Origin of the sequence: Flammeovirga agarivorans (genome assembly GCF_012641475.1) — a bacterium.
In the GTDB taxonomy this organism is placed as follows: domain Bacteria; phylum Bacteroidota; class Bacteroidia; order Cytophagales; family Flammeovirgaceae; genus Flammeovirga; species Flammeovirga agarivorans.
On record NZ_JABAIL010000005.1, the window covers coordinates 288357 to 519042 of the forward strand.

The following is a 230686-nucleotide window of genomic DNA, read 5'->3' on the forward strand; positions in this document are numbered from 1 at the left end:
GTACAATTTAATCTTACTTTATTAGGAGCAGAACAACGTTTTGGATCTGCAGCTGAAGTAAGTAACGCTTTACAAAATGAAATTGGTAAGATTCCCGGAGCTGAATCAATCAGTTTTGCTTCTTTCTCTCCATTTGGAGATCCAGTAGTAGTTTCTCTGAGAGGAGATGATCTAGAAGAGTTGGCCATTGTAAAGAAAGAGTTGAAGTTACGTATGGAGAAAATGCCTGAGTTGAGAAATGTCAAAGACAATAACCCAACAGGTAACCGCGAAATTCATATTACTTTAAAAGAGAAAGCTTATCAATTAGGGTTAACAGAGCAAGAGGTAATTTCTCAGATTCGTCAAGGTTTCTTTGGGTATGAAATTCAAAGAGTACAGAGAGGACAAGATGAAGTGAAAGTATGGGTACGCTATGAAATGAGTAACCGTAATAGTTTTGGAGATTTGGAAAAAATGAAGATCCGTATGCCAAATGGGGCGGCCTATCCTTTTTCTGAAGTCGCAAATTTCACCATCGTAGACGGCTATTCATCCATTAATCATATTGATTTTAACAGGGAGATGAAATTAACGGCCCAATTAAAAAATCCTGATGATGCACTTCCAGATATTCTTAATAAAATCAAGACAGAATTACTTCCCGATCTATTAAAAGAACACCAAACGGTTTCAGCTGACTTTGATGGACAGAAAAGGGAGCAAGAAAAGGTATCCAACTCTGCTGCTAAAGTGATTCCGATTGTATTCATTCTAATGTTCACCATTGTAGTCTTTACTCTAAGGTCTTTTAGTCAGTCTTTTATTGTTTTTGCCTTAGTACCTCTAAGTTTTGTTTGGGTGGTCTTGGCACATTACTTACATGGGTTTGCTATTAGTATGATGTCATTTATGGGAATTATTGCCCTTTTAGGTGTAATGGTAAATGATGCTTTGGTATTGATCAATGCATTCAACCTTAACCTCAAGAGAGGTATGTCATTTAATGATGCTCTTATAGATGCTTGTGTTTCAAGATTCCGTCCGATTTTATTGACAACAGTGACTACAGTGGCAGGTATGGCTCCGATGGTATTTGAAACGAGTTTACAGGCTCAATTCCTAATTCCTATGGTGATTACTATCTCTTATGGTATTGCTGGTGCAACACTGATCACATTGATAGTACTACCTGTTAGTATCAAGATTTTCAACCAGGTGAAAGTAATGTTTAAAGAGTTGAAAACTGGTGAAAAAGTAAATCAAGAAGCTGTAGAAGCAGCTATTAAAGAACTGGCATACGACTACGAAAATGAAAAAGTATAATATTATCCCTTTATTAATTTTCTGTCTATTAGCAGGAAATAGTACTGCTCAAGAAGTATTGAGTATCAATGATGCCATACAATTGGCATTAACCAATAACCATAACTTAAAGGCTGTTGCAGTAAATAAAGAACAAGCAGAAAATAATGCAACTGCAGGTAATGCAGGTTTACTTCCATCTGTAACAGCTACTGCAGGAGCAGAATATAGTAATAATGATACTGAAATGGAGTTTATGAATACTGGAGCTCCAGAAGGTAGTGATAACCGTATGACTTTAGACAATGCGGCATCAACCTCTTACGATGCAAATGTTCGAATGGACTACGTATTGTTTAGTGGAAATGGAAATAGGTTTACGTTAAATCAACTTAGAGAGAGTGCGACTTTAGAAGATTTGAGGTTCAAACAGGAAGTAGAAAATACTATTCTACAAGTAGTGGAAGGATTTTATGATATATCAAGAGAACAAGAAAATCTTAATATCGCCAAAGAGACAGTTGTTACTTCCAATAGAAGATTAGAAAGACTTCATAGTAGATATTTATTAGGCCAAACTAACAAATTAGAAGTTTTGAATGCAGAAGTAGATCTTAACAGTGATAGCACTTCTTATCTTCAAACAGAACAAGCATATTATAATTCTATCAGAAAACTGAATGTAGTTATTGGTGCTGATATCAATACCATTTATGAGGTAAACCCTGATTTTGAATTTCTGAGTGGATTAACTGCTGACAATGTGTTGGATAAGGCCATGACAGAAAACTTATCTCTTTTGGCTCAATACAAACAAGAAGACATAACAGAACTTGATTTGAAAATCACAAAATCGCAAAGATCTCCAACAGTTTCGACTTATGCTCAGTATGGCTACAGTAGAATGAATAATGATGCAGGCCAAGTGCTTTATAATGAAAATTTAGGTCTTACAGCAGGAGTTACTATGTCATTCAATGTATTTAATGGCCATCAACAGAAAAGAACAGAACAAAATGCAAGGTTGAATGTCATTGCTCAGAAGGAAAATACTTTACAGTTAACTAAAGAGTTGGAGAGAGATGTTATGGATGCTTGGTTTGATTATGACTACAAACAGAAAATAGCGAAAATGGAGGCGAAAAGTATGGAACAGGCGGAGTTAAACTTTACGCAAACAAAAGAACAATATGAATTAGGACAAGTGACAAGTATTGATTTCCGTACAGCACAAACCAATTTACAAACTGCTAAGAGTAGATTAAACGATGCGCTTTATCAGGCAAAAGTTGCAGAATATTCAATTTTACAGTTATCTGGTGACTTACTGAATCAGGTAAATGGACAATAGAAAGATATCAATAACAATGAGCCCTTGGAGTTAATGCTCTGAGGGCTATTTCTTATATTTGGTAACTATGAAAAAGAAGAAGAATATAATTTGGCTGTTTTTTATTCCTTTATCGGTCTTATGTATCGTACTGATTCCAATGACTACATTGGTTTTAAGCGGATATATTGCTGAAGAAAAAGTGACTTCTTTTCTTACAGAAGTATTGCCTTATGTTCTTACTTCTTCAACCATTGCAGTTTTCTTTTATCATTTTTCTGTAGTTAGGTTGAATAAAGTGTTACCCTGGAAAAGGTATTTTATCATTAGAGGTATAGTAGATCTCATCTTAGTGATTAGTGTTACCTCATTAGTTATTAGTTTGATGCATTATATCTTTGGTGGTGGTAGCTTTTATCAAAAGTTGGTAGAACTAAAAGAAGTAAATGCTCCCGTTGAAGGGATATTTGCATTGCCATTGGTAGAAAATATTCTTTTCATTGTTGCAATAGAATTTATTGAAGTATTATCAGAACGTAATGAATTGGAGTTGAACCTTGAGAAGGTAGAAAAAGCACAATTGCAGACGAAATATTCTGCCTTAAAGAATCAACTGGATAATCATTTTCTATTCAATAACCTGAGTGTTCTTTCATCTCTGATTTATGAGGATATCGAAAAGTCTGATCGGTTTATACAGGAATTTGCAAAAGTATACCGCTATGTGCTTACAATCAGTGAAGAAATGTTGGTTCCTGTAGAGCAAGAATTAGATTTTATCGAAGCCTATTTATTTCTTCTTGAAATACGTTTTGAAGAAAGTTTTAGCGTTAAAAATGATTTAGATACTTCTGTAAATGATTATTTGTTACCTCCTTTATCGTTACAAGTCTTGATCGAAAATGCGATAAAACATAATAGAATATCAAAAAGGTATCCATTGCATATACATATTTTCCAAGAAAGTGACCGAATAGTTGTAGCCAATAACTATCAACTAAGAGATGTTCCTGATACAACATCAACGCATACCGGTCAGAAGAATCTAGTGGAAAAATATAAGTTATTATCAGACAGGTCTCCGAACTTTTTTATTCAAGGAGATCAATATATTGCCGAATTACCATTATTAAGTCAATAAACTATGTATAAAGTACTGATAGTTGAAGATGAAGCACCAAGTGCTAGAAAGCTTAAAATGCTGCTAGGAAAAATCGTTGAAGACTTTGAAGTAATTAATATTTTAGAGTCGATTGAGGAGTGCCTTGAGTTTTTTGAATCTGGTGAGCAAGTGGATCTTATTTTTATGGATATTCATCTCTCTGATGGTAATAGTTTTGAAGTATTTGATCAGATGGAAGTAGATACTCCCATTATTTTTACTACTGCTTTTGATCAATATGCAATAAAGGCATTTAAGCAAAATAGTATTGACTACTTACTGAAGCCTATTAATGTTTCTGATCTAGAAAAAAGTGTTGAGAAGTTTAAAAAAATCTACGCTTCAGATAACTCTAGCAACGAGTCAATAAACTATGAACTGTTGGGGAAAATGGTTGCTCAGCAAGTTTCACAAGAATATAAGGAACGCTTTATGGTAAGCTACCGTGATGAGTTAAGATCCATTCGGGTAGAAGATATTGCCTATATTTTTGCAGAGAGTAAAGCAGTGTTTATTCAGGTAAATGATGGGAAAGTGTATGATATCAATTACACAATGGATCAGGTAGAGAAGAATTTAAACCCTAAAAAATTCTTCAGAATTAATCGTAAATACATCGTTCAGATTGATGCGATAGAAAGTGTTTCTTGGTATTCTAAGACAAAACTGAGAGTTTTTACTACTCCTGAGATCCCCACAGAACTCTTTGTTCCAGCAGATAAAATAACCAAGTTTAAAGATTGGCTCAACCAGTAACTACAAAATAAAGTGAAAATGTAAGTCGATAAATATTATTATCGATTCTGTTTGCCCTTATCTAACTGTAATCCATAATATTTGGTATTTTAGCTAGACAATATCAAAGTATCTTTAAATGAGGGTTTTCTTAAACGTAAAAAAGCATTTCAACTACGATAAACTAGACAAATTAGAATACAAACGTTTGGTTAGGGATATCGTTATCTTGAACATTATTATTTTCCATCTTTTATGGATGGTTTTTAATTCTTTATTCGAGACAGAGATCATTAGAAACTTTCTTTACTCAATTGCAGAGACTCCCACTCAATGGTACAAAGACTACATCTTCGATAACTTCTATATTATCGAAATCTGTTTTATGGTCTTTTATCTTCTAGAATTTTCACTTTCATGGTTAGAGGCCTATCGAGAGAAAGAATATGCAAAATGGTATTTCTATCCATTTATCCATTTCTATGATTTGATTGGTAGTTTTCCAGGTATGCACTTTTTCCGTTTATTGAGAGTATTTGCTATGCTGTTTAGATGGCACAGCCATGAAATTATCAATTTAGAAGAGTTGAGTATATACCGGACTATTCTTCATGTAAAGGAGATTGTTGTAGAAGAAATTTCAGATGCTGTAGTCATTAACGTATTAGAAGGAGTAAAAGACGAACTGCAATCGGGAAGCTACGCTAACCAGAAATTTATGGAGGATGTGGTTAAGCCATATCAAGATAGTTTATCAGTATGGGTATCTAGGAAGGTGATGTTTGCCATGAGAGAAGCTTATGCCCATCGAAAACAAGAATTAGAAGGTTATGTGGCAGAATTAATTGAAGAAGCAGTAAATGATAATTCGGAAGTTAATGATTTAAAGAAAATACCTGTTATTGGTTCTTATGCTTCCTCTAGGTTGGAAGATGCCATTGCAGATATTGTTTATAAAGTGATTAACGATCTTTTTGTGGATATCTCTTCAGAAAAGAATGAGGAAGTATTGAAAGATGTTGTTTACGAAATTATAGAAGGAATATTATTTTCAGAGACCAAAGAAGGCAATGAAAAATTAATCCAAGAGTTGGGGAGTTCTGTGATCGACGAAGTAATTGCTAGAGTAGGAGTAAAACAATGGCAAGTAAGAGAGGAGATGTGGGAAGAGAAAAAAGAGAAAGAATTATCTGAAAAACGAAAACTTAGAGAAGAAATCATCAATCACGCTCCAAAACAAGAAGATTCAAAGAAATAATATGACGAATGTCAGTTGAAGTAAGGTGGTTAAATTGTCTTACTTCTTTTTTTTACCTACATTGCGAATGTTGTTTAAACGAACTTTTGACCGTTATGAATTGGAAGCCTCTCACTGACATAAGTCAGCTGGACCAGATACTAGAAGAATCTAAGAATCAAAGAGTAATGATCTTAAAACATTCTACTCGTTGTTCGATTAGTTCTATGGCACTTAACCGCTTAGAGCGTTCTTGGGAAGACGATAATAAGGTTGCTCCTTATTACTTAGATTTGATAAAATATAGACCTATTTCAAATGCAATTGCAGAGAAATTTGGTGTTGAGCATGAATCTCCTCAGGTAATTGTGATCGAAAATGGCGAAGTAGCATATACTGCTTCTCACATGGGGATCAATTATTCATCTGTCGTTGCCTAAACTCATTACAAAATAAATTAAATAGTGAAAATCGGTATCATTTGTTACCCTACCTACGGTGGTAGTGGAGTGGTAGCAACAGAATTAGGAAAGAACTTAGCCTCGAAGTTAGGACATGAAGTACATTTTATTACTTATGACCAACCTACTAGGTTAGACTTTTTTGATGAGAATATTTTCTATCATAAAGTGGATATCCGTACATATCCTTTGTTTAAGTACCCTCCTTATGAGTTGGCTTTAACAAGTAAAATGGTAGAAGTAGCTCTTGCAGAAAAGTTGGATGTTCTTCACGCTCATTACGCTATTCCTCATGCATCTGCCGCATATACAGCCAAGCAGATTTTAGCAAAGAAAGGAATAGATATGCCTGTGGTAACTACCCTTCATGGTACGGATGTTACATTGGTAGGTAAAGATGACAGCTTTGAACCTGTGGTCGCTTTTTCTATCGATGAATCAGATTGCGTTACTTCTGTTTCTGAAAGCCTTAAGAAAGAAACTTACGAGTACTTTGATCTCACTAAAGATATTAAAGTGATTCCAAACTTTGTTGATCTGGATAGATTTACGAAGCATAAAAAAGATCACTTTAAAACAGCAATTTGCCCGAATGGCGAAAAACTTCTTGTTCATGTTTCCAATATGAGAGAAGTGAAAAGAGCTGATGATGCTTTAGAGGTATTCAAAAGAGTTAGGGAGAAGATACCTTGTAAACTTCTGATGGTAGGTGATGGACCAGAAAGAGCTAAACTAGAAGAGAAATGTGCAGAACTTAGAACTTGTGCTGATGTGAGGTTCTTAGGGAAAATTGCAGAGGTAGAAGAAATTTTATCTGTAGCAGATTTATACCTGATGCCATCGGAAAAAGAAAGTTTTGGTTTGGCTGCTTTAGAAGCTATGGCTTGCCAAGTTCCTGTTGTTTCATCGAATGCTGGAGGTATTCCTGAAGTAAACATTCATGGTTTAACCGGAATGATGTCTGAAGTAGGAGATGTTGATGATATGGCCAAAAATGCATTACATATTCTAGATGATGCCAATTTGCCGTACTATAAAGAAAATGCTTTGAAACAAGCACAACAATTTAGCATCGAAAAAGTTTGTCCTTTGTATGAAGATATCTACAAAGAAGCGATTGCTAAATCAAAAGAGAAGTTTCAATTAAAAGCATAAGAGAAAACTCTCTTTAAAAAAGCCATGTGATGAGTAATCAATCACATGGCTTTTTTGTTGGGAAATAGTTTTTAATCATCTTTTTCTCAACTTTTAATTATCCATCATATCAAAATTTATTTAATACCTTAGCGTGGTATTTCTTGAATTGCATAAAATTTAATCCAAATCTCTTCAATGGATTTTTTTGAAAATGAGATACTAATTTTTTCTGATTATAATTAACATCAAACTAAAATGAAAAACATGCGTCCCATTATGCTGGTAGGCACCGGTTCCGACGTAGGTAAAAGTTGGATTACTACGGGTATCTGCAGATGGCTAAAAAATAAAGGATACCAACCAGCACCTTTTAAAGCCCAAAACATGTCGCTGAATAGTTTTGCTACTTATGATGGGTTAGAAATCGGAAGAGCACAAGCCGTACAAGCGGAAGCATGTCAACTACCTGTCATGGTAGAGATGAACCCTGTTTTATTGAAGCCATCCTCGAAGAATAAATCACAAGTGGTCTTGCATGGAAAACCTGTAGGTGACCAGTCTGCTAGAGATTACTTCTTGGGAGAAAATAAAAAACACCTGTTTTTAGAAGCTCAAAAAGCATTTCATAAGCTTTCAGATCAGTTTGGTCCTATCGTAATGGAAGGAGCAGGAAGTATCAGCGAACTAAATTTAAAACATAGAGATATCGTAAATATGCGTATGGCGAAAGCGGCCAATGCATGTGTATATCTGGTTGCAGACATTGACCGGGGAGGTGTTTTTGGTAGTGTTTATGGTACTATTGCCCTTTTAGAAGATTGGGAAAAAGACCTATTAAAAGGGATTATCATCAACAAGTTTAGAGGAGATGCAAGCTTGTTTGTTGAAGGAAAGAAAAAATTAGAAGAATTAACGGGATACCCTGTTTTGGGTGTTTTACCTTATGCTGAGGATATCATTATTGAAGAAGAGGATTCTGTAGCACTTCGAGGTAGAAATACTACAACTCAAGATGGAATGCTGAATATCGCTGTGATCAAACATTATTATATGTCGAACTATACCGATTTTCAAGCATTGGAAAATGAACCTCTTATTCATCTGTATTATACAAGAGATGTAAGTGAATTAAAGAAGGCTGATGTTATCATACTGCCTGGAACAAAAAATACAATGAGCGATCTAGCCAAGTTGAAAGAAGAAGGTCTAGATCTATTGATAAAAGAACTTTATGATAAAATACCAATCATAGGAGTTTGTGGAGGGTATCAGATGTTAGGGAATGTGGTATATGATCCTCATCATGTTGAAGGTGATCAGGAAAAAGAACTAGGGTTAGGAATCTTTGATATTGAGACAACTTTATCAAAAGAGAAACATACAGTTCAGCGACAATTCTCTTTTAAGAATTCTGATGAAGAATGCGAAGGCTACGAGATTCATATGGGAGAAACGTTAGTTCCTTCAGGCTTTGCATTGAATACGATAGGTCAGGAAAAAGAGGGATATTTTGATGGTAAACTAAGCTGGGGAACATATTTACATGGAGTTTTCGATAATCAAGTCGTAGTAAATGAATTGTTGAAGTATAAGTTTTCAGAAGCTGAAGCGCAAGACTATAAAACCTTTAAAAGAGATCAATTTGATAAATTGGCAGATTGGGTAGAAGAGAATTTGGAGATCAATAAAATCATGGAAGACATATGTTAAATGGACATGGTGATGATCTACATTTGGTAAAAGGTCAGATTAAATACAATTTCAGTTCTAATGTATACTATAAAGGCTGTCCCACAGCAATCTTAAAAGCTCTTGCCAAACAGGTGGAGGGTATTCAAAATTATCCATCTCCGGCAGCAGAAGAGTTGTCAGAATGTGCATCTATTAGATATCAACAACCTGCTGAAAATTTTCTGTTTACGAATGGTGCTATTGAAGCGTTTTATCTGATAGCTCAATTGTTTAGAGGTAAAAGGTCGACCATTGTAGGTCCAACTTTCTCAGAATATGAAGATGCTTGTAAGATGCATAACATCTCATATACTGTTGTAGAAAAGGAAAAATTAGATTCGTTTAATACGGACCTTGTATTTATTTGCAATCCCAATAACCCAACAGGAAGTGTATTTTCCTTTGCTGAATTAGAATACTTTATAACGGAAAACCCTACATCAACTTTTGTGATAGATGAGGCATATATTGAGTTTACAAAAGCTACAAAATCAGTTTTACCTTTAGTAGAAAAGCATAAAAACTTAATTGTTGTACGATCGCTAACCAAAACATTTACAATTCCTGGGCTTCGTTTAGGCTATATTATTTCTGATGCTTCTATGGTTGAGAAATTAAAAGCGATTCGTATTCCATGGAGTGTTAACGGGTTGGCTATTCAAACAGGAAAATACCTTTTTGAGAATTATGACCAACTGATTTTTGATATTGAAAGTCTATTAAAAGAACGGATATTTTTTCAAGATCAATTAAGAGTGATTGATCATATAGAGGTACAAGAAACTAACACGTCTTACTTCTTGGTTAAATTATTAAAAGGAAAGGCAAGTGAATTAAAGAACGTCTTAATTAGCAAAGGAATTTTGATAAGGGACGCTACCAACTTTACTAGTTTAGAAGGAGAGTTTATTCGACTTTCTGTACAATCACCAACGGCTAACAAACAAATTATTAAAGCACTTACTTCATGGATATAAAGTCAATACTCATCTTAATTATTGCCTTTGTGTTGGATCAAATTTTTGGAGATCCTAGAGTTTTGCCACACCTTATTGTGGGATATGGAAACCTTATAGCGAAGGGAGAAAAGCGTCTAAATAATGGAAAAAATAAGTTTTTTAAAGGAGCTTTATTAACGATTACTTTAGTGAGTTTATCATTTGTAGTTCCTTACTATGTACTAAGCTATATTGATGAGTTAAATACTATTGTATCAATACTTCTTAGTGTCATTTTATTGTTTTACTGTTTAGCCAATAAAACATTAGTAAAAGAAGGAATTGCAGTTTTTAATGTATTAGAAAAAGAAGGATTAGAGGCAGGGAGAAAAAGACTTTCTTGGATTGTAGGTAGAGATACTTCAGCATTAAATGAACAGCAAATTCGTACGGCTACCCTTGAAACAATGTCTGAAAACTTAAGTGATGGTGTAATTGCCCCCTTGTTCTATTTTACCATTTTAGGAGTTCCCGGAGCAATGGCCTATAAAATGATCAATACTTTTGATTCTATGATTGGCTATAAAAATGACCGCTATGAACAATTTGGGAAATTTGCAGCCAAACTAGATGATGTTGCGAATTATATTCCTGCCCGACTAACAGCTTTTTTTATGTTGATCGTTTCATTTCGGTTTGGAGGTTTGGCAACAGTTTTCACTGAAGGAAAAAAACATAGTAGTCCCAATGCGGGTTATCCGGAAGCCGCTTTAGCCTATATTCTAAAGGTGAGATTTGGTGGTCCTAATTTTTATGGAGGCAAATTGGTAGAGAAACCATATATCGGTACTAACCATAGATCTATTCAGCATCAAGAAATTTATAAAGTAGCAAATATCAACTATAGTACTAGTTGGTTTTTCGTTTTACTCATTGCTTTTTATCTCATTTTAATACAAGTCTACTAATGAGTATTTCTATCATCTCAGGAGCAGCAGGTACAGGAAAAACGACCTTGATTAATACGATTGAAAGGTCAGGTGTATTAACAATGCCCGAAGCCTCGCGTCAGGTGATAATAGATGAACAGAAGTATGGAAGGGAAGGAATGCCATGGAAAAACGTAGAGCGGTTTAGTGAACTAGTTTTTCAAAAAAAATTAGATCATTTAAGAGAATATTCCGAAGCAATTTTTTGTGATAGAAGTATTATTGATACCATTGCCTACCTTCGGTTTCAGGAGAAACCAGTTCCTGATTACTTAACATCGTTTCCTTTCCATCGATATTATAAAAAAGAGGTGTTTTTTGCACTTCCTTGGAAAGAAATATATACCAAAGATCCTCAAAGGCCAGAATCATTTTCTTATCAGCAGCAATTATCACCTGTTTTAGAGAAAACTTATCTGGATTATGGATTTGAGATAGTTTATTTACCATTTACATCAGTACAGAGCCGTTTAGACTTTGTTCTTAACAAGGTTTGCTTACCAACTAAAATTAAGTAAATTTGCCACTGCTGAAAAGGAGTTCCTAATGTTGGAATGAAAAGGGAATTTGGTGTGAATCCAAAACTGTACCCGCAGCTGTAAACTTTCGTTTTCTTTCGAAAACAATTTTGTTACAATGAGCCACTGTTAAGATAAATGGGAAGGAGTAACAGAAGAAAGCAAGTCAGAATACCTACTTTTTTTTGCAAACAAGAAAACAAACTTTCGGGAATAAAAGTTGTGACCTTCAATCTATTAGTACACTTTGTTAGTTTTACTAACTTGCTAACAATAAACAGATTGTCATTCTATTATCCCCAATTGTTGCTATTCATCAAACAATCTGAATCATGGGGAAAAACATTGCTGAGACTCAACAGATTTTTTTATTTTGTGATGGTGGATCTTGCCAAAAAGCAGGTTCTGAGGAAGTAGTACGAAATGTAAGAGCTTACCTTAGAAATAGCGGACAATGGGACAGTACTCATACGATCAAAACCAGATGTAATGGCCGGTGTGAGGATGCTCCAACATGTATTGTTCAACCCAACTATTGGTACAAAGATCTTACTCCACAAAAGGGCTTAGAAATTATTAAAAGCCATCTAGAACACCAAAAACCCGTTGAAGACTATTTACTCTATCAAGATGAATGGTCTGAGATAAAATCGGAGAAAGAAAGAGGTGCTTTTACTCCAAAACCATTTTCTATAAAGATGGACTCAGAACTTGGAGAATGCCGAATAACAAAAGGCTTTGCCTCTGATCAATATACCTATCCACTTTTTCTCTATTTATCGGAAAATAGTCCATATTCTACGCTTTCTCTTGCTAATCGAACATCATTTTCATTTAGTGAAATTAAAAATGTCAATTACAGTCAAAAGTATACTCTTGAACTAGAATTGGCAGAGGAAACGATAGAGTTGATTATCGCTCCAATTGATCAAAAAAATCAAGATTTAGTCAAAAAGAGAATTGCAGTAGTTGAATATTTTGAACAGTTGGACTCCTTAAAAAAAGGGATTCGACTAAAAAATAAATTTGGTGAAGAACTTGGGCTAATTTGGCTTGAAAACCATGCTTGGCAATACTGTTTAGAAGTACAATTAAAAGGAATAAAATTGGAAACAGTATGAAAAGAAAGGTGACTATTGTTGGAGTAGGTTGGTTAGGAAAACCATTAGCCAATTGTTTAAAAAATAGAGGGTTTGATGTGAGAGGTAGTGTTGCCTCAAAAGAAGAACTACTCGCTTTTGAACCTTCAGAACAAATTTCACTGATTAAAATAGAAGAAGATAAAATTCATGGATGCTGGAGTGATTTTATCAATTCATCTGATGTTTTAATTATTTGTTTTCCTCCTGCTGACCGGAGAGATCAAAATGGAGTGTATGTCAAACAAATTGAACAACTGATAAAACATACACCTGCTCATCAAAAAGTCATCTTTGTAAGTTCCACTTCTGTCTATCCAAATACCAATCAATCTATTCAAGAATCAGATCATTTTACTCCAGAAACTATTGGAGGAAAAAATATATATCAAGCAGAAAAAGTATTACGACAACATTTCGGAAAACAATTGACAGCTGTCCGAATGGCAGGTTTAATTGGAGGAGGACGTCATCCATCTCAGCTACTAAGGGAAAATAGGGTCTTGAAAAATCCAAATGTGCCAGTCAATGTTATCCATCAAACCGATGCGATAAATCTGATTGTAGAGGTGATTGATCAGGACCTTTTTGGGGAAGTGATTAACGGCTGTGCAGACCTTCATCCTATTCGAAGGGATTTATATACAAATGCTGCAGTAACCTTAGGGTTACCTCTACCCATTTTTAGAGACAGTAAGAGTTTTGCTTTTAAACTGATTGATAATAGTAAATCAAAGCGATTGTTATCCTTTGAATATATATATGATGATCCTCAAGCCTACTTCAATGAAGAGGTGAAAATATAAAAGACAATGAAAGAAGGAATATTATTATGTGGCCATGGGTCTAGAAGAAAAACGGGAACCGATGCTTTCAAAAAACTCGTCGCCTTGTTAAAAAATAGGTACGAAAATGAATATGAAGTAGACTATGGTTTTTTAGAGTTTAGCCACCCTTTATATGAGGCTGCAGTAGAACGGTTGTACGAAAAAGGAGTAAGGGTAATTTATGCATTACCTGTAATTCTTTTTGCGGGCTCACATGCTAAAAATGATATTCCTTATGAGATGAATACGATCCAATCGTATTATCCAGACCTTGAAATTAAGATGGGAACACACATCGGTGTAAGTTCTTATCTTTTGGATTTATCTAAAAAAAGAATCGAGGAGCAGGAAGCTTTACTACCACCAATTGACCGAAAAGAATGTGGGTTGATGGTAATTGGTAGAGGTACCACAGACCCAGATGCGAATTCTGATGTACACAAACTAGCTGCCATGCTTTGGGAAGGTATGGGGTTTGGTTTTACGACCGTTGGCTATAGTGGAACAGCTTACCCTACGACGGCAGAAGCCTTACCAATGTTTGAGAAATTAGGTATGAAACGAACCTATGTTATTCCTTTTTTCTTCTTTACGGGAGTACTGCTCGAAAGAATCTATGCCACTGTAGACGATTTTAATAAATCATCTACAACAGAGTATGTTAACACAGAAGCTTTTGGAGCAGATGAACTGATACTACAAGCTTTTGATGAGAGACTGGACCAAGCAAAAAATGGAGAAGCGAATATGAACTGCCAAATGTGTAAATACCGTAAGCAGATCATTGGCTTTGAAGAAGAAGAAGGAAAAGATCAAGTCGGACATCACTTAAATGTAAAAGGGATTCTTTTTGAAGAAGATGAAAAAGTGGATGAGAAAAAAGGAGTGATGAAAACCTTCAAAAATATACTTGGAATATAATGAGAAGAGGAAAAGTATATGGGATTTCACTAGGACCCGGCGATCCCGATTTGATCACAATGAAAGGGTACAAGTTACTTCAGTTTGTTGATAAAATTTATTATCCAGGGTCCATTTTTCAAGGTGGAAGAAAGAGTAGTTATTCTCTACAGATTATGGAGAACTATGATTTGCCACAAGATAAATTAGTGGGGTTCTATTTAGAAATGACAATTGATAGAGTACACGTACATCCTGTTTATGAAGAGACTTTTCAGAAAATAAAGAAAGATGTTTTGGAAGGATTGGATGTAGCCATAGTATGTGAAGGCGATTTGAGTACTTACAGCTCCTTCTCTTATTTATTAGAAAAATTTCAACAGACAGACATCTCTATTTCACTGGTTCCTGGTATTAGTTCTTTCCATTTAGGGGCTGCAGAAATTCAACAGCCTCTAGCACTTTTAGGGGAAACTATTCATGTACTTCCAATTCTAAAATCAACAAAAGTTTTAGAAGATGCTTTAAAAGTATCTGATACAGTGGTCTTGATGAAAATCAGGTCAGTGATGGGACATATCCAGCCCATATTAGAGAGAGGGGACATCAATTTTACATACTGTGAAAAACTCGGGACTGCTGAGCAATTCATCACATCATCAATAGACAAAGTTCAAGAGAGAACCATTCCATATTTCTCTCTTCTGATCATAAAGAAAAACAAACAAGCATGAAAATTACAGTAGCAGGCTTAGGCCCTGGACATAAAGACTATATTTTACCGTTGGTGGTCAATGCATTGCAAAAAGCGGATGTAGTGATTGGTTATGACTATTACTTTCAATTTTGCGAAGATTATCTGAAAGAAGGGGCAGTAAAAATTGCCATGCCTTTAGGTAAAGAAGAAGAACGAGCAATAGTAGCCATAAAGGAAGCAAAAAAGAATCAACATGTATTTGTAATCGGTTCAGGTGATGCGAGTATTTATTCCATGGCAGCGATTGTCTATCAGGTGGCTTCTTTGGAAAAAGATATAGAAATTGAATTAGAAACATTACCAGGAGTTTCTGCATTCTTGGCGGCAGGTAGTAAGTTAGGTGCTCCATTAGGCCATGACTTCTGCTGTATTTCATTATCAGATTTGATGACACCATGGCAAGTAATTGAAAAGCGTATTCGAGCAGCTGCTGTAGGTGACTTTGTTTGTAGTTTATATAATCCCAAAAGCAAGAAAAGGTACTGGCAATTGGAGCGTCTGAAGAAAATCTTTTTGGAAGAACGAGATCCTAATACTCCAGTTGCAATTATTCGTCAAGTAACGCGACCAGAAGAGAAAATCACAATTCAAACCTTAGGCACTTTTGATGTAGAAATGGTAGATATGTTCTCTTTGGTGATGATCGGAAATTCACAGACTTTCCAATTTAAAAATCATTTAGTGACACCTCGCGGTTATTTGAATAGAAAGCCAAAAACAGGTTTGGAGATTCAACAAGAAAGTTTCAGAATAGTAACTGAACAATTACAAGATTTACAGTATTCTCAAGATGATAAATGGGCTATCACTCGATTGATTCATACAACGGGGGTGATTGATGATCATGTACATTATGAAGCCTCTCCAAAGGCTGTAACGTCCTTCTCTAAATACCTACAAAATGGTGGAGTGGTTGTTACTGATGTAACTATGGTACAAGCAGGTATTACAAAGAAATATACGAAGGAGTATGGGAACCAAGTAGTATGTCTTTTAAATGAAGAGGAGACGGTACTTTTAGCAGAAAAAGAAGGTTTAACACGCTCTCAGGCAGGGATAAAAAGGGCAATTGCAATGTATCCAAATGCTTTATTTGTTATTGGTAATGCTCCTACAGCATTATTCGAATTGACTGATCAGCTAAGAGAAAATCCATATTTTGAACCTACAGGAATTATAGGCGTACCCGTTGGTTTTGTCAATGTCATTGAATCCAAAGAACAGTTGGTACAAGTGAAAAATACCGAGTGGATTGTATTAAATGGAAATAGAGGTGGAAGTAATATAGCAGCCGCTTTGGTCAATGCTTGTTTCACGCTTCAAGAATCTGAAAACTATTTCTAAGTCTTGTTACAGGAAAACAAACATATTGACTTCTACATTATCGGAATTGGCAATCATTCTGAAGTACAACTGAACGCTGAGGTAAAGCAGTTAATACAACATCATACGGTTTTTTCCGGAGGGAAGAGACACTATCAATTGATGAAAAAGCATCTGCCTGAAAATCATGAATGGATTGAGATTTCGGGTAAAATGCAGAATGTCATTCAGCAGTATCAAATGAAGGAGCAAAAGGTGGTAGTTTTTGCTTCAGGCGACCCATTATTTTTTGGTTTCGGAAATACGCTAAAAAGACTTTTACCCTCCTCAAATCTAGAAGTCTTGCCGTATTTCAATTCCATTCAACGATTGGCACACAAAGCCTCTTTGAATTACAGCGATCTCAAAAGTATTTCATTGCATGGAAGACATACTTGGAAACCTTTGGATGTTTGCTTGATGCAAGGTGAAAAGATGATTGGAATCTTGACGGACAAAGAGCATTCTCCACAGCATATTGCACAGCGATTACTCACTTATGGTTATCCAAATTATACTATTTATGTCGGGGAAGAATTGGATGGAGTGAAAGAAAGAGTTCGTCAATTCACCTTGGAAGAAGCGAGTGAAACTGCCGGTTACCAATTGCTGAATTGTGTAATTCTGATCAAAACATCAGATTTTATTCCTCCCCGAAGCTTTGCAGATAGCACTTTCCAGACCTTGGAAGGTAGACCGGGAATGATTACAAAACAGAGCATTCGTTCTTTGACACTTCAAGCATTGCAGTTGTGGGATAAGAAGTGCTTTTGGGATGTAGGAAGTTGTACAGGTTCTATTGCCATTGAAGCCCAACTTAATTATCCGTCATTGCAAGTTTTTGCTTTCGAGAAAAGACCAGAATGTGGAGAAATCATAGACAATAATACAAAGAGTCATCATTGCCCGGGCATACAAGTGAGCATTGACGATTTCTTTGAAGAAGATATACAAGAAATCACGCCACCGGATGCAGTATTTATTGGAGGTCATGGAAACCGTTTGGAAGAAATGATTCAGAAGTTGGATTCCGTTTTATTGCCTAATGGTTTGATGGTCATAAATACGGTATTAGAAAAATCCTTTGAGACTTTTCAGAAGGCTTGTCTGCAATTGAATTATACCGTAGCGGATCCCATTAAAATGAGTCTCAACGACTTCAATACAATACATCTATTGGTCGCAAAAAAGAAATAAAAATGAAAAAAATAGCAATTATAGCTACTACAGATAGAGGACTTGAACAAGCACTTATTCTTCAAAAAGAATTCCCAAAATCTTTAGTGGTCACTACTCGCAAAACAGACAATGAGCATGTATCAATTGTCGCTTCATTGAGTGATTACCTGAACAACTATTACCATAAACTAGACGGTATTTGCTTTGTGAGTGCTTTGGGTATTTGTGTACGATTGATCGCTCCTTATATAGAAACTAAGGCAACAGATCCGGCAGTAGTTTGCATGGATGATCTTGGTAAAAATATTCAATCGGTACTTTCCGGACATCAAGGTGGAGCCAATCAATTTGCAGAGAAAATAGCCCAAGTGGTAGGAGGAAAAGCCATTATCAGTACATCAAGTGATCTACAGGAAATATGGGCATTGGATACATTGAGTCAAACTTATGATTGGACAGTAGAAACGGATCAACCATTAAATCATCTGATCAGCTTATTTGTCAACAATCAGCCGACAGCGTTATTGTTGGATGTCAAAGACAAAGGCACAGCTTATTTGGAGAAAAACCTTCCTGAGTTTGTGACGGTATTTTATGATTCTGAAGAAGTCGATGTAGAACAGTTTGAGTTATTGATTGCTGTAACGTATAAGATCTACGATTTCAATATCCCTTCTCTTTACTACAGACCTAAAGTATTGGCCTTAGGTTCAGGTTGTTCGAAGACCTTAGATTTCCCTCTTTTTGAAGCAAGATTAAAGGCAGAATTAGAAGAGCAGAAGATTGCTTTTTCATCTTTGAAAACGTTTGGATCTATTGATATTAAAGCTCAACAAAGTGCTTATCTAGATCTTTCTAATAAATACTACTTACCATTCGCAACTTTCTCAAAAGAAGAAATTGACGAAGTGAAAGTACCGAATCCAAGTGAGATGGTACAATCCAAAATAGGAGTGGACGGCGTTTCTGAGTCTTCAGCGATGTTGCTTTCCAAACAGAATAAAGTATTAGTGGAGAAGACAAAAGTCCACCTAGAAAACGACGATAAGTTTACGTATTCCATTGCATTAATCAAGGACTTTGAAAGAAGGTCTGCCGTAGCCATTATCGGTGCCGGCCCTGGAGATGAGGAATTGATTACGGTAAAAGGCAAACAGTATTTGGAAGATGCAGACTGTGTATTGTATGCTGGAAGTTTGGTACCAGAAGAAATGATCAATTGGTGTAAAGAAGATGCTATTGTTCGTAATTCAGCCATGATGACATTGGAGGAGCAAATCACTTTGATGTTTGATCAATATAAGAAAGGAAACTCAGTAGTGAGGTTGCACAGTGGAGACCCATCGCTTTACGGAGCGATCCAAGAACAGATGACCATTTTTGATGAATTGGGAATGGAGTATTTCATCGTTCCGGGAATCTCAGCATTTAGTGCGGCAGCGGCAGTTTTAAAATCAGAATTTACCATTCCAGAAGTAGTGCAGTCGATTGTATTGACGCGTGGTGAAGGGAAAACGCCAATGCCACCTAAAGAAAGTGTGGAGGCCTTTGCCAAGACCAACGCTACAATGTGCTTGTTCCTTAGTGCTGGAATCGCCAAGAAAGTGCAAGCTCAATTATTGAATCATTTTGATGAAACTACGCCGGTAGCAGTGATGTACCGATTGACTTGGAAGGACGAAGAAGTTTATCAAGGACAATTAAAAGACCTTGCTCAGATCGTTAAAGACAGCAAGAAAACAAGAACGGTATTGATCGTAGTCGGAAAGGCCATTGGAGCTAGAAAAAATCGCTCTCAATTATACAGTCCTGATTGGCAACATATCTTCAGAACGAATAAAAAGTTTGTCGTAAAATAAGCATAAACATGGTATTGGTTTTTGGAGGAACAACGGAAGGAAAGAGAACGATCAAGGTACTCGAACAGCGTAAAATGGCATTTATCTATTCTACTAAAACAAACGTGGATGTAGAGGAAAGTGCGTTTCTAAACTACCGTTTTGGGGCTTTGGATCAAGCGGCAATGAACTTGCAGATTAGTGAAAATAATATTTCAATGATTATTGATGCTGCACATCCATTTGCGGAGGTATTGCATCAAACGGTTGATCTTGTTGCAAAGGAAAATCAGATCCCTGTTGTTCGATTTGGAAGAAAACCAATTGATATAAAAGAGACAAAAGAAGTCCATTGGGTAGATGGCTACACTCAGGCTCAAGCATTACTTTTTGATCAGTTTCAAGGAAAGAAATTATTGGGACTTACGGGAGTTCAAACGATTAACAAGTTTGAGAAATGGTGGAAGAAGAACCCTTCAGTATATAGAATCTTACCTCGTGAGACTTCTATAAATATTGCAGCAAATGCAGGTTATCCCAATGAACAGTTAATTCTTTCAATGCCAAACCAAGATCAAACATTGGAAGAACAACTCATCAAGGATCAGTCCATCGAAGTGATTATGACGAAAGAAAGTGGAGCAAGTGGTTTTCTTCAAACGAAAATTGATGCTGCACAAGCCTGTAACATTCCGATCATCATCATTCGAGAGCCAAAAATACCAGCTTCCTTTCAGGTGGTTTATACAGTTCAAGAACTTGAAAAAATATTAGCTCAATATAGTTTTTAATGCAAGCTATTTGTTGACAGGACGTCTGCCTTTTATGTAGCATTGACTTCACAGCCTAGATTTTTTTGCTTCGTTTTTTCATCAATGGAAAAAATGAAGAAGAAAAATTGAAAGTAGTAAGAAGAGGTAATCGGGTAACATTTTAGAGATAAACATGGGTTTAAAGAAAATTCCAGAAGGTGAGTTGAAAGAAGGTTTCACAACAGGAACCTCAGCTACGGCTGCTGCTAAGGCAGGGTTGAAAGCGATAATTTTTCAACAGCAACAGGAAACGGTAAAAGTGCATTTACCGATAGGGAAAATATTGTCTATACCTGTTCATCACTGTGAGTTTTCGGATAGCTCGGCAAAATGTAGTGTTATCAAGGATGCAGGCGATGATCCTGATGTGACTAATGGAGCCGAAATAGGTTGTGAATTACAACTAATCGAAGAACAGGAAATTCAATTTACCGCAGGTGATGGTGTGGGAACAGTAACGCTTCCTGGCTTGCAACTAGAAGTTGGTGAACCTGCTATTAATCCTGTTCCAAGAAAAATGATCAGAGATGCTTTGCAAAAGTTATTACATGATTATGATTTGGAGGTCGGAGTAGCTGTAACAGTCTTTGTTGTAAATGGAAGAAAACTAGCCAAGAAAACCTTAAATGAACGCGTAGGTATTATGAATGGCCTTTCCATTTTGGGTACATCAGGCATCGTAAAACCATACTCAGCGTCTTCTTATATCGCAAGTATTGAACAGGGTGTGGATGTAGCAGTAGCCAATGACATCGATAAACTAGTGATCAACTCAGGAGCTAGAAGTGAGAAATACCTTCGAGCATTATTCCCAGATTTTTCAGAACAGGCATTTATTCATTATGGCAATTGGATTGGCGATACACTTCGTAAGATTCAAAATTCCTTGATTAAAGAAGTAACTATTGGAATTATGCTTGGGAAGGCAGTGAAGTTGGCAGAAGGGCAAACGGATACACACAGTTGTGTTTCTAGTTGGAGCAAAGAATTTATTCAATCTATAGCCCGAGAAGGCAATTATTCAAAAGAAAACCAAGAAGCAATTCTTCAACTAAATATGGCGAGTAGACTTGTAGAAATTTTTCCCTTTACAGAAGAGGAATTATTCTATCAGTTACTACTCCAAAAATGTTATCAAACAACGAAATCTATTCTTCAACAGACTAAACTCACCATTTATTTAATCAGTAAGGATGGTGATTTCATAAAACTAAAAAAGAAATGACAGGAGCAAGTTTAATTCGCCCATTAATGGCAGGAGTATTACATTCCTTTGAGCCGGACCATATAACAGCTGTTTCCGTTTTAGCTACAGAAAATGCAATCAAACAAGAAAGAGCATCTTTCAAGAAGGTAATGAAAGCTTCCCAATGGGCAATGGGACATTCAGTGACATTAATTCTTCTGGGTGGTATTGCATTATTGTTTAAGAGTACTGCTGAAATTTTTGTAAAAGACCTATCACATTGGGCAGAGATGTCTGTTGGACCAATTATGATTTGGCTAGGTATCGTAGCAATTCGAAGAAATCATAAGATTAATGAGATGATGCAAGATCACAAAAGGATCGAAGAGCATGATCATTTAGATACGAACCCTATTCACCTTCATGGAAAACAAGGAGAGGAAATCGCAATGAACCCGATGAACCGTTCATTTTGGGTAGGAATGCTTCATGGATTGGCAGGAACAGGTGGAGCATTAACATCTGCGTTGATTTTAAGTTCAGCGACTATCTGGGATGCTGTTATGATTTTAATGATTGAGTCTGTAGGAATCATCTTAGCCATGAGTATTTATAGCTATACTTTACTGACGGTTTTAAGTCGATTTATAGAAAAGAACATAGCCATTTTTAAGTGGATGAATGGGCTTGCAGGATTGGCTTCTATTGTCATTGGATCATACTGGATTTACAATTCAATTTTTGCTTAATGAATAACTTTCCTTTTACAGCTATTATTGGTCAGGAATCGTTTAAGCTGGCCTTGATACTAAATATCATTGACCCTACATTGGGTGGAGTTTTAGCCGTTGGTGATAAGGGAACGGGTAAAACAACATTGATCCGTTCATTATCCGACTTGATGCAAAAGCCGTTTGTCAATTTGCCAATTGGTGCTTCTGAAGACAGAGTTTTGGGACATATCAATTTGGAAAAACTCATCAATGATAAAAAAGAAGAAGTACAATCTGGTTTGTTATCTCAAGCACACCAAGGTTTTTTATATATCGATGAAATTAACCTATTAAATGATTACTTGATGGATGTATTATTGGATGCATCTGCAACAGGATGTTATCATTTGGAAAGAGAAGGTGTTTCAAGAAAATTAGACAGTCGATTTTGTCTGATAGGCTCAATGAATCCTGAGGAAGGAGATTTACGTCCTCAATTGAAGGATCGTTTTGGTCTTTCTGTGGAAGTGAAAACACCAACCTCATTAGAAGAAAGGGTTCAGATAGTACAAAACCGATTGGCTTTTGATGATAATCCTAGAACTTTTTCTGAAGGATTTGATAAAAAACAGAAACAACTTTTTGCTCAAATTTTAACTGCTCAAGAAAAATTATCAGGTATTGAGTTGGAAAGTGATGTGATGGAATATTGTTCTCAATTATCTCTTGAACATGCTGTAGAAGGAGTAAGGGCAGATATTTTATTGATAAAAACAGCAAGAGCTTATGTGGCATTTCAAAAGAGAGAGAAAGTCACAAAAGATGATGTAAAAGCTATTCAAGAGTTCGTGCTTTTACATCGCAAAAATCAAAATCCTCCAAATCAAGAACCTCCTCAAACCCCTCCATCACCTGAGGAACAGAAAAAGGAGCAACAAGAAACTTTAAAAGAAGAGACTCCACCTGCACAATTTGAATCTGTGATTCCTGATGAGTCGTTAACATTAAATCAATCTTTTAAAGAGAGTAGTAAACAAGTTATCCATCAAAATGGAATGAAATCTTCCATAGATACTCGAAAAACAGTAGGGCAATATTTAGCCACAGATAACTTAGAGGTGATTAAAAAGTCTAAGGTAGAACCAACAAAAAAACAGGTGATTTTCATCTTGGATTCAAGCGGTTCAATGATCAAAGGCCATGTTATCACCTACGCTAAAGGTGCTGTACAAAAGATGATAGAAAAGTATAAATCCTCGGATGTACAGTTTTCATTGATATCGTTGTATCAAAATGAGGCTGAAATATTAGTTCAAGAAACTTCTAATGTTGCGTTTACTATCGAGAAGATAAACCACCTTAAAACAGGAGGAAAAACTAATATTCTAGCAGCACTTAAAAAGACAAAACGGATGCTCGTCGGGTTTGATATTTCAGAAACAGAATTAGTCATTATTTCGGATGGTCATTTTTGTGCAGAAACAGCCTTAGAAGACATTATTTCTAGCTATCAATTCCATTGTAGAAAGGTAGATCATTTAACATTAGTGGATGCCGAAAGTGGAGTAGTACGATTAGGTATTATGAAAGAACTTTCGAATCGTCTAAGAGGTAACTATCAGAAACTATCTATTTAATCAACTATGAAAGCTAACATTCATCTTATCACAGGAGGGCAACGATCGGGAAAAAGTGCTTTTGCAGAACAAGTCACCTTGGGGCTAACAAATACTCCTATTTATTTGGCTACGTCGAAGAAATGGGATGAGGAACATAATGAAAGAATTGCTCTTCATCAAGCTAGAAGAGAAGAGTGTTGGACCACAGTTGAAGAACCTATTGATATACATCAGCAAGATTTCTCAGGTCAGGTAGTTTTATTGGATTGCATTACACTTTGGCTCACCAATATTTTCGACGAGGTGTCTTATGATAAAGAAAAAGCTTTGCAGAAAGCGAAAGAAATTTGGAACACATTAATACAACAGGACTGTACATTGGTTGTGGTCAGTAATGAAATTGGTTTGGGTGGAATATCCATGAATAAGGCTAGCAGACAGTTTACCGATATCCATGGGTTAATCAATCAGTATTTAGCCAAACAAGCTCAGAAAGTAACATTTGTAGTATCCGGTTTACCGATGACCGTAAAAGAATAATTTTATGAAAACATCAAGCTTCATTATTGCTGCTCCAACGAGTAATTCTGGAAAAACGACGGTCACTTTAGGGCTACTCCGTCTTTTGAAGAATAAAGGGTATACCACCCAACCTTTTAAAAGTGGGCCAGACTATATCGACCCTAAATTTCACAAAATTGCTTGCGGGAAAACGGGAATTAACCTTGACCTTTTTATGATGAGAGAAGAACACCTAAAGTCTACTTATCATGAGCTAGCCAACAAGGTGGATATTTCTTGTATTGAAGGAGTGATGGGCTTATTTGATGGAGCAAGAAAGTCTGAAGGAAGCACAGCTGAGTTAGCAAAGAAACTTGATGTTCCTATCATATTTGTTGTTGATGCCAAATCAGTCGCTTATTCCGTTGCCCCATTATTATATGGCTTTAAAAACTTTGATCCCGATTTAAATATTGCAGGCGTAATTTTCAATCGGGTCAATACCAAAAGCCACTACAAATTTTTAGAAGAAGCATGTGATGATGTCGGTATAAAAGCATTAGGTCATGTCCCTTTTATTGAAGAGTGTAAAATCCCATCAAGACATTTAGGGTTGTCGATTGATAACCTCTCAAAATATGATCAGATGATTGGCAAAATGGCGGATCAGATGAACGAAACCATTGCTATTGATCAGCTACTTTCTATTACTCAAAAAGAGAAAACGATCCTTGAAATAGAAGAGGAAATGTCCAATTCTGATTTTAAAATATCGGTTGCTCAAGACGAAGGTTTCAACTTTAGTTATTATCAAAATATTGACGCATTAAAGCAATTGGGTACCGTAAAGTTTTTTAGCCCAATTCACGATCAAGAACTCCCCGATTCCGATTTGGTTTATTTCCCCGGAGGCTATCCCGAATGCTATACACAAGAGCTTTCTTCTAATACTAATATGAGGGATAGCATTAAGAACTATGCAGAAAACGGAGGACAAATCATCGCCGAATGTGGAGGAATGATGTACCTCGGGAAAAGCATGATTGATCAAAAAGGAAACGAATGGTCAATGGTAGGTGTCTTTCCTTTCACCAGCTCTATGAAGAAAATGAAGCTCACATTAGGGTATCGAAAAATCGATATGCATGATTTTACAATCAAAGGGCATGAATTTCATTATTCGAAAGTTCATGATGATGAGAATGTAGAAACAATAGGAACTGTGTGGAGTGCAAGAGAGCAAGAAGTTCCAACAAAAATCTATCAACATAACACCGTATTGGCCTCTTATATCCACTTTTATTTTGGTGAGGTAGGAGACCTTCAGCAGTTGCTTCATCATTTACAAAACAACCATGTTTCAAGTGTTAAGCGATAGCTTCACTTGGAACTGTCTATTAGCGAAGTCTCCTGACTTCGAAATGAATAATGTTGTTTTTCGAAGCCAGGAGACTTCGCCAATGTAAATCACAAGTGACGCCTGCCGGCTTAACACTTGAGATATTGAATAAGCAGAAAAGTATTTCAAATATTTCAATCTAAATACATAATTATACTCTTACGCTATGAAAATCTACACTAGAAAAGGTGATTCTGGAAAAACAGGCGTATTCGGCGGAAAAAGAGAGTTCAAAGATGCTCCCCGAATCGAATGCATAGGAACATTAGATGAAGTGAATTCAACTATAGGTCTTTTAAGATCAAAATTAGGCAATGACCATGAATGGCAACCCAATTTGCACAGAATTCAAAAAGACATGATGAATATGATGTCTCATCTAGCTCGTCCTTCAGATTCTAAAAAAGAAAACCAAAACCCTCATCCAACAGATGGAGCAGAGTTTTGTGAAGCATGGATTGATGAGATGGAAGGGAAAATGAGTAGCCCTTCAGATTATTTTTTATTACCAGGAGGTAATGAAATCTCAGCTTTATGTCATGTATGTAGAACCCAAATTCGTAGAGGTGAACGCACTTTAGTGACATTACATCATGAAGATCCAGAAAGTGTATTAGACTATATCTCTTCGTACATCAACCGTCTGTCAGATTTGTTTTTTACCATGGCAAGGTCGGAGATGGATAAGCACGGAGTAGCAGAAGAAAAATGGAATTTATTTTTATATAAAAGAAAGAAAAAACCACAAGCATGAGAAAAATCCCAATTACAATCGTAACAGGTTTCCTAGGCGTTGGAAAAACGACTTTAGTACACCATATGATGAAAAATGCCAACGGTAAGCGTATTGCTTTATTGGTGAATGAATTTGGAGAAGTAGGGGTAGATGGCGAAATTATCAAAGCCGGATGCGGTGATGATGAGTGTAACTTGATCGAGTTATCCAACGGCTGTATTTGCTGTACCGTACAGGAAGAATTCTTGCCGTCTATGTTGGAGTTAATAGAGCGTAAAGATGATATTGACCATATCGTGATTGAAACTTCAGGTTTAGCCATGCCAAAGCCATTGGTAAGAGCAGTGAACTGGCCTGACTTAAAACCACACATTACAATCGATTCAGTGATCACTGTAGTAGATGCTGTAGGTGTAGCAACAGGAGAATTCTGCGATAGACAAAGGGTACAAGAGCAAAGATTGGCAGACGATTCATTGGATCATGAGACACCAATTGAAGAGTTGTTCTTAGATCAATTATCATGTGCAGATTTGGTATTGGTCAGTAAAAGGGATTTAGTGGATGATCAAAAATTTGAAGAAATTTCATCTTACGTTCAGCAAAAAATCAGAGCTAACACGAAAGTTATTCCAGTAGTCAAAGGAGAAGTAAGCAACGATTTGTTGTTAGGGATTGAAGCATCAGCAGAAGACGATTTAGATAACCGTCATTCTATCCACGAACATCATCACGAACATGGGCATGATCATGACCACGACGATTCATTAGTGACGGAATTATTAGAGTTCCCAGAAACTTCAGACATCAAGCAATTAGTAAAAGAGATGATGCAATTGGTAAAGGAACATGAAATCTACAGAATCAAAGGTTTTGTCAATATTCCAAATAAACCAATGCGTATGATTCTTCAAGGAGTAGGTGATCGTTTTGATTATTATTTTGATAGACCTTGGAAGGAAGGAGAAACGAGAAAAACGCATTTAGTGGTGATTGGTAGAGATTTGAAATTAGCATCAACACCTCATGCATAAAAATATAAAATTACTATTACTAGCATCAATATTTACACATATGGGAGCCAACTTATTAGCTCCCATATATGCTATTTTTATTGAAAAAATTGGTGGAACTCTGATTGATGCGGGTATTGCTGTTGGAGTTTATGCTGTTTTTAAAGGCATTTTTTACTTCCTTTTTGATAAAATAGACGAAACAAAACTCAGTAAAAGAGTAATGATGTGTATAGGATATGCATTGATGGGAGTTGGTTATGGATTGTATGTTTTCGCAGAAAGTCCTATTCATGTATTTCTTATCCAAATTATAGTCTCTTTGGGTGAAACAGTGATTAACCCTTCTTGGAGTGCTATCATAGCAATGTCATTGAAGAAAGGAAAAGAGAAAAGTATCTATTCTCACTTCTTTGGATACCGTTCCTTTGCTGAAGGATTTGCTGCAATCATAGGAGCCTTATTTGCTATGCAATTCGGTTTTTCTGTCATTTTTTCACTTATGGCAATGTTCTCATTCGGTTCAGGTGCGTTGTCGCTGATGGTCGATGAAAAAGTGATTTCAGAACCTCAAAAAGTAAAGGTTGCTTAGTTTAATTATTCTCTCAACATGCATTTAATTTCAACACTTCCCGGAGGATGGAACCCCAACGACGAAGGTGTTTTCCATATCCAACAATCTGCCGGAGATCTTCTTTTCTTATCGGCCGCTGACACCGAGTTATTCACCGTCAACAAAGCCTATCAAGAATTACATCAAGAAAAAACGGAATTACCAAGTGTGCGTTTAGCCAACTTGACGTATTTCAAGCAGGAATTGACGATTGATACTTATATCGAAGAAGTAGTGTCAGAAGCTAAAGTGGTTGTGTTGAAATTACTGGGAGGAACCGCTTACTTTTCTTATTTGTGTGAAGCAATTGCTGAGTATGCCGAAGACAATGATATCGATGTGATTTTCCTGCCGGGCGATAATAAACCTGATTTGGAATTGATGCAGATGTCGACTTTGCCCCTTTCAAAAGTCAGTGAAATATGGCAGTATTTTGTGATGGGCGGAAAGGAAAATACCAAAGAGGTGTTGAAGCTGATCATGAATGAAACATTGGAGTACGATTTTCCAATCAAAGCCCAAGAAAGCATTCCTGATTTATTCCTTTATCATCCTTCTAAGGGAATTCTCAATCAACCTTTAGCACATACAGAAAAGGCAACGGTATTGATATTAGGCTATAGAAGTTATTTCCTAGCTGATAACCTCGATCCATTTATTGCAGTCACTGAAGAGTTGGAACGAAGAGGAGTGACAGCTATTACTTGCATGGCGTTGTCGTATCGTGATGAAGATATTCAGCAACGTATTTTTTCTCTTTTAGAAAATTGTAAAATCGCTCCGCCTAATGTATTGATCAATACGACCGGTTTTTCATTGCAAGGCTTTCAAGACAATGAGACCAAAGGCATTTTTGATACACTCAATGTTCCCGTCATTCAAGCAATATTGGCGAGTTGTAATAAGCAAGTATGGGAAGAAGGGACTTTTGGTTTACCACCGACTGATATTGCCATGAATATCGCATTACCGGAAGTGGACGGAAAGATCATTACTTCGGTGATTGCTTTCAAAGAAGCCAAGGAAAAGGATGAGTTGACGGATTCTGAAATTGTGTATTTTGAGCCTCATTTGGAAGGCTGTCAATTTGTAGCAGAACATGCAAAGGCTTGGATTCAACTGGGAGAAAAAGAAAACAAACAGAAAAATGTAGCCGTTATTCTTCCTAATTATCCGAGTAAAAATAGCCGTTTGGCGAATGGAGTAGGATTGGATACACCTGCAAGTACCGTAGAAATATTAAATGCTTTAAAAAAATCAGGCTATGATTTAGGTAAAAATATCCCTGAAGGGGCAGAAGAGTTGATGGAGTTGTTGACGGAAAATGTCACCAACGAATTGGAATCACTCTCTTATAAATCTGCTGAAATTAAAATCAAAGAAGAAGAATTTTACACCCACTACAACCAACTATCCATTACATTAAGAGAGAAAGTAGAACAGCAGTGGGGGCATCCATCAAAATCACCAAATTACAGAGAGGGCTATTTTCTAATTCCAGGAAAGCAACTAGGCAATATTTTCTTAAGTATTCAACCCAATAGAGGGTATAATATCGATCTGCAAGCCACGTATCACTCTCCTGATTTACCACCGACATACGCTTATTTGGCGTATTATATTTGGTTGCAAAATTATTTCTCAGCCGATGCCATTATTCATGTTGGTAAACACGGCAACTTGGAATGGTTGCCAGGGAAAGGGGTAGCACTGTCGAAGGAATCTTGTTTTCCTGCCTCCATATTGGGAGCTATACCACATTTCTATCCTTTTATTATTAATGATCCAGGGGAAGGAACGCAAGCCAAAAGACGTAATCATGCCATTATTTTAGACCACTTAATTCCACCGATGACAAGGGCTGAAAATTATGGTGAGTTGCTTCAATTGGAATTATTGATTGATGAGTTTTACGAGTCAGCTTTGCTTGACCCCAAGAGAGCCAATTTGATTAAATCGAAAATCGAAAACCTTGTCAATACAACTCATTTGAGAGTGGATTTGAATGAAGATGGAAAAGATATTGATGCGCTTTTGGAGGTGATCGATGGATATTTATGTGAATTAAAAGAAGCTCAGATTAGAGGAGGACTTCATATTTTCGGTTTACTTCCACAAGAAGAAAAATTCTTGGATATGTTAGTGGCATTACACCGCTTACCTCAAGGAGAAACCAAGAGTATTTTACAAGCCTTAGCTATTGATTTGGAATTAGCTTTTGATCCTTTGGATACTGCTTATGAAACGGCATTACAGCAAATGATCATGGGAGTAGAATGCAGAACGATTGGTCAGGCAGTGGAGGTTTTGGAGAATAGAGCGAAGACGATTATTGAAGGAATCATTAATAATCAAGACGGAAATTATGGTGAGGAAACACAAAAAGTGGTTTCATTTATCAAAGGAAAAACAATCCCGACTTTACTAAAAACAAGGAATGAAATAGATCATCTTCTGAAAGGCTTAAATGCAAAATACATTCCCGCCGGTGGTTCTGGAGCTCCAACAAGAGGACGGTTGGATATTTTACCGACAGGTAGAAATTTCTATTCCGTAGATACAAGAACAATCCCTTCTCCATCCGCTTATGATTTAGGGGTAAAAAGTGCTCAGAATATCATTGACAGATATCTACAGGAAGAGGGAGAGTTTCCTAGTTCAGTAGCGATTTCCGTTTGGGGAACATCTACCATGAGAACGGGCGGAGATGATATCGCACAAGCTTTTGCATTATTGGGTGTCCGACCGATTTGGCAGGGTGCAAACCGAAGAGTAAAAGATTTTGAGGTCATTTCAACTTTGGAATTAAAACGACCTAGAGTCGATGTTTTATTACGTATTTCTGGTTTCTTCAGAGATGCCTTTCCTGATGTGATTTCCTTGTTCAATTCAGCTGTTGAGAAAGTAGCTCAATTGGATGAACCGTATGATTTGAACCCGATAAAAGCTCGTTTTGAAAAAGAAAAACAGGATTGGGAGAAAGAAGGATTGGATGAAAAAACGGCTCAAGAACGTTCATTGTATAGAGTTTTCGGTTCCAAGCCAGGAGCGTATGGAGCAGGATTGCAGGGATTGATTGATGAGAAAAACTGGACGAATCAAGAAGATCTTGCCAATGTATATATCAATTGGGGTGGTTATGCCTATACAGGTAGAAGAAATGAAGGAAAGTCAGCACATGAGACCTTCAGAAAACGATTATCTATGGTGGAGGTAGTGGTCCAAAATCAAGATAACCGAGAGCATGATTTATTAGACTCTGACGATTATTACCAATTTCAAGGAGGAATGACAGCGGCAGTTAACCTGGAGAAAGGAGAGATGCCGACCACTTACTTTGGGGATCACTCACGCCCTGATCAACCAAGAATCAAATCACTGAAAGAGGAATTATTAAAAGTATACCGTTCAAGAGTAGTCAATCCAAAATGGATGGAAGGGATGAGAGATCATGGTTACAAAGGTGCTTTTGAAATGGCCGCTACCATGGATTACCTTTTCGCCTATGATGCTACCACCAACCTGATCGAAGATTTTATGTATGAAGGCATCACAGAAGAGTACCTTTTCAATCAAAAAAATCAAGAATTTATCCGCCAACATAACCCGTGGGCATTGAAAGATATGTCGGAGAGAATGTTGGAAGCGATCCAAAGAGGATTGTGGGAAAACCCAAATCAAGAAACATTGGATCAGTTGAAATCACTATACATGAAGGCAGAAGGAGAACTAGAGTAGAAATAATTGTATTTCCTTACTTACGAATATGAATTGCTTGTTACAATTTCAATTTTCAGATCTAATATCAATAAAAAATGACTAACTTATAACTAGCTAATTATCAACCCTAAAAACTATTTATGAACACTTTAATTGAATCAATTTATGCTCTTGAAATTTTAGATTCGAGAGGTAACCCAACTGTAAGAGTTTATGTAGAGCTTTTTGATGGGACAAGAGAGTTTTCTTCTGTTCCTTCAGGTGCGTCTACTGGGCAAAATGAGGCTCTAGAACTAAGAGACAATGACAAACGCTATGGAGGAAAAGGTGTGCAAAAAGCAGTAGATAATGTTAATACATTGATTGCTGATGCACTGGAAGGTATGGATGCCACTCGTCAAAAAGATATTGATTATACAATGATCGAGTTGGATGGAACAGAAAACAAGTCTAAGCTTGGAGCAAACGCAATATTAGGTGTTTCCATGGCGGTCGCTAAAGCAGCAGCAAAATCATTGGACATTCCTTTGTATCAATACCTAGGAGGAACCAATGCTGTACGTATACCTGTACCATGTATGAATATTCTAAATGGAGGAGAACATGCTGATAATAGTGTAGACTTTCAAGAATTTATGTTGGTACCACATGGAGCTCCATCTTTTAAAGAAGGTTTACGATATGTTGCAGAGACATTTCATATTCTAAAAGGAATTTTGAAAGACCGTAGCTTGGCAACAAGTGTAGGGGATGAAGGAGGCTTTGCTCCAGATTGTGAAAGTAATGAAGCAGCTATTGAACTGATCATTGAAGCAATTAATAAAGCAGGGTATTCTCCTGGTAAAGACCTTTCGATAGCTGTTGATAATGCAGCCAATTCTTTCTGTACAAACTTAAAAGATAATTATGATCTAGTATGGTCAGGAAGAGGAAAAATGACTTCTGACGATTTAATCAATTTAGCAGGGGAATGGTTAGAGAAATACCCAATTATTCTTTGGGAAGACCCATTAGCAGAAAAGGATTGGGATGGTTTTGCCAAATTCACCGAAAAGTATGGTAACAAAATCGAGGTGGTGGGTGATGATATCTTCGTGACCAATACCAAATACATCCAAGAAGGCATTAATAAAAAAACGGCAAATTCCTGTTTGATCAAATTAAATCAGATCGGATCGGTAACGGAAACAATTGAAGCTGTAAGAATGTGTAGGGATGCAGGTTGGCGCTATTTCTTATCGCATAGATCAGGTGAAACGGAAGATACTTTTTTGGCTGATTTTGCTGTTGCTATGGACGGAGGACATCTTAAAACGGGTTCTGCCTGTAGAGGTGAGCGTATTGCAAAATACAATCGTCTATTAGAAATTGAGCAAGAATTGGCAGGGAGATCAGAATATAGATGGAAATAAAATACCAATAATTTAATAAGAAGTACCACCTAAATCTTAGGTGGTATTTTTATATAATCCAGATTATTTAATACAGTTGTCGATAGATTTTTAATTTTTTTTGTCAGTAATTCTCTAAAAGAACGACTCATTAGTAAAAATGTTCAAAGTCCTTTATGAAGATGATCAAAATGAAAGATCAATCTGATTATTATTTAATACCAAACTTAACTTTTACTATGAGAACGAAATTATTGACTCTACTCTTCTCTATTTTTAGCTTAGCACTATATGCTCAGCAAGAAACTGAAACATTACCTTCAAAATATTTATATGCAGATGCAACTGTACAAATCAGTTCTGACTTTGTAGGATCTTTATCACTAGGTCACTCTTGGGGCTTGGGGCAAAAGAAGAAATTTGTTCTTGGAACAGGGCTTCGATATTCCTTTTTCCAAGGGAAAGATAATAAAGAGTTTTACTCTGCTCCTCCAGAGTATTATGGAAAGTCAGACAAACAAGATACTTTGACAATTGCTAGTCCAAGTCAATCGAATATTGTCCTTTATATTTCATTGAGTTACCGCATCAAAAGTAAATTTGAAGTGGGTATGAACATCGATGCCGTAGGTTATACATTCGGAGCTGATAAGGATGCTGTTTATACAGGTAATGGAAGTAGTCAACCAACTACAGCATCTTCTGGTAATGCATCTCTTTTACTGATTGGAGCCAACGATACAGGTATGTTAAGTTCTGAGTTCTATGTACAATATCACTTCAATAAAAAGTGGTCAGCAAAGTTAGGTTTTGCACATACTTTCACAGAGTTTCAGACGCCAACGGAATTACAGGCAGGGAACAAAAGGTTTAGAGGTGTCAGTGATGGGTTAGTGATTGGAGCAAGGTATAACATAAAATAAGTCATTATGAAAAATAAGTCTCAAGTTATTTTAGCCTTATTATTTCTTAGTGTTGCCAATGTTTTTGCACAGGAGATAAATACAAGTGCTTCAAGAATTGACTTTAGCATAAGTAACTTTAAGGTGAATACTGTTGAAGGTTTTTTTAATGGTATGAGTGGTATAATTCAGTTTGATGAGAGTAATTTATCATCATCAAGTTTTGATGTTTGTATAGCGGCATCAACTGTAAATACGGATAATGAAAAAAGAGATAAACATTTAAAGAATGAAGATTTCTTTGAAGTCGAAAAATATCCAACCATCTGTTTTGTCTCTGATGAAATTATAAAAAAGGGAGATCAATACATCACCAAAGGAAGATTAACATTACATGGTGTTACTCAAGAAGTTTCCATTCCTTTTACAAAAAATGAATCAACGTTAGTAGGTGATTTAAAAATAAATCGATTGGATTATGATTTGGGTAAAGGTACAGGCACTTTTACTGTAGGAGACGAAGTAGAAATTAAGATTACTTGTGTTTTAAATTGAGGTGTTATAAAAAAACACTCTACTGTAAGGTAGAGTGTTTTCTATTTTTACAAGAATTGATAAAGACCTAAGCCTCTACTAAATCTAATATTTCTTTCAGTTTAACGATAACGGTATCGATTTCCTCTTTAGTATTATTTTTTGAGAATGAGAAGCGAACTGAAGTTCTATCAGCTGCTCCACCAATACCTGCAATAACATGAGAACCTTGTGATGCCCCACTACTACAGGCACTACCTCCAGAAACAGAAATTTTCTGTAAGTCCAACGCAAATAATAGCATTCCATTCTTTTCTGAAGGAGGGAAACTAACATTAAGAACAGTATATAAACTGTTGTCAAGATCGTCACTCATACCATTGAACTGAACTCCGTCGATATGTTCAGACAATTGCTCTTTCATGTATTGCTTTACTTCTTTGATATGGGCTGTATGGCTATCCATTTCAGCAGTAGCTATTTCTAAAGCTTTTGCCAAGCCAACAATTCCCCATACATTTTCAGTACCTGAACGGATTTCTCTTTCCTGTCCACCACCTTCGATTAGTGCTGGCATTTTAGTTCCTTTTCTGATATACATAAAACCTGCACCTTTTGGTCCATGAAATTTATGTGCTGCACCAGCTAAGGTATGTATGTGTAATTCCTTTACATCTACAGGAAAATGACCTACACTTTGTACTGTATCAGAATGAAAATAAGCTCCAGATTCTTTACACAGTTCGCCTACTTTTTGGATATCAAGAATATTTCCGATTTCATTGTTACAGTGCATTAATGTAACTAATGTTTTATCACCATTTTCTTGAAGTAAAGCCTCTAACTGATTAAGGTCTAGATTTCCTTTCTCATCACAATCCAAGAAGATCAGTTCAATATTATTTTCTTGAGCTAAATGTTCAGTGATGTGTAGCACTGCATGATGTTCTAATTTTGAAGTAATGATTCTATTCAAATCATAAGCATGAACAAGACCTTTAATAGCAGCATTGTCTGTTTCTGTACCACCTGAAGTAAAGATGATTTCAGAAGGAAGTGCATTAATACATTGTGCAATGGATTTACGTGCTTTTTCTAATTCTGCTTTTGAAGCTCGTCCGTGTGCATGGGTAGAAGATGGGTTACCATAAATAGTGTCCATCGATTCGATCATAGCTTCTTTTACCTGAGGGTCAAGTTGTGTACTTGCTGCGCTATCTAAGTAAATGCTCATAGTGTGTTATATGATGATTTGAATTGGTTGGTGTATGTGGTTAAACATCACAATTTACTTCAAATACAAAGTTATCCAAAAAAACGGACAACCTCGGTAAGATTGTCCGTTTAATTATAAATTATTAAGACTTGAATAAGTTTTTGATAAACTTGATTTTCAGTTACTTATAATTTTATTGAAATGAAATTACTCAGCTTTAAACTGAATGATTTCTTTGATGTCTGAAATAATCTTTTGTGCTAAGTGTTCAGCAGTTTGTTCCGTTTCAGACTCAGAATATATACGAATAATAGGTTCAGTATTCGATTTTCTTAAATGAACCCATTCTTTGTCAAATTCGATTTTTACACCATCCAAAGTATTTACTGGTTGGTTGGCGTATTTTTCTTCCATTTTTTCTAAAATCAAATCAACATCGATTTCAGGAGTTAATTCGATTTTGTTCTTAGAAATATGGTAGTTTGGATACGACTGACGAAGCATATTAGCAGAACCATTGAAGTTTGCTAATTTAGAAAGGAATAAAGCGATTCCTACTAATGCATCTCTACCATAGTGAAGCTCAGGAAGGATTACACCTCCGTTACCTTCACCACCAATAACAGCATTAGTTTCTTTCATCATCTTCACAACATTTACCTCACCAACAGCTGATGCAGTGTATTGTCCACCATGCTTTTCAGTTACATCTCTCAAAGCACGAGTTGAAGACATGTTAGATACAGTATTACCCAACTTTTTCGATAATACATAATCAGAAACAGCTACTAAAGTGTATTCTTCTCCAAAAGGACTACCATCTTCAGTTACTAAAGCCAAACGGTCTACGTCCGGATCAACAATAATACCTAGGTGATAGTTACCATTTTCTAAAGTTCTTGAGATTTCTGTGATGTTCTCAGGTAATGGCTCAGGGTTATGAGGGAAACGACCATTTGGTTCACAGTAAAGTTTCTCAACATGATTTACACCAAGTGCTGTTAATAATTTAGGAACAGCGATACCACCTGTAGAGTTTACACAGTCGATTACAACATTAAAGTTTTTAGCTTTGATAGCTTCTACATCTACCAAATCTAAATCAAGAATCATCTGGATATGCTTATCAATGTAAGTATCATCATAAGAAACTTGTCCAGTTTGTTTGTAATCTGCGAAATCGTAAGCATCTTTTTCAGCATCAGCAAGGATTTCTCCCATTGCTTCAGCAGAAATAAACTCACCTTTAGAGTTTAATAGTTTTAAAGCATTCCAGTTAGCAGGGTTATGGCTAGCCGTTAGGATAATGCCACCAGCAGCATGCTCAAGTTCTGTCGCTAACTCAACTGTTGGAGTTGTCGATAAACCTAAGTCTACTACATCTACTCCCATTGCTTGTAGTGTACCTGAAACAATCTGAGATAACCAACCACCAGAAACACGGGCATCTCTACCCAATACTACTTTACGGTTATTGTTTTCATCATTTGCAAGGATCCACTTTGCATAAGCAGCAGAAAATTTTGCAGCATCTACAGGGTTTAATGATTCTTCAGTAGAACCACCAATTGTACCCCTAATACCAGATATGGATTTAATTAACGTCAAGGCTCAAAAAATTTTGATTAGGTCACAAAAATAAACTTTTATATCATATCAAGAATTAAATTAACATTCTTATTTAAGGATTTTCCCCAAATCAATTTGAGTAAGTTGTGTGTTGTTTGTTATCACGCTGGGAAACACCTTAGAATATGTTGTATTGCTGTTCTTGATAGATGAACTGACTTTCAATATTTGAACATCAGCAGATTTTTTATTGAGAATAAGAATAGCATGAACATCATCATCACTGTTTTTCTCAATAAAATCGTTTTCTATACAGATTCTAAGCCTTTTATTATCAATAGACAAAACACATGATTCAGCAGAAGAGAGAAAATTTATCTGTGAATTTTTAAATCGTTCGTGATGTCTTTTTAACAGGACAGGAATAGATTTCTGATTATCTGAAAAAATATAGGTGGAAATACTATTCCACTTTTGTATACTTATTATTGTACTTTTTTCATGATAAACAGACATTAATAATCTGTCTTTTTTAATTAAGAAAACAACTATTAGAGTACTGAAAACCAATAGCATTAGAGTATTGATATATAATGTGATTCTTTTTGGGTAATAGAAAGTATACATCGATAGATTGAAAAATAAGAGACTAACAATTGTGATTGTTTTAGGAATAAATATGATAGGTAATTGAGGCCATGAAGAGATTTTTATCAATAAAAATAAATTCCATTCGTAGATAGTGTCAAATAGCCAAAGACACCACTCGTTATAAAAGTTTAATTGTGAGAGCAATAATGAGACGATTCCTAAATACATTAATATCGATGTTAGAAGTCCATTGAATAACCCAGAAATAAGTCCGTATACAGGAAAGAAATGAAAATAATATAGAACAAGTGGTAATGTTCCAATTTGAGCAACAAGTCCTACTGAAACTAAACCAATCGGTATTTTTAAATACCATTTTAATGATGAAATACGTTTCCAATAAGGAAACATACTAATGCTGAAAATCGCTATAAAAGATAGTTGGTAACTGATCGAAAAGAATATTGACGGGTCGTATAGTAGTAAACCAAAAGATGCTATACTAATGATATTGACAGCAAGGACTTTCCGTTTTAATAAGATACTAACTGTCCCAAGGATCATCATCATCGTAGCTCTAACAATTGAGGGGGGACCACCAACAAATAGACTATAACCAACAATAAACATACATGTGATGATAGGTTGAAGTTTATGATACCGCTTTGGAAACCATTTGATCCACCAAAGTAGATAATAGATCAGCACAGAAAGAATTCCTACATGCATTCCTGATATGGCTAATACATGCATACTCCCCGAAGTTTGATATACCTCTTTTTCCTTTTTTGAAAGGTGAGATTTGTCTCCAAGTAATAATGAATAAGCAATACCTTGTGATGTTGTTGAAAAAGTTTCGAAGATCAAAGAATCTACTTTAGAGCGAAAATTTTCAATAACCCCTTTCTTATGTTTTAATACAGTATATTGATTAACCTTAATTTTATGGTAGGCCTGCTGTGAAATAAAATAATCATTATAACTGAAAGAAATCAGGTGCTCTTCTTTGTTGATTTTTGACAGCTGACCTTGTATAGCAATTGAATCACCTTCTTGAATTTCAATCAAGTTTGGAAAAAGAAGAATAACGTTGTGGGTATAAAAACCTTGATCAATTTTACCGAAAATATAATATTCACTTCCTTTTTTCTTTAACTCAGAGGACGTATGAACTAGATACTTATCATTTTCATCAATTATTACAGATTTGTGATGAAACGCAATGATTCCACCTAAAAAACAACAAAGATAAAGTGTGAATGAAGCAAAGTATTTCTTGTAAGTAATTTGAAAGAAATGGGATAGACATAGACTTACTAAAAAGGCAGAGTAAGCAAGTAGAATATCACAAGAATAAGTATAGGAAAAAGTGATACCCAAGATAAAGGCAATATTTATCCAGAAGAAAGGAGCTTTATGAATCATGAATCGTTGAGCGAGAAGTTGGTAATAGTTTATTTTATATCTGAAAACTAATGAAAATTATCGAAACACTTTTTATTTTTGAATGTCAACTATTCTAACTTTTTAATTATGAAATTAACTCACTTACTTTTTATACTGTTTTCAGTCTTGTTATTCACTTCATGTGAAAAAGAAAGCAATTCCCAAGAAGAGGAACAGGACGGAACATCAATTTTTGATTTTTTTCCTGATATGGGTATCGGGGAAGAGGAAACTGTAGAAGATAAAACAAAGCTAGAAACACCAGAAATAGAGGTTGATACTCTTGTAATAGAAGAGAAAAATATCCAAGAGAAAACAGAAATCGTTGTGGAGAAAGAGCTGCTTTTACATGAGGAAATCGAAGAAGAAGACCTTGATACAGAAGAGTTGCCAGAAATAAATGAAGATCTAGTTGACGAGCAAATTCTATTGGACTACGAGTTCAAAGAGTTAGGATTTAAGTTTAAAGCAATAGAGGAAGTATCCTTCAAACAAGCAACGGTGTCAGATAAACATTTTGATAAGGGATTAATAGCTCGATTTACAACAACCTATAGCTATTTTGATGTATACGATATGGACCGTTCAATAAATTGGAGTGGAGCAGGAGATTTTGCAGAATTTGGACAAGGTTTTTACGAAAGATCAAAAAATGTTTGGGGAGGAAAGTATGGGATCTTTGCGAAAAGAAGAGCTTACACTTTTCATGCAAAAGCAATGATTGGTGAGGATATGAATTATTCCAATATCAAAAAATTCAAGTCAGATCGAGAACTAAATGAAGAAGATTTAGTTAATGTAAAAGTGGTCTTTTTCGGAAGAGGAAACTTTGGCTATCGATTGATTTATAATCCAGAAGATCCTTATATCGCAAAAATTGAAAAAACGGTGGAGTTTTTTACTCCAGAGGCGAATTAGTTACTGTAAAATTAAAGTCTACAGTAATATTTTTATTCACCTTTACCATACCCATCATTTTCTTAGGAGGGGTAATACCATATTGAGTGATATCTAAGGTTTTGAATCCAATAATCTTAAAGTTATCTTCAGATATAGTCTCTACCTGATACTCAATAGTTTCTTCTCTAGTTTGACCCGCAATTGACATCAATGTATTTCCTACACCTTTTAGTTGGCCATTGTCAGGATCTTTAAAGATGTGCATGGATAGAATCTTCATAGAAATATTGGGGAACTGATCTTCTTCCAATAGTTCTTTAAATTCTTTATTCATTAAAGAGATACCACAATCAAAACAATTGACTCTAAAATTAATTCCTGAGTGGTTTACCGGGGTAAGTTGCTTGAATATTTCAGTAGTAAAGGTAAGCGTACTACTTTCTGATTGGGTAAACTGACAGTCAAAAGAACTGACATTAGTTTTACCTGTAATTTCCATACTTACATCAGGTTCTACCGATAAAAGGTAGTTTCTAGTAGTCGACTCTTGACCAATGCAAATAATGGAAGTAGCTAAAATTAGGAATACACTGTGGAAATAATTCATGATAATTAGGAAGCTATGCTAGTTAATAAACAAAAATAAGTAATAATGGGTGCCCTTGAAAAAGTTTGGTATTACCTTTATTATTTATTAGGCATTTACCTCTTAATATTAGATAATAAGAATTAAAAATACACCCGTTTCGGTATGAATAAGTATACTCTTAAAGTAAAAGAGGTTGTGAATGAAACAGCCGACACTGTCACTATAAAATTAAAACAACCGTTGTTTCGAAAATTGAAGTATCAATCAGGACAATTTGTTTCTGTTTTTAGTTCGATTGGAGATAAGAAGGCCATTAGATCATATTCTATGTCTTCATCTCCTCAATTGGATGCAACGGTAGATATCACTGTAAAAAGAGTAGAAGGAGGATTGGTCTCTAATCATCTTAATGATGCAATTAAAGCTGGAGACTCTATGGAAATTGGAGATCCAATGGGACAGTTTCTAATTGAGCCTGATAGCAACCTAGAGAGAAATATATTCTTATGGGCAGGGGGATCTGGTATTACACCTTTATTCAGTATGATGAAGAGTATCTTATTTTTCGAAAAAAGAAGTAAGGTATTTTTAATCTATGGTAATAGAAACGAGAATACAATCATCTTTAATGAACAAATAGATGAACTGAAATCTAAATTTGAAGACCGTTTGGAGATCATTCATGTATTGAGTAAACCTTCAGCTGCTTGGGGAGGGTTCTCTGGTAGAATTGATGATGTTATGGCTGTAAATATTATTAATAGATTAAGTATTGATAAATCTGAGCATTTTTTATGTGGACCAGAAGGAATGATGGAATCTGTAGAGAGTGCTTTGAAAAGATTTAAAGTTTCGTCTTCTAAAATATTTAAAGAAAGTTTTGTTCCTGCATCAGAAAGTGGAGCTGTGAATGTAGACCTTTCTACACAAACAGTATCTATCGAAATCGATGGAGAAGAACATGATGTCGTTGTGAACCCAGGTACAATGATTCTAGATGCCGGATTAGATGCTGGTTTGGATATTCCTTACTCTTGTCAAAACGGAGTTTGTACGGCTTGTAAAGGAAAGTGCGTTTCTGGTAAAGTGGAGATGGGAGAGACTTCAGTATTATCTGAAGCAGAGAAGCAAGAAGGCTATGTATTAACATGTATTAGCCAACCATTAACAGAAAATGTTAAAATCACATACGATTAAATCGATTGTTGATATTTATTTACTAAAATTTGTTAGGTATTCTTGGAATAATCAAATTTTAGTAGTTACTTTGAAACATCGAAAGATTGAAGAAAAAAAGAACCCTTTGTCTATAAGACAAAGGGTTACTCCAACTCCTCTTCAATCTGTTCATTTCGCTAAACTTATATCTTATTATTTTTACTAACGCATTCACTAACAAATTGTAGTTTTAAAAATACTAAGTAAAAATATTTTTTTCGTATCTATTTGTAAACAGTCTCTTCAGTCTATTCCTCTGACAGAATTTTTTAACCTACTGACTGTAATAAAAGCAAATCAACTCCTCTTCTTTCTTCATCTATTCATCTGACATTTATTTGATATTGCTTTCATATCTAATAACGGCCTTGATGCGGTTATGGTTATGAAATTAGATCTTAATTAACTAATTTTTTCCTTTTTTAGGAACTCATAATCTCAAATTATTTTCTTTTTCTTTTCTTGGAAAAGTACAAAATAGGGGTATGTGCTTTACATACCCCTTTTCTTATTGTATTATACTAATATTTGATACCTATATCGTCTCTTTTCTCTTTATTGATATTTTAAGACTTCTTTTGATGGTCATCATCATCATTTTTGACGTAAAGTGTTTGCGTAGGGAAAGCGAATTCAACACCAACTCTTTCTGCAGCTTTCAAAACATCAAAAAGTAGAGCCTCTCTATTTTCAAGTTCTTCAGTCCAGCTAAAAGTTTCGAAATAAACATATAGCATAACTTCTAATGAAGCAGCTGCAAGATTATTTAACCTCACATGATAAAGGTCTTTCTTTGTTTTAGGATGTGCTTCAATACATTTCTTCACTTCCTCGATAAAAGCTTCAATTTTTACTGTAGGTGTATTATAAGGAATCGAAAGCATGGTATTGTATCTTCTCAACTTTCTTTGACCAAGGTTGTCAATATTGCTATTCACCATCACTCCGTTAGGTATACTTAGTAGTGAATCTGTAAAAGTCCTTACTCTGGTACTTCTAAAACCTATTTCCTCAATGATGCCTTCCTGATTCTGTACTGATACCCAATCACCAACTTGAAATGGTTTATCTAAGAAAATCATGATTGAACCAAAGAAATTTTTGACAGTATCTTGAGCAGCAAACGCCAAAGCTACACCACCAAAGGAAATCCCTGTAATTAAGCGAGATATATCAAAACCAAAGATCTTTAAAGCGAGTAGGACTCCAAAAGTGATAAAGATAATTCGTAAACAAGCTTTTAATACAGGAAGAAGGTTTTTATCCAAAACGTTATTATTCTGAATAAAATCACTGAACCTAATGACAATTACATCGGCCAAATGATATAGAATAATAAATACATTATAGATGAATAACAGCTTCACACCCGTCATAATATAATAGGTGATATATTCTGAGAGCAGAAGGAAAGGGATAAGGTAATACCAAAAAGCACATATAATTATGGTTGCTAGTGGTAAACGGAATTTTGGTAAGATAAGGTTATCAATTTCCTGCTTTTTGAGTTTACTAAATATCCGCTTTAGAAACTTTTTAGAAATCCATTCACCAACTCTATAATAGATATAGGTCATGATAATCAATAAGAATATGGAGGTCCATTGCCACAAATTGATTCCCATGAAAACTTCTTCTGACTGTTGAATAGAAGAAGCGAAAAGAACTAAATTACTGGTAAACGAAGGATAACTATCTTTAAAGAGCTCATTAATTCGATTGGTAGAATATTCTGAATATCTCCATTCTCCATTTTCTTGTCGGTCTAGATATATATTATTGATCTTACTAGAGATAAAATATCTATGTGTTTGTGTCTTTTTATCTATGTAATCTTTTTCTAAAGGAAAGTTGATAGAATTAAGATAGATCCCCTCTCGAAAATAAATTAATTTCAATTGAATGGCGAGTCGTCTCAATTCATCTTCAGTCCATTTCCCTTGAGGGAAGGCTTTAATTGCTACCTCAGGATGGAAGTTATCTTCTTCAAGGTTTTCAAGGTGTGTATGGATAGTATGGTATGGAGTACTTAACGAATATTCTATACTATCTAACGATTTGAAATCATAGAATAGATGATCTTCTGGATAACTACGACGTCCATCTTGGTCATCATTTTCTTCTCCAAATGTGATGAATGGAAAAAGAAATACTATTACGTATATAAGAAATTGTTTGATCGACATATTGCAATGCAGAAATTATAGATAAAGAGACATCTTTAAAATAACGATAATAACCCTAAGACCCATAGTATTACATGATCGAATCCTACTAAAATATGCTTCTTTCTAAAAAAAATAGGCTGATACTTTCCATGAAGTACCAGCCTAAATTATGTATAGTTCAATTCTAATTATTCAATTGCACCGAATGTCGACAGTAACTGACGTACATCTGCTACTGTTTTTAAGTTATATCTTGCAGCAGAGGCCCCTAAACCTACTTTGATAGTGTAAGCTTTCTTAGGAAGAGCTTGGAATGTATCTTCATCCGTTACGTCATCACCAGCAGCGAAAACAAAATCATAGTTGTCGTCTGCTAAGAATTTTAACGCAGCCTTTCCTTTATTCACATCTTGTGATTTTACTTCTACTACCTTGTTTCCATGCATTACCTGAAGGTTCATGTTAGAAATTAAATAGTTGAGGTTACCAACAAGTTCTCTAGCTCTTAAATCACCGAAATCAGCATCTGCTTTACGGTAATGCCAAGCTACAGAGAATGCTTTTTCTTCAACAAATGACCCTGGAGTACGGTCAACATAACGATCGAGGATATTACTGATTTTTGATTTCCAATCAGAATTTAAGTTATCGATCATTTCAAAAGGAGTATTTCCTCTTCTTAACCAAATACCGTGTTCAGCAATGATATCGACTTTAAAATCACTAAACCATGCTTCTAATGTCTCTTTGTCTCTACCACTGATAATAACGACCCTATTTCTATCGTCTTTCGTTAAGTTTTTCATGATTTCTCTTAATTCTTGATCAGGAGAAACGGATTGAGGATCGGCAGCAAAACCTTTTAGCGTACCATCGTAATCTAAGAAGATAATACGTTTTTGTGCCTTTGTATATTTTTCGATCATTTTAGATCTCGACTCGTCAGATAATAATCGCATGTTCATTGCTCTTTGACGTTCAATAATGTTATCCAGCTGATTCATAAAAATTTCTACCCATCGGTGAACATTGTATCGTCTCACCTTTTTCTGCATTTCTTTCATTCGGGACCTTTGTTCGTCCTCAGGCATAGTCAATGCCGTATATAGTGCTTCAACAATCTGATTCTCGTCATTAGGATTGATAAGAATTGCTTCAGAAAGTTCTTTGGCAGCGCCGGCCATCTCACTTAAAATAAGAACGCCCTGTTGGTCTGTCTTACTCGCTACAAACTCTTTACAGACTAGGTTCATACCATCACGAAGAGGCGTGACTAAACCTACCGTAGATGCCTTATATAAAGCAGATAAACCTTCAAAACTAAATGATCTGTAGAAGTAGTGAATCGGTGACCAATTCATTCTACTGTACTTACCATTTATCTTACCAACAAGTGTATCGATTTCTTCTTTCAAATGTTGGTATTGGTCTACCTTATCTCTAGATGGTACTACTAATAGGATTAAAGATACTTGCCCTTGATATTCTGGGTATTTTGATAGGAATTTATCAAATCCTAAAAGACGGTGCTTGATACCTTTACTATAATCCAATCTGTCAATAGAAAGGATCGATTTATTTTTACTAAGCAAGTCTCCATATGCGATAACTTTTTGCTTTGTCTTTTCAGAGTCTGCAGCTTTTTCAAACTTATCGTAATCGATACCCATTGGGAAGGCATCAACAGAGACTAATCTATTTTTTACTTTTAAAAGACCAAGAGAACTATCATATCCCAATAGACGGTTGACTGAACTTAAGAAGTGTCGCATATCATCATAGGTATGGAAACCAATTAAATCAGCACCTAGTACCCCTTCTAGAGTTTCTTTACGCCATGGTAATAGACGGAAAATCTCGTAGGATGGGAAAGGAATATGTTGGAAGAAGCCAATAGTAGCATTGGGTAGTGCTTCTCTTAACATACCAGGGAGAAGCAATAACTGATAATCATGTACCCAAATAGTATCTTCGGGCTCAGCATGTTGCAAAATCGCATCTCTGAACATTTCATTCACATGGATATACGAATCCCATAGATCTTTTTCATAGGTTGCATATTCAGTGAAATAGTGGAAAAGAGGCCATAATGTTTTATTAGAATACCCTTCGTAGAACTTTAGAACATCTTCTTGGGTTAAAAAAACAGGTGCCATGTTGTCTTTTTTAAGCTCAACACCAATATGTTCTTTTTCCTTTTGGTCATGATCGTAAGTTCCAGGCCAGCCAATCCAAAGGTTACCACCTTGTTTGTAAGTAGTACTTAATCCTGTTGCAAGGCCTCCAGAACTAGGTTTAAAACTTAGGGAATTATCTGCATTTTTATTTACAGTGACCGGAAGTCTGTTCGAGACAATAATTGTTTTTTTTGACATAGACTTTTGTTAGTTAAATTTTTTGGTAGTTAGAAACATTAAAGAATAAACTGGAGCACACGTTCCCAATTTAAAAAAGCCCATACACCAACTCCTCCACAGAGTATCCCAATAAAAATGCCTAAGAGTAACATTTTTTGGTTATGTTGTCGTTCTTTTAGTTTTATTTCTAACTCAATTTCCTCTGGGAGGTCAGAAATGAGCAATAAATGATTTTCTCTTTCTTTAATCTTTTCATCATAATCAATGAGTTCCTTATTTTTGTCATCAATTATATCCTGATATCCTTCAAGGACATCTTGGACATTTTCTCTGGATTGTTTTAATTCATCAAATAGATCATCTAGTTCTTCATGATTGATGACTTTCCTTTTTTTACCGAAAGGAAAATAAATATAAATCCAAAGGATAATGATAACAGAAGTAAGTATTCCGATCCACCACCATAAGTATTGCTGAAGGTGTTGGACCCATTGAAACCAAACATCATTCATAAATAGAAGTTGTTTATATCACGGTATATAATGAAAAAATCATTTTTTAATCTTAATAAAGATAGGATTTATTCATCATCAATTAAAAGATCTGAATTTTTTTCTTCAAATAAGTAGGGTAATCTTCTTTATTGATGTATTATTAATAAATGTTAATCAAATCTAATTACAAGTTCATAATATTTTTCTCTCTAAAGAATTTCTAAATGATACCAGAAAACGATCATGAATTTATAGATAAAGCACTAAAACACTATGACCAAGAAAGTACTTCTAATAAGGATCAGGTAGATGACAGTAGTGATAAGGAGCTGAGTTTATTAAATAAAGTATCAGATGAGTTAAGTAACATGTCTATCCCGACTTCCAAAAAGTCTAAGGAGCAGTCATGGTCAGAAATATATGGGAAAATAAATAGTGAAACAGTAAAGCAAGCTGAAGCAAGTTTTATTGATATGTTGTTTTCTCCAAAGTACATGAAAAAAGTAGCTGCAATTGCTGGAGTATTTGTAGGACTTTATGCCATGTGGTTTTTCCTTAGTGGGATACAAAATGTAACTCCTTCTGATGGAACATTGGAATATACTTTCCCTGACGGTTCAACCGTTTTCTTGAAAAAGGGATCGAATATCAGATACCTGAAATCAGGTTTTGATGGAAATGTCTATTTGAATGGTCATGCACAGTTTCATCTAAATGCTGTTCATGAAGGAGGAGTATCTTATGAAGTAAAGACAGATCGCTCAATAATTTTAGCTGATGCAGGGAGTATTTTTGATGTAAGGGATGATTCTTATTTATATCATATTACAAACATTGGAAGGCCTCTTGTTCAAGTGAGAACACCACATCAAGATGAAGCGACTAGTAATATATTGTTGAAAAAAGGCAATAGCTTGAAAACAAAGTCTGCTGAATTAGGTGATGTATTACAAGGAGATCTGACTCATATCAATTGGCCTAAAGGACACTTTATCTATCATGAAGTACCCTTATCTATGGTGCTCTTTGATTTCGAGAATCAATTTGGAGTTAAGGTAGTTCATTCTTTGCCAGAATTATCAAACAAGGTATTTTCTGGAAGTTTTAAGGATGAAAATATCAATACTGCATTATCTGATTTAACAAAAGATCTTGCACTTAACTTTAGATTAGAAGGAGAGAGTGTGATATTAAGTGATATCAACAATTAATCTTTATTACTTGAATACAAAAAAGGCTGTCTTAGTAAACTAAGGCAGCCTTTTTTATTAAATCTAATGTATCAAACTTAGACTTTGATCTCAACATCAACACCTGACGGTAAGTCAAGTTTCATTAATGCGTCTACTGTCTTTGGAGAAGACGAGAAGATATCGATCAAACGCTTGTAAGTACAAAGTTGGAATTGCTCACGTGATTTCTTGTTAACGTGTGGTGAACGAAGAACTGTGAACTTTTCTTTCTTAGTTGGAAGAGGCACTGGACCTGCAACAACTGCGTCTGTTTTCTTAACAGCTTCAACGATCTTAGCAGCAGATTTGTCTACTAAATTGTGATCGTATGACTTAAGTTTGATTCTGATTTTTTGTGTCATATCTTTTTTGAATAAAGTTAGCCGTCCGCTAACTAGTTGTATGTAATTCATAAACTCTGAACCTACCGTTGTAGGTTCAGGAGTTCATGATTATTGACAATTTATAATTACTTCTTAGCTTCAGCAATTACGTCTTCAGCAACGTTTCTTGGTACTTCTTTGTACTCAGAGAAAGTTAATGAAGCAGATGCACGACCTGAAGTAATAGTACGAAGGTCAGTTACATAACCGAATAACTCTGATAAAGGTACATCAGCTTTGATTACAACTGCACCGTTAGAGATCTCTTGTCCTTTCGGAAGACCACGACGCTTGTTGATATCACCGATTACAGCACCAGTGTACTCGTCTGGAGTAACTACAGAAACGTCCATGATAGGCTCAAGGATGATTGGCTGACAAGATTTTGCTGCCGCTTTGAAACCTAATTTTGCTGCTAATTCAAATGATAATGCATCTGAATCGACATCATGGTAAGAACCGTAGAATAAACGAACACGCATCGCATCGATTGGGTAACCTGCTAAAGCACCGTTATCCATTGCTGCTTCGAAACCTTTTTGGATAGCTGGGATAAATTCTTTTGGAATTACACCACCTTTGATTTCGTCAACGAATTGTAAACCTGGCTTAACAACACCATCCTCGTCTGGCTCAGCTGGGCCAAGTTCGAATTGGATGTCTGCGAATTTACCTTTACCACCAGTTTGTTTCTTGTAAGTCTCTCTGTGTTCAGTAGAACCTTTGATCGCCTCACGGTAAGCAACTTGTGGAGCACCTTCGTTAATTTCAACGTTGAATTCTCTCTTAAGACGGTCGATGATGATCTCCAAGTGAAGCTCACCCATACCTCTTAAGATAGTTTGACCAGTTTCGTGGTCAGTTTCAACTGTAAGCGTTGGATCCTCTTCTACTAGTTTAGCGATAGCCATACCTAATTTGTCTACGTCACCTTTTGTTTTAGGCTCAATAGCAATACCGATTACCGGCTCAGGGAATACCATCTCTTCTAGTACGATTGGAGCACCAAGCTCAACAAGAGTATCACCAGTTTTGATGTCTTTGAAACCTACACCCGCACAGATATCACCTGCCTCAACTTGAGGGATTGGATTCTGCTTGTTCGAGTGCATTTGCATCAAACGAGAGATACGCTCTTTTTTACCAGTACGCATGTTCAATACATACGAACCAGCTTCTAAAGTACCAGAGTAAGCTCTTAAGAAACATAAACGACCTACGAATGGGTCAGTAGCGATCTTAAATGCTAACGCTGAGAATTTATCTGAAGCATCTGCCTTACGAGTCTCCTCTTCACCTGTTTCAGGGTTAGTACCTTTTGTATCAGGTAAGTCAAGTGGAGATGGTAAGTAAGAACATACAGCGTCAAGAAGTGCTTGAACACCTTTGTTCTTGAATGCAGAACCACACATTACTGGAGAGAATTCCATGTTCATAACAGCCTTACGAACTGCAGCACGAACTTCATCAGCAGTAATTGAATCTGGGTCTTCGAAGAATTTCTCCATCAACTCCTCATTGTGAGTAGAAACCGCCTCGATAAGGTTTTCTCTCCACTCAGCAACTTCGTCAACCATGTCAGCAGGGATGTCGATTACTTCATAAGTAAATCCTTGGTCAGCTTCGTTCCAAACGATTGCTTCGTTTGTAATTAAGTCAACAACACCTCTGAAACCTTCTTCAGCACCGATTGGTAATTGTAAAGGAACTGGAGTTGCACCCAATTTCTCTTCAATTGTTTTCACTGCTTTTAAGAAATCTGCACCAGCACGGTCCATTTTGTTGATGAAACAGATACGAGGTACCTTGTAGTCATCAGCTTGACGCCATACAGTTTCAGATTGAGGTTCTACACCAGAAACGGCACAGAAAAGAGCTACAGCACCATCAAGTACACGTAATGAACGCGCTACTTCTACTGTGAAGTCAACGTGACCAGGAGTGTCAATGATGTTTACTTTGTACTCTTCAGATGCAGGAGTAACTTTACCCTGTTCAGTTGGGTAATTCCATGTAGTGGTTGTAGCAGCAGAAGTAATCGTGATACCACGCTCTTGCTCTTGCTCCATCCAGTCCATTGTTGCAGCTCCGTCATGTACCTCACCAATTTTGTGAGATTTACCTGTATAATAAAGGATACGCTCTGTTGTCGTAGTTTTACCAGCATCAATGTGAGCCATGATACCGATATTCCTTTGGTGCGAAAGATGGATCTTCTTAGCCACGGATTATTAGAATCTAAAGTGTGAAAATGCTTTATTTGCTTCTGCCATACGATGTGTATCGTCTTTCTTCTTCACTGCAGCACCCTCTCCACGAGAAGCAGCAATGATTTCGGCAGCTAAACGTTCTTTCATAGTACGTTCGTTACGCTTTCTAGACATAGTGATCATCCACTTCATGCCTAAAGACGTTTTACGATCTGGACGTACTTCAACTGGCACTTGGAAAGTAGCACCACCTACACGGCGAGCTTTAACTTCCACTGCAGGCATTACGTTAGAAAGACCTTTCTTCCATACGTCTAATGCGTCAACAGTTTCGCCTTCTTTTGAAAGTTTTTGCTCAACAATCTCTAACGCGTTGTAGAAGATGCTGTATGCAATACTTTTCTTTCCGTCAACCATTAAGTTGTTAACGAATTTTGTTACCATAGTATCACCAAATTTAGGATCTGGTAATACGTAGCGCTTTTTAGGTTTTGCCTTTCTCATTTCTTAAAAGAATAAACAATTTTAGAGATGTCCTTACTGACAATGAATGTCTTGACTTCAGGACTTGGACTTTAAATTAATTTTGTAAGTTCAGACTAATTAAGCCTTAGGCTTCTTAGTACCATACTTCGAACGACGTTGACCACGTCCTTCAACACCTGCAGTATCAAGTGCTCCACGAACGATGTGATATCTCACACCAGGAAGATCCTTAATACGACCACCACGAATCAAAACGATTGAGTGCTCTTGCAAGTTATGTCCTTCACCTGGGATGTAAGCGTTGACTTCCTTACCGTTAGTCAAACGAACCCTAGCTACTTTACGCATTGCCGAGTTAGGCTTCTTAGGCGTAGTAGTGTAAACTCTTGTACATACACCTCTACGTTGAGGGCATGAATCTAATGCTGGAGATTTAGATTTTACTACAATCTTTTTTCTCCCTTTTCTAACAAGTTGTTGAATAGTAGGCATTTACTTAAATTTTAATTTAAATGCGTCTAACGTTCGATACTATTAATTCTCGAATGCAAAAATTTTACAGTGGGCAAAGGTATCAATTATTTCCGTTTTTTCCATTCTTTTATATAAACTATTTGTTATGAGTTTGTTATCATCTTTTAATTTGGTTGTTAATAAAATATAACTCACTGATTTTTACAGTTTAAGACCTTCTTTTTATCACAATTGACTGAAATACATAACTGTAACTATTCGCTGAAAGAGAGGAAATAATTAAAAAAGAGGAACAAAAAGTTCATAAAAACTTCTTATTCCTCTTTGTTTAGTCAATAGCATTGAAGTATTTCAATACAATTTTAACGATAAAAATGCAGCAGAATGGTTATTTTTTTGACTCTGCAATTACATCTTGAGCAATATTTGCCGGCACTTCTTTATATTCTGAGAAGGTTAACGTAGCAGATGCTCTACCTGATGTAATCGTTCGCAAATCAGTAACATATCCAAATAATTCTGATAAAGGTACATCAGCTTTGATAACAACAGCACCATTCGCAATTTCTTGACCTTTTGGTAAGCCTCGTCGTTTATTAATGTCTCCAATTACTGCACCTGTATATTCATCTGGTGTGATAACCGAGACATCCATAATCGGTTCTAAAATGATTGGAGTACAAGATTTTGCAGCATCCTTAAAGCCTAATTTAGCAGCTAATTCAAAAGAGAGTGCATCTGAATCGACGTCATGATAAGAACCATAGAATAGTCGTACTCTCATGGCATCAATTGGGTATCCGGCGAGTGCTCCATTATCCATAGCTGCCTCAAAACCTTTCTGAATGGCAGGAATGAATTCTTTAGGAATAACACCACCTTTGATCTCATCAACGAACTGAAGACCTGGTTTAATTACACCATCTTCATCGGGTTCAGCTGGACCGAGTTCAAATTGAATATCGGCAAATTTACCTTTACCACCAGTTTGTTTTTTATAGGTTTCTCTATGTTCAGTAGAAGATTTAATCGCTTCCCTGTAAGCTACCTGAGGAGCACCTTCGTTGATTTCTACATTAAATTCTCTTTTTAATCGATCAACAATAATTTCAAGGTGTAGCTCACCCATACCTTTTAAAATTGTCTGACCTGTTTCGTGGTTGGTTTCTACAGTTAAAGTAGGGTCTTCCTCTACCAATTTAGAAATGGCAATTCCTAATTTATCTACATCACCCTTGGTTTTAGGTTCGATCGCAATACCAATTACAGGTTCAGGGAAGACCATTTCTTCTAAGACAATTGGGGCTCCTAATTCTACTAGAGTATCGCCAGTTTTAATGTCTTTAAAACCCACACCTGCACAAATATCACCAGCTTCCACTTGTGGAATAGGATTTTGCTTATTGGAGTGCATCTGCATCAGACGAGAGATTCTTTCTTTTTTTCCTGTTCGCATATTGAGTACATAAGACCCTGCAGTTAGCGTTCCGGAATAAGCTCTTAAGAAACAAAGGCGGCCAACGAAAGGATCTGTTGCGATTTTAAAAGCTAATGCAGCGAATTTATCACTAGCATCTGCTTTACGTGTTTCTTGTTCACCTGTTTCAGGATTAGTACCAATTGTGTCTGGCAGGTCTAAAGGTGATGGCAAGTAGGAGCAAACAGCATCTAGTAATGCTTGAACACCTTTATTTTTAAAAGCTGACCCGCACATCACAGGAGAAAATTCCATATTCATAACAGCTTTTCTTACTGCTGCTCGAATTTCATCAGCTGTAATGGAATCAGGGTCATCGAAGAATTTCTCCATTAATTCTTCGTTATGGGTTGATACGGCTTCAATAAGATTTTCCCTCCATTCGGCTACTTCATCGACCATGTCTGCCGGAGTATCGATCACTTCGTAAGTAAAGCCTTGGTCAGCTTCGTTCCATACAATAGCTTCATTTGTGATTAGATCGACAACTCCTTTAAAGTTTTCTTCAGCTCCAATAGGTAGTTGTAAAGGTACTGGAGTGGCGCCTAACTTTTCTTCAATTGTTTTTACGGCTTTTAAGAAGTCGGCACCGGCTCTATCCATTTTATTGATAAAACAGATACGAGGAACTTTGTAATCATCCGCTTGACGCCATACAGTTTCTGACTGAGGTTCAACACCTGAAACGGCATCAAAAAGTGCGACAGCACCATCAAGAACTCTGAGCGAACGAGCTACTTCTACCGTGAAGTCTACGTGACCAGGTGTATCGATGATGTTGACTTTGTATTCTTCGGAAGCAGGAGTTACTTTTCCTTGTTCAGTAGGATAGTTCCAAGTAGTAGTGGTCGCTGCCGAGGTAATTGTAATACCTCTTTCTTGCTCTTGTTCCATCCAGTCCATGGTAGCAGCTCCATCGTGAACTTCTCCAATTTTATGAGATTTACCAGTGTAATATAAAATACGTTCAGTAGTAGTGGTTTTACCAGCATCAATGTGAGCCATGATACCAATATTTCTTTGGTGCGAAAGACTAATTTTCTTTGCCACGATTATTTATAGTTTAAGTTGGGTGATAAGATTTTGTATTTCTATCAATTGATTGATTTCGGTGACAAAATTTACTACTTAATTTCATTATTATCAATGAAATAAGGTTCATTTTAGATAGAGATATTTTTTTCTAAGTTCTTTTTGAGAATCAATGCTTTATTGAATTGGTAATTTGTTCTGTGGGTTGTTAGTAAGATTATTTAATATTAGAGATATGTGGGTAGTGAAAAATTAATTAAAATTTGCATTTTTGTATATATGAATTTACCAATTATCACAATGTTCAAATTAAGAAAAATACTACCTCTTATTACTCTTGTCTTTCTGTTTGGCTTAAATGCGAATGCTCAAGATGCTAAAAAAAATAAGAAATCTGATTTATATGTTACCGGGGGATTAGAAATAATTTTCTCTGGAAATACAGGTCTAAAAATGGCTGGACAGGAAATTAATTCTGGAGTGATGCGTTTTGCTCCTGTGATTAACTGGCAGACTATTTTTAATGCAGATTTTGGTAACCGATTTGGTCTTTTTTCTGGAATTGGTATTAGAAACGTAGGTATGATTTTCGATGTGCCTACAGATCATGTTGAGGATAATGTTGATGGGCCTGTAAGAAAAAAAGTAAGGTCTTATAACTTAGGTATTCCAGTTGGTTTTAAAGTAGGGAACCTCCATGGTTTTTTCCTTTATGCAGGTTATGAATTTGAAATCCCAGTACAATACAAAGAGAAAACTTTTGTATCGGAACGTAAGACAGATAAATTTTCTGTTTGGTTTACTGATAGAGTCAATTACCAACATAGTTTAATGGTAGGACTTCAGTTTCCTTATGGAACGAACTTGAAATTTAAGTATTACCTAAATGATTACTTCAACTCTTCTTGGGGAGATAATCAGTCTAAAATGAAAGGTACTGACTTAAACTATAATCAGATTACAGGAAATGTGTTCTATGTATCCTTAAACTTTAGTTTATTTAGAAATACAAAATTCTACTACTCTGAGTATGAGAAAAAGCATACTTTCCCTCAGAGTTAAGAAACGAAATACCATAAAAAAGGGCTGTATTGTAATGATACAGCCCTTTTTTTATGGATTCAAATCCTTTAATATTTTTGTTTTCCTTTGATAAAGGTTTTCTTTTTTCTTCTCCTGAAGGATTATTTTTCTATCCCAATTGAGTTGATGAAGAAGTGCCTTTTGTAGTTTTTTTGGAATAACTGTACCACCCTGACTATACTTTATTTCTGATATTTCAGCAATAAGGTCACTAAGATGGTCATTAAGCACTGCTTGGTGAAGTGTCTCTTTATAATTACTGACGCTTTGATTTGGTAAAGTGTTGATCCATTGATAAAAATGTTGAATACTTTTTTCAATGTGACCACTTTTAATCGCCGATCTTAATTGACCGTAGGCATGCTTCTCTTTATAAGTAGAGGTAGATCTAATATCCTCAATTCGTTTACGGATTCTTGTAATCGGTCTGATTTTATAAAATAACCATAGTACAATTAACCCAATAAGAATTGCCTTCCATTGTTCTGGTACATAATCTTTCCATGTTTTTTGTGATGTTTTCGTTCCTTCTTCAGGTACTTGATTAAGTTTATTCAAACTATCTTGTAATGAAGCCAACATGGATAGGTTTGGATTTTCCTCTACAACAATCTGTAAGTCTTTAGATGAAACATCCTTTGACTTTTTTGTTCTAGGATTATAGTACCTCACAGTAACTCCAGGAACCTCAAACGTTCCTGCTTCTTGTACTAAATAAGTGACAACTTGTTTTTGAGTACCAGAAATATATCCTTCATTATTGTTGTAATTACTATTTATAGGGTGCTCAGGATAGATACCTGCCCAATCTAATGAATCAAATTCCCTTACAGGAATCATTGGCCCCAAAGTATTTCCCGCTGTAATAGTAATGGTACGTTTTAGAACATCTCCAACTTTTACCTCTGAAAGGTTTTTATTCCAAGTATCTTTAATTCTGACACTACTAGCCACCAACCATGACTTTGGATCTTCACCTAGAGGAGGAGGAACAACCTTAATCGTCTTTTCTTTAGTATGAACTATCCTTTTCTTCCCTTTGTAATCACCTGGATCAGGTGTTTGCACTTCTAAAGTAAGAGAAGGAAAAGTGTTTTCTCCAGCACTAAAAGGGAATACCCAGTAAGTTTGTTCAACACCAGAATACAAATACTTACCGATGGTTAAAGAGTTAGGGATAGCTCTTCCATCTTTAATCATAAGAGCATTTGGTAACTGAAAATCTTCAAAATTAAGCCCTTGTGTAAACCAAGTAGTGGTGTAAATAGATAGCTTCACTTTGAATGGTTCACCTACCATTACTTCCTTTTTGTTGATTGTGGTGGTAGTGAAAATATTAGCTCTCTTTTGAGCAAATGCTGTCATTACCCAAAACAGACAGAAAGTCGATAAAATTATACGCTTTACCATTTTTGATCTGTAGGTTTAGGTTTGTCTTTATCTGTTAAATACTGATACTTAAACTTTTTCTTTAAGTACATGCTTGGATCAAGTTTCACCTGTCGGATCATACTTGCTTTCGATTGGCTTTTGGTTTCTGAAAATTGCATTTGAAGTAACTCTTCCATACTTGGATTTACCTCTTTTTCGCCCATTTCTTGAATGGTTTCAGATTCACCTTCTGCTTTTCTATCAGAATGTTGAGCAGACTCTTGTTCTTGTTCTCCCGCTTCAGGTTCATATTTTTTTCCTTTCATCGGTTTATTTTTACCAAGATTGCTTTCTTCAGACATATGTATATTAATCATACGCATTTGCTCATCAGCAATGGCCTTATTCTTTTGAGCAGGTTCTAACGTAGGGTCAATATCTAATGCCATATTGAATGCTTTTTGAGCAGCTTCCCAATTCCCTAGTTTTGCCTGAGAAACACCTAAGTTATACATGTTTTCGGCAGTAATGTCTTGAGCAAAGGCATCTGCTGCTTTTTCATAATCACCCATTTCGGTATATACATATCCTTTTTGGGTTTGGTCATCAAAGAGTTCAACAGCTTTTTCTTTCTCATTCTTATCTAATGCTTTTTGTGCCTGTTGATCTCTTGTCCAGAAAAAGTCCTTCGCTTTGATATCATCTTTAGGCAGACTATCTACAGAATCACAACTGATAAAGAAAAAGGGGAGAAGTAGTACCCAATTCCATTGTACCAATAGGCCTTTTCTGAACCAGAACATGGTCAATACTGCAATGACAAAACATAAGTAATACCCTGCATCTATCCAATCTTCTTCTGCTTTTTCACTGTCCTTTGTAAATACTAATTTCTCCTGAATGTCTTTTACATAAAGCTCGATATCAGTACGGTCTAAAGTGAATGGTATTAATTGTACATTAGGAATAGCTAAAGCTTTTTGGAGCTGGGTAGTGTTTAATCCAACCGTTACTGCTTTACCATTTTTATCCTTAAGAATACGATTTCTGTATAGTGGGATATGGCTACCTTCAGGAGTACCCAGTACCAATAAGTTATATTGATCTTGACTATCTGCTCTTTGACCAAATGCCTGAATATCTTCTCCGTTAATATCATCTGTAATAACCCAAACAAAGCTGGGAGCATCTGTTTTGTCTAAGATCTTATCACTTAGTTTTAATGCTTCCGATAAATTACTACCCTTTAGTGGCATAGATGCAGGTGATAAAGCATCTAAAGTAGATCTAAATGTCTTATAGTCTTTTGTTGGCGGAAGTGCTTCATGTGCAGAGCCAGCATAAACAACTAAAGCAGTTTGAACACCTTCATTTAGTTTTAAATAATCCTTGATTTTCATTTTAGCTCTTTCTAATCGGCTAGGCCCAATATCTGTGGCTAGCATAGAACGAGACATATCAAGGACTATCACAACTTTGGCTTCAGTTTGGTTACCCGGTTTATCAACTCTTTGCCAAGTTGGACCTGCAGCTGCTATCACAAATAGCCCTAAACTAAATACCATATACATTTTAGGAAACCAAGCTCCTCGCTTATTTCCTTTAATAATCAATATTTCTAATAACTTAGGGTTGACTAACTTTTTCCAATTTTCAGATTCTCTGATTGATATTAGAGAAATAATGAACAATACTCCAACAGGAATTAATGCCCATAAATATTCTGGTCGGATAAAATGAAAGTTAGAAGAAAACCCTTCGAAAAATTTATCTACTTCATTCATGACTCTTTACGTTTTAATGAAAGGATAAATTGTACCATGATGGAGATAAACTGCATTCCTACAGTAAGAATAAATCCGAGTGCTAGAGGGTAATAAAAAAGCAATCGTGTCGGACGGTAGCTCTCATCTTCAAATTGAATGGGTTCCATCTCGTTGAGTTTATCGTAGATAGTATTCAATTCATCAATATTACCCGCATTGAAGTATTCTCCTCCTGTATTTTTAGCAATCATACGAAGTGTTTTATCATCTAATTCATATGCAGCATTGTCTTTTGTACCAATGCCTATAGTATATATCTTAATACTATCTTCTGCTGCCATATTAGATGCTGTGATAGGCACAATTTCACTTCCGCTATCTTGACCGTCTGTAAGTAAAATCATTACTCTTTGGTCTATAGAATCTGCTTCGAAAACTTGTGTGGATAAAGCGATAGCATTACCGATGGCTGTTTTGTGTCCGGCCATTCCAATACCTGTTTCATCAACTGTGTGTTTGATGATATCTAAATCAGGAGTGAAAGGCAATGCAAATACATCACTACCAAACATCATTAGACCAATACGATCGCCTTCTCGTTTATCTATAAATTCATTAAGAACATTCTGTACCGCTTTCCATCTAGTAATCCTATTGTTATTGGCATCAAACCAATCTGTCGTATTCATACTCATAGAAATATCAGCTGCTATCAACATATTTCGAGCATTTTTAACCTTCTTCGCAGGTTTACCGATGTATTGCGGATTCGTTAATGCAGTTACAATACAAGCCCACGCAAGAAAGTTAATAGTATACTGAAACCACTTCCTCTTTAATACAGTCGCACTTTTTTGTGCTTTTAAGCCTGTTGCTTCCGTCAGTTCCTCAAATTTTGGATAGTACAATGCGTCTTTCTTTTGTCGATAAGCAGGCATTAACCACCATATAAGAATTGGCAGAGGAAGCAAAGCAAACATCCAGGGATATGCTAACTCATACATGATTTTTTATCCATTTAATTGCTGTATTAGCAAGTGAGGTTAACTGACCTTCTCTTATTGAATCATCTTTCATATAAGCAGCGTTCAATAAAAGGTCTTGGTCATTTTGATTAAATTTTATGTTGGAATGATCATTAAGGAAGTTGATCCAATCTTGTCCACTTAATTGAGCCACATTTTCTCTTTCATAAGTCGTTAATGCTACCCTTTTTAGAATTGTATTGATTTGGTATACTCCTTCATTTAGAGATTGTGATTGTGGATTTATCGTATTAATCTGTTGGATTGCTGTTCTTTTGTATGCATTTCCAAGATAGTTGAAATACATTTTTACAACTCCAACTAGCATTATAAGTAGAAAGATACCTCCAACGATATACCATCCAGGTGCAGACGGAGTCATGTCTACTTTTTCTGGAGGAATGAAATCCAGTACCTCATTGGCCAAACGTAGTGAATCTGTAGGCCAATTTGTAGTATCTTGAAGTATCATATTAATGATCTTTTAATAAGTCTCTTACCTGAATACTTGGTCTTTCTTTAGTATTAAAAGTAAGTAAAGGAATCCCGTATTCTGAAAATTGATTGACAAGCATTTCTTTCTCATTTTCAAAAGCAGTTTGTTGTTTACTTCGTGCTTTTTTCATGCTTGATTCTATTGAAACTTGATATTCGCTATTTGATAATGATACAGATCTTAAAGGAAGCTGACGTTCCCATTCATCTTCAATATGAAAGATGATAACATCATTATGTCTCTTTAAATTAAATATATGATGCAGTGTTTGATCAGAAATGCCTCTTAAGTCAGACATAATCACAATAAGGTAATCATGATTTACAGTGGTTCTGACTTTTTGCATAACACTTTCTAAAATCTGTGTTTTTGACTTTGGAGGTTGATGAGCATTAAGTTGCAAGTTGTATTGCTCAACAGTTTTCAACATTTGAAGAATCGCTGTGGTACTTCTTTGTGGTCGGATTTGCTGATATTGAGTATCACTAAATACAAAAGCACCAACTCTGTCACCAACATCTACAGTTCTCCAAGCACCAAGAGCGGCCAAATGAGCACAAACAGTAGATTTTAAATATTCCTGCGTACCAAAAAACATCGAAGAGGATTGGTCTACTACTAGTAGTACAGGTCTTTCTCGTTCTTCTGAAAAGACTTTCGTATGTGTTTTTTGTGTACGGGCAGTAACCTTCCAATCAATATTTCTAATATCATCGCCGGGAACATATTGGCGTACCTCCTTAAAGTCTAAACCTCTTCCTCTCATCGCAGACTTATGTCGCCCTGCAAGAAGAGACTGAACCTTATATTTAGGTAAGAAGCTAAAACCGGATGCTTCAAACTGCATACCATGCAATTCATTTAGAGAAACATATCCCGAAGTATTTTCTTGAATTGATTTGCTCATAGCAGTAAGAATTAAGCGACAGCTACTTTGCTGATCAATTCATCAATAATCTGTTCTTTTGTAATTCCTAAGGCATTGGCTTCAAAACTACTTACAATTCTATGACGGAATACATCTTTGATTACCTCTTGAATGTCTTCTGGTTTAACAAAATCACGTCCACTTAACCACGCCTGTACTCTTGCCACTTTATCCAAAGCAATCGTGGCTCTTGGTGAACATCCTACATCGATCCATTTCGCTAAGTCTTCACTGTATCTTTCAGGTGTTCTTGTCGCGTAAACTAATGCGACAATATATTTTTCAATAGCTTCTGAAACATGTACTTCTTGTACTTCTGCTCTAGCATCAAAAACAATTTCCTTAGGAAGCTTCTCTATTTCTTTCTTTTCTTTTTTAATTCCTGCTAATTTTTCCTCACCACGTACCAGACGTAATACTTCTAACTCTGCTTCTTCTGAAGGGTAATTAACAATAACATGCATAAGGAAACGGTCCATTTGAGCTTCTGGAAGAGGATAAGTTCCTTCTTGTTCAATAGGGTTTTGAGTTGCCATCACAAAAAATGGTTTTGGTAATTCATAAGTATTACCCGCCACTGTTACTTGTCTTTCTTGCATGGCTTCCAATAATGCCGATTGCACTTTTGCTGGTGCACGGTTAATCTCATCCGCTAATATTAAATTATTGAAGATTGGTCCTTGTTGGAAAACAAAGTTTTCATCTCCAGAACTTTGGTATATTTCAGTACCTGTGATATCAGAAGGCAATAAATCTGGAGTAAACTGAATTCTACTTAATCCTAAGTCCATATTTTGAGCAAGACTGTTAATTGCTCTAGTTTTGGCTAAACCCGGTAGACCTTCTAGCAATAAGTTACCATCAGAAATAAGGCAGGAGATAATTCGGTTTACTACTTTTTCTTGACCGATAATGGATTTTGATATCTGCTCTTGTAGTTTTTTTATTGATTCTAATGCTGTCACGATAATATTTTTTTGATGTACGGTAATAATCTATTCTAATGAAATAGTAAATTGTAATAATAAATGTTTGTTGTTAAACAAAATAACGGTTTAAATTCAAACACAGTTGTTTCATTAAGAATTATTATTCCATTGGTTGAAAAGAGAATACTCAAATTTATTAGTTGATGGGATGGATTTAATGAGAAAAACGCTCATTTTAAAACCTTAGGTATTTTACCTAATAAAAATGCTTGCTCACTAAAAGTTAGTGATTTAATACCAAAAACAATTACTGAGCATCTAATAAATTGGTATTCTTTACGACTACTTTCTAGAAAATAAATTTTATACCCGAATAGATGATATATTCATTATTGTATAAGTCATATTCAGGTTCGCAATAGATGTAACTCGTAAAAGCTTTCGATCTTACAGTGTGTCCTAAACCAATACCAACAGGAATTTCATGTACACCAGTTTGAGTATTGAACAGCATTCTTGGGTGAGTTCTAATTTCCCAATTACCATTAGGAGTGAATTTATAATAAGCACCATACTGAGCCTCAATTGTACCATTTGATTGATAAGTAAAGAGCTCAACAAATTTCCACTTTTGATTCATTTGTACACCTACGAAGTTAACACCAATAGCATTTCCGTTTACTCTCGAATTGGATACTACTACACCAAAACCTGTCTGTACTTTCCAATCTTCGTTATTTTTAGCAAAGTCAAATACTCTCGATACCATAAAGCTTGATGAACCATAATATACTTGCCCATCATAAGGTTTTGTATAATCTACGGCTGCTCGAATAAACCATTTACTTGTAGTATAATTAACAATATTCTGAAGTTCTACTTTATTAGGTTTGAATCGCCCAATTTGGTAGGCATTTAGTCCTTTAGACAGTGGATTACTTGCGTCCACTTCCTCTTCAAGAGGTAAAACAGCGGTTGAATCTTGACCAAGCGAAAAGCTATAACTGATAACAGATAAAACAAGGGTAAATAAAATTCTCTTATACATACTTTATTTTTTGATTGATGATAGTACAAAAGTAATTTCAATATGTTTAATATTAAACAATATATTGTTATCAACCATAACATTTTGTTATATCAAGAACTTATTAGATTAGGGAGGAAAATTAATTGGAGTGAATAACAATTTTCATCATTTTGTTGTTCATACACTGACACCAAGACGCTATTTCACCTATGAAAATATTACTTACTGGCTCAACAGGTTACATTGGTAGAAGACTACTTCCATTATTAGTAGAATCAGGACATGAAGTAATTTGTGTTTGTAGAGACCCAAGAAGATTTGATTTTGAAGACTTTGATTATTCTTTCCTAGATTCCGTTACTGTTGTAAAAGGTGACTTATTAGACGCGAAATCCTTAAGTCATATTCCCAAAGATTTTGATGTTGCTTATTACTTAGTCCATTCAATGGGAAACTCGTTTTCTGCATTTGAGGATATGGAAAAAAGAGCAGCCTCAAATTTTAGAGACTTTATTCAACAGACCCATTGTCAGCAGATTATATATTTAGGTGGAATTGCCAACTGTACAAAACTATCTAGACATTTACAGTCTAGGGTAGAGGTGGAAAGTATCTTAGGAGAATCAGGTTGTGCGTTAACTGTCCTACGAGCAGCAATTATTATTGGTTCGGGTGGAGCTTCTTTTGAAATTATTCGTGATTTGGTAGAGAAGTTACCCGTAATGGTAGCTCCAAAATGGCTATTAACTAAATGTCAGCCTATAGCCATAAGAAATGTGATGGATTATCTAATGGGTGTGATGCTCAAAGAAGAAGCCTACAATAAAGTCTTTGATATCGGAGGTAAAGATGTTCTCAATTATAAGGAGATGTTACTTCAGTTTGCCAAGGTGAGAGGATTACAAAGACGAATACTTGTTGTACCTGTTTTTACACCTAATTTGTCCTCGTATTGGTTATATTTTGTAACATCAACGACGTATTCTTTAGCCAGAAGTTTAGTAGAGAGTATGGGGAATGAAGTCATCTGTAATGATAAAGAAATACAAAGTATAGTACCTGTTAAACTACTTACCTATGAAGAGGCTTTAGATAGTGCTTTTCAGAAAATTGCTCAAAACGAAGTGGTATCTAGCTGGAAAGAATCCATTAGTGGTCCGGTGAGGGAAGACTTTTTAGATCTAATTCAAGTACCCAAGTATGGTTGCTTTGTTGATTTTCGAAAGTTTCCAATCGAAAGACCTGTTGATGAGGTACTGGATAATGTTTGGGCAATAGGTGGTGAGAGAGGCTGGTATTACGGAACTTGGCTGTGGAAGATAAGAGGGTTTATGGATAAACTCGTTGGGGGAGTTGGTTTAAGAAGAGGTAGAAGAAGTCAATTTGATTTAAAAACTGGAGAGGCCTTAGATTTTTGGCGAGTGATTCTTGCAGATAAAAAACATAGAAGGTTACTACTCTTTGCTGAAATGAAATTACCTGGAGAAGCATGGTTAGAGTTTAGAGTAAAGAATAAAGATGGACAACAATGGTTAGAACAAAAGGCAACATTCCGTCCCTTAGGAGTGTGGGGAAGATTGTATTGGTACCTCGTATTTCCATTGCATATGTTCGTATTCCCAGGGATGGCAAAGAATATCCTAGCCTATTCTAAATAGTTGATTTTAAACTAAAAACTATAAATAATTATCTGTTTTCATATTTAACAATTTATTAACATAATATTTTTTCGATAAGTGTATGTCTAGACACTTACATCTTTTTTAAGAGTGATGACTATACACTTGTATTTCTATCTATTGATTTATTGATTCAATTTAGAATAAAATATAATAAAGTGTATTTTATGTCATTTATAATATTCTGTTCATTTGGACTTTAATTGTACTTTGGTCCTATAATATATCGAAACTTTATTCCACCTTTGTCGTGTAATAAAAATGAAAACAAAGTAAAATTAAAAACAATAAGAACTATGAAAACGCAACAAAATACAATCATTACACACACAGTTACAGGTTATCCAGTAATCATCAAAACAGTAAAATAATTAGTTAATCATTAAACTTTTAAAATCATGAAAAACAGAACAAACACAATCGTTACTTACACTGCAACAGGTTACCCAGTAATCGTAAAAACAGTAAAATAATTTATCAATTAAAGAATCAATAAAATGAAATCACAAGAAAATATAATCATAACACATACCGTGACAGGTTATCCAATAATTATAAAATCAACAAAATAACAATTATGAAAAATTTAAAGAACACAGTACTTACGTACACAGCAACAGGTTTCCCAGTTTTAATCCCTGTAAATAGAAACAATGAAACAAAGAAAACTGAAGTAAAAGAGATAAAAGGTAATGTAAAGCAATCTGCTTAAGCATTACTTTTACAAGTAAGAAAAAAGACGCGATGGCCATAAGGCCTTTTTTTATGCCCTAAACTTTCTAACTAAAACCAGATATAAAAGATTTTCTCATTATGTTTGAAAGTAGAATTTTTAAGAAATATCACTTGACAAGCAAATGACACTAGAAGAAGTACAGAAAGTAGTCGACGAATGGATCAATACTACAGGCGTTAGATACTTTAATGAATTAACGAATACAGCCATCTTAATGGAAGAAGTGGGAGAAGTAGCCCGCATTATGTCTAGAAAATATGGCGAACAGTCTTTCAAAAAATCAGATGAAGAGGTAGATCTCGGAGATGAAATGGCAGATGTTCTATTTGTATTAGTATGTTTAGCCAATCAGACAGGCATTGATTTAACTGAAGCATTGAAAAAGAATCTTGAGAAAAAATCAATTAGAGATGCTGATAGACATAAAAATAACGATAAGCTTAAATAAAAAAAGACCATTTAATTCATCGGAGTTAAATGGTCTTTTTTATAAGGTAAGGGTTTACTTATGCTAATTGCATTTTATTCTTTTTCTTCCCTTTCCCTTTTTTATTTCTTTTGAACCACCAAACTAAGAATCCAGTTACTGGAAGAGTGGTAGCAATTAAACTGCAAATACAATAGATCCATCTACCGAATGTACCAAAGTAGTAGCCAATGTGTAAAGACTTTGCATGTATCCTCATTTGTCGACCAAGAGTATAATCTTCAAATGCAATATGAGAGTTTGGTTGGTGATCAGTGTTGAACGTTACTTTTCGACTTTGCCCATAAGAGAAAAAAGTTTCCCCTGCTGCTTTTGATACTGTATATACGGCTTGTTTTTTATTTGGGAAACTGATAGAATATCCACCTTCTTCCGGATAAATAGTATCTACGAAATCCATCTTATCTTGGAAAGACAAGTATTGATTCTCTGAATCTATTTTGTGAGGCTGATTGTCCTCTTTAGAAGGTAGCTTTCCATCAAAAAGTAAGTAAACACCATCGTTATACCATGAAAAACTCCAACACAGACCAGTGATGCACATTATGATGGAAGGGATAAGTACATAGAATCCCCACGTATTGTGCATATCATAGTTGACTCTCTTTTTAGAGGCTCCCCATTTTACTGTTAACCCTTGCTTAAGTTGCTTCATTTTACTTGGCCACCATAAGATTAAACCAGTGAAACAAAGTACTAGAAAGATAATAGTGGAGACTCCAACAATCATTTTACCAATATCTCCTGCTAATAACCATCTGTGTAGCTTGAAATTGAACATAAAGAATCCTTTCAAAGAAGAGTTTTCACTTCCTAAACTTTCTAAAGTATATGGGTTAACATATTCAGATAATCTACCTCTTCTTCCTCCTTTGTGACCTTCTGGAACATATGAGATTTTATATGCTTTTTCTAAATCATTAGGTATACTAATAGAGGAGATATTATGCTTTGGATGACTAGTCTCAAAACTCTTTTTTATATCTTCAACTGTGTGGGCATCACCTTGAGGGGTAACAGTTAATACCTCAGAGTTGAAAATACCATTGATGTCTTTTTCAAGGGCAAGAATACCACCTGTTAGGCAAACAATTAGGATAACTATACCACTGATTAAGCCTAACCATAAATGGATTTGATGAAGTAGTTCTTTAATTAATTTCATTGATTTTGATCGATATGCTGTCATGAAGTGCAATTATATAGATTAATTCTAAATAAGATGATTGACTTTTCTCAAGGTTATGAATCGTTAACATAATGTGAGATGTTATTTTAGTAGATCGTTAATCAATGATAAAAAGAAAGGCAATAAAGAGGTTCGTTCTCCTTATTGCCTGATATAAAAATCAAATATTTTGAATCTATTTGTTCCAGATTTCCCAAGAAGCTTCTGCTTGACCAATCAACATTTCAAGTCCATTTTTAGCATGCCCACCATTAGTAATTCCTTGTTTCATGAATTCTGTCTCAGCTGGGTTATACACTAAATCATAGAAGTAATGGTTTTCTGTTGTTGCATGATAAGGTAATTGAGGAGCAATACCTTCTTTAGGATGCATGCCTAGTGGAGTAGTATTAACTACTAAAGAATGTTCTTTATATATATCTTCAGTAACATCATCATAAGAAATACTGTCTTTTGATGCTTTTCTTGATACCGAAATAAAAGGGATCCCCATATCTTCTAATGCCACTTTTACAGCTTTAGAAGCACCACCAGTACCTAATACAAGTGCCTTAAAATTAGTATGAGGTAAGAACTTCTCTAATGAACTTCTGAACCCATAGTAATCAGAGTTATAACCAGTAAGTGTCCCATCTTTTTCAAACTTAATAACGTTGGCTGCACCAATTTTACCAGCAGAAGCGGGATCTAGGCGATCTAAAAATGGTAGTACTTGTTCTTTGTAAGGAATAGTTACATTAAGTCCATTTAAGTCTTTTTCGTCTAAAAGTTGAGCTAGTTTTTCAATATGATCTAATTCGAATAGTTCGTATTGACATCCTTCAATATTCTCTTTCTCATATTTTTCAGTGAAATATTTTTTTGAGAAGGAATGTCCTAAAGGATAGCCTATTAATCCGTATGTTTTCATCTTTCAACTGTTTGTGAGCTACAAATTTAAAGATTGCACTATAAAATGTCTTGTTTTTGAGAGATCATAGATAAAAATTTTGAAATAGTGTTTTATAACCCTCCAATTCTATTGAAATAAGAGTGATGAATGAATAAGAATTAGGCTTAGGTATTTTACCTAATGTTTTCGATTAGGTTTTCTACTCATCTATAAGGAGGTCTAATCTGCCACCTTTGTAATGTGATCGATGATCATATCAACAAAAAAGTTCTCTCAAATAAATTAAGAAAACCTTATGAAACGATTTAACTTATTTATCACTACTGTATTGTTATTTACCTCTCAATTAATGGCACAAAAACAACCGAACATACTTGTCATTTTTGGTGATGATATCGGGATGTTTAATATCAGTGCTTATAATGATGGAATGATGGGGTATAAAACTCCCAATATTGATAGAATAGCCAATTCAGGAATCAGATTTACTGATAGCTATGCACAAAACAGTTGTACAGCCGGTCGTTCTGTGTTTTTAACGGGACAAAGTGCGAAAAGAACAGGTCTTTCCAAAGTAGGTTTACCAGGTGATGATTTAGGATTACAAAAAGAAGATCCAACTATCGCAGAAATCCTAAAAGATATGGGATATACTACAGGACAATTTGGTAAAAACCACTTGGGTGATAAAGATGAATTCCTTCCAACAAATCATGGTTTTGATGAATTCTTCGGTAACCTTTACCACTTAAATGCAGAAGAGGAGCCAGAACATCCAGATTATCCAAAAGATCCTGCTTTTAAAGAAAGATTTGGTCCTAGAGGTGTTATCCACTCTTATGCTGATGGTCGTATTTCTGATACAGGTCCATTGACAAAGAAAAGAATGGAAACAGTAGATAGAGAATTCTTAGCTGCTTCTTTAGATTTTATCGATAAAGCACATGAAGAAAAAGAACCTTTCTTTGTATGGTTCAACTCTACAAGAATGCATGTGGTTACCCACCTTACAGAAGAGGCAGACGGTAAAACAGGGCAAGGTATCTATGCTGATGGTATGGTAGAGCATGATGGCCACATAGGTCAGCTACTAGATAAATTAGATGAATTAGGAATTACTGAAAACACTATCGTAGTGTACACGACGGATAATGGAGCAGAAGTTTTGTCATGGCCTGACGGTGGTATGATTCCTTTCCGCGGAGAGAAAAATACTACTTGGGAAGGTGGTTTCAGAGCACCGATGATGGTCAGCTGGCCAGGAACTATTAAGCCTCAAGTATCTAATGAAATTATTTCCTTAGAAGATTGGATGCCTACATTGATTGCCGCAGCAGGTGATGATCAAATTAAAGATAAATTATTAACTGGTCATAAAGCAGGTGATATGACGTACAAAGTTCACCTAGACGGTTACAACTTCATGCCTTATTTCTTAGGTAAAGAAGCAAAAGGTCCTAGAGAAGATTTCTTCTACTTCACTGATGGTGGAGATCTTTCAGCAGTTAGGATTGGAGATTGGAAATTTATGTTCTCTATCCAAGAACATGAAGGATTGGATGTGTGGATCAAGCCTTTCACTAAATTAAGAGCTCCGATCATCATCAACTTGAGAAGAGATCCATTCGAAAGAGCTATTGACGAATCAGGATATACAGATTTCTTTATAGAGCATATGTTCTTGATGGCTCCAACCGTAGAGAGAGTAAAAGAATACATGGGAACTTTTAAAGAGTTTCCTCCAAGACAAGCGGCAGCTTCATGGGTAGAGTAAGTATGTAGATTTTCAAAATCTGAAAGGAACTTCAATTACGGAGTTCCTTTTTACTTGAAGAAGAAAATGACTCTCCCCAAAGATTAGTTAGTCTATGTTTATATAGCTAAGTATTTTACCTAATTCTTCCTGTTAGGTTTTCTTCTCACTGATATCAAACCTCAATAGGATTACTTTGAACTATGATAAATTAATCTCTCATTAATTAAAAATCAATCAAATTATCTCATTATGAAAGCCATACTATCTCTACTTTATACTTTAGTTTTTCATCTTTTTATTCAGAATATGGGAATTGCCCAAAGTATTGAATTGGATAAAAGCATTGGTCGAGAATATGCCAATAAAGTCATTCAAGAAATAGGCGTATATCAGGATAAAGCATTAACAGATTATATCAACAGTGTAGGGCAACACCTTGTTGATCAATTAGAAAATAAGCAGTTTGATTATGAGTTTCGAATTGTACCTGAAGTGGAGCCAAATGCTTTCGCTTTACCTGGAGGATATGTTTTTATTACGACAGGTTTATTATCGATTATTCAGACAGAGGATGAACTGGCAGGGATCTTATCACATGAAATAATACATGCTCATAATAGACATTCTATAGCTCAAATGAAAAAAGGAATTTTACCAAAGCTGTTAGAATTACCTGGCGATTTATTAGGTGTGATAAATAAAGACTTAGGAACATTTTTTAATGCTCCCATCAGATCAACAAATGCACTTTATATGGCTTCATATGGTAGAAAAAAGGAAACTGAAGCAGATTTAGAGGGTATGGAACTCTCCTTAAAGGCAGGGTATAATCCAGAATCCTTAAAAGATATATTACATAGAATGACAGAGGTTGTAGCATTAATAACTGGCGAGTCTGAAAGTAAAAGTTATTTCAATGATCACCCTTATACACCGGATAGGGAAAGCAAAATTTCTTTACAGGCTTCTTTTATGATTCAGAATAAAGACTACCATAACAAGAAGAATTATCATACTCAGATTGATGGGTTATTATTTGGTAGAAGTGCCACTTATGGAGTCTTTAATGGGAATATATTTATGCACCCAACCTTATCAATAAAAGTCGAGTTACCAGATCAATGGTTGCTAGTGAATGAGAAAGAGTTTGTAGGTGCTTATAGCCAAAATCAAAAAGAAGGAATTGTAATCACATTAGAAAAAGATCAAAATGATGTAATGGAGTCAGTCTTGGCTTTTTCAGATAAGTTGACTGATAAAGAGAAGACATGTATTGTGGATAAAGGGTACTTTCCTCATCATGAAAAGGACGGTTATAGTCTGTCTTTTAAGTCTTCTGATAAATCTAATGAAAGCTATGTTCACCTAGGATGGGTAAGTGTAAATAATAGAATCTATAAAATCAGTAACTTTTCTTCTTCACCAGCAAAAGAGGTTTTTATGGATGTTATCACTTCGTTAGGTGATTTAACAAGTGAAGAAAAATTGTCTATACAAACGCAGAAGATTGCTATTGTGAAAGCCAAGAAAGGTGAAACCCTAGAACAGCTTTGTCAACGAACAAATAATAGTTTTCAATTGCTATTGATTGGGTTTCTGAATGACAAAAAACGAGAGCAAACCTTAGTAGAAGGTGAAAATATTAAAGTGATTCAGAAGTATCCATATACTACTGAAACGTCGATAGATTATACCGTTAGAATAGCAGAATAAAGATAGATTATACAAATGTGAGTAGAATGGTAGACTTGTTAGTACAAGTATCGGTCATGTAGAAGACTGTTGCCTTCAGTGAGGGTATAGAGTTGGGTAATGATAGTAGTAATAATTTATTTGGGTATAGATACTTTGTACTACAAAATAAAGGGAGGATATATTGTATCCTCTTTTTTGGGAGGTTGCCTTAGGTAAATTACCTAATTGACTCATTTAGGTATCTCTACAATATAGAAAAGTGGTAGTTGTTGCACCTTTGTATTGTAAGAAAAAAACATCTCTCTATTTATCAATCATTGCAATATGAATAATATAAAACAATCGTCTAACACGAAAAACTACGATCTATTCAACATCAAAAAAGAAATCTCAGGTTTAGTGGATGATTTCTTATTAGAAAATGAAATTAACCTAGTCGATCGTATCACAAGCTTTGAAAAAAGAAGTAATGTGGTATTGAAAAAGAAACAAAATTTCGAAGAGGAAAGCTTTGACCTTCTCACAAAGCAAATTGATAAAATTTTCAACGACATCCGTTATCAGATTATGACCAATATTATGAATGATGAAGCATTATCTGAAAGCCAAAAAGAAATCAAATTACAACGTTCTTTATTGGATGTATTTCAACTACAAAATATGGTCGAAGAAATGTTATTAATGATTTCTATTCACCTGGAAGAAATGAATGGAGATACTAAAAGCTATCTGACAAAATCGTCTAGCGTTGGAGAAACCTTTGTTTCTAAGATCACAAGTTTAACCTCATCAGTATTTAATTAATCATTGAATTTCAATCATTTAAAATTTATAAATCTCTACAATCATGAAAGTCTCAAAATCATTAAAACATTGGTATTTATTTCTTTTATCAGGAATATTATTAGTTGGTACTGGAATTATCACTTTCTTTTATCCATTAGAAAGTTACTTAGTATTATCTGTATTTTTTAGCATTACTTTTATTTTAACTGGAATGTCCGATATCATATTTTCTATTATCAATAGGAACGTATTGAGAGGTTGGGGATGGTCCTTGTTCTGGGGTATTATTAATACTTTATTAGGCGTATTTTTAATTCAGAATCCGTCGATATCAGTAGCCACATTGCCCATGTATGTCGGGTTTACCTTCTTGGTAAGGTCTATTGGTGTATTGTCTTACTCAGAATTATTAAAAAGTTTTGGAATTATTGCCTCAGACCCTTTAACGATTCTTGGAGTGATTGGGCTCATTTTATCATTGGTATTGATATGGAACCCAATATTAGCAGGACTCACTATTGTTACACTAATGGGTGTGATATTCATCGTTACTGGAGTCTTTCAGATATCATTGTCCTTTCGATTGAAAAAGGCAAAAGAGGTGATTCAGAATAAAGTAGATTTAGAGTTAGTATAGCCAAAAAGGGAAGGTATTCATTAAATACCTTCCCTTTTTTATATCTCTTTTTGAGTAATACGTTGTAGCGTTTTTTCTACATCTTCTGAAAAGTTAAAGAGTGAAATGTAGGCATCAAACCCTAAAACTAAAATGGAATTGATCATTTGTTCTACTTGAAAGCAGTGAATGCCTATAATTTTTTTTCTTGGGTACTTTGACTTCACTAATAAATAAGCTTGCTCTACGGTTACGTTAATATCAAGTAAGTTGAAAAAAATATACCCTTCTTGATAGTCTTCTTTTAAGCTTTCAATCACTTCAAAGGAAAGACAGGAAATAGGAAACAACGCTAAAAGCTCTTCACTGAGCCGGTTGTTTATGGTATTATCGTTGCCAATTAAAATATGCATAGGTGATAGGTTTACTCACAAACCTAGTACATAAATTTTCTAGCTCTATTAGAGAATTACCTATTCTTATTCTACGTAGTTTTAAATGTCATCAAAGAGTTGCTTATCAATAGCATATAAAATTAATCCTGCTAAATTTTTGCTCCCTGTTTTATCAAGCAGGTTTCTTTTATGTGCATCTACTGTACGAATACTGATAAATAGCTCATCAGCAATTTCTTTATTGGTTTTCTCTTTTAGGATAAGGTGTAAAACATCTTTCTCCCTATCAGATAAAGGAACTTCTAGAGCTACTTGAGTTTTTTGAGGTTTTACTTTTCTGATATTATTAATTATCGCATTGGTTACTTCTGGAGAGTAATAAGTACCACCAGAGTGTACGATTTTAATACCATTAATTAGTTCTTCTTCCGAGCAGTTCTTAAGTAGGTATCCCATTGTCCCTTCAGCTAGCATTTTTTTAATATGCTGACTTTCTCCAAGCATTGTCAGGGCCATAAGTTTAATATGAGGGTATAACTTTTTTACATGTTGTACCAATTCTAATCCATCCATTTCAGGCATATTCACATCTGTAAGGAGGATATCAACATCGTTATCTTTTTCTAATATTTCTAGACACTCTTTTCCATGGTCAGCTTCTCCTACAATTTCAAAAGTAGTATCATCTAATAAGAAGTTTTTTAATCCTTCTCGGATCATTTTATGATCATCAACAAGAAAAAGTTTTATTGTACTCATGTCTGTATTTAAAAATCTTTTTTTATCTCAATTAGTAAAGTAGTTCCTCGACCTTCCTGACTTTCAATTTCAAGAAAACCATTAATAGCATCAAGTCTGTTTTTTATTCCTTTAAAACCTAAACCTGAGTTTTCTTTAACTACCTTTTTAGCATCAAAACCAATACCATTATCTTCTATGGTTAACATATAAATATCTTCATAACTCTTGAGTTGGATATCAACTTTTGTGGCTTTTGAATACTTAAATATGTTATTAATACCTTCTTGTAGAATTCTGTATAAAGTGACTTCTACTTGTTTATTCTGAATTTGATGCCCGTTAAAGTTATGGTAAAATTTGAAATCAATATGCTCTGTACTTTTATCTACTTCTGTGATTAAACTCTAAAAAGCAGAGATAATACCAAAATCTACGATTGCTTTTGGCATTAAACTATGGGCAACCGACCTACTTTCTGTAATTGATTTTTGAAGGTAATCATAACCTATTCCAAAAGTTTCTATTACTTCAGTCGGTAACTCACCAATACTTTTTCTTACTTTTTGGAAATTCAATGAAGAAACCGTTAGCGTTTGTTGTAAACCATCATGTATATCTTTAGATATTCTATTTCTTTCTATGTCCTCTGTGGTCATCACTGCATTTAGAATATCCTTTGCTTTTTGTTTAATTGATGTAATATCGGTGAAGGTACCAACTACTCTATCAGGGGTACCAGTATTGTCTCTAGACACTACTTTACCTTTGATTTGTACCCAAATATACTTTCCGAATTTATTTTTTAATCTGGCTTCTGTAATCAAACTACCCTCGTTGCTCTGAAGAATTAAATCCAAATAAGAGGCATCTTCTATTTTCTTAAGGTCATCCAGGTGAATACGATTTTGTATTTCTTCCCATGTTTCCTTAAACCCATAAGGTACATAACCTAGCATAGTGTATAACGCAGGACTGAATATCATACGATTAGATTTTACCTTCCAATCCCAAATACCATCATTAGAAGCTTCTAGTGCATATCTTAGCTGTTCCTCTCGATCGGCTATCTTTTGAGATCGCTCGATGACTTTTTCCTCTAGATTTTCGTTCAGTTCATTCAGTTCTATAACTTGCCCTTCAATAATTTTCTTCTGCTTTCTTGTTAATCGAACTCTGTTAATGGCAAAAATTGTAAACATTGTCACTAAAGATAAGATGATGATTAATGCGGTCTTCTGATTTTTAGATTGAATGAGTTTTTCCTGTTGTATTTGTTGCTGACTTGCATAATTTAGACTATCTGATAAAGCTCTTTTTTCATTTTCATACTTATACTGTTGATGCAAAACTTCCTTTTGAGTTTCGAGGTTATGAACGCTATCTTTTGAAGTGACAAAAAGTTCAAAAGCCTTTAAAGCTTCAGCACTATTATTTTGCATTTTATATATTTCATAGATCTTTTCAGAAATATCTTTTGTTTGCTCAAGATCTGTCTCTTTAGCAATCTTCAATCCCTTTTTGTAATAAATCAGTGCTTTTGAATTATTCCCTTTTAGCTTATAGTAATTACCGTAAGCTTTATTACAAAGTGTTATTCCTAATTGATTACCTAGTTTCTTATTTATTTTTAAAGCATCATTAATAGTTGCCAAGGTGTTCTCAGTTTCATTCAACTTCACCTGAAGAAAAGCTAAATGAACCAAGATATGAGCTTCCGAGTTTTTATCATCAATCTCTTTGGCTAAAGCTAGACTTTCTTCTAAAATCGGTAATGCTTTTTCATATTGATCCTCATTGGAATAGCCTAACCCCAAGTTCAATGTGTTATTTAAAATACCGGCTTTATCTCCTAGCTTTCTTCTAATTTCAAGACTTTTATTAATGTACTCTTCATACCTTTCAAAATCATTCAGATCGAAATAAATATTGGCGATATTAGAATAGGCAAAAGCGTTAGAGTAATCGTCTCCATTTTTTTCGTTTATTCTTACTGCTTGGAGATACAATTCCATTGATTGGATAAGGTCGCCCTTTCTGAATTTTAATACTGCAAGGTTCGTTAATGGAGCACTTCTTTGGTCACCTGCAGCCATATATAACGAATCGCATTTCTTTAGATTCTTCTCTGCTCTTTCATAATCTTTCTGAATAACATTAATGATTCCGATATTATTCATCACATCACCCATCAGAATATTATCATTTAAAATAGAAGATCTCGCATAACTTTTTTGATAATAATCAATTGAAGTTTCATATTCTCCTCTAGCATAATACACCGTCCCAATACCTTGAAAAGAGGAGGCGACCAATAAACTATCCTCCGCTTTTCTTCCTAGAGTAATCGCTTGACCATAAATTTCTTCGGAGTCATCATACTCTCCTTTTCTATATAATGTTTTCGCCTTCAGGTTTAAGGCTTTTGCTTGGTAATTTAACAGATTACTTTCCAAAGCATACTGAAACCCCATTTCAGAAAGTATTAATACACTATCTGAATTCGTTTTTGCCATTTCACCTCCGAATTGAATAAGAGCTTCCAAACGTGTGGTATCTTCTGCTTTTAGGTCAGTCCAAATATCCCACAAAGAATCCGTCTCTGTCTGACAAATTGATACATTTGACATAAACAGCAGTAGAATGCTTATCAAGGAATATTTGTTTATCCAATTCATACTAAAAGTTCTTATTAATTTCTACCAAAATTGTCGTTCCTCTCCCTTCTTTACTTTCTACTTCTAAGAATCCATCGATAGCATCCAATCGGTTTTTCATGCCTTTAAATCCCATACCTGACTCTTCCTTCAATATTTTTTTGGCATCAAATCCTACTCCATTATCCTCAATAGTCAGCATATATATATCTTCATAATTTTTTAATTGGATATCTACTTTTGTCGCTTTAGAATACTTAAATATGTTATTGACACCTTCTTGAAGAATACGGTATAAGGTCAATTTTACTTGTTGGTTATTTATTTGATGCTCACCAAAATTATGGAAGAACTCAAATTCGATTGTATCAGCACTTTTATCTACCTCGTATATCAAGTCTTCAAATGCTTTGATTATTCCAAAATCAACAATTGCCTTAGGCATTAAGTGATGAGCAACGCTTCGACTTTCTGTGATCGACTTTTGAAGGTAATCATAACCTATATCAAAAGTTTCTATTACTTCAGCCGGTAACTCACCAATACTCTTTTTTACTTTTTGGAAATTCAATGAGGATACCGTTAGCGTTTGCTGTAAACCATCATGTATATCTTTGGAGATTCTATTTCTTTCTATATCCTCCGTTGTCATCACCGCATTCAGAATATCCTGTGCTTTTTGTTTAATTGATGTAATGTCAGTAAAAGTGCCAACCACTCTATCAGGATTTCCACTAGTATCTTTAGACACTACTTTACCTTTGATCTGTACCCAAATATACTTTCCGACTTTATTTTTTAATCTGGCTTCTGTCACCATATTTCCCTCTTTGGTTTGAAGTATTAAATCGAGGTAAGAGGCAGTACCTATTTTCTTTAGATCATCTGGATGGATACGATCTTGAATCTCTTCCTGTTTCTCTTTAAACTCATAAGGTGCATAACCTAGCATCGTGAATAATGCAGGACTGAATATCATATGGTTCGATTTTATATTCCAATCCCAAATACCATCATTAGAAGCTTCCAATGCATATCTAAGCTGTTCCTCTCGGTCGGCTATCTTTTGTGATCGCTCGATGACTTTTTCTTCTAGATTTTCATTCAGCTCATTCAGTTCTACAACTTGCCCTTCAATGATTCTTTTTTGTATTCTTGTAAATCGAACTCTATTGACTGCAAAAACAGTAAACATTGTGACCAAAGTCAATATGATAATTAAAGCTGTTTTCTGATTTCTTGATTGGGTTAATTTCTCTTGATGAATCAGTTGCTTATTTGCGTAATTCAGACTGTCTGATAAAGCCCTCTTTTCATTTTCATATGTATATTGTTGATGCAAAACATCTTGTTGACTTTCTAGATTTAATACACTATCTCTAGTTTCAATATAAATTTCGTAGTTTTTTAAAGCCTTTTGACTTTGTCCTAGTGTTGAATAGATTTTATATAACTCTTTTGAAAAATCTCTAGTTTGTTCAATTTCTAATCCTTCAGCTAGCGTCATAGCTTTATTCACATAATAGAGAGCTTTATCATAATTTCCTTTCTTCTTGTAATAGATACCATAACTATAGTAACAGTTTGCAATCCCTTTTTTATTATCTAATTTTTTATTGATCTCTAAAGTCTTATTGATCATCTCCAGAACTTCTTCTAATTGATCGGTTCTTAATTTTATCAGTACTTTATTGATAAGAATATTACTGATGGAAAGTTTACGGTCTAATTCTAAAGCAATCGATAAAGCTTCATTATAATATTCTAGTGCTTTATCATATTCTTTCTTTTTATTATAGAAAATACCAAAGCCAGATAAACACCTTAACATCCCTGCTTTATCATCAATTCGTTTTCTAATATCATAGCTTTTCTGAGTATATTTTAGGTAATTTTCATCGTCTTTAAGTTGAGAATAGGTATTAGCAATATTCATATAGGTGTATGCAATAGAATAGTCATTCTTCTTTTTCTCATTAATTTTTAATGCTTCAAATTGTAGTTCGACCGCCGCTCCAACATCTCCTTTTCTTGATTTTAATATTGCTAGGTTATTTAGTGGTGCACTTCTCAGAATTCCAGCTTCAGTATAAAGTTCGTGACATCTTTTTAGGTTCTTCTCCGCTTCTTCATAGTCTTTTTGGATCAGGTTGATTATGCCAATATTGTTCATCACATCAGCCATACGAACTTTATCATTTAGTAATGAAGAAATAGCGTAACTTTTCTTGTAATATTCTAATGTAGTATCATATTCTCCTCTGGCATAATAGGTAGACCCAATGCCATAAATTGCTCTTGAAACCGACAAACTATCTTTGGCTTCTCTAGCTAAAATTAATGCTTCATTAAATGTATTTTCAGCTTCAGTATATCGCCCTTTTCTATACAAAGCTTTCCCCCTTATAACTAAGGCTGAGGATTGGTATTTTATTAGATTTTTTTCACTTGCAAATTGATAACCTATATCTGATATTGTGAATACGCTATCTGTATTCTTTTTAATTATTTCTCTACTATGTTCGAATAATGCTTCTAGGCGAGTGGTATCCTCTCGGTTAATATCAGTCCATACATTCCATAAAGAATCGACCTTGTTTTGTCCGAAGGCAAAACTAAAATTGAATATCAAGAAGATACTTATGAAAATATTTTTGTTCATTCTTTTCATATTAAAAGTTCTTATTGATTTCGATTAATAATGTCGTTCCTCTACCCTCTCTACTTTCCACTTCTAGGAAACCATCAATAGCATCGAGTCGATTTTTCATCCCTTTAAAACCAAGTCCCATATTCTCTTGCATCACTTTAGATACATCAAATCCAACCCCATTATCTTCAATAGTGAGCATGTAGATATCCTCATAATTCTTGAGTTGAATATCCACTTTTGTTGCCTTTGAGTACTTAAAAATATTATTGATCCCTTCTTGGAGAATTCTATAAAGTGTAATTTCTATCTGATGATTTTCGATTTGATGCTCTTCGAAATTATGGAAAAACGAAAATTGTATTTCCTCACTACTTTTATCAGCTTCAGTAATTAAACTATCACAAGCGGATATGATCCCGAAGTCAGTAATTGCCTTTGGCATTAAACTATGGGCAACCGATCTACTTTCTGTAATTGATTTTTGAAGATATTCCCAACCTGTTTCAAACTTGTCGATAATATTATCTGACAATGTTGAGATATTCTTTTTTACGGATTGAAAGTTTAAAGAAGAGATCGTAAGCGTTTGTTGTAACCCATCATGAATATCTTTAGAAATACGTTGCCTTTCATTGTCTTCAGTTTTAATGATCGCTTCTAAGATTTCTTGAGTTTTTCGTTTTTTCTCAGTGATATCAATATAAGTACCCACAATACGTTGGGCATTGCCCTCTTTATCTCTTTCTACAATCTTCCCTTTTATGGCAATCCAGAGTTGTTTTCCATTTTTGTGATAGAATCTGAAATCTTGATCTTCGAAATTATCCACCTTCTTTTGTTGGATAGAAGTAGCAAAATAATGTTGCCATTTCTCTTGGTCATTAGGGTGGATAAATGGGGAAATGCCTTTTGTAGGATCACAGGAATCAGAGTTATATCCTAAAATATTTAATGCCGCTTCGTTGATCACCAACTGATCAGAAGTAATATGATAATCCCAAATACCATCTTTTGATGCTTCTAGGGCATATTTTAATCGTTCTTCACTTTCGGTCAACTCATCATAAAGTAGGGTTAATTGTTCTGTTCTTTCTTGTACAATATTTTCTAGGTTTTCATTGAGGTTTTGTAACTCAAAAGTTCTTTGATCGACTTTTTGTTGTAGTATTCTTTTTTGATTTTCTATAGTATTTATTCTCCATCTGAACAGGAGATAGACAATGATGCAAAGAAGAAATAAATACAAAAAGATGGCATAATTGGTTTTGTACCAATATTCTAACTTAATAAAATGATAGGTATTGGTTAGGTAAGTGTATTCGTTGTCTGCGTTTCTTATTCTTGCTTCGAAAGTATAATTACCAGCAGGTAAATTGTTGTAGTAGGCAATTGATCTACTGCCCATTTTTACCCAATCTTTGTCATATCCATTGAGCTTGTATTCAAAGAAGTGATTTCCTTCATGGGCAAAGTCCAATACGGATAAATGAAACTCAAGTTGCTTGTTATTTGCTTCAATTTGTTGAGGTAAGTTTATCTGGCGTTCTCCATCAATAAAGACATCACCAAGGAAAAGCTTGGATGGAGAATAATGAATTTTATCAGGAGAAAAAGTATAAATGTCATGTCTTGAAGATATATATACTTGTTCTTTGGTATCTAGACGAATGGGGTTTTGTCCACCAAAATGATATTCTTCATTTTCAAAGTGCCACCTAAACTTTACACCTTGATTGATAATCATTTTCCCATCCAGTTCAATAGGTGATATTTTTTGGAAATAAGGGTGTTCTCCATGTTTTAGATAAAACCATTTTCCAATTTTATCATTCATAGTTACCAACATACTCACATTCGATGGAAGGTTGCTTCTTGTATCGTATTTTACCGGAGAAGCATCTTTTCTTATATGTACAATTCCGCTACCGTATGTAGAAACCCAAAAGCTAGAATCCATATCATACGAGAATGTAAAAAGGTATTTTTTATCTAGGGTATTATTGGCACTGTATGGAATCATTTCTCCATCCTCAATAGTGAAAAGCCCTTTTGTTGAGGTGATCCACTCTTTACCTAATGCTTTATGGTATTCAATAAGAATATTTTTACTAAATATATTTACTGTTGATTGTTTATCTTTTCTGTAAACATCTTCTTCAAAATTGTAAATGAACTGTCCATTGTTGGTTTTGCAGAGAAAATTTATTGGCTTATCCACAATTTGTTGGCAAACTCTTAGTTTTTGATGAATCTCATCCAGTTCAAAACCTCCTTTATTGGTAGAAACATATAGTTTATTATCATGTGATGTTGATAAGCTGTTGATAGTTTTACCAATTTCTTTATCTAATACCAATTTTGTGATGATACCATCCTTTAATTCGAATAACCCATTTTGTCTACTTCCAATAATGACTCGATTTTTAAAATATACCATCACTTGATGGAAGATATTTTTAGCACTGTCATCCTCTTTAATCTTTGAGAAAGCAGTATTAGAAAAGTAATTTAAGCCCGTTCTAGTTCCTACCCATAAATTTTCATTTTTATCTAAATAACTACAGAATGTATTACTGTGTGTTATATCTTCTTTGTCGTAAAGTGATGATATTTTGTTGTTTGTAATTCTATGTAGTCCTAAACCAGCTGCCCAGATGGTACTATCTTTTTGTATACATATTTGATGGATTCGATTATCAAATGGACTATCCTTTTCATATAGAAGTTCTAGATGATCAGTATCCCAATCGTACTTATATATTTGTCCGAATAATCCTCCTATATAGAGTAAATTACCTAATGGCTTAATCGAAAAAATTCTAAAATTGAACTTCTTGGTTTTAATAACTTTTTCACTGTTTTTATCCCAAAGGTCAATGATTGCATGTGTCTTAAAAGATCGAAGACCATAGATCGTACCTTCTGTAAATGGGAAAATCTTAAATAACTTCTTATTATCTGTATAGTTATGAGTGCTAATAGTTCCATTGTCAAAGGATCTCAACTTATTGTGATGAACAAACCAAACTCTTCCATTTTGATCACTAAATAAACTATTTATTGTTTTAACCTTATCGCCGTTTTCTTCATAAACTTGTTTAACCTTTTGGTTGTCTAAGTAAAATAAACCTCGACGAGTGCAAAACCATACTTGGTTATTTGGAGTAACACAAACGTTACGTATTGATTCTGTTTCTATTATTGGGTCAGAAAAAAGATTGTATACTTTTGCTTTGGATCCATCAAACTTTAATAAGCCTCGGTCGGAAGCGATCCACATAAATCCAATAGAATCCTGAGTTATATCAAAGACTCTATCTACTGGTGTTTCTTCTATCTTATTCCAGCTTTTTCGCTCATAAAATTGAATAGGGGTAGTGGGGTCTAACCCTTGACTAAATAGTTGAAAGGGAAGAAGAAAAAGAATATATAATATAACTCTAGTAGAGCTCATGGAAGTAATTAGATAATAGAAATAGAGATTAGATTGAAGATAACAGTAAACATGTTGAATAAAAAGTAAAGGCGTTCTGTTGACTACCAATATTGATTTCTTTGGATAATATGGTGTATTGATAGACTCTTATTCAGAAAAAAGTTAATGAATCAGTTAAATGTAAATAAACTTTAATATCTTAAATCCACTGACTGATATGATCATATTAAAATAAAGTGAAAACACTTAGTTTATTCCCAATAACCTATTAACTGATCCTACTTAAATAATTATCCTCAAGAATGAATTCAGTAAGAGTTTATTCAAAAAAGTTATCCCATCACTAATGCTTTTGGGTGTTCATCTACGTTTATTTTCTTTGTTAATCACCATTCATCAATTTGGGTTATGTTGATGTAATATACTGTCTAATTTAATTAATGAAACCATTCGATATATATCATTTATTCGACAAGTTATCAATAGCCATCTTTGTCTTGAGGCTAACTAATGCTGAGAAAAGAGAGTTTTTGATTGAAATGGCAAATGAAGAAAATAAAAAAGCCTGTGGAATAGATATAAAACAATTTGTAGGCACAACTTTAAGAGAAAGTTTCCCTGGAGTGTATGATATAGGATTACCAGAAGGATATTATAAATGTGTTAGTGAGCAAATTGTAATTGATCTAGGAGAATTTGAGTACGGTGAACATGGTATTCCTCCACAGACTTATGTCATAAAAGCGACACCACTTTCTTCTGATCAATTAATGGTTTCTTATGAAAATGTCTCTCAGTTAAAAAGAATTGAGAGGGAATTGATACAGAAAAACCAAGATCTGATAGAAACCAATAAGTCTTTAGAAGAGTTTGCTTACATTACTTCTCATGATTTACAGGAACCATTAAATACGATTAGTAGTTTTGTAAATATATTGAAGTCTAGATATTTTGAGAAATTTGATAATACCGGAAGAAGGTGTTTGGATTATATTGAGAAGTCGTCGATTCGATTAAGTAATATGATTCAAGGAATACTGGCTCATTCTCGTTTAGGCTCAAATGTAACTATTACTGATATAGACTTAAATACTTTAGTAGCTGATATAAAAGAAGACCTTATGAAGGCATTACATGAAAAATGTGCTACTATAAATAGTGATAATTTACCCACTCTAAAAGGAGATGCTATTGGATTAAGAGTACTGTTTCAGAACTTAATCGAAAATGGATTAAAATACCAGAAAGAGGGCAATGACCCAGAGATTAAGATTCAAGTCGAAGAATCAGAAAATGGAGGGTACTTGTTTAGTATTTCTGATAATGGAATTGGTATTGAAGAAAAATATAAGAAAAAAATATTCCAGGTTTTTCAAAGGTTACATGATGATACAACCTATAAAGGGTCTGGATTAGGCTTGGCTAATTGTCAGAAAATCGTTAATAAATCGGGAGGAAAACTATGGGTTGAGTCAACCGTCGGTCAAGGTAGTACTTTTTATTTTACATTACCCAACAACATAAAATGAGTCAATTAAATCATATACTTCTTATTGATGACAGTGAGTCTATAAACTTTTATAACCGATTGATCATTGAAGAAACAGGAGTTACTAAGAAATGTACCTTCTTTCTCAGTGCTGAAGAAGGTTTAGAGTATATAAAAGAAGAGCATAATGAAAATAATCCTCTACCAGAAATTATTTTCTTAGATATTAATATGCCCAAAATGAATGGGTGGGACTTTTTGGATGCTTATGATCAATTGGATGAATCTTTAAGAAAAAAGATCACACTGTTTATGCTAACAACATCGACGAATGAAGATGATAAAGCGAAAGCAAATACATACAATACTGTAAAAGGTTTTTTGAGTAAACCCCTAACAGAAGATTCACTTCGATCAGCACTATTATTAAGAGAAAAGGTAGTTTTGTAAAGTAAATACAGATCTTATAAGAAGAACAGAGGTAAAAGTAAATTGATTATTTGTACCTCTATTTTTTTTTCCATAAATCTTATGGAATGTCTTGATAGGTAAATCACTTAATAATTATTGTTGGGTATTTCACTATCTAATTCGACTTCACTTTTTGAGAGATTTGAACATTATCAATCAATAATCTCTCAATTATGAAATATCTATTCATTTTAGTTTCCTTATTAATTGGAACGGTCTCATTTGCTCAAACAGATCAAGAAAAAGCACAAGCCAATAATCCTTTGGCAAAAATTACAGCATTTAATCTTCAGCAATATTATGCTCCCAATTTAACCGGAAATGATGAAGCTACCTCAAGTACCTATTGGTTGAGATATGCCAAACCGACAGGAAGAGTACTTTGGAGAGCGTCTTTACCTTTTAGTACTTATTCCAATCCAGAAACAGGCATAAGTTCATCGGGGTTAGGAGATTTTGATCTTTTTGCCGCCTATCTCGCTGTTTCTAAACCTACTTTATCTTTTGGTATTGGGCCTTCTGTATCAGCTCCAACGGCTACACATTCTACCTTAGGTACAGGGAAGTGGACTCTTGGTGCTGCCGCAGTAGCTTTTGCTAGTGTATCCCCTCAATTCCAAACAGGTGGTTTAGTAATATGGAGAACAGATGTGGGTGGAGATATGAATAGGGAAGAGGTAAATATTTTAGCTTTCCAACCTTTTGCTTTTTGGCAAGTAGGTAATGGAGTATATTTTAGAAGTGCACCAACTTGGAATTTTAATTTAGAGAAAGGAACATATAATGTTCCATTGGGGGTGGGTCTTGGTAAGGTGATTAAAATCAAAAAGACTGTTTGCAACTTCTTTATTGAACCTCAATATTCTGTACTACATTATGGAGATAACCAACCTTTATTTCAATTGTATTCAGCATTAAATATGCAGTTTTGATCCTCATAAAAAATAAAAAAGGGATGATCTAATAATTAAGATCATCCCTTTCTTTTATATCGAGAAGTGATGTAGACTAAGCTAGTCCACTATTTTCCATTTTCTCTAAGTTGTCAGCAATACGTAATCTATCGATGAAATCTTGAATTTCACCATCCATTACGATTGGTAAGTTAAATACAGAGTGGTTGATACGGTGATCTGTTACACGACCTTGAGGGTAGTTGTAAGTACGAATTTTATCAGAACGAGAACCTGAACCTACCATTGATTTACGTTCAGCACCAATTTCCTCTTGTCTTTTCTTCTCTTCGATAGCATAAAGACGAGATTTTAATTCTTTTAGTGCTTTGTCATAGTTTTTCAACTTAGACTTTTCATCCTGGCATTGTACAATAATACCTGTAGGAAGGTGAGTAAGACGAATCGCAGAGTAAGTTGTGTTAACAGACTGACCACCTGGTCCAGATGAACAGAATTCATCACGACGGATATCAGACATATTTAACTCGATTTCTACATCATCCATTTCAGGAAGTACAGCAACTGATGCTACTGATGTATGGATACGTCCTTGAGATTCTGTAGCTGGAACACGTTGTACACGGTGTACACCTGCTTCATACTTCAACATACCGTAAGCATCTTCACCTTGGATGTTAGCTACAATCTTGTTGAAACCACCAGAAGTACCATCAACAAAGTCAGTAATACTAAGTTTCCATTTATGTCTTTCACAGAAACGTTGGTACATACGAAGTAAGTCGCCTGCAAAAATTGAAGCTTCATCACCACCTGCACCTGCTCTAATTTCAAAGATTGCGTTTTTAGAATCATTAGGATCTTTAGGAATTAACAACATTTTTAACTCCTCTTCAATACCTGGAATTCCATCTTGAAGTTCATCAAGTTCCATTTTTGCCATTTCGCGCAATTCTGGATCTTTCTCTTCTTCTAATATTTGTTTAGCTTCATCGATACCTTCAAGCATACCTTTATACTCAAAATATTTATCGACAATCTTCTGTAAATCTTTGTATTCTTTGTTTAATTTGGCATACAATTTCATATCTGAAACTGTTTCTGGCTTTACCAAATCTTCGCTCACCTGATCGAAGCGTTCTTTTATTTTTTCGAGTTTATCTAACATCTCTGAACGTCTTTTCTTAATTTTCTACAAATGTAATGTTTTTTAGTTACTTATTTTTGATAAGTACCTTTCCCTTCTCGTCCCATTCATATTTAATCTTAGGACCATTATAATCTTTTCTGTAGACGTTATTTTTATTTCTGTATTGAGTGATACGTTTCTTTCGTTGTCGTCCCCTTTTATCTTTGGCATCGAAATACTCCGTCCAGTCACCTATCTTATAACCAAACTTATAAGCACCTACTGTTTTCTTTAGGCCACTTTCATAAAACTCTTGGTAAATTCCATTTTTTTCATCGTATTGAATAGGAACCACCTCTTTCACTTTGGTTTGTTTTGAATCGTAATAAGTGATCTTTGATTCTTTAGGGAAGCCCATATAATAGAACTTCTTATCCTTTATTTGTTTGTCTTTTCCATACCAAACCCATCTACCTGTAATCAGTCCTTTATAAAACTGCCCAACCGTAACAGTATCCTTTTCTACAATTTTTATGTATGTACCATGTAAAGGAAGACCATATTCTTTTCGAGATACAGACTTTTTCTCAATCTTCCTCTCTTTTGGGTTATAGAAATATTTTAAAGGAGAGTATTCATTCGGGGCTTCATACTCAGGTAATGTATAGAAAAGCTCAAAAACTTGATTGCCTTTGGATAAAGAACGCGTATATGCCCTTTTTGCTTTTATTCCCCAAAAGACATTTTTTTTCTTTTTCTTCTTCTTTTTTATTGTTTCTACTTCTTCGGGAGCTCCAGGATTTAACTCAATAGTAGGAGCGTCTTCCTCTAATGAGTCCATTTCAACAACCATTGGTTTATTGACCTTTGGTTTATCTTCCTCCTCTTCTAAAGATTGTCCCAAGACAGCCGAAGAATAAATCGTTATTAAAAAGAATGTAATATATTTTACTAATGATGTCATGATGTGCTAAAAAAGTCGAAGCCTAAAAATCATCTCCGTCATCTTCTTCCTCAGCAGGTAAGTCATCCATACCACCATCATCATCCACACTTTCAGGATCATCACTATCGACTCCCTCAAAGTCGTTACCGAAGTCATCTTCAGCAACTTCAGGCATCATTTGTTTGTCTAGATCATCAGAGTAGCGAACAGGCATTTGCTGTCCGTCTCGGTAGTTGGCGTAAAACCTTTCTAAGAAAGCAGAAGCTTGATCAGGAGTAGTTAAAGTAACCCCTTTTTGTTTTCTCATAAAGTTGTTAAACTCCTTATTTGAACTCAATATACTCAATTCTTCATTTTCTAGACGTAAATAATACCAAGTTCCTGTAGGTCCTTCAAGAAAAACATTCATGACAGCATCACTAGATGCCGCTTCTTCATCTCCATCTCTACTTTCTTCTTTTGGAATCTCTACAAATCCGTTAATCTCGGTATTGACATATTCACCAAAAACAGAAAGAAGTTTAACACGGTCACCAGTAGAATAAAATGCAGCATACTCAGGATCCCATCTTAATTCATTGTCTAAGATGACAATTTGTTCAGACAATAGGTTAGTAATACTTTTTCCTTCTAGATACCCTCTAGTAAGATCGGGAGTAAACATTCCAATGATTTGGTGATTAAGCTCTCCTAGTGCTTCCAGCTCATAATCCTCAGGAATTGCAGTAACAACATTTTCTGCATTTGAACTTAAATACGACTTCATGTTTGCTGCAATGCTTGAAGCAGGTCTTGTACCACCAAAGGCAATAGAAGCTTTCATTTCAACATCATCTATGCCGTGTCTTGTTACACCATCAACACCCGCAGAAAACGACAGTATTCTACTCTTAGCGTTAACAGGTAAGAAGTTCATTTTTCCTTTAAAATGTATTTCTTGAGATTGAGGATTATAACTTCCAAAGTTACCAATGTATTTTGCTGCAATTTCATCTATTTCCATACCATTATAGTATGAATTTGGTTTGATGTAATAGATGCCTTCGCTACTTGTTCCATTAGTTGATTCGAATGTCAAACGACCTTCTAATTCAAATAATCTCCTATGATCTTGTCTATATCCTTCTGGCCTTTCGATAAAGCTATTGTAGAATGAATAACTCTTATCGTCGTAGAATAAACCAGTCATTAATGGCAGGCCTTCATCAGTAGATTTAATGTCTTTTGTGATCATTACATGAGCGATCGTATCTTCGTTTTCTTCCTTAGCTCCATCATTTCTTGATTCATAACCGAACCAAGTAGTTTCAGTTCCTGGAATATAAAGTCTCACATTACCGTCTTTAAAACGGGTAGCTCTTTTGCTTTCAGTTAGACCTATCTTACCGTAATATTCCATACCACCAAGGAATAGAAGAGGGTCATCCTGACTCACTTGACCGTATGCTCTAGCCTCTAAGGTATTGTCATTAATGTTCTCGTTGTAATACTCTTTTTCAATAACACGATCAATCTTAATGACTTTCTCTTCGCCTAAATTATTCTTGTATAAGTAATCACCATGTGCCTCTACCTGCTTACTTGAAATCAGTTTCACATGGGCATTAAAAATTTTATGTTTCTGATCTAAATCCGAGTATCTACCTAAGATGATAGTCGCATTTTCTAATGGTTCAATCTCGGCATTTTGTTGAATATGAACAGTCTGATTTGTGGAATCAAGAATCACACGAATATTACTAATATCAATATTAGAAACTTCAAGAATGTTCAGCTTATTCGCCACAAGGTCGTAATAAGCAGAGTCCCCTTTTATCATTAATGAATCTTGTTCAGGCTTTGTAGAAATGAACTTACCCTTTGTAGAGTTTGCACTACTCATGACAATATTTTTATTGTTGATATCCCAAACGGCTCGATTAATAGAGGTTTCGAATTTGACAAATGGGAAGGTAAGTAGCGACTTTGTTCTGGAATTTTGCTCCGTTCTCAGGTCCACCATATTCTTACTGATATTTTGGGCGACTCTAACATCATTACCCAACATAGATGGACTTCCTTCAATACCAGAATGAATGATAAACTTGGAGTGTCTACTTATATAAAGATCTTTTTTGAATTTAATATTAGCAGACTTGTTGTATGATTCTGTGGTTTCAATTTCACCGATAGCAGAGATTTGATTAGGAACCAATGCTAACTCACCACTGAACTTAATTTTGCTATTATAGACTGTAAATGGCTCATCATGGCTACCTGTAAAGGCCATACTGTCTCTGTTGACAAACCATTTCATATCATAAGTCTTCATTTCTACCCTTGGGTGAACAGCAGATTCTATTACACCTCCAGATCCATGAGTTGTAAGTGAATCAGAGTAGAAAATAAAATCATCCGATTTAAAGTTACTACCTAAATAGTGTAGTGTACCATTGCCTCGAATACCTTTATGATTTAATGTAAAGTTTCCTTCAAAGTCACCCTTACCTTTAATACTATCTTTAACGTCTAAGAATCTAGGGTTTAAGTAAACAGGCCAACCATTACTATTTGACCAATATTCACTAGGATTTGTTTCCCTTTCTAAAGTGAAAATACCTGATGAAGGATCCATCACTACCTCGTCGATAAATGTAGGGAAAATACCACCTGAGTTGAAGACCCCTTTAAACGAAACGTCAGTTCTGATTTGAGAGGCATCAACAGTGAAAGTATCTAGTTCGAAAACGATTCTTCTGTCGTAAGCACCATTAAGTACTGTTGGTCGGTCATAGAAAATTCGTCCACCAGAATTACTTTTAGATTTTGAATTGAAAGAAGGATAACCAGAAATATCCAATAAACCACTTTTATTGAAAGGCTTATTGATAAATAAAGTACCTCCAGTTTCTACTAATGGGTTGGGTGATTCAACATTTTTATTGGTTACGGAATCTGTAACAATGAAATTGATTGAATCGACTTCTGCTAGTTTAATTAAGAAGCTGTCATAGTTAAATATGAATTCTCTACCTCTAAAAATATATGTACCCGCAGTAAACTTACCACCAAAAATCAATTTTCTGTCTTGTGTGATAGTTACTCCAGCACTATCTGGCTCAGCAAAAACATTAAGAGAGTCCGAGATAGGGAAGTATTTTACATTCTTTAGTGTAAGTGAAGAAGAGTCGTTTAAGGTTAGGGAAGCATTTGCTGTTCCATCAATAGGATGTAAAGCAGGAATATTGATATTATCAAAATCTCTATCTACTAATGCCTCTTCTTGTGCCATCGATAAATTCTCAAAATTCATTCGAGAAGTTAGATGTGCTCTTCTTCTTTCACTTTGTGCGAAATAATATCTATCAAAATACCTGTAAGCTTTATCGTTTAGTTTTACTACTCCAGAGTACTTATTGTATTCAATAAGACCTTCTAAAGCCATACTTTCTAAACTTTCTTTATACAGCTCCTGATCGATATTTGTATTTTTTATTGCTTCATTTGAGTCGAAGCATTTTCTTCTGTAATTTCTTGAGTAGTTAACAAGGATAACTAATGGGTGGAACTTCTTAAGTCCTTGAATTCTATTGAAATATCCTTTTTGATAAAAGTCGGGTGATTCTACAATCAGTGGAATAATTTTTTCTCCACCTACAATTCTAAAGTCTAAAGAATCTTGTTTCATATCCCAAGTGATTGCATCTGCATGGACATTCATGTTTTGCTTGCTCAGAATAAAGGGATTAAACCTGTAGACATCCGTTGTTTTTCTAAAGTAAACATACTCTATACTATCATTCATTATAAGAGTGGTGTTTACGGAAGGATGAACTATACTGTCTCCTCCAGCATAGTATAGGGTTAAATCACTTGATTTTGTTCGAATATTATCAACGTCGTCATTAAAACGAACGGATGTATTTGTTGAAATGCTGAATAGTTTACTACTATCACCACTTACAGTTAAATGAGAGGAAGATCCAGAAACGGCTTTAGAAGCGATATGTTTACCTTTTAAAGCAAAGCCTCCTTTAAACGCTACATTTTCTGGTAAGTTTTTCCAATCATAAATGTTATTATAACTAATAAATTGAGGATATTCTGACTTTTCTTTGAATTTATTGTAGTGGCCACTTCTGTAGGTAAAAGCACCAATAGCTAATGTATCTAAGTGTTTTGGGAAAAACATCTCTGCATGATCAGCTTCAATATAAGCGATTCTGGTATCAAAACAGAAGTGGGGTAATTCGGTCCAAGCGGAATCCTTTGAGAACCCAACATTTTCCCAGAAAAAACGACCACCATTACAGATAAGAGTATCCGATTTAAAAAGGAAAGTACCTACCGTTTTTTCTAGTAGGGCGGTATCAAACTTTGTGGAAATTACTAGATCTGCTTCAGTAATAACAAGCATAGGGCCATCCTTAGGAGGCATTTCTGTAATTCCTGGGTCGTACTCTGTTACCTCAACTTCAGCTACAGCACAGTCTTCATCCATAGAAGATTGTTCGGCATAACTGTCTGTTTTTTGATTGTCACTTCCATATTCAGTGATATTACTGTCGTCACCACTCCAAGAATCTCCCCAGTCAGAAGATCCAGAATCTTCACTCCAATCGTAGCTCCCTTCATCATCACCCCAACTGTCGGAAGAGTCGTCTCCCCAATCATATTCTTCTGAGCTACTACTGTCATCACCCCAATCGTATTCTTCCGAAGAGGTTTCTTCAGAGTCATTCCAACTGTCTTCAGTAGTATTTTCGGTGTTTTCGTCGTTTTGAGCTACACTTTCTTCATCAGAACCAAACCAATCTTCTTTTGTCTCTTCTTCTTTTGCTTCTTCATTCTCTTCGATAACCATATGATCAGCAATCGCTCCTTCATCGGCAAGAGTATGTGTAAACGTAAATGAACCTCCTTGTACCTCGATGGTAGTGTATTTTGATTTCTCCAACTTACGGTCCTTTACGAACATGTGAGTTTTATTGAAGAAATTTTGAGTTACACCGGGAGAGTACGCCAAAAGACAAGTATCTGCGATTTCTAAAAAACGGGTAAACTGAGGTTTAAGGTTTTCACCAGAATCTAAAAAGGCAATGATACAGTTGAAATAGGCTGCAGCTTGCTTTCTATAGTTAATCCTGTTTCTATGTAGACGCTTTGTACTTTTATAAATCCATTCCTTCTGATTTTCATTGATCGCATTGTTTTGCCAATGAGATGAAAATTCATCAATTAATGAATCAGTACCATAACGTACACCTTTTTCAAGGTATAGATCTAGGTCTACAAGAAAACTATCATATTCTGCAAATAACCTGAAATGCTGATTTTTATCTTGAGTTTCTTTTTGTTTCTTGTTTTGAGCAATACTGTTTAGGGAAGAAAGCAAAAAGATAATTAAAGAAAAAAGAAGAGTATATCTGGATTTTGATACCATATTTGAATCAAAAGTGGCGTTCTGTTAAAAAAAGGCTGTAATAGAATGAACTTCAGTTACAGCCCTAAAGTATAGATACTTTAAATTGCAAAAAATAATCCAAAAAGGGGATTTGGGTATCTAATTTTCAAATACCGCACTCACCCAATTGTCTTTTTCTAGGTGAGATACATAAGTTAACCCCACTTCTTTACAACGATCTTTGATTATAGGTAGGTCTTCAGTGTAGAAGCCACTTAATAATAATTTTCCGTTTTTAACTAAGAGACCTTGGTATGTAGGCATTTCAGATAGGAGAACATTTCTGTTAATGTTGGCCAATACAATCTCATATTGGTCTAGTTTCTCCATTTCATTTACTGTTCCGCATGTCACTCTAACATCAACATTATTTAGAGCGGCATTTTCCAGAGCGTTTTCACAAGACCAATCTTCAATATCACAAGCATCAACTTGTTTAGCCCCTAATAACTTAGCCATTACAGCAAGAATACCTGTACCACAGCCTAAATCTGCTACATTCTTATCTTGATGATCAATCATTAATTGATTTCTTAACATCAATGTGGTTGTAGCATGGTGACCCGTACCAAATGACATTTTTGGAGTAATCACAATTTCGTATTTGTACTTAGGATCTTTCGGGTGGAATGATGCTCTAATTTGAAGATCTTCTGAAATTTCTACAGGATTGTAATGACTCTCCCATAGTTTATTCCAGTTTTGCTTTTCTTGCTCTTCTACATCATAAGTGATTTGATCATCAAAGAAAGAAAGTGCCTCTTTCATTTCTTCTTCATTGAACAGGTTGCTCTCTATGGAAGCTTCGAAGCCAGTTTCATTTTCTAAAAAGGCATCAAAACCTATATTTCCTAAAATGGCCTGTACCACCTCGCTCATCTCTTCTGAGCACTTTACCTTGATGACAACGTATTTCATTATTTATTAACTACTTGCTTATATAATTTACAAAGGAATATGCATAAGGAGAATTCTCTCCTTTTGGGTATTCAAATCTTGAGATTTCGACCCAGTTTTCAGAAGAAACTTCAGGGAAGAATGTATCTCCAACAAACTGATCATGAATTTCAGTAACGTAAAGTTTATCTGCTAAAGACATGGCTTCTTCGTAGATGCTTCCACCGCCAATGATAAATACTTCATTTTCTCCATTCTGACGAGCAACTTCAATTGCATCTGTTAAGCTGTTCGCGATTACTGATCTTTCGTAACCTTGGTACTCGCTATTTCTAGAAATAACAATATTTAGACGGTTAGGAAGACATTTACCGATTGACTCATGAGTCTTGCGGCCCATAATTACACAATGACCAGAAGTAACTTTCTTAAAGTATTTCAAATCAGCGGGAATATGCCAAATAAGCTGATTGTCTTTGCCTATCACATTGTTTTCTGCCTTTGCAACAATGATAGATATTTTCATATTCAATTAGTTATTCAAAGTGGATACTTTGTAAAAGGGTGACATGAACAGCATCCATAAGAAGTGAAAAATCGATTTAATTAGTTTTATCATCACAAAATGTTATTATTTTTTCACCCTATCAACAAATTTAATGGAAAGTTCTATGATATTTTACTCATTAAACTGAATTTGTGTCTTGTAGTAATCAATATTAGAATGTAAATTACTAGAAGAAACCCTTATTCATCTGTTACCACAAATAAAATTAGCTAAACTTGAAAAAGAAATATATACTTATACCTCTGTTGTTAATCCTTGCTATTCCTTTTTCTGGATATGCTCAATTTCCTGTAGAAGAGGAAGATGAGTATTATGAAAAGGAATGGGCTTTTGGAATAATGATGAACACCTACGGTGGTTTTATCGGAGGTTTCTCTATACGTCACGCAAGAAATTATTTCTACAGACACAAAATAGAAACTTCTCTAGGACAAGGGAGTGGTAAAACTAAAGTTACTACTGGTACTGTTGGTAAAATCAAAAATGAAAAAAAATATCACTCTTTTAATCTAGAACTTCTGAGTATTAGACACCCAAAAGAGCAAAAAAGACAGACGTATACTGGGGAAGGAGTGGTCTTTGGAAAAATGAATCGATTGTATTCCATTCGTCCGATGTTTGGCAAAGAATTGATCATATTTAAAAAAGCTAGAAAACAAGGTGTTCAGATTAACTTTTTATATAGTGTTGGTCCTGCAATTGGTATTGTAGCTCCTTATATGGTGAAATATCGAGATGCTAGTGGAGAAACACAGACCAAGCAATTTACTCAAGATGATTATTTACAATTCAGTAATTATATAGAAGGTACTGGATCTTTAGGTGAAAGTTTATCGAATGCAAGTGTTACAGCAGGTTTGGCTTTTAAAGCATCTTTAACTTTCGAATTTGGTATGAACAAAAGAAGTATCACCGGAATTGAGGCAGGTCTAATTGGTGACTTGTATGCAAAAGAGGTTCAAATTATGGCTAGTTCTGATAATAGAAATTTTTACTCTGCCATGTTCTTAACGTTCTTCTTTGGTAGTAGAAAATAGGAACATCATTTCATAAAAAGAAAAAGACTTCAGTAGTATACTCTACTGAAGTCTTTTTTATTAATATGGCTTTTTATCTAATTGTTTCAATACCCTTTTATCTCTTGAATAGATGTCGTCGTAGAAGTGTATTGCATCTTCAGGGCCTAATATCGCCGTAAAGTACATTAAATAAACAGTAGGTCGATCTTGTAAATACACCCTTTTAAGTTCTCCTTCCTTAATTATTTCTTCAATCTTTTGCTCTGTATAATTAGGGTCGTTAATTAAAATAGAAGCCAGTTTTACAGGTTGATAAACTCGAATACAACCATGGCTAAATGCTCTGGTGTTTTTACTGAAAAGGTACCTTGAAGGTGTATCATGTAAATAAATAGAATACTTATTCGGGAATATAAATTTCACATGACCTAATGCATTTCTTGGTCCTGATCCCTGTACGATGAAGTAAGGAAAGTTTGTTTGTTTGATAGATTTCCAATCAACTGTTGTAGGATCAATAATATTGTTTGACCTGTCATATAGAGTCATATTATGTTTTCCTAAATAAGAAGCATCCTTTTTCAGTTTTGGAAGCATCTCTTTTGAAGCAATACTATAAGGTACCGTCCAAGTAGGATTGATATCGATATAACTTAACTTGGACTTAAATACAGGAGTCTGATGATATGGTTTACCAGTAATTACTTTTGTTTGGTAAAACCACCTTCCATTTTTATGTAGGAATAACGCATAACTAGGGATATTCACAAAGATGAAATTATCTTTATCTTCTGGGTTGATCCACCTTGTACGCTCTAAATTCACTCTTAAAGTGTTGATTCTATCTTTGATTGGAATATTTAACTGTTTTAAAGTGGCTTTACCCACTTTGCCGTCAGTCTCTAAACCGTACATTTCTTGGAACTTGATTACAGATCGGCGTAGATTATCATCAAATATTGTTGAAGTGGTATCTAAGAATTGAACAGTAACCATGCTTGAATCCAATACAGGTATTGGAGAATAGGGAATAAATGATTTGACAGTATCAACTTTAGGATGAATTGAAGGGGCATCATTAACCACAACACCTTCGCTATGTGATCTGTAAACAGAATCTACTTTTAAAATAGTAGTATCAAAAGTGATGAGATTACCTGTAACTGCTAATCTTTTTCTTAGTTCTGGAATATATTCATTTTGGTCACCGACCTCAATACTTTCCATTTTTGGAAGCTTACTCCAACCACCACTTTCTTTTATTTCTCTTAGCTGAGCTAATGTTGCTTTTAATCCAGTATATAAAACATCTTTAGGTTTTAGTGTTGAAATAGCCTCTTTCACTAAACCTGCCTGAATGGGCTCAAGGAAAAGCTCAATCTTATCACCATCAATTTCCTGAGTATCATAATTCCATGTAGTTGAAATCGTTTCTGGTTGAACTTTACCCCATAGGTAATGTGATGATAAAAGTATCCCTGCATCTGTCATTAAAATATCTAGTGTAGCTGCTTCCAATGAAGTTATTGATCCTTCCTTTTTCTTATTCAACAGCGTTTCAATATGTTCTAAATGATAATGTTCAGGGGTTAACCCATCATTGTAGGCATCATGAATACTATAAATTAATCCATCGATAGATGTAGGTGATTTCCATATATAATCATAATCCACTCTTTCATAAATAAGTGGCATTAGACTATCAGAAAAGAAAGTGTATTCAGCATTTGGATCAGAAACAGTAGAAAGTACGCGTTGAATATCGTCTTTTGAAGCATTTTGTGCGTTAAGCTGAATAGCAGAGAAGAAAAGTGCACAAATGTAGATTAAAAAGTTTCTGGAGTATAAAATTGATAGAGATAAGCTCATAAAGCTCTATTAGAAAAAAAGTATTTGCTAGAATTATTTCTATATAACCCTAACAAATACTTATTATATGATTTAGTCTTCAATAATTTGTTTGTGATACTTGTTGATGTTCTCAAGACATCTTCTTAAAATATCAACAGCAAACTGAATATCTTTTAGTTCAATACCTTCGGTAATTTGTAAAATTGAAGTTTCTGCAATTCCAATTACTTGATCTTTAAGATCTCTTGCTCTCCTTGTTAAATAAACAAGTTTAGAACGCTTGTCGTTAGGGTTAGGCACTCTAGTTACAAGGCTATTTTTTTCCATATTGTCGATCAAGCTTGTAATACTTGCTCTATTTTTCAAAAGGAAAGTAGCAAATTCTTGTTGTGCTCGCCCATCTTTTTCCCATAGCATAACTAATACATCCCACTGTTCACGTGAGATTGGAAGACCTTCTTTTTCAAAAGCACGACCAAGAGTGTAGTTTCCTAGCCTAGAAGTTTGTGCTATTATTTTAGTCAACTTCCTTCTTTCTTCAACGTCTTCTCTCATTAAACTATTCATATAATTGTCCTTTACTATGTAATGATGTGGTTCATCTTTTTTAACAAGTTCTAATGTACTTATTTGTTGGGGTTTAATCAATAGTTTTAATTGTTAAAAATAAAACTCACTGATTATCAGATAGTAATTGTAGTGCTTTTTCAAGCTTTTGTTTCGTTAATTCCGATTCCCCTTCTAAAGCTTCTTGTTTAAGAGAAAGTTGAATATCGTCTAAAATATTGTTTACATCAGCTACATTATTACCTGTTTCAGTATCAGGGGAAGCATTTTCTAAATGGTGCTGAGCCAAATTGATTCTTTGTTGTACCTGAGATATCGCTGATAACCTCTCGCTCATGTGAGAATACTTCATATCAGTTGATATCAAACTTTTTGCATTCTGTAGTTCTTCTGTTGCCTTTCTGATGTTGTCATCAGCACTAACCGTAAGGATGGCGAAGAACGACAATAACACAATAATGATTATGGAGATTTGGAATTTATAGTTCATAAAGCTAGAGAATTAATAGTTTAAGTGACTTTATTATGTTGTACGCTAAAAAGTTCATTTCAACTGACATTGTTCACATTTGTTTTATTGCTCATTTAATTGATTTTGCCAAAATGACAGTTGATTTATTATATTTTTACCTAAATGAAGACAAAATGACATTAAATTTTCGTTGGCATACTCATTGTAAATTTATGATCGAAATTGATTAATAATTTAAACTTAAAATATATATAAAATGGGTATCTCAAAATCACAATATTATCCTCGTAGAAATAGATCTTTTGTAGCTGATTTTTTCAATACAATTGAAAGAAATGTAACAACACATATTCCAGTAAATGTGAAAGAATTGGAAACTGAATACCAATTAGAGTTGGTTGTTCCAGGTTATAAAAAAGAACTTTTTTCTATTGATGTAGAGTTAGATAAGTTGACAATAGAATACAAGCAACCTACGAAAGAAACAGAAGAAGGTAATAACGAGAGTATTGAAAAATTCTTAGTAAGAGGTTATGAAGTGAAAGACTTTAAAAAAGTATATAAGCTTCCTGAGAATGTAAATACAGAGAAATTATCAGCGAAATTTGAACAAGGAATTTTGTTGATTTCACTTGTTAAAAGTGAAGAAAAAGCACCTTTAAAAGTATCTATTCAATAAAAAATATTAAGAATGAAGTATTCAATGTCTGATTATCCATCAACTTTTATATCATCATTCATGAATGATGTGATCAATGTGTTAGATACTGTAAACCCAACGGATGCTCATGTTCCAATGAATGTGAAAGAAGGAGCAGAAGGGTATACTGTAGAAGTTGTTATTCCTGGAATAAAAAAAGAAGAGGTTTCTATTTCTGTTGAAGAAAATAAATTAGTGATTTCACACCAATATCTTGAAGAAGATGCAGAAGGAGTGAAATTCCTAAAAAGAGAATTTAAGGGTAAATCGTTTGAAAGAACATTCACTTTACCAAATAATATTGATACGGAAAATATCAATGCTTCTTATAACGACGGAATTTTAACAGTAACTCTTCCTAAAAATATTAATGTTGAGAAGAAAAAAATTGATATCAACTAATAAATAATCGTCAAATCCAATAAATCGAAGCCAACTTGTTTAATCAGGTTGGCTTTTTTTCTTTATATATCACATGATTCTTTAAATTGCATGTTGATTTGATTTACTCAATAAATAAGAAGTGAATCTAATATTTGTACTAAATTAAACGGTTATCAATATTGGCAATTTTGTCACCTTCTATGAAACACATTTTTACATTACTCTTTTGTGTAATTCTATCCATGCCTTTGCTGGCTCAATCAAACGGAGGAAAAACAGAATCAGATAAATATACTTACGCTAAACAGTTAATTGACCAAGGAAAATATCAACCTGGTATTGTGGTTTTAGAGGATATGTTAAACATGAAAAATGTTACTCTTCAACCTTATGCATTAACATTAATGGGATATGCATATTATCAGGAAGGGAATTACCAGGAAGCGAGTGCTCAATTACAAAAAGTAGTGAGTTTATACTCTTCATGGAATCACCTTGATGAAGCACGCTACCTATTAGGTAACGTTTATGTAAAAGAAGGGAAAGTGGATGAAGCTATTGAGCTTTTTAATAAAATTACAACTGATAGCTTCGCAGAAAATATTAATGCAATAACTCACCACTCGGCTGAGGATTTAACTTATGAAGAAGTAAAATCTCTTTATGACAAATACCCCAATAATGAGATTGTACAATTGGTATTATTGGAGAAATTACAATCTCTTTCTGAAGATCAAAAAGATAATGAGTTATTAGAAAAACTTGCTCAGAATCTAGGGGTTGAAATCAGTAAGCACTTTGTAAAGAAATCTGAGTTTAAAGATGTATATACTGTGGCTGTGATGCTTCCGTTTTTTACTGAAACTACGGATGGAGCAGCTTTAAGAGTAAAAAATGAGTTTGTATATAACATCTATCAAGGTATTTTATTAGGAAAGGAATACTTAGAAAAAAGAGATATTAAAGTTGATGTTTTAGCATTTGATACAAAAAGAGATACAACTCATATTAAATCATTGTTGTCTGAAGCATCTATGAAGAATGTAGATCTTATTGTTGGTCCATTGTATGCGAATATGATTCCTTATGTACAGGCATTTTCAGATTCTACAGGCATTCCAATGGTTAATCCGATATCAAATAATTCTTCTATAATCGCTGATCACCCTAATGCGTTTTTAGTTACTTCAACTCCTGCTACTATTGGTAAAAGCTTGGGACACCACTTAAGAGAGCAAGAATTAGCGGCTTTAGAGTTAATTCCAGAAGAAGACTCGATGAGAATTAAAGCGGATACCGTAGAAGCGTATGTGATTTTTGGCCATTCAACAAAAGAAAAGAAAATGGCAGCATCATTTAAAGAAGCATATGAAGAGAAGGGTGGTAAGATTGCTGTTTATCAAGAATTTGACCCGGTAGATGGTTTTAAAATCACTCAAGAACTCTTTGATCCATTGGCTAAAGTAATTGAAGGCGATTCGATCGAATTCGTAAAAGATTCTACAGCACATGTATTTGTTGCAGTAACGAATGAAGTTGAAGCTTTAAGTACAATTAGTGCTTTACTTTCTTTAGGGCCAGAAGCAACAACATATGTTCCTGAGGAGTGGTTGAAGTTTAAGCAATTAAGCTATGGACAAATGGAGTCAGCAAAAATCAATATCATGTTCCCAAGTTGGTACAATGATGATGATTATAGAGTAAAAACACTTATTGCAGATTACCAAGAGAAGTTTAATAACCAGCCTACAGACTTTGTATTTAAAGGATTTGAAACCATTTTCACTTTCGGTTCTATCCTTCATGAATATGGAAACGGTTTTGTTTCTGCTTTGCAAGAATCTGAAAAACAAAGAAAAGGATATATGCTACCTGCTGTTAATTATTTTGAGTCGCAAGACAATCAGTATGTACCTATTATCCAATTTGTAGATGGAGATTTGAAAAATACAACTCCTCCCAAGTTTGAAGAACTTGACTAGATAAAAAGATACAATAATGAGAAAAGCTGCTTAAGGGATACAATGAGGTTCTTTTAAGCAGCTTTTCTTGGCTAATAAAGTAATATAAATGCCTTACGCAGACGAGAATGATCCTAAATTCTTTCATACTTCTGAGTTTAAAAAGTATGCGGAGACAAAAGGTTTAATTGAATATTTAAAGGATTTTGCAACACCTAATAAAAAAGAGGTAATTGGAAAAGTACTGTCGGAAAGAACAAATCACCTGACAGTCTTGTTGGAGGAAATATATAAACCTCAGAATGCTGCTGCAGTTGTAAGAACATGTGATTGTTTTGGTATTCAACAAATGCATGTGATCGATGAAGAAGATAAGTTTCAGTTGTCTACTAGTGTTGCCAAAGGGTCTGCAAAATGGATAGATATCAATAAATATAAAAGCTTAGAGGAATCTGTCAGTCATTTGAAAAAGGCAGGGTATAAAATTGTAGCTACATCTCCTCATACAGACATGACTTTGGATGATCTACCTGTTGATGAGCCATTGGCATTAATGTTTGGAAATGAGTTTGAGGGCCTTACTGATGAAGCTATGGAAGCGGCAGATTATAAGATTAAAATACCAATGCATGGCTTCGCTGAAAGTTTTAATATTTCTGTTAGTGCAGCACTCGTTTTAAATCACTTGAGTACTAAAATGCGTAAAGATCCAACAATCAATTGGGCATTAACTGATGAGGAGAAAAAAGTGATTGAAATGGCATGGATATATAAGTCAATTAAACATGTTGACAGTGTTATTAAGACATTTGAACAAGAAAATCAAAAATAGATATGGATAAGAACTTAAGAATTGTATTTATGGGAACACCTGATTTCGCTGTTCCTTCATTAAAAATATTAGTAGAAAACGGTTATAATATTGTAGGTGTAATCACTGCTCCAGATAAACCAGCAGGTAGAGGAAGAAAATTACAGTCTTCTCCTGTAAAACAATATGCTGAAGAAGCAGGATTGAATATTCTACAACCGACTAACTTAAAGAAACCGGAATTTCAACAAGAGTTAAAAGAATTAGAAGTAGACTTACAAATTGTTGTAGCTTTTAGAATGTTACCTGAAGCGGTTTGGTCTATGCCGAAGATTGGTACCTTTAACTTGCATGGTTCATTATTACCAGATTATAGAGGAGCTGCTCCAATAAACTGGGCAATTATTAATGGTGAAAAAGTAACAGGTGTAACCACTTTCTTTTTACAACACGAAATAGATACAGGTGATATTATCTTTAGACAAGAAGAGCCGATTCATGAGGAAGATACCGTTGGGGATGTCTACGGTAGATTAATGAATATTGGTGCAGATCTAGTTTTAAAAACGGTCGAAAAAATTGATCAGGGCGATTATTCAACAACACCTCAGGTGATCGAAGGCGAACCTAAGCATGCTCCAAAGATCTTTAAAGAAACTTGTAAGATTGACTTCACAAAAGATACGGAAACAGTGTACAATTTTATTAGAGGTTTGTCACCGTACCCTGCGGCTTGGACAGAGATTCAAGGAAAGACATACAAGTTATTCAAGGTATCAAAAGTTTATGATACGGATGTAGTTGCCAATGAAGATGGTTTTGCTACTGACAATAAGAAATATTTCTATATTAAAACTGCAGATGGTTTTATTGCAGTACATGAATGGCAAATGCAAGGCAAGAAAAGAATGCCTGTAGATGCATTCTTACTAGGAACAAAATTCGAATAAACTAAAAGATCCCAATTCCTATAATAGGAGTTGGGATCGTTTTATATAGTGATGTATGTATTATGATCTTAGCAACTTTAGTACCGGATAGATCACAAATGCAGCTCCATTTGAAATAAAGCGTTTTACTTCTTCTTGTTTAGGAAGTTCAACAGGAGATAAACGAACGACCTTATCAGATAACTCTTCTACTGCCTGAGTAGTTGCGTCATGAGTACTATTAAAGATATTAATAGCTGTATCTAAAGGTTGGTCAATAATTTCTTTAGAAGTATGAAGCACTTTTTCGGAAGTTTCTTTTACGAATCTAGCCGATTCATTAATCAAATCATCTGCTTGGTGAGATAAGTTTTCAATCGTCTCGTTAGACTTGCCAGATGTTTTTTCAGAAAAGGACTTACTTTTATCAACTACTTTAGTGACAATCTCTTGAGAACTCTTAAAAGTGTTTTCAACAGTTTCTCTAGCTAATTCAATTACTTTGTTACTAGTAGCTTCAGCACTTTCTAATGCAGCATCAGATAGACTTTTAGCTTCTTCTAAAATTCTACCTGCAGCTTCTTCAGACCTATTGATTACCGTATTAGTTTTCTCGGTAACAAATTCTACTTTTTCTTTAGAGTAAGCCGAAGCATCAGCAATTGTTTTATGTGAGAATTCTCTAGTTTCATCAACGATTGATTCTACTTTGTGTTCTATTTTCTCTGATGCATCTTTCGCTGCTTCTTTTCCTTTTTCTATATTTTCTTTAGCGGTTTCTTTAATGTTATCAGTAGCTTCATTAATTGTTTTTGAAGTACTTTCAACAGTCTTCGCTACTGTTTCAACAATCTTACCCTTCGACTCAGAAATTGTTTGGGTAGTTTGATCTACAGTTTCAGAAACCTGTTCTGTCACTTTATCAACAGTTTCTTTTACAGTTTCGGCAACAGTTTCTTGTTTTGGAGTGGATGTTTGTTCAGTTGCTTTTTGCTCTAAATTTTGAGCATCTTCAGCTTTAGCAGTTGTTTTTTTTGCTGCGGGCTTTCTTGTTGTTCTGCGGGTTGTAGTACTTTTACCACCTTCGGTCTTAGCAGTAGTAGTACGTTTTTTTCTTTGCTGTGCCATAAAAAGTGAATTTGAAGGTTATTGTGAAACAATTGAATAAACTATTCCATTCAACTGCTTAGTGTTATAAAGTTACGTATGAATGATTATTTATTCACTATTATTTACGGAAAATATTAATAATTGATTCTCTGATAGATACTTTTTTTTGTAAAAAAGTAAAAAAAGGTGCTTTTCCTAAGAAAAACACCTTATAAAGTTATAGGGCTATTGATGTAATTAGTCCATTTCGGCAACCATTTCGTCTTCTATTTTATTGAGACTCTTAGTTTTGCCAAATAACTCTTGTGATTTATTGTTATAAGCCTCTGCAGCAGCTTCTGCTGAAGGGAATAAGCCTAAATCATATCTTTGTCCTTTGGAGTAAAGGACTGCTCTGAATGTCTTTTTACTTACTTTTACTACCCCTCTGTAACCTGTTTTGTTGTGGTGATGTTTCTGATTTCTTCTTAATTCAGCCATCGTTGCCCACTCAAGGTTTTTTTCTCTACAATCTAACGCATTGCCGTTTTTAATACGAACAAAAAGACGTTTTGTAGACTCTTGTTGAGGTACAAATTTTTCTGCAATTAATTTGTGAAGGTAAATGGTAATATTTTGGTAGCCACCGTTAGGTCTAGGATAATTCTTTTGAAAAAATACATAACCACTTGCATGCATTCTTAGGTTATTCAAAAGATCTAATTGGTTGTAATACTCATTATTTGTAATAAAATCATAAGCATCACCAGACAGAAGCACATGCTCGTCTGCATTTTTTAGTTTAATTTTGTAAAGCATTTTTCTTGGTTTTAGACAGTTAATCTAGCTAACTAAAGTTGTGTGTCCTCAAGTCGGTATAATCCTGAGGGGTTAATAAATTGGTTTATAGTTGTTGCCCAATAATGAGCAATAAAAGGTTTAAGAAGGAAGTAGTGTATTGGTTTAGTTTATAGCAATTTAAAAGTCTAAGTAATAAAGATTACTTAGAGCTTTATATCGAATTTTGAACCTACTTCTTCTAGGTCTTTTATAACAGGAGACAATACAGGGATACCCACCGTACGTCTTTCGTGTTCAATTTCTCTTTCTGGATCACCAGGAATTAATACTCTTTCCTGACCTTCCACAGTTTCGGCAGTTTTGAATCTTCTAATCCAGTTGTCCATATGAGATTTAAATTCCTCTTTTGGTCTGAATCCATCAACTCTCATGGCACCAAAGAAGTGACCTAAACCTTCTCCAACAGGATCTTCAGGTAATGGAAGGAAACTTACAAATGGAGGTGCCCAAGGTCCGTAACCTGCACCAGATAACACAGCCGATAAAATATCTACCATACTACCTAAACAATATCCTTTATGACTACTTCTCACTCTATCACTACCTAACGGTAACAATGCACCACCGCTTTTAAGAGCAGCAGCATCTGTTGTAGAGTTTCCTTGTTTGTCTTGTACCCAACCTACAGGAGCATCTTCTTCTTTACGTTGAAGAATTTCCAATTTACCGTTTGCAGCAGTAGTTGTAGCAAAATCGGCAACAAATGGTGGTTCTTCACCAGCAGGGATCGCCATTGCAATTGGGTTAGTACCTAATAATCTTTCCTTTGAGAAAGTAGGAGATACTAAAGGACTTGCATTTGTCATCGATAAACCGATCATATCATGTTGTAAAGCCATCATTGCATGATAACCCGCAATACCATAGTGGTTAGAGTTTTTGACAGAAACCCATCCGGTTCCAACATTGGTAGCTTTATCAATAGCCACTTGCATAGCTTGTGGAGCGACAACTAGTCCTAAACCAGCATCACCATCGATAGTAGCTGTACTAGGTGTTTCGTGGATAATTTTTATTTCAGGTGTAGGGTTAATTCTACCTGCTTCCCATAATCTTACATAACCAATCAGACGAGCAACTCCATGAGAATCAACACCTCTTAAATCTGCAGATAGTAAAACGTTGGCTGCTAAGTCGGCATCCTTTTCCGGACATCCCATGGCAAGAAATACGTTTTTACTAAAATTGAAAAGTGTATTGTATGAAATTAAATTAATCCCGTTAGACATGTAAGCTATGTTTTAATGCAGTAAATTGTAACCGTTTTGTAGACGGTAATGAAATTTGTTTGAAATAAAAATCGACACGCAATCACCTCGCTAAAAAAGGTTTATACGATTGTTGATGTCACAAATTTATCAACTTTCTCAATTTGGACAAATGAGAAAAGTCTATCTAACGAATTTTTAACAGGAAATAAAACGAATACATGCAGATAGAAGTAAGTATTTTGATAGCAGCTAGAAATGAAGAAAAAAATATAGAAAACTGCTTGAATAGCCTTCTTAATCAACATTTCAATAACAATGTAAACATAGAGTTATTAATAGGTAACGATGATTCATATGATAATACAAAAAAGATTGTTGATAAATTTATTCGGCAATATTCACATATTCACTGTGTTGACGTTCCACAAAATCGAGAATTGAAGGGTAAAATTAATGTGATAGACTACCTTAGTGAACAGGCAAAAGGTAAGTATTTACTGTTTGCTGATGCCGATGTTGTTTATCCTGATCAATGGGTTGAAACAATGTACATTTCACTGAAATCTCATGATATTGCTACAGGAGTGACTACCGTTGAAGGAAAAGGAAATTGGTTCGGGTTTCAACGATTAGATTGGCTTTTGGCGTTAAAACAGATCGAAATTTTCTCAAAAATTAATATTCCGCTTACTGCCATGGGTAATAATATGGGGATCACTAGAACAATGTTTGATAAGATTGGAGGAGTTAGAAAATTACCTTTTACAGTAGCTGAAGACTTTGCTATATTTCAATCTATTATTAGTCAAAATGGAAGTTATGAACAGTTATATAGCAAAAAGGTATTAGCCAAAACAGTTGGTGTTGATAGCATGGATAGTTGGTTGTCTCAGCGTTGGAGGTGGATGCAAGGAGCAAAAAAACTACCTATTTATTTAGTGGTACTTAATTACCTAAATATCACACTTTACCCACTTTTAATCATTATTTCCTTTTTTAATCCCCAGTTTGGACTATTAATTCCTACTGTTTATTGTTTTAAAATGTTATCCCTTGTGGGAATTCAATACCAACTAAACGAAAAAGTAGATTGGTGGTCTGTATTACTTTTTGATCTTTATCATACTTACTGTTACAATCGTTTATTGGTATATTCTTTATTTTCTCCACCTGTAGAGTGGAAGGGAAGAGTATACAATTCTGAATAAGTAGTTTAGATTATGATCTTTATATTACCTTTGTGACGAAAACCGTTTATACATTACAGACGAAAAAATGGAAAAAAATAAGTGTGTCTTTTTAGACAGAGATGGTGTTTTGAATAAAGACTATGTGGACTATGCCTATACATTAGAGAAATTCGAAGTGTTACCGGGTGTACCAGAGGCACTTAACAAGTTGAAAGAAGCGGGTTTTAAGCTTGTTATTTTGACAAATCAGTCGGGTATCGTAAAAGGTATCTATAAAAAGGAAGACGTATTCATTTGCCACAATGCTTTACAAGAAGCTTGTGACCATGCTATTGATGATATGTTTTATGCACCTCTTCATGAGAAATGGTCGAATTCATTAAGCCGTAAACCAGGTACTTTAATGTTTGAAAGAGCTATTTATAAGTACAATGCTGATATGGAAAATACTTGGATGATTGGAGATAAGGAAAGAGATCTTATTCCAGCAGAAAAAGTAGGTATACAGCACAGAATTCAAGTAGATAATCCATTAGTAGAAGGTTCTGTAGCTACACATTATGCAAAAAACTTATTGGAAGCAGTAGATAAAATTATCTTAGCCAACCAATAATTGAATATATTAAACAACAAAAAAGAGAATAACGATGTCGTTATTCTCTTTTTTGTTGTTAGAAGAATTTTGAGAGATAATCACAAAGCTCTTCTAAGTAATTTTGGTCGATGGTGTCAAAAGTGGATAGTGTGTCGCTATCTATATCCAAGACAGCTACAACGACATCATTCTTAATCACAGGAACTACGATTTCTGATTTAGAAGCAGAACTACAAGCAATATGCCCTGGAAAAGCTTCAACATCTTCCACAACATATGTTTTCTTTTCACTCCAAGTTGTTCCACAAACACCTTTACCAGGTTTTATTCTTGTACAAGCTATTGGACCTTGAAATGGGCCTAATACTAATTCATCTTCTTTCACTAGGTAAAACCCAATCCAAAGATGATCAAACGCTGTTTTAAGCACAGCACATGTATTGGATAAATTGGCAATTAAATCGCTTTCGATGGATGTTAAGCCTTTTATTTGAGGAATTAAACTATTGTATAATTCTTCTTTTGATGTATGATCTGGTATATATAATTCTTCAGCCATAACGTTATTATTTATATAAGACTGCAAAAGTACAAGCAATAATACATAAGGAAAATTTCTTTCTAAAAATTAATACTAGAATAACCTCTATATGTATGTTCTTTTATATCTTTAGAGTACTTTTTTAGTATAAATTTTTTGAATAAACTTTGTAGTTGTTACCGATAAACAAAGATAATAACTCAATAACCTGATAGTAAAATGAAAATAACTCCACTTAAGATTCTTCAAATACTTATTTATATAGGGATAATGTTAGCCATAGTGTTAATGATGTCTCCTAAAGAAATATCAATATTTGGTACAGAAGTGAGAGTACCAACTGCAGACGATGTTTTACCTGAAAGTTTATTAACTCCAGAAGAAGCAAATACAGACCTTTCAGAAGAAGAGTATGAAGAAGAAGATCTAACAGTTGATCTATCCGATATTGAAGAAAATTCTACTTGGACACCAGTTGAAGAAAAACCATTAGTAGTAAAAACGCCTAAAGGAGCTGTAGCTATTGAATATCCAAATGGAGATAAAGAGTACTTAGATAACTTTTTTAGAGGTTTAAGTGATATTTCTGAAAAAGGAAGTATGATTAGAGTTTTACATTATGGAGATTCTCAGTTAGAAGGTGACCGTATGACAGAAAGGTTGAGAAAGAATCTACAAGAACAATTTGGAGGCTGTGGTGTAGGTTTAGTGCCAATCACTGAGTTAAAAAATATGAGAACTACATTGGCTCAATCTTATTCTGATAATTGGGAACAATTTATTTGTTTTGGACCTAAAAAATATAGAGGAAAACATAACGATTACGGTTTCTTTGGAAAGTACTACACTTTTGATGGAACTGAAGCCACTATTTCATTTGAAAAAGCTCCCTATTCTAAGACTCAGCACAAAGAGTTTGAAGACTTTAAAGTCTACCTAAGAAATACGGTAGCAGATGTAACTTTAAAATATACAATGAATGAAGTGGAGGGAGACCCCAAAACAATTGAAGCTTCATCTGAACCAAAAGCAATAAAATTACCTGTATCTGGAGCATTGGGAGAACTGGATCTAGCTTTTGAAGCCGATGCATCTCCAGAAGTGTATGGTGTTAGTTTTGACTGTAATACAGGTATCGCAGTAGATAATATACCGATGAGAGGTAGCTCCGGAACAGACTTTACAAAAATGAGGAAAGGTCACCTAAAGACTTTGTTTTCTGACTTAGATGTAAAGCTTCTAATACTACAGTTTGGTGTAAATGTAGTACCACAAGAAGCGGAAAGCTATAATTACTATGAGCGTTTACTTATTAAGCAGATCAATCACTTTAAAGAAGTAGATCCAAATCTATCTATTTTAATAGTAGGTGTTTCTGATATGGCAAGAAAAGATGGCTCAAAGATTGAGTCGTATCCAAATATTGATGCTGTAAGGGCTGCTGAAAGAAGAGCGGCAAATAAAGCAGGAGCGGCTTATTGGGACCTTTATTTAGCTATGGGAGGAAAGAACTCAATAGTAAAATGGGCTGATAAGAGTCCTGCATGGGCAGGAAAAGATTACACTCATTTTACTAGAAAAGGAGCCAATTTTATTGGTGATATGTTGTACAATGAATTAGTAAGAGAGTACCAAAGATATAAGAATAGAGATCCGAAGAATGTTGAAACCAAATAAATACAGTTATTGTAAACATAGAGGTTTGTGGTTTATTAAAGGGCTGCTAACAGTGGTATTGTTGTGTGCACATACAGCACCAACATCTACAGAGAATGTTAGAAGACCATTCGTTGCCTATGATTTTATTCGTATGGATTTGAATAAACTACAATCATTTGGTGATACAACACTTTATTCATTTTATAAAAAACTAGAACGCTTAGAAGAGAAAAAAGCTGGACAAGTTCATATTTTCCATTTAGGTGATTCACATATTCAAGCTGATTTCTTTTCAGGGTGGGTAAGAGAAAGATTTTATGAAGACCCTCGTTTTGACATGTCAGGACGAGGTTTCTTTTTTCCCTATAAGGCAGCTAAAACAAATAATCCTTATAGCTATAAGGTGAATAAAATAGGTAGCTGGAAAGGACAAAGAGCATCTATTAGTTATCATAAATCCAATTGGGGACTTGCTGGAATAACAGCGTCTACAACAGAGAGTTTTGCAAGTTTAACAGTAGATTTTAGTGGAAATGAAGCCTATTCCTATAGAGGCAATATTGTTCAAGTTTTTTATGATGTGAATGATGGAACCCAGTTTAAACCTACTATTCAGCCTTTAAATCCTGCATCTTTAGAAAAAGTAGAATTATTTAATGATCATATTTCTTATGTATTTGATCGACCAATTTCGAAGTTTAGACTTGGTTTGAAAAAAGAGAAAGACTCTGCAATGAGATTTGACCTGAAAGGTTTTGGCGTACTAAATAATAAAGCACCCGGAATTGTATATAGTTCATCAGGGGTAAACGGAGCCAAGGTAACTTCTTACTTAAGGTGTAAAACGATAAAAGAAGATCTTGCTGAAGTGAAGCCTGATATGATGGTGATTTCATTAGGAACAAATGATGCTTTTGTCGCTCCATTTAAGCCTCAAAGATTTTATGAAAATTATAAAAAACTAATTCAGCTGATTAGAGAGAACCAGCCTGACTTACCGATAATTCTGACGACTCCAGGTGATAATTTCAGAAACTCTAGATATTTAAATAAGGACAATGCTAGAGCAATAGAAATGATGTATAAATTAGCTCAAGAAGAACACCTAACAATTTGGGATTTCTACCATGTTATGGGAGGCCTCTCATCTATAGAGAAATGGAATGAGCTTTCTATGACCTCAAAAGACCGTGTACACTTAAGTAGACTTGGCTATCAATACCAAGGTGAATTATTCTACAGAGCATTAATTACAAATTACGATAGGTTTAAAACATCTCATTAGATTAGATATATAAAATGTATTATATATAATAATTACAACATTTTAACGTATACTTATATTCGTTTATCTATATAAGTGAATGAATATTCATTAATTAAAAACGTTTAAACTTCAAAAATATCATTGTAAATTTTTAATAATAAATGTGAATATTTTAATTTAAGTGTTATTTGCACACTGATTTATTTTATAAATATTTGCACTTTGCAGCTATTGAATTTATAATTGTTCACAATTGTTATGTATGCATAACATTTTTTTATTCATTGACTTAAAACGAAAATAAGAAGTAAACCTTTTCAATCACGATTAGACGCTTCATCTAACTTTAATTATTTAATGAAAATCAGAAATCTACTAATTGCGTTGGCAGCCGTATGCATTTCATCTGCATCTTTTGCTAATGGATTCCAGGTGCTTTTGCAAGGAACAAAATCAGTGGGACGAGGAAATGTTGGTGTTGGTTTTAGACCTGACGGATCCAGCATCTTTTTTAACCCTGGTGCATTATCATTTTTAGAAACAAGTACGGTTCAAGTAGGGTTTAACCCGGTATTCTCAAATATCTCTTATCGACCAACTGATGGTGCGACAAAGCATGCTTCAACTTCCCCAATGGGTACACCCTTCCAAGCGTATGGTGTATACAGACCATCTGCTGAATCACCTTGGGCATTTGGTTTAGGTGTATTTACTCCTTTCGGTTCGACAGTATCGTACGAAGATGGTTGGACAGGAAGATATTCATTACAAGAAATTTCATTACAGGCGATTTATATCCAACCTACTGTTTCATACAGAATCAATGATATGATTTCTGTGGGTGCAGGGGTTGATATTGTATCAGGTAGTGTTTCTTTCAAAAAGAGTGTTGCAGCATCTGGTGGTGATGTAGGGTTCGATATGGAAGGTAATACGATTAAATATACTTTCAATGCAGGTGTTTTCTTACAACCAAGTGAGAAATTCACAGTAGGTTTAAATTACCGTCATGGTGTTGATATGTCAGTGGAAAGAGGCGATGCTTTCTTTGATGTACCTAATGCATTTATTGGTGAGCAATTATTCGGAGATAAATTTACAGCAGGTGAAAGATATAAAGCTGCTTTCGATGCGACTTTACCATTACCTAATACTTATGCAGTAGGTTTAGGTTTTTATCCAAATGAAAAGTTATCGATCGGTTTTGATGTTAGCTATGTAACATGGAGTGTTTACAAAGAATTAAAAGTTGAATTCCCTGACGGTGACTATGCTCCAATTGCATATGACAGAAGCTGGGAAGATTCTTGGATCTTTAACTTAGGTGCTGATTATATGGTTACAGATGCTTTAACTGTTAGAGCGGGTGCTTATGTAGATACTACTCCTGTACCAGATGGTCACATGACTCCAGAGTCACCAGATGCTTTATCAATTGGTACTTCAGTAGGACTTAGCTATATGTTTACAGAGAAATTCAGTGTTGATGCTGCATTCTTGTTTACGAATAAACAACAAAGAGAAAATATTGTACCGACAGACAAAGATACTGGAGGTTTAAATGGAGTGTATAAGGCGACTGCTTATATCCCAAGTATTTCACTAAACTATAACTTCTAATCCATTACTCTACAAAAGAAAAAGAAATGATTTTTAATAAATATAGATCTATAATAGCAGCACTAGCTGTAGCTTTTTTAGCATCTTGTACAATAGAGGTGGATGATTTTCAACCATCAGCAGGTACTGATGCTAGTGGCAATGCTGTTGACTTTACTACTTATGTAGCTCTTGGTAACTCGCTCACAGCTGGGTACACTGATGGAGCATGGGTAGCAAAAGCACAAGCTAATTCTTATCCTCAATTAATTGCAAATAGCTTACAATCTGTAAACTTAGGAGCAAACGGTTTTACTCAACCTTTAGTATCAAATTCAAGTAAAGCATACTTTGGAACACAACTAGTATTAACTAATGCTGGACCAAGCGCTTTACCAACAATTGATGTGGATGGTGCAAGAGCATCAGATAATATTACACCTGGTACTTATCACAATATGGCTGTACCTGGTATCAGAGCTGTAGATATGGCGGTACCTGGTTACGGTGTAGCAAATCCTTTATTTGGATATTTCTCTTCTGAAGCTACGGCTACTGTATTGAATGATGCAGCAGCAGCTAATGCAACTTTCTTCTCAGTTTGGTTAGGAGCAAATGATGTGTTAGGCTTTGCAACGTCAGGTGGATCTTTAGGTTCAAATGATATTTTACAAGCGACTGCGATCACTCCAGTAGAGACTTACAAAGCGGCGATGACTCAAGTTTTTGAGACAATGTCAGCAAACGGTGCAAATGGTGTAATTCTAAATATTCCAAATATCATGGAAGCTGCACTGTTTAATTTTATGCCTTCAAATTTAGAAGGAGTTATAGCTTTGGCAGGACTTGAATTTTCTGAAAGCGTATTGACTTTGGTGAATGGATTTATGGCGTCAACAATTGGAGATGCGAAAAACCCTACAATTACAGCTGTAGCAACACCTAGTATTGATCCAGGAAATGGAGAGTTAATCAATGCAGTAGCAGCAGCGGCGGCAACGGCACCTTCAATAGATAAAGATCCAAATGTACCATCAGATCTTGCTTACACTGTAATATTCTTACAGTTAACTACAGATCCTGAGAATCCATTATCACCAGCTGATGCTATGACTTATTTAGCTTCTGTTGAAGGACAAACTCAAATTGCAGGTTTTGTTGGTTTAGGTTTAAATATTACTTGGGCTCAAATGAATGCAGAGCAAGCTATTGCAGATTCTGATTCATATATGCAAGAACAAGGTACATATCCAGTATTTACAATGGAGTCTAATCAAATGCCTTATTATGACGCAACTTCTCCAACTGGTATGAGACAATCTGAAGTAGGAACGAAATTTACTTTAACTGCTCAAGGAAAAATTACTGCTTTAGTAGGTGTAATCGTTGGTGGAGGTGATCTTCCTGAAGATTTACAAGAAGTACTACCTGTACCTGCGAACGGTGAAGCTTTAATTGCTTCAGACGTTGAAGCTGTTGAAACTGCAATTGGAGAATACAATGAGTTCTTAAAATCAGAAGCTGATGCTCGTGGTTTTGCTTATGTTGATACAAGATCAATTATGCATGAGGCAGTAACAGGTATTATCATCGATGGTGTTACTTACACTACTGAATATTTATCAGGTAACTTATTCTCATTAGATGGTGCACACCTTACTCAGAGAGGTTATGCTGTGATTGCGAATTACACAATCGAAGCAATCAACAATAAATATGGAGCTAAAATTCCAACAGTTCAACAAAACGATTACCCTGTAGTAGAGGAAACAGCAGTTCCTGCTCCTGCTAATTAATCTTAATGATTGTTGAAAATTAAACAATAAGAAGTAAAAATATTTACTTTTATGGAAAACCTACCTTATTACAATAGTAATGATGGTAGGTTTTTTATATTTATTGCTGATTATGAGTGTGTTGTTGAAATCACTCAAACAAAATAGAAACAAAAAATGAGATACTCTTTACGATCAACTATCATTATTTTATCAACCATTATCCTATCAATTTCCTGTGCGACTAAAGATGAGAATGAAAATATTACCGATTCAGGGACTACTCGTATAGGAACACCTATTAGTTATTCAAGGTTTGTAGCACTTGGCGATGGTGTAACTGCTGGATTACAAGACAATGTGTGGTATAAAGAAGCACAAGATAATTCTGTAGCAGGAATCTTTTCACAGGTGATTTCTCAAAATAATTTAGGACCTGAAATCATTAACCCTGAGGTGACAACACAAGGAACAGGTATACCTGCAGAAGATTCAACGGAAGCGATAAGATATTCTAAGGGTTCATGGATTATGGGAGAAGCTAGGATTCTTTCTGAAAATGTCCCTTCTATTATAGGTACAACAGCTTCAGGAGAAGGTTTTACCAATATTTCTGTAATTGGAGCCAAGTTTAATGATTTTACTATACCAAGCTATAAAACTGAAAATCCATATTTTGCATATTTTTCTTCTTCAGATACAGCATCAATGTTTGGTACTGTTGTCAATTTAGATCCCACTTTTACTTTAATATCAGCCGGACGTCGAGATATTTTGGATTATGCGATCCACAAATACACAGATCAGGATTTAGAATTACCTGATGCCAGTCAATTAGGAATTCAGTTGGAAAATATGGCGTTACCATTATCTGATCAGAAAGGTGGAGCAATGATAGGTATTGATTTTATTAATGAGATACCATTTTTTAATCATATGAGAAACTCATTAGAGCTGACAGAAGAAACTGCGACAGCTTTAAATAATGGAATTGATGAAATTGCATCAGGAGCTATTGTTTTTCTTTTGGATTCAATAAGAAGTTCAGTCACTCAGCCTGTAGCAGAAGAATACCTTAGGGATGAGTTTATTTTACCAATTTTAGTCAATGGGTGGGATGGAGAATTAGGAATAGCTGCTATCAATACTTGTAATGGGTATGATATGACCGAACCAGGAATAAATAAAGAACAATTACCCCTGAAACCTTCAGTAGATGATTATCCGTCTAGTTGTTCTTATATTCAAGATACTCTGGCGTACAACTTAGTCTATAATAAAACTTTTTATACTACTAATTGGGGAAGGAGAGTAAATGTGGTGACAGTACCATTAGCAGCTCCAACAGCAAGAACACAGACGGCACTTCCTGCAAATCAACAATTGATAGCAGATTATATTTTCGCAGGTATCACAAGAGATTGGGTAACTGATTTTGAAACAGATTCTGCATCTACAGTAAATGCAATTATGTCTTCTGATCCATTAGAAATTATGGTGATTGAGACAGCATTCAAAATGTCAATAGATCAATTACTGATGATGTTTATCGATAATGATCAGGTTACTGGAATTATTTCTAATCAATTATATAAAATAGTACTGAACAATGTGGAAGGAACGCTAACTCCAGAAAGCTTGGAAGATGCGATTGATGAATCGATTGGTACTATTGTCGTAGCATTATTAGATGTGCTAAGAGGAAATCAATATTTTCCAGAGTTTGTTGCAGGCACCAACCCGTTTATTGTGTTGGACCCTACCTCACCAACCAGAATGAGACAGTTGGAAGTAGGAGATAAGATCATGCTGCCATATGCTAATGTTTATGCTGACTTAAGATCATTATTAACATCAATAATTTCGAATGGTGGTTTGCCTGCTGATTTTACGGTATCTACATTGTTGGACCTTTTTCCAACTGCAGATATGGTTTATGATGTTAATACACAAGAAGAAGTTGCTCAAGCGGTGCAAGAATATAATTTAGCAATTAGTAGTGCAGCTAAATCGGTCAATTGGGCATATGTCGATGTGGCATCGATTTCAACTAGATTATTAACTGGCTATAAACAAGATGGAAACACATTTACCACGGAATATAGATCTGGAAACTTTTATTCTATGGATGGGCTAAGTTATACATCTTCAGCGAATGCAATTATTGTAAATGAGCTTATTGATAAGCTGAATACTTTATATAGATCTACCTTACCAAAGGTGAAAACTAACGAGTATACAAGGAATTAACATTTATAATACATAAGTTTTGTAATGATATTAATAAAGCTGCGGTCTTTTCAATAAGAACGTAGCTTTTTTTGATGTTCATTTTGTACTTTTGCTCAAGGTTGGTTTTAATATTGTAAAACAATTAAAGAGAACTAAAGAATTTTGGTCGTTTTATTATTTTGTCTTACAGGATTATAGATACTAAAACTTAGTTGTGTGGAAAATTTTCAAAACATACTTATCTCATAAATATCATCAACTGCAGTTTAATTCGCATAGATTTTTTAGCGCACTGAAGTATTAAATGGCAAAACATAAGCTGATAGAAAAACTATTTAATCTTAGAAGATTACATCTGTCCGATAGAAATTTCATTCTAATTGTCAGTAGCATGGTAGGTATTGCCTCTGGCTTTGCTGCCGTTCTTCTAAAATTATCAGTACATCATATTCATGATCATATTACGCATGTCAACTTTGCGGAAAATTGGGGATTACTATTGTTTCCAATTCTTGGATTGATCATTACGACGATTATTGCAAAAACGCTTTATAAAGAGAGTAGTGTAGGACATGCCATTACAGATATTCTCCATGATATATTTAAAAACAATAGTAACATTGGTAAAAGTAAGATGTACTCTCGTATAGTTACATCTATGTTTACTGTTGGTTTTGGTGGTTCTGTTGGATTAGAGTCTCCGATTGTATTAACAGGTGGAGCGATCGGTTCAAATATTGGTCAGTCGTTTTTATTAGATTATAAAACAAAGACTTTGATGATTGGCTGTGGAACGGCAGGGGTTATCTCAGCGATATTTAATGCACCAATCACAGGGTTAATTTTTAGTATTGAGGTGATTTTGACAGGAGTTTCTGTTGCCAATTTTGTACCTCTACTTATATCATCTGTGAGTGCAGCAATCGTTTCGTCTTTATTGGTTGGTGAGGAAGTATTGTTCTCATTCAAAATTGTAGAGGCCTTTCAAGCACATCATATTCCATTTTATATTGTACTAGGTGTTGTAGCTGGTTTTATGTCGATTTATTTTAATCAGACATTACACCAAATGGAACATTTAATGGAAGAGAGATTTCCTAACAGATACAGAAGAGCATTAGTCGGAGGTGGTCTTTTATCAATCTTTATATTCATTTTTCCGCCAATTTATGGGGAAGGGTACGAATCCATAAAAGCCCTTCTAAATGGTGAAGAACATAGCTTGTTAGTGAGAGCAGAATTGTTCGAGTCATTAATACCTAATACAAAAGCTTGGCTTTTCTTGGCTTATATCATTATGGTGTTATTTGCTAAAGTAATTGGTGCTTCGTTAACGCTTTCTTCTGGAGGAGCCGGTGGTACATTTGGACCTGCCTTAGTGATTGGAGGTTTGACAGGTTTTGCTTTTGCTAGATTAGTTAATTTGTTAGGTTTGGCAGAATTACATGAATCTCATTTTATCTTAGTTGGTATGAGTGGTGTACTATGTGGTGTAGTTTATGCTCCACTTACAGCAATTTTCTTAATCGCAGAAATTACAGGAGGATATACACTATTTGTTCCTCTGATGTTAGTGTCAGCCATTGCTTATACTACAGTAAGTGTTGTTAATCCTGACGCTCCTCATGTGAGTACATTAAAAGCAAGAGGAGAATATTTGAAAGGCGATAGAGATATGCAGGTATTGGACCGATTAAACATTAATAAACTAATCGAAACCAATTTTGTGACTGTACCTGTAAAAGGTTATTTAAGTGACTTAGTAGAAGCAATTAGTGTAAGTAAACGTTCTGTTTTCCCTGTTGTTAATGATAAAGGAAGGTTGAAGGGAATTATCACCTTAGATCAAGTAAGAGAAATTATGTTTGATCAAGAGCAACAACAGAAAGTTAAGATAGAGAACGTAATGATGCAAGCACCTGATGTAGTCTATTACGGAGAAAGAATGCAAACAGTAATGCGTAAATTTGAGAAGGAAGATGCTTGGAATTTACCTGTTATTGATGAAGATAAAGTATATGTAGGCATGGTTTCTAAATCAAGAATATTCAGTGTTTACAGAAAGCAACTACAACGTCTTAATAAAGAGTGGGTAGGTAACTAACAAAACATTTCATTAAAATATTGAAGATAAATACACCATCTTCCTATTTTTGTGACAGACTTTAATAAATATACTATGAATGAATTTGAGGTATATCTAACAAAAAAACGTATTGATCATAAAGCTTTCAAAGAGGCAGAACCCGACCGTTATACGGAATGGGATTCTTTATTTATGCAGGTACACCCAAAGAGTTTTACACAGCAAAAGCTCTTTTTGATAAATCAAATTCGTAGACGTTATTGGTTGGAAGAGGCAGTTAAGGTAGAAGTTGAAAAACCAAAAGCGAAACCTAAGCCTGTTGTTAAAAAGGCTGTAGAGAAAGCAACTACATCGGAAGAGGTGAAAACTGATTCGTCTTCAGAGAGTAAGCCTAAGTTTAGGCCGAAGATGAAGGCTCGTCCTGTCGTTAAGCAAGACGAAGGAGATGCAGCTGTTACTAAACCTTCTAGGCCTGTAATGAAAGCAAAGTCGGAAGAGGAACCATCTCAGAATAAACCTTCTAGACCTGTCTTTAAGAAAAAAGCAACTGAAGAGTCTAAAGGAAAAGTAGGTAGACCTGTAATAAAATCGAAGAAGAATGTAGAGGAGACAACTGAGAAAGAAGCTCCTAAGAAAGCCCGTCCGGTCTTTAAGAAGAAACCGAGTGTGAAAGGGTCTTCTTCAGAACCAACGGAGTCATCAGCATCTTCAGAAAGTACCCCAAAGCGTGTTCGTCCCGTTTTTAAGAAGAAAGTGGAAAGCTCAGCTGAACCGATACCCGAGGAGTCAACAGAAGAGGTGAAGCCTAAGAAAGCCCGCCCAGTCTTTAAGAAGAAACCGAGTGTAGAAGAGTCTTCTTCAGCACCAACGGAGTCATCAACATCTTCAGAAAGTACCCCAAAGCGTGTTCGTCCCGTTTTTAAGAAGAAAGTGGAAAACTCAGCTGAATCGGTACCTGAGGAGCCAATAGAAGAGGTAAAACCAAAGAAAGTACGACCGGTCTTTAAGAAGAAACCGAGTGTAGAAGAGTCTACTACAGAGCCCACGGAGTCATCAGCATCTTCAGAAAGTACCCCAAAGCGTGTTCGTCCTATTTTTAAGAAGAAAGTGGATAGTTCAACTGAATCGGTACCTGAGGAGCCAATAGAAGAGGTAAAACCAAAGAAAGTACGACCGGTCTTTAAGAAGAAACCGAGTGTAGAAGAGTCTTCTTCAGAACCAACAGAGTCATCAGCATCTTCAGAAAGTACCCCAAAGCGTGTTCGTCCTGTTTTTAAGAAGAAAGTGGACAGTTCAACCGAATCGGTATCTGAGGAGTCAACAGAAGACGTGAAACCAAAGAAAGTTCGTCCGGTCTTCAAAAAGAAACCGAGTGTAGATACGGCAGAGAAATCACTAAAAGATGAATCTCCTAAGGAAGAACCATCTAAACCTAAACGTATTCGACCTGTCATTAAACCAAAGAAAAAAGACAGTGATTCAGAGTAATGGTTGAAGACTCTTGAATACAGTGTTGGCTACAATTTTAGCTCCTTCAACATTTGGGTGAATTCCATCAGCTTGATTTAATGAAGGTTCTCCGGCAACACCTTCAAGAAGGAAAGGAAGTAAATAAGTATTTTTTTCTTTTGAGATTTGAGGGTAGAGTTTTTCAAAAGCTTTAAAATAATCATCTCCCATATTTGGAGGAGGCAATATACCTGCAAGTAATATCTTACATTGTGGATTGACCTTTTTCACCTTATCAATAATTTTTTCGAGATTATCTTTTGTGTTGTTGGGATCAATGCCTCTAAGAGCATCATTACCACCTAGAGAAAGTACAAATATATCGGGCTTCTGTTGGCCAATAATCCAGTCAACTCTACCTAAACCACCAGCAGTAGTTTCTCCGCTTAATCCAGCATTAACTATAGTATATGGTAACGCTAACTTGTCAATTTTTTGTTGTATTAATTGGGGGAATGCTTGTTCCTTTTCCAAACCGTACCCAGCAGTTAAGCTATTTCCAAAAAATATGATTGTCTTTTTAGAAGAAGTTTCATCAGCTGATACTGTAGGAACACTAGTATTTGAAGCTTGATTTTGATCTTGTTTTTCTTCATTAGAAGTAGAACAACCCATCAGTACAAATATTAATTGAAATAGTAATATTGAAAAAGTGCTATTTTGCTTCATTTCTTGCAAGGGTATTTTCTTGATTTATTTTGACCTCTTTTTTCAAAGATAGGATAGTAAATTGTAATAGACTTGTTAAACCTAATTATTTCTGACATATGCACAAAGACTTCTGTACCCATAAAGTATTATCCTATTGGGCTCTTCGAATCGTACCCTCTGTCATACTTTTACAATCGTTACTTTACAAATTTGGAGATGATGGTGCTTACGTATATATTTTTTTAGAAATGGGCCTTGGAGATGATATGCGCCTCTTGTTTGCTGTTTTAGAATTTATTGGAAGTATTTTCCTAGTTCAATCTGTGTATTGTAGATGGGGTGCATACATAGGCATTTTTGTGTCTTTATTGTCCATCATACCTTTTGTGTTTTTGGGATTTGAGTTACCCGTAGAAAACAGTTTTGCATCTGGTTTACAACTTTTTGGAATGTCATTGGTAGTATTAATGACCTCTTTACTTATACTAGAACAAGAATTAGGTAGAATTCAGAAAACTTCAAAATCAACACAAAAAAAAGAATCATTAACGGCCTAAATAGTCGTAGATGATGTTATATTTTATAAACTATTGATGATATCGGGAAAATTCGCCTAAAAAAGTCAATAGAATCTTCTTAATTTTGGCTATACTCAGTATTTTTAAAAGAGTATAGCTAATTTTTTGCTCTTAATTTACTTGCATGAATAATAACGTTAAACAATCTGCAATTGAGCTATGTAAACAGCTTAAGAATTTATTGACTCAGATATCAGAAGAACAATTTATTGCACCATTAGATTTATTTTCGGGATCTTCTATTGGGCAACATACTAGACACATTATCGAATTTTACCAATGTTTAATTGATAGTGTGAAAAAAGGAGAACAGATCTGTTATGAAGATAGGCAGCGAAGTCTTACCTTAGAATCAGATAAATACAATGCATTAGCTAAGATTGATGAACAGATTTCATCTTTTTCCCAGTTAGATAACTATACAGAAGATGTAGTCTTAAAAGTGAAAGATTACGCTCAAAACTTGGAAATGAATGAATGGTCGTCACCTTCAACAATTTCTCGCGAAATGCATTATTGTAACGAACATACAGTACATCATTTAGCAATTATCAAAGTGGGTTTAATGCATTATTTCCCAGGGTTAAACTTGAATGATAGCTTTGGAGTCGCTAAATCAACTTACGCCTACAGAAAAGGTAAATAACTCATTCTACTTTATTTCAATTAACATATGTGCACCCTAACTTATATACCTCTATCATCAACATCTTATTTGTTCACATCAAATAGAGATGAAAGAAAAAGCAGATCTTCTGCATTTGCGCCAACGATTCATGAGAAAAATGGAGTGTCTTTTATCGCACCAATTGATAGTCAGGCATTGGGTACTTGGCTAGGAGCATCAGAAAACTCAAGAGTAGTTTGCTTATTAAATGGAGGATTGAAAGCACATATTCCTACTCCACCATATAAACATTCGAGAGGAAAAGTGGTGATTGATTCTTTGTTAGCTGTTGACATTGAATTGTATTTAACCACATATGACTTTAATAATGTAGAGCCATTTACGCTGATTGTCATTGAGAATAAAGACGAGTTATCAATCATACAATTTATTTGGGATGGACAAAAATCATATCAAGAATTTTTAGATCCAGCTAGTCCACATATTTGGTCATCAGTTACATTATATAATTCAAACCAAACAAAGAAAAGGAAAGAGAAGTTTTTAGATTGGTTATCCTCATCTGAAAAAAATGCTCAAGAAATTTTAGAAGTTCATGAGAACTTAGATCATGAAGATTCTTCTACAATAGGACTATCAATGCAACGTCCTCAATATTGTACTGTGAGTACAACTCAATTAAAAGTGACAGATCAGAGGGTGGATATGATGTATCATGATCGTAATTCAACTCAAAAAGATTTTGCTCATTTGCCATTAACAGTTTATAATCATGAATCTTAAACCCAATTTAAGATATCGTTTATTTAAGTGGGAGTTCTGGCCGTATTATGTTTTTTATATACCAGTATACTTTTTCTACTTTCTTCTATCAGCTCTTTCGCGTTCCTTAAGTTTTATGACTTTGGCTAACCCCGGGATGAGATATGGTGGCTTTTTCAGCTATTCTAAATATGATGTACTTAAACAACTTCCTGAAAAATATGTACCTAAGTCAGCTTTCTTTACAGTAGCTCCTACGAGTAAAGAAGTAAAGAAAGAAATGAACAGATTAGGACTAGAATACCCTGTGATTTTAAAACCTGATGAAGGAGAAAGAGGAAGTGGTGTAGAGAAGATAAAGAATGACCAAGAGTTAGATGAATATCTATTAGCAAATTCCCCTAATATCATTTTGCAAGAATTTATTGATGCTCCAAATGAGTTTGGAGTGATGTATGTAAAATATCCATCACAAGAGAAAGGAAAAATAACATCAATAGTATTCAAAGGTGAATTGTATGTAATCGGCGATGGTGTTAGTGATCTAATTACATTGTTCAAAACTCACCCAAGGGCTCAACTATATATCGATTTCCTTAAAGAATTTTACAAGGATCAGCTGAATATGGTCATTAAGAAGGATGAAATATTTATGTTGTCAAAGATGGGAAATCATTGCCGAGGAGCGATCTTTAATGATGCAAATTACCTTATCGATAAATTGGATGTATCACTTTTCGACTCAATATCAGAATCTATAGAAGGTTTTTATTTCGGTAGATATGATTTAAAAGCTAAAGATGAAAATGCTTTAATAAACGGAGATTTTAAAGTAATGGAATTGAATGGTGTAAATTCTGAACCAGCACATATTTATGACCCAGATAACTCATTGATGAGAGCATATAAAGATCTATTTCGTCATTGGTGGAGGATCTATAAAATAAGCAAAGAAAATAAAGAACAAGGATATACAGAAACTCCATTCCCAACATTAGTACAATCTCTTATGAATAAATAAGAAGTATATCTAATTGAAAAGATAAATATTTTTATTTTTGCAACTCAATAAAGCAAAGGTAAATGTATTTAGAGCGGTTGTATCTAAGAGATTTTAAAAATTACAAGGAACTTTCTGTTGATTTTACGGAAGGGGTAAACTGTATTGTCGGTCCTAATGGGGTAGGCAAGACAAATCTTTTGGATGCCGTTTATTTCTTATCCATGACTCGTAGTGCGTTTAGTTTTACAGAACAGCAGAATGCAAGACATGGTGAGAAAATATTCGCTTTGTCTGGGAAATTTTATAAAAAAGATGATCCTGATATGGTAGTATGTCAGTATCAGAAGCCCAAAAAGAAATTTAGCTTAAATGGTAAGGAGTATCAAAAGTTTAGTGAACATTTTGGTAAATACCCTTGTGTATTAATAGCCCCCAATGATACTGATTTACTAAGGGAAGGTAGTGAAGTCAGAAGAAAACACTTTGATAGTGTCATTTCTCAATTTGATAAAGAATACCTAAAAGCATTGATAGATTATCAGAGAGCAGTTTTACAGAGAAATGAACTGTTGAAAATGTTTGCTGAGAAACGTCAAATACCAAATAAAGATTGGGTTGCTCCTTACGATCATATCATCTTACAAAATGCAAAGATAATTCATCACAAGAGAAAGAAGTTTGTTGAGAAGTTTCATGGTTTCTTTCAGGAGTCTTATTCTTTTTTATCAGAAGAAAGAGAAGAAGCTTCTATCATTTATAAATCTGACCTTTCTAAAGAAAATTTCGGACAAATTTACGCTGAAGCTTGGGAGAAGGATGTACATTTACAGAGGACAACAAAAGGAATTCATAAAGACGATTTTGATTTTCAATTGGCAGGTTATCCTTTAAAGAAATATGGATCTCAAGGACAACAGAAATCATTTATCATCGCTATGAAATTAGCTCAACATTATTTGTTAAAAGAAGCATTAGAAGTAGTTCCAATTCTATTATTAGATGATATTTTTGATAAACTGGATGATAATAGAATAAAAAAACTCCTAGAATTGATAAAAGAGAAGAAATTTGGTCAAATTATTTTGACCGATGCTCGACCTGAACGGTCTAAGAGTTTAATGGAAGAAATAAATACGGAATCTCACTTTATAGAAATAGATCATTTTGTCGGAAAATAAGAAATCTGTATATCGATTTAGAAAGAAGACACCGATACCTAAAAAACATGAAACTTTAGGTATTGGCGATGCTATGCAACAATTTGTAAAGTCTCTGAAAAAATCACACAGCTATAATGAAGCTATTATTAGTAAAGTTTGGGGTGAAGTAATGGGACATACTATTGCCTCAAGAACTTTAAGTATTAAACTAAGAGGTAAAGTCTTATATGTTAAATTAAATGCTCCTTCATTAAAAAATGAATTAAATATGGCAAGAGAGCATGTTGTCAATAGAATTAACCAAAGACTAAGAACTGAAGTATTAACAGAAGTAAAATTCACATAACTATTATGTCTGAAAATAAAAATAATTACGTAGTTATTATGGCTGGTGGTGTAGGAAGTAGATTCTGGCCATACAGTAGAGAAAGTAGACCTAAACAGTTCCAAGATATTTTAGGGACAGGAAAGACAATGATTCAAATGACCGCTGATCGTTTTGAAGGTGTTTGTCCTAATGAAAATATTTTTGTGGTAACTAGTCGCGATTATAAAGAAATCACTTTAGAGCAATTACCATTTCTTTCAGAAGATCAGGTGTTATGCGAGCCTATGCGTAGAAATACAGCACCTTGTATTGCTTATGCGTGTTATAAAATAGGATTGAAGAACCCTGAGGCAAATATCGTTGTAGCACCAGCTGACCATGTTATTCTGGATGTTCCAGAGTTTCAACTAAGGGTAGAAAAAGCATTACATTATGTGGCTTCTCATGATGTGTTAGTTACTTTAGGTATTCGCCCAAATAGACCAGATACTGGGTATGGTTATATTCAAGCTTTGAATGATGAACGACTTGAAGTACTTTACAAAGTAAAAACATTTACCGAAAAGCCTAATGAAGAGTTGGCAAGGGCATTTGTTTTAAGTGGTGACTTTGTTTGGAATGCAGGTATTTTCGTATGGAATGCTCAAACAATTAAGAAGTCATTTAAAGAAAATCTTCAAGACGTAGATCAATTATTTTCTTCTATTGAAGATAAATTTTATACAGATCAAGAAACGGAAGCAATTGATACAATCTATCCAAAATGTAGAGATATTTCTATCGATTATGGTATCATGGAGCATGCTGACAATGTCTATGTCATGAGAACTGATTTTGGATGGTCAGATCTTGGTACATGGAAATCCCTGTATGAACAAGCGGATAAAAATGAAGAAGAAAATGTTCTTCAGGGTAATGTAATGGCTTATGAGACATTTAAAACTATTGTTAAAACGCCAAAAGACCGTTTAGTAGTAGTGCAAGGGTTGGAAAATTATATTGTAGCCGAATATGATAATGTATTGATGATCTGTAATAAAGATCATGAACAAAGAGTAAAACAATTCCTAAAAGCAGCAAAAGAACAAAGAGGTCCAGAATTTATATAATTTCCTCAGTAAGTTGAAAATATTGACATAATTAGAATTCTAAATTTTACTTTAAGTTTAGAATTCTAATTATCTTTGGCCGTTCTAAACGATTGAATTAGCTAGACATGCAAGAAAACAAGAAAGATCACAATATTAATAATACTTCCAATCAAAAAAATAACGATGAAATAGATTTGATTGAGTTGTTCTCTTTAATAGGGGATAAGATCAAACAATTTTTTACTGGTATTGGTCAAGCCTTTGTAAATTTGTTAATATACTTTTATAAAAAAGTTTATCAATGGAAGTTAGTAATTGGTATTGCAGTGATTATTGGTGGTGTTGTAGGCTTCTTAATGAAAGATTCATCACAATACTACTCTTCAACAGCAACTGTAAATTCCCCATATTTAAAAGGTGTAGATTTTATCACTGAGATTGATGAACTTAATTCTCTATGCACACAAGATGGGCGAGTACTATTATCAAAGCAATTAAATGTACCATTAGAAGTCGCTGAAAATATTTCAGAAATTCAAACTATTGGATATTTCAATAAGTACATGAAGGGTAGGGTAAATGAAGAAATAGCGGATTCATTATATCTTAACTCATTGGAAGACGAATCTCGATTTGAAATAACAATTAGCACAAAGGTAAATTCAATTACAAAGGAGCAACTTCAGAGTGGTTTTGAATATTTTTTTGAAAAAAATAAATTTATTCAAAATTATCAATCTGTTTACTTAACTAGCTTAAAGGAAAAAGAAGAAGTTTACTTAGAACAAAGAAAACAATTAAGAGAGTTTAATGATGCTTATAAAGATATCATTATTGCTCAAGGTGAATTGCTAAGAAAAGGTACTAAAACCTCATCTTCTAATGTAGTTGTTATGAAAGATGAACAGACTGACGGATATATTCGTCAGAGTGGTGAAAAATCTCTTGAAGTTATGTTAGAAGCGAGAGGATTAGAGGATAGTCTAAAAGTTATCAGAAGGGAATTGTCATTACAAAAACCTGTTGAATTTGTAAATAAATTTTCTGAACTATTTACAGTTTCACTTTCGACAAGAGGTAAAACGGTATTAGGAATGTTATTTGGTTTTCTTACAATTCTTGGTTTTGCTGTTTTAGTGGACTTAAATGATTACCTGAAAAAGAAAGCAAACATTTAAGACATGAAAATTTGTATATAAAATATAAATTGCAAGGTGTGTAAATCTAACTTACACACCTTTTTTATATATTAATATTATGAAAGGAATCATTTTAGCTGGAGGTTCAGGAACAAGGTTACATCCTTTAACATTAGCTGTCAGTAAGCAACTAATGCCTGTTTATAATAAACCAATGATTTATTATCCACTATCAACATTAATGTTAGCAGGGATAAGAGATATATTAATAATATCTACGCCTGAACATCTACCGTTATTTAAAAAACTATTAGGAGATGGGACTAAGGTAGGCTGTACATTTTCTTATACAGTTCAAGAGAAACCGGAAGGTTTAGCTCAAGCTTTTATATTGGGTGAAGATTTTATTGGTAATGATAAAGTCTCATTGATTTTAGGAGATAATATTTTCTATGGTTCAGGTTTATCAAAACTATTACAATCCAATAATAATATTGATGGAGGCTGTGTGTATGCATATCATGTAACTGATCCTGAAAGGTATGGAGTAGTAGAGTTTGATAAAAATAAAAAAGCAATTTCAATAGAAGAAAAGCCAATAAAACCAAAATCGAATTATGCAGTGCCTGGATTATATTTCTATGATAATGACGTTGTAGAAATAGCTAAAAATGTAAGGCCTAGTGCTAGAGGAGAACTAGAAATCACTTCTATTAATGAAGAGTATTTAAGAAGAGACAAGCTACAAGTGAGTATTATGAATAGAGGAACTGCTTGGTTAGATACTGGAACTTTTGCCTCATTAATGCAAGCTGGAGAGTATGTTAGAGTTATAGAAGAGCGACAGGGATTAAGTGTTGGGTGTATTGAAGAGGTAGCATTCCGAATGGGATATATAAATGCAACGGAATTAGAAGAGATTGCAAAGCCTCTAATTAAAAGTGGATATGGACAATATATCATGAATATTCTAAAATCAGAAAATCATTAAAATGAATATTGTAGAAACGAAATTAAAGGATTGTTATATCATTGAGCCAAAGGTGTTTGGTGATAGTAGAGGATATTTTTTTGAGAGTTTTCATTTGAAAAAATTTACTGAAGTAACAGGGTTAGCAATCAATTTTGTACAAGATAATCAATCATCATCTTCATATGGGGTAATAAGAGGTTTACACTTTCAAAAAGGGGTACATGCTCAAGCAAAATTAGTTAGAGTTTTATCGGGAAGAGTGATTGATGTTGCGGTAGATCTTAGACCTGATAGTGATACATTTGGGCAATATGAAGCAGTAGAGTTAAGTGCAGAAAATAAGAAGCAATTATTTGTGCCTAGAGGATTTGCTCATGGTTTTTCAGTATTATCTGAAACAGCAGAATTTTCTTATAAATGTGATAATTATTACAATAAGGAGTCTGAAAGTGGAATTCGTTATAATGATCCAGGTTTAGCAATCGATTGGGGTATTAATAATGGTGATGAAATCATATCAGAAAAAGATCAAGACCTTCCATTTTTAAAAGAGTTTAATAAATCAATCTATGGATAAGAAAAGAATTCTTGTGACGGGTTCTAAAGGTCAATTAGGTAGTGAATTGAGAGTGCTATCTGAAGGGGCAAATTGGAACTTTTTTTTTGTTGATATTGACACTTTAGATATCACTGATGAAAATGCGGTAGAAACTTTCTTTATTGATAAGAAAATAAATTATTGTATTAATTGTGCAGCATATACTGCTGTAGATCAAGCAGAAAACAACCAAGAAGCAGCATATAAAGTAAATGTTATAGGAGCCGAAGTTTTAGCGAAGGTAACTGAAAAGACTAATTCTGTCTTATTTCATATTTCTACAGATTTTGTTTTTGGAGGGGAAAAACTAATACCCTATAATGAAACAGATCAAACTTCACCTTTAAGTGTTTATGGGAAAACTAAATTGGAAGGGGAAAAAGCAATTGAGCAAAATACTAAAAGGTATTACATAATACGAACAGCTTGGTTATATAGTTCTTTTGGTAATAATTTCGTTAAGACTATGTTGAATCTAGCAAAAACTAGAGATAGTCTTGGTATAGTAGTAGATCAAGTTGGAACACCTACATATGCCAAAGATTTAGCTCAGGTAATTTTAACTATAATTGAACATGATAAAGAAGAATACGGAGTTCTCCACTTTAGTAATGAGGGAGTAGCTAGCTGGTATGATTTTGCTAAAACAATATTTAATATAAAAGACGTCAAAATAGAAGTAAAACCAATATCTACTTTTGAATATCCAACACCAGCAAAAAGACCTCAATATAGTGTGATGGATAAGTCAAAAATTAAAAATACATTCAATATTTCTATCCCATATTGGCAAGATAGCTTAATTAATTGTCTGAGTTTGATAGAGAGTTAGATAAAGTATAAAAAGTAATTACCTTTGTACCGTTTTTATGAACCAATAGAGTTACTATGACATCAATATTGATTACAGGCGGAGCAGGCTTTATAGGAGCTAATTTCGTCCCCTTTTTTTTAAAGAAATATCAAGACTATAACATTGTTAATTTAGATAAATTGACCTACGCAGGAGATTTATCAAATCTTTCTGAGATTGAAGCAAACCATTCTAGGTATACTTTTATTCAAGGCGATATTTGTGATAGACAACTTATTGAAGAGTTATTTGAACAATATGATATTAGAGGTGTAATCCATTTTGCAGCAGAATCTCATGTAGATAATTCAATTTCGGGACCTGAAGCATTTATAAATACGAATGTTAATGGAACTTTTACTCTTATTGATGTTGCTAGAAAATATTGGATGAATGCACCTTTTGAATATAAAAAGGAATATAAGAATTGTAGATTTCACCATATTTCAACAGATGAGGTTTATGGTACTTTAGGTGAAACAGGTTTATTTACTGAAGATACTCCATATGCACCTAATTCCCCATATAGTGCTTCTAAAGCCTCATCAGACCTAATCGTAAGATCATACTTCCATACATATGGAATGCAGGTGGTCACTACAAACTGCTCTAATAATTATGGTCCAAAACAGCATAAAGAAAAACTAATCCCTACAATTATTCGAAAAGCATTGGCTGAAGAGTCAATTCCAATTTATGGAGATGGTAAAAATGTTAGAGATTGGTTATATGTATTGGATCATTGTAAAGGAATAGATCTAGTGTATCATAAAGGTAAAGTAGGTGAAACCTATAACATCGGAGGAAGAAACGAACGTAATAACCTTTATATTGTAGATAAGATATGTTCGATTTTAGATAGTAAACAACCTTTAAGTAATGGTAAATCCTATAAAGAGTTGATTACCTTTGTAAAAGATCGGCCGGGTCATGATAAAAGGTATGCGATTGATGCCACTAAAATTGAAAACCAACTAAACTGGAAAGCAGACGAAGATTTTGAAAGTGGTATTGTGAAAACGGTAGATTGGTATTTAAGAAGATAATATGAAAAAAGCATTAATTACAGGTATTACAGGACAAGACGGAGCTTATTTAGCTGAACTTTTATTAAGTAAAGGTTATGAAGTTCATGGTATAAAACGCCGTAGTTCTTTGTTTAATACTGATAGAATAGATCATCTTTACCAAGATCCTCATGAGAAGGGAGTAAAATTGAAACTTCATTATGGTGATCTTACAGACTCAATGAATCTTACTAGAATTATTCAAGAAGTGCAACCAGATGAAATATACAATTTAGGAGCAATGTCTCATGTTCGAGTTAGTTTTGATACACCTGAATATGTAGGAAATGTAGATGGTCTAGGTACTTTAAGAATATTAGAAGCTGTACGCTTATTAGGCCTTACTGAGAAAACTAAAATTTATCAAGCATCAACTTCTGAACTTTATGGCTTAGTCCAAGAAGTTCCTCAAAAAGAAACTACACCATTTTACCCAAGGTCTCCATATGCAGTTGCAAAATTATATGGGTATTGGATTACTGTAAATTATCGTGAAGCATATAATATGTTTGCATGTAATGGGATTCTGTTTAATCATGAATCTCCGTTAAGAGGTGAGACTTTTGTTACTCGTAAGATTACAAGAGCAGCATGTAGAATTGCATTAGGTTTACAAGAGACTTTTTATCTAGGAAACCTAAACTCAAAAAGAGATTGGGGACATGCAAAAGATTATGTTAATGCAATGTGGTTGATTTTACAACAAGAAAAACCAGAAGATTTTGTAATAGCTACAGGAATTACAACGACAATTAGAGACTTTGTAAAAATGTCTTTTGCTGAATTAGGTATAGAGTTAGAGTTTAAAGGAGATAATATAGATGAAATAGCAGTAGTGAAATCTGTTGATAACAAAGATTATCCTATTAAAGTAGGTCAGACAGTTTTAAAAATTGATCCTAAATACTTTAGACCTACTGAGGTTGATTTGTTAATAGGAGATCCTTCTAAATGTAAAGAAAAACTTAACTGGGTACCAGAATATGATTTAAAAGGTTTAATAAAAGATATGATAGGATCTGATTTAAAACTATTCAAAAAGGACAGGTACCTAATGGAAGGAGGACATAATACTTTAAATTATTTTGAATAAATTTCAATAAATAAATTATTCAAAGCTTTACTATTGTAGCATTGGTGCCATTTCAATGGCAATGGTTATAAAATGAAAATTTCTCGGATCTAAAGTTCATGTTCTAGCTGGAATTTAGAATAAAAAAAGAAGTAGAAGTCTTCACTATATTAGAATGAGAGGGAACTCTGAATGAATATGTATTTACAAATGAGAAATCTAATAGTGTTTCTAGAGTAGATCTTACATATAATTATTGATGATTTAGTCCTTTATAATATACTAAAGTTATATTATAAAGGACTAATAAGTATTTGGTCAGATTAAGTAAAACTTTAAGTTTATTAATTAGTAAGATACCTGTTTATGTTTTAATTGGTTTGACCAGTACTATCATAAGAATATAAAATGACTAGTAAAATCTATTAAAAGTAGAGGGGTTTGAAGGTAAATCAATTTGATTAATTCGAGAGACTTTAGAATTGTAGCTTATAGGTTGATTGATAAGTTTAGTCAATTATTATAACAGTTAAATATAAAAGGCATACTTCAGAAGAGGTTATTAACAAACAATGAATAAATATCTAGTTCTTATATTTCATTTATTATCAGGAAGGATTTTAAAATTATCTGCTAATTTCTTTATTGGTATTGCAATTGCAAGGTCATTAGGTCCTGAATTCTTTGGAGAGTATTCATATTTACTAACATTTTCTACAGTAGTTTTACCTATTATTGATTTCGGCCTAAATGGGGTATTGCAAAAAAAGATAACAGAAGAAGAAAATATATTATTACAATATGAACTTATTAAATATGCCTCAATAGTAAAATCTATTGTTGGTGTAATTTTATTTTGTTTTTTTATAGTATTAGGATATTTAACTCTTATTGATAAAGAGTTTTATTGGGGGTATTTCTTTATATTATTAACTTTTTTATTTAGATCTGATACTGTTGCCCAGATTTATTTAACTTCTTATCATAAAGGAAAAGAGTTATCGATTATTCAGGTTACATCATTTTTAATAAGCTTAGTTCTAAAACTAGTTGGGGTATATAAAAGTCTTTCTGTTAATTATTTCTGTTTTGCTTTTTTATCTGAATATATCTTACTTTTTATTATTTCTTGGATAGTAATTAATAAATACTTAAAAGTTGGAAATATTATTAAGGTAAAGCTTGATATAAGTAAATATTTACCAATAATTAAGCTAAGTTTTCCTTTAATTCTATCCTCTTTTGCAGGGATGATTAATTTAAAAATTGATGTATTTCTAATTGACTATTTCTTAACGGCCAAAGATGTGGGAGTGTATAGTGTGGCAACTAGATTTTCTGAAGTTTGGTATGTAATCCCAAGTACACTATCACTAGCGCTATATGAACTAATTGCAAAATTAAAGAACAAAGGTCAGTTACAAGTTTTTTATGATGTATTTACTCTTCTTTCTTTATTACCAATTATCATAGTCCTGTTGACTAGTAAAATTTTTATTACATTTTTATTTGGAGACCCATATGTAGAAGCAGCCAATATTTTAAATGTCCATATTATATCTTTATTGTTTATTTTTTGGGGAGCGATCTTGAGTAGAGAAATTATAATCCTTGAAAAAACAAAATTTTCTTTGATACGCCATTTATTTGGAGCTGTAATAAATATAGTCCTTAATATTATCTTGATTCCGAGGTATGGGTTATTAATGACTGCATATTCGACTTTAGTTTCATATTTTTGTTCGAATGTCTTGATTTGTTTTTTTTATAAGTCATTTAGAAGTTCGGCATTCATGATGTTAAAATCATTTTTCTTTGGAATAAGAATGAAAAAAAATATTAAAGTAATTCTTTATGAAAAAAATAATAATTAATTCGATAAAAAAAATTATTACAGATATAGATAATCTGTTGATTACATTTTCTAGGAAATTTAAATTTACTTCAGCTCTTTATTATTTCTTGTTTTCAAGGTCATTTTATAGAGAATGCCAGGCTGTTTTAGAGGGGCGTTACAAATATTTGAAAAATAATAAACTTTCAAATTCTGAGGCTTTACTAAGAAGAAATATACATAGAATAGAAAAAGGGTTGATAATGAAACCACGCAGAAAGGTTTTTGCACTAGATTATATAGAGGAAACTGTGAATGCATTCATTCAATTTAGCAGTAATTCTGAAATAAAAGGGACACCTTCTTATATATGGTTCAAAAATGTTTTAGAATCTTATTTTGATGCTGTTGATTTAAATAACGAAAAATTATCAAAACAATTTAAATTATTTCAACAACTTAATTTAAGTAGTGATCATGGAAATAAAAGGGTCCCTTTTAGAAGAAGTGAACGGTTAATTAATACTATTTCATATGATCAATTAAAAAAACTGTCGTTGCAACGAAGATCAGTAAGGTGGTATACTAATGATAAGGTTCCTCATAAATTGATTGAAAACGCTGTTGATATAGCTAAACTATCACCAAGTGCTTGTAATAGACAACCTTTTTATTTTAGAGTTATTGATGATGAAGCATTATTAAAAAAAGTTTCAGGTATTCCTGGTGGAACTGCTGGTTTTGCACACAACTTTCAAATGATAATTGTTGTAATTGGTAACCTTGAAAATTATACATTCGAACGTGATAGACATCTTATTTATATAGATTCTTCATTAGCTATTATGTCATTTTTGTATGGTCTAGAAGTTCAGGGGTTAAGTTCATGTGTTATTAATTGGCCAGATGTTCCTCATTTAGAAAATAAAATGAATAGTGTGTTGGACTTAGAAAACTACGAAAGACCTATTGCATTAATTTCAGTAGGCTATGCATCAGAAAATGACTTAATACCATATTCTGAAAAGAAAACTATTAATGAACTTATAAAATATAATTAGATGAAAATTTTAATTGTTGGAGGAAACTTTAATAATAAAGGTGCTGAATTAATGTTAAATACTTTAGTTTCAAAACTCAATGAACTTTTTATTGAGGCTAATGTATATTTAAGTTCATTAGTTGGAACTAAAACTCAAAGAGAGACATTAAATGTTTTAGAATTAAAAGGCCCTTTATTACATGTAGGAGATGGTGATAAAAAGTTTTATTTTAATTGGTTCTTAAACTATTTACCATGGTATAAAGGTGAAGGTAGTTTATGGGATATGGATGTAATTATAGATATCTCAGGATATGCTTATTCAAGTAAATGGGGTAATAGCCCAGTTACAAATGTTGATTTTATTTTAAAACACAAATCAAAAAAAACAAAATTTATATTCTTGCCTCAAGCTTTTGGTCCGTTTGATAATGATTTTATTATCAATAAAATGCGTAGTGTAATAGAAAGGTCAGACCTTATTTTTGCCCGAGATAAAATATCCTACGAAAATCTGAAAAATATAAATAATAAGAATAATATTGAATTATTTCCTGATATAACATTAAGTTATAAATCGAAAACATCATCTTTTGAAGAATCTAAAGAAGTGTTAATTGTTCCTAACAAGAGAATGTTAGATAAGTCTGACAATTGGAGTTCTAATTATATTTCTTTGTTGAATATAATTATTGATAGGCTAAATATAGCTAATGAAAAGGTTTCAATTTTAATTCATGATGGAGAACAAGGAGAGGATAAGGAATTAGTTAATTCACTAAAAGGTGATTTTAATGTACTATTAGAAGAAGATCCAATAAAGCTAAAACAAAAATTAAGTAAAGCTAAGTTTGTAATAGGATCTAGATTTCATGCTTTAGCTTCTTCTTTGTCGAATTCAGTGCCATGTATTGCTTTGGGGTGGTCTCATAAATATGAAGAATTGTTTGAGTTATATGACCTTACTGATTTCGCTTTTCTTGAATTAGATAAACTATCAATTTTAAATAAGATAGATATTTTATTAGATAGAAATCTAAATTCAGATCTTCGAAAAAAGATAACTCAACAACAAGAAAATATATCAGACCAAAATAAATTAATGTGGGAAATTATTGAAAACTACATTAAAAAATAACAAAATTTGAATGAGAAATCAATATCAAATTAAAGCTTTGTTTATTACTCATAATTCAGAGTTTTATGGAGCCAATAAATCCATGTTACAATTAATAATTGAATTAAGGGATAATTATAATATTAATCCAATTGTAATCTTACCTAAAGGAGGTTCTCAGTCTTTAACAAAAGAGCTAATTAAACATGATATTTATTTTTTGGTTGAAAATTTCTTGTTATGGATTTATGAAGACTATAATCCCTTAAAAGAATTTGTAAAGAATAGTCTAAATAAAATTTATTTTTATCAGATTTATAAAACTATTAAAGATTTAGAGATTGATCTTATACATACGAACACAAGTGTTACAAATTTAGGTGGATTTTTAAGTAGTAAGTTAAAAATACCACATATTTGGCATATACGAGAATTTGGAAAAGAAGATTATAATATTCAGTTTTCTTGTGGGTTTGATAAAGCAAGTAAATTCATGAATGATCATGCAAATAAGATCATTTGTATATCTAAAGCACTGTCAAAAAAGTATTTAAACTCATCAATTAACCCAAATAAAATTAAAGTTATTTATAATGGTCTATTAGTACCAGATTTAAATACAATAAGTATTGAAAAGTTTAAGGACTTATCAATAATTAATATTTGTTTAATAGGTTATCTTTCGTCTGAAAAAGGACAAATTGATTTGATTAAAGCTATAAATCAATTAATAAAGGATGATGATACATTAAAAAATAAATTAAAGGTCCATTTTCTTGGAGAAGGCAAAGAAAACTATATTCGAGAATTAAGAGAACTTATTAAAAATAATGGTCTAGAAGAAATATTTAAGTTTCATGGTTTTGTTGAAAATGTAAATTTATTTTTAAGTCGAATGCACATTGGTGTTGTGACTTCTAAAGCCGAAGCTTTTGGTAGAGTTACTATTGAGTATATGTTAAATAGATTAATAGTTATTGCTAGTGATAGTGGAGCTAATAAAGAAATTATTAGAAATGGAGAAAATGGTTTTATCTATCAAAATCAAAATATTTTAGATTTAGTAGATATATTAAAAAAGGTCTTGAAATTTGATGGAGACCATTTTATTTCTACTACGGATAAATCATCTAAGTTTGCAAAAGATAATTTTTCTTCGGAAAAAAACTCAACATTAATTTACCAAATTTATAAAGAAGTTCTTTCAGAATAAAATGAAAATATCCTTTATTACATCTACTTATAATGCTGAAAAATATTTAGAAGAAACTATTTTAAGTATTATTAATCAAAAATATAAAAACTTTGAATATGTCATAATAGACGGAGGATCACAAGATAGAACAATTGAAATTATCAAAAAATATTCATCAAATTTATCTTATTGGTCGTCTGAAAAAGACAACGGAATTTATGATGCATGGAATAAAGCTCTAGAAGTAGTGACAGGTGATTGGATTGTATTTATAGGTGCAGATGACTTTATTGACAGTCCAAGTATTTTGCAAAACTTATTACCTTTTTTAGATAATGCTGAAAAAAATAATATCCCTTTTGTTTACAATAAAATAAAATACATTAATGAGAATAAGCAACTAATTGAAGTTGCTGGAGATTCATGGGAATTATCGAAAAAGCGATTATCAAAAATTATGAGTGTTCCTCACTGTGGTGCTTTTCATCATATTTCTTTATTTAAGAAATATGGTAAATTTGATTCTTCATTTAAAATATCAGGAGACTATGATTTTCTTTTGAGAAGTTTAAGACATGAAGAAGCTATTTTTACTGATATGGTTTTTGTAGATATGAGAGAAGGAGGAGTAAGTAGTAATTTAAAGGGAAAGCTAAAAGGAATAGAAGAGTGTAAGATAGCTTTAAGAAAAAATAATTACCCGATCTCAAAAGAAATATCAAAATGGGAATTTAGAATTAAAATGTCAATTCTAATAAAAAAAATTCTTGGTGAAAAGATTTTATCTTTTGTAACAAAGTTCTATAGAGGATTATAATATGATTAAACAAACTTTACATATTTCAAAATTTTCTTTTCTATCCATTTTAGTAATAATATTTTATATTTTACTGAATTTTCAAAATATTACACCATTTGGCTGGGCACGATTCGAGGCTCCTAGTACTATTAAGTTATATCACTTGATATCATTATTATTATTTACTATTATTCTGTTTCTTAAGAAGTTTAAAATAGTTTATAAAGTAAAAACAGATTTTATTTTTATTTTTTATGTTATACTATCAAGTATATTTACTTATTCATTATTTATAGGTTGGAACAAACTGATAATTAATTATGTCTATTGTTTATTTATTATAGCTATTTCTTACAATTTAGTGACATTATTAACTTATCAAAAATTACTATCATTGTTGAAATCAGCAATGTTTTTAATGACAATTATTATTATTATTAAAAATATTGTTTATGTTAATGAGTTTATTGAATCTTTCAAACAAAAAATGCCTCATCCGTATTTAGTTCCGTATTTTTATGGAGGAGGATCGAATTTAGAAGCTAGTTGGTACTCAATGAATGTTGCATTTTTTTCAAGTAGTAATTGGAAAAAGTTTTACTCATATTTTTTTATTGCATTATTTCTGAGTTTTTTATATTCAACAAGAGCAGCTATTGTTATCCTATTTGTTATTCTATTTTTTAGGATTTTTACTTCAAACTCATCTTCTATTGAAAAGTTTTTATTTACTAACTTGTCAATTTTTAGTATATCTATTGGTTTACCTTATTTATTAAGTAAAACCAATATAATTCAAAGATTCAGTGATATTGGACATGACCCAGGGAGTTTAGGGAGGTTTAAATTATGGGGTAATGCTTTTAATGTTTTTCAGTCAAGTAATGGTTTAGGATTAGGAGCAGGTAATGCAATCTTTGGTGTAGAAAGTTACATTAATGAAAACCTTCCAGAAGATAATTTACATAATATTTATTTGCAATTTATTGTTGATTTTGGTTTAGTTGGAATTTTATTATTCCTGATTTTTATTTTTTTTATAATCTTCAAAGCATTTAAAAATAATAAAATTAATGACCCACTTTTCATCTTTTCATGTACATATTTAATTGGTGGAATGATTCAATTTCGTGGTCCAGATACTCTTTTTTGGTTTATAGTAAGTATTTTTATTTCTACAAAAACATATGATAAATAAATCTTGTATATTAATCCCAGTTTATAATAGTCTTGAATCATTAAAGAAAACACTACTATCAATTGAAAATACTGAGAATATAGATCTCGTATTAGTTGATGATGGTTCAAATGTACCTCTTGATCTTAATGCCATAGAAAAATATTATAGAGCAAAGGGGACAATTAATATAATTAGAATAAGTAAAAATGTAGGAATAGAAAGAGCCTTGAATGAAGGTTTGAAGTTTATTTTTTCTAAAGATTATACCTTTATAGCAAGATTAGATTGTGGAGACCTTGTCGGAAAGGAGAGATTTACAATTCAAGAAAAGTTTTTATTAGAAAATCCTGATGTTTCAATTGTAGGTAGCGATGTTAAAGCTATTGATGAAAATGGGAATTTTTTATTTGACATAAAAATACCTAAAAATCATGATTTGATAATGAAAAAAATGCATTTTAATTGTGCATTAATTCACCCCAGCGTCATGATTAGGTTGGTTCTTTTACAAGGTGAAGGTTATTCATTAGATTATCCTGCTGCAGAAGATTATGAATTATTTTTTAGATTATCACAATATGGTAAGTTAGCAAGTATAGATATGCCGTTAACAGTAATTGAAATTAATAATACAGGTATATCTGCAACGAAAAGAAAGGTTCAATTACAATCAAGAATTAAAGTAATAAAAAAGTTTGGTTATATTAGTTTTTTAAAACAATTAGGAATAATTCAAGCAAAAATCCTATTATTACTTCCACGTAATTTTATTAATTTTCTAAAGAAGTATCGTTAATTTTTTTCATGGATAAGATAATTCCAAATCCCCAAAAAAAGCAACCAATTTGATGTTCAAAAATATTTTCAACAATAAATTCTAAAGAGAAAAATAAATTAATACTAAGTAGTAATAAGTTTTTTTCTTTAATTGATATATAAATGAGATATGAAATTAAACTTAAAAAACTAATTAGACATGGTATTCCTGCTGCAAGTAATGATTCTAAATATTGGTTATGAGAGTTATATTGAAAGTCATCATATGCAGTAGTATTATATCCTTTATAACATTCTTCAAGTGAAGATTGTTTATTAATATTTCCAACTCCATAAAGAGGATTATTTTTAATTATTTTTGCTGCACAATACCAAATTCCTATTCTCATATTGGTAGAGTTAATATTTAAATGCCAATCACCTTGTGGAGGAGACCAAGTTTTTACCTCTGTTAAATGATTAAACCGTGCTTTGATATTTGGTAATGAAAAAATTAGTATTAATAATGAGAACAGGCTTAATAAAATGACAGATATGAATTTCTTAAATGAATATATATGGAGAATGAGTAGGGGTAAAGTTATAAATAAAGAAATAATTGCCATTTTCGAAGCAATTAATAATAGCAGTATTAATGGCAAGAATGAAGATAAAATATAAAGTTTACTTTGTGTTAAAGATAGATTAACAGAGAAAAATATTGATAAACACAGACCTATTGAGATATAAATTTGATGCTGTTTAAGTAAATTTGTGATATCACTAATAAATCTATGAACCATATCCCATTCTGACATTGAAAAGTATGAAAGAATAGGTAACTTATAGAAACAGTATAAACATATAAAATTTAAAAAGATAATAAAGATAATAATGAATACATCCTTAGTTTTTTTCTGTTGAAAGTAAGCAAAAATTAATATTAATATTATTAAACCCCTAGTTTCCCATGTCGAAATAAAACTAGAAAAGGCTTTACTGAAATCACTAATAAAAAAAGAACTTATAGTAAATAATAAATTATATATAGAAGTTAATATTATTAAGATTGATATTCTTTTGTCATAAATGATATTCGATTTAAAAAAGAAAAAACTTAGTATTAAACTTGAAATTAGTATTATACTTCGAATGTTTGGTGTTGGGATTAAAATAAATGTTGCATTTAATAGAAAAAATAAATTTAACTTATAGTTATTTAGAAAAGCTCTGATCATATATATATTCAAGTTTATCGATATTTTTATCAAGGTTAAATTTATTGTCGAAAAAAGCTAATGAGTTACTTTTAAATTCCTCATAAATTTTATTATTGTTTAGCAGCTTATTTATTTTAGTAACGAACTCTTCATTATCATTGACTAAAAAACCAGTTTTATTATTAATAACACAATCATTATTACCCATAACATCTGTTGCAATAATAGGGATAGATAATCTTAAAGCTTCTAACAATGAATATGGTAATCCTTCATATCTAGATGTTGAAATATAAATAAAACTATTTTTTAAAAGGTAATTGATATTTTTTCTATCCATCCATTTTATCAATTTTATTTTTTTAGATAATTGATTTTCTAAAATAAAATTATTGACTCTGTCAGCATCAGGTGAGTGATGACCAACACCAATAAGTAGTAACTTTATTGATTTATTAGGGTTTTCAAGAATTATTTCTTTTATGATTTGAACTAATTTTATTGTATTTTTTTGAAAGCTTGGACGACCAACTGAGGTAATAATGATATCTTTATCAATGTGAATATCATCTATTAAGACTTCTTGTATATCGTTGTTTGTTATGGGTGCTAAAGAATTAGACCAAATTTTAACTTTGCTTTCTTTAGCATTCAATATGTTTATTGCTAAGCTTCCCTCAGATGATGAACAAGCCAATGTAGTTGCAGGAAAGTAGGTGAAAAACTTTTCTAGTAAAATAAAAAACTTTTTCTTAAGTCTAGATTGAGAACTTAAAAATGAATATGCATGTGGAGTGTAAAATGTCTTAATATTGAACAAAACACCAATTATTCTTCCTAGGATACCACTTTTTGCACTATGACAGTGAATTATATCTGGTTTTAATTTAAGTACAAGCTTGAGTAGTTGAAAAAGAGTGATAAGATCAATTATTGGCTTTATTTCTCTTTCAATATTAATTGTGTATTGTAATATTTCTTGTCCTTTCGAATTATAAATTTTTTTCTTTGAAGAAGTTCCATTAATTATTAAAAATTCAAACTTGTCACTATCAGCAGAATTGATAATAGTTGATATATAAGTTTCAATTCCTCCAGCAATATTTGCAATATGTAATATTCTCTTTTTCATTATTTTCCTTTACCAAGAACCATTACCTCAACAGTTTTAAATATTAACCAAATATCTGTTGATAATGTAGCATTATCTAAATAAAGTAAATCATACCTCAAGCGTTGTATCATTTCGTCAACATTTTCAGCATAACCATATAGGACTTGTCCTATTGAAGTTATTCCAGGTTTAACGGTTTTTAGTTTATTATATTGAGGAGATCTTTCAACTATTTGGTCTATAAAAAACTGTCTTTCTGGACGTGGCCCAACAATGGCCATATCTCCTTTTAGAACATTAAAAAATTGAGGAATTTCATCTAATCTAGTTTTTCGCATGAATCTACCCCATGGAGTAATTCTTGGATCTTTATCACCTTTTGATAGTGCAGGCCCTTTTTCTTCAGCATCAATAAACATACTCCTAAATTTATAGATGTGAAATGGTTTTCCCCATTTACCAACTCTTTCTTGCTTATAAAGTATAGGTCCGTTTGAAGAGAATTTAGTAGCTAAAGCTGTAAATAAATAAACGGGTGCTCCAAAAATAATAACACATAATGAAAATATTATGTCAAATGACCTTTTGATAAAGACTTCTCCAAAATTGGATAAAGGTTTTACATCAACATCTAAAACTGGGATATAATCATGGTATTGTAAATGCAAACCTCTTGTAATGAAGCCTCTAAAGTCCATTACTAACTTAACATCAACATTTAATTCGTAAGCAATATCAACTAATTTATCTACATCAGAATGTAGAATGTATGGAAGACAAATGTAAATGACATCAATTTCATTTTTCAATATATAATCTTTGAAATTCTTCGAATTATGGGAAGAAGTATTCAGGTATCCATTGAAATTATAACCAAATTCTTTGTGATTTTTATAGAACTCATTAATTTCTTCTGATAATTTTCCTTGCCCTATAATTGCATATTTTTTAGAGTCAACACCTTTTCTCTCTCTAAGCCATCTAATAATAAATAGAACAAATGATTTAATAGTTATATTTAATCCACAAAATATAATATAACTTAGTAGTAATTGTTCTCTTGATTGGTTTTGTATCTTGAAGATAAGTAATAATGTAGAAAATATTGCTGCATGTAATAAACCAATGCTACAACCTTGAATGAAGGTTCTTAAAAAAGATCTTGTTAATCTGTTAGAGTTATAAGGTTTTAAATAAGTTGAAATCAATAAAAACCATGATAGATTGAAAAGTATAAACACATTATTATACCATTCATCTCCAATAAGAAACGCTTTATCAAATTTTAAATAATATGCAATTAAGAAGCTAATATTAATTAAAATCGTATCTAACCCTCTAAATATAATAGATCTAAAATTCTTGGTAGTCTTTCTCTGCATGGAACAATCGTTTAGTTATAGAAATACAAAAGTATTACTTTATTGCAGATTTATGACAAATATGAATCTACTTTTGTCATGAATATTTAGTTTTATTACCCATATAAAATAAAAAAGTCAAAAAATAGAAGTGAATAACTATTTTTTGACTTTTCAAAGTAAGAATGTTTGGATTTACCCAACAACCGCCTCAGCTAAAATAACCAATTTGTTGTCAAGCATTTCAACAGTACCACCATCGATAGTGAAAGAAGTTACTTCATTACCTTTAGCGATACGTACATCACCTTTAGCAAGGCTTGAGATGATGTTGGCGTGACGATCAAGCATTTCAAATTCACCGTTGATACCAGGAACTTTTACGCCTGTTGCCTCACCTTCAAAATATTTTTTATCTGGAGTAAGTAATTCAACAAACATGACTTAATTAATTTGTGATATGTAATAGTTGATTATAGATTTCAATAACCGGTATTACAAATCCATTTGAATTATTTGTATTTGGAGAAGTAGTATTGTTGGCAAATTATTTTTGCGTCTGACTCCTTACTCCTTATGTAAAAAAGAAGCGAGAACCCGAGCGTTGCCCAAGACTCTCGCCTTCTTTTAATATTGTTATCTTGAAGTAACTACTAAGCGTTTTTAGCAGCTTCAGCAAGCATTTTTTCACCTCTTTCTGCTGCTTCCTCAACAGTACCTACGAACATGAAGGCTGCTTCAGGAAGGTGATCCCACTTACCATCTAAGATTTCGTTGAAACCTCTGATAGTATCTTTAATGTCTACAATAAGACCTGGGATACCAGAGAATTGCTCTGCTACGTGGAAAGGTTGAGACAAGTAACGTTGTACACGACGTGCACGAGCTACTACCTGCTTATCCTCTTCAGAAAGTTCATCCATACCAAGGATCGCGATAATATCTTGAAGTTCCTTGTAACGTTGGATTGTTTCTTTTACACGTTGAGCTGTGTTGTAGTGCTCATCTCCTAAGATATCTGGACTTAGGATACGTGAAGATGACTCTAATGGATCTACACCAGGGAAGATACCTAATGAAGTAATCTTACGAGAAAGTACTGTTTGTGCATCCAAGTGGGCGAAAGTTGTCGCTGGAGCAGGGTCAGTAAGGTCATCGGCAGGTACATATACTGCTTGTACCGATGTAATTGATCCTCTCTTAGTCGATGTAATACGCTCTTGCATTGCACCCATTTCTGTAGCAAGCGTTGGTTGGTAACCTACGGCTGAAGGCATACGACCTAATAGGGCTGATACCTCTGAACCTGCTTGAGTGAAACGGAAGATGTTGTCAACGAAGAATAAGATATCACGTCCTTCACCTTGTCCTTCACCATCACGGAAGTACTCAGCAATTGTAAGACCTGATAAAGCTACACGAGCACGAGCACCTGGAGGTTCGTTCATCTGACCGAATACCAATGTAGCTTGTGAAGTAGCTAACTCATCTTTGTTTACTTTTGAAAGGTCCCATCCACCTTTCTCCATGTCCTCTTCGAATTCCTTACCGTATTTGATTACGCCAGATTCGATCATTTCACGAAGAAGGTCGTTACCCTCACGAGTACGCTCACCAACTCCTGCGAATACTGAGATACCTGAGTATACTTTCGCAATGTTGTTGATCAGCTCCATGATCAATACAGTTTTACCTACACCGGCACCACCGAAAAGACCAATTTTACCACCTTTAGTATAAGGCTCTAAAAGGTCAATTACTTTAATACCTGTGTAAAGAACTTCTGTTGAAGTTGCTAATTGATCAAAAGGAGGTGCTGAACGGTGAATAGGTAATGAAGTTTTGCCAGATGGCTGCTCCATACCGTCGATCGCTTCTCCAACTACGTTGAAAAGACGACCTCTCACTTCTTCACCTGTAGGCATTGCAATTGCAGCCCCTGTGTCGAGTACATCAGCGCCACGCTGAAGACCCTCTGTACCGTCCATCGCTACTGTACGAACGCGCTCTTCGCCAAGGTGTTGTTGAACTTCCAATACGATCTCTTGACCGTTGGATTTCTTCACCTTCAAAGCATTATAAATCGCTGGTAGCGTAGATCCTTCTGCTTCGAAGCTGACGTCAACTACTGGTCCAATGACTGAGGTAACCTTACCGATATTTGACATCTTGGAATTATATTATTATATCAATGAATTCAGACATAGCTGCTCCGAAGTTATAGAACTCCAAAGACTATTTTCAATGCAAAACTAAAATTCTAATATTTGTTTCCAAAGATAATTGACAAATTAAGCGTTGAATTTGTGTTTTAATTACAATTTTTACCTTATATCGGTTGAAATCCTGTGTTTTTTTATGAAAAATTATTCAGTAAATAAGGATTATAGTCATTAACTAAGGTTAATTTTTATTTTTTTAATTTAGAATCATGGGTAAGTTTTATTACTTTAAGAGAAATTTTTATTGAGGATGTGACAATAAGAGTTTTTTCATACATGCTTTTAGGCATGGTTTTTTATAGAACTTATACAACTAACCTCGTCAACACGTTAAAGGATAAAAGAATATTTGTCTTCTTAATAATAGTTTGACTTTCAACCTACTGTGTAAAGAATGAAATACAAATTAATCACGATATGCCTTTTCCTATGCTATGCATCCTTTGTGTCAGCAGGAAACGACCCTATGAAAAAGCCTAAGGTGTGGAAAATGCTCCAAGAATCACCAAACGATAATGCATTATGGGCGGCATATTTAGGCAAGTCCTGGATCTGTATGACAATCCACGAAAAAGAGAATATCGAAAAGTGGAGAGGAACGCTTAAAACAGGAACATCGAATTCAACCCCTTCAACAGGAGTGCATATAGCATTAACTCCAGAACTTCAAAAAGAAATTGATGAGCAAGTATTCTCAGAAACAGATGAATTCTGGGAAGGAGAGGCTCTGCAATCAGACGTTACACAACAAGAAACGGTTAAAGAGCAAGAAGCTTTAAAGGCACACTTTGTTGAAATGGAACAAAGAATGGTCATGGTACCCCCAGCAATTACTCGACTTTCAAGAAATTTAAGAGAGAACTTTGTTTTAATTGAAGATGAGTTCGCCATTGAATATGAAGCTTTAGGTTTATCCTATGAAAGCTATTGGGATATTTATCCAAATGGAAAATACTCACCAGAAAAGTGGGTGTACGAACACAATATGGAATTAAAAAAGTTGAAGAAAGTAGAATTTGAAAAAATCAAACATTCTATGTTAGCTTCAGTCGCTTCAACCAACGAGAGTAATTAATTCTTTTATATTAATAAAAAATTAAAATTATATAAGAAAAGCCTCAATACAACCTTTTTGATATTGAGGCTTTCATTATATTTGGAGTAAATCACTTAAACGCTGAATAATTCGACTATCATTTTCATGATTTTACTTTATGATAGATTAAGAATTATGTACCAAAAATTTTTATTAACACAGAATGACTGAACTTTATAAGACAAAGAGATATTTGAAGTGCTTGCTTTTCATCGTATTCATGATCTCATTCATGGTTTCTACAGAATCAAAAGCACAGGGAGAGCAAAACTCGATTCAATTTTCGGGTATTGTTGTAGAGGGAGATAGTTCTTTCGGTGTGCCAGGTGCCCACGTTTACATTAAACAAGCTGGTAAAGGTACAGTGACAAATCATGCTGGTTTCTTTACAATGCCTACACAGGTGGGTGATACAATTGTAGTTTCTGCTTTGGGTTTTGCAAAACAAGAAGTTGTGATTCCTCAAAGAGATGATTTAGGTTTTACGGTATTAATTGAGATGAGAGAGGAAGTAACAGAACTTCCATTACTTGAGGTCTTCCCATATCCTACAAAGGAAATTTTCGAAGAGGCATTCTTAGCTCTAGGTGAGCAAAAAGATCAAAGAATCGAGAATATGGAGAAAAACTTAAGCCAAGATAAGTTAACTATGATGTCTAATGCACTTCCTATGGGAGCGACGGGCAACTATAAATATTATATGAATTATAGGGCAGATCAAATTGCTACACAATATTTTATGGAGACAGCTAATCCATTACTAAATCCATTTGCATGGGGTGATTTGATCAAGTCAATTAAAAGAGGAGACTTTAAGAAGAAAGAGTAATTTTTTCTATAAGCAAACTAATTTCTCTTGACTCAATCTATTAATGGAATAAGGAACATAATTTGCGGTAGAATAAATAGGTTTATTCTACCAACTAGCAAAATATTGATATAAAGCATCAAAGAAATAATAGTTGCAATATATTAATATAGAAAAGGTAGTCGTTCTAGTAATTGAATTAGTATATTTCTTATGAAATAGAATTCAGTAACTGTATTAATTAAGAGTGACTCCACATATTCTTTTACGACTTGATGTCAAGTGTGCGTTTCAATAAAATAAATGAATAGAGTAAATTATTTTTATTCCTTTTTTTAGAAAGTTGAAAAGCAATTAATAACTCTTGAAATATTTTGACTGCAGTTTGAACCAATAATTTTTCGAATGAAAAAAGAGTAAAGTATTAATGGGCTTCTTTGATTTTTTTACTACCGACCTAGCTATAGACCTGGGTACTGCTAATACACTAATCCTTACAAAAGGAAAGATTGCCGTTGAAGAACCATCGATTATCGCTTTGGATCGTCAAACAGGAAAAGTCATTGCTTTAGGTGCTAAAGCGATGCAAATGCATGAGAAAACACATGAAAATATTAAAACTATTCGTCCATTAAAAGATGGGGTAATAGCAGATTTCCATGCGGCCGAACAGATGATCAGAGGACTGATAAAGATGTCTGATAACAAGCGGAGGTTTTTCATGCCATCACACCGAATGGTGATTTGTATTCCTTCTGGCATTACAGAAGTGGAGAAAAGAGCTGTTCGAGATTCAGCAGAGCATGCTGGAGCAAAAGAAGTGTATATGGTTCCAGAACCCATAGCAGCAGCGATTGGTATCGGCATAAATATCGAAGAACCTATGGGTAGCATGGTAGTAGATATCGGAGGTGGTACAACTGAGATTGCAGTAATCGCGATGTCAGGCATTGTCTGTGATCAATCTGTAAGAACAGCAGGTGATGTATTCAATAGAGATATTTTAGACTATATGCGTCGTCAACATAATTTATTGATTGGCGAACGATCTGCAGAAAAAATCAAGTTCGAAGTTGGTGCAGCTTTAGCAGAGCTGGATGATGCTCCAGAAGATTACGAAATTAGAGGTAGAGACTTATTAACAGGTATACCTAAAGTAATTAATGTTTCTTATGCAGAAGTGGCTTTCGCTTTGGATAAATCAATTTCAAAAATTGAAGAAGCAATTTTAAGAGCATTAGAAACAGCTCCTCCAGAGTTATCTGCAGATATTTATGACCGAGGTATTCATCTTACAGGAGGTGGTGCTCTTTTAAGAGGTTTAGACAAAAGGATTTCACTGAAGACAAAATTACCTGTTCATGTGCCGGATGATCCATTAAGAGCAGTAGTACTAGGTACTGGACATGTGCTGAAAGATTTAAATAGATATAAAGCTATTTTGATTACATAAATAGAAAAAACGCTTCTCGAAGTATCAGAGAGGCGTTTTTTCATTTAAGATGAAATAGAAAAGAATATTTTTTTGGATTGTGCACTACTTCTTAGTTTATCCACTTACTTCTTATCTTTAAATCATTAAATTTGTCAGTCGCTTCTACTAATTTTAGTGGTATACGATTTAACTCAAGTTTAAAATCCATTTTCTTGATCAATTGATCTTTAAAGTAACTCTATGAGTCAACTATTTGCTTTAATATTTAGGTATCGAGTTTTCCTAGTATTCTTACTGTTGGAAATAATCGCTACAGCTCTAATAGTCAACAATAATAGCTATCAGAGGTCGGTAGTTTTATCGTCGTCTAATACTGTTGTTGGAGGTATATATAACGCATCATCGAATATCGAACAGTACTTTTATTTGACAGATGTAAACGAAGACTTATTACATGAAAATGCAGAACTTCGTAAGCAATTAGAATTGATTCAGGTTCAAGGTGTAGATTCAGCCACTGTAATGAATAGAGACAAGGAAGATATTACTAATTTATTTTATGGAATGTCTGATACTGTGGCTTATGAATTTATTCCTGCTCGAGTGATCAACAACTCAATTTATAGATCAGGAAACTACATTACTTTAAATAAAGGTAGAGAAGACGGAATTGAAGAAGGAATGGGGATAATGACTCAAGATGGTATTGTAGGTCAAGTGAAAGCAGTATCAGATCATTTTGCGACTTGTTATTCATTACTTCATAGAGATATGGCAGTTTCTTCTGAATTAAAGAAAAATGGAGCTTTGTGTACAGTTAAATGGGATACTCAAGATCCTACATCAGCTACTGCAAATTATTTACCTCTTCATTTAGATATCAATGTTGGAGATACAATAACTACATCAGGTTTTAATACTGTTTATCCTGAAGGGGTGATGATTGGTATTGTGTCAGAGGCTCAGAAAACGCCATCAGAGCGATTTTGGTTGGTCACAATTGATGTTTCTGTAGATTTCTCTAAGATTCATCATGTATATGTGACAAAATCTCTATTCAGAACAGAAAAAGATTCATTAGAAACGATAGCGGAAGAATAATTGGATTATGGGAAGAGAAATATGGTTTAAACAGATAGGTATCTTTTTTATCTATTTGATGGCACAGGTGTTATTTTTTAGGAACCTAACTTTTTTTGATGGAAGCGTGATGATGTTTCCATATGTTACCTTTTTAATTCTTCTGCCTTTTGGTGCAAATAATATCACATTATTAACGATTGCTTTTGTGATGGGTTTTATTGTCGATATCTTTTATGATTCGATAGGAATTCATACTTCTGCATGTGTTTTTCTGGGGTTTGTAAGATATCAGATAATGAAACTCACAGCTCCTTCTGGAGGTTACGAATTGTCTGAGACTCCACTGATAGGTCAAATGGGATTTGGAACATTTGTAGTGTTTATTGCTCCACAGGTATTGGCTCATCACCTATTATTGTTTTGTATTGAAGCAGGAGCATGGGCATTTATTCCCAAAGCTCTGTTAAGAGGTGTTCTGAGTAGTATGGCTACTATTCTAGTCATCTTAGCAATTCAGTATTTATTTTATAGTGGATTCTCAAGAAGAAGGATATAAAAAAGAGGTCTTTAGCAAATATCAGTAATGCTAAAGACCTCTTGTCTTTTACAGGAAATACTACTAACTATTGATTACACCCGAACCAATTAGCTCGTCATCTGTATACCAAGTGATAAACTGTCCAGCAGAAATACCTGATTGTTTATTTTCAAATACACAGTATAAACCATCTTCCTTCATATAAAGAGTGACCTTTTCTAAAGGTTGACGATATCTTATTCTAGCCATGTATTCTCTTTGGTCACCAATCTCCATTTTAAGGTCTTCACGAACCCAATGGATTTCGTTTGGACTGACTTTTAACCCTTGACGGTTTAAGCCAGGATGTTGATCACCTTGTCCAGTATAGATAGTATTTGTTTCAGTATCTGTTGCAATCACAAATAATGGTAGTGGAGTACCACCTACACCTAAACCTTTACGTTGACCAATTGTATAATAATGTGCTCCTTGATGCTCTCCTACTTTCTTCCCATATGTTGGTTTATAAGAATAAGGGGCTGTTAGTAACTGTAATTTCTCAAGTTCAGTAGATGCATTTTCAATCGCATTTTCTCGATCTTGATAAATCGAATGATCTACAGAAACCTCTACAATATTTCCTTTTTTAGGAAGTAATTGCTGTTTTAAGAAATCCGGTAGTTTTACTTTACCAATAAAGCAAAGCCCTTGGGAGTCTTTTTTGTTTGCAGTGATTAAATCTTGTTCTGCAGCAATTTCTCTTACTTGAGGTTTTGTGAGTTCACCAATAGGGAATAATGCTTTAGACAGTTGCTCTTGACTTAACTGAGAAAGGAAATAACTTTGGTCTTTATTTCCATCGACTCCAGCAAGAAGACGGTAAACTTCTTTACCATTTTCATCAATGAAAGAATCTTTTCTACAGTAATGCCCCATAGCTACGTAATCAGCTCCTAAGCTCATAGCTATATCCATAAACACATCAAATTTTACTTCTCTATTACAAAGTACATCTGGATTGGGTGTACGACCTGCTTCATATTCAGAAAACATATAGTCTACAATACGCTCCTTGTATTGTTCACTAAGGTCTACACTTTGGAAAGGGATGTTTAGTTTGTTTGCTACCAGTAGTGCATCGTTACTATCGTCTATCCATGGACATTCGCCTTGAATCGTAACACTACCATCATGCCAGTTGATCATAAATAAACCAATGACATCGTAGCCTTGCTCTTTTAAAAGATGTGCAGCTACGCTTGAGTCTACTCCACCTGAGAGACCCACTACTACTCTTTTTGCCATAACTTTTTCTGCTTACAGGGAGTTAAGGTCCCTTTTCACAATAACAAATAAATTTTTTTCAGATTTTTCTGAAATTTTTTCAAAGATACGTAGAACTTTTTGATGTTGTACACATATTTTATAATCAATGACTTAACACTTCTGAATTACAGTTTATTGGATTTTTAATAGTGTGAAGAATGATTTCATTTACTTTTGTTTGGTAAGTTTTTTAGAAATATACTTGCGTGGTATCAAAAAATCCTACATCTTTGCATCGCTTTAAAACAATAAGGCACATCAAAAAAGCGGGTGTGGTGAAATTGGTAGACACGCTAGACTTAGGATCTAGTGCTTCACGGCGTGGGGGTTCGAGTCCCTCCACCCGCACCAAGAAAGGTTGATAGAAATATCAACCTTTTTTTTATGCTCTTTTTTTAATATTCAGGCTTGTTACATTGCAAACTGCCCACTTTGATCAATTATCCTTCCTTGTCATTAAAATACTTTACGATTTTCTACGTTCTTTTTTAGAACATGGTACTTGAATTGCACTAGATATTCATTAGTCACAATAGTGTATAATTTAAGCTTTCTTGCCTCAGATTATAATGACAGAAAAGACTTCAAATAATATAGAAAACTCAGGCCTTAGGATAAAAGATTTAAGTATACGTATTAAAGTATTACTAAATCTCTTATTGATTGCTGCTTTATCAAGTATTGCAGTAGGTATGTTGGGTTATTATTCAGCAAAGAAATCCTTAGAAGAGGCTGTTTTTGCACAATTGACATCTGTAAGAGAAGTAAAGAGGAGAACTCTTGAAAATTATATAGAGAATGCAAAAGAACATATTAGTGTATTGGCACAAAGTAGAATGGTTTCTGATGCCGTTTTAGAGTTTTCTTCTGCATATCAAATCATGGATTACTATTACTCTCCTGGTAAGATTGTAAAAATGAGGAGAGAGTTAAAGGAGTTTTACAGAACTACAGTTGATAGAAAGCTAAGTGATCATGAATCTTTCTCAAGGCAGTTGATCACTTCTGTTGATGAGAATTCGGATAAGATGGTTATTCTTCAGAATCTTTATCTGTCCAACAATAAAAATCCAATTGGTAAAAAGGATCTATTAAATAGAGCTAATGATAAAACAGCATATTCTGACATTCATGAAAGATACCACGCTTCTTTTAGAAGGTATCTTTTAGCAGATGGATTTTCAGATCTAATTTTAGTGAATGCACAATCAGGTGATGTGATCTATTCTGTGGCAAAAAATACAGATTTCGGTACAAACCTAATGGATGGTGTATTTAGACAGTCTGCTTTGGGACAAGCCTTTACTCTTGCTAGGAACTCAATAAGACAAAATATGGTGATCTTATCTGATTTTGTCTCTTATGAAGGTTCATATGGTGGTTTGCAATTATTCTTTGCAGCACCAGTATATGATAATGTGGATAATAGTTTAGAAAAAGTAGCCGTATTAATAGGTACTATGCCATTGTCAGAGATTAATAAAATTATGACTGATGACGGCGATTGGGTAGAAGAAGGTTTAGGTAGTACTGGTGAAACCTATTTAGTAGGTAAGGACCAGTTGATGAGAAGTGATGCTCGTTTATTTGTTGAAGAGTCAGATAAATTCAATCAAGAACTTTTAGATTTAAATATTCCTTCTGATGAAATCAATCAGATTAAATCATTAAGAACTACTGTACTTTCAAAAACTGTAAATACAGCACCTGTGATGGACGCCTTAAAAGGACACTCAGGTAACTTAATGGGAAAAAACTATCTAGGAAAAGAGGCTTTAAGTTCTTATTCTACATTAAAAATTAGAGAGCTTCCTTGGATTATTATTGCAGAGATTCAAGAAGGAGAAGCATTCGAATCGATTGAAAGACTAAAACTTAATGTTGCTTTGGCAACGATTGTGATATTTATTATTGGCTTTATTGTCTCTAATGCTTATTCAGCAAGTTTCACAAGACCTATTTTTAAATTACAGGAAGCGATTTCTAAGCTAGCAAAAGGTGATGTTTCTTCATCTATCCCTGTTACGTCAGGTGATGAAATTGGAGCTACTATTTTCCATATGAACAACCTTATTGATCGTACCAAACAAACTTCTGACTTTGCCAAAAATGTTGGTAAGGGCAACTTTGAGGTTGATTTTGATACCTATGGTAATCGAGATGTTCTCGGTAACTCATTAATTAAGATGAGGGACCGTTTAAAAGAGGTCTCAATAGAAGATCATAGAAGGCAGTGGGTAACAGAAGGTATTTCGAAATTTGCAGAAATTACGCGTAAATATTTAGACAATGTTGATGACCTTTACGAAGTGGTACTACGAGAATTGGTAGATTATTTAAGTGCCAACCAGGGAATGATGTTCTTGGTTGAAGAGGATAATCTTTCAAACCAGGTACTTGAACTTAAGGCTTGTTATGCATACGATAGAAAGAAATTTATGGATAAGAAAGTCAATTATGGTGAAGGCTTAGCCGGAAGATGTTGGCAAGAAAACGAATCATTATATATAGATGATATACCTCCAGGGTACTCTAAAGTAGTTACAGGCTTAGGGTTAGCTTCTCCAAAAAGTTTACTATTGGTTCCACTGAAGTTTAATGAAAAGGCTTTAGGAGTTATTGAACTGGCATCATTCAATACTTTTGAACCTTATATGATTGAGTTTGTAGAAAGAGTATCAGAAAGTATAGCTTCTGCTATTACTTCAGCAAAACATAATACAAGAACTTCGAAGCTATTATCTGACGCACAGAAGTTAACTCAAGAATTAAGGGTTAGAGAGGAGGAGATGCTTCAAAACACTGAAGAATTACAAGCTACTCAAGAAGAGATGGAACGTAGACAAATGGAGTTGGAGGAAGTTAGAAAAGCACTACAGAAAGAGATTGCTATGAAAGATGAACAGATCTTATACTATAAATCTCAAGTGGAAAGAAATGAAGATATAGAGAGCTAATTTTCTTATTATACATAAACAAAAAGAGCATAGAATCATGATTCTATGCTCTTTTTGTTTTGTTGATGGTCTATTTTAAGTTTTCCAGAATCTTAGTAGTGCCATTTCAATCATCAAAAATAATAAAGCAGCAATAAGGAAGTATCTCCATAATGGTTGTGCAATATTATCTTCAGTGAAAATCTGCTTAAAGCTATCCGCCTTTATATTGTTGTAAATTTTGATATTCTTGAATTGCCCTAATTTATCTTTCAATTCTGAATCAGAATAAGAAGCTAATTGAGATTCTTGTGATGAATAATTGAAAGCGATATATCCAACAAATGAACTGTTATCTGCTGAGACCACCTCGTAGCATCCAGCTTCCATATCATCATTCGGAAGTTTTAAAGTAAGTACATCGGCATTTACCTTTTGAGTAGGTATTATTTCTAAGTCTCCCTTCTTTAACTTGTAAATACTCCCTTTTTGAAGGTTATCAAATCGGATACGTAAGCTCTTCTCTCCAAAATTATAAGATAACTGATCAGACTGAGTCTTACTGAGGATAGCCATTCTATACATTACCGGTACGAATAGTGCATGACGGCCAAAGTTACTATATGTTGGATCAAGAGGTGTCGAAGCAAAATAATTGCTTTGTAGGGCACTCTCCTGAATTGAAAGAAAACTTTGACTGTTTTTATAGGATAATAGTGTTCTCACTCCTCTTCCTTTCCATTGAAATATAGGGACACCTTCAGGCATGCTCATATTTCGTACTCTTTTTTCGAATACATTTGAAAAGAATGGATCTTTTTCCGGAGGAGTAACTGTGCCTATAAACTGGGGCCCTTCTTTTAATTTACTTTTATTGATTAGCGTACCAAATGCTTTAGTATAGCTATCTATGTCCATATTTAAAGATGGGAAGACGGCTATGTTAGTACCATTTCGTATTGCATTCATAATTACTTCTTGTAATGACTCATGAATCACTTGGACATCATCTAACACTAATAAATCTGCTCCATTTGTAGCTGAATAGTCAATGGAGTTTGATTTAAATGTAGTCGCATTTAAAAACGATTCGCTTTTAAATACGGTAGAAAGATAATTTCTAGGATTGTCCGAGATGATTGCAATATTGATATTCGGTGATACATTAAGTACAAAATGATGTTCGTTGTCAAAATCTACAGGGTAATCAGAAATATTTACCCTACATCTTTTTGTTCCAGCATCACTAATAGCAAAGGCCATTTCAACAATCTGAGTATCGCCTCTTTTTAAATTGATGGTGGTATTAGAAGACTGAACATCCTCTACAAATAGAGTTACTTCTCGGTCTTTTACATCTTCGAGTCCTAAATTAGATATTTGTACAAAGAGTTTATTGTTCTCTTTCTCTTTAATAAAAGGTTTGTCTAACCATACAGAATCAATTCTTAAATTCTCTACTTTATCAGCCATCAATGGTATAAGATGGTAAGTTGTAGAAGAATCAAAGTTGATGTTTTCTAAAGTTCCTACTGTAGATTTTTGAAAATCTGAGATCCAAAATACTTGTTTCCCAACAATCATTTTTTCTCTGATAAAGGCATCCTGCTCAATTTGGTCTACATCACTTAGACTTCTGGTGAAGTTGGAATAAGATAATCCTATGATTTCTTCTTCAGATCGTTCTTGGTTCATAAAGTACCTAGAACTACCAGTAAACCGATTATCAAGTACTTGGTACGAATAGCCGACAGGAAAAACTGTAGGTATTTTACGCCCAATATCTTTTGCAGCATCAAATAGAGTTTTTCCGTTTCTCTCACTTTGCATACTGTAAGAATTGTCGATGTAGATACTGGCTTTACCGGAATCATTTTTTAATAAAGTATTACCATTTTCTTTAGGTAGGTATGGACGGGCAAATGCGATGATAGCTAAAAGTATAAATAACATACGAGCTAACATCACTAAGATCTTTTTTAAACGATCTTGTGCATTGGACATTTCCTTTACGGTATGTAGAAAGGCTACATTTGTAAACTTAATCTCAGAGGACCTTTGGAAATTAAAAAGATGTATTATCAGAGGCACTGCAACAAGTGGTAGTGCATATAAAAACATTGGGTTGACGAAGTTCATAGAGTAATCTAGAGGTTGCTACGTTTTTACCTATCTAAGTTCAACAATTTTATTAAAAAGATACTAGTAAGATACAATGAAAGAATAGGACTTTTTACACTTTCGATGATTTAATTATATTTGCAGCGGTGAAATTTCATGTTTGAAGATATTTGAGAACTTTTTGATGGATATATCTTCAATTGTCGAGTTCATCAAAAATGGATTCATATAAATAAACGGTAATAAATAAAGTGAAAAAATTATTATTAGCTGTTGGTTTAATTGCGACTATGTTTGCTTGCCAACAACCACAACAACAAGCAGCTCCAGCTTCTGGTTCAACAACTAAAATCGCTTACATCAACAACGATACTTTATCAGTTTACTATAAGTTCGGTGAGGATAGCTACAAAGAATTCCAGGCTAAAGTTGAAAAGTCTCAAAAGCAATTGCAATCAAGAGCAATGAAATTGCAAAAAGAAGCTGAAAGCTTCGAAAAAAGAGCTAGAGCTGGTTTAATGTCACAAAATGACATTCGTAAGAAGCAAGAATCTTTAGCGATCAAGCAACAAGAGATTCAAATTGCTCAACAATCACAAGCACAAGGTTTAGCCGCTGAGGAGCAAGCTATTCAAGCAGAGGTTAGAAAAAGAGTAAAAGAATTTTTAGATCAATATTCTGCAGATAAAAACTATAGTATTGTTCTTGGTTATAGCGATGGTGTTACGTCAACAGTAATTTGGTCAACTCCAAATGTTGAAGACATCACTCAAGATGTAATCGACGGTTTGAACAAAATCTACGAGGAAGAGTTAACTTCTCAATCATCTGAAGAAAAAGGATCTTCGAAGTAATTTTACTTCATTAAGATATTAGAAGTCCACAATACGATTGATGTGTTGTGGATTTTTTTTTGTTTCACGAACTTTGGGCCATCAATAAATAAGAGAGTAATCAATTACTTTCTTTAAAAATTATACTTATGAGTGATAAAAAAGCGACTTTCTTTGAAGGGTTTAAGGACCCTTTTGATATGATCAACAAACTTCGAATTGTATTTTACGGTATGGCAAGTATTTCTGTACCTTTTGCATTGGTTTGGTATCTACAAAATAAAGAAGCAGGAAATATTGACCCTTTTTTACCAGCTTTTGGTAATACTGTAATAGGCGGGGTAACTGCAGTTATATTATTAGTAGCGATTGCTGTTTATTCAAAATATAACAAGCAACTAAAAGAAATTAGAAAAGAGCCTTCATTACCGTATCGTTTGAGTTTATTGTTAAGAGCTCAGTTTTATAAATTTATACCATTAGCCATTTCACCAATTGTAGTAGCAATATTATATAGATTGACATTGGAGCCGCTTTTATTTGGTGTTTATATTCTATCTATGGTTTTATTTGCAATGAGTAACCCGTCAGTGCATAACGTTATATCTGACTTAAGATTGAATAAAAATGATAAAGAAGTGATGTTAAATAACATTCCTTTTGATCAAACAGATATGAAGTTATAGGGTAAAATTATAACAAAGTAAAAAAGGTCTGTCAATTATTAATATTGACAGACCTTTTTCTTTAGTAGGAATGATAATTGAATTGGTTGGTATTTCAAAAGTAGAGCAAATATTTTAATAATGCAAATAAATGCTAGCAAAATCCAATAAATCAATAGTATATTTGCCAATTCAGTAAAAAAAACGAATAATCATTCATTTATCTTATGAATTTTTCATTTCATCTTTAAGAAATTTGGCAGTATAACTTTTTTTACTTTTTACTACTTGTTCTGGAGTACCTTCCACTACAATCGTACCACCACTTTTGCCACCTTCAGGTCCAAGATCGATGATATGATCAGCCACTTTGATAACATCTAAGTTGTGTTCAATAACAAGGACAGTATTGCCTTTATCTACTAACTTATGAAGTACATTCAATAGGTGTTGTATATCTTCAAAATGTAAACCTGTTGTTGGTTCATCAAGAATATAGAAAGTTTTACCTGTGTCCTTTTTAGACAGCTCAGTAGCAAGTTTTACTCTTTGTGCTTCACCACCAGATAACGTAGTTGCATGTTGTCCTAAAGTGATATATCCAAGACCTACCTGCTCTAGAGCAGTGAGCTTTCTTAAAATTTTAGGGTGCGCAGCAAAGAATTCCATGCCTTGTGATACCGTCATGTTGAGAACATCAGAAATAGACTTTCCTTTGTATCTAATTTCTAGTGTTTCTCTATTGTAGCGTTTTCCTTTACAGTCTTCGCAATCTACATATACATCAGGAAGGAAATCCATCTCAATGAGTTTCTTACCACCACCTTGGCAAGTTTCACAACGACCACCTTTAACGTTAAAGGAGAACCTACCAGGCTTATAGCCTCTTATCTTAGATTCAGGCAAGTTGGTAAACAAGGCTCTGATCTCTGTAAACATATCAGTATATGTGGCAGGGTTGGACCTAGGTGTTCTACCAATTGGAGATTGATCTACTTCAATCACCTTATCGACAAATTCTAAACCGGTAATCTCTTTATATTCTTTAGGAGCCTTTTTAGATTTATATATTTTCTGATTTAAAATTGGATATAAAGTATCATGAATTAAGGTTGATTTACCAGATCCGGAAACTCCTGTTACCACTATCATCTTACCCAATGGGAAGTCTACAGAAACATTTTTAAGGTTGTTACCATTGGCCCCTTTGAGAGATATAGTATTACCATTTCCTGCTCTTCTTTCTTTTGGAACTTCAATATTAAGTTTTTCACTTAGGAAATCGGCAGTTGTTGATTTTTGTTTTAAAAACTGTTTTGGTGTACCTGCAGCAACTACATTTCCACCGTACATTCCGGCTCTTGGTCCGATATCGAGAATATAATCAGATGCTAACATCATGTCTTTGTCGTGTTCAACAACAATGACAGAGTTCCCTAAGTCTCTTAAATCTTGAAGAGCTTTTATTAATTTTACATTGTCTCTTTGATGTAATCCAATACTAGGTTCATCAAGAATATATAAAACACCCACGAGTTGAGTGCCAATTTGTGTTGCTAACCTGATACGTTGGGCTTCCCCTCCTGATAACGTCTTTAATGAACGATTTAATGTAAGATAATCTAGTCCTACATCAATCAGGAAGCCAGTTCTTTTGCGTAATTCTTTTAGGATTTCACTACCAATCGTTTTTTGTCTTTCAGTCAGTTGATCGTCTACATTACTGATCCATTCTCCGAATGAATTAATATCCATTTCGGCTAATTCTGCAATATTTTTATCTGCAATTTTGAAATGTAGCGACTCTTTTCTTAGACGAGCACCGTTACAAGAAGGGCATTTTTTGATGATAGTAAATTCTTCAGCCCAGTTCTTTACTTTTTCAGAGCTACTTTTTGCATGTCTTTTTAAGAAGGGAATAACACCTTCAAACTGCGTAATCCATGCTTTATCGTACTTAGAATCTTTTGCACTTAGTACTTCAATTTCTTCATCTGAACCATGTAGAACGACCTCAATAGCTTCATCGCTTAAATCTTTAATTGGCGTAGAAAGTGAAAAACCTCTTTGTTTGAGGTGCTGCTCTATCATCTTAAAGATATAGATATCACGATATTCACCTAGAGGTACAATACCTCCTGCAGATATACTTTTAGTATCATCTGGAATGACAGCTTCTTTTGTGATTTCTTCAATTTCGCCAAGACCATTACATGTTTTACATGCTCCATAAGGAGAGTTGAAAGAAAACATGTTTGGAGCAGGTTCATCATAAGAGATACCTGATTTCGGGTCCATTAAGAACTTTGAGAAGTATTTTACTTGTTCTTTTTGAGGAGCATCAGGGAAATAGCAAAGGATGATTCCTTTACCCTCTTTCATGGCTGTCTTTACCGATTGAGCAATTCTAAATTTGTCCTTTTCATCTACCTTAACTCGGTCAATAACTACTTCTATATCATGAGTTTTATAGCGGTCTACTTGCATTTTTGGTACAAGATCCTGGATCTCGCCATCAATTCTTACTTTGCTGTAGCCTTGTTTTCTAAGTTGAACAAACAGCTCTCTATAATGTCCTTTACGACCTTTGATAACAGGAGCTAAGATCACCATTTTATGACCGTCAAAATGACTCATTAACCACTCAATGATTTGATCTTCAGTTTGCTTGATCATCTTTTCCCCTGTAACATAAGAAAATGCTTCTGCTGTTCTTGCATAGAGAAGACGTAAGAAATCGTAGATCTCAGTGGTAGTTCCTACTGTAGATCTAGGGTTTCTAGAAGTGGTTTTCTGTTCAATAGAAATAACAGGACTTAGACCTTCAATTTTATCAACATCAGGACGTTCCATATTTCCAATAAAAGAACGGGCATAGGCAGAGAAACTTTCCATGTACCTTCTTTGTCCTTCGGCATAAATGGTATCAAAGGCCAAGGATGATTTTCCACTACCAGAAACTCCTGTAATTACAACAAGGCTGTTTCTTGGAAACTTTAAATCAAAGTTTTTCAGGTTATTTTCTCTTGCACCATAAATGGCGATTTCTTCTTCTACGTAAGCTTCTGAATGCTGCTTCAAGGTGGTAGGTATGATGATGAAATTACAAATTTATTAAGCTCTTAGAATAGCTTACTTCAAAATAGTAGAAATTGTTTTGTTTGATCAACAATTCTAGGCTTTACTTTAATTTTTTTGAGAATTAGGAGAATTGTTTCTTCATTTTATACTCATCCAACCCTTCTCCAAAACCATCTTTTATTATTTCGTAGGTTTTAAAGCCATATCTATTGAATAACTTTTCCATAAGCTGGGTAGTATTGATATTAATATCTAGCCCTTTACCTTCTGCCAGTATTTTATTTTCAATCTCTTTATAAAAAGTATCTGAAACCGAAAGTAGTTGTGCCGCTCCAATACTTTTACTTTCAAACATAACCCATGGAATACCATGGTGATCTTCTTTGGTATAATAACCGCCGCACCCGATAATACTACCGTTTTCATTTTCAACTACATAGTAATTTTCATCAGTGTAATTGTCAAGAAAGTCAATTAAATACTCTTCATCGTTAGGGTCAAAGTACTTTGGGCAGTTAGAATGAAAAATTTCTATAAGTCTTTCTTTATTAGATGGATGGTAGGTTTTAATCTGCATGGTTGTAATTGATTTCGATTACTAATTCTGGTTCATTATAAAATAAAAAATAGGCACAAGCGAATTTGTATCAATAAAAAATGATAAAACACTTCTTAATATTTTGAGTAAATGATGAATATCACGCTCAAATTCATACATTTGTATCACTTTCAAGTAAACGGTTCCATCACATACGACCGCATACTAAATAAGAATATTCACATATCATAAAAATTACATCATGGCAAAAGGATTTTTCAGCGTACCTAAGGCTGTAAACGAACCTATCAAAAGCTATGCGCCGGGTACTCCTGAGCGTGAAGCACTACAAGCTACAATTAATGAGATGTCAACGCAAAAGATTGACATTCCAATGTACATTGGCTCTGAGGAAGTTCGTACTAACAATTTAGGTACATGTGTATCTCCTCACGATCACCAAAATGTAGTAGGTGAGTATCACAAAGGTGATAAAGACCATGTGACTCAGGCAATCAACGCTGCTTTAGGCGCTAGAGAAGCTTGGGCTGAAATGTCTTGGGAACACCGTGCATCAATTTTCTTAAAGGCTGCTGATTTATTAGCGGGTCCTTACAGAGCAAAAATTAATGCTGCTACAGTAATCGGACAATCTAAAACTGCACATCAAGCAGAGATTGATTCAGCATGTGAATTGATCGACTTCTTAAGATTCAATGTAAAATTCATGACAGAGATCTATCAGGATCAACCTGAATCAGCTCCTGGCATGTGGAATAGATCAGAATACCGTCCTTTAGAAGGATTTATCTTTGCTTTAACTCCTTTCAACTTTACAGCCATTGCAGGTAACTTACCAACAGCTCCAGCAATGATGGGTAATACAATCGTTTGGAAACCTTCACACGATCAAATTTACTCTGCCAATGTATTGATGGAAGTATTTAAAGAAGCAGGTGTACCTGACGGTGTTATCAACTTAGTTTATGTTTCTGGCCCAGACGCTGGTGACGTAATCTTTAATCACCCTGATTTTGCAGGTCTTCACTTTACAGGTTCTACAGGTGTATTCCAAGATCTTTGGGCTACTATCGGTAACAACATTGAGAAGTACAAGACTTACCCGCGTATCGTAGGTGAAACAGGTGGTAAAGACTTTATCTTGGCTCACAAATCTGCTACACCAAAAGGTTTAGCAACAGCGATTACTCGTGGTGCATTTGAATTCCAAGGTCAAAAATGTTCTGCAGCATCTCGTGTATATGTTCCTAATAACATTTGGGATGAAGTAAAAGGATATATCATTGATGATGCTAATGATATCATCAAAAACCATATGGGTACTCCACACGATTTCAAAAACTTCTTCACAGCTGTGATCAACGAAAGATCTTTTGATAAGTGTGCAGGTTATATCGAGAGAGCAAAAGAATCTGACATGTGTGAAATTATCGCAGGTGGTGGATATGACAAGTCGAAAGGTTTCTTCGTAGAGCCAACGATTATCGTTACTAAAGACCCTAACTACGAGTCTATGGTAGAGGAAATCTTTGGACCAATCGTTACAATCTATGTTTACGATGCGGAGTATTTCGATGAGGCAATTTACTTAGTAGATAATACTTCTACTTATGCTCTTACAGGTGCTATTTTCTCACAAGATCGTTATGCGATTGAGTATGCAACGAGAAAATTAGTGAATGCTGCAGGTAACTTCTACATCAATGACAAGCCTACAGGTGCTGTTGTTGGTCAACAACCTTTTGGCGGTTCTAGAGCATCAGGTACAAATGATAAAGCAGGTTCTGCTATTAACTTAATGCGTTGGACAACTCCAAGAACATTAAAAGAAACATTTGTTCCTCCAACAGATTACAAGTATCCATTTATGGGATAATTAAATAAACAATAATTAAAAGTTAGGAATAGCCTTTAGTTATTTATTAGAAGGAGTAGAGTCTTTATCGATTCTACTCCTTTTTTTATAATTGAAATTTTACAATTGAACCTACAGGCATTTGAGCTAATTGATCACATGCCCTTGCAGATAAATTTAATGCTCTGATGTATCCGCCAGAAGTGGGTGCATCAGACATCATTATTATTGGTGTGCCTGAGCTTGTGATTTGTACAGTACCCTTTACCATTCCAGAAGAAATTATTTCTTTTTGTTGTCCTAATTCAATTTCGTCTCCCTCTAATCTATATCCAATTCTGTTGATATCTTTAGAAACTGTGAATGAAGTGTTGATAAGTTTTTGTTTTGACGAATCAGGAAGAATATTCCATTCAGGTCCTTGGTAAACTTGTAAAGAAGCTTCTTTATTAAATTTTTGAGGCTTAATTACACTAAAGCTATTCTTTAGTACTTCGTGTTTACTGAGCCTAATAATGTCTCCTTTTTGTAAAGTACGTCCATAAAAGCCACCAAATTGGGCTGGAAGGTAAGTGGAATAGCTTTCATAAACTTTCTCCAATTGTGGTATACCGCTAAAGGCTAGATAACCATAAACACCCTGTTTTGAGAAGCCTATTTCTAAAATATCACCTGTAGTTAAAACAATAATTTTACCTTGAGGGACCGCATATTTATTTAAATTGATACCCATATGTGCTCCAAAAAAGGCTACTGAAAATTCGGTTAGTGCCTTAATTGTACATCCTATTTGACACATTTCTAACACCGGTGCATTCGGTGCATTACCCAGGATTGAATTAGCAATTTGAGCAGAAGATTCATCCATAAAGCCAGAAACAGGAATACCTTGATCTTGGACACCAAATCTACCGCCATCCTGAAATGTAGTCATCAAGCCAGGTTTTATCACTTCAAAACTCATTTATTCCGATTTTAATTGTTGATATGTTGATAAGTCTATGGGTTTGAACTTTACCTGATCACCCATTTGAATTAAAGGAGACTTATTCACAGAAAATATTGAGATGGGTGTCTGACCTATTATCTGCCAACCTCCTGGTGTTGCTTGTGGGTAAATACCTGTTTGTTTATCGGCCAATCCGACTGCTCCAGCTGGAATCTTTAATCTGGGAACTTTTTTTCTTGGAATAAACAGTTGAGGGGCTAAACCTCCTAAATACATAAACCCAGGAGAGAACCCCAACATATAAACCGTATAGGTAGTTGATGTATGATATTGAATAATTTCTTTAATAGATAATCCTAAACTTTGACTCACTTCATTAATATCTATCCCGAGCTGCTCGTCATAGCATACAGGAATTTCCACAATCTTACTTTTGGAATGATGTATCGTAGGGATATCTAGAGAGACTAACAGCTCTTTTAGGGAAGAAAATTGTTGGTGTTTAGAATCAAAAAGTATGGTAATAGAAGTATAAGCAGGGATAATGGATAATACACCTTTTATATTAATCGATAGAAGGTGTTTATACCAACTTTTTACTTGCTGATGAATTTTTAAAGACACTTCGTTTTCGAACTGAATGATCAAAGCACTTTCTCCATATGGTTTAATTTCCATGCTGTATAAATGATTGGATACTTGAAGAGTGTTCTGTTAATTGTTGATGTACATATTTTAGAAGTGCTAAAGCTTCAGGCGTATCTCCATGGAAACAAATGCTATCAACTTTCATATCAATAGATAGTTGATCGATAGTATTGACCTGTTGAAGTGATATCATTTGGTCAATTTGCTCCCAAACTTCAGTGGGTGAATGAATAACAGCTCCATGCTGACTTCTAGCGACTAATTGACCAGCATTAGTATATTTTCTATCAGCAAATCCCTCTTTAATAAAAGTAATGTTATTCTTTAGACATATAGCTTCTAATTCCGAATTGGGCATACCCAAGATAGGAAGCTCTGGATTGATTGCTAAAACTACTTGAGCAATAACTTCTGCAGTGCTTATATCAACCATTGCTTTATTGTATAAAGCACCGTGAGGTTTAATATACTCCACATTTATATTCTGAAGCTTTGCGAGTTCAATAAGCTGTTGAATTTGCTGAGTTAGGGTACTTTTTAATTCAGTAGTAGAAATGTCAATCACTTTTCTACCAAAATTTTCTTTATCTGGATAAGAAGGATGTGCACCAATAGTTACATGATACTTTTTAGCTAGAGCAATTGTAGTTGACATTGAAGCAGTGGTTCCTGCATGTCCGCCGCAAGCAATATTACAAGAAGAGACCAATTGAAGTAGTTCTTCGTCATATGGAAACCCCTCACCTAAATCAGCATTTAAATCTATAAACTTCAAAATTCTTGTTTTTTGGAGGAAAGTTACGCACTCCTGTATTAGTAATCAACCATTAAAAATGATATAAAAACAGTTGTCTATCAATTATTTATATCATTTTATTACGTGTTGAATTCTAATAAGTGAATATTCTATTCTGTTATATTACTAATTAGAGTAAGCTAATTGACTTTTTTTCATTTATTTACATTACATGTGTGTGTTTTGAGTGTTCAGTGTAAAAAAGAATTATTTCGTTAGAAAAGTTGTCTTCGAGATACATGAACGATTCTATTGCTATGAAAAAATATTCTATTACCCACTTATTAGTATTTATTCCCTTATTTATTTTTACTAGTTGTTTTGATCAATTAGCAGATGATGCTGAGGTGTCTTCAAACGTTTCTGAAAATGTAGTGGGGCAGTATCTGATTACCGGATTTCAATATGATGGTGTTGCCGATGTAGATTCTCTTACAACAACAACGTATGGAGATAGCTATATCACATTGACAAGACAGGCAGATAGTTTAGTATCTATTCGTTTGGTTTTAGAAACAGAAGTAATAGATTTTGCATGGAATCTTCAAGAGCAAAAAGTTGAAGATATAGGTCACCAATCATCAGAATATGAATTTTTGGTTGAACCTGGTAAGACTTCATTAAATAATCTCCATTTGTATATTACTGAGGATAGAAAACTGAGAGCGGTATTTGATCCGGCTTTGCAGCCTAACATAAAATCAATTCATGCTGAGATGTAGAAATTGATCATAATAAAAAAGTCACCTACTTTAAAAGCAGGTGACTTTCTTCTAAATAATATTAATAGATGTTCTAGTCTCTACTAGAACCACCAAAAAATCTTAGTAAGAATAAGAAAAGGTTGATGAAGTCTAAGTATAAACTTAAAGCACCAAGAATAACCATTTTCTTAGCCGATTCACCATCTAAGATAGCATGGCTCATTTCTTTTAATTTTTGAGTGTCATATGCAATTAACCCAACGAAGATTAATACACCTACACCAGAAATTAGCCAATATAATGTTGAACTAGCAATAAATATGTTTACAATAGATGTAATGATTAAACCTAAAAGAGCCATCATAAGTAAACTACCCATTGATGAAAGATCTTTTTTAGTGGTCATACCGTAAACGCTCATAGCAACGAATGTACCTGCTGTTACAAAGAAAGTACTGACGATTGCGTTGAGGTCATAAACATAAAATATACTAGATAATGTTGCTCCTGTTAATGCTGAATAAGCAAGGAATAGAATTGTAGCTGTAGCAGAAGACATTCTATTAATGGCTCCACTTAATGCGAATACTAAACCTAATTGGGCAATAATTAATATCCATCTCATGTTGGCTACCATCATCATAGTATCATATGAATTGGCAATAAACATAGATGTTGCAGCAGTAATTGCAAGGCCACCACTCATCCAACCATAAACTTTAGTCATGAATGAGTTTTGTACATTAATCACATCTTTTTCAGAATGTTGATAACGACCGTACGATTGATAGTTTGTCTCTCTCATTTTGATAAACGATAATATTTTGTATGTATTTAAACGTATAAAATCTTTAAATGTTACAATTTGCCATAGTTTCTAGCACCGAAAATAGCACTACCAACACGTACCATTGTACTGCCTTCTTCTACTGCAATTTTGTAATCTCCGCTCATACCCATTGAGATTTCTTGAAGATCAATATTATCTAAATGGTTGAATGTTGCTTTTAAATCGTCAAAAAGAGATTTTAAAGATGCGAACTCTGATTTCACTTGTGATTGATCTGATGTGTTAGTTGCCATACCCATAACACCAACCACTCGTACGTTTTTCATAGATTGAAACTCATCTGAAGATAAGAAATTTTTAACTTCTTCCTTATCAAATCCAAATTTAGTTTCCTCATTAGCAATGTATATCTGTAATAATACATCGATAATACGATCGTTTTGTTCTGCTCTTTTTTGAACTTCTTTTAGTAACCTTGGGCTATCAATAGAATGAATCAAAGAGATAAAAGGGGCAATATATTTTACCTTATTTCTCTGTAAATGACCAATCATATGCCATTGAATATCCTTTGGTAGAACTTCATTTTTGTCAACCAGTTCTTGTACTTTATTTTCACCAAAGATACGTTGTCCTGCATCATAAGCTTCCTGTAACATTTCGACAGGTTTCGTTTTACTTACTGCAACAAGTTTACAAGGAGTACCTTCTAATTCTTGGTTGAATTTTTTAAGATTTTCTGAAATGGATGACATGTATAAAATTATTTCTTTTTGATAATCAACATAAATACAAAAGTTAGGAATAGTCCCCATAAAAACAAACGACCTGCTTGATCGAAAGCTAGATTGCTTGCACTGAGATCTTTAAGCATTTCTACTTGTTTAATATATTCAGGTTCTGTTAAACTTTCTGCAATTTGCTCTTTTCCTTCTGTAAGTATTAAAGTTAAGGACTCTATATGTCTATTAATAATAGCTTTCCCCATTACTTTTGTAGATAGGATAATATTTAAGATGAAGCAATAAGCTGTTGAAGCAGTAATATTTAAAGTAAGTCCTATCAGAAGGCCTTGAGGTATTAAAATTCTACCTTGGTTTACTCTAAACCTGAAATAGGCCATTGAGGCTGCAAACATGAAGCCATAGACCGGAGGAAAAAAGGTGTCTTTCCATTTAGCAAATACACTTAAATCTAAATAATAGAATAGGATCACTAATAATGATAGGGTGATTGAACTTATTACGCCAAAAATAACACCTATTTTAAATAAGTCTGGGCGAATAAATTTAAGTGGCTGAATCTTGTTTGTTTGTTCTTCCATAACTGTGTTTTAATGCGACAAAAATAGCATTAAAATGAGTAAGAACTAAGAAGTAAAGGACAAGAAGTAAAAGATAACAGATTATTTAAGGATAATTATTCCTATAGTCTGATGAGTAAGAGTGTGAAATCATCGTCCATCGCTTTCTTACCCATAAAAGCATAAATGTCTTCTAAGATTTTATTGGCAATCTCTTTTAATGGTAAGTTGTTGTTATTTTCGATGATGGTTTGCATGTGCTCGTAACCATATTCATCTACACCATTTTTACTTCTTGCTTCAGTAATACCATCAGTATATAAAACAAGCAAGTCACCATGGTTGTATTTTATTTCGTGATTATGGATGAACTTTTTGTAAGAATTGTTTCTAACTATACCAAGTCCAAGTCCTCTGTTGTCCAAGAAAGTTGCTTCTCTACTTTCTGCATTATAGTATAATGTAGGACAGTGTCCTGCTCTAGCAAAATCTACTTTCTTCTCTTCTGTATTTACATGAAGGTATGTGGCAGTAATAAAGGTATCTCTTTGTATACATCCTGTTAAGGCTGCATTTGCTTTGGTGAAGAATTCGCTTGGTAAAATATTCTCCTCCCTTGCTAAAGATTGGTAAATACCTTTCATTTGAGCCATATTGAAAGCAGCTTTAGGGCCTTTTCCAGATACGTCAGCAATAATAAAACTTACTTCATTATCATTTAGACGGTGCATATCATAATAGTCACCACCCACAACAATAGCAGGTTCCCAAGTGACATACACTTCTATATTTTCATTGATTTCTAGACTCTTTGGCATTAAGGCTTCTTGCGTTTGCTTAGCAATCTGCATTGAGTTTTTGTATACCTCATTTTTGACGGCCTTAGAGAGTAAGTCTAAATTGAATAAGGCGATACCAGCTTGAGCAACGTATGTACTAACAGTTGCTTGCATTACTGAATCGATAGAATTATGAAGTCGTTTTACAAGAATCAATGACCCTTTTACTTCTTGATCAACAATGATAGGAAGTGCAAGTATAGATCTATAATTCCTATTAGCGTTTTCTTTTTTGAAGTAAGGCTGGAAATTTAGTTTCGAAGGTGCCTGACCTTCATAACTAGCATCTCTTAAGTCTTGTAATACAATTTTGATGTCTTCTTCTGTAATTCCTGTGACAACTTTCACATGGTAATCATTATCCATGATCCAGCCGGCATCTGCTTGTATACTTTTTAGAGAACTATTGAGAAGTACTTTGTATACATCAGCATCTTTTTTACCATCTCGAACCGCTAAACTTAAATCTCTAAAACTACTGATTTCTTGTTCTTTTTTCTCAAATACCGAAGAGGTAGGTAAACTAAACAGCATAAATAATGTTGAAGATGCTGCGTAGACAAAAACAAAAATCAATAATGTAAGTGGGAAGAGGTTTTTAATTAAATCATCCGAAATTAAAGACTGCTCATAAAAGTAAAATTGGAAACTAGCCACAAAATAACTTAAGGCTAACATGATAAATGCCAGCTTAAAAATACCTTGAATCTTCTGTTGGAAGTTGAGGTGGGGTACCCATCTTACATTCACAGAAATAACTAAAATCCATACTGTTAAGAAGAAAATTGGAATCTTGAAGTAGACGTCAATTGTTCCAATTCTAAAGAAGTGAGCTAGCATTGTGATCCCTAAAAAGATCTCAAACAGTAGCCATGTATAGTGTGTAAATCGAGTTTGCTCAAAGAGAATAAGCTTCTTCCAGGTGACAAAAGTACTGATAAGCAGTGTCATCAATAAGGTGAATTCTACATGGAAGAATATGGCATAAAGGAAGGGGAGGTTGTATTTCATCTCATCCCTAAGCCATGTGAGCAAAAGATTTACACCCATAGACAGCAATGTGGAAAGTAATGCGACCACAAATATCTGCCAGAGCAACCCTTGGAAATCACGCTCTTTTGGTTGAAAGAAAAGCCAAATAATAAAATAAGAACTAATAATCCAGATGTTCAGAATTAAACCTTTTACAAAAGAAGGGAATGGAGCATGAGGAATATTATAATCGGTTAGATACTGTTCTCTTACACCAATCATTAGCAATAAAAGCCAGCTTACAATGCATGCCATTGTACTGATTCTTTTAATGCTCTTGTAATTGAACATATCGTTTATTTTGACCGTCTTATCGATAATTATTTGCTTTTATAAAATGAATTTTATTTGATTAAGTTTATCTACTTAAGAAAAGACCCTATATTGCATGTTCGATTCTTGAAATGATATTATAATCATTTGACAAATATAATCGACAAATTGTGCTTTTCTATATTTAAAGCAACAATCTTAATAATGAATAACTCGCTTGATTTTTTTCATCACAAGCTATAGTGATAAGACATCAGATTCAAACATATAGAACTTGCCATTTTCGAAAGGATATATTTCTGTTCTTTATCCTTATTTTCAGCTTCTTCGTTATCGATATACAAGCTCAGAATGACCTGTTATTAACAGGTTTAGATCAATATGCTAAGGATACAGTAGGGTATGTTCGTATCAATTCAGTAAACTTTATCGGTAATAAAAAGACAAAAGAAAAAATCATTACCAGAGAGTTGGATATTGATAATGGATCTTTAGTACCCAAAAAAGGGATTAAAGATTATATCACTTCCGAACGAAATAAAGTTTTTAATACTCAGTTATTTGAGTCTGTAGATGTTTTAGTGACTGAGCAAGGAAAAGATACACTAAACGTCGATTTTATTATGGTGGAAAGGTGGTATACCTGGCCTGTTCCCCTTTTAGAATTAGCAGACCGTAGTTTCAATGAGTGGTGGAATAACAGAAACCATGATCTTAGTAGAATACAATATGGCTTAGATTTTAAGCAAAGAAATATGAGAGGTCGAAATGAAACACTTCATCTATTGGTGAAATTAGGTTTCTCAAGGCAATTCACATTAGGTTATTCATTCCCCTATATTGATAAACAGCAGAAAACAAGCTTATCCTTTAATACAACATTTAAGGAAGAAACCACAGTAGCTTACAAAACGGAGGAAAATAAATTTGTGGAGTACGAAAATGATACTGAGGTTCAAAGAAGATCATACAAAGGAAATGTGAATTTTGGTAAAAGGTATGGTTTCTATGATCATCATAATTTGAACTTTGGTTTTACTTATGATGTAATTAATGATACAATTGCAGAACTTAATCCAGACTTCTTTTTAGAAGGACGTACTGAACTTCGTTACTTCACATTGAAATATACTTATACAAGAGATAAAAGAGATATTACAAGCTACCCACTCAATGGATATTATATTCAGGCTGGAATTGAAAAGACGGGTTTGGGTATATTTGATGACCTAAATGTAGTAAATGTAGATTGGTCATTGTGGAGGTTCTGGAATATGAGAAAATCCAATAGATGGTATTATTCTCTTGGGTTCTTAGGAAAGCTAGGCTTTCCAGAAAAAGTACCTTATAACCAAATGAGAGCAATTGGATATGGAGGTATGATTGTAAGAGGTTACGATAATTATGTTATTGAAGGTCAGAATGCAGGAGTAATAAAGAATGAACTCCGTTTAAGAGCATTATCTACTTCTCTTAACTTCCAGAATGTGATCAAATCGAAGCATGTGAAAAGAATACCAATCGATATTCTATTTAAATGTTATATAGATGCTGGTTATGCACACTTTAAAGATGTGGATCCTTCCAATGCAGATTTTACAAACACACCACTTTTAGGTTATGGTTTCGGTGTTGATTTTGTCACTTTCTACAGTTCAGTACTTAAATTTGAATATTCCTTTAACCGACATGGTCGTGGAGGAGGATTATATTTCTACTATTCAGTAGATCTTTAACCCATATTACATTTACACTCATCTATGCATGACATAATGTTCATGACAGCCTTTTCCTTTAATGAGTAATAGATATTCTTCCCTTCTCTTTGTGAAGATAAAATACCCTTTAATTTCATATTAGATAAATGGTGTGAAGTGAGTGATTGCTCACAATTTAGCTTTTCACAGATATCACTTACTGATAACCTATTGTTACAATCCAATAATTCTAATATTCTTAATCGCACTGGGTGTGCTATAGTTTTTAGGATAAAAGCAGCCTTTTCAGCCTTATCGTATTCCATCGACATAATACATCATTTATTTAAATAGGTATATCAGTTTTAATGTACAAATATAAGCACTTATGATGAGATGTTCATATGATAAAACAAGAAAGTGACAGTTTAGGGTGCTTTTTAAGTATCTATAGAATTTAACCTTACTGTTTTACAAGTTTTTACTTTTGTGATTAGATGATGTCCAATGCTACATTCTAAACATCTTTTTTTAGTACAATAATTATTAAATAGTTCAATGAGTGATTGAGAGTCTAACGAATTGGAGTTTTTAAGTTTATATTCTTTCCAAAGTCTAGTGATTTTATTGTTTTCAGGAGGAATACTCTCTAATAAGTCCAGTGCTTTTTCTTTGTTTTTATCTAAGCTTCTATCAATACCATAAGCAAACTGTAATGGAACAATCACATTAATAATCAAGGAGTTGAGAGAGCTTTTACCTAGTTTTTGAATATTTTTCGAAGGGGAAACTTTTCCAAATTGATAGTGACTTTCCCAATATTCAGAAACAGTACAATCCATCAGGCGATAAAATGCTTCCTTGGAATGGATATGTAAGAAGGCTGAGCATAGATGTGGTATCTGACTCATGATACAACTTAATTGAGCTATTCTTATTGTTGGAAAGTTGGCAGGGCGTAATCTTAGATAATTCCATTCTGAACCCATCATCATTTTATCTTTTACCTGATATTTATGTGCTAGAAAGTTATATTCTTGATGGAGTTGACGTACATAGGGGTCTTTAGATGAATGACGATCCGGTAAAAGCCCTGATGTACCTAGCAATAGCGCTTCATTTTGTAAGGGATGATAAGCATGAAGCCGCAATAGCCGAGCAGGAATAATAGAACTTAACCTTTGAAAACCAGAATTATTGATTTTAAACCCAAAGGCTTCTGCTAAAATCTGATACGTCACTTCTTCCCAATTTCTATCATTCGCTTTCAGTTTTTCTAAAATATAGAGGGATTTCCTTTCAATACGTTCTAATAAAACTCTATCAAGCATTTGAAGCTTAGTGATTCTAGGAATATCCTCAATAACTGTTTTACAGGCTATTTTTGAAGAATCAGTGAGTAGTGCCTCGTAATTATTTATTTTTTGATGGTCAATAAGATCTTCAAGTACCAAGCAAGAAATACAACTATTGTCATTACGTATTACTTCTCGATCATGATGTAAGACAACATGTAGGATAACATTATCGTATTGATTGTTCGTCTCATGTTGGTGTGCATACCAATCGGATGCCTTAATATGAATTTCAACATGTCCATGCCATTCTATGTTATTGATAAGGATACAAGCATCTAGAAAGTCAGGGCCAGCATTGTAATTGTAGAAACCGGGATGTTTGATTTGAATCGTTTCACTTTTTGTGGTCATTAGTTCACTTTGCTGAAAGTATTGGTACTTCCATATAAAGTGAAGAAAGTTTTCTTTCATGAGAGAGTAGTATAGTTTGCAATGAATCGTAAATAATTAATTGAAGTTAGTTAAGAAATTCTGATCTGCAAACAAAAAAAGCCAAGCGACAAAGTCACTTGGCATCTTTGAGTTATTATTCGCGAGCATTTACAACTATCGTTTCGGCAAAAACGACACGTAATCAATGGTTGATTTCAACTATTTTCTTGCATAAACTAAAGCTTTACGCTGAAGTCTATTCATATCTTCTTGATCTATCTTTTTAATACCTTTTTCGATAGCATTAAGATATGTAGTTGCTGCCTTTTCTACTTGTCCTGTGCGTACATAGTAATCGCCAAGAACTTCTAAAGACAAACTATTTTCTTGAATAGATAATGCATGATTAACCCATTCTTTTGCTAATTCAAGGTCTCCATTCCAGTTAACTGCTAAACGAGCTGCATCAGTATATGTAATGTAATCGTTCGCATCTGCTTCTTTAATCATCTTCACTAATTTTGCATTATTTTCTTCAGTAGGTAATTCTAAGTCTGAAGTATTGGCAAATGAAGCGGTAACTGATAATAAAGCAACTGTAAGAGAGATAAATAACTTTTTCATGATAGATCTGATATTTTTTGTAATAATTAATTTGACACTATACCTAGATTCCAAAGAAGTGCCAAAAAATGATAACTATCACTAAAACAGTTGTTTAAATATATTTTTTAATAAAATTGAAGAAAATTCATGTTCGTTTTCGGACAGCAAATTTAAAGCTTGAACACTTAATTGCTTCAAAACGAACAGTTCAAAAATATTGAGTAAAATAGGTTTCAAATAATCCTAACTTTTACTGAGTAATCTCAAATTGAAATGTATTTTTGTGATACAGAGACGAAAAAAGAAGATGAATAAAAATATACAACCACCAATTGCCCGAAAGGAAGCAAAAGAATTAGTAAAACATAACGACAAGCGTATCGATAATTACTATTGGATGCGTGATCGTGAAAACCAAGAAGTAATAGACTACCTCAATGCTGAAAATAAATACATCGATGATGTAATGAGCGATCATAAACAATTCGAAGAAGATTTATTTCAAGAATTAAAAGGTCGTATTCAAGAAAAAGACGAGAGTGTTCCTTATAAAGCAAGAGATTACTATTACTACGTTCGATATGTTGAAGGTGGTGAATACCCAATTTATTGTAGAAAGAAAGGTTCAATGGAGGCAACAGAAGAAGTAATGTTGAATGCTAACATTGAAGCTAAAGACAAAAACTATTATAAAATTGGTGGAATGTCGGTTGGTGAGGACCAAAATATGCTTGCTTTTGCTGAAGATATTGTGGGTCGAAGAATTTATACCGTACGTTTCAAAAATATTGAGACAGGAGAGTTACTAGAAGATACTTTAGAAGAAACTTCGGGAGATGCTGTTTGGGCAGCAGATGGAAAAACAGTATTCTACACAACTCAAGATAAAGAAACATTACGTCCTGATAAAGTATGGAGACATACATTGGGAACTCCTCAGTCGGAAGATATAGTTGTTTATGAAGAGAAGGATGATACTTTTTGGATTGGTGTTAGAAGAACAAAATCAAGAAAGTATTTAGCGATAGAGTCAGGTTCTACTCTTACTACAGAGACACGTATTCTTAAAGCTGATAATCCAACAGGAGAGTTTAAGCCATTTTTATCAAGAGAAAGAGAGCATGAATATAGTATATCGCACTTTGAAGGTCACTTTTATATCGTAACAAACTGGGAGGCAAAAAACTTCCGCTTAATGAAGGTTGCTGAAGATGCTGACACAACAGATAAAAATAATTGGATCGAAGTAATCGCTCATCGTGATGATACACTTTTAGAAGGTTTGGATATTTTTAAGAACTTCTATGTCATTGAGGAACGTAGAGCAGGTTTGATCCATATTCGTATTATTAAATGGGAAGATGGAAGTGAGCACTATCTTGATTTTGGTGAAGAAACATATAGTGCTTGGTCGGGTGCAAACCCAGACTTTAATACTGATATTTTACGTTTTGGATACAACTCATTGACAACACCATATTCAGAATATGATTACAATATGGTAGACCGTTCTAAAGTACTTTTAAAGCAACAAAAAGTACTCGGTAAATTTGATTCAAACGATTACGAAGCGAAACGTTTATTTGCAACGGCAAAAGATGGTGTTCAGGTGCCTATTTCGGTGGTATATAAGAAAGGCTTTGAATTGAATGGTCAGAACCCATTGTATATGACAGGGTATGGATCATATGGTATTTCGTACGATGTAGCTTTCTCTCCATCTAGAATTAGTTTAATGGAAAGAGGTTTTGCCTTTGCTATTGCTCACATTAGAGGGGGAGAAGATTTAGGTAGAGCTTGGTATGAAGATGGAAAAATGTTGAAGAAGAAAAATACATTTTCAGATTTCATCGCATGTTCAGAATTCTTAATCGAGCAAAAATATACATCTGCAGATAAATTTGTTATTAATGGTGGTTCAGCCGGAGGTTTATTAATGGGTGCTGTAGTCAATGAAAGACCAGACTTGTATAAACTAGTTATTTCTGATGTACCATTTGTAGATGTAGTTACTACAATGCTTGATGAGTCTATTCCATTAACAACAGGAGAGTATGATGAGTGGGGAAATCCTAATGAAAAAGAATACTATGATTATATGTTATCATATTCACCATATGATCAAGTAGAGAAAAAGGCTTATCCCCATATGTTAGTCACTTCAGGCTTACATGATTCTCAAGTTCAATATTGGGAGCCAACAAAATGGGTAGCTAAATTACGCCAAGAAAGTACTAGTGATAATTACATTATGCTTAAAACAAATATGGAGGCAGGGCATAGTGGTGCTTCAGGGCGATTCCAACGTTTTAAAGAAGTTGCTTTCGAATATGCAACAATCTTTGCATTGGTTGCCCCAGATCAATTACATGCGATAGATAGATAAATCGATAGTATCACATCATATAAAAGTCAAATTGTTCTATTTAGTTCAGTTTGACTTTTTTTGATTAGTTATATATAGCTTTTTCTTATAGCTGTATAAAAATATATTATTTCTATCTATGATGTAAAAACCTCATATTTGTAATGTTATCAATCAAAAAAACAAAAAAAGTTATGAATACTGTAGCATTAAATATCATAGGAATAGATGTAGACAAAGCTGAAGATTTGGGTGTGGGTTTGAATAAATTGTTAGCTAATTTTCAATTATACTACCAAAACTTAAGAGGTTTACACTGGAATATTCAAGGGAAAAACTTCTTCGAACTTCATGCAAAATTTGAAGAATTATACACAGGAGCAAATGATAGAGTAGATGAGATTGCTGAAAGAATTTTAACGTTAGGAGTTCAGCCATTACATACATTCTCAGATTATTTACAAGCTTCTACTATTGAAGAAGGAAAAGATATAAAAACAGATACGGCATCAGTAGAATTAGTTTTAAACAACTTATCAACGCTATTAAACCTAGAAAGGGAAGTTATCGAAAAAGCATCAGATGCTGGTGATGAAGGTACAGTAGCCTTATTATCAGAGTTGATAAGTGAACAGGAAAAAACAATTTGGATGTTTGCTGCCTGGTTGAAGTAAGATAAATATACAGTTGTAAATAATGAAAATAGAATTATAAAATAAGAGGTTACCCCACAATGAGGTAGCCTCTTTTTATATCATTGAATATTAGTGTCGTTAATTTTAAATGAAAATGCATTTAAAACCTTCTCTTTTTTGGTTGGAACAAGTGCTGTAAATGTATTATTCTGTTGTAAGACTCTCTGAAAACAATAAGGAGACAGGAACGGCATAGGGAATTGCATGATAATAGAATTCTGTTTTCCATCTTGGGTGATTTCAGTACAAATCAAATAATCTTCATCTTTGTAAATACAAAGTTGTGAATGTTGTTGATTAAAGACCTTAATTGGATGAACAGAACTGATTCTTTGATGTGTACTGATCCTATAACTATTTTTAATCCATGTTATTTCACCAAGCACGTTAATATTAAGATATACTATTCCTTTACAAGTTTCATTAATAGGATTATAATTTTCAAAAGTAATGGTATAGCTTTTATTATTTTGCGGAATAATGTCTCTTACTTTATAGTTATCCTTTAAAAGGAAAGGCTTACTTCTATCGAATTCTTTTTGAAGTTTAGATTGAAGTTTACTAAAGCTTTTCTCGTTACCCCAAATTGCTCTTTCGTTAGGAACCCATATATCTTTCAGATGTTTATTTGTGAAATGGGTAAAAGTTTCAGTAATAATAGATTTTGTTTTTAAGTCAATATTCAAGTAATATAATCCCTCAATAGTATTTTTTCCTCTTGTTTTTTTTGAGTTATAAAGGCCACTGATAACAAGTTTATTATCAAGAGTTTTTGTGAACTTGAGATCTTCAATATTTTTATCATCGTGTCTAATCAAATGTGATGACAATTTTTTATTCTCTTTAGAGAATAAATACAATAAGAAAAAGTTATCTTTTGCCTTGTTGACTTTTTGAGCTTTACTAATTCCATAAAAATCTCCGTTGTCATATAACTTAATATTATTTTCTTCAAAAACACTCTTTCTTTGAAAATTCATTTGATCAGGATTGAAAGTATCCAAGGTGGTTTTCATACGCCATAGAATTGTATAGTTTTCGTCTCTTACCTCGAAATTAACATCTGTACATTTTCCTTGAATATTATTTTTATAAGTAATAATCAATAAGGTTTTTAAAGATTCAGATTGAAGAAATTTATATTGGATATCTAGGGCACCAAAAGAAAGAGTAGAGTTCATGATACCACTTTCATTAAGATTTCTTTCAGTGATGAATGTACTTTTGCCAAGTGTGTTTTTTTCTCCTATTACTTCTTGACGATAAAGTTTTTGTTTTTTATCAATATTCATTGAATAAAGTAACCAGACTCTGCCTTTGGAATCACGAATTATTTTTTCAATTTTTTTGATTTTGGAACCAGTATAAGCACTTCTCTCATACACAAAGTCTTTTAATTGATAAAAATGAGATGAATTTGTTTTTTTATTGTAATACAACAACGTGACTCTATTTGATCGCTTGGCAGTACTCACATAATTATAGTAGCTAATATAATATCCATCTTTAGTATCAATCCATTCATTGATTATACTTTTTGTAGAAACACTTTTGAGATCAATTTTTTTGGTAGGCTGGTTGATGATAGAATAAAATTGAGAATACCCTAAAATGGGAGTTAAGACAATTAATAGAGTCGAATAAAAAAAAATTCTTAAATACTTAGTCATATGAATTTATTTTTAAAATTTTAAAAAATCTATTTAGTATTGCAAATATAGTTTAAAATCATTGATAGTTATTTATTAATAAAAAGAACGAAACTCCTAAACCTGAAGTTTTTACAATTCCTCTAGGAACTGAGGTAAAAGTAATCCCTGCTTCAGAGATTAATACATCGGTTTATAAAGGAGGATGAAGTGTTCCTATGACTGTTGTAAATAATATGTAAAACTGTAAAGAAAGTAGGAGCTGGTGTATTTTTATTATAAGATAAAGAACCTATATTATTAACTTAAGTACCACATTAATTTTTGATTTAAAAGAACCGGTAAAAGTGACAATAATGATGTAATTATATATACTAAATAAAAAAACCTTTTAAAATAGCCCTCAACTATCTTAAAAGGTTTATCTATTTCTTAAGAAGTGAAATACTTATTTCTCCTCTTCGTCATTTTCTTGATCAATACGATCCTGATATGGGTTGTAGTCAGGAAGTGGATCATAGTCAGGTTCCACAAACTCTTCTACTTCTTCTTCAATACCTTCATTGATTGCATCCCACAGCATATCTTTTAACTCAGTAATACCTTTTTGTACTATTGATGAAATAAACACATACGGAACACCTTCTGGTAGTGTCTCTGAGATCATTTCTTCCAACTCATCATCTAACATATCACTTTTTGTGATAGCTAATAGACGGTTTTTATCTAGAAGTTCAGGATTATATAACTTTAATTCATTGACTAAAACTTCATAATCTGCAGCTACATCTTCAGAGTCTGCAGGTACCATAAATAATAGTACAGAGTTACGTTCAATATGTCTTAAGAAACGAATACCTAAACCTTTACCTTCTGAAGCACCTTCGATGATACCCGGAATATCTGCCATAATGAATGACTTATTATCTCTATATGAGATTACTCCTAGGTTAGGTACCATGGTAGTAAACGGATAGTCAGCAATTTCAGGTTTCGCTGCAGAAAGGACTGATAGTAATGTTGATTTACCAGCATTTGGAAATCCTACTAATCCAACATCAGCAAGTACTTTTAGCTCTAAAATTACCCATGCCTCTTGGCATTCTTCACCTGGTTGTGCATATCGAGGAGTTTGGTTGGTTGCCGTTTTAAAATTACGGTTACCTAAACCACCTCTACCACCTTTCATTAAGATGACTTCTTGCCCCTCGTGAGTTAATTCACAGATCTTCTCTCCAGTTTCTGCATCTTTAGCAATAGTTCCTAGAGGTACATGAAGAATGATATCTTCTCCATCAGCACCACTTTTACCAGTACCAGATCCACTAATACCATTAAAACCATGAACGTGTTTACGGTATTTGAGGTGTAGTAATGTCCATAATTGCTTATCGGCTTTTAGGATGATATGACCGCCTCTACCGCCATCACCACCGTCAGGGCCACCTTTCGGTACGTGTTTTTCTCTACGGAAGGAAACCGCACCTGCTCCACCTGCTCCTGAACGAGTAAATATCTTTACGTAATCAATAAAATTTGATGATGCCATTTTTATCTGCTTAAATGCTACAAAATAGGCTACGAAGTGATGTAAACAAATGGACGCTCACAGTGTAGCCGAAATGCAAAGGTAGTTAAACTGTTATTTACCAGTGCATTATATTAACAACTGCTTGGAATAAGACAGTAATTTCGGGCAAATATACGGTTTTAAAGCACAGTTTCGTGATAATGAATGTTTTTGATGAAATAGTTCTGTGATTTTCTTTAACAAAAAAGGTCTACTCCTGGTATGAAGTAGACCTTTTTGATCTTATTACTAATCGTAAAAAAGACTATAATGAATCAATTGCAGTACATACAGATCCGAAGATTTCTTCGATAGATCCTACACCATTAATTGATTTGAATTTTCCTTGACCTTCGTAGAAGCTTGCTACAGGAGCAGTTTTATTGTTGTACTCTTGTACACGGTTACGGATTAAATCTTCGTTTTGGTCATCAGTACGACCAGAAGTTTCACCACGCTTTAAGATACGCTTTGTCAACTCTTCTTCATCCACTTCTAAAGCAACCATTCCAGAAATAGCAATACCATTTTCTGTCATTAAATTATCTAAAGCTTCTGCTTGAGCAACTGTACGAGGAAAACCATCAAAGATAAAACCATTACCGCTTTTATGTTCTTTGATTTTAGAATCAATCATTCCGATTACTACTTCGTCTGGAACTAATTGACCTTGGTCCATTAATTCTTTTGCTTTGATTCCAAGAGGAGTACCAGCTTTAATTTCACCACGAAGTAAGTCTCCAGTAGATAAGTGAGTAAGGCTATATTTTTCCTTAATCATATCACTTTGTGTACCTTTTCCGGCACCTGGAGGGCCAAATAATACAAGATTGATCATATTGTAAAGTTTATTTTGTGTAATAACTCATATGAGTTGCCTCTTTTAAAACGCAAAAATAATAAAATACAGGATTTAAACTAATGATATCGAGATCTTAATTAATGAGATGTTACCAAAAGGTAAAGAATACGATAATAAATATTGAATTCTCTAAATAGAGACATTTAGGTTCTTTCTTAAAATACTGAGTGCTTTACTCATTCTTTTTTCAATAGCTTTAACACTCACATCAAGTCTGTTACTGATCTCAGAATAGGTAAGACCATCCATACGGTTCATTAAGAAAACCTCTCTGCTTTTATCAGGTAATTGATTGATTGTTTTTTCTAAAGTGTTTTGGAATTCATTCAGCTCCATTTTGAATTCAGGATTTGTCTCAGATTCTCCGTCCTTCTTATTCTGTCTTTGTTCGAATTGTAAAACTACTTTGTTGTGTTTGATATAGTTTAACGCAAGATTATTTGCGATGGTATATAAGTATGTTTTCGCTGTTTCAAGGATGATTTTCTCTCTAGCTTCCCAAAATTTGATGTAGGATTCCTGTGCGATATCTTCGGCTACGTCGATATCACCAATCTTATAGTAAATGAAACTCTTTATGTTTTCAAAATACAGGTCAAATAGCTCTTTGAAATTAGCTTCACTTAAAATGGGCAGATCATTATTTTTTTTTGTATTCGTTGTCACGTTCAAATTAGCACTTTTGAGTATATCGTTCTCAGTGATTTAATGTAATACGTTATAGCAGTTAAAGACAACTCTTTTAAAATTAGGTCTATGATTCTTGTCTTTATGAAACAAAAGTACAAAAGATATTCGTAAATATTTACAAATTATTACCCTTTGACTGTTGCTCGTATAGTGTGTTGTAGTGTCCTTCTAAATTAAGTAGCTCATCATGAGTTCCTTGTTCTATAATTTTTCCTTCATGAAGTACGATAATTTTATCAGCTAATTTAGCAGAAGAGACCCTATGAGAAATGATTACAGAAGTTTTATTGTGCATTACATTCTGTAAATTGTTTAATATCTGATTTTCTGTTTTAGTATCAACGGCAGATAAACTGTCATCTAAAACCAATATTTTAGGACTACCTAAGATCGCTCTGGCAATAGTGGTACGTTGCTTTTGACCACCAGATAATGTGATTCCTCTCTCACCAACAATTGTATCTAGGCCATGTTCCATATGCTGGATATTTTCCCATAAACCAGCATTTTTTGTTGCCTCAACAATCTCAGCCTCAGTTGCGTTTTCTTTGGCAAAAGCGATATTGTTTCTTAGAGTATTCGAGAACAAGAATACATCTTGTGGAGCCATGTTAATCTGAGAGCGAATATCATGGAGATTATATGATTTTAGATCTTTATTATCAACAAGGATTTTACCCGAAGTAGGGTCATATAATCTTGAAATTAAACTAGCAACCGTACTTTTACCAGAACCAGTTGTTCCCAAAATGGCTAAAGTTTTTCCAGACTCAATTTCAAATGATAAATCATCTAATGCTTTTATTCCAGAGTCAGGATATACAAGAGAAACGTTTTCAAACTTAAGATTACCTTTAATTTCTTGTACTTCGTCTGAAGTTGAAACTATTTCAGGTGTTTCATTTAAGAACTCATTGATTCTTTTTTGTGATGCAGCTGCTCGTTGAACAATAGAAGTAACCCAACCTAAAGATGTTACCGGCCATGTAAGTAAGGTCACGTACATAATAAACTCAGCAATAACTCCAGGTGTAATTGTACCTTTTTCAACTTCTATACCACCTACATAAACAGTTAGAATGGTACTTAGTCCAATCAGGAATAGCATTAATGGGTAAAACATAGAGTTTACCTTAGCTAATTCTAATTGTCTGTTTTGATATTCAGTAGCATTATCTGTGAACTGAGATAATGATTCTTTTTCTCTCACAAATGCCTTGATTACTCGAATTCCAGAAAATGCTTCCTGTACAAACGTAGACATAGAAGACAATTGCTGTTGAATTAATTCAGATTTCTTGTTGATTACGTTATTAACAAAGTAAATACTGATTGACAAGAGTGGAAGTGGAAATAAAGCCCAGAATGTAAGGTGTACATTAATGCTTAACATGATACCTATGGTAAGGATAAAGGAAATTACCATATTGATAGAGTACATGATAGCTGGGCCCAAATACATACGCACTTTACTTACATCCTCAGAGATCCTTGCCATAAGATCACCTGTGTTATTTCTTCTGTAGAAACTTAAAGTGAGTTTTTGATAATGCTCAAAAATATCATTCTTAAGGTCAAACTCTATTAATCGAGACATAACTATAATAGTCTGTCTTACAAGAAATAAGAAAATACCTCTTAAAAGTGCCATTGAAACGATAACAGCACCGTATAGCAATACAGTTTTAAAGAAGTCATCAATAAAGACACTGTGAAGTTCAGCCCCTTCTAATAATGTTTGTGTCTTTAAAGTATCGACCACCAAATCAAGAGCATAACGTACAACTTGAGCGGGTGCAATCGCAAAAATATTGGAGATAATCATAAAAATAATCCCCAATGTTAATCTGAAACCGTATCGGTAAATATATTTATTAAGAAAAGCGAGTTCCTTCATTCTGCTTTTTTGATAAGTCGCTGATAGATAATAGGAAAACTTGTTGTCACAAATAACCTATCCACAAATGTAAGTAATTGTTTTTAAGTAGACGTTAATTGAAGTTATAGTAATACATCTTTTAAGTATTGTACTAAAATCTTATTCATAATTAATATTTATTTGTAAAATGTTATGCATGCATACTATTTATTTATATATTTGGAGACTAAGGAGGTAAAATAACAGTTTTTTGGCACAAATGCTCGTTGTTTATTGATGTCATAGACAGTATTTACCCTCAAACCTTAAACACACACACACAAAGCACAAAAGTAAAATTATGAAAGCATGGGGGGATTGCGTAAATCTGAAAAAAAGAAACAGTCTGTTGATTTAAGTATTAAAGCCACTTGGCTAGGTATTTCAAAAATGTATAACCTATTAGGTGCAGATTATGATATCTCACACTCAATTGGTTTTGTATTATTGAATATCGATCCTGTTGACGGTACTCCGGCAACAAAAATTGCCCCTTTGATGGGTATGGAAGCAAGAAGCTTAACTAGAATGCTTAAAAGCTTTGAAGAGAAGGGGTTGATCACAAGAATTCCTGATAAAACGGATAAACGAAAAGTAATTATCAAGTTAACGGAGTTTGGTCAGACCAAAAGAGAAATGTCAAAGCAGACAGTAAAAGTTTTCTTAAGAAGAGTTGAGGAGAAAGTCACTGAAGATGAATTAGGAGTATTTTTTCATGTCATAGATATGATTAATGAAGTAGTAAAAGACCCTAAAGGACAGATGTTCGACGAAATTAGAGAAAACCTTAAAGGTTTTGGAATTACAGAAGAGAACCTGTCAAAATAACATGACCTCCCCAAACTATTGTCTTGATTCAATTTAGAATACACATAAATAAACAACACAAATAAATCGGTACACCGATGAAAAACAGAACTATCAATAAAGTGGCCGTTTTGGGTTCAGGCGTAATGGGATCCAGAATTGCATGTCACTTTGCGAACATTGGCGTTGAGGTCTTATTGTTAGACATCGTGCCTAGAGAATTATCAGAGCAAGAAGCAGCGAAAGGACTTACTCTTGAAAGTAAGGCTGTTCGTAACCGCATTGTCAATGACGCTTTAAAATCAGCGTTAAAGTCAAAACCTGCACCTGTATTTAGAAAAGGAGTTGAAAAACTTATTTCTACAGGTAACTTCACTGATGATATGTCAAAAATATCATCATGTGATTGGACTATTGAGGTAGTTGTTGAAAACCTTGATATCAAAAAGAAAGTTTTTGAACAAGTAGAACAATACCGTAAACCAGGCACACTTATTACTTCGAATACTTCAGGTATTCCAATGAAGTTTATGTGTGAAGGAAGAAGCGATGACTTTGTAAAGCATTTCTGCGGAACTCACTTCTTCAATCCTCCACGTTACCTAAGACTATTAGAAATTATTCCAGGTCCCGGAACAGACCAAGATGTGGTAGATTTCCTTATGCATTATGGAGATGTTCAATTAGGAAAAGAAACCGTACTTTGTAAAGATACTCCTGCGTTTATTGCGAACAGAATTGGTGTTTATGCTATCATGTCAGGTATGCATACCATCCAAGAAATGGGGCTATCAGTTGGAGAGGTAGATAAACTTACTGGACCAATTATCGGTAGAGCTAAATCAGCAACATTCCGTACAAGTGATGTTGTAGGTTTGGATACAATGGTTAAGGTATCAAACAACCTACATGCGGGTTTACCAAATGATGAATCGAAAGAACGATTTGTACTTCCGAAAATTGTAAGTGAATTAAATGACCGTCAGTGGTTTGGTGATAAAACCAAACAAGGATATTATAAAAAGACAAAAGATGATAATGGAAAGAAAGTCATCTTGGAGTTAAACCTTAATACATTCGAGTATCAGCCGAAAACTAGGGCGAAATTTAAAGCTTTAGAGGCAGTAAAAGATATGGAAAGTGTTAGAGAGAGAATTCCTGTACTTCTAAATTTTGAAGATAAAGCAGGAGAGTTCTATCGTAAATCTTTCTATGATGTATTTAGATATTGCTCAAATAGAATTCCTGAAATTGCGGACGAGCTTTTCAGAATTGATGAAGCAGTTGCAGCAGGTTTTGCATGGGAATTAGGACCATTTGAAACTTGGGATCTATTAGGAGTAAAAGAAACTGCCTCAAAAATGGAAGAGGCGGGTGAAAAACCTGCTGATTGGGTATATGAAATGCTTGAAGCCGGTCATACTTCATTCTACAAAAACGAAGACCGTAAGCGTTTATACTACGATATCCCTACAAAATCATATAAAGTAGTTCCAGGTACAGAATCACTTGTAATGTTAGAAACATTGCGAGGGGAAAATGTAGTTTGGGGTAACGCAGGGGCTACGTTATTTGATATTGGTGATGGAGTACTCAATTTAGAGTTCCATACTAAAATGAATGCACTTGGCGCTGAAAACCTTGAAGGTGTAAATACTGCAATATCAATTGCAGAGGAACAAGGTTGGAAAGGATTAGTCATTGGTAATGAGTCTGCAAATTTCTCTGCAGGAGCCAATTTAGCCATGCTCTTTATGTTCGCTTGTGATCAGGAATATGATGAAATCAACTTAATGATTGCTCAATTCCAGAAAACAATGATGAAGGCAAGGTACTCTTCAGTTCCAGTTGTAGCAGCAACATCTGGTTTAGCATTAGGTGGAGGTTGTGAACTTTCTATGCATTGTGATGCAATACAAGCACATGCTGAAACATACATGGGGTTAGTAGAAGTAGGTGTCGGTCTTATTCCTGCAGGTGGCGGAACAAAAGAGATGGCATTGAGAGTTTCTGATTCATTTAAATCTGGTGATCCAGAATATAACCGTTTGCAAGATGCATTTATGGCTATTGCAACAGCAAAAGTAGCTACTTCTGCTGAGGAAATGAGAGATATGGGCTTCATGAACGCACATTCGAATATTACTCTAAACAGGAAAAGAGTAATTGCTGATGCTAAGACTAGAGTTTTAGAGATGTCGGCATTAGGATATGCACAGAAGAACCAAAGAAGAGATATCAAGGTACAAGGCCGTGGAGGTATGGCATTGTTTGAAGCAGGAATTGCGGGTATGGAATATGCGAATTGGGCATCAGAACATGACGCAAAAATTGCTCGTAAATTGAATTATGTGATCAATGGTGGTGATTTATCTGCTCCGGCATTAGTGTCAGAGCAATACTTGTTGGATTTAGAGCGTGAAGCGTTCTTGAGTTTAACAGGGGAGAAGAAAACATTGGAACGTATCCAAAGTATTCTTTTCAAAGGTAAACCACTAAGAAACTAAATAGACTGAAGTCTAATTTTTAATCACAAACTTTGATCAATAATAACTAGAAAACAATGGAAGCTTATATTGTAGCAGGATATAGAACAGCTATTGGCAAGGCGAAAAAAGGAGGATTTCGATTCACACGCCCTGACGATTTAGCGGCAGATGTAATTCAACATCTCGTTCAAAGTGTACCCGCTTTGGACCCTACAAGAATTGATGACCTCATCGTAGGTTGTGCAATTCCAGAAGCAGAACAAGGTATGCAAATGGCTAGAATGATTTCACTTTTAGCGTTTGCTCCAGATAACTTAAAAGTACCGGGTGTCACAGTTAATAGATATTGTGGTTCTGGTGTAGAAACAATCTCAATGGCTACTGCAAAGATTAGAGCAGGAATGGCAGATTGTATTATCGCAGGAGGTACTGAGTCGATGTCTATGGTACCTATGATGGGCTATAAGACAGGCTTAAATTATAAAATAGCCACCGAAACACCTCAATACTATTTGAACATGGGATTAACGGCTGAAGAAGTGGCAAAGGACTATGGCATTGATAGAGATGAAGCAGACGAATTTGCTGTAAAATCTCATGAAAAAGCCCTAGCAGCAATTTCAGCTGGCAAGTTTAAAGATGAAATTGTTCCAATTACAGTAAAAGAGACTTATTTGGAAGGAGACCGTAAGAAAACGAGAGAGTTTGTTGTAGATACTGACGAAGGACCTCGTAAGTCTGATGTTTCTGGTTTAGGTCGATTAAAACCAGCTTTTAAACAAGGTGGTCAGGTAACTGCTGGTAACTCATCACAAACTTCTGACGGAGCTGCTTTTGTAATGGTAATGTCAGAAAGAATGGTGAAGGAGTTGAAATTGGAACCAATTGCAAGAATGGTTTCTTATGCATCTGCAGGTGTAGATCCTAGAATTATGGGTATTGGCCCTGTAGAAGCAATTCCAAGAGCATTACAACAGGCAGGGTTAAAAGCTTCGGATATTGAACAAGTAGAATTGAATGAAGCTTTTGCAGCACAATCATTAGCAGTGATTAAAAACATTGATTTTGATCCTAACATTATCAATGTAAATGGAGGTGCAATTGCCTTAGGTCACCCTCTTGGTTGTACAGGTGCCAAACTTTCAGTCCAGTTATTTAATGAAATGAGAAGACGTAACCAAAAGTATGGAATGGTGACAGCTTGTGTCGGTGGAGGACAAGGTGTTGCAGGTATTTATGAGTTATTAAAATAATTCATGATGCCTTTTTGGTTTTAAAATATGATAAAAGCAATTAGGAAAGCGACCTTCGGGTCGCTTTTTTTGTCTATAAATAGTTGTAGTTTTATCAAACTTTTTATGAAGAATGTAATCCCAATCAGAAAATCCTTTTAAATTGGGAAATGCGTTTTAACTTTGTTCTATGAACTTTAAGATCTATCTAAAAAGAGGTTTGTGGTCTTTCATTCCTCTGGTCATTTTTTTAGTTACACCATCTTGTCGCGATTGCGATCCTTACTCTAACCCATCATCCTATGCCGTTGGTGCATTTTATGATAAAAATACCTCTACCGCTGTTAGTATTAATTTTACTTCAGTGAAAGGTATTGGTGATAATGCAGCAGAGATTACACCTATGTCTAATGGAAAGTATTTATTACCGTTAAAAGTAACGACGCGTCAGACAGGGTTTTCATTTATCACTTCTGGGTTATCTGATACTACCTATATTGATTATTATAGTTCAGTAACCGTAAATGGACCCGATTGTGGAGCTTATGAGCAGTTTACAGATTTAGGTGTATCTCCTGATCCTACGAAAGAAGGAACTTCAGGGTATAAAGGTGATGAAGGATCTTTATTTGATTCTGTTGTGGTTGTTAATTCTGTAGTTACCGCTGATACAGCCAATGAAAATATTCAATTCTTATTGGATATCTGTGATGCCGAAACAAGAACACCGAGTAGAAATTTGATAGTAACTTTCTATGATAAAGTTACAGGAAACCCAAGAGAATTACAGTTTACCTCAATTCATGTAAAAGGAAAGGATTTTGATCCAATATATACTTCTTCGGATAAGTTTAGTACCATTTATTTACCAGTAGAAGGTACCACTACCACCACTTTCGAGTTTATGTTGGTAAGCGCTGATTTAACTGATACATTAACGCAAGAACTTCAAGTTAATTTTAATAATACTACTGTAATCAGTGATGATGAAACAGGTTGTATTTTCTTAGAAGGTACAGGTGATTTGATTCTAGAGAGTGATAGCGTACAAGGCGACTATTTTACTTTCCCTCAAGATTCTATTTTCCAGATAATGGAATTAGGAAGAACAACCATTAATACGAACGATAATTATCCAAATGTTAAGTTATATAACTAATTTATATAGGTATTCATTACTAGGTATTCTTCTGGTATTACCCTCTATTGGTATTGCTCAAGTTGTAGAAAGTGATTCTACTGATCAAATGGTTGATTCGACAGGGGTACTTCAAGATACAACTGCATTAGGTGAACCATGGCCACTTAACAAACATGGGGAGCCTAAAGGTTCGGGGTATTTTGTTTTATCAGGAATTCGCCTTGGAGCAGATTTAAGACCATTAGTTCAATCAGCAATTGATGATGGAATGAATGCTTGGACATTATATGGAGACTTAATGATCCGTAACCAATGGTTTTTGACGGCAGAATATGGTCAAATGGACCGTACAAGAACAAGTGTAGATTCTGATTTCTTTAATTATAGATCTGTGGGTAGCTTCTATAGATTTGGTTTTGAGTATAATGTAATGCGAAAATCATCTGTAGATAGTGGACTCTCATTTGGATTAAAGTATGCGAATTCAACATTCGATCAACATGCTGATTATTACAGTACGGGTAATGGTTATTGGGGAGATGGAGCCACTCTTAAATCACTTACAGAAAAAGATGTGAATGTAAGCTGGTATGAATTTACTGTAAGCTTAAAACTAGCTTTATGGAAAGGATTAACAGCAGATTTTGGCTTTGCTTACACCATAAAAAGAGACTTCCCAGCTACTGCAATTACTAAAAATGATATTCCTGGTTGGTATTTTAATAAAGACGATCGTTCAAGACTAAATTTTCAGTATAGATTATTGTACAGAATTCCTCTATTCCCAATATATACTCAACCAAGAGCTAAGAAAAAGCAATAATATTTATTATATTCATTAACATAATTCATCTTCAATCTAAGAATTTATATTATTCTACTCTGACTTCAATTTATGAAAAAGTTATTCTTTTCGTTACTGTTGTGCATGTACAGTATTTGCTCTGTGGCACAAGACAGTACTAAAGTTGATAGTGATCCACGCGACTTGGATTTCAATCACAACCAATTAAAAGGTCAATGGTATACTTCTCTTACTCTACAATTATCCTCTAGTAATGCCGAAAATGAAGACCAATTTATACGTCAAATTCATACCCAAGATAATGGTGAATTTGAAATAGGAATTCAAGGTGGATATTTTATCAAAGACTTTTTTATGGTCGGTGTAGAGTACTCCTATAATAGTAAAAATAAAAACGAGGTATATACAGCCAATGATGTTAGGACACAATTAAAATCCATTAGTCATGGTCATTATATAGCACCGTTTATTAGAAATTATATTCCATTATCAGCATCTAGAAGGTTTAGTATATTCAATCAAACTGCTTTGCAGATAGGAATGGGAAGATCTCTTCAGAAAACGGAAGCAAACGGAGAAACAACGAAGGTGTTGACTGATAGAGTGACAATGGGTATTGGTATCCAACCAGGTCTTGCCGCTTTTATTAAGGATGGTTTTGCATTTGAAGCTTCAGTTGGGTTGTTAGGTTTAGAAATGGATCATCAAAAATCTATAACGAACTACACAGAAGAATCTAAAAGAACTGATTTTGATTTAAACTTTAGAGTAAACCTTTTACAAATTAGATTAGCTGTAGCTTACTATTTCTAAACTTATTGAGCAAATGAAAAAATTGAGATTATTAATAGTAAGTGGTTTATTAATGTCACTTACTTCATGTATAGATTGGGATTATTTTGGTTTATCCAATCAGAATGATATTCAGACATTCGAGTTGGAAATGCAATCGGGAACAACTGTTATTGATTCAACAAAAAGAATTATTACCGTTCCTGTAAATGAAAGAGCTGATCGTTCTTCATTGTCACCAACAAATATTAAAACTTCTAGTCTTTCTACGGTAATGCCAGGGGTGGGAGAAAGCCAAGATTTTAGAGATACTGTTTTGTATACAGTTACTGCTGAAAATGGTGATTCTTCTGTGTGGAAAGTGTATGCAGATTTACAAGCAGATGTTATTCCAAATACAAGTTTTGATGAGTGGTATGCTGTTGGAGGATATCAACAACCTGGTCCAGGTGATGAAACAGCAGGAGCTCAGTTTTGGGATACACCTAATAAAGCAGGAGAAATTGCTGAAAAAACATTGGTTGACCCTATGACAGAAGGTGATAGAGTATATGCTCATCTTGAAACTAAATTGGTAGGATTATTTGGTATCAATAAACTCTCGGCTGCTAGTCTATATTCTGGTAGATTTACTGATGGTGCATTAAACCCATCTGAGCCAAGAAAAAATATAGATTTCGGTAGACCATATGGAAGTAAACCTGTAAGTTTTTCTGTAGATTATCAATATACTCCGGGTTCTGATTATAGAGAAAACAGTAGACCTGCTTCGGGAGCTGATGAATGTGATATTTATGTTATTCTTCAGGTGAGGCAAGATGATGGAACTCGTCTAAGACTAGGAACTGCTTGGTTCCGTAGTGGCGACCAAATTGATGAATGGACAAATCTTAAATTAGATTTCACCTATGGTGAACTTCCTTCTGATGCACCTGATTATGCAGGTTTAAATACATGGGAAGGTGAAGAAGAATCAGGTTATGCTGATCCATCAGAATTCCCAACTCATATCATTATAGTATTCTCATCTAGTGCTTTAGGTGATTATTATACTGGAGCTATTGGAAGTATTCTAAAAGTTGACAATTTTGAATTGCAATATGATTAATCAATAGATTTTGAGATAAAAAAAGCACTTATGAGTATTAAACTTATAAGTGCTTTTTTATTATTCTTTAGGTTCTAGTCGAATATTATATTTCATGGTTTTCACTGTTCTGAACTTAGATAAGTCAGGTATGGCGTAATTTTTCTGAACGAATCCATCTTCTTCAACAAAGAAGAAATATTTCTTATCCTTGTCGATTTCCATTGAGTAGTTACCTTCATTATCAGACTTTACATAGATGTTTTCATTCTCATCAGGAGAAATAAAAACAAGTTCTATGTTTTTTAGAATATCGCCAGTTTTCTTATCAGTTACTTTGCCATAAAGTTTCACTTTTTTAGCTAAAGACTCGATAAGTAAGGTTTGTTCTAGCTCTCCAATACCAAACATTCCTACGGTTGATATTTGAGTAGCTTTCATCCTTTTATACCCGAAGGCAGAAGGGAAAATCTCATAATTCGATTCATTAGATATATCGAATTCAAACTGACCATTACTGTCTGTTCTTTTTGTGATTAAAGCATTCGTTTCTTTATTCTTTAAACTCACTAATATTCTAGGTAGAGGAGCTCTTGTATCTTTTGAGATTACTTTACCTTTTAATTTCATTTCTTCAACTAAGAACAAGTTTTCGTGTTCATCAGTGAGCATTCTTGAAACATTGATTTCATTTACATTAAGTTGGTAAATATCATTTCCCCCTTTGCCTCCAATTCTATTCGAAGTAAAATAGCCTACTCGCTTTACATTATTGAGTATAAGCCCGTAATCGTCATATTCTGAATTGATAGGACTTCCTAAGTTAGCTACAGCTATAATCGTTTCATCTTTAGAAATTGATTCATAGATATCTAATCCACCCATTCCGTCATGGCCATCAGAAGCGAAATATAAAGTTCCATCAGGATGTAAGAATGGACTTACTTCATCACCAGGAGTATTTACAGTTTCTCCTAAGTTGATGGGATATGTCCATTGACCTTTGAACTTATAGCTCACATAAATATCAGTACCGCCATAGCTGTCTTCCATATCAGAGACAAAATACATCGTATTTCCATCTTGACTAAACGTAGGTTCGGATATGGAATAATGTTCATTGTTAAAGGGTAATTCTTTCTCTTCCTTCCATATGTTTTCCCCTAAAATGTCCATCATGTATAATTTATGTTGAGCAACTTCCTGGTTTGGTAAATCAGCAGAATACATAGTTGCAATAATTTGATGGTCGTTGATTTGGAAAGCAGAATGATGGTGAAACCCTTTTAAGTCGACTGTATCTATTGCAATCGGTCGGGTCTGTTCATTCCTATACAAATCATGTAAAGGAGCAAAGTAAAAGTTGTAATAAGATTTACGAGATTTTTTATTGAAATGCTTTCTGTCGTTGCGGTCGGTGGAGTAGATTAACCCCCCATAATAAAAATTGGGAGACCTTTCAGATCCTTCTGTGTTGATCGCTAGATTTTGGATAGAATAACGGTCTTGATATTTCGCAAATCTTGAGTTTTCTCTTGTAGAAGATTGATGAACTTTATTGGCATGTAATGATATAGGAGTATAATGCTCATTGCTTTTATGTAACCAAGATAGGTCTTTTGGAGCTTTATTTTTGGACAAAATATATCTTACTCTAACCGATACATTATTGTAGCCATCATTAACATTATTAGAACCTCTTTTATCACCAGGTCCAAATTTGTACTCTGGTACTTGCCTTTGTTCTCCGGTTAGGACGGCAATACTTTCTTGTGAACGGTCGGCCATTGCTGCAGCCAGTTGATTTCCTCCAAAAAAGACATCGCCAACATACGATTTACTTATATCATCTAAATAATCAGTGGCAGTGAACCTTGTCACCCACTCAACACCAATATCTAGACGATCAGTAACTTTAAAATTCACTCCCAAACCTAATGGAAGGGCCATGACAGTCTTATTGTATTTTGGTTTAGTTGTAGATGTTCCTTGCCCTTCTGTACCAAGAGGTTGTAGGTCAACCCAAGTACTACCATTATTTTCTGTTGTTTTTCCTCGAGGGTTACTGAAAAGTACTGTTACACCTGTTAATACATAAGGAGTAACAAGTCTTCTTTGGGAATAATGTCCTAAATGAGGAAGAATATCAATTTGTCCTAAGGCAGATAATTGAAAAAGGTCATTTCGAAAATGTAAATTTCTATCATATTCAAAAGAGCCTGCTTCTGCAGTTTGATTGTCATCTCCACTAATTCGACTCCAACCGAATTCACCTCTTACAACAATTCTATGCGATAATCTTTTTTCAAAAGCTCCTCCTATATTACCACCAATAAGTTGAAAATTAGTAGCAAAAGGAGATCGACTTTTTGTGAGGTCACCATAATAATTACTCCAACCACCATATACGGTTAAAGCCCAATGCTTATCAGTTGATGGAGCAATATTATCCTTTTGAGTAATTTGACTATATACTGAAGTAATAGAAAAAAAAGAAAAGAAATAGAATAGTAGTTTAAGGTTAAAAAATTTTGAAGTCATGTTGTAGATAAATTGAGAAAAAGTGAAGAATGAGCAAAAAATAAAGAGAAACTACACACCTAAGGATTGCATAATGTCAGAAGTAATATAATTAATTTTCTGATTTTGGGAGGATAAAGCCGTTGTGATCATGCTTTTAGCAACTTTTATTCCTTCAATACCTTTATACTTTTTTGGAATTAATGGATTAAAGACTGAATTAAAGATTTTCCCAAAATCTTCACCAAAACGAGATTCTTTTCGATCTCCTAATAATAACGAAGGCTGATAAATATTTAGTGTATTGAAATTGAGTTGTATTAACTCGTTTTCAACTTGACCTTTTACTCTATTATAATATACCAAAGAATCCTTATTCGCACCCATGGCAGAAACAACATTGAACGTTTTTGCTTTAAGTTTTGAGGCTAATTGAGCAAACTTCATCACATATTCATGGTCCACTTTATAAAAAGCATCTTTAGATCCAGCTTTTTTCATTGTTGTACCTAAACAGCAAAAGGCATCATCGATAGTGTCTTCTAAAACTAATTCATGTAAATCATCTAAGTTAGTGATTACCTCAGATAATTTAGGGTGATTAATACCAGAGTTCCTTCGACCAATAGAGATTACTTTTTCATAGTGATCACTATCCACTAGAAACTGAACTAGAGAATTACCAATTAAACCGGTACTACCAATAATAAGTGCTGTTCTTTTTTTCATTCGTTTAAGGATTAACTTCATCAAAAATAATAAACACTTTTAAAACTCTTTGTCATTGTAACTATTATCAGTTGTCTAGGATAGGAATAAGTTAATATTTGATCTTCCGTTAATATTATTTGATAAAATTTACTAAGTAGTTAGGGTTTTCAATTCAATGCTTACCTTTGCAACTACTTCAAAACATAGAAAATTATTAAACGCTCAAAGAGCATATGAAAATATATAAACGTCTAATTCAGTTAGCAGGAAATTTTACGAGTTTTCTCATTCCTTATACATTAGTAGCATTAGGAATGAGTTTATTTAGTTTGTTGAACTTCTCTATGATGATACCATTATTGGACATACTTTTCAATAGTGATACTTTATTTGAAGTACCAGCCAACCCAATTACACTTGAAGAATTTGAATTCAGTGGGGCCTTTATTAAAGAATATATGTATCAAGAGTTTGGTATCTTGATCGCTCTACATGGTAAATTATATGCTCTAATGCTGATTTGTGGTTTTACAATTTCAGCATCTCTCTTATCAAATATATTTAGATATTCAGAAAGAAGATTAGCAGAAAGCTATAAAAGAAGTTCAATAGCGACATTACGATCTGCTATTTTTCAAAGAGTGTTATCCTTAGATATTGGTTATCTTACAAATTCAAAGAAGAGTGATATTATCTCAAGATCAACCACTGATGTCCAGGAATCTGAAAATGCTTTTGGAGCATTAGTAACTTTTGTAAAAGATCCAATTATGTTGGTAATCTTTTTCTCTACATTAATTTACCTTTCACCGAAAATGACAATGTTCGTTTTCATGATCTTGCCAATTTCTGGTATTTCTATTGGATTGATTTCTAAAAAATTGAAATCGGTATCTCACAATCTACAAGATATTACAGCAAATATTCTTGGTGTTTTGGATGAGACTATTGTTGGTATGCGTGTGGTAAAAGGTTTTAATGCAGATAAGTATGTAACTTCTTCTTACGAAAAAAGTAACCAAGGGTATGTTTCAGCATTTAGAGACTTTGCTTCAAAAAGAGAATTGGCATCTCCGCTTTCAGAAGCAATGGGTGTCTTCTTCGTAGGTGTGTTACTTTATCTTGGTGGTACAATTGTATTATCAGATTCTCCTTCACTTTCAGCCTCAGAATTTTTAGCTTACTTAGTATTATTTACTCAGGTATTGAATCCTGTGAAAGCTATTTCTGGTAATATTAGTAGCATACAAAGAGGTATTGCAGCTACCGAAAGAATATTTGAATTATTGGATACAGAGCCAACTATTAAATCAAAAGAGAACGCAAAAGAGTTAACAACTTTTGATCAAAAAATCACTTTTGAGAATGTACGTTTTGGTTATGAAGATAAAGATGTTTTGAAGGGTATTAACTTCGAAATGAAAAAAGGTCAAATGGTAGCATTAGTAGGACCTTCAGGTGGAGGAAAATCAACTATAGCAGATTTAATTCCGAGATTTTATGACCCTAGACAGGGTAATGTAAGTGTCGATGGTCATGATATCAGAGACTATACATTAGAATCATTGAGATCTCACATGGGTATTGTAACTCAGGAGTCTATTTTATTTAATGATACTATCTTTAATAACATTGCATTTGGTACAAAAGCTACATTAGAGGAAGTACAATCTGCAGCTAAAATTGCCAATGCTCATGAGTTTATTGAGAAGGCAGATCAAGGATATGAAACTGTTATTGGTGATAGAGGCTCAAAACTTTCAGGTGGACAACGTCAACGATTAAGTATTGCTAGGGCTATATTAAAGAATCCAGAAATACTGATTCTTGATGAAGCTACTTCAGCATTAGATACTGAGTCTGAAAAATTAGTACAAGACGCGATTCAACATCTTATGCAAGGTAGAACAGTATTAGTAATTGCTCACCGTCTTTCTACTATCCAGGAAGCAGATAAGATTTTAGTAATAAAAGAAGGTGAAGTTGTAGAAGAAGGTACCCACAATGAATTAATGGGTATGGATGAAGGTATGTACAAGAAACTGCAAGAGATGCAGGAGTATACTCAGTAAATTTCTTTCTAATGGATAATAAGACACTGCCTACTGTAAGTTTAATAATTACGACTTACAACCGACCAGATGCTCTAAATTTAGTATTATTGAGTATTCTAGAACAAACTGTTCAACCATATGATATTATTGTTGCTGATGATGGTTCGACATCGAAAACTAGCGAACTAATCAAAAAGTTTTCAGAGGATAATAACATCAAAGTAAATCATGTTTGGCAAGAAGATAAGGGGTTTAGAGCAGCCAAGTCACGAAATAATGCAATTAGAGAAGCTCAAGGAGATTATTTAGTAATGATTGATGGTGATATGGTATTACATCATAAATTTATTGAAGATCACCAGAAAAGAGCTAGGAAAGGTTGGTTTTTACAAGGAGGTAGAGTTAGAGTTAATAGAGAGTCAACGTTAAAACATATCCGAGAAGTAGATATAGATTTTAACTATAATACCAAGGGGATAATAAATATTTTTAATGCATTTCATTTTGATGTCATCTCCAAAATCATCGAAAAAGAAAAGAAGTCTGATAAAGGAACTAGGACCTGTAACTTTTCTGCTTGGAGAGATGATGTTATAAATGTGAATGGATTTGATGAAAATTTTATTGGCTGGGGTAGAGAAGATAGCGAATTTGTTGTTAGATTATTGAACGCAGGTATTAGAAGAAAGGATATAAAATTTAATGCCATTGCTTTTCACCTTTATCATAAAGAGGAAGAAAAAAAATCATTGAAAGCCAATGATTTAATTTTAAAGAATTCAAGAAAAAACCATCTTATACAATGTCATAATGGCTTAACTCAGAAGAAAGAAAAAAGAGTGCCTTTATCTATTTTAGTTGACCTTGAACGACTTAAATACCCAAATTGTGGGTTAGGACAAGTAAGTATCAACTTCTCTAATGCTCTAACTGAATTAGATCAAAAAGACTTGAAATGGGAATTTTTACTATCTGGAAAAAATAGGAAAGAGTATATTAAAAATACCTCCGACGTTAAATTTAGATATCATAATGTCTTGACCAAAAATGGTATCGAACCAATTGATCATCACATTGATTTATTCCATTTAACACATCAAATTACTAGTTATAAGGCGGTAAAAGCAAAAAAGAATATTTATACAATTCATGATTTGAATTTTCTGAAGGAGAAATCTAAAGAGAAATCAAAGAAGCAATTGAGAAAAATTCAAAGTGCTATTAATAGAGCCGATGTTGTAACAGTGATTTCTAAGTTTACTGAAGGAGTAATTCGAGAGCATTTAACAATACCAGAATCTACACCAGTTAAGGTTATTTATAATGGTGTGAAATCTCCAGTTCTAGATAAATCAGAGAGACATGTATTAGTAGATGATGCTCCATTTTTCTTCTCAATAGGTACAATCATGCCTAAGAAAAATTTCCATGTGTTGGTAGAAATGATGGAATATATGGATCCTAAATACAAACTCTATATTGCTGGGCAATGGGAGAAGTATACTTATGTGAATAAAATCAATGATTTAATCGCTGAGAAAAAACTCCAAGATCGAGTTAAGTTATTGGGTGCTGTAACTGAAGAAGAGAAATCTTATTTATATAAAAACTGTGAGAGCTTTTTGTTTCCATCCTTATTAGAGGGCTTTGGATTGCCAATTATCGAAGCCATGTTATCGAAAAAACCTACTTTCTCTTCTGATAAAACTAGTTTACCTGAAGTAGGAGGAAAATATGCTTATTATTGGAATAACTTTGATCCAAAATATATGGCAGAGATTACAAAAAGAGGTTTAGATGACTTTTCTAAGAATAGAGAAGAAAAGGAAAATGAAATATTTGAGTATGCATCTACTTTCTCTTGGGAGAAAAATGCAGAGGCATATTACCAATTATACAATGAAGTTTTATCATCATAAAAAACAGCTATTTCATTAATAAAAATTCAGTGTATTGTTGGGCTTGATAATCAAAATTGAACTTATCTTGAGCTTTGTAGTCAATCTTTTTTAAGGTTAAAATCGTTTTTAGAAGTTCTTCAATTCCATCATAATCATATATTATTGAGTTTTCTTGGAATTCATCCATATTTAGTGACTTATGAATGAGCATAGTCTTATTATAAGCATATGCTAGGTTAAATGTTCCTGAAATTCTAAAGTCATAGCCATCAAGAATATTAATTAACGGCATGATATAATCTGATAATTGAAGATATGAATGGAAGTCATCATTGATGACATGTTCATTCCAATAAAGGAAGTTATCAGGATGAAGAGTTTTTTCTATTAATCCTTTCACAATATCAACTTCTTCCTTTGGCCCGCCTCCCAAGAAAATAAACTTAATTCTTTTATCGAAATCAATGTTTTCTAGACATTCTAATAGACGGACGTATTCTCTTCTTTCTAAAAGAATAGCTCCAGGGATTGTTATCCAAATTTCATCTTCTGGTTTATTTATTTTTATCGGGTAAGGTTTAAAATAAATAGGATAAAATGGTAAGAACTTTTTATCGGTAAATGGAGCTGTTTTTTCAAGTAAATAGTCGGATAGAACAAAGTATTTTTTGACTTTACTTGAAATTATTTTTTGACCAAAACTACCATATAGTTTTTTTGTATTGTGGAGAAGGCTTAGAAATTCAATGGTTTTAGGAAAAGGTAAGGCACATATTTTTTTGCAAACATCTCCTTGTCCTGTATTGAAAATGACCTTATCGAATTGGTTATTGATAATTATCTTTCTAAGTTTTAGGTAATAGAAAAATGCACCTTCTGGTTCTGCTAGAAGAATAGTGTTATCAAATTCATTAATAAAATCTCTTACTGTTAGTTCTAATCGAGGATCATAAATTAATGTAACCTCCGCTTTAATTGTTTTAAGAAATAATAGTTGAGAATATAGACATTCAGCATGAGATCCACCAAGTTCGATAAGTGCTACTTTCATAATTTTAATTAGTCGATTTGATAACCAAATTTTTCAATATGCTTTCTCCAAAAGATTAGATTTTCTGGTTTCTCCCAAGCATGTATTCCCATGGGATAGTGATTATTATTTTCTGAAAGACAATAATCAGCATGATATTCTATACCAAAAGTAGATGCTATCACAGGGGTTGGAATCGTGAAAAACTTAAATGTCTTTGAACAGTTTTTTCCAAAAAACATATCCTCATTTTTATAACTGTCTTGATATAGAGTAGACTTTCTTGATGTTCTGAAATATGCAAAAAATGTCTTTAGTCGTAATGGTGGGTTAGTGGAGAATAAACACTTTAAGACATTATTAGACTTCTGTAATACCTTAATATGGTCATTGATATTTCTCAGTGAGAAACCTCCGTTGCCAACATATTGGAAGTGTTGTGATGTACCATTATTCACAACCCATGGAGCACCAATATAGGAATATGATTGATCGATCCAGTATTGAATATCATCTTTAAAAATAAAGCAGTCCGTTTGGTAGATCAATAAATGAGAATATTGTTGAAATGTTTTATAAAAATCAATATTTACCATTAACTCATTATATGTATGTACACTATTAAAATAGTGTTGGTCAAAATAATGAATGGTATAATCGTTTTTATTTTCCTCTAATATCTCAGTATAAAAAGAGATATCTAATCCTTCATAAGTAACAATGACAATTGGCCATTTTGAAAGAACTTTTACACCTTGAGTGAAAGATATCTTTTCATAAGTATTTGGTGAAGACTTATATATAGGAATTGTAATAACACAATTATTCATCAAGGTGAAATGTTAATTAGAAAATATAATTAAACTTGAGGAGAAAAGAATATTAAGCAATAGTTAGTTACTTAATGTACTTCTTAAACATACTTCTAATCTTTAAAGAAATTACACCAAAGAAAGCTTCTTTAAAGATTTTTGTTGACATTTTGGACTCACCTCTTGTCCTATCTGTAAAGATGATAGGCACTTCCTCAATTTTGTAACCGTATTTCCAAGTTTTGAATTTCATCTCAATTTGGAAAGCATAGCCAACAAAGTGAATCTTGTCCTTATTTAAGATCGTTTGTAAAACCTTGTTAGTATAACATTTAAACCCAGCGGTAGTATCATTGATAGGTATACCGGTAATAAACTGTACATATTTACTAGCAAAATACGACATGAGTACTCTCTTCATCGACCAGTTGACTACATTGACACCTGATTTGTATCTTGAACCAACAGACATATCATTGCCATAATCCTTACAAGCCTGATATAGTTTTGGAAGATCATTAGGATTGTGTGAGAAGTCAGCATCCATTTCATAGATATACTGATAGTCCCTATCTAAAGCCCATCTAAAACCATGTAGGTATGCAGTTCCTAATCCATTTTTTTCAGTTCTTTCTTCTAAAAATAATCGGTTCGGAAACTCCTCCATTAGTTCTTTTACTTTTGCTCCGGTACCATCAGGAGACCCATCATCAACGATGAGCATATCAAAAGGGGTGTCGAGATCCATTACAGCTCTTATTATTAGCTCTACATTTTCGATCTCGTTATAGGTCGGTGTTATTACTAGATTTTCTTTCACGGTGCAAAGATAGAAGTTTTGTTTGTAGATCTAAGTAGTAGTTGAAAGGATTCGCTTATTGAAAAAGTTTATTTAAGAATTTTATAATTTTTGTATTCTCCAATGATGTATCCCCCTGTCATTTTCATAACAATCTGTTTTACTTTTTCTTTTAGAGAATATTTTTTGATGCTAATATCTTTCTCAAACTTCCAGTTTTTATCTTCTATTCTCCTCTTCATTACTTTAGGGTGAGAACCTTGGAAGATATTTAAGGAGTCAATTTCGGAATAATCAAATTCTTCTACATCGTATGGAAGAATACCCCCATTATAGAGTGCTAAAAAATTGTTTTGCTTATTCAACATTTTTTCTGGAGGACGGACCCAACCGTAGTGATAGATATATGCATCAATTGGAATAACATTTAGTTTCTTATTATCACCTTTTCTAAACCCTTGAGCATCTCTGTAGGAGTAAATGTTTTTATTGTTTCTTATAACTCTTATTTCTTTTCTGTACCATCTGGTAGATGATCCGATATAATCGTAAGAGCCATAAAAATGTAGATAATTGAATAATAATCCATCTACACTTTTATTTTCAAGGTTATTTAACATCGCATTATAGACTACGTATAAATAATCTTCATGAACGACTTCATCACCTTGAATATAAAAACACCAATCGGTATCTTCTGAGATTGCTTGAAAAGCTTTATTTGTTTCTTCAGCAAGGACTCTTCCTCCTTCTCTTAAGGAGTCATCCCATTCTGTTTCAACAATTTTGATTTTCGGGCTTATACTTTTGATAAGTTGAAGAGTACTATCATCTGAGTTGCCAACTGCTACAACAAATTCATCACAGATAGGCAAAATTGAAGTAATGGCTTCTGTAATCGGATAGTCGTATTTTATTGCGTTTCGTATAAAGCTAAATCCTGTTACTTTCATAGAATAATTATTGGGAGGATAAGCTAAAATACTTCTCCATTACCAATAATTCAATTTTTTTCTCTCTTTCAGTATCCAAGAATTGCTTAACATACTGATTAGCATTAGCTATGATCTTTAATGCTTCGTCTGTATTATTAGAATAATATTCGATCTTCTCTTCTAAATCAGATAAATCATTTTTAACATGTATGTAATGATAATCAGGGATTAAGGTACCTTCCATAAACCATGTTTCCATAGTTGGTGTAGGCATTACAGCAATAGAATTTGACGACATTACCCACTTTAAGCTTGTCGCAACATCATTACCCTCCCAACAAAAAATAAATTTACAGTTTAGTTGATCTTCAATCGTCACTTTGTCTTTGAGATAGGTATCATCAATAATATCTCTGTTTTTTGGAGTAGCAGGGTTTACCTTGCCAATATCAAACTTAGGATGATGAAAAAATTTATCTAGAAAGAAGATTCTATTTTTATGATTTTTAAAAACATCTCCTCTAGTAATCACAATATCTTTTTTGTCTTCAAACTTCTTCCAATCACTGATGAAATTATAATGTCTGATTTTATTTAGCTTCAGCAATATAGAGTTTTCATTCGTATCCGAGATAGGTCTACTCTTTACGATTGCAGGATAATTTGGAATATGAATAACATCACCAAATATAAAATCAATATTTAAAGAAGGATGAAAGTATTTTGTACTAGATATCAGATCAAAAAAGTAGGCACTGGAATGATCGCTTCTTTTTAAATTTTGTAATTGAAAGGCATTCTTAGAAACATGAAAAGTGGTATTTTTTTTCATGTAATAATTTACCCTTTGGTATACGTAGTCAGTATCCTCCTCATCAAACTTTATATACGATTTTCTTCGAAATTTAAACAATGAATGAGGCACAATGATACCACTCCAAACATTGTTTATAAAGTAAAATAATTTAACTGGAGTATGACGGAAGTTTAGTAAGTCAGCAAAAATTACTTTTTTACTCATCGGTTGACATAATGAACATTTTCAAGATGCCACAAAGGTAAAATTTTATTCACTATAACACTTCCATACCACCTTTTAAACTGTAAACTTTAGCATTATTTTGCTTAACAGACTGATATACATCGATTGCAGCCCTACTTCGTTTACCAGATTGACAATAAAAAATGATATTTTCATGATCAGGAAGCTTATCAATTCTTTCTTCAAGTTCAGCTAACGGGATATGTATTCCTCCTATATCATCAATATCCCTTTCATATTCTTCTCGTACATCTACTAACAACGTTTGTGAAGTATCCGCTAACATTTCCTCTACTTGATAGATACTGATTTCTACATTGTTATCAGGTGTGGCACAGAAATCAAAATTATAATCACCTAATGTTGATATATTAGTAACTTTTGGATTTTTCTTGAATTTCAAAGTTTGAAAACTCATATCCATACCACTTATCAACAATAATTGTCCACTTAATAACTTTCCAACACCAGTTATTAACTTAATCACTTCTGTAGCTTGCATAGTGCCCAAAATACCTACCATAGCTCCAACAACACCAATTTCGTTACAGTTTGGAGCTTCTTCTTGAGAAGGAGGGTTAGGGAAAATACAACGGTAAGTTGGACCATTGTTGTAATTAAAAACAGATAACTGCCCATCAAACCCCTGAATAGAGGCTGAGACTAAAGGTTTATTCTGAATGATACAGGCATCATTGATTAGATAGCGGGAAGAGAAATTATCTGTTCCATCTACAACAACATCTGCTTTTTCGATAAGTTCTAAAGCATTTTCTTTATTGAACTGCTGAAGTACAGTCGTTACCTTACAATGTGGGTTCATGGCCGATAACCGTTCTTTAATTACTTCAGCTTTAGGTTTACCAATATCATTGGTAGTAAACATAATCTGACGTTGGAGGTTCGATACAGACACCATATCATGATCAACAAGAATGATGTGTCCAATACCAGCTGCGGCTAAATATTGAGATACAGGGCACCCTAATCCACCAGCACCAATGATAAGTACAGTTGAATTCTTTAGCTTTTCTTGCCCTTCTACACCTATTTCTTTTAGTCTGATATGTCTGTCGTATCGTTTATATTCCTCTTTCGTCAACATTACTTTATACTATTTTTAGTAGGATAGAAATCTACTAATCATTTATTGTTTATTGAAGTGCAAGATCCCAATCTTTCCAAACCACTTCATAACCTTGATTTTTAATCATTTCTGCAAATTCTTCGGCAGAACGCTCATCAGAAATTTCAAATTGTTCTAATGATTCTGGTTCAACTACATATCCGCCAGGGTTTGTTTTTGAGCCAGCACTTGCCGAAGTAATACCCAATTTAATGATATTGTCTCTAAAAATTGGATGTTCTCTAGTAGAAAGAGACAATTCAACCTCTTCATCAAATAGGCGATATGCACAAATCAATTGAACTAATTCTCTATCTGTCATTTCTACTTTTGGTTCTAAACCTCCAGAGAATGGACGTAACCTTGGGAATGAAATAGAGTATTTCGTTTGCCAATAAGTTCTTTCTAGATAGTCAAGGTGAAGTGCCGTAAAAAATGAATCGGTTCTCCAGTCTTCTAAACCTATCAGTACACCTAATCCAATTTTATGAATCCCTGCCTTACCTAAACGGTCAGGAGTATCTACTCTATAATCAAAATTAGATTTTTTACCTTTTGGATGATGTTTCTTGTAATCATCCTTATGGTAAGTTTCTTGGTAAACTAAAACGGTATTTAAACCTGCTTCAATAAGTTCTTCATATTCCTCTAAATCCATAGGTTGTACCTCCATGGCAATATGAGAAAAATAAGGTTTTACTAATTGAATGGCTTTTTTGATGTATTGAACACCTACAGTTCTATTGGCTTCGCCAGTTACCAATAGAATATGTTCGAAGCCCATATTTCGTATTGCTTCTGCTTCTCTGATAATTTCGTCATCAGAAAGGGTTCTTCTTCTAACTTTATTGTCTAATGAAAAACCACAATACGTACATATATTCTGACACTCATTCGATAGATACATAGGAGTATACATCTGAATGGTGTTTCCAAATCTCTTTTTGGTAAGCTGATGACTCAATTGAGCCATTTGTTCTAGGTAAGGAGCAGCAGCAGGAGATATTAACGCTTTAAAATCTTCAAGATTTCTTCGTTCTTTTCCTAATGCTCTTTCTACATCATGAGATGTTTTAGCATAAATACTTGCTTTAACCTCATCCCAGTTTTGCTGATAAAATAAATCCTGGTACATCTTTAATGAATTAAGATTTAAGTTCTAAGATGATCAACATCTTAAACCTTATATCAACTAAAGTTGGTTTAAAAATCCAGTAAGTGGAGAGCTTGCCTCTGCAGTAACTCTTGGTTGAGCAATTTGAGCTAAGTGTGCTGCTCTACCTGCTTCTACAGCTTGACCAAAGGCTTTGCCCATTGCAACAGGATCGCCAGCAACAGCAATAGCTGTATTTACAAGAACGGCATCTGCTCCAAGCTCCATGGCATGTGCTGCATGAGAAGGAGACCCAATACCAGCGTCAACAACTACAGGAACATTACTTTGCTCTATAATGATTTCTAAGAAATCTAAAGTCTTTAAGCCTTTATTACTACCAATAGGAGCACCTAGTGGCATTACTGCAGCACAACCTACTTCTTCCAATCTCTTACACAATACAGGATCAGCATGAATATATGGTAGTACAATAAAACCTTGTTTTACCATTTCTTCTGCAGCTTGTAAAGTTTCAATTGGATCTGGCATTAAATACTTAGGATCAGGGTGAATTTCTAATTTTACCCAGTTTGTTCCTAAAGCTTCTCTAGCTAATTGAGCTGCAAATACGGCTTCTTTTGCTGTTCTTGCACCAGATGTGTTTGGTAATAAGTTAAATTGATCGTGTTTAAGATGAGCTAATACATCATCTTCTGGATTATCAACATCAACCCTTTTTAAGGCAACAGTAACCAATTCTGATCCTGATGCTACAAGAGCGTTTTCCATTAATTCATTAGATTTAAATTTACCTGTACCGGTAAATAATCTAGAATTAAAAGTTTTATCTGCTATTACTAATTGATCCATTTTTCTGTCGGTTACATCTCCAATTCTACTTCTAAAGCGGATACTGTTGAAGAAGGCTGATCAGCATTGGCAATTAAACCAGAAACTGCTACACCAAAAACTCCAGTCGAGAGAATGTCTTTTACATCTGTCGTTTCGATACCTCCAATAGCAATAATTGGTGTATCAATACCTCTTTCTTTACATTGATCTAAAAGAGATTGATATCCTTCTAAACCAAGAATTGGACTTAATTTTTTCTTTGTCTGTGTAAATCTGAAAGGTCCCAATCCAATATAATCCACTCCAAAATCGAATAATCTTTGAATGTCTTCTATAGTGTTGGCAGTACCTCCGATGATTTTATCACTTCCTAAAATTTCACGAGCTAAAGCTGGAGAAGAATCTTCTTTTCCAACATGCACACCATGAGCATTTATTGCTAAGGCTACTTCAGGCTTATCATTAATCAATAATATAGCATTGTATTGATCTGTGATTTCTTTTGCCTGCTTACCTAGTGCAATGTATTCTTCAGTACTTACTTCTTTTGCTCTCAACTGAATCCAACGACATCCCGCTTCACATGCTTCTTTGATATGTTGAAGATGGTTTTTGTCTTTTTTTTCAGTAGATATATAATGAAGTTTACTAATCATGATTCTTAATAAATGTATGCTGTCCAAGCTTACTTTCATCACTCATTAAAAAATCTTCGATATACGCTTTGCTTAAGCGACAAGATTTCTCGATGGAGTGGCCATGGGCAAGATTACTTGCAATTGATGATGATAAAACACAGCCAGAACCATGCTTTTCAAAAATATCAATTTCTTTTCCTTCAATTAATGTTTCTTTTCCTTTATAGATAAGAATATCATTACCCTTTTCGGATGGATTATGTCCTCCTTTCAATAATACATGAGTGGAATGACTAATTTCTTTTGCTTTTTTTAGAGGGTCACCTCCATTGGCAAGAACTTCCATTTCCTTGTAATTAGGAGTAATGATATCAACACTTTGCAATACCTTATCTAACCATTTGATTGAAGTCTCATTATGAAAATCATAGCCTGCACTTGCTCTAAATACAGGATCTAATACGACTTTACAGGTTGGAAAGAAACCTTTCACCAATCCAATCCAATTAGACATCAAGTGGAAATTCTCAACAATTCCGATTTTTAATGCATTTAAAGGATACTTTTCGATTAGTGGAAGTAGTTGAGCAGTAACTACATCTGCACTCATCCAGTTCATACCAATAAAATCATCTGCCGTTTGGTAAGTCAGAGCAGTACAGACACCCAACCCTTGTACATCATGTGCTTCAAAGGTTTTAATATCTGATAAAATACCAGCTCCTGCTGAAGGGTCAAATCCAGCTAAACTTAAGGCAAAAGGTCTATGGTTTTCCATGATGATAGTAATTGTTCTGCTTTAGAAATTAATTGATCTGATGATGTAGCCCATAAATAACCTAATAAAGCAACTCCTTTAAATGAAGATCCTTTTAATGATAAAATTGTTTGAGGAGAAATACCCCCTAACGCAATTATTTTCTGCGTGCTAATTATGTTCTCTTTCATCTTTTTTAGAATCGAAGAATTAGCCTGATAACCTTCTTTTGAGATACTATCAAAAACAGGGCTCAAGAAGAGGTAATCAAACTTGTTGGGAAGATAAGAAAGTTCATCAAAATCATGAACTGATGAGCTAATTCTAACTTTTTTTTCAATCCAATAATTGAAAACATCTTTATCTGTACTTCTTCTATCCGATTCTCTAAAATGGACACCACCTAAATCAAACCTTTCCACTAAATGATGGTATTGATGAAGAGTAATCTTATTATGGTAGCTGATAGGAATTGACGTAATGAAATCCTCAACCTCTTTTTCTGAAGCATTAGGTTTTCTGATATGTAGTATATCAATTCCATTTTCCAACCAGAATAAAATCTGATGGATTTCTTCTTCAAAGAAGTCAGGTGTCGTAATTCCTATCAGCATAATGAAATCTTATTTATAGAACTATTACTGTTCTACGGACAGCAAATTTTAGTGATAAATCTCGCTACCTAATTCTTTAAACTCTTCAGACTTCTGCTTCAAGCCTTCTTCTTGCTCTTGCTTCGCAGCAAAATCACGAACATCTTGAGTAATCTTCATTGAACAGAAGTTTGGTCCACACATCGAGCAGAAGTGAGCAACTTTTGCACCTTCAGCAGGAAGTGTTTCGTCATGATATTCACGAGCAGTATCTGGATCAAGAGACAAGTTGAATTGATCTTCCCAACGGAATTCAAAACGAGCTTTTGACATAGCGTTATCACGGTATTGTGCACCTGGGTGACCTTTTGCCAAGTCAGCCGCGTGTGCTGCAATTTTATAAGTGATTACACCTTCTTTTACGTCTGCTTTATTAGGTAAACCTAAGTGCTCTTTTGGAGTTACGTAGCAAAGCATTGCTGTACCGTACCAACCGATTTGAGCGGCACCAATTGCAGAAGTAATGTGGTCATAACCTGGAGCGATATCCGTAGTCAATGGACCTAATGTATAGAAAGGAGCTTCGTAGCAATCTTGCAACTGAGCATCCATGTTTTCTTTGATCATGTGCATTGGAACGTGACCAGGACCTTCGATGATCGTCTGTACGTCATGTTTCCAAGCAATCTTAGTCAACTCACCTAATGTTTTCAATTCTGAAAGTTGAGGCTCATCGTTTGCGTCAGCAATTGAACCTGGACGAAGACCATCACCTAATGAGAAGGCTACGTCGTATGCTTTCATAATCTCACAAATCTCTTCGAAGTGAGTATATAAGAAGTTTTCTTTATGATGTGCTAAACACCATTTCGCCATGATTGAACCACCACGAGATACGATACCAGTCACACGTTTCGCTGTCATTGGAACGTAACGTAATAATACACCTGCGTGGATTGTGAAGTAATCAACACCTTGCTCAGCTTGTTCGATCAATGTATCACGGAAAATCTCCCAAGTTAAGTCCTCGGCTTTACCATTTACTTTTTCTAATGCTTGGTAAATTGGCACTGTACCGATTGGCACTGGAGAGTTACGGATTACCCACTCACGTGTTTCGTGGATATTTTTACCTGTAGAAAGGTCCATGATTGTATCAGCACCCCAACGGCAAGCCCAAACTGTTTTTTCTACTTCTTCCTCGATAGAAGATGTCACCGCTGAATTACCAATATTAGCATTGATTTTCACCAAGAAGTTACGACCAATAATCATTGGTTCAGACTCAGGGTGGTTGATATTGTTAGGAATTACAGCACGACCCGCTGCTACTTCATCACGAACAAACTCAGGAGTAATTTTACCTACAGGAGTGTTTGCACCGAAGCTATTACCTGGGTGTTGTGTACCGAATTTACCTTCTTGCTCTTCAATTCTTTGGTTCTCACGAATAGCAATGTATTCCATTTCTGGAGTGATGATACCCTTACGAGCATAATGCATCTGAGAAACGTTCTGCCCTTTTTTCGCTTTCAAAGGCTTTTTGATGTGCTCGAAACGCAAGTGATCTAATTCAGAATTCTCTAAACGTTCGATACCATACTCAGATGATAACTTAGGAAGCTCTTCTACATCACCTCTGTCAAGAATCCAATCCTTACGAAGTTTATTCAAACCTTTTCTAACATCGATCTCAATTTCAGGATCAGTGAAAGGTCCAGATGTATCATAAACAGTAATAGGTGGGTTCTTTTCTACTTTATTTAAGAACTTGTGGTTAGTATCAGCCTGCTCGATTTCACGCATCGCAACTTTGATATTGTGAATATTACCGTCTACATAGATCTTCTTCGATCCAGTGAATGGCTCACGGCTAATGACTTCCTGACTTGGAATTTTGTCTTGCTTTTTCATGATTAAAAGTTGATTTGTGGGGAAGATTTCAGTGTTGGTGTAAACTATCAAAGTGTCAAGAGAAAATTAGCTCAGTTGAGATAACATTCTTTACTTTTGAAAAATCACTTAATCATAGTATTGTGAGTACGAAAGTCTTCCTCGAATAATAATTTAAATGATATTAGCCACCTTGAGCAGGGGCAACAACGGTTACATGGTCTTTTTCTAATACTGCATGAGCCTCCCATTGACTTTGCGGAATGATTTCATCATTAATCGCAACAGCGACCGTTCCTCTTGCAACGGAAATATTCATGAATTCTAAAAGTTGTGCTACAGAATAAGCACTTGGGAGTGTTACAGACTTATTGTTTACAGTGATATTCATTTCGAATAAATTAGAAATGTGACAATCATTACAACCAATAAACCTTAGGAGAAAAATTACACAGAAAGTGCAATAGATAGAAATGGACTTTTCCCTTCGTCGGTACTAACCGCATCAGGTTCAAAGGGTATTTCTCAGTTCGATTTAACGAACACCCCTAAAGTAAATGTGAAGCAAAGATAATGAGAAATATTTAAGATTTAGGAAATAAGTTTTAAAAATTACGATATCAGCTGATTTCATTTTAAGCTTAGAATAAAAATATTCTAACTACTTAACTCTATAATTCTTAATTAATAACTACTTTTGCCCCATAAACTTGATCAAAATTTATGGAAGAGGAATTCAAAGGGCAGGGACATATGCTCCACCTAAAATTACCTACTGACCCAAGATGGGTTGATATGGTAGAAAACTCAAATATTGAGGAAATTTTAGTGGATCATGCTTACTGTGAACAAAAAGCAGCAACGGCAAGTATGTCATTAATAGTCAACTACCCTGAATTGGATGAATTGGTAGATACTTTGATGCCAATTGTAGCTGAAGAATGGGAACATTTTGAAAGAGTTGTAAAACAATTACGCAAACGAGGACTTTCTTTAGGTAGAATGCGAAAAGATGATTACGTAAATGGAATCATCAAATTTGCTAAAAAAGGAGGTTCAAGGATTGATCAATTAGTAGATAAACTTCTTGTAAGTGCATTAATAGAAGCGCGCTCTTGTGAGCGTTTTAAACTACTGTGGAAAGGCTTAGATGATGAAGAATTGAAAGCTTTCTATTATGAACTAATGGTTTCTGAAGCAGGACATTATGTGACTTTTATTGATCTGGCAAGGAAATACAAGGATAGAGAAATCGTGGATGCTCGTTGGCAAGAGTTTCTTAATAAAGAAGCAGAGTTGCTTAAAAGTTTAGAAGTGCGACCTGATAGGATGCATTAATAAACTATTGTGTAATTTTGTAGTGCAATGATGATAGTAGAAGAACTAGATACAATATCGATGAAATTTCCATTAGAAGATTTATCGTCTTTCCGTTTAAAAGCGTGGTATTGGGGGAGAAAGGAAGAATACTGTACATATTTATTCGACCATAACATTTCTTACCCAGAAGGAGGCTTTAAACATTTATTGGCTGTCGGAGCAAAAAATATTTGCCCGATCGAGGAAGGGCATTCTTTTGAAAGTGTAGAGCGATTTCAACGCGAACATAAAGAATGGATGTTTGGTCATTGGGGGTATGATCTTAAGAATGAAGTAGAACTGCTCTGTTCAGATCACCCAGATGGTATCGAAATGCCAAATGCATTTTTTTACATTCCTAAAACACTATTCGTTTTTGGAGAAAAAGATGTAGAAATTATCACTGAAGGTGATGAAGAAGCTATCTTTTTTGAAGTATTGAATACCGAAGTTCCTGAAATGTCAGATGGATGGAGAGGAAAGGTATTACCTAAGATTTCGAAAAAAGTATATGTAGATACAGTAGAGCGTATTCAAGAACATATATTGGAAGGAGATGTTTATGAAGTAAATATCTGTATGGAATTCTTAGCAAGAGAGGCTAAAATCGACCCATTTGATTTATATCTAAGGTTATCTGCACTATCACCGGCTCCATTTTCTGCTTTCCACCGAGTAAATGATAAATATGTAGTTTCTTCGTCTCCCGAACGCTTTATGAAAAAAGAAGGGAAAAGAATAGTTTCTCAACCTATTAAAGGAACTATAAGACGAGGTACATCACAGGAAGAAGATGAACAATTAAAACTTGATCTTCGTAATTCTGAAAAAGAGGTAGCTGAAAATATGATGATTGTTGACCTCGTTAGAAATGACTTGGCAAGAACTTGTAAAGCTGGAACGATTAAGGTACCTGAAATCTTCGGTGTATATAGCTTTAAGACTGTTCATCAAATGATTTCAACGATTGAAGGTGAAATAAAAGACTTCTTACCTTTTACTGAAGTGATCAAAAAGGCATTTCCTATGGGAAGTATGACAGGAGCACCTAAAGTAATGGCTATGGCATTGATAGAGACTTATGAAAGAACAAAAAGAGGTTTATACTCGGGTTCTATTGGTTATATCACTCCTGAAGGAGACTTCGATTTCAATGTGGTCATTCGTAGTGCTTTCTATAATGCAGCTGCCGAATATATTTCATTCCAAATTGGTTCAGCAATTACTATAGACTCTGAAGCTGAAGCAGAACATGAAGAATGTATCTTAAAAGCAAAAGGAATGTTGGCTGCTTTAAATGCAGAAATGATATAAAAGTTAGTGAATAACTACTTCAAAGTCTGTCGTTTTGTGAAATGACAGACTTTTTTTATTTTTAAATATATATACATGACACTCAAAGCAGCTATATGAATATAAAAACTAACAGACAAGAGATCTCTATATCTATTTATTGGAGTAAATTCTATTTCCAAAAAACGATTAAAGATTATTTCTTTATTTATCCAATGACGCTTTTTGGTGGGATTTTTATCAACTTATTCACTTCACCAGGTGAACTTTCTTTACTTTGGTCCGGTTTGTTTCCTTTGGCTTTATCGTCTGGATTTTTGATGATGTACCTTTCTTATCTAGGTAAGACAAACATCCATTGTAATAAAGATTACTTAGTGATTAATTCTTTTTTTAGAAGAAAAATAAAAATAGAAACAAAAAAAATAGCTCAATTGTACTTGTTGAAAGAACAAGCTTTATCCAAAGATATATTGAAGAATATGGTTCGTTTAGAAATGAAAACGAAGCATGGAAATATAATTGACTGTTTACCAAGACCAATTAATGCCTTTGAGGGACAGCAAATAGAGGAAGCTGTTGAGAAGTTTTTAGGTATTGAGGATTATTACGTTGAAGGTGAATATCAAGCTAAAGGAAAGCAAAAAGAGGAACATGTTCAACAAAAGAAAAAACTAAGTTCAGAAACACTCACTAATGACATTCTGACCATTAATTTTAAAGATTATTTGATAGAAAATCACTTTGAGTTTCATTGGAATAATAATAGAGTAGATCATGCATATTGGTGTAATTCAGGAGAGGAAAAGGCTGTAGTTTATCAACTAAATGGTAAATGCTTTATTGAAGTAAAAGTAAATTATACCAGACATTTTAAAGATCAGATAACTGATTTTAAGCGTTGGACTCAATCATTGACGTATAACAACCAAGAATATTTATTGGATAAAGAGGATGAAGGGAAATTTTACAATAGATATTCAGAAAGAAATGAGATAAGAGTTATCCAACGTTTATACATGAATGAAAATCGAAGTAACTATTTGAGAATTTGTCAATATAATAATAGTAGTATTGATGTGACTTTTGGCGAACTAACCATATAACTAACAAATAATGAATATTAGAGAAACGAGAAATGGGGGGCTTGCATTAAGTATTGAAGCAGAGCTAAGTAATGAATATAAAAAGGAGGCATTTAATGATATTCGGAGGAGAGAAATAACTCCAATTCTATTGTTTTCTTTAGCCGCTGCAGCCATCTTATTGGTACTTCATATTGGATTGAGTGCAATTTTATTAGCGGGAGTAGCTATAAGGGTTTGGTATTTTTATGAAGTAAGCCGAAAAACGGTGAGCTTACAATTTTATTTGATAGGAGATCAATTAAGGTTGAACATCATCAATAATAAAAGTATGGCAATTGATGTAGTTCACTACATGGATGATATTGAGCAATTGTTTATCAGCCCGCTCAAAAACAATAAAATTAAGGTATCGATATTAGGTAAAGACGGTTTTGAAAAGGAATTGATAATTCTTGAAAAAGAAAGAATGAGTGAAGCTTTTGAGCTTGTCGAGAAAGTGCATAAATATTTCTCAATTCAGCCTACAGGGGTAATAGGGGAGATTAATTTTGAGAGAAATGATTTAGCTGAACCTAAACGTAAACGTCAATACTTTAAGATTTTTGATCAAGATGTAGAGGATATAAGAAACAAAGGTGTAATTCAACTTCAAGGAAAGGATTTTTTTATTGAACGATCAGCTCAGATCGATTGGGTAAATGGTATGAATTCATATTGGTTTAAGATAGATCAAGAGCAATATTTATATTTTCATGCATCGCTGTCAAGCCAAATATTTATTTTAGAGAAAAGTATATCTTACCTCTATGACTTAGACTTCTATTATTTAGAGAGTGATCTATCTAATATTCATACAAGTTTTGTTTATAATGATATCACCTATTATCAATGTGAACAAAATCATGGAGAATATTATATCGAAGGGAAATTACGAGATAATAATGTCTACCAAGTGCTATACGAAGATGAGGAAAGAGAACATTTTTTACGTTTTATGATAGTGAATGGTAGAATAGAAACATTTATCGGTAGAAATATTCAGAACCATCAACTTCAACAAATTTTACCAGAAATTGAAGACTAAATCAATCCATAGTAAAAGACAATAAATACAATACAGACAACGGAATAAATTCCCATAAGTGGTAATCCTACTTTCATAAAGTCTTTTGGTTTATACCCGCCAGGACCATAGACAATCCAATTGGTTTGGTAACTTACAGGTGTTAAGAATGCAGCAGAGGCAGCAAAAGCAATAACTACAAAAAATGGTTTGCTTGGTAAATCTAATATCTCACTTAGTGAATAAGCGATTGGGAAAGTAATGGAGATGGCTGCTACGTTTGTAACAAAAGAGGTAAGTAAAACGGTTATTAAAAATAAACCTATTAACACACCCACTACTCCAAATGGTAGAAAAATCTTAATAAACACTTTACTGACTATTTCACTAGCACCTGTATTAATAAATGCATCGCCTAAAGTCAGTGCACACATCAGTAATACAATTAAGTCTAAGTCGAGTTCTTTATTGACACTATTTATTGATGTAGCATTGATAATCAATAATCCGGCAAAGGCAAAAATTGCTCCTGTCAGTAATTTTATCGTACCTGTGGCAATTAGAAATACAAGACCAAGAAGAGCGATTGAATATATCCACTTGGCTTTATCCTTTACAACGGGTTTATTACTTTCTATTGTTGATAAGACATAAAACTCTTTGTAAAGCTTAATATTAGAGAAGAAGGTTTCACTAGCAGAAAGTAGGAGCATATCACCAGATTGTAGGGCTTCGTTACTAAGTTCCCCAGTCAGTTTTTCTCCATTACGATGGATTGCGATAAGTTCAGCTCCATAGGTGTCTTTGAAATTGATCTTGCCAAGTTTCTTTCCTGCTAATCCAGAGTTGGCAGGGATTACCGCTTCAACAATTTCAGAATCAGATTGATGATTAGGTACTGTTAATCCCATATCCGAGTTGACAATCACCATAATATTTTCTGTTTGTCCCATAAACATCAAGATATCTCTCACAGCAAAAGTGAAATCATCAGGTATGGGAGTAATCACTTCTCCATTTCTATGTACTTCAATTAAGTAAGCCCCCTCAAAATTTTTGATCTTGGTTTCTGATATTCTTTTTCCAATTAATTTGGATTGATGTCTTACTCTCAGCGCCATTAAATATTCAGGAGCAATCGCTTTGGCATCATCAAAAACTTCTTTATTGACAGGCAAAAGATTGTAGCCAAAGGTCAAAAGATAGATAATTCCGAAAAAAGTGACCAAAAGTCCTAAATAAAGGAAGTCGTTATAGGCTAAAGTAGGTAAGTTGTTCGTTTCTATAAAGCCGTTCAACACTAAGTTGGTAGATGTACCAATAAGGGTAATCATACCTCCTAAAATGGTACTAAAACTTAGTGGGATAAGCAACTTAGAAGGGTGAGCACCCATCTTTTTACACCAATTATAAACATAAGGTGTTAGTCCTGCAACAACAGGCGTGTTATTGGTAAATGAAGATAAGATAGCGGCAAACGTAATGATCTTTGCCATAAAGACTTTGGGTCTTTTGGTATTACCAATAAAGCGATTTAAAGCATCTTCTGTATTATATGTATGATAGAGGTGAGTAGTAACAATAACTAGCACAATGATTGTAGCTATTGAAGGGTTACTCATCGATTCTAGTAAGTTGTCAGCGGAGATTACACCGAAGAGTAGTAAAGTCACTACACTCATAAAAAATATTGTAGAGGGCTTTCCCCACTCTTTAAGTAATGCAATGATAACGGTAGTAACTGTAAAAAGGACAATCCATTTGTCAAGCTCTTCAGGCAAGATATGACCTATCCGTAGAAATATGTGCAATAGAGGGTTAGACATAAAATATGGTTAATATCAGTTATATTAATATCGTGTTTAATAGTTTAGAAATGAGTGATCAAGATCAACAAATAACTATATTATTCGAATATGACAGTTTTTTGTTGGGTTAATCTATCACTTTATTTTGAAGTTTTAATTGATCTAGGAAATAATCCTATTTAAAAATATAGACAATGAAAGCAAGTGCAGAATTCAGAGGTGTAGCTACCATTGTGATCGTCAGTTTATTATTATTGACGAGCTTTGTTTCTTTTCTCCGTTCATCACAAACAGAGAAAAGAGATGTATCTGAGGTGCTATTAAACCAAGAATATAAGATTGCCAACTTTCCATACCACGCTAAGGAATACTATAGAACGGACGATCGTAAAACTTTACTTCAGCTAAAACAAGAAGCAGACAAAATCTATTCCCAGATTTTAGCGATGGAGAAAGGAACTTCGGCAAGTTCTACCGAGAAGCAAAATTTATTAATTCTTACCTCTATTAATGATGATGATTTATCACATGCGTTAGAGTTGTATAGAAAACGTTTTGAAGACTACTATGCTAAAATTGATTTAATGTGGGATGCAAGTATTGAATCCAATACACCTGTAGAACTTCAATTAACGAATAAGAAGAATACATCAAGAAGAACTAAAACTCAAGTTCTAGAAGAGGATGAAGGGAGTGATAAGATAGGTAAAGCGATTGATTTTCTTGAAAGAAGAAATTCGTCATTATTACTTCATAATAGAGAAACACGATTCCGTTTAGAGGAGAACATTATTAGAACTAAGAATAAAAGCTTATTCTTTAATGGGCTACTTGTTTTTAGTGGGGTTCTTTTATTGATTACTCAAGGAGCCTTTTTCAGAAATAGGGTATTAACGCCAATTAAACTTCTTCGAAAAAACTTGGAAGATTTTACTGGAGAAAAAGAAAGTGCAGAAATACCTGATATTAATATCATTGAAAGTAAGGTATTTGATTTGGAAGATGATTTCAATCGGATTACTGAAATGATTGAACACCTTGGAGAAAAAGACTTTGAAGTAAATACAGAAGGCCTCAATCTAAGATTGGCAGACTCTTATGATAGAGCCAGAAATACATTGAAACAGCTGGCTAATGAAGAGTTTGTAAGTAAATGGATTACAGAAGGCTTAGCGAAGACAACAGAAACATTAAACGGAAAACAATATGATACCATCGCAGAAATGGGATATGAGTTTGTCCGATTCGTTACTCGACATCTAGGTGCTTTACAAGGTGGAGTATTTCTTAAGATGAACCACGAACAAGGCGATGTGGTCAATCAGATTGCAAGTTATGCTTATGGGAAAAAGAGGTTTCCACAAAGAAAGCTATCTGCAAATGAAGGGTTGATTGGTCAGGTAATGCTTGAAAAACAATATGTTTATGTTGAAGATTTACCTGAACACTATACAGCAATTTCTTCTGGTTTAGGAGAAGCTGCTCCTCGATCAATTATAATTATTCCGGTAGTTCATGCTGGTGATGAAGTATATGGAGCTGTAGAGATTGCTTCTTACAATCCTATGTCACAACATGAACAAGAGTATGCAAATGCTGCATGTGAACGTTTTGCTTCTGCAATTGCAGTTTATATGATGAACGAAAATACAAGAAGCCTTCTAAAAGAGTCGATGCAAGTCAATGAGACCCTAAAAAATAAAGAGGAAACATTGCTTGAGAAAACTTCTGAGATGCAGTCTGTTCAGGATGAATTGAGTACTAAACTGACAGAATTATCGAAAGAATCGAACTTAAATAAAAATATTTTAGATGCTATTGGTAAAACAATGGCAATTATTGAATTCGATATGTCGGGTAAGATCATTGCTGCAAATGATATGTACCTATCTGTAATGGGATTCAAATTAGAAGAGATACTTGGAAAGCATGAAAGGGTATTGGTATCTTCTGAAGAGGTAAACTCTATGCGTTATAAGTTACTATGGGATAGTTTATCTAACGGATCATTTATTTCTGGTGAATACTGTAGAGTAAGCAAAAAAGGAATGGATGTTTGGATGAACGGTACTTACAATCCAATTTTTGGATTGGACGGTAAACCTTATAAAATTATCAAATTTGCTGAGTTTACAACAGAACAGAAAGCCAAAGATTTAACGAACAATGAAAGGTTATCTTTATTTGGTCTGCACTTCCCAATCTTAGACTTGGACCTTGATGGGAAAATCAAAGCAGCCAATACAGGCTTTACTCAATTATTTGGATACAAGAGAAAAGAATATAGAAATGCAGCACTGGTTGAATTCTTAGAAAATGCCAATGAGATCAGGATTTTCAAAAGAATAATCAGAGATGTAAAGTCTGGAGCGAATGCGAATCAAAAATTCGTATTTGTTGATAGTGAAGGTAACCCGAAGACATGTGATTTACATTTCTTCCCTCTAAAAAGTTTAAGTGGGGAAGTTCAAAAAATCACATTGTTTATTACTGATAAAACAGACGAAGAATTAGTAAGAAAAGAGTTATCTACAGAAGCTCATTCATTGTCATTATTAAGAAGTGAGGTAGAAACAAGAAGAGAAATCATCGACCAGCAAGCAATGGTTGTTGAAGTGGACCTTAATGGCAGGGTGATCTTAGGTAATGACATCATTGAACAATGGACAGGTACTTCCGTAGAAAATCTAATAGGAAAACCAATGGCTGATATGGTAACGACGTCATATCAAACGGTAATTTCTACTTTGATGTCAGACCCAACAGTAAGAGGAGTTAGAACAAGAACCATTGAATTTAGAACACCGAGAAAAGGAACATTCTGGGGTAGTACAAGTGCATCGGTGGTGTTTAAAGATGAGGTACCTCTTAAGTTCATTTTTATCATTTTCGATGTAACTGAACGTATAGAAAGAGAACAGGGATTAACAGAGGAATTAGAAAGACAGCGTACAAGAAATGCCTTGTATAGAATGAAAAATAATGATCATTCTCAGGGATTTGAAATCTTGGAAGACTTGTTTAACCAGAATAAAATAAATCTAGAGGATGATAAATGGTTGGAGCAAGTTCCATTCCCGGCAATATTGGTCAACGTAGACGGAGTGATTCAATCTAAAAATTCGAGTATGGATCAGTTGAAATCCAATGTTGTGAAGATATTAGATATACCAGATTACCTGTCGGATAGACAAAAAGAAAGTATCAAGTTAGCCATTACAGATGCCAAGTTAATGGAAGACAAAGTGGTAGTAAAAGGGAGCGATATGAATTTGATGATGTTCCCTGTCTTTGGAAAGTCCGAACATAATATGTTGGTAATGCTAAATAGCTAGAAAGTAAAAAAGCCTGCATGATTCATAAATATCATGCAGGCTTTTTTTATTTCTTGGAAACTATTGCCTCTGCAAACCAAAGATACTCTTCGATAAATACATCTACAGAGCCTTCGAATTTGGCATCTAATAATGTTCCATCTTTACTAAATTTATCTTGAACATTAGGAACGGTAAACATTCTATAAATAGGATAAGCCATTAAGGCTAATACTTGCAATTGCATAGATTGAGCAGCCCGAATTCCTCCTAATGCTCCCGCAGATACACTAGCTACACCAACGGGTTTCCTTTGATAGGTTCCTTTTGGGTAGAAATCAATTGCATTTTTTAAAGCTGAAGAAAAGCTGCCGTTGTATTCAGGAGAAGTGAAAATGATACCATCTGCTTCGTCTAGTATCTTACCGACTTTCTTAACATTTTCAGGTGAATCATCATGTAAAGTATTAGTGAGAGGTGGTAATTTCTCCTCTTTTAAATCAATCACAGTAGCTTCAACATTTGGTTGCTGATTAAACCTTTGAGCTAAATGTAAAGCAACTGAGTGTGTATGTCTATCATCTCTTACACTTCCGGATAGGATCGCGATTTTCATATAGGTTATAGTTTAAGTTTTTTAGGTAATAGGAAGTTACTAAAAAGTAGCCTCCATCGAAAGGATAAATAATTTATTACTGTTGAATTGTCTGTATTTATATATGTCGTATTTTTAAATGTCACAATGTCAGTAATTTGTTTCGTTGTTTTGTCATGATATTCTTTGAAAATAAACATTTATTGTGAGTGAAGAATGTTCTAATTTTCTTTTTTGTGCGTTATTATTGTAGTACATCGAAATCAATTATTTAGCAAAGAGGAATGAAAAAGACACTGGCAAGTGATAATTATTCAGGAACTACACCTGAGATTATAGAGGCGTTAGCAAAAGCAAATACAGGACATCAAGGTTCGTACGGTGCAGATGAAAGTACTGAAGCTGCGATCAAGATGTTCCAACGTATATTGAAAGAAGATATAGATGTCTATTTTACAATGAACGGTACAGGAGCAAATGTTACGGCACTATCTTCTGTTTGTCCTTCTTATGGTGCAGTAATTTGTTCATCAGCAGCGCATATTAATGTAGATGAATGCGGGGCGCCGGAAAAGTTTGGAGGTTTTAAATTACTAACGGTAGAAAAAGATAATGGTAAACTGACACCTAAAGATATTAAACCCTTTATGGTTAATTTAGGCGAGCAGCATTGGTCTCAACCTAAAGTAGTTTCAATTACACAAGCTACAGAATACGGTACAGTATATACTTGTGAAGAAATAAAGGAAATTGTAGACTATGCACATAGCCAAGGTTTATTGGTACATGTTGATGGTGCAAGAATAAGTAACGCAGCTGTATCGTTAGGAGCAACGTTCAAAGAAATGTTAGTGGATACTGGAGTTGATTTTGTTTCTTTTGGAGGTACAAAAAATGGATTAATGTTTGGTGAAGCTGTTATTTTCTTAAATACGTCTTTATCTGAAAATTATAAATATATCCGTAAGCAAGGTATGCAGCTGTTATCGAAAATGAGATTTATTTCTGCTCAATTCGAAGCATTATTTGGTACTGACCTTTGGGAACGTAATGCTATCCATGCAAATAACATGGCACAGAAACTTGCCGAAGGATTAAGCAAAGTGGAAGGAGTGACAATCACACAAGAAGTTCAAGCTAATGGTGTATTTGCCATTTTAGATCGAGCAGTAATTCCTGCTATGCAAGAACAATCACCATTCTATGTTTGGAATGAGCAAACCAATGAAGTACGATTAATGTGCTCATTCGATACTGCAGAAGAAGAAATAGATGCCTTTATTAATAAGCTAAATCAGTTAACCTCTGTGACAGCATAATGTATAAATCATTAGAAAATATTCTAACCTCAACTACTTCAGTTGAGGTTTTTTTATAAAGAAACATTTGGATGATGTAAACAACTTAAACGCTTCATTGTTATACTATTACAATTCTTTTACAACTATTTCTATTACCATCATGAAGATCGCACTGAAGTACGGAAGCCTTATGTTTTTAGGATACTTATTACTCTTCTTAGTAATGAAGTTTCTTCACCTTTATCATATCATTGAATTAAGAGCACTAAACTTTCTAATTCATTCTGCAGGAGTATATTTTGCCCTCAGAGAGTATCAAAAAGCAAAAAAAGACAATTATGGTTATATCACTGCATTTGTAGAAGGTATGCGCGTAACACTGATAGGTGCTATACCATTTGCTATATTTATGGTGGTGTATCTAACTGTCGGAGAGCCTGAATTTCTTACTTATTTACAAGAGTATGCCTTAAATGGAGCTTATTTAACACCAGGCTTAATTTTCCTAGGTTTATGCATGGAAGCCGTTGGATCAGGAGTTATTATTTCTTACTTGATCATGAGATACACTATTATGAGAGCAGTTCCTAGAGTGAGTTGAATTAAGTATAAATATATTCTATTGAAAGTCACAATATTATGAATTATTGTGACTTTTTTTTATCCTAAAATATATACATATAATGCAATTGGTATGATATTTACACTAAATATTGAGAATCAGTGAAATAGAGCTAAACGATTGACATGACTGCTAAAATCTATCAACTGATCTTCACGACAATTCAATGACTTATCAATTGACTACTTCTACAGGCATATTATAGTTAACAATTACATTCAAGTTTTCTGTACTCCATTGATAAGTGATATTTATTAACTAATAATTAGAACTTCTATGCGATTTGATATTTACAAGATTTTATCCTTCGCCTTGATCTTGGTAGTTCAAGGAGTGTCGTATGCACAAACATGCCCCGATGTTTTTGGCGACCTTAATGGTTCAAGTTATATCTATTCTTCGGGTGGGTCTAATCCAAATTATTCTTGTTTACAAGATGGTGGAGATATAAATATTAAAGCTATTAATAATCAGGTACAAATAAAGATTGAAGATAATACAGTAGTTGTATGGGATGTATCTTCAGTAAACCTTACAAGTGTAACGGAATCCAATGGAGGTTTAACTATTGATAAATATGGTATAGACTTAATCATTGGAGCTAATGCTAGATTATATATTTACGGTGACTTTACAATGAATCATTTGTCTTCAATACAGATTGAAGAAACTGGTCTTTTAACTGTTCAAGGTAATTTTTACACAAATTCAATGATAAGCCCTACAATTATTATTAAAGGCGATCAGGCTACCGGTGGAGTGCCATTAGAAAATATAAATGGAGAAACTCATAATACGAATTTACATGTAACAGATAGTGCTTTCTTTAATTTTACTAATGTATTTACAGATGACGCTAAGACTCAAACTGGAAATCATAATAAAATTTATGTTGAGGATTATGTATATGTAGAGGAGTTTGATGATTCAAAATCAAAAAATGAATTAATTGATGCATATTTAAGAACAGTGGTAGATGGTTATGATGATTTTCCAGAAAATTACTTTGGTTGTTTTTGTCTTGAAAATAAATCAACTTATAGAAACTTTGTAGATTTTATTGATACAATATTGGGTGGGAATAATTTTGAGCCGATTGATGGAGAAAACAATTCTGACTTTTTTGGGGGAATAGATAAATCTCAAAAACCTCCAATTAGTGTACCAGATCTTCCTGTTGAACTTACTTATTTCAATGCATTTATTCAAACTATAACAGTTGTATTAGAATGGGAAACTGCCTCAGAACAAAACGCATCTCATTTTGATGTGCAAAGGTCTTCTGATCAACAAAATTGGACAACTATTGGGACGGTAAACGCTCAAGGAAATTCAAATGTAGCTGTCGAATATGAATTTATAGATGAGGCTCCATTGTCGAAAGCATATTATAGATTACATCAAGTTGATTTTGATGGATTGAATGAGTTCTTCGGGCCATTGTATGTAACAACTACATCAGTGTCAGAAGAATTTGAAGTGACATTAATGCCTAATAATATTGTAAATGGAGAAAAGGTTAATTTCCGACTTTCTGGAGGAATACCAGCATCTATGATGTCAGCATCTATGTATGATGGAACAGGCCGAATGTTGCAATCAGAAGAAATAGAATTAAAACAATCTGCAACATATACATCACTCCATTTAACTTCAGAGATGAAGCCAGGAGTATATTATGTGGTTTTTAGAAACGGGAAATCAATAGCAAGAAAACGATTAATTGTTCGCTAGAAGATTCCAATTCGAAACAAAAAAGTCATTCTTTCAAAAAAAGAATGACTTTTTTGTTTTTATATGAGTACAAACTTTAAGTGTTTCCCTTTACTGTATAATAATCAACTACTTATACTACCCAAGGCTATGAAATTACTTCAACATATTATACTCTTTACGTTATTTGTTTTTATGTCTTTCGAATCGGATGCCAACAATAAAAATGAAGAAATAATTCATTTAAATGACACAAAATCAACATATTTCATGGAATTTTAGTGTTAAATTCTTTATTTCGTGATGAAAACTCGAGAATTTTCCATTTATTAAGATAATTGGATCGATTTTTTATTCTCCTATTTTCATAAAACTTACACATTCCTGTTCAATTGCTAAATACGACAAGCTAGAAAAGATATTGGTACTCTACATTATTAAATAAATATTTCTCTAACTAATATAACTACTGTTTACAATCAATTGAACGGCTAACTTATTTGCTATGAAATATAAATTATACTATTACACCTTCCTGTTATTATTTTGTACGTTATTTTCAACATCTATAATTAAAGCACAAGATTGTTCTGAAACTCTATCAGGCAATGTGAACTCAAATATTACTCAAACAGATTATTGTTATAAATCTGGAGGTAATGAAAGTCTTATTGCGAATGGAACAGATATTACTTGGACTGTTGGTGATGGAACGAACGAAGCAACCGTTAATATAGACTATACATCTTTACAGCTAACGGGTGATTCAATTGAAGTGAATAGCCAATATGTACCACAACATGGGGTTCACCTTATAGTAGAGAGTAATGCTACAGTTATTATTGAAGGTGATTTAATTTTAAACAACCTATCAAAGATAACAGTGAAAAATGGTGGTTTACTTTATGTAAAGGGAAATCTATTTACTCAACATGATACCTTTGAAGAGACTTCTGGTATCACACTTACTGTTAACACAGGAGGAACACTTACTGTAGTTGGTAACGCTACATTATATTATATTTTAGGATATATTGATGGTAACTTTAATGTATTAGGGACATCAAGTAGTGAACAAATAGACCAGGTTGGAGTGAATCAATTAAGTGGTTGGAGAACAATTGTATTTTGGGCTAATATTCTTGTCTTTGGTGGTGCTCTAAATGACTATTTAGCATATTTAGATGATTTAATTGCAGATTTAGAATTGGCTATTGATAATAATGTAAATATCGATGATGATATCACAAATATTTCAAATGACCCATTCTCAGCTAATTTAGTCATTAATAATTTTCCATCTGTTGCCAATAATGCCAAATTTTTTGATGATGGATTTTCAACTGAGTCCTTAAGAATTTTTACAGATGCCGATTTAGAAAACATCACCTTAGATGATCCTTTATCTTTAGCTGATAAGCAGATTTCAATTACAGGACATGTGGATATTGAAGGTTCACACTTAAGTGGACACCAAGAAGCAATTAATGTTACTTCTTTGGATGGTTTTAAATATGTTTTAAAAAATATAGTTTGGTCTCTGCCTTCAAATGTACAATCAGCGTTGATTGCTTATAAAAATGATGAGGCAGATGAGACAGAAAAAGAAACACTTTACAATTATTTTACAGCAGACCCTCAGGTAACAATTACGATTACTGATGTGGGTAGTGGTTCTAGAATGATGAGTAATGCTAGAGTATTAAATGATGGGGGAGATGTAACAATTAATGTAGGCATACCAGGAGATTTACCTGTTGAATTGATATCGTTTACTGCTGAAGCTGTTAATGATGACGTTGAAATAAATTGGGAAACAGCTTCTGAATTTAATGCTGATTATTTCCTAGTGCAAAAATCTATTGATAATAAAAATTGGGAGACAATTCATAAAGTATCAGCTCAAGGTACTACAAATGTGTCTACAAGTTATGAATATACTGATATTGCAGTGGCAGAATCTGCGTATTATCGATTACACCAGTTTGACTTTGATGGTAGGTCAGAAATATTTGGTCCAATTAAAGTGAATGCTGTTTCTAATATTTTAGCAGACTTTTTGGTTTACCCTAATCATAACCAAAAAGGAGAAAAAGTAAATTTTGAATTTTCAAGGCAAATATCTTTAGATGAATACTACGTTCTAAATATATTAAATATTAAAGGCGAACTTATTATGTCTAAAGAATTTAACAAACAGATAGGATCAATCACATTACCAGAAGATATCAATACAGGTATGTATTTATTACAATTTAATTTTGGTAGAGATAAGGTGATAAAGAAGATAGTAGTGCAATAATCAATTTCTATAGTATAGCAAATAACATAAAACAGGGCCATCGCTTTAAAAGTGATGGCCCTGTTATTATATATGAAAGTGGTTACTTTCCTACTTTAAAGAATAAAAGAGAAACTCGAATATAACGGCAACTGTTTGATTTCTTCAGGGAAGTCGTCATCATTAAAACTGTTATTTCCTAGATTTAGAAAGTTTAAGGTTAATATATTACCGAATTTTACAGGAATATCTCCCGATAGATTATTGTCATTAACGATAAAGAATGACAGCTTACTAAGCAAATCAATATCTTGAGGTATTACTCCTTCTAAATTATTAAGAGGTAAGAAGACTGTAGTTAATTCTGATAAATAAATAAACTCATTAGGTATTTCTCCATTGATATTGTTATTGTAGATAGCAATACTAACAACTCGTCCTTCATCATTAGTATCAACACCATACCATTCACTTAATGGTAAATCACTACCCCAATTTTCATTATTAGTCCAGTTTTCACCATTGGTAGACTCATAGAATAACATTAGAATATCTCTATCAGTTAGAGCAGATGGGTCTAGAGGCTTCTCATAAGTTGCGACAAAGTTTACATCGAAGCCGTCTCCTGTATTAGATCCATTATCAACGATTTTAATCCAAGAAACTTCAATTCCTTCTGGAAGGTCTCCTGCTAAATGGAATTCATTATTAGCGATATAAGCATCACCAATTTTTACCCAATCATCAGAGTCTTCTAAACCATCTTCATAATATCTACCATTGTAAGATGCATGAACATAAACTGCCGCTTTTTCTTGATAGGCATCCCATGCTTCCATTACATCTTCATAGTAAGGTTTTTTACCCCATGATGTTTCTACTACTTGTAAAGTTGTTTCATCCGTAACAGTAACCTTGTTGGGTAATTGCATTAACACATAGCCATC

The 230686-nt window shown here is 33.9% G+C and carries 193 protein-coding genes, 1 tRNA gene and 2 riboswitches (2 of these 196 only partly in view); of the genes, 112 read left to right on the forward strand and 82 right to left on the reverse strand.

All coding sequences use genetic code 11. The features are described from left to right. The 31 genes from HGP29_RS17300 to HGP29_RS17450 all read left to right on the forward strand — a co-directional run. On the forward strand, positions 1–1305 hold the end of the coding sequence (locus HGP29_RS17300) for an efflux RND transporter permease subunit (RefSeq protein ID WP_168883685.1). It extends 1857 nt beyond the left edge of the window; the window shows 1305 of its 3162 coding nt (coding positions 1858–3162); the start codon falls outside the window, past its left edge; it ends in the stop codon at positions 1303–1305. Continuing rightward, positions 1292–2635, forward strand: a complete 1344-nt coding sequence (locus tag HGP29_RS17305; protein ID WP_168883686.1) for a TolC family protein — start codon at positions 1292–1294, stop codon at positions 2633–2635. Before HGP29_RS17300 ends, HGP29_RS17305 begins: the two co-directional genes overlap by 14 nt. Positions 2636–2702: 67 nt before the next feature. After that, complete coding sequence (locus HGP29_RS17310) at positions 2703–3755, forward strand: sensor histidine kinase (RefSeq protein WP_168883687.1); 1053 nt, start codon at positions 2703–2705, stop codon at positions 3753–3755. A gap of 3 nt (positions 3756–3758) precedes the next feature. Next, the gene (locus tag HGP29_RS17315; protein ID WP_168883688.1) at positions 3759–4532 is read left to right on the forward strand and encodes a LytR/AlgR family response regulator transcription factor; all 774 of its coding nucleotides are present in this window, start codon (positions 3759–3761) and stop codon (positions 4530–4532) included. Between the two features lie 118 nt (positions 4533–4650). After that, positions 4651–5769: a hypothetical protein gene (locus tag HGP29_RS17320; RefSeq protein ID WP_168883689.1), complete on the forward strand. Its 1119-nt coding sequence runs from the start codon at positions 4651–4653 to the stop codon at positions 5767–5769. Between the two features lie 95 nt (positions 5770–5864). Continuing rightward, on the forward strand, positions 5865–6188 hold the full coding sequence (ytxJ, locus tag HGP29_RS17325; protein ID WP_168883690.1) for a bacillithiol system redox-active protein YtxJ: 324 nt from the start codon (positions 5865–5867) through the stop codon (positions 6186–6188). A gap of 24 nt (positions 6189–6212) precedes the next feature. Next, on the forward strand, positions 6213–7364 hold the full coding sequence (gene bshA, locus HGP29_RS17330; RefSeq protein ID WP_168883691.1) for an N-acetyl-alpha-D-glucosaminyl L-malate synthase BshA: 1152 nt from the start codon (positions 6213–6215) through the stop codon (positions 7362–7364). Between the two features lie 237 nt (positions 7365–7601). Next, positions 7602–9056 (forward strand): cobyric acid synthase, encoded by a 1455-nt coding sequence (locus HGP29_RS17335; protein ID WP_168883692.1) that lies wholly within the window; start codon positions 7602–7604, stop codon positions 9054–9056. Continuing rightward, entirely contained in the window at positions 9050–10054 is a 1005-nt protein-coding gene (locus HGP29_RS17340; protein WP_168883693.1) for a pyridoxal phosphate-dependent aminotransferase, read from the forward strand. Before HGP29_RS17335 ends, HGP29_RS17340 begins: the two co-directional genes overlap by 7 nt. Further along, a complete protein-coding gene (cbiB, locus tag HGP29_RS17345; RefSeq protein WP_168883694.1) occupies positions 10045–10983 on the forward strand; it encodes an adenosylcobinamide-phosphate synthase CbiB in 939 nt (312 codons plus the stop codon). Before HGP29_RS17340 ends, cbiB begins: the two co-directional genes overlap by 10 nt. After that, complete coding sequence (locus HGP29_RS17350; protein ID WP_168883695.1) at positions 10983–11522, forward strand: AAA family ATPase; 540 nt, start codon at positions 10983–10985, stop codon at positions 11520–11522. The genes cbiB and HGP29_RS17350 overlap by 1 nt, the downstream gene beginning before the upstream one ends. A 1-nt stretch (position 11523) precedes the next feature. Further along, a riboswitch (cobalamin riboswitch) is annotated at positions 11524–11719 on the forward strand. 135 nt (positions 11720–11854) lie between these two features. Continuing rightward, a complete protein-coding gene (locus HGP29_RS17355) occupies positions 11855–12643 on the forward strand; it encodes a (2Fe-2S) ferredoxin domain-containing protein (RefSeq protein ID WP_168883696.1) in 789 nt (262 codons plus the stop codon). Further along, positions 12640–13467, forward strand: a complete 828-nt coding sequence (locus HGP29_RS17360; protein ID WP_168883697.1) for a Rossmann-fold NAD(P)-binding domain-containing protein — start codon at positions 12640–12642, stop codon at positions 13465–13467. Before HGP29_RS17355 ends, HGP29_RS17360 begins: the two co-directional genes overlap by 4 nt. Before the next feature lie 6 nt (positions 13468–13473). Beyond that, a complete protein-coding gene (locus HGP29_RS17365) occupies positions 13474–14409 on the forward strand; it encodes a sirohydrochlorin chelatase (protein WP_168883698.1) in 936 nt (311 codons plus the stop codon). After that, a complete protein-coding gene (gene cobI / locus HGP29_RS17370; protein ID WP_168883699.1) occupies positions 14409–15122 on the forward strand; it encodes a precorrin-2 C(20)-methyltransferase in 714 nt (237 codons plus the stop codon). The genes HGP29_RS17365 and cobI overlap by 1 nt, the downstream gene beginning before the upstream one ends. Then, positions 15119–16489, forward strand: a complete 1371-nt coding sequence (gene cobJ / locus HGP29_RS17375; protein WP_168883700.1) for a precorrin-3B C(17)-methyltransferase — start codon at positions 15119–15121, stop codon at positions 16487–16489. The genes cobI and cobJ overlap by 4 nt, the downstream gene beginning before the upstream one ends. Before the next feature lie 3 nt (positions 16490–16492). Further along, positions 16493–17704, forward strand: coding sequence for a precorrin-6y C5,15-methyltransferase (decarboxylating) subunit CbiE (gene cbiE / locus HGP29_RS17380; protein ID WP_168883701.1), 1212 nt, complete (start codon positions 16493–16495; stop codon positions 17702–17704). Between the two features lie 2 nt (positions 17705–17706). Further along, positions 17707–19545 carry a precorrin-4 C(11)-methyltransferase gene (cobM, locus tag HGP29_RS17385; protein ID WP_168883702.1) on the forward strand — a complete coding sequence of 613 codons (1839 nt, stop codon included), beginning with the start codon at positions 17707–17709 and terminating at the stop codon, positions 19543–19545. Positions 19546–19553: 8 nt separating this feature from the next. Then, complete coding sequence (gene cobK, locus HGP29_RS17390) at positions 19554–20315, forward strand: precorrin-6A reductase (protein ID WP_168883703.1); 762 nt, start codon at positions 19554–19556, stop codon at positions 20313–20315. 154 nt (positions 20316–20469) lie between these two features. Then, a complete protein-coding gene (gene cbiD, locus HGP29_RS17395) occupies positions 20470–21561 on the forward strand; it encodes a cobalt-precorrin-5B (C(1))-methyltransferase CbiD (RefSeq protein WP_168883704.1) in 1092 nt (363 codons plus the stop codon). Further along, positions 21558–22271: a cytochrome c biogenesis protein CcdA gene (locus HGP29_RS17400; RefSeq protein WP_168883705.1), complete on the forward strand. Its 714-nt coding sequence runs from the start codon at positions 21558–21560 to the stop codon at positions 22269–22271. The genes cbiD and HGP29_RS17400 overlap by 4 nt, the downstream gene beginning before the upstream one ends. Continuing rightward, on the forward strand, positions 22271–23872 hold the full coding sequence (locus tag HGP29_RS17405) for a VWA domain-containing protein (RefSeq protein ID WP_168883706.1): 1602 nt from the start codon (positions 22271–22273) through the stop codon (positions 23870–23872). Before HGP29_RS17400 ends, HGP29_RS17405 begins: the two co-directional genes overlap by 1 nt. Before the next feature lie 6 nt (positions 23873–23878). Next, the gene (cobU, locus tag HGP29_RS17410; protein ID WP_168883707.1) at positions 23879–24394 is read left to right on the forward strand and encodes a bifunctional adenosylcobinamide kinase/adenosylcobinamide-phosphate guanylyltransferase; all 516 of its coding nucleotides are present in this window, start codon (positions 23879–23881) and stop codon (positions 24392–24394) included. Positions 24395–24398: 4 nt separating this feature from the next. Beyond that, on the forward strand, positions 24399–25733 hold the full coding sequence (locus HGP29_RS17415; protein WP_168883708.1) for a cobyrinate a,c-diamide synthase: 1335 nt from the start codon (positions 24399–24401) through the stop codon (positions 25731–25733). Between the two features lie 187 nt (positions 25734–25920). Then, positions 25921–26508: a cob(I)yrinic acid a,c-diamide adenosyltransferase gene (locus HGP29_RS17420; RefSeq protein ID WP_168883709.1), complete on the forward strand. Its 588-nt coding sequence runs from the start codon at positions 25921–25923 to the stop codon at positions 26506–26508. Further along, positions 26505–27524 carry a cobalamin biosynthesis protein CobW gene (gene cobW / locus HGP29_RS17425; protein ID WP_168883710.1) on the forward strand — a complete coding sequence of 340 codons (1020 nt, stop codon included), beginning with the start codon at positions 26505–26507 and terminating at the stop codon, positions 27522–27524. The genes HGP29_RS17420 and cobW overlap by 4 nt, the downstream gene beginning before the upstream one ends. Then, on the forward strand, positions 27517–28095 hold the full coding sequence (locus HGP29_RS17430; protein WP_168883711.1) for an MFS transporter: 579 nt from the start codon (positions 27517–27519) through the stop codon (positions 28093–28095). The genes cobW and HGP29_RS17430 overlap by 8 nt, the downstream gene beginning before the upstream one ends. Positions 28096–28113: 18 nt before the next feature. Continuing rightward, complete coding sequence (cobN, locus tag HGP29_RS17435; protein ID WP_168883712.1) at positions 28114–31854, forward strand: cobaltochelatase subunit CobN; 3741 nt, start codon at positions 28114–28116, stop codon at positions 31852–31854. Between the two features lie 122 nt (positions 31855–31976). Next, a complete protein-coding gene (eno, locus tag HGP29_RS17440) occupies positions 31977–33248 on the forward strand; it encodes a phosphopyruvate hydratase (protein ID WP_168883713.1) in 1272 nt (423 codons plus the stop codon). A 218-nt stretch (positions 33249–33466) separates the two neighbouring features. Continuing rightward, on the forward strand, positions 33467–34150 hold the full coding sequence (locus HGP29_RS17445) for a hypothetical protein (RefSeq protein WP_168883714.1): 684 nt from the start codon (positions 33467–33469) through the stop codon (positions 34148–34150). Positions 34151–34156: 6 nt separating this feature from the next. Next, positions 34157–34684, forward strand: a complete 528-nt coding sequence (locus HGP29_RS17450) for a YceI family protein (RefSeq protein WP_168883715.1) — start codon at positions 34157–34159, stop codon at positions 34682–34684. A gap of 67 nt (positions 34685–34751) precedes the next feature. Here the strand turns inward: HGP29_RS17450 and HGP29_RS17455 are convergent, their stop codons facing one another. The 3 genes from HGP29_RS17455 to HGP29_RS17465 all read right to left on the reverse strand — a co-directional run bounded on the left by HGP29_RS17455 (position 34752) and on the right by HGP29_RS17465 (position 39464). Then, positions 34752–35897, reverse strand: coding sequence for a cysteine desulfurase family protein (locus tag HGP29_RS17455; RefSeq protein WP_168883716.1), 1146 nt, complete (start codon positions 35895–35897; stop codon positions 34752–34754). A gap of 189 nt (positions 35898–36086) precedes the next feature. Then, complete coding sequence (glmM, locus tag HGP29_RS17460; protein ID WP_168883717.1) at positions 36087–37487, reverse strand: phosphoglucosamine mutase; 1401 nt, start codon at positions 37485–37487, stop codon at positions 36087–36089. 69 nt (positions 37488–37556) lie between these two features. Then, positions 37557–39464 carry a ComEC/Rec2 family competence protein gene (locus HGP29_RS17465; protein ID WP_168883718.1) on the reverse strand — a complete coding sequence of 636 codons (1908 nt, stop codon included), beginning with the start codon at positions 39462–39464 and terminating at the stop codon, positions 37557–37559. A 108-nt stretch (positions 39465–39572) separates the two neighbouring features. Here HGP29_RS17465 and HGP29_RS17470 point away from each other — a divergent pair, with 108 nt between their 5' ends. Continuing rightward, the gene (locus tag HGP29_RS17470; protein WP_168883719.1) at positions 39573–40403 is read left to right on the forward strand and encodes a hypothetical protein; all 831 of its coding nucleotides are present in this window, start codon (positions 39573–39575) and stop codon (positions 40401–40403) included. Here HGP29_RS17470 and HGP29_RS17475 read toward each other — a convergent pair. Further along, positions 40384–40992 carry a YceI family protein gene (locus tag HGP29_RS17475; RefSeq protein ID WP_168883720.1) on the reverse strand — a complete coding sequence of 203 codons (609 nt, stop codon included), beginning with the start codon at positions 40990–40992 and terminating at the stop codon, positions 40384–40386. The two genes, HGP29_RS17470 and HGP29_RS17475, sit on opposite strands and share 20 nt — an antisense overlap. A gap of 144 nt (positions 40993–41136) precedes the next feature. Between HGP29_RS17475 and HGP29_RS17480 the strand changes: the two genes are divergently transcribed. Next, on the forward strand, positions 41137–42171 hold the full coding sequence (locus tag HGP29_RS17480) for a ferredoxin--NADP reductase (protein WP_168883721.1): 1035 nt from the start codon (positions 41137–41139) through the stop codon (positions 42169–42171). A gap of 587 nt (positions 42172–42758) precedes the next feature. Here the strand turns inward: HGP29_RS17480 and HGP29_RS17485 are convergent. The 3 genes from HGP29_RS17485 to HGP29_RS17495 form a co-directional block, all read right to left on the reverse strand. Beyond that, complete coding sequence (locus HGP29_RS17485; RefSeq protein WP_168883722.1) at positions 42759–44378, reverse strand: mechanosensitive ion channel family protein; 1620 nt, start codon at positions 44376–44378, stop codon at positions 42759–42761. Between the two features lie 170 nt (positions 44379–44548). Continuing rightward, positions 44549–46735 (reverse strand): bifunctional alpha,alpha-trehalose-phosphate synthase (UDP-forming)/trehalose-phosphatase, encoded by a 2187-nt coding sequence (locus tag HGP29_RS17490; protein WP_168883723.1) that lies wholly within the window; start codon positions 46733–46735, stop codon positions 44549–44551. A 38-nt stretch (positions 46736–46773) separates the two neighbouring features. Next, positions 46774–47229 (reverse strand): hypothetical protein, encoded by a 456-nt coding sequence (locus tag HGP29_RS17495; protein ID WP_168883724.1) that lies wholly within the window; start codon positions 47227–47229, stop codon positions 46774–46776. A 206-nt stretch (positions 47230–47435) separates the two neighbouring features. Here HGP29_RS17495 and HGP29_RS17500 point away from each other — a divergent pair, with 206 nt between their 5' ends. Next, positions 47436–48422 (forward strand): FecR family protein, encoded by a 987-nt coding sequence (locus HGP29_RS17500; RefSeq protein ID WP_168883725.1) that lies wholly within the window; start codon positions 47436–47438, stop codon positions 48420–48422. 77 nt (positions 48423–48499) lie between these two features. Here the strand turns inward: HGP29_RS17500 and rpsJ are convergent, their stop codons facing one another. From rpsJ to fusA (HGP29_RS17525), 5 genes are all read right to left on the reverse strand, one after another. Continuing rightward, entirely contained in the window at positions 48500–48805 is a 306-nt protein-coding gene (gene rpsJ, locus HGP29_RS17505; RefSeq protein ID WP_044227810.1) for a 30S ribosomal protein S10, read from the reverse strand. Between the two features lie 107 nt (positions 48806–48912). Further along, on the reverse strand, positions 48913–51051 hold the full coding sequence (fusA, locus tag HGP29_RS17510) for an elongation factor G (protein WP_168883726.1): 2139 nt from the start codon (positions 51049–51051) through the stop codon (positions 48913–48915). A 6-nt stretch (positions 51052–51057) separates the two neighbouring features. Continuing rightward, the gene (gene rpsG / locus HGP29_RS17515; protein ID WP_044202332.1) at positions 51058–51540 is read right to left on the reverse strand and encodes a 30S ribosomal protein S7; all 483 of its coding nucleotides are present in this window, start codon (positions 51538–51540) and stop codon (positions 51058–51060) included. 99 nt (positions 51541–51639) lie between these two features. Beyond that, a complete protein-coding gene (gene rpsL / locus HGP29_RS17520) occupies positions 51640–52014 on the reverse strand; it encodes a 30S ribosomal protein S12 (protein ID WP_168883727.1) in 375 nt (124 codons plus the stop codon). A gap of 370 nt (positions 52015–52384) precedes the next feature. Next, positions 52385–54523 carry an elongation factor G gene (gene fusA / locus HGP29_RS17525; protein ID WP_168883728.1) on the reverse strand — a complete coding sequence of 713 codons (2139 nt, stop codon included), beginning with the start codon at positions 54521–54523 and terminating at the stop codon, positions 52385–52387. Positions 54524–54805: 282 nt separating this feature from the next. On the opposite strand from fusA (HGP29_RS17525), the gene HGP29_RS17530 reads away from it, so the two are divergent. Further along, complete coding sequence (locus HGP29_RS17530; protein ID WP_168883729.1) at positions 54806–55567, forward strand: hypothetical protein; 762 nt, start codon at positions 54806–54808, stop codon at positions 55565–55567. A 51-nt stretch (positions 55568–55618) separates the two neighbouring features. Here the strand turns inward: HGP29_RS17530 and HGP29_RS17535 are convergent, their stop codons facing one another. From HGP29_RS17535 to HGP29_RS17565, 7 genes are all read right to left on the reverse strand, one after another. Continuing rightward, positions 55619–56998 carry a BatD family protein gene (locus HGP29_RS17535; protein WP_168883730.1) on the reverse strand — a complete coding sequence of 460 codons (1380 nt, stop codon included), beginning with the start codon at positions 56996–56998 and terminating at the stop codon, positions 55619–55621. After that, positions 56992–58743, reverse strand: a complete 1752-nt coding sequence (locus HGP29_RS17540) for a VWA domain-containing protein (protein ID WP_168883731.1) — start codon at positions 58741–58743, stop codon at positions 56992–56994. The genes HGP29_RS17535 and HGP29_RS17540 overlap by 7 nt, the downstream gene beginning before the upstream one ends. Further along, the gene (locus tag HGP29_RS17545; protein ID WP_168883732.1) at positions 58740–59729 is read right to left on the reverse strand and encodes a VWA domain-containing protein; all 990 of its coding nucleotides are present in this window, start codon (positions 59727–59729) and stop codon (positions 58740–58742) included. The genes HGP29_RS17540 and HGP29_RS17545 overlap by 4 nt, the downstream gene beginning before the upstream one ends. After that, positions 59722–60222 (reverse strand): DUF4381 domain-containing protein, encoded by a 501-nt coding sequence (locus HGP29_RS17550; RefSeq protein ID WP_168883733.1) that lies wholly within the window; start codon positions 60220–60222, stop codon positions 59722–59724. The genes HGP29_RS17545 and HGP29_RS17550 overlap by 8 nt, the downstream gene beginning before the upstream one ends. A gap of 1 nt (position 60223) precedes the next feature. Continuing rightward, positions 60224–61153 (reverse strand): DUF58 domain-containing protein, encoded by a 930-nt coding sequence (locus HGP29_RS17555; RefSeq protein WP_168883734.1) that lies wholly within the window; start codon positions 61151–61153, stop codon positions 60224–60226. An 11-nt stretch (positions 61154–61164) separates the two neighbouring features. Beyond that, entirely contained in the window at positions 61165–62139 is a 975-nt protein-coding gene (locus HGP29_RS17560) for an AAA family ATPase (protein ID WP_168883735.1), read from the reverse strand. Between the two features lie 313 nt (positions 62140–62452). Then, positions 62453–63151: a hypothetical protein gene (locus HGP29_RS17565; RefSeq protein ID WP_168883736.1), complete on the reverse strand. Its 699-nt coding sequence runs from the start codon at positions 63149–63151 to the stop codon at positions 62453–62455. Positions 63152–63342: 191 nt separating this feature from the next. Here HGP29_RS17565 and HGP29_RS17570 point away from each other — a divergent pair, with 191 nt between their 5' ends. The 3 genes from HGP29_RS17570 to HGP29_RS17575 all read left to right on the forward strand — a co-directional run bounded on the left by HGP29_RS17570 (position 63343) and on the right by HGP29_RS17575 (position 65996). Next, positions 63343–64791: an SDR family oxidoreductase gene (locus HGP29_RS17570; RefSeq protein ID WP_168883737.1), complete on the forward strand. Its 1449-nt coding sequence runs from the start codon at positions 63343–63345 to the stop codon at positions 64789–64791. Positions 64792–65389: 598 nt separating this feature from the next. Beyond that, positions 65390–65524 (forward strand): hypothetical protein, encoded by a 135-nt coding sequence (locus tag HGP29_RS29005; protein ID WP_262889538.1) that lies wholly within the window; start codon positions 65390–65392, stop codon positions 65522–65524. A gap of 145 nt (positions 65525–65669) precedes the next feature. Continuing rightward, a complete protein-coding gene (locus tag HGP29_RS17575) occupies positions 65670–65996 on the forward strand; it encodes a nucleotide pyrophosphohydrolase (protein WP_168883738.1) in 327 nt (108 codons plus the stop codon). A gap of 58 nt (positions 65997–66054) precedes the next feature. On the opposite strand, the gene HGP29_RS17580 is transcribed toward HGP29_RS17575, so the two are convergent. Both HGP29_RS17580 and HGP29_RS17585 read right to left on the reverse strand, forming a co-directional pair. Further along, positions 66055–67200, reverse strand: a complete 1146-nt coding sequence (locus tag HGP29_RS17580) for a PepSY-associated TM helix domain-containing protein (protein ID WP_168883739.1) — start codon at positions 67198–67200, stop codon at positions 66055–66057. Between the two features lie 199 nt (positions 67201–67399). Beyond that, positions 67400–68134: a shikimate dehydrogenase family protein gene (locus tag HGP29_RS17585; RefSeq protein WP_168883740.1), complete on the reverse strand. Its 735-nt coding sequence runs from the start codon at positions 68132–68134 to the stop codon at positions 67400–67402. Positions 68135–68411: 277 nt separating this feature from the next. Here HGP29_RS17585 and HGP29_RS17590 point away from each other — a divergent pair, with 277 nt between their 5' ends. The 4 genes from HGP29_RS17590 to HGP29_RS17605 all read left to right on the forward strand — a co-directional run bounded on the left by HGP29_RS17590 (position 68412) and on the right by HGP29_RS17605 (position 72990). Then, positions 68412–69890 carry an arylsulfatase gene (locus tag HGP29_RS17590; RefSeq protein ID WP_168883741.1) on the forward strand — a complete coding sequence of 493 codons (1479 nt, stop codon included), beginning with the start codon at positions 68412–68414 and terminating at the stop codon, positions 69888–69890. Positions 69891–70121: 231 nt separating this feature from the next. After that, the gene (locus HGP29_RS17595) at positions 70122–71585 is read left to right on the forward strand and encodes a M48 family metalloprotease (RefSeq protein WP_168883742.1); all 1464 of its coding nucleotides are present in this window, start codon (positions 70122–70124) and stop codon (positions 71583–71585) included. A 306-nt stretch (positions 71586–71891) separates the two neighbouring features. After that, positions 71892–72371, forward strand: coding sequence for a hypothetical protein (locus HGP29_RS17600; protein WP_168883743.1), 480 nt, complete (start codon positions 71892–71894; stop codon positions 72369–72371). A gap of 43 nt (positions 72372–72414) precedes the next feature. Next, complete coding sequence (locus tag HGP29_RS17605; protein ID WP_168883744.1) at positions 72415–72990, forward strand: HdeD family acid-resistance protein; 576 nt, start codon at positions 72415–72417, stop codon at positions 72988–72990. A gap of 38 nt (positions 72991–73028) precedes the next feature. Here the strand turns inward: HGP29_RS17605 and HGP29_RS17610 are convergent, their stop codons facing one another. From HGP29_RS17610 to HGP29_RS17635, 6 genes are all read right to left on the reverse strand, one after another. Further along, a complete protein-coding gene (locus HGP29_RS17610; RefSeq protein ID WP_168883745.1) occupies positions 73029–73382 on the reverse strand; it encodes a hypothetical protein in 354 nt (117 codons plus the stop codon). 81 nt (positions 73383–73463) lie between these two features. Beyond that, positions 73464–74123, reverse strand: coding sequence for a response regulator transcription factor (locus HGP29_RS17615; protein WP_168883746.1), 660 nt, complete (start codon positions 74121–74123; stop codon positions 73464–73466). 8 nt (positions 74124–74131) lie between these two features. Next, positions 74132–74503, reverse strand: a complete 372-nt coding sequence (locus HGP29_RS17620) for a sensor histidine kinase (protein WP_168883982.1) — start codon at positions 74501–74503, stop codon at positions 74132–74134. 6 nt (positions 74504–74509) lie between these two features. Further along, positions 74510–76780, reverse strand: coding sequence for a tetratricopeptide repeat protein (locus HGP29_RS17625; protein ID WP_211093323.1), 2271 nt, complete (start codon positions 76778–76780; stop codon positions 74510–74512). Position 76781: 1 nt separating this feature from the next. Further along, on the reverse strand, positions 76782–79421 hold the full coding sequence (locus HGP29_RS17630) for a tetratricopeptide repeat protein (RefSeq protein WP_211093324.1): 2640 nt from the start codon (positions 79419–79421) through the stop codon (positions 76782–76784). A 10-nt stretch (positions 79422–79431) separates the two neighbouring features. Then, positions 79432–82866 carry a sensor histidine kinase gene (locus tag HGP29_RS17635; protein WP_168883749.1) on the reverse strand — a complete coding sequence of 1145 codons (3435 nt, stop codon included), beginning with the start codon at positions 82864–82866 and terminating at the stop codon, positions 79432–79434. A gap of 422 nt (positions 82867–83288) precedes the next feature. On the opposite strand from HGP29_RS17635, the gene HGP29_RS17640 reads away from it, so the two are divergent. The 3 genes from HGP29_RS17640 (at position 83289) to HGP29_RS17650 (ending at position 85740) form a co-directional block, all read left to right on the forward strand. After that, a complete protein-coding gene (locus HGP29_RS17640) occupies positions 83289–84377 on the forward strand; it encodes a sensor histidine kinase (RefSeq protein ID WP_168883750.1) in 1089 nt (362 codons plus the stop codon). Continuing rightward, positions 84374–84787 (forward strand): response regulator, encoded by a 414-nt coding sequence (locus tag HGP29_RS17645; RefSeq protein WP_168883751.1) that lies wholly within the window; start codon positions 84374–84376, stop codon positions 84785–84787. Before HGP29_RS17640 ends, HGP29_RS17645 begins: the two co-directional genes overlap by 4 nt. Before the next feature lie 194 nt (positions 84788–84981). Further along, positions 84982–85740, forward strand: coding sequence for a hypothetical protein (locus HGP29_RS17650; RefSeq protein ID WP_168883752.1), 759 nt, complete (start codon positions 84982–84984; stop codon positions 85738–85740). 76 nt (positions 85741–85816) lie between these two features. Here HGP29_RS17650 and prfA read toward each other — a convergent pair whose 3' ends face one another. The 5 genes from prfA to HGP29_RS17675 form a co-directional block, all read right to left on the reverse strand. After that, complete coding sequence (prfA, locus tag HGP29_RS17655; protein WP_168883753.1) at positions 85817–86890, reverse strand: peptide chain release factor 1; 1074 nt, start codon at positions 86888–86890, stop codon at positions 85817–85819. A 46-nt stretch (positions 86891–86936) separates the two neighbouring features. Next, positions 86937–87815 carry a toxin-antitoxin system YwqK family antitoxin gene (locus tag HGP29_RS17660; protein WP_168883754.1) on the reverse strand — a complete coding sequence of 293 codons (879 nt, stop codon included), beginning with the start codon at positions 87813–87815 and terminating at the stop codon, positions 86937–86939. A gap of 22 nt (positions 87816–87837) precedes the next feature. Then, positions 87838–93171, reverse strand: a complete 5334-nt coding sequence (locus HGP29_RS17665) for a hypothetical protein (RefSeq protein ID WP_168883755.1) — start codon at positions 93169–93171, stop codon at positions 87838–87840. A gap of 168 nt (positions 93172–93339) precedes the next feature. After that, positions 93340–94158: a 50S ribosomal protein L11 methyltransferase gene (prmA, locus tag HGP29_RS17670; protein ID WP_168883756.1), complete on the reverse strand. Its 819-nt coding sequence runs from the start codon at positions 94156–94158 to the stop codon at positions 93340–93342. A 10-nt stretch (positions 94159–94168) separates the two neighbouring features. After that, positions 94169–94663 (reverse strand): dihydrofolate reductase, encoded by a 495-nt coding sequence (locus tag HGP29_RS17675; RefSeq protein ID WP_168883757.1) that lies wholly within the window; start codon positions 94661–94663, stop codon positions 94169–94171. A gap of 257 nt (positions 94664–94920) precedes the next feature. Here HGP29_RS17675 and HGP29_RS17680 point away from each other — a divergent pair, with 257 nt between their 5' ends. Then, the gene (locus HGP29_RS17680) at positions 94921–95742 is read left to right on the forward strand and encodes a hypothetical protein (RefSeq protein WP_168883758.1); all 822 of its coding nucleotides are present in this window, start codon (positions 94921–94923) and stop codon (positions 95740–95742) included. Between the two features lie 60 nt (positions 95743–95802). Here HGP29_RS17680 and HGP29_RS17685 read toward each other — a convergent pair whose 3' ends face one another. From HGP29_RS17685 to HGP29_RS17695, 3 genes are all read right to left on the reverse strand, one after another. Next, complete coding sequence (locus tag HGP29_RS17685; protein ID WP_168883759.1) at positions 95803–97593, reverse strand: L,D-transpeptidase family protein; 1791 nt, start codon at positions 97591–97593, stop codon at positions 95803–95805. A 72-nt stretch (positions 97594–97665) separates the two neighbouring features. Continuing rightward, positions 97666–98142: a MarR family winged helix-turn-helix transcriptional regulator gene (locus tag HGP29_RS17690; RefSeq protein ID WP_168883760.1), complete on the reverse strand. Its 477-nt coding sequence runs from the start codon at positions 98140–98142 to the stop codon at positions 97666–97668. A gap of 106 nt (positions 98143–98248) precedes the next feature. After that, entirely contained in the window at positions 98249–98632 is a 384-nt protein-coding gene (locus HGP29_RS17695) for a hypothetical protein (RefSeq protein WP_168883761.1), read from the reverse strand. Positions 98633–98870: 238 nt separating this feature from the next. Here HGP29_RS17695 and HGP29_RS17700 point away from each other — a divergent pair, with 238 nt between their 5' ends. The 5 genes from HGP29_RS17700 to fmt all read left to right on the forward strand — a co-directional run bounded on the left by HGP29_RS17700 (position 98871) and on the right by fmt (position 103420). Then, entirely contained in the window at positions 98871–99293 is a 423-nt protein-coding gene (locus HGP29_RS17700) for an Hsp20/alpha crystallin family protein (RefSeq protein ID WP_168883762.1), read from the forward strand. 12 nt (positions 99294–99305) lie between these two features. Further along, positions 99306–99716 carry an Hsp20/alpha crystallin family protein gene (locus HGP29_RS17705; RefSeq protein WP_168883763.1) on the forward strand — a complete coding sequence of 137 codons (411 nt, stop codon included), beginning with the start codon at positions 99306–99308 and terminating at the stop codon, positions 99714–99716. A 182-nt stretch (positions 99717–99898) separates the two neighbouring features. Next, positions 99899–101680: a tetratricopeptide repeat protein gene (locus HGP29_RS17710; RefSeq protein ID WP_168883764.1), complete on the forward strand. Its 1782-nt coding sequence runs from the start codon at positions 99899–99901 to the stop codon at positions 101678–101680. Between the two features lie 88 nt (positions 101681–101768). Beyond that, complete coding sequence (locus HGP29_RS17715) at positions 101769–102491, forward strand: TrmH family RNA methyltransferase (RefSeq protein WP_168883765.1); 723 nt, start codon at positions 101769–101771, stop codon at positions 102489–102491. 2 nt (positions 102492–102493) lie between these two features. Then, positions 102494–103420 carry a methionyl-tRNA formyltransferase gene (gene fmt / locus HGP29_RS17720; protein ID WP_168883766.1) on the forward strand — a complete coding sequence of 309 codons (927 nt, stop codon included), beginning with the start codon at positions 102494–102496 and terminating at the stop codon, positions 103418–103420. Between the two features lie 60 nt (positions 103421–103480). Here fmt and HGP29_RS17725 read toward each other — a convergent pair whose 3' ends face one another. The 3 genes from HGP29_RS17725 to HGP29_RS17735 form a co-directional block, all read right to left on the reverse strand. Further along, positions 103481–104527: a hypothetical protein gene (locus HGP29_RS17725; RefSeq protein ID WP_168883767.1), complete on the reverse strand. Its 1047-nt coding sequence runs from the start codon at positions 104525–104527 to the stop codon at positions 103481–103483. A gap of 219 nt (positions 104528–104746) precedes the next feature. Then, on the reverse strand, positions 104747–105307 hold the full coding sequence (locus tag HGP29_RS17730) for a Pathogenesis-related transcriptional factor and ERF protein (protein WP_168883768.1): 561 nt from the start codon (positions 105305–105307) through the stop codon (positions 104747–104749). Positions 105308–105492: 185 nt separating this feature from the next. Then, entirely contained in the window at positions 105493–106578 is a 1086-nt protein-coding gene (locus HGP29_RS17735) for an Ldh family oxidoreductase (RefSeq protein WP_168883769.1), read from the reverse strand. A gap of 200 nt (positions 106579–106778) precedes the next feature. On the opposite strand from HGP29_RS17735, the gene HGP29_RS17740 reads away from it, so the two are divergent. Both HGP29_RS17740 and HGP29_RS17745 read left to right on the forward strand, forming a co-directional pair. Then, entirely contained in the window at positions 106779–107768 is a 990-nt protein-coding gene (locus HGP29_RS17740) for a glycosyltransferase (RefSeq protein ID WP_168883770.1), read from the forward strand. A gap of 67 nt (positions 107769–107835) precedes the next feature. Beyond that, on the forward strand, positions 107836–108363 hold the full coding sequence (locus tag HGP29_RS17745) for a D-glycero-alpha-D-manno-heptose-1,7-bisphosphate 7-phosphatase (protein WP_168883771.1): 528 nt from the start codon (positions 107836–107838) through the stop codon (positions 108361–108363). A 58-nt stretch (positions 108364–108421) separates the two neighbouring features. On the opposite strand, the gene HGP29_RS17750 is transcribed toward HGP29_RS17745, so the two are convergent. Continuing rightward, a complete protein-coding gene (locus HGP29_RS17750) occupies positions 108422–108904 on the reverse strand; it encodes a GAF domain-containing protein (protein ID WP_168883772.1) in 483 nt (160 codons plus the stop codon). Positions 108905–109105: 201 nt separating this feature from the next. Here HGP29_RS17750 and HGP29_RS17755 point away from each other — a divergent pair, with 201 nt between their 5' ends. The 7 genes from HGP29_RS17755 to HGP29_RS17785 all read left to right on the forward strand — a co-directional run bounded on the left by HGP29_RS17755 (position 109106) and on the right by HGP29_RS17785 (position 120992). Continuing rightward, positions 109106–110563, forward strand: coding sequence for an SGNH/GDSL hydrolase family protein (locus tag HGP29_RS17755; protein WP_168883773.1), 1458 nt, complete (start codon positions 109106–109108; stop codon positions 110561–110563). Further along, positions 110547–111830, forward strand: a complete 1284-nt coding sequence (locus tag HGP29_RS17760; RefSeq protein WP_168883774.1) for a GDSL-type esterase/lipase family protein — start codon at positions 110547–110549, stop codon at positions 111828–111830. Before HGP29_RS17755 ends, HGP29_RS17760 begins: the two co-directional genes overlap by 17 nt. A 339-nt stretch (positions 111831–112169) precedes the next feature. Then, positions 112170–113432: an OmpP1/FadL family transporter gene (locus tag HGP29_RS17765; RefSeq protein ID WP_168883775.1), complete on the forward strand. Its 1263-nt coding sequence runs from the start codon at positions 112170–112172 to the stop codon at positions 113430–113432. Positions 113433–113458: 26 nt separating this feature from the next. Continuing rightward, the gene (locus tag HGP29_RS17770; protein ID WP_168883776.1) at positions 113459–115207 is read left to right on the forward strand and encodes an SGNH/GDSL hydrolase family protein; all 1749 of its coding nucleotides are present in this window, start codon (positions 113459–113461) and stop codon (positions 115205–115207) included. A gap of 156 nt (positions 115208–115363) precedes the next feature. Further along, positions 115364–117436: a hypothetical protein gene (locus HGP29_RS17775; protein WP_168883777.1), complete on the forward strand. Its 2073-nt coding sequence runs from the start codon at positions 115364–115366 to the stop codon at positions 117434–117436. A gap of 286 nt (positions 117437–117722) precedes the next feature. After that, positions 117723–119522, forward strand: coding sequence for a chloride channel protein (locus HGP29_RS17780; RefSeq protein ID WP_168883778.1), 1800 nt, complete (start codon positions 117723–117725; stop codon positions 119520–119522). Positions 119523–119597: 75 nt separating this feature from the next. Further along, positions 119598–120992 carry a hypothetical protein gene (locus tag HGP29_RS17785; RefSeq protein ID WP_168883468.1) on the forward strand — a complete coding sequence of 465 codons (1395 nt, stop codon included), beginning with the start codon at positions 119598–119600 and terminating at the stop codon, positions 120990–120992. On the opposite strand, the gene HGP29_RS17790 is transcribed toward HGP29_RS17785, so the two are convergent. Next, on the reverse strand, positions 120984–121682 hold the full coding sequence (locus tag HGP29_RS17790) for an arylesterase (RefSeq protein ID WP_168883779.1): 699 nt from the start codon (positions 121680–121682) through the stop codon (positions 120984–120986). The two genes, HGP29_RS17785 and HGP29_RS17790, sit on opposite strands and share 9 nt — an antisense overlap. Before the next feature lie 98 nt (positions 121683–121780). Between HGP29_RS17790 and HGP29_RS17795 the strand changes: the two genes are divergently transcribed. The 20 genes from HGP29_RS17795 (at position 121781) to HGP29_RS17890 (ending at position 140879) form a co-directional block, all read left to right on the forward strand. Beyond that, positions 121781–122221, forward strand: coding sequence for a hypothetical protein (locus tag HGP29_RS17795; protein WP_168883780.1), 441 nt, complete (start codon positions 121781–121783; stop codon positions 122219–122221). Positions 122222–122366: 145 nt separating this feature from the next. Further along, positions 122367–122888: a DinB family protein gene (locus tag HGP29_RS17800; RefSeq protein ID WP_168883781.1), complete on the forward strand. Its 522-nt coding sequence runs from the start codon at positions 122367–122369 to the stop codon at positions 122886–122888. 27 nt (positions 122889–122915) lie between these two features. After that, positions 122916–123653, forward strand: a complete 738-nt coding sequence (locus HGP29_RS17805; protein WP_168883782.1) for an NRDE family protein — start codon at positions 122916–122918, stop codon at positions 123651–123653. Between the two features lie 115 nt (positions 123654–123768). After that, positions 123769–124653, forward strand: a complete 885-nt coding sequence (locus HGP29_RS17810; protein ID WP_168883783.1) for an ATP-grasp domain-containing protein — start codon at positions 123769–123771, stop codon at positions 124651–124653. Between the two features lie 62 nt (positions 124654–124715). Continuing rightward, positions 124716–125813 carry a DNA replication/repair protein RecF gene (gene recF / locus HGP29_RS17815; protein ID WP_168883784.1) on the forward strand — a complete coding sequence of 366 codons (1098 nt, stop codon included), beginning with the start codon at positions 124716–124718 and terminating at the stop codon, positions 125811–125813. Next, positions 125800–126141, forward strand: coding sequence for a DUF721 domain-containing protein (locus HGP29_RS17820; RefSeq protein ID WP_168883785.1), 342 nt, complete (start codon positions 125800–125802; stop codon positions 126139–126141). Before recF ends, HGP29_RS17820 begins: the two co-directional genes overlap by 14 nt. 5 nt (positions 126142–126146) lie before the next feature. Continuing rightward, positions 126147–127232: a mannose-1-phosphate guanylyltransferase gene (locus HGP29_RS17825; RefSeq protein WP_235958318.1), complete on the forward strand. Its 1086-nt coding sequence runs from the start codon at positions 126147–126149 to the stop codon at positions 127230–127232. Positions 127233–127339: 107 nt separating this feature from the next. Further along, a complete protein-coding gene (locus HGP29_RS17830; RefSeq protein WP_168883786.1) occupies positions 127340–128392 on the forward strand; it encodes a hypothetical protein in 1053 nt (350 codons plus the stop codon). Positions 128393–128471: 79 nt separating this feature from the next. Further along, positions 128472–129344 carry a glucose-1-phosphate thymidylyltransferase RfbA gene (gene rfbA / locus HGP29_RS17835; protein ID WP_168883787.1) on the forward strand — a complete coding sequence of 291 codons (873 nt, stop codon included), beginning with the start codon at positions 128472–128474 and terminating at the stop codon, positions 129342–129344. A gap of 1 nt (position 129345) precedes the next feature. After that, positions 129346–129903 carry a dTDP-4-dehydrorhamnose 3,5-epimerase gene (gene rfbC, locus HGP29_RS17840; protein ID WP_168883788.1) on the forward strand — a complete coding sequence of 186 codons (558 nt, stop codon included), beginning with the start codon at positions 129346–129348 and terminating at the stop codon, positions 129901–129903. After that, on the forward strand, positions 129896–130756 hold the full coding sequence (gene rfbD / locus HGP29_RS17845; protein ID WP_168883789.1) for a dTDP-4-dehydrorhamnose reductase: 861 nt from the start codon (positions 129896–129898) through the stop codon (positions 130754–130756). Before rfbC ends, rfbD begins: the two co-directional genes overlap by 8 nt. Before the next feature lie 56 nt (positions 130757–130812). After that, a complete protein-coding gene (gene rfbB / locus HGP29_RS17850; protein ID WP_168883790.1) occupies positions 130813–131823 on the forward strand; it encodes a dTDP-glucose 4,6-dehydratase in 1011 nt (336 codons plus the stop codon). Between the two features lies 1 nt (position 131824). Continuing rightward, positions 131825–132937: a GDP-mannose 4,6-dehydratase gene (gene gmd / locus HGP29_RS17855; RefSeq protein ID WP_168883791.1), complete on the forward strand. Its 1113-nt coding sequence runs from the start codon at positions 131825–131827 to the stop codon at positions 132935–132937. A gap of 551 nt (positions 132938–133488) precedes the next feature. Beyond that, positions 133489–134790 carry a flippase gene (locus tag HGP29_RS17860; RefSeq protein ID WP_168883792.1) on the forward strand — a complete coding sequence of 434 codons (1302 nt, stop codon included), beginning with the start codon at positions 133489–133491 and terminating at the stop codon, positions 134788–134790. Then, entirely contained in the window at positions 134771–135811 is a 1041-nt protein-coding gene (locus HGP29_RS17865; protein WP_168883793.1) for a nitroreductase family protein, read from the forward strand. Before HGP29_RS17860 ends, HGP29_RS17865 begins: the two co-directional genes overlap by 20 nt. After that, on the forward strand, positions 135812–136930 hold the full coding sequence (locus HGP29_RS17870) for a polysaccharide pyruvyl transferase family protein (RefSeq protein WP_168883794.1): 1119 nt from the start codon (positions 135812–135814) through the stop codon (positions 136928–136930). A 10-nt stretch (positions 136931–136940) separates the two neighbouring features. After that, entirely contained in the window at positions 136941–138122 is a 1182-nt protein-coding gene (locus tag HGP29_RS17875; RefSeq protein WP_168883795.1) for a glycosyltransferase family 4 protein, read from the forward strand. 1 nt (position 138123) lies between these two features. Then, positions 138124–138921 carry a glycosyltransferase family 2 protein gene (locus HGP29_RS17880; protein WP_168883796.1) on the forward strand — a complete coding sequence of 266 codons (798 nt, stop codon included), beginning with the start codon at positions 138124–138126 and terminating at the stop codon, positions 138919–138921. Positions 138922–139321: 400 nt separating this feature from the next. After that, on the forward strand, positions 139322–140101 hold the full coding sequence (locus tag HGP29_RS17885) for an O-antigen ligase family protein (protein ID WP_211093325.1): 780 nt from the start codon (positions 139322–139324) through the stop codon (positions 140099–140101). Continuing rightward, positions 140091–140879: a glycosyltransferase gene (locus tag HGP29_RS17890; RefSeq protein WP_168883798.1), complete on the forward strand. Its 789-nt coding sequence runs from the start codon at positions 140091–140093 to the stop codon at positions 140877–140879. Before HGP29_RS17885 ends, HGP29_RS17890 begins: the two co-directional genes overlap by 11 nt. Here HGP29_RS17890 and HGP29_RS29085 read toward each other — a convergent pair. The 5 genes from HGP29_RS29085 to atpD all read right to left on the reverse strand — a co-directional run bounded on the left by HGP29_RS29085 (position 140854) and on the right by atpD (position 146702). Next, positions 140854–142077, reverse strand: coding sequence for an O-antigen ligase family protein (locus HGP29_RS29085; protein ID WP_317169949.1), 1224 nt, complete (start codon positions 142075–142077; stop codon positions 140854–140856). The two genes, HGP29_RS17890 and HGP29_RS29085, sit on opposite strands and share 26 nt — an antisense overlap. Continuing rightward, the gene (locus HGP29_RS17900) at positions 142055–143191 is read right to left on the reverse strand and encodes a glycosyltransferase (RefSeq protein ID WP_168883800.1); all 1137 of its coding nucleotides are present in this window, start codon (positions 143189–143191) and stop codon (positions 142055–142057) included. Before HGP29_RS17900 ends, HGP29_RS29085 begins: the two co-directional genes overlap by 23 nt. Continuing rightward, positions 143191–144555, reverse strand: coding sequence for a sugar transferase (locus HGP29_RS17905; protein WP_168883801.1), 1365 nt, complete (start codon positions 144553–144555; stop codon positions 143191–143193). The genes HGP29_RS17900 and HGP29_RS17905 overlap by 1 nt, the downstream gene beginning before the upstream one ends. A 174-nt stretch (positions 144556–144729) precedes the next feature. Next, positions 144730–144975, reverse strand: coding sequence for a F0F1 ATP synthase subunit epsilon (locus HGP29_RS17910; RefSeq protein WP_168883802.1), 246 nt, complete (start codon positions 144973–144975; stop codon positions 144730–144732). A 212-nt stretch (positions 144976–145187) separates the two neighbouring features. After that, entirely contained in the window at positions 145188–146702 is a 1515-nt protein-coding gene (gene atpD, locus HGP29_RS17915; RefSeq protein ID WP_168883803.1) for a F0F1 ATP synthase subunit beta, read from the reverse strand. Between the two features lie 448 nt (positions 146703–147150). Between atpD and HGP29_RS17920 the strand changes: the two genes are divergently transcribed. From HGP29_RS17920 to HGP29_RS17940, 5 genes are all read left to right on the forward strand, one after another. After that, positions 147151–147831, forward strand: a complete 681-nt coding sequence (locus HGP29_RS17920; protein ID WP_168883804.1) for a hypothetical protein — start codon at positions 147151–147153, stop codon at positions 147829–147831. A 253-nt stretch (positions 147832–148084) separates the two neighbouring features. Beyond that, positions 148085–148681: a carboxypeptidase-like regulatory domain-containing protein gene (locus HGP29_RS17925; RefSeq protein ID WP_168883984.1), complete on the forward strand. Its 597-nt coding sequence runs from the start codon at positions 148085–148087 to the stop codon at positions 148679–148681. 406 nt (positions 148682–149087) lie between these two features. Further along, positions 149088–150113 (forward strand): rod shape-determining protein, encoded by a 1026-nt coding sequence (locus HGP29_RS17930; RefSeq protein ID WP_168883805.1) that lies wholly within the window; start codon positions 149088–149090, stop codon positions 150111–150113. A gap of 222 nt (positions 150114–150335) precedes the next feature. Beyond that, a complete protein-coding gene (gene mreC / locus HGP29_RS17935) occupies positions 150336–151196 on the forward strand; it encodes a rod shape-determining protein MreC (protein WP_168883806.1) in 861 nt (286 codons plus the stop codon). 7 nt (positions 151197–151203) lie between these two features. Next, the gene (locus HGP29_RS17940) at positions 151204–151734 is read left to right on the forward strand and encodes a Rod shape-determining protein MreD (RefSeq protein ID WP_168883807.1); all 531 of its coding nucleotides are present in this window, start codon (positions 151204–151206) and stop codon (positions 151732–151734) included. A gap of 63 nt (positions 151735–151797) precedes the next feature. Here the strand turns inward: HGP29_RS17940 and mnmA are convergent, their stop codons facing one another. Further along, positions 151798–153003, reverse strand: a complete 1206-nt coding sequence (mnmA, locus tag HGP29_RS17945; protein ID WP_168883808.1) for a tRNA 2-thiouridine(34) synthase MnmA — start codon at positions 153001–153003, stop codon at positions 151798–151800. 287 nt (positions 153004–153290) lie between these two features. Between mnmA and HGP29_RS17950 the strand changes: the two genes are divergently transcribed. Together HGP29_RS17950 and HGP29_RS17955 are read left to right on the forward strand one after the other, a co-directional pair. Continuing rightward, positions 153291–153375 (forward strand) — tRNA-Leu (locus HGP29_RS17950). A gap of 218 nt (positions 153376–153593) precedes the next feature. Further along, positions 153594–155981 (forward strand): GAF domain-containing protein, encoded by a 2388-nt coding sequence (locus HGP29_RS17955; protein ID WP_168883809.1) that lies wholly within the window; start codon positions 153594–153596, stop codon positions 155979–155981. A 75-nt stretch (positions 155982–156056) separates the two neighbouring features. Here HGP29_RS17955 and HGP29_RS17960 read toward each other — a convergent pair whose 3' ends face one another. Then, complete coding sequence (locus tag HGP29_RS17960) at positions 156057–158099, reverse strand: BatA domain-containing protein (protein WP_168883810.1); 2043 nt, start codon at positions 158097–158099, stop codon at positions 156057–156059. Positions 158100–158332: 233 nt separating this feature from the next. Here HGP29_RS17960 and HGP29_RS17965 point away from each other — a divergent pair, with 233 nt between their 5' ends. Continuing rightward, complete coding sequence (locus HGP29_RS17965; RefSeq protein ID WP_168883811.1) at positions 158333–158935, forward strand: OmpH family outer membrane protein; 603 nt, start codon at positions 158333–158335, stop codon at positions 158933–158935. A 128-nt stretch (positions 158936–159063) separates the two neighbouring features. Next, the gene (locus tag HGP29_RS17970; RefSeq protein WP_168883812.1) at positions 159064–159600 is read left to right on the forward strand and encodes a hypothetical protein; all 537 of its coding nucleotides are present in this window, start codon (positions 159064–159066) and stop codon (positions 159598–159600) included. Positions 159601–159804: 204 nt separating this feature from the next. Here the strand turns inward: HGP29_RS17970 and uvrA are convergent, their stop codons facing one another. Together uvrA and HGP29_RS17980 are read right to left on the reverse strand one after the other, a co-directional pair. Continuing rightward, on the reverse strand, positions 159805–162660 hold the full coding sequence (gene uvrA, locus HGP29_RS17975) for an excinuclease ABC subunit UvrA (RefSeq protein WP_168883813.1): 2856 nt from the start codon (positions 162658–162660) through the stop codon (positions 159805–159807). A gap of 121 nt (positions 162661–162781) precedes the next feature. Further along, the gene (locus HGP29_RS17980; protein ID WP_168883814.1) at positions 162782–163237 is read right to left on the reverse strand and encodes a GNAT family N-acetyltransferase; all 456 of its coding nucleotides are present in this window, start codon (positions 163235–163237) and stop codon (positions 162782–162784) included. A gap of 223 nt (positions 163238–163460) precedes the next feature. Here HGP29_RS17980 and pruA point away from each other — a divergent pair, with 223 nt between their 5' ends. Then, the gene (pruA, locus tag HGP29_RS17985) at positions 163461–165095 is read left to right on the forward strand and encodes an L-glutamate gamma-semialdehyde dehydrogenase (protein ID WP_168883815.1); all 1635 of its coding nucleotides are present in this window, start codon (positions 163461–163463) and stop codon (positions 165093–165095) included. A gap of 85 nt (positions 165096–165180) precedes the next feature. Here pruA and HGP29_RS17990 read toward each other — a convergent pair whose 3' ends face one another. From HGP29_RS17990 to pxpA, 3 genes are read right to left on the reverse strand one after another with little or no spacing between them, the layout of a single operon-like run. Then, positions 165181–166008, reverse strand: coding sequence for a 5-oxoprolinase subunit C family protein (locus tag HGP29_RS17990; protein WP_211093326.1), 828 nt, complete (start codon positions 166006–166008; stop codon positions 165181–165183). A 30-nt stretch (positions 166009–166038) separates the two neighbouring features. Then, the gene (gene pxpB, locus HGP29_RS17995; RefSeq protein ID WP_168883817.1) at positions 166039–166701 is read right to left on the reverse strand and encodes a 5-oxoprolinase subunit PxpB; all 663 of its coding nucleotides are present in this window, start codon (positions 166699–166701) and stop codon (positions 166039–166041) included. After that, positions 166691–167446 carry a 5-oxoprolinase subunit PxpA gene (pxpA, locus tag HGP29_RS18000; protein WP_168883818.1) on the reverse strand — a complete coding sequence of 252 codons (756 nt, stop codon included), beginning with the start codon at positions 167444–167446 and terminating at the stop codon, positions 166691–166693. The genes pxpB and pxpA overlap by 11 nt, the downstream gene beginning before the upstream one ends. Before the next feature lie 278 nt (positions 167447–167724). Between pxpA and HGP29_RS18005 the strand changes: the two genes are divergently transcribed. Then, positions 167725–168189 (forward strand): hypothetical protein, encoded by a 465-nt coding sequence (locus HGP29_RS18005; protein ID WP_168883819.1) that lies wholly within the window; start codon positions 167725–167727, stop codon positions 168187–168189. Positions 168190–168262: 73 nt separating this feature from the next. Here HGP29_RS18005 and HGP29_RS18010 read toward each other — a convergent pair whose 3' ends face one another. The 4 genes from HGP29_RS18010 to HGP29_RS18025 all read right to left on the reverse strand — a co-directional run bounded on the left by HGP29_RS18010 (position 168263) and on the right by HGP29_RS18025 (position 172390). Continuing rightward, positions 168263–168976, reverse strand: a complete 714-nt coding sequence (locus tag HGP29_RS18010) for a Bax inhibitor-1/YccA family protein (protein ID WP_168883820.1) — start codon at positions 168974–168976, stop codon at positions 168263–168265. Between the two features lie 53 nt (positions 168977–169029). Next, positions 169030–169716 (reverse strand): YggS family pyridoxal phosphate-dependent enzyme, encoded by a 687-nt coding sequence (locus tag HGP29_RS18015; protein WP_168883821.1) that lies wholly within the window; start codon positions 169714–169716, stop codon positions 169030–169032. Between the two features lie 8 nt (positions 169717–169724). Next, on the reverse strand, positions 169725–170285 hold the full coding sequence (locus HGP29_RS18020) for a hypothetical protein (protein WP_168883822.1): 561 nt from the start codon (positions 170283–170285) through the stop codon (positions 169725–169727). Positions 170286–170386: 101 nt separating this feature from the next. Then, positions 170387–172390, reverse strand: a complete 2004-nt coding sequence (locus tag HGP29_RS18025; protein WP_168883823.1) for a PP2C family protein-serine/threonine phosphatase — start codon at positions 172388–172390, stop codon at positions 170387–170389. Between the two features lie 260 nt (positions 172391–172650). Between HGP29_RS18025 and HGP29_RS18030 the strand changes: the two genes are divergently transcribed. Then, entirely contained in the window at positions 172651–174144 is a 1494-nt protein-coding gene (locus HGP29_RS18030; protein WP_168883824.1) for a BamA/TamA family outer membrane protein, read from the forward strand. On the opposite strand, the gene HGP29_RS18035 is transcribed toward HGP29_RS18030, so the two are convergent. From HGP29_RS18035 to HGP29_RS18045, 3 genes are all read right to left on the reverse strand, one after another. Beyond that, positions 174141–174431 (reverse strand): ArsR/SmtB family transcription factor, encoded by a 291-nt coding sequence (locus HGP29_RS18035; RefSeq protein WP_317169950.1) that lies wholly within the window; start codon positions 174429–174431, stop codon positions 174141–174143. The two genes, HGP29_RS18030 and HGP29_RS18035, sit on opposite strands and share 4 nt — an antisense overlap. A gap of 114 nt (positions 174432–174545) precedes the next feature. Next, a complete protein-coding gene (locus HGP29_RS18040) occupies positions 174546–175874 on the reverse strand; it encodes a DUF2851 family protein (RefSeq protein ID WP_168883826.1) in 1329 nt (442 codons plus the stop codon). Positions 175875–176054: 180 nt separating this feature from the next. Further along, the gene (locus HGP29_RS18045) at positions 176055–176459 is read right to left on the reverse strand and encodes a hypothetical protein (protein ID WP_168883827.1); all 405 of its coding nucleotides are present in this window, start codon (positions 176457–176459) and stop codon (positions 176055–176057) included. A 289-nt stretch (positions 176460–176748) separates the two neighbouring features. On the opposite strand from HGP29_RS18045, the gene HGP29_RS18050 reads away from it, so the two are divergent. Next, positions 176749–178827 carry a S9 family peptidase gene (locus HGP29_RS18050; protein WP_168883828.1) on the forward strand — a complete coding sequence of 693 codons (2079 nt, stop codon included), beginning with the start codon at positions 176749–176751 and terminating at the stop codon, positions 178825–178827. 173 nt (positions 178828–179000) lie between these two features. Continuing rightward, positions 179001–179480 carry a Dps family protein gene (locus HGP29_RS18055; protein WP_168883829.1) on the forward strand — a complete coding sequence of 160 codons (480 nt, stop codon included), beginning with the start codon at positions 179001–179003 and terminating at the stop codon, positions 179478–179480. 80 nt (positions 179481–179560) lie between these two features. Here HGP29_RS18055 and HGP29_RS18060 read toward each other — a convergent pair whose 3' ends face one another. The 5 genes from HGP29_RS18060 to HGP29_RS18080 all read right to left on the reverse strand — a co-directional run bounded on the left by HGP29_RS18060 (position 179561) and on the right by HGP29_RS18080 (position 186169). Beyond that, positions 179561–181171 (reverse strand): hypothetical protein, encoded by a 1611-nt coding sequence (locus HGP29_RS18060; RefSeq protein ID WP_168883830.1) that lies wholly within the window; start codon positions 181169–181171, stop codon positions 179561–179563. Positions 181172–181598: 427 nt separating this feature from the next. Next, positions 181599–182699 carry a GTPase ObgE gene (gene obgE / locus HGP29_RS18065; protein WP_168883831.1) on the reverse strand — a complete coding sequence of 367 codons (1101 nt, stop codon included), beginning with the start codon at positions 182697–182699 and terminating at the stop codon, positions 181599–181601. 286 nt (positions 182700–182985) lie between these two features. Further along, positions 182986–183558, reverse strand: coding sequence for an adenylate kinase (locus HGP29_RS18070; RefSeq protein ID WP_168883832.1), 573 nt, complete (start codon positions 183556–183558; stop codon positions 182986–182988). A gap of 153 nt (positions 183559–183711) precedes the next feature. Beyond that, on the reverse strand, positions 183712–184248 hold the full coding sequence (locus HGP29_RS18075; RefSeq protein ID WP_281615387.1) for an RNA polymerase sigma-70 factor: 537 nt from the start codon (positions 184246–184248) through the stop codon (positions 183712–183714). Positions 184249–184387: 139 nt separating this feature from the next. Continuing rightward, positions 184388–186169, reverse strand: coding sequence for an ABC transporter ATP-binding protein (locus tag HGP29_RS18080; protein ID WP_168883833.1), 1782 nt, complete (start codon positions 186167–186169; stop codon positions 184388–184390). A gap of 330 nt (positions 186170–186499) precedes the next feature. On the opposite strand from HGP29_RS18080, the gene HGP29_RS18085 reads away from it, so the two are divergent. The 7 genes from HGP29_RS18085 to HGP29_RS18115 all read left to right on the forward strand — a co-directional run bounded on the left by HGP29_RS18085 (position 186500) and on the right by HGP29_RS18115 (position 194564). After that, on the forward strand, positions 186500–187018 hold the full coding sequence (locus HGP29_RS18085; protein ID WP_168883834.1) for a MarR family winged helix-turn-helix transcriptional regulator: 519 nt from the start codon (positions 186500–186502) through the stop codon (positions 187016–187018). Positions 187019–187095: 77 nt separating this feature from the next. Next, complete coding sequence (locus tag HGP29_RS18090; RefSeq protein ID WP_168883835.1) at positions 187096–189504, forward strand: 3-hydroxyacyl-CoA dehydrogenase/enoyl-CoA hydratase family protein; 2409 nt, start codon at positions 187096–187098, stop codon at positions 189502–189504. A gap of 56 nt (positions 189505–189560) precedes the next feature. Next, a complete protein-coding gene (locus tag HGP29_RS18095; RefSeq protein WP_168883836.1) occupies positions 189561–190739 on the forward strand; it encodes an acetyl-CoA C-acyltransferase in 1179 nt (392 codons plus the stop codon). A 169-nt stretch (positions 190740–190908) separates the two neighbouring features. Then, positions 190909–191877 carry a hypothetical protein gene (locus tag HGP29_RS18100; protein WP_168883837.1) on the forward strand — a complete coding sequence of 323 codons (969 nt, stop codon included), beginning with the start codon at positions 190909–190911 and terminating at the stop codon, positions 191875–191877. Next, complete coding sequence (locus HGP29_RS18105) at positions 191858–192682, forward strand: DUF6048 family protein (RefSeq protein ID WP_168883838.1); 825 nt, start codon at positions 191858–191860, stop codon at positions 192680–192682. Before HGP29_RS18100 ends, HGP29_RS18105 begins: the two co-directional genes overlap by 20 nt. 72 nt (positions 192683–192754) lie before the next feature. Further along, on the forward strand, positions 192755–193477 hold the full coding sequence (locus HGP29_RS18110; RefSeq protein WP_168883839.1) for an outer membrane beta-barrel protein: 723 nt from the start codon (positions 192755–192757) through the stop codon (positions 193475–193477). 13 nt (positions 193478–193490) lie between these two features. After that, positions 193491–194564 carry a PCMD domain-containing protein gene (locus HGP29_RS18115; RefSeq protein ID WP_168883840.1) on the forward strand — a complete coding sequence of 358 codons (1074 nt, stop codon included), beginning with the start codon at positions 193491–193493 and terminating at the stop codon, positions 194562–194564. 60 nt (positions 194565–194624) lie between these two features. On the opposite strand, the gene HGP29_RS18120 is transcribed toward HGP29_RS18115, so the two are convergent. Together HGP29_RS18120 and HGP29_RS18125 are read right to left on the reverse strand one after the other, a co-directional pair. Beyond that, the gene (locus HGP29_RS18120) at positions 194625–197084 is read right to left on the reverse strand and encodes a carboxypeptidase-like regulatory domain-containing protein (RefSeq protein ID WP_168883841.1); all 2460 of its coding nucleotides are present in this window, start codon (positions 197082–197084) and stop codon (positions 194625–194627) included. Between the two features lie 51 nt (positions 197085–197135). Then, entirely contained in the window at positions 197136–197792 is a 657-nt protein-coding gene (locus HGP29_RS18125; RefSeq protein ID WP_168883842.1) for an NAD-dependent epimerase/dehydratase family protein, read from the reverse strand. 215 nt (positions 197793–198007) lie between these two features. Here HGP29_RS18125 and HGP29_RS18130 point away from each other — a divergent pair, with 215 nt between their 5' ends. Both HGP29_RS18130 and HGP29_RS18135 read left to right on the forward strand, forming a co-directional pair. Beyond that, positions 198008–199846: an ABC transporter ATP-binding protein gene (locus HGP29_RS18130; RefSeq protein WP_168883843.1), complete on the forward strand. Its 1839-nt coding sequence runs from the start codon at positions 198008–198010 to the stop codon at positions 199844–199846. 11 nt (positions 199847–199857) lie between these two features. Then, on the forward strand, positions 199858–201747 hold the full coding sequence (locus HGP29_RS18135) for a glycosyltransferase (RefSeq protein WP_168883844.1): 1890 nt from the start codon (positions 199858–199860) through the stop codon (positions 201745–201747). A 7-nt stretch (positions 201748–201754) separates the two neighbouring features. On the opposite strand, the gene HGP29_RS18140 is transcribed toward HGP29_RS18135, so the two are convergent. The 13 genes from HGP29_RS18140 to thiS all read right to left on the reverse strand — a co-directional run bounded on the left by HGP29_RS18140 (position 201755) and on the right by thiS (position 213693). Next, the gene (locus tag HGP29_RS18140; RefSeq protein WP_168883845.1) at positions 201755–202780 is read right to left on the reverse strand and encodes a hypothetical protein; all 1026 of its coding nucleotides are present in this window, start codon (positions 202778–202780) and stop codon (positions 201755–201757) included. 8 nt (positions 202781–202788) lie between these two features. Continuing rightward, entirely contained in the window at positions 202789–203589 is an 801-nt protein-coding gene (locus HGP29_RS18145) for a DUF5672 family protein (protein ID WP_168883846.1), read from the reverse strand. 67 nt (positions 203590–203656) lie between these two features. Further along, positions 203657–204391 (reverse strand): polyprenol monophosphomannose synthase, encoded by a 735-nt coding sequence (locus tag HGP29_RS18150; protein WP_168883847.1) that lies wholly within the window; start codon positions 204389–204391, stop codon positions 203657–203659. A 68-nt stretch (positions 204392–204459) separates the two neighbouring features. Continuing rightward, positions 204460–205323 (reverse strand): glycosyltransferase family protein, encoded by an 864-nt coding sequence (locus HGP29_RS18155; RefSeq protein ID WP_168883848.1) that lies wholly within the window; start codon positions 205321–205323, stop codon positions 204460–204462. 7 nt (positions 205324–205330) lie between these two features. Then, entirely contained in the window at positions 205331–206326 is a 996-nt protein-coding gene (locus tag HGP29_RS18160; protein ID WP_168883849.1) for a glycosyl transferase family 90, read from the reverse strand. A 52-nt stretch (positions 206327–206378) separates the two neighbouring features. Next, positions 206379–207452 carry a HesA/MoeB/ThiF family protein gene (gene moeB / locus HGP29_RS18165; protein WP_168883850.1) on the reverse strand — a complete coding sequence of 358 codons (1074 nt, stop codon included), beginning with the start codon at positions 207450–207452 and terminating at the stop codon, positions 206379–206381. Between the two features lie 49 nt (positions 207453–207501). Then, complete coding sequence (thiH, locus tag HGP29_RS18170) at positions 207502–208608, reverse strand: 2-iminoacetate synthase ThiH (RefSeq protein WP_168883851.1); 1107 nt, start codon at positions 208606–208608, stop codon at positions 207502–207504. Between the two features lie 57 nt (positions 208609–208665). Further along, positions 208666–209439 (reverse strand): thiazole synthase, encoded by a 774-nt coding sequence (locus HGP29_RS18175; protein ID WP_168883852.1) that lies wholly within the window; start codon positions 209437–209439, stop codon positions 208666–208668. An 11-nt stretch (positions 209440–209450) separates the two neighbouring features. Beyond that, a complete protein-coding gene (locus HGP29_RS18180; protein WP_168883853.1) occupies positions 209451–210077 on the reverse strand; it encodes a thiamine phosphate synthase in 627 nt (208 codons plus the stop codon). Next, positions 210070–210837, reverse strand: coding sequence for a hydroxymethylpyrimidine/phosphomethylpyrimidine kinase (locus tag HGP29_RS18185; protein WP_168883854.1), 768 nt, complete (start codon positions 210835–210837; stop codon positions 210070–210072). Before HGP29_RS18185 ends, HGP29_RS18180 begins: the two co-directional genes overlap by 8 nt. Beyond that, positions 210810–211430, reverse strand: coding sequence for a thiamine phosphate synthase (locus HGP29_RS18190; protein ID WP_168883855.1), 621 nt, complete (start codon positions 211428–211430; stop codon positions 210810–210812). The genes HGP29_RS18185 and HGP29_RS18190 overlap by 28 nt, the downstream gene beginning before the upstream one ends. A gap of 48 nt (positions 211431–211478) precedes the next feature. Beyond that, positions 211479–213323, reverse strand: coding sequence for a phosphomethylpyrimidine synthase ThiC (gene thiC / locus HGP29_RS18195; protein ID WP_168883856.1), 1845 nt, complete (start codon positions 213321–213323; stop codon positions 211479–211481). A 163-nt stretch (positions 213324–213486) separates the two neighbouring features. Then, a complete protein-coding gene (gene thiS / locus HGP29_RS18200) occupies positions 213487–213693 on the reverse strand; it encodes a sulfur carrier protein ThiS (protein WP_168883857.1) in 207 nt (68 codons plus the stop codon). Positions 213694–213767: 74 nt separating this feature from the next. After that, a riboswitch (TPP riboswitch) is annotated at positions 213768–213862 on the reverse strand. A 163-nt stretch (positions 213863–214025) separates the two neighbouring features. Between thiS and miaE the strand changes: the two genes are divergently transcribed. The 4 genes from miaE (at position 214026) to HGP29_RS18220 (ending at position 218126) form a co-directional block, all read left to right on the forward strand. Then, complete coding sequence (miaE, locus tag HGP29_RS18205) at positions 214026–214640, forward strand: tRNA-(ms[2]io[6]A)-hydroxylase (RefSeq protein WP_235958320.1); 615 nt, start codon at positions 214026–214028, stop codon at positions 214638–214640. A gap of 60 nt (positions 214641–214700) precedes the next feature. Beyond that, positions 214701–215975 carry an anthranilate synthase component I family protein gene (locus tag HGP29_RS18210; RefSeq protein ID WP_168883858.1) on the forward strand — a complete coding sequence of 425 codons (1275 nt, stop codon included), beginning with the start codon at positions 214701–214703 and terminating at the stop codon, positions 215973–215975. A gap of 95 nt (positions 215976–216070) precedes the next feature. After that, positions 216071–217060, forward strand: coding sequence for a hypothetical protein (locus tag HGP29_RS18215; protein WP_168883859.1), 990 nt, complete (start codon positions 216071–216073; stop codon positions 217058–217060). Positions 217061–217070: 10 nt separating this feature from the next. Beyond that, positions 217071–218126 (forward strand): hypothetical protein, encoded by a 1056-nt coding sequence (locus HGP29_RS18220; protein WP_168883860.1) that lies wholly within the window; start codon positions 217071–217073, stop codon positions 218124–218126. Here the strand turns inward: HGP29_RS18220 and HGP29_RS18225 are convergent. Next, positions 218123–219931 carry an SLC13 family permease gene (locus tag HGP29_RS18225; protein WP_168883861.1) on the reverse strand — a complete coding sequence of 603 codons (1809 nt, stop codon included), beginning with the start codon at positions 219929–219931 and terminating at the stop codon, positions 218123–218125. The genes HGP29_RS18220 and HGP29_RS18225 overlap by 4 nt on opposite strands. Positions 219932–220107: 176 nt before the next feature. Here HGP29_RS18225 and HGP29_RS18230 point away from each other — a divergent pair, with 176 nt between their 5' ends. Further along, positions 220108–223248, forward strand: coding sequence for a PAS domain S-box protein (locus tag HGP29_RS18230; RefSeq protein WP_168883862.1), 3141 nt, complete (start codon positions 220108–220110; stop codon positions 223246–223248). A gap of 46 nt (positions 223249–223294) precedes the next feature. On the opposite strand, the gene HGP29_RS18235 is transcribed toward HGP29_RS18230, so the two are convergent. Further along, positions 223295–223843 carry an NADPH-dependent FMN reductase gene (locus HGP29_RS18235; RefSeq protein ID WP_168883863.1) on the reverse strand — a complete coding sequence of 183 codons (549 nt, stop codon included), beginning with the start codon at positions 223841–223843 and terminating at the stop codon, positions 223295–223297. 263 nt (positions 223844–224106) lie between these two features. Between HGP29_RS18235 and HGP29_RS18240 the strand changes: the two genes are divergently transcribed. The 4 genes from HGP29_RS18240 to HGP29_RS18255 all read left to right on the forward strand — a co-directional run bounded on the left by HGP29_RS18240 (position 224107) and on the right by HGP29_RS18255 (position 229760). Continuing rightward, positions 224107–225141 (forward strand): threonine aldolase family protein, encoded by a 1035-nt coding sequence (locus tag HGP29_RS18240; RefSeq protein ID WP_168883864.1) that lies wholly within the window; start codon positions 224107–224109, stop codon positions 225139–225141. A gap of 142 nt (positions 225142–225283) precedes the next feature. Then, entirely contained in the window at positions 225284–225724 is a 441-nt protein-coding gene (locus HGP29_RS18245) for a DUF4199 domain-containing protein (RefSeq protein ID WP_168883865.1), read from the forward strand. Positions 225725–226021: 297 nt separating this feature from the next. Further along, on the forward strand, positions 226022–227479 hold the full coding sequence (locus HGP29_RS18250; protein ID WP_168883866.1) for a hypothetical protein: 1458 nt from the start codon (positions 226022–226024) through the stop codon (positions 227477–227479). 484 nt (positions 227480–227963) lie between these two features. Beyond that, entirely contained in the window at positions 227964–229760 is a 1797-nt protein-coding gene (locus HGP29_RS18255) for a T9SS type A sorting domain-containing protein (RefSeq protein WP_168883867.1), read from the forward strand. A gap of 95 nt (positions 229761–229855) precedes the next feature. Here HGP29_RS18255 and HGP29_RS18260 read toward each other — a convergent pair whose 3' ends face one another. After that, a protein-coding gene (locus tag HGP29_RS18260) for a hypothetical protein (protein WP_168883868.1) crosses the window boundary here: on the reverse strand, positions 229856–230686 show its final stretch. Its footprint extends 1416 nt past the window's final position; 831 of the gene's 2247 nt are visible here — the last part of the coding sequence; the start codon falls outside the window, past its right edge; the stop codon is at positions 229856–229858.

Bases quoted from the DNA above. Each gene is read 5' to 3' on its own strand.
- rfbB (WP_168883790.1), top strand. From the start codon at position 130,813: ATGACATCAATATTGATTACAGGCGGAGCAGGCTTTATAGGAGCTAAT.
- HGP29_RS17530 (WP_168883729.1), top strand. From the start codon at position 54,806: ATGTTCAAATTAAGAAAAATACTACCTCTTATTACTCTTGTCTTTCTG.
- HGP29_RS18215 (WP_168883859.1), top strand. From the start codon at position 216,071: ATGAATATAAAAACTAACAGACAAGAGATCTCTATATCTATTTATTGG.
- HGP29_RS17615 (WP_168883746.1), bottom strand. From the start codon at position 74,123: ATGAGTACAATAAAACTTTTTCTTGTTGATGATCATAAAATGATCCGA.
- HGP29_RS17715 (WP_168883765.1), top strand. From the start codon at position 101,769: ATGCCTTACGCAGACGAGAATGATCCTAAATTCTTTCATACTTCTGAG.
- HGP29_RS18185 (WP_168883854.1), bottom strand. From the start codon at position 210,837: ATGGAAAACCATAGACCTTTTGCCTTAAGTTTAGCTGGATTTGACCCT.
- HGP29_RS18255 (WP_168883867.1), top strand. From the start codon at position 227,964: ATGAAATATAAATTATACTATTACACCTTCCTGTTATTATTTTGTACG.
- HGP29_RS17990 (WP_211093326.1), bottom strand. From the start codon at position 166,008: ATGACTACATTTCAGGATGGCGGTAGATTTGGTGTCCAAGATCAAGGT.
- HGP29_RS17405 (WP_168883706.1), top strand. From the start codon at position 22,271: ATGAATAACTTTCCTTTTACAGCTATTATTGGTCAGGAATCGTTTAAG.
- HGP29_RS18130 (WP_168883843.1), top strand. From the start codon at position 198,008: ATGAAAATATATAAACGTCTAATTCAGTTAGCAGGAAATTTTACGAGT.
- HGP29_RS17610 (WP_168883745.1), bottom strand. From the start codon at position 73,382: ATGCATATTTTAATTGGCAACGATAATACCATAAACAACCGGCTCAGT.
- HGP29_RS17550 (WP_168883733.1), bottom strand. From the start codon at position 60,222: ATGATACTTCAAGATACTACAAATTGGCCTACAGATTCACTACGTTTG.
- thiS (WP_168883857.1), bottom strand. From the start codon at position 213,693: ATGAATATCACTGTAAACAATAAGTCTGTAACACTCCCAAGTGCTTAT.
- HGP29_RS18175 (WP_168883852.1), bottom strand. From the start codon at position 209,439: ATGGATCAATTAGTAATAGCAGATAAAACTTTTAATTCTAGATTATTT.
- HGP29_RS17475 (WP_168883720.1), bottom strand. From the start codon at position 40,992: ATGAATTATTTCCACAGTGTATTCCTAATTTTAGCTACTTCCATTATT.
- HGP29_RS18180 (WP_168883853.1), bottom strand. From the start codon at position 210,077: ATGATTAGTAAACTTCATTATATATCTACTGAAAAAAAAGACAAAAAC.
- HGP29_RS17490 (WP_168883723.1), bottom strand. From the start codon at position 46,735: ATGTCAAAAAAAACAATTATTGTCTCGAACAGACTTCCGGTCACTGTA.
- mreC (WP_168883806.1), top strand. From the start codon at position 150,336: ATGAGTCAACTATTTGCTTTAATATTTAGGTATCGAGTTTTCCTAGTA.
- miaE (WP_235958320.1), top strand. From the start codon at position 214,026: ATGGAAGAGGAATTCAAAGGGCAGGGACATATGCTCCACCTAAAATTA.
- HGP29_RS17450 (WP_168883715.1), top strand. From the start codon at position 34,157: ATGAAAAATAAGTCTCAAGTTATTTTAGCCTTATTATTTCTTAGTGTT.
- HGP29_RS17590 (WP_168883741.1), top strand. From the start codon at position 68,412: ATGAAACGATTTAACTTATTTATCACTACTGTATTGTTATTTACCTCT.
- HGP29_RS17690 (WP_168883760.1), bottom strand. From the start codon at position 98,142: ATGAATAGTTTAATGAGAGAAGACGTTGAAGAAAGAAGGAAGTTGACT.
- HGP29_RS17885 (WP_211093325.1), top strand. From the start codon at position 139,322: ATGACAATTATTATTATTATTAAAAATATTGTTTATGTTAATGAGTTT.
- HGP29_RS17445 (WP_168883714.1), top strand. From the start codon at position 33,467: ATGAGAACGAAATTATTGACTCTACTCTTCTCTATTTTTAGCTTAGCA.
- rpsG (WP_044202332.1), bottom strand. From the start codon at position 51,540: ATGAGAAAGGCAAAACCTAAAAAGCGCTACGTATTACCAGATCCTAAA.
- HGP29_RS18040 (WP_168883826.1), bottom strand. From the start codon at position 175,874: ATGAAAGAAAACTTTCTTCACTTTATATGGAAGTACCAATACTTTCAG.
- HGP29_RS18160 (WP_168883849.1), bottom strand. From the start codon at position 206,326: ATGAGTAAAAAAGTAATTTTTGCTGACTTACTAAACTTCCGTCATACT.
- HGP29_RS17585 (WP_168883740.1), bottom strand. From the start codon at position 68,134: ATGAAAACATACGGATTAATAGGCTATCCTTTAGGACATTCCTTCTCA.
- rfbD (WP_168883789.1), top strand. From the start codon at position 129,896: ATGGATAAGAAAAGAATTCTTGTGACGGGTTCTAAAGGTCAATTAGGT.
- HGP29_RS17605 (WP_168883744.1), top strand. From the start codon at position 72,415: ATGAAAGTCTCAAAATCATTAAAACATTGGTATTTATTTCTTTTATCA.
- HGP29_RS18055 (WP_168883829.1), top strand. From the start codon at position 179,001: ATGAATACTGTAGCATTAAATATCATAGGAATAGATGTAGACAAAGCT.
- HGP29_RS17955 (WP_168883809.1), top strand. From the start codon at position 153,594: ATGACAGAAAAGACTTCAAATAATATAGAAAACTCAGGCCTTAGGATA.
- HGP29_RS17320 (WP_168883689.1), top strand. From the start codon at position 4,651: ATGAGGGTTTTCTTAAACGTAAAAAAGCATTTCAACTACGATAAACTA.
- HGP29_RS17865 (WP_168883793.1), top strand. From the start codon at position 134,771: ATGAAAAAAATAATAATTAATTCGATAAAAAAAATTATTACAGATATA.
- rfbC (WP_168883788.1), top strand. From the start codon at position 129,346: ATGAATATTGTAGAAACGAAATTAAAGGATTGTTATATCATTGAGCCA.
- rfbA (WP_168883787.1), top strand. From the start codon at position 128,472: ATGAAAGGAATCATTTTAGCTGGAGGTTCAGGAACAAGGTTACATCCT.
- HGP29_RS17810 (WP_168883783.1), top strand. From the start codon at position 123,769: ATGACTTTGGCTAACCCCGGGATGAGATATGGTGGCTTTTTCAGCTAT.
- HGP29_RS17600 (WP_168883743.1), top strand. From the start codon at position 71,892: ATGAATAATATAAAACAATCGTCTAACACGAAAAACTACGATCTATTC.
- HGP29_RS29005 (WP_262889538.1), top strand. From the start codon at position 65,390: ATGAAAAATTTAAAGAACACAGTACTTACGTACACAGCAACAGGTTTC.
- thiC (WP_168883856.1), bottom strand. From the start codon at position 213,323: ATGAAAAAGCAAGACAAAATTCCAAGTCAGGAAGTCATTAGCCGTGAG.
- HGP29_RS18230 (WP_168883862.1), top strand. From the start codon at position 220,108: ATGAAAGCAAGTGCAGAATTCAGAGGTGTAGCTACCATTGTGATCGTC.
- HGP29_RS29085 (WP_317169949.1), bottom strand. From the start codon at position 142,077: ATGATCAGAGCTTTTCTAAATAACTATAAGTTAAATTTATTTTTTCTA.
- HGP29_RS17875 (WP_168883795.1), top strand. From the start codon at position 136,941: ATGAGAAATCAATATCAAATTAAAGCTTTGTTTATTACTCATAATTCA.
- HGP29_RS18090 (WP_168883835.1), top strand. From the start codon at position 187,096: ATGAAAAACAGAACTATCAATAAAGTGGCCGTTTTGGGTTCAGGCGTA.
- HGP29_RS17315 (WP_168883688.1), top strand. From the start codon at position 3,759: ATGTATAAAGTACTGATAGTTGAAGATGAAGCACCAAGTGCTAGAAAG.
- HGP29_RS17355 (WP_168883696.1), top strand. From the start codon at position 11,855: ATGGGGAAAAACATTGCTGAGACTCAACAGATTTTTTTATTTTGTGAT.
- HGP29_RS18145 (WP_168883846.1), bottom strand. From the start codon at position 203,589: ATGAATAATTGTGTTATTACAATTCCTATATATAAGTCTTCACCAAAT.
- HGP29_RS17675 (WP_168883757.1), bottom strand. From the start codon at position 94,663: ATGAAAATATCTATCATTGTTGCAAAGGCAGAAAACAATGTGATAGGC.
- HGP29_RS17780 (WP_168883778.1), top strand. From the start codon at position 117,723: ATGGCAAAACATAAGCTGATAGAAAAACTATTTAATCTTAGAAGATTA.
- HGP29_RS17570 (WP_168883737.1), top strand. From the start codon at position 63,343: ATGAAAATATTACTTACTGGCTCAACAGGTTACATTGGTAGAAGACTA.
- HGP29_RS18100 (WP_168883837.1), top strand. From the start codon at position 190,909: ATGAACTTTAAGATCTATCTAAAAAGAGGTTTGTGGTCTTTCATTCCT.
- HGP29_RS18250 (WP_168883866.1), top strand. From the start codon at position 226,022: ATGCGATTTGATATTTACAAGATTTTATCCTTCGCCTTGATCTTGGTA.
- HGP29_RS17535 (WP_168883730.1), bottom strand. From the start codon at position 56,998: ATGGTAAAGCGTATAATTTTATCGACTTTCTGTCTGTTTTGGGTAATG.
- cobM (WP_168883702.1), top strand. From the start codon at position 17,707: ATGAAAAAAATAGCAATTATAGCTACTACAGATAGAGGACTTGAACAA.
- HGP29_RS18125 (WP_168883842.1), bottom strand. From the start codon at position 197,792: ATGAAAAAAAGAACAGCACTTATTATTGGTAGTACCGGTTTAATTGGT.
- HGP29_RS17700 (WP_168883762.1), top strand. From the start codon at position 98,871: ATGGGTATCTCAAAATCACAATATTATCCTCGTAGAAATAGATCTTTT.
- thiH (WP_168883851.1), bottom strand. From the start codon at position 208,608: ATGTACCAGGATTTATTTTATCAGCAAAACTGGGATGAGGTTAAAGCA.
- gmd (WP_168883791.1), top strand. From the start codon at position 131,825: ATGAAAAAAGCATTAATTACAGGTATTACAGGACAAGACGGAGCTTAT.
- HGP29_RS17825 (WP_235958318.1), top strand. From the start codon at position 126,147: ATGTCTGAAAATAAAAATAATTACGTAGTTATTATGGCTGGTGGTGTA.
- HGP29_RS17595 (WP_168883742.1), top strand. From the start codon at position 70,122: ATGAAAGCCATACTATCTCTACTTTATACTTTAGTTTTTCATCTTTTT.
- pruA (WP_168883815.1), top strand. From the start codon at position 163,461: ATGGCAAAAGGATTTTTCAGCGTACCTAAGGCTGTAAACGAACCTATC.
- HGP29_RS17350 (WP_168883695.1), top strand. From the start codon at position 10,983: ATGAGTATTTCTATCATCTCAGGAGCAGCAGGTACAGGAAAAACGACC.
- HGP29_RS18050 (WP_168883828.1), top strand. From the start codon at position 176,749: ATGAATAAAAATATACAACCACCAATTGCCCGAAAGGAAGCAAAAGAA.
- HGP29_RS18025 (WP_168883823.1), bottom strand. From the start codon at position 172,390: ATGGCATGCATTGTAAGCTGGCTTTTATTGCTAATGATTGGTGTAAGA.
- HGP29_RS18235 (WP_168883863.1), bottom strand. From the start codon at position 223,843: ATGAAAATCGCGATCCTATCCGGAAGTGTAAGAGATGATAGACATACA.
- HGP29_RS18225 (WP_168883861.1), bottom strand. From the start codon at position 219,931: ATGTCTAACCCTCTATTGCACATATTTCTACGGATAGGTCATATCTTG.
- HGP29_RS17880 (WP_168883796.1), top strand. From the start codon at position 138,124: ATGAAAATATCCTTTATTACATCTACTTATAATGCTGAAAAATATTTA.
- HGP29_RS18155 (WP_168883848.1), bottom strand. From the start codon at position 205,323: ATGAAAGTAACAGGATTTAGCTTTATACGAAACGCAATAAAATACGAC.
- HGP29_RS18095 (WP_168883836.1), top strand. From the start codon at position 189,561: ATGGAAGCTTATATTGTAGCAGGATATAGAACAGCTATTGGCAAGGCG.
- atpD (WP_168883803.1), bottom strand. From the start codon at position 146,702: ATGTCAAATATCGGTAAGGTTACCTCAGTCATTGGACCAGTAGTTGAC.
- HGP29_RS17485 (WP_168883722.1), bottom strand. From the start codon at position 44,378: ATGTCGATCAAACAATTTCTTATATACGTAATAGTATTTCTTTTTCCA.
- HGP29_RS18190 (WP_168883855.1), bottom strand. From the start codon at position 211,430: ATGCTGATAGGAATTACGACACCTGACTTCTTTGAAGAAGAAATCCAT.
- HGP29_RS17635 (WP_168883749.1), bottom strand. From the start codon at position 82,866: ATGAGCTCTACTAGAGTTATATTATATATTCTTTTTCTTCTTCCCTTT.
- mnmA (WP_168883808.1), bottom strand. From the start codon at position 153,003: ATGGCAAAAAGAGTAGTAGTGGGTCTCTCAGGTGGAGTAGACTCAAGC.
- cobN (WP_168883712.1), top strand. From the start codon at position 28,114: ATGCATTTAATTTCAACACTTCCCGGAGGATGGAACCCCAACGACGAA.
- HGP29_RS17760 (WP_168883774.1), top strand. From the start codon at position 110,547: ATGTTGAAACCAAATAAATACAGTTATTGTAAACATAGAGGTTTGTGG.
- HGP29_RS17695 (WP_168883761.1), bottom strand. From the start codon at position 98,632: ATGAACTATAAATTCCAAATCTCCATAATCATTATTGTGTTATTGTCG.
- cobJ (WP_168883700.1), top strand. From the start codon at position 15,119: ATGAAAATTACAGTAGCAGGCTTAGGCCCTGGACATAAAGACTATATT.
- HGP29_RS17755 (WP_168883773.1), top strand. From the start codon at position 109,106: ATGAAAATAACTCCACTTAAGATTCTTCAAATACTTATTTATATAGGG.
- pxpB (WP_168883817.1), bottom strand. From the start codon at position 166,701: ATGGAAATTAAACCATATGGAGAAAGTGCTTTGATCATTCAGTTCGAA.
- HGP29_RS17540 (WP_168883731.1), bottom strand. From the start codon at position 58,743: ATGAATGAAGTAGATAAATTTTTCGAAGGGTTTTCTTCTAACTTTCAT.
- HGP29_RS18010 (WP_168883820.1), bottom strand. From the start codon at position 168,976: ATGAGAGAGACAAACTATCAATCGTACGGTCGTTATCAACATTCTGAA.
- HGP29_RS17415 (WP_168883708.1), top strand. From the start codon at position 24,399: ATGAAAACATCAAGCTTCATTATTGCTGCTCCAACGAGTAATTCTGGA.
- HGP29_RS18135 (WP_168883844.1), top strand. From the start codon at position 199,858: ATGGATAATAAGACACTGCCTACTGTAAGTTTAATAATTACGACTTAC.
- HGP29_RS17980 (WP_168883814.1), bottom strand. From the start codon at position 163,237: ATGCAGATTAAAACCTACCATCCATCTAATAAAGAAAGACTTATAGAA.
- HGP29_RS17735 (WP_168883769.1), bottom strand. From the start codon at position 106,578: ATGTCTAACGGGATTAATTTAATTTCATACAATACACTTTTCAATTTT.
- HGP29_RS17365 (WP_168883698.1), top strand. From the start codon at position 13,474: ATGAAAGAAGGAATATTATTATGTGGCCATGGGTCTAGAAGAAAAACG.
- fmt (WP_168883766.1), top strand. From the start codon at position 102,494: ATGGATAAGAACTTAAGAATTGTATTTATGGGAACACCTGATTTCGCT.
- HGP29_RS18110 (WP_168883839.1), top strand. From the start codon at position 192,755: ATGAAAAAGTTATTCTTTTCGTTACTGTTGTGCATGTACAGTATTTGC.
- HGP29_RS17770 (WP_168883776.1), top strand. From the start codon at position 113,459: ATGATTTTTAATAAATATAGATCTATAATAGCAGCACTAGCTGTAGCT.
- HGP29_RS17745 (WP_168883771.1), top strand. From the start codon at position 107,836: ATGGAAAAAAATAAGTGTGTCTTTTTAGACAGAGATGGTGTTTTGAAT.
- HGP29_RS18045 (WP_168883827.1), bottom strand. From the start codon at position 176,459: ATGAAAAAGTTATTTATCTCTCTTACAGTTGCTTTATTATCAGTTACC.
- HGP29_RS17685 (WP_168883759.1), bottom strand. From the start codon at position 97,593: ATGAGCTTATCTCTATCAATTTTATACTCCAGAAACTTTTTAATCTAC.
- HGP29_RS18060 (WP_168883830.1), bottom strand. From the start codon at position 181,171: ATGACTAAGTATTTAAGAATTTTTTTTTATTCGACTCTATTAATTGTC.
- HGP29_RS17790 (WP_168883779.1), bottom strand. From the start codon at position 121,682: ATGAAGCAAAATAGCACTTTTTCAATATTACTATTTCAATTAATATTT.
- HGP29_RS17360 (WP_168883697.1), top strand. From the start codon at position 12,640: ATGAAAAGAAAGGTGACTATTGTTGGAGTAGGTTGGTTAGGAAAACCA.
- HGP29_RS17340 (WP_168883693.1), top strand. From the start codon at position 9,050: ATGTTAAATGGACATGGTGATGATCTACATTTGGTAAAAGGTCAGATT.
- HGP29_RS17500 (WP_168883725.1), top strand. From the start codon at position 47,436: ATGATACCAGAAAACGATCATGAATTTATAGATAAAGCACTAAAACAC.
- rpsL (WP_168883727.1), bottom strand. From the start codon at position 52,014: ATGCCTACTATTCAACAACTTGTTAGAAAAGGGAGAAAAAAGATTGTA.
- HGP29_RS17705 (WP_168883763.1), top strand. From the start codon at position 99,306: ATGAAGTATTCAATGTCTGATTATCCATCAACTTTTATATCATCATTC.
- HGP29_RS17925 (WP_168883984.1), top strand. From the start codon at position 148,085: ATGGTTTCTACAGAATCAAAAGCACAGGGAGAGCAAAACTCGATTCAA.
- HGP29_RS18220 (WP_168883860.1), top strand. From the start codon at position 217,071: ATGAATATTAGAGAAACGAGAAATGGGGGGCTTGCATTAAGTATTGAA.
- HGP29_RS17960 (WP_168883810.1), bottom strand. From the start codon at position 158,099: ATGAACTTCGTCAACCCAATGTTTTTATATGCACTACCACTTGTTGCA.
- HGP29_RS17970 (WP_168883812.1), top strand. From the start codon at position 159,064: ATGAGTGATAAAAAAGCGACTTTCTTTGAAGGGTTTAAGGACCCTTTT.
- HGP29_RS18245 (WP_168883865.1), top strand. From the start codon at position 225,284: ATGAAGATCGCACTGAAGTACGGAAGCCTTATGTTTTTAGGATACTTA.
- HGP29_RS18115 (WP_168883840.1), top strand. From the start codon at position 193,491: ATGAAAAAATTGAGATTATTAATAGTAAGTGGTTTATTAATGTCACTT.
- HGP29_RS18240 (WP_168883864.1), top strand. From the start codon at position 224,107: ATGAAAAAGACACTGGCAAGTGATAATTATTCAGGAACTACACCTGAG.
- HGP29_RS17905 (WP_168883801.1), bottom strand. From the start codon at position 144,555: ATGCAGAGAAAGACTACCAAGAATTTTAGATCTATTATATTTAGAGGG.
- HGP29_RS17465 (WP_168883718.1), bottom strand. From the start codon at position 39,464: ATGATTCATAAAGCTCCTTTCTTCTGGATAAATATTGCCTTTATCTTG.
- HGP29_RS17630 (WP_211093324.1), bottom strand. From the start codon at position 79,421: ATGAACAAAAATATTTTCATAAGTATCTTCTTGATATTCAATTTTAGT.
- HGP29_RS17565 (WP_168883736.1), bottom strand. From the start codon at position 63,151: ATGTATAAGAGAATTTTATTTACCCTTGTTTTATCTGTTATCAGTTAT.
- cobW (WP_168883710.1), top strand. From the start codon at position 26,505: ATGAGAAAAATCCCAATTACAATCGTAACAGGTTTCCTAGGCGTTGGA.
- HGP29_RS17765 (WP_168883775.1), top strand. From the start codon at position 112,170: ATGAAAATCAGAAATCTACTAATTGCGTTGGCAGCCGTATGCATTTCA.
- rpsJ (WP_044227810.1), bottom strand. From the start codon at position 48,805: ATGACACAAAAAATCAGAATCAAACTTAAGTCATACGATCACAATTTA.
- HGP29_RS17795 (WP_168883780.1), top strand. From the start codon at position 121,781: ATGCACAAAGACTTCTGTACCCATAAAGTATTATCCTATTGGGCTCTT.
- HGP29_RS17830 (WP_168883786.1), top strand. From the start codon at position 127,340: ATGCAAGAAAACAAGAAAGATCACAATATTAATAATACTTCCAATCAA.
- cobU (WP_168883707.1), top strand. From the start codon at position 23,879: ATGAAAGCTAACATTCATCTTATCACAGGAGGGCAACGATCGGGAAAA.
- prfA (WP_168883753.1), bottom strand. From the start codon at position 86,890: ATGTTAGATAAACTCGAAAAAATAAAAGAACGCTTCGATCAGGTGAGC.
- HGP29_RS18120 (WP_168883841.1), bottom strand. From the start codon at position 197,084: ATGACTTCAAAATTTTTTAACCTTAAACTACTATTCTATTTCTTTTCT.
- HGP29_RS17310 (WP_168883687.1), top strand. From the start codon at position 2,703: ATGAAAAAGAAGAAGAATATAATTTGGCTGTTTTTTATTCCTTTATCG.
- cbiB (WP_168883694.1), top strand. From the start codon at position 10,045: ATGGATATAAAGTCAATACTCATCTTAATTATTGCCTTTGTGTTGGAT.
- HGP29_RS17545 (WP_168883732.1), bottom strand. From the start codon at position 59,729: ATGTATGAGTTAGCATATCCCTGGATGTTTGCTTTGCTTCCTCTGCCA.
- HGP29_RS17910 (WP_168883802.1), bottom strand. From the start codon at position 144,975: ATGTTTGTTGAATTACTTACTCCAGATAAAAAATATTTTGAAGGTGAG.
- HGP29_RS17805 (WP_168883782.1), top strand. From the start codon at position 122,916: ATGTGCACCCTAACTTATATACCTCTATCATCAACATCTTATTTGTTC.
- HGP29_RS17645 (WP_168883751.1), top strand. From the start codon at position 84,374: ATGAGTCAATTAAATCATATACTTCTTATTGATGACAGTGAGTCTATA.
- HGP29_RS17725 (WP_168883767.1), bottom strand. From the start codon at position 104,527: ATGGCACAGCAAAGAAAAAAACGTACTACTACTGCTAAGACCGAAGGT.
- HGP29_RS17660 (WP_168883754.1), bottom strand. From the start codon at position 87,815: ATGACATCATTAGTAAAATATATTACATTCTTTTTAATAACGATTTAT.
- prmA (WP_168883756.1), bottom strand. From the start codon at position 94,158: ATGAAATACGTTGTCATCAAGGTAAAGTGCTCAGAAGAGATGAGCGAG.
- cobK (WP_168883703.1), top strand. From the start codon at position 19,554: ATGGTATTGGTTTTTGGAGGAACAACGGAAGGAAAGAGAACGATCAAG.
- HGP29_RS17750 (WP_168883772.1), bottom strand. From the start codon at position 108,904: ATGGCTGAAGAATTATATATACCAGATCATACATCAAAAGAAGAATTA.
- HGP29_RS17480 (WP_168883721.1), top strand. From the start codon at position 41,137: ATGAATAAGTATACTCTTAAAGTAAAAGAGGTTGTGAATGAAACAGCC.
- HGP29_RS17930 (WP_168883805.1), top strand. From the start codon at position 149,088: ATGGGCTTCTTTGATTTTTTTACTACCGACCTAGCTATAGACCTGGGT.
- ytxJ (WP_168883690.1), top strand. From the start codon at position 5,865: ATGAATTGGAAGCCTCTCACTGACATAAGTCAGCTGGACCAGATACTA.
- HGP29_RS18020 (WP_168883822.1), bottom strand. From the start codon at position 170,285: ATGGAAGAACAAACAAACAAGATTCAGCCACTTAAATTTATTCGCCCA.
- HGP29_RS18005 (WP_168883819.1), top strand. From the start codon at position 167,725: ATGAAAAAATATTCTATTACCCACTTATTAGTATTTATTCCCTTATTT.
- HGP29_RS17400 (WP_168883705.1), top strand. From the start codon at position 21,558: ATGACAGGAGCAAGTTTAATTCGCCCATTAATGGCAGGAGTATTACAT.
- HGP29_RS17335 (WP_168883692.1), top strand. From the start codon at position 7,602: ATGAAAAACATGCGTCCCATTATGCTGGTAGGCACCGGTTCCGACGTA.
- HGP29_RS17740 (WP_168883770.1), top strand. From the start codon at position 106,779: ATGCAGATAGAAGTAAGTATTTTGATAGCAGCTAGAAATGAAGAAAAA.
- HGP29_RS17430 (WP_168883711.1), top strand. From the start codon at position 27,517: ATGCATAAAAATATAAAATTACTATTACTAGCATCAATATTTACACAT.
- HGP29_RS17470 (WP_168883719.1), top strand. From the start codon at position 39,573: ATGAAATTAACTCACTTACTTTTTATACTGTTTTCAGTCTTGTTATTC.
- HGP29_RS18085 (WP_168883834.1), top strand. From the start codon at position 186,500: ATGGGGGGATTGCGTAAATCTGAAAAAAAGAAACAGTCTGTTGATTTA.
- HGP29_RS17495 (WP_168883724.1), bottom strand. From the start codon at position 47,229: ATGAATGATGTTTGGTTTCAATGGGTCCAACACCTTCAGCAATACTTA.
- HGP29_RS17785 (WP_168883468.1), top strand. From the start codon at position 119,598: ATGAATGAATTTGAGGTATATCTAACAAAAAAACGTATTGATCATAAA.
- HGP29_RS17710 (WP_168883764.1), top strand. From the start codon at position 99,899: ATGAAACACATTTTTACATTACTCTTTTGTGTAATTCTATCCATGCCT.
- HGP29_RS17870 (WP_168883794.1), top strand. From the start codon at position 135,812: ATGAAAATTTTAATTGTTGGAGGAAACTTTAATAATAAAGGTGCTGAA.
- HGP29_RS17625 (WP_211093323.1), bottom strand. From the start codon at position 76,780: ATGAATTGGATAAACAAATATTCCTTGATAAGCATTCTACTGCTGTTT.
- HGP29_RS18210 (WP_168883858.1), top strand. From the start codon at position 214,701: ATGAAATTTCCATTAGAAGATTTATCGTCTTTCCGTTTAAAAGCGTGG.
- HGP29_RS17580 (WP_168883739.1), bottom strand. From the start codon at position 67,200: ATGAAATTAATTAAAGAACTACTTCATCAAATCCATTTATGGTTAGGC.
- HGP29_RS17940 (WP_168883807.1), top strand. From the start codon at position 151,204: ATGGGAAGAGAAATATGGTTTAAACAGATAGGTATCTTTTTTATCTAT.
- HGP29_RS18080 (WP_168883833.1), bottom strand. From the start codon at position 186,169: ATGAAGGAACTCGCTTTTCTTAATAAATATATTTACCGATACGGTTTC.
- HGP29_RS18070 (WP_168883832.1), bottom strand. From the start codon at position 183,558: ATGATCAATCTTGTATTATTTGGCCCTCCAGGTGCCGGAAAAGGTACA.
- HGP29_RS17455 (WP_168883716.1), bottom strand. From the start codon at position 35,897: ATGAGCATTTACTTAGATAGCGCAGCAAGTACACAACTTGACCCTCAG.
- cobI (WP_168883699.1), top strand. From the start codon at position 14,409: ATGAGAAGAGGAAAAGTATATGGGATTTCACTAGGACCCGGCGATCCC.
- HGP29_RS17860 (WP_168883792.1), top strand. From the start codon at position 133,489: ATGAATAAATATCTAGTTCTTATATTTCATTTATTATCAGGAAGGATT.
- HGP29_RS18035 (WP_317169950.1), bottom strand. From the start codon at position 174,431: ATGGAATACGATAAGGCTGAAAAGGCTGCTTTTATCCTAAAAACTATA.
- HGP29_RS17730 (WP_168883768.1), bottom strand. From the start codon at position 105,307: ATGCTTTACAAAATTAAACTAAAAAATGCAGACGAGCATGTGCTTCTG.
- cbiD (WP_168883704.1), top strand. From the start codon at position 20,470: ATGGGTTTAAAGAAAATTCCAGAAGGTGAGTTGAAAGAAGGTTTCACA.
- HGP29_RS18015 (WP_168883821.1), bottom strand. From the start codon at position 169,716: ATGTCATCCATTTCAGAAAATCTTAAAAAATTCAACCAAGAATTAGAA.
- obgE (WP_168883831.1), bottom strand. From the start codon at position 182,699: ATGGCATCATCAAATTTTATTGATTACGTAAAGATATTTACTCGTTCA.
- HGP29_RS17650 (WP_168883752.1), top strand. From the start codon at position 84,982: ATGAAATATCTATTCATTTTAGTTTCCTTATTAATTGGAACGGTCTCA.
- recF (WP_168883784.1), top strand. From the start codon at position 124,716: ATGTATTTAGAGCGGTTGTATCTAAGAGATTTTAAAAATTACAAGGAA.
- moeB (WP_168883850.1), bottom strand. From the start codon at position 207,452: ATGTTGACGAAAGAGGAATATAAACGATACGACAGACATATCAGACTA.
- HGP29_RS17575 (WP_168883738.1), top strand. From the start codon at position 65,670: ATGACACTAGAAGAAGTACAGAAAGTAGTCGACGAATGGATCAATACT.
- HGP29_RS17920 (WP_168883804.1), top strand. From the start codon at position 147,151: ATGAAATACAAATTAATCACGATATGCCTTTTCCTATGCTATGCATCC.
- HGP29_RS17900 (WP_168883800.1), bottom strand. From the start codon at position 143,191: ATGAAAAAGAGAATATTACATATTGCAAATATTGCTGGAGGAATTGAA.
- HGP29_RS17305 (WP_168883686.1), top strand. From the start codon at position 1,292: ATGAAAAAGTATAATATTATCCCTTTATTAATTTTCTGTCTATTAGCA.
- HGP29_RS18105 (WP_168883838.1), top strand. From the start codon at position 191,858: ATGTTAAGTTATATAACTAATTTATATAGGTATTCATTACTAGGTATT.
- HGP29_RS17420 (WP_168883709.1), top strand. From the start codon at position 25,921: ATGAAAATCTACACTAGAAAAGGTGATTCTGGAAAAACAGGCGTATTC.
- HGP29_RS18140 (WP_168883845.1), bottom strand. From the start codon at position 202,780: ATGAAAGTAGCACTTATCGAACTTGGTGGATCTCATGCTGAATGTCTA.
- HGP29_RS17800 (WP_168883781.1), top strand. From the start codon at position 122,367: ATGAATAATAACGTTAAACAATCTGCAATTGAGCTATGTAAACAGCTT.
- eno (WP_168883713.1), top strand. From the start codon at position 31,977: ATGAACACTTTAATTGAATCAATTTATGCTCTTGAAATTTTAGATTCG.
- HGP29_RS17890 (WP_168883798.1), top strand. From the start codon at position 140,091: ATGATAAATAAATCTTGTATATTAATCCCAGTTTATAATAGTCTTGAA.
- HGP29_RS17775 (WP_168883777.1), top strand. From the start codon at position 115,364: ATGAGATACTCTTTACGATCAACTATCATTATTTTATCAACCATTATC.
- HGP29_RS17640 (WP_168883750.1), top strand. From the start codon at position 83,289: ATGAAACCATTCGATATATATCATTTATTCGACAAGTTATCAATAGCC.
- HGP29_RS17555 (WP_168883734.1), bottom strand. From the start codon at position 61,153: ATGAGCAAATCAATTCAAGAAAATACTTCGGGATATGTTTCTCTAAAT.